At 62.8% G+C, this 187,174-nt stretch carries 184 protein-coding genes, 2 tRNA genes, 10 pseudogenes and 1 riboswitch (1 of these 197 running past the window's edge); of the genes and pseudogenes, 94 read left to right on the forward strand and 102 right to left on the reverse strand.

Features of this window, described 5'->3' with window-relative positions; translation table 11 throughout:
• The 5 genes from hpf to KPG66_RS11430 all read left to right on the forward strand — a co-directional run.
• On the forward strand, positions 1-47 hold the 3' portion of the coding sequence (hpf, locus tag KPG66_RS11410) for a ribosome hibernation-promoting factor, HPF/YfiA family (protein ID WP_041753863.1). Its footprint begins 304 nt before the window's first position; 47 of the gene's 351 nt are visible here — the last part of the coding sequence; its start codon lies off the left edge, out of view; it ends in the stop codon at positions 45-47.
• A 256-nt stretch (positions 48-303) separates the two neighbouring features.
• Positions 304-759, forward strand: coding sequence for a PTS IIA-like nitrogen regulatory protein PtsN (gene ptsN, locus KPG66_RS11415; protein WP_013436353.1), 456 nt, complete (start codon positions 304-306; stop codon positions 757-759).
• A gap of 97 nt (positions 760-856) precedes the next feature.
• Positions 857-1,825, forward strand: coding sequence for an HPr(Ser) kinase/phosphatase (hprK, locus tag KPG66_RS11420; RefSeq protein ID WP_041754506.1), 969 nt, complete (start codon positions 857-859; stop codon positions 1,823-1,825).
• Between the two features lie 54 nt (positions 1,826-1,879).
• Positions 1,880-2,794, forward strand: coding sequence for an RNase adapter RapZ (gene rapZ, locus KPG66_RS11425; protein WP_237071025.1), 915 nt, complete (start codon positions 1,880-1,882; stop codon positions 2,792-2,794).
• Between the two features lie 24 nt (positions 2,795-2,818).
• Positions 2,819-3,457: an LON peptidase substrate-binding domain-containing protein gene (locus KPG66_RS11430; RefSeq protein WP_013436356.1), complete on the forward strand. Its 639-nt coding sequence runs from the start codon at positions 2,819-2,821 to the stop codon at positions 3,455-3,457.
• 6 nt (positions 3,458-3,463) lie between these two features.
• On the opposite strand, the gene KPG66_RS11435 is transcribed toward KPG66_RS11430, so the two are convergent.
• Both KPG66_RS11435 and mutM read right to left on the reverse strand, forming a co-directional pair.
• Positions 3,464-4,540: an A/G-specific adenine glycosylase gene (locus tag KPG66_RS11435; RefSeq protein ID WP_013436357.1), complete on the reverse strand. Its 1,077-nt coding sequence runs from the start codon at positions 4,538-4,540 to the stop codon at positions 3,464-3,466.
• Positions 4,541-4,624: 84 nt separating this feature from the next.
• The gene (mutM, locus tag KPG66_RS11440) at positions 4,625-5,455 is read right to left on the reverse strand and encodes a bifunctional DNA-formamidopyrimidine glycosylase/DNA-(apurinic or apyrimidinic site) lyase (protein WP_041753864.1); all 831 of its coding nucleotides are present in this window, start codon (positions 5,453-5,455) and stop codon (positions 4,625-4,627) included.
• Positions 5,456-5,546: 91 nt separating this feature from the next.
• Here mutM and KPG66_RS11445 point away from each other — a divergent pair, with 91 nt between their 5' ends.
• The 7 genes from KPG66_RS11445 (at position 5,547) to pth (ending at position 11,709) form a co-directional block, all read left to right on the forward strand.
• A complete protein-coding gene (locus KPG66_RS11445) occupies positions 5,547-7,328 on the forward strand; it encodes a tetratricopeptide repeat protein (RefSeq protein WP_237070940.1) in 1,782 nt (593 codons plus the stop codon).
• Positions 7,328-8,026, forward strand: coding sequence for a lipoprotein insertase outer membrane protein LolB (lolB, locus tag KPG66_RS11450; RefSeq protein ID WP_237070941.1), 699 nt, complete (start codon positions 7,328-7,330; stop codon positions 8,024-8,026). The genes KPG66_RS11445 and lolB overlap by 1 nt, the downstream gene beginning before the upstream one ends.
• A 36-nt stretch (positions 8,027-8,062) precedes the next feature.
• Positions 8,063-8,965, forward strand: a complete 903-nt coding sequence (gene ispE, locus KPG66_RS11455) for a 4-(cytidine 5'-diphospho)-2-C-methyl-D-erythritol kinase (RefSeq protein WP_237070942.1) — start codon at positions 8,063-8,065, stop codon at positions 8,963-8,965.
• Between the two features lie 52 nt (positions 8,966-9,017).
• Positions 9,018-9,094 (forward strand) — tRNA-Gln (locus tag KPG66_RS11460).
• Between the two features lie 81 nt (positions 9,095-9,175).
• Positions 9,176-10,129 (forward strand): ribose-phosphate pyrophosphokinase, encoded by a 954-nt coding sequence (locus tag KPG66_RS11465; protein ID WP_041753865.1) that lies wholly within the window; start codon positions 9,176-9,178, stop codon positions 10,127-10,129.
• A 187-nt stretch (positions 10,130-10,316) separates the two neighbouring features.
• Positions 10,317-10,934: a 50S ribosomal protein L25/general stress protein Ctc gene (locus KPG66_RS11470; RefSeq protein ID WP_013436363.1), complete on the forward strand. Its 618-nt coding sequence runs from the start codon at positions 10,317-10,319 to the stop codon at positions 10,932-10,934.
• Positions 10,935-11,109: 175 nt separating this feature from the next.
• On the forward strand, positions 11,110-11,709 hold the full coding sequence (pth, locus tag KPG66_RS11475; RefSeq protein ID WP_237070943.1) for an aminoacyl-tRNA hydrolase: 600 nt from the start codon (positions 11,110-11,112) through the stop codon (positions 11,707-11,709).
• A 56-nt stretch (positions 11,710-11,765) separates the two neighbouring features.
• Here the strand turns inward: pth and KPG66_RS11480 are convergent, their stop codons facing one another.
• The 3 genes from KPG66_RS11480 to rsmD form a co-directional block, all read right to left on the reverse strand.
• Positions 11,766-12,038, reverse strand: coding sequence for a YfhL family 4Fe-4S dicluster ferredoxin (locus KPG66_RS11480; protein WP_013436365.1), 273 nt, complete (start codon positions 12,036-12,038; stop codon positions 11,766-11,768).
• 208 nt (positions 12,039-12,246) lie between these two features.
• On the reverse strand, positions 12,247-12,750 hold the full coding sequence (coaD, locus tag KPG66_RS11485; protein ID WP_041753866.1) for a pantetheine-phosphate adenylyltransferase: 504 nt from the start codon (positions 12,748-12,750) through the stop codon (positions 12,247-12,249).
• 150 nt (positions 12,751-12,900) lie between these two features.
• Positions 12,901-13,614, reverse strand: a complete 714-nt coding sequence (gene rsmD / locus KPG66_RS11490) for a 16S rRNA (guanine(966)-N(2))-methyltransferase RsmD (protein ID WP_237070944.1) — start codon at positions 13,612-13,614, stop codon at positions 12,901-12,903.
• A 482-nt stretch (positions 13,615-14,096) separates the two neighbouring features.
• On the opposite strand from rsmD, the gene ftsY reads away from it, so the two are divergent.
• A complete protein-coding gene (gene ftsY, locus KPG66_RS11495; RefSeq protein WP_255743508.1) occupies positions 14,097-15,464 on the forward strand; it encodes a signal recognition particle-docking protein FtsY in 1,368 nt (455 codons plus the stop codon).
• A gap of 29 nt (positions 15,465-15,493) precedes the next feature.
• On the opposite strand, the gene KPG66_RS11500 is transcribed toward ftsY, so the two are convergent.
• The 3 genes from KPG66_RS11500 to KPG66_RS11510 form a co-directional block, all read right to left on the reverse strand.
• Complete coding sequence (locus KPG66_RS11500) at positions 15,494-16,132, reverse strand: LysE/ArgO family amino acid transporter (protein WP_013436369.1); 639 nt, start codon at positions 16,130-16,132, stop codon at positions 15,494-15,496.
• Complete coding sequence (locus tag KPG66_RS11505) at positions 16,129-16,335, reverse strand: maleylpyruvate isomerase (RefSeq protein ID WP_013436370.1); 207 nt, start codon at positions 16,333-16,335, stop codon at positions 16,129-16,131. Before KPG66_RS11505 ends, KPG66_RS11500 begins: the two co-directional genes overlap by 4 nt.
• A gap of 92 nt (positions 16,336-16,427) precedes the next feature.
• Complete coding sequence (locus KPG66_RS11510) at positions 16,428-17,123, reverse strand: fumarylacetoacetate hydrolase family protein (protein ID WP_041753867.1); 696 nt, start codon at positions 17,121-17,123, stop codon at positions 16,428-16,430.
• 382 nt (positions 17,124-17,505) lie between these two features.
• On the opposite strand from KPG66_RS11510, the gene ybiB reads away from it, so the two are divergent.
• Positions 17,506-18,516 carry a DNA-binding protein YbiB gene (ybiB, locus tag KPG66_RS11515; RefSeq protein WP_237070945.1) on the forward strand — a complete coding sequence of 337 codons (1,011 nt, stop codon included), beginning with the start codon at positions 17,506-17,508 and terminating at the stop codon, positions 18,514-18,516.
• 205 nt (positions 18,517-18,721) lie between these two features.
• On the opposite strand, the gene KPG66_RS17585 is transcribed toward ybiB, so the two are convergent.
• On the reverse strand, positions 18,722-18,844 hold the full coding sequence (locus KPG66_RS17585) for a hypothetical protein (RefSeq protein WP_255743505.1): 123 nt from the start codon (positions 18,842-18,844) through the stop codon (positions 18,722-18,724).
• 524 nt (positions 18,845-19,368) lie between these two features.
• Between KPG66_RS17585 and KPG66_RS11520 the strand changes: the two genes are divergently transcribed.
• Positions 19,369-19,515 (forward strand): hypothetical protein, encoded by a 147-nt coding sequence (locus KPG66_RS11520; protein ID WP_237070946.1) that lies wholly within the window; start codon positions 19,369-19,371, stop codon positions 19,513-19,515.
• A 150-nt stretch (positions 19,516-19,665) separates the two neighbouring features.
• On the opposite strand, the gene KPG66_RS11525 is transcribed toward KPG66_RS11520, so the two are convergent.
• Both KPG66_RS11525 and KPG66_RS11530 read right to left on the reverse strand, forming a co-directional pair.
• Positions 19,666-19,956 (reverse strand): DUF4440 domain-containing protein, encoded by a 291-nt coding sequence (locus tag KPG66_RS11525; protein WP_237070947.1) that lies wholly within the window; start codon positions 19,954-19,956, stop codon positions 19,666-19,668.
• 49 nt (positions 19,957-20,005) lie between these two features.
• Positions 20,006-20,584 (reverse strand): acyloxyacyl hydrolase, encoded by a 579-nt coding sequence (locus tag KPG66_RS11530; protein WP_041753868.1) that lies wholly within the window; start codon positions 20,582-20,584, stop codon positions 20,006-20,008.
• A gap of 327 nt (positions 20,585-20,911) precedes the next feature.
• Here KPG66_RS11530 and rpoH point away from each other — a divergent pair, with 327 nt between their 5' ends.
• The 5 genes from rpoH to cydX all read left to right on the forward strand — a co-directional run bounded on the left by rpoH (position 20,912) and on the right by cydX (position 25,269).
• The gene (gene rpoH, locus KPG66_RS11535; protein ID WP_237070948.1) at positions 20,912-21,838 is read left to right on the forward strand and encodes an RNA polymerase sigma factor RpoH; all 927 of its coding nucleotides are present in this window, start codon (positions 20,912-20,914) and stop codon (positions 21,836-21,838) included.
• 204 nt (positions 21,839-22,042) lie between these two features.
• Positions 22,043-22,321: a cytochrome oxidase putative small subunit CydP gene (gene cydP, locus KPG66_RS11540; protein ID WP_422392613.1), complete on the forward strand. Its 279-nt coding sequence runs from the start codon at positions 22,043-22,045 to the stop codon at positions 22,319-22,321.
• Positions 22,311-23,927 carry a cytochrome ubiquinol oxidase subunit I gene (locus KPG66_RS11545; RefSeq protein WP_041753870.1) on the forward strand — a complete coding sequence of 539 codons (1,617 nt, stop codon included), beginning with the start codon at positions 22,311-22,313 and terminating at the stop codon, positions 23,925-23,927. The genes cydP and KPG66_RS11545 overlap by 11 nt, the downstream gene beginning before the upstream one ends.
• Positions 23,928-23,966: 39 nt before the next feature.
• Positions 23,967-25,106, forward strand: coding sequence for a cytochrome d ubiquinol oxidase subunit II (gene cydB / locus KPG66_RS11550; protein ID WP_237070949.1), 1,140 nt, complete (start codon positions 23,967-23,969; stop codon positions 25,104-25,106).
• Positions 25,107-25,146: 40 nt separating this feature from the next.
• Positions 25,147-25,269: a cytochrome bd-I oxidase subunit CydX gene (gene cydX, locus KPG66_RS11555; RefSeq protein ID WP_083813475.1), complete on the forward strand. Its 123-nt coding sequence runs from the start codon at positions 25,147-25,149 to the stop codon at positions 25,267-25,269.
• Positions 25,270-25,719: 450 nt separating this feature from the next.
• Here cydX and KPG66_RS11560 read toward each other — a convergent pair.
• The 7 genes and pseudogenes from KPG66_RS11560 to KPG66_RS11590 all read right to left on the reverse strand — a co-directional run.
• Positions 25,720-26,208, reverse strand: a pseudogene (locus tag KPG66_RS11560) (N-acetylglucosamine-6-phosphate deacetylase); the annotation flags it as partial.
• Between the two features lie 323 nt (positions 26,209-26,531).
• Positions 26,532-27,335, reverse strand: coding sequence for a MetQ/NlpA family ABC transporter substrate-binding protein (locus KPG66_RS11565; RefSeq protein ID WP_237070950.1), 804 nt, complete (start codon positions 27,333-27,335; stop codon positions 26,532-26,534).
• 128 nt (positions 27,336-27,463) lie between these two features.
• Positions 27,464-28,132: an SCO family protein gene (locus tag KPG66_RS11570; protein ID WP_083813522.1), complete on the reverse strand. Its 669-nt coding sequence runs from the start codon at positions 28,130-28,132 to the stop codon at positions 27,464-27,466.
• Positions 28,132-29,037: a heme o synthase gene (gene cyoE / locus KPG66_RS11575; protein ID WP_041753874.1), complete on the reverse strand. Its 906-nt coding sequence runs from the start codon at positions 29,035-29,037 to the stop codon at positions 28,132-28,134. The genes KPG66_RS11570 and cyoE overlap by 1 nt, the downstream gene beginning before the upstream one ends.
• A gap of 7 nt (positions 29,038-29,044) precedes the next feature.
• The gene (locus KPG66_RS11580) at positions 29,045-30,154 is read right to left on the reverse strand and encodes a COX15/CtaA family protein (protein ID WP_013436390.1); all 1,110 of its coding nucleotides are present in this window, start codon (positions 30,152-30,154) and stop codon (positions 29,045-29,047) included.
• A gap of 41 nt (positions 30,155-30,195) precedes the next feature.
• The gene (locus KPG66_RS11585; protein WP_041753875.1) at positions 30,196-30,813 is read right to left on the reverse strand and encodes an SCO family protein; all 618 of its coding nucleotides are present in this window, start codon (positions 30,811-30,813) and stop codon (positions 30,196-30,198) included.
• 206 nt (positions 30,814-31,019) lie between these two features.
• Positions 31,020-31,733: an SURF1 family protein gene (locus tag KPG66_RS11590; RefSeq protein WP_237071026.1), complete on the reverse strand. Its 714-nt coding sequence runs from the start codon at positions 31,731-31,733 to the stop codon at positions 31,020-31,022.
• Positions 31,734-31,805: 72 nt separating this feature from the next.
• On the opposite strand from KPG66_RS11590, the gene KPG66_RS11595 reads away from it, so the two are divergent.
• Positions 31,806-32,015: a twin transmembrane helix small protein gene (locus KPG66_RS11595; RefSeq protein WP_041753876.1), complete on the forward strand. Its 210-nt coding sequence runs from the start codon at positions 31,806-31,808 to the stop codon at positions 32,013-32,015.
• Positions 32,016-32,083: 68 nt separating this feature from the next.
• Here KPG66_RS11595 and KPG66_RS11600 read toward each other — a convergent pair whose 3' ends face one another.
• The 6 genes and pseudogenes from KPG66_RS11600 to KPG66_RS11625 all read right to left on the reverse strand — a co-directional run bounded on the left by KPG66_RS11600 (position 32,084) and on the right by KPG66_RS11625 (position 38,159).
• On the reverse strand, positions 32,084-32,941 hold the full coding sequence (locus KPG66_RS11600) for a cytochrome c oxidase subunit 3 (protein ID WP_013436394.1): 858 nt from the start codon (positions 32,939-32,941) through the stop codon (positions 32,084-32,086).
• An 87-nt stretch (positions 32,942-33,028) separates the two neighbouring features.
• Complete coding sequence (locus KPG66_RS11605; protein ID WP_237070951.1) at positions 33,029-33,250, reverse strand: DUF2970 domain-containing protein; 222 nt, start codon at positions 33,248-33,250, stop codon at positions 33,029-33,031.
• Between the two features lie 224 nt (positions 33,251-33,474).
• On the reverse strand, positions 33,475-35,085 hold the full coding sequence (gene ctaD, locus KPG66_RS11610; protein ID WP_013436397.1) for a cytochrome c oxidase subunit I: 1,611 nt from the start codon (positions 35,083-35,085) through the stop codon (positions 33,475-33,477).
• Between the two features lie 60 nt (positions 35,086-35,145).
• A pseudogene (gene coxB, locus KPG66_RS11615) lies at positions 35,146-36,354 on the reverse strand (cytochrome c oxidase subunit II); the annotation flags it as partial.
• Positions 36,348-36,869 (reverse strand): DUF2244 domain-containing protein, encoded by a 522-nt coding sequence (locus KPG66_RS11620; RefSeq protein WP_049786419.1) that lies wholly within the window; start codon positions 36,867-36,869, stop codon positions 36,348-36,350. The gene KPG66_RS11620 and the pseudogene coxB, both read right to left, overlap by 7 nt.
• Positions 36,870-37,100: 231 nt before the next feature.
• Positions 37,101-38,159, reverse strand: a complete 1,059-nt coding sequence (locus tag KPG66_RS11625) for a methyltransferase domain-containing protein (RefSeq protein ID WP_370645090.1) — start codon at positions 38,157-38,159, stop codon at positions 37,101-37,103.
• Between the two features lie 67 nt (positions 38,160-38,226).
• Here KPG66_RS11625 and KPG66_RS11630 point away from each other — a divergent pair, with 67 nt between their 5' ends.
• Both KPG66_RS11630 and trmL read left to right on the forward strand, forming a co-directional pair.
• Positions 38,227-39,105, forward strand: a complete 879-nt coding sequence (locus tag KPG66_RS11630) for a ComF family protein (RefSeq protein ID WP_336886356.1) — start codon at positions 38,227-38,229, stop codon at positions 39,103-39,105.
• 76 nt (positions 39,106-39,181) lie between these two features.
• On the forward strand, positions 39,182-39,652 hold the full coding sequence (trmL, locus tag KPG66_RS11635; protein ID WP_041753878.1) for a tRNA (uridine(34)/cytosine(34)/5-carboxymethylaminomethyluridine(34)-2'-O)-methyltransferase TrmL: 471 nt from the start codon (positions 39,182-39,184) through the stop codon (positions 39,650-39,652).
• Positions 39,653-39,784: 132 nt separating this feature from the next.
• On the opposite strand, the gene KPG66_RS11640 is transcribed toward trmL, so the two are convergent.
• From KPG66_RS11640 to KPG66_RS11655, 4 genes are all read right to left on the reverse strand, one after another.
• Positions 39,785-40,789, reverse strand: coding sequence for an NAD(P)H-dependent glycerol-3-phosphate dehydrogenase (locus KPG66_RS11640; RefSeq protein WP_041753879.1), 1,005 nt, complete (start codon positions 40,787-40,789; stop codon positions 39,785-39,787).
• A 91-nt stretch (positions 40,790-40,880) separates the two neighbouring features.
• Complete coding sequence (gene secB / locus KPG66_RS11645) at positions 40,881-41,366, reverse strand: protein-export chaperone SecB (protein WP_041754521.1); 486 nt, start codon at positions 41,364-41,366, stop codon at positions 40,881-40,883.
• Positions 41,367-41,515: 149 nt separating this feature from the next.
• Positions 41,516-41,776, reverse strand: coding sequence for a glutaredoxin 3 (gene grxC, locus KPG66_RS11650; protein WP_237071027.1), 261 nt, complete (start codon positions 41,774-41,776; stop codon positions 41,516-41,518).
• Between the two features lie 11 nt (positions 41,777-41,787).
• Positions 41,788-42,210: a rhodanese-like domain-containing protein gene (locus KPG66_RS11655; RefSeq protein WP_041753880.1), complete on the reverse strand. Its 423-nt coding sequence runs from the start codon at positions 42,208-42,210 to the stop codon at positions 41,788-41,790.
• A 123-nt stretch (positions 42,211-42,333) separates the two neighbouring features.
• Between KPG66_RS11655 and gpmA the strand changes: the two genes are divergently transcribed.
• From gpmA to KPG66_RS11670, 3 genes are all read left to right on the forward strand, one after another.
• Positions 42,334-43,080, forward strand: a complete 747-nt coding sequence (gene gpmA, locus KPG66_RS11660; RefSeq protein ID WP_237070952.1) for a 2,3-diphosphoglycerate-dependent phosphoglycerate mutase — start codon at positions 42,334-42,336, stop codon at positions 43,078-43,080.
• Between the two features lie 115 nt (positions 43,081-43,195).
• Positions 43,196-44,770 carry a S41 family peptidase gene (locus KPG66_RS11665; protein ID WP_237070953.1) on the forward strand — a complete coding sequence of 525 codons (1,575 nt, stop codon included), beginning with the start codon at positions 43,196-43,198 and terminating at the stop codon, positions 44,768-44,770.
• A 112-nt stretch (positions 44,771-44,882) separates the two neighbouring features.
• On the forward strand, positions 44,883-45,656 hold the full coding sequence (locus KPG66_RS11670) for a HesA/MoeB/ThiF family protein (protein WP_041753881.1): 774 nt from the start codon (positions 44,883-44,885) through the stop codon (positions 45,654-45,656).
• Between the two features lie 12 nt (positions 45,657-45,668).
• Here the strand turns inward: KPG66_RS11670 and ptsP are convergent, their stop codons facing one another.
• From ptsP to glnK, 7 genes are all read right to left on the reverse strand, one after another.
• Positions 45,669-47,414 (reverse strand): phosphoenolpyruvate--protein phosphotransferase, encoded by a 1,746-nt coding sequence (ptsP, locus tag KPG66_RS11675; protein ID WP_041753882.1) that lies wholly within the window; start codon positions 47,412-47,414, stop codon positions 45,669-45,671.
• Between the two features lie 246 nt (positions 47,415-47,660).
• Positions 47,661-47,930, reverse strand: a complete 270-nt coding sequence (locus KPG66_RS11680) for an HPr family phosphocarrier protein (RefSeq protein WP_013436413.1) — start codon at positions 47,928-47,930, stop codon at positions 47,661-47,663.
• Between the two features lie 75 nt (positions 47,931-48,005).
• Positions 48,006-48,524 carry a PTS sugar transporter subunit IIA gene (locus KPG66_RS11685; protein ID WP_041754526.1) on the reverse strand — a complete coding sequence of 173 codons (519 nt, stop codon included), beginning with the start codon at positions 48,522-48,524 and terminating at the stop codon, positions 48,006-48,008.
• Positions 48,525-48,595: 71 nt separating this feature from the next.
• The gene (gshB, locus tag KPG66_RS11690; RefSeq protein ID WP_013436415.1) at positions 48,596-49,546 is read right to left on the reverse strand and encodes a glutathione synthase; all 951 of its coding nucleotides are present in this window, start codon (positions 49,544-49,546) and stop codon (positions 48,596-48,598) included.
• 71 nt (positions 49,547-49,617) lie between these two features.
• Entirely contained in the window at positions 49,618-50,907 is a 1,290-nt protein-coding gene (gshA, locus tag KPG66_RS11695; RefSeq protein WP_013436416.1) for a glutamate--cysteine ligase, read from the reverse strand.
• A 319-nt stretch (positions 50,908-51,226) separates the two neighbouring features.
• On the reverse strand, positions 51,227-52,729 hold the full coding sequence (locus KPG66_RS11700) for an ammonium transporter (protein ID WP_237070954.1): 1,503 nt from the start codon (positions 52,727-52,729) through the stop codon (positions 51,227-51,229).
• 71 nt (positions 52,730-52,800) lie between these two features.
• Positions 52,801-53,139: a P-II family nitrogen regulator gene (glnK, locus tag KPG66_RS11705; protein ID WP_013436418.1), complete on the reverse strand. Its 339-nt coding sequence runs from the start codon at positions 53,137-53,139 to the stop codon at positions 52,801-52,803.
• Positions 53,140-53,526: 387 nt separating this feature from the next.
• On the opposite strand from glnK, the gene KPG66_RS11710 reads away from it, so the two are divergent.
• Both KPG66_RS11710 and KPG66_RS11715 read left to right on the forward strand, forming a co-directional pair.
• Entirely contained in the window at positions 53,527-53,784 is a 258-nt protein-coding gene (locus KPG66_RS11710; RefSeq protein ID WP_041754527.1) for an accessory factor UbiK family protein, read from the forward strand.
• A 54-nt stretch (positions 53,785-53,838) separates the two neighbouring features.
• Complete coding sequence (locus KPG66_RS11715) at positions 53,839-55,371, forward strand: YifB family Mg chelatase-like AAA ATPase (RefSeq protein WP_237070955.1); 1,533 nt, start codon at positions 53,839-53,841, stop codon at positions 55,369-55,371.
• Between the two features lie 432 nt (positions 55,372-55,803).
• Here the strand turns inward: KPG66_RS11715 and KPG66_RS11720 are convergent, their stop codons facing one another.
• Positions 55,804-56,319, reverse strand: a complete 516-nt coding sequence (locus tag KPG66_RS11720; RefSeq protein WP_237070956.1) for a hypothetical protein — start codon at positions 56,317-56,319, stop codon at positions 55,804-55,806.
• 229 nt (positions 56,320-56,548) lie between these two features.
• On the opposite strand from KPG66_RS11720, the gene KPG66_RS11725 reads away from it, so the two are divergent.
• The gene (locus tag KPG66_RS11725; protein ID WP_237071028.1) at positions 56,549-57,064 is read left to right on the forward strand and encodes a TlpA disulfide reductase family protein; all 516 of its coding nucleotides are present in this window, start codon (positions 56,549-56,551) and stop codon (positions 57,062-57,064) included.
• 229 nt (positions 57,065-57,293) lie between these two features.
• Here KPG66_RS11725 and lipA read toward each other — a convergent pair whose 3' ends face one another.
• The 3 genes from lipA to KPG66_RS11740 all read right to left on the reverse strand — a co-directional run bounded on the left by lipA (position 57,294) and on the right by KPG66_RS11740 (position 59,471).
• Entirely contained in the window at positions 57,294-58,310 is a 1,017-nt protein-coding gene (gene lipA, locus KPG66_RS11730; protein ID WP_041754532.1) for a lipoyl synthase, read from the reverse strand.
• A gap of 34 nt (positions 58,311-58,344) precedes the next feature.
• Positions 58,345-59,046, reverse strand: a complete 702-nt coding sequence (gene lipB, locus KPG66_RS11735; protein ID WP_237071029.1) for a lipoyl(octanoyl) transferase LipB — start codon at positions 59,044-59,046, stop codon at positions 58,345-58,347.
• Between the two features lie 98 nt (positions 59,047-59,144).
• Positions 59,145-59,471: a DUF2917 domain-containing protein gene (locus KPG66_RS11740; protein ID WP_237070957.1), complete on the reverse strand. Its 327-nt coding sequence runs from the start codon at positions 59,469-59,471 to the stop codon at positions 59,145-59,147.
• A 155-nt stretch (positions 59,472-59,626) separates the two neighbouring features.
• On the opposite strand from KPG66_RS11740, the pseudogene KPG66_RS11745 reads away from it, so the two are divergent.
• A pseudogene (locus KPG66_RS11745) lies at positions 59,627-60,567 on the forward strand (transcriptional regulator GcvA).
• Between the two features lie 145 nt (positions 60,568-60,712).
• On the opposite strand, the gene KPG66_RS11750 reads toward KPG66_RS11745, so the two are convergent.
• From KPG66_RS11750 to KPG66_RS11785, 8 genes are all read right to left on the reverse strand, one after another.
• Positions 60,713-60,982, reverse strand: a complete 270-nt coding sequence (locus tag KPG66_RS11750) for an HP0495 family protein (protein ID WP_041753887.1) — start codon at positions 60,980-60,982, stop codon at positions 60,713-60,715.
• Between the two features lie 105 nt (positions 60,983-61,087).
• The gene (locus KPG66_RS11755; RefSeq protein WP_237070958.1) at positions 61,088-62,299 is read right to left on the reverse strand and encodes a D-alanyl-D-alanine carboxypeptidase family protein; all 1,212 of its coding nucleotides are present in this window, start codon (positions 62,297-62,299) and stop codon (positions 61,088-61,090) included.
• A 177-nt stretch (positions 62,300-62,476) separates the two neighbouring features.
• Positions 62,477-63,121 (reverse strand): alpha/beta hydrolase, encoded by a 645-nt coding sequence (locus KPG66_RS11760; protein WP_237070959.1) that lies wholly within the window; start codon positions 63,119-63,121, stop codon positions 62,477-62,479.
• Positions 63,122-63,125: 4 nt separating this feature from the next.
• Entirely contained in the window at positions 63,126-63,461 is a 336-nt protein-coding gene (locus KPG66_RS11765) for a (2Fe-2S) ferredoxin domain-containing protein (protein WP_013436434.1), read from the reverse strand.
• A 33-nt stretch (positions 63,462-63,494) separates the two neighbouring features.
• Positions 63,495-64,190, reverse strand: a complete 696-nt coding sequence (locus KPG66_RS11770) for an ABC-type transport auxiliary lipoprotein family protein (protein ID WP_237070960.1) — start codon at positions 64,188-64,190, stop codon at positions 63,495-63,497.
• A 53-nt stretch (positions 64,191-64,243) separates the two neighbouring features.
• Positions 64,244-65,203 carry an MlaD family protein gene (locus KPG66_RS11775; RefSeq protein ID WP_237070961.1) on the reverse strand — a complete coding sequence of 320 codons (960 nt, stop codon included), beginning with the start codon at positions 65,201-65,203 and terminating at the stop codon, positions 64,244-64,246.
• Position 65,204: 1 nt separating this feature from the next.
• Positions 65,205-66,161, reverse strand: coding sequence for an ABC transporter ATP-binding protein (locus KPG66_RS11780; RefSeq protein ID WP_237070962.1), 957 nt, complete (start codon positions 66,159-66,161; stop codon positions 65,205-65,207).
• Between the two features lie 7 nt (positions 66,162-66,168).
• A complete protein-coding gene (locus KPG66_RS11785; RefSeq protein ID WP_041753889.1) occupies positions 66,169-67,332 on the reverse strand; it encodes an MlaE family ABC transporter permease in 1,164 nt (387 codons plus the stop codon).
• A 73-nt stretch (positions 67,333-67,405) separates the two neighbouring features.
• Here KPG66_RS11785 and KPG66_RS11790 point away from each other — a divergent pair, with 73 nt between their 5' ends.
• Together KPG66_RS11790 and KPG66_RS11795 are read left to right on the forward strand one after the other, a co-directional pair.
• The gene (locus tag KPG66_RS11790; protein ID WP_013436440.1) at positions 67,406-68,398 is read left to right on the forward strand and encodes a biotin--[acetyl-CoA-carboxylase] ligase; all 993 of its coding nucleotides are present in this window, start codon (positions 67,406-67,408) and stop codon (positions 68,396-68,398) included.
• A 6-nt stretch (positions 68,399-68,404) separates the two neighbouring features.
• Positions 68,405-69,265: a type III pantothenate kinase gene (locus tag KPG66_RS11795; RefSeq protein ID WP_237070963.1), complete on the forward strand. Its 861-nt coding sequence runs from the start codon at positions 68,405-68,407 to the stop codon at positions 69,263-69,265.
• 140 nt (positions 69,266-69,405) lie between these two features.
• On the opposite strand, the gene rfaE2 is transcribed toward KPG66_RS11795, so the two are convergent.
• From rfaE2 to KPG66_RS11830, 7 genes are all read right to left on the reverse strand, one after another.
• On the reverse strand, positions 69,406-69,885 hold the full coding sequence (rfaE2, locus tag KPG66_RS11800) for a D-glycero-beta-D-manno-heptose 1-phosphate adenylyltransferase (protein ID WP_237070964.1): 480 nt from the start codon (positions 69,883-69,885) through the stop codon (positions 69,406-69,408).
• A gap of 4 nt (positions 69,886-69,889) precedes the next feature.
• Positions 69,890-70,768 carry a ferritin gene (locus KPG66_RS11805; protein ID WP_013436443.1) on the reverse strand — a complete coding sequence of 293 codons (879 nt, stop codon included), beginning with the start codon at positions 70,766-70,768 and terminating at the stop codon, positions 69,890-69,892.
• 260 nt (positions 70,769-71,028) lie between these two features.
• Positions 71,029-72,048, reverse strand: a complete 1,020-nt coding sequence (locus tag KPG66_RS11810) for a MerR family transcriptional regulator (protein WP_013436445.1) — start codon at positions 72,046-72,048, stop codon at positions 71,029-71,031.
• Positions 72,049-72,495: 447 nt separating this feature from the next.
• The gene (locus KPG66_RS11815) at positions 72,496-72,645 is read right to left on the reverse strand and encodes a hypothetical protein (RefSeq protein WP_157864439.1); all 150 of its coding nucleotides are present in this window, start codon (positions 72,643-72,645) and stop codon (positions 72,496-72,498) included.
• A 71-nt stretch (positions 72,646-72,716) separates the two neighbouring features.
• A complete protein-coding gene (locus KPG66_RS18025) occupies positions 72,717-74,240 on the reverse strand; it encodes a PhaM family polyhydroxyalkanoate granule multifunctional regulatory protein (RefSeq protein ID WP_237070965.1) in 1,524 nt (507 codons plus the stop codon).
• Positions 74,241-74,285: 45 nt separating this feature from the next.
• Complete coding sequence (locus tag KPG66_RS11825) at positions 74,286-75,122, reverse strand: enoyl-CoA hydratase/isomerase family protein (RefSeq protein WP_237070966.1); 837 nt, start codon at positions 75,120-75,122, stop codon at positions 74,286-74,288.
• A 172-nt stretch (positions 75,123-75,294) separates the two neighbouring features.
• The gene (locus KPG66_RS11830; RefSeq protein WP_041753890.1) at positions 75,295-76,284 is read right to left on the reverse strand and encodes a fumarylacetoacetate hydrolase family protein; all 990 of its coding nucleotides are present in this window, start codon (positions 76,282-76,284) and stop codon (positions 75,295-75,297) included.
• A 55-nt stretch (positions 76,285-76,339) separates the two neighbouring features.
• Between KPG66_RS11830 and KPG66_RS11835 the strand changes: the two are divergent.
• The 5 genes and pseudogenes from KPG66_RS11835 to metH form a co-directional block, all read left to right on the forward strand.
• A pseudogene (locus KPG66_RS11835) lies at positions 76,340-76,539 on the forward strand (IclR family transcriptional regulator); the annotation flags it as partial.
• A gap of 59 nt (positions 76,540-76,598) precedes the next feature.
• Positions 76,599-78,161: a DUF3108 domain-containing protein gene (locus tag KPG66_RS11840; protein WP_049786423.1), complete on the forward strand. Its 1,563-nt coding sequence runs from the start codon at positions 76,599-76,601 to the stop codon at positions 78,159-78,161.
• Positions 78,162-78,382: 221 nt separating this feature from the next.
• Positions 78,383-78,640, forward strand: a complete 258-nt coding sequence (locus KPG66_RS11845; RefSeq protein WP_041753891.1) for a BTH_I0359 family protein — start codon at positions 78,383-78,385, stop codon at positions 78,638-78,640.
• A 164-nt stretch (positions 78,641-78,804) separates the two neighbouring features.
• Positions 78,805-79,854, forward strand: coding sequence for a homocysteine S-methyltransferase family protein (locus KPG66_RS11850; RefSeq protein WP_083813523.1), 1,050 nt, complete (start codon positions 78,805-78,807; stop codon positions 79,852-79,854).
• Positions 79,851-82,568 (forward strand): methionine synthase, encoded by a 2,718-nt coding sequence (gene metH / locus KPG66_RS11855; RefSeq protein WP_237070967.1) that lies wholly within the window; start codon positions 79,851-79,853, stop codon positions 82,566-82,568. The genes KPG66_RS11850 and metH overlap by 4 nt, the downstream gene beginning before the upstream one ends.
• Positions 82,569-82,666: 98 nt before the next feature.
• On the opposite strand, the gene KPG66_RS11860 is transcribed toward metH, so the two are convergent.
• Positions 82,667-82,993 (reverse strand): DUF1840 domain-containing protein, encoded by a 327-nt coding sequence (locus KPG66_RS11860; protein ID WP_041753892.1) that lies wholly within the window; start codon positions 82,991-82,993, stop codon positions 82,667-82,669.
• A 194-nt stretch (positions 82,994-83,187) separates the two neighbouring features.
• Between KPG66_RS11860 and argS the strand changes: the two genes are divergently transcribed.
• From argS to KPG66_RS11895, 7 genes are all read left to right on the forward strand, one after another.
• Positions 83,188-84,996 carry an arginine--tRNA ligase gene (gene argS / locus KPG66_RS11865; protein ID WP_237070968.1) on the forward strand — a complete coding sequence of 603 codons (1,809 nt, stop codon included), beginning with the start codon at positions 83,188-83,190 and terminating at the stop codon, positions 84,994-84,996.
• 127 nt (positions 84,997-85,123) lie between these two features.
• Positions 85,124-85,876 (forward strand): SPOR domain-containing protein, encoded by a 753-nt coding sequence (locus KPG66_RS11870; RefSeq protein ID WP_237070969.1) that lies wholly within the window; start codon positions 85,124-85,126, stop codon positions 85,874-85,876.
• Between the two features lie 122 nt (positions 85,877-85,998).
• The gene (locus KPG66_RS11875; RefSeq protein WP_237070970.1) at positions 85,999-86,646 is read left to right on the forward strand and encodes a thiol:disulfide interchange protein DsbA/DsbL; all 648 of its coding nucleotides are present in this window, start codon (positions 85,999-86,001) and stop codon (positions 86,644-86,646) included.
• Between the two features lie 35 nt (positions 86,647-86,681).
• Positions 86,682-87,470 carry an SDR family oxidoreductase gene (locus tag KPG66_RS11880; protein WP_041754546.1) on the forward strand — a complete coding sequence of 263 codons (789 nt, stop codon included), beginning with the start codon at positions 86,682-86,684 and terminating at the stop codon, positions 87,468-87,470.
• A gap of 190 nt (positions 87,471-87,660) precedes the next feature.
• Positions 87,661-89,220, forward strand: a complete 1,560-nt coding sequence (locus KPG66_RS11885) for an ABC transporter substrate-binding protein (RefSeq protein ID WP_442929437.1) — start codon at positions 87,661-87,663, stop codon at positions 89,218-89,220.
• Positions 89,221-89,306: 86 nt separating this feature from the next.
• Entirely contained in the window at positions 89,307-89,816 is a 510-nt protein-coding gene (locus KPG66_RS11890) for a glycosyltransferase (RefSeq protein WP_237070972.1), read from the forward strand.
• A 1-nt stretch (position 89,817) separates the two neighbouring features.
• Entirely contained in the window at positions 89,818-90,213 is a 396-nt protein-coding gene (locus KPG66_RS11895; protein WP_041754549.1) for a GtrA family protein, read from the forward strand.
• 162 nt (positions 90,214-90,375) lie between these two features.
• On the opposite strand, the gene KPG66_RS11900 is transcribed toward KPG66_RS11895, so the two are convergent.
• Positions 90,376-91,458, reverse strand: coding sequence for an MBL fold metallo-hydrolase (locus KPG66_RS11900; protein WP_237070973.1), 1,083 nt, complete (start codon positions 91,456-91,458; stop codon positions 90,376-90,378).
• An 80-nt stretch (positions 91,459-91,538) separates the two neighbouring features.
• Here KPG66_RS11900 and KPG66_RS11905 point away from each other — a divergent pair, with 80 nt between their 5' ends.
• From KPG66_RS11905 to bioB, 10 genes and pseudogenes are all read left to right on the forward strand, one after another.
• The gene (locus KPG66_RS11905) at positions 91,539-91,967 is read left to right on the forward strand and encodes a MerR family transcriptional regulator (protein ID WP_237071030.1); all 429 of its coding nucleotides are present in this window, start codon (positions 91,539-91,541) and stop codon (positions 91,965-91,967) included.
• 226 nt (positions 91,968-92,193) lie between these two features.
• A pseudogene (locus KPG66_RS11910) lies at positions 92,194-92,917 on the forward strand (isocitrate dehydrogenase kinase/phosphatase AceK regulatory subunit).
• A 53-nt stretch (positions 92,918-92,970) separates the two neighbouring features.
• Complete coding sequence (gene can / locus KPG66_RS11915) at positions 92,971-93,768, forward strand: carbonate dehydratase (protein WP_157864440.1); 798 nt, start codon at positions 92,971-92,973, stop codon at positions 93,766-93,768.
• A gap of 42 nt (positions 93,769-93,810) precedes the next feature.
• Positions 93,811-94,343, forward strand: a pseudogene (locus KPG66_RS11920) (hypothetical protein).
• 41 nt (positions 94,344-94,384) lie between these two features.
• Positions 94,385-94,810: a YchJ family metal-binding protein gene (locus KPG66_RS11925; RefSeq protein WP_049786492.1), complete on the forward strand. Its 426-nt coding sequence runs from the start codon at positions 94,385-94,387 to the stop codon at positions 94,808-94,810.
• A 249-nt stretch (positions 94,811-95,059) separates the two neighbouring features.
• Positions 95,060-96,538: a dienelactone hydrolase family protein gene (locus KPG66_RS11930; protein ID WP_237070974.1), complete on the forward strand. Its 1,479-nt coding sequence runs from the start codon at positions 95,060-95,062 to the stop codon at positions 96,536-96,538.
• Between the two features lie 43 nt (positions 96,539-96,581).
• Positions 96,582-97,970: an adenosylmethionine--8-amino-7-oxononanoate transaminase gene (gene bioA / locus KPG66_RS11935; RefSeq protein WP_013436471.1), complete on the forward strand. Its 1,389-nt coding sequence runs from the start codon at positions 96,582-96,584 to the stop codon at positions 97,968-97,970.
• Between the two features lie 82 nt (positions 97,971-98,052).
• Positions 98,053-98,247, forward strand: a pseudogene (gene bioD, locus KPG66_RS17750) (ATP-dependent dethiobiotin synthetase BioD); the annotation flags it as partial.
• Positions 98,219-98,428, forward strand: a complete 210-nt coding sequence (locus KPG66_RS17755) for a hypothetical protein (RefSeq protein ID WP_332415419.1) — start codon at positions 98,219-98,221, stop codon at positions 98,426-98,428. The pseudogene bioD and the gene KPG66_RS17755, both read left to right, overlap by 29 nt.
• A gap of 296 nt (positions 98,429-98,724) precedes the next feature.
• Positions 98,725-99,654, forward strand: a complete 930-nt coding sequence (gene bioB / locus KPG66_RS11945; protein WP_232509373.1) for a biotin synthase BioB — start codon at positions 98,725-98,727, stop codon at positions 99,652-99,654.
• Between the two features lie 90 nt (positions 99,655-99,744).
• Here bioB and KPG66_RS11950 read toward each other — a convergent pair whose 3' ends face one another.
• Complete coding sequence (locus tag KPG66_RS11950; protein WP_272907074.1) at positions 99,745-100,764, reverse strand: sulfate ABC transporter substrate-binding protein; 1,020 nt, start codon at positions 100,762-100,764, stop codon at positions 99,745-99,747.
• A 278-nt stretch (positions 100,765-101,042) separates the two neighbouring features.
• Between KPG66_RS11950 and hemN the strand changes: the two genes are divergently transcribed.
• Entirely contained in the window at positions 101,043-102,434 is a 1,392-nt protein-coding gene (gene hemN / locus KPG66_RS11955; protein ID WP_237070975.1) for an oxygen-independent coproporphyrinogen III oxidase, read from the forward strand.
• A gap of 123 nt (positions 102,435-102,557) precedes the next feature.
• Here the strand turns inward: hemN and KPG66_RS11960 are convergent, their stop codons facing one another.
• Positions 102,558-106,187: an indolepyruvate ferredoxin oxidoreductase family protein gene (locus KPG66_RS11960; protein WP_237070976.1), complete on the reverse strand. Its 3,630-nt coding sequence runs from the start codon at positions 106,185-106,187 to the stop codon at positions 102,558-102,560.
• A gap of 196 nt (positions 106,188-106,383) precedes the next feature.
• A complete protein-coding gene (locus KPG66_RS11965; RefSeq protein WP_013436477.1) occupies positions 106,384-106,527 on the reverse strand; it encodes a lipid A-myristate beta-hydroxylase in 144 nt (47 codons plus the stop codon).
• A 393-nt stretch (positions 106,528-106,920) separates the two neighbouring features.
• On the opposite strand from KPG66_RS11965, the gene KPG66_RS11970 reads away from it, so the two are divergent.
• Together KPG66_RS11970 and KPG66_RS11975 are read left to right on the forward strand one after the other, a co-directional pair.
• The gene (locus KPG66_RS11970) at positions 106,921-108,675 is read left to right on the forward strand and encodes a peptidoglycan D,D-transpeptidase FtsI family protein (protein WP_237070977.1); all 1,755 of its coding nucleotides are present in this window, start codon (positions 106,921-106,923) and stop codon (positions 108,673-108,675) included.
• Between the two features lie 16 nt (positions 108,676-108,691).
• A complete protein-coding gene (locus KPG66_RS11975) occupies positions 108,692-108,862 on the forward strand; it encodes a hypothetical protein (RefSeq protein WP_237070978.1) in 171 nt (56 codons plus the stop codon).
• Positions 108,863-108,913: 51 nt separating this feature from the next.
• Here KPG66_RS11975 and KPG66_RS11980 read toward each other — a convergent pair whose 3' ends face one another.
• Entirely contained in the window at positions 108,914-109,927 is a 1,014-nt protein-coding gene (locus KPG66_RS11980) for a bile acid:sodium symporter family protein (protein WP_237070979.1), read from the reverse strand.
• A gap of 265 nt (positions 109,928-110,192) precedes the next feature.
• Here KPG66_RS11980 and KPG66_RS11985 point away from each other — a divergent pair, with 265 nt between their 5' ends.
• Complete coding sequence (locus tag KPG66_RS11985) at positions 110,193-110,600, forward strand: hypothetical protein (protein WP_237070980.1); 408 nt, start codon at positions 110,193-110,195, stop codon at positions 110,598-110,600.
• Positions 110,601-110,693: 93 nt separating this feature from the next.
• Positions 110,694-111,728, forward strand: a complete 1,035-nt coding sequence (locus KPG66_RS11990; protein ID WP_237070981.1) for a LysR family transcriptional regulator — start codon at positions 110,694-110,696, stop codon at positions 111,726-111,728.
• On the opposite strand, the gene KPG66_RS11995 is transcribed toward KPG66_RS11990, so the two are convergent.
• Complete coding sequence (locus KPG66_RS11995; protein WP_237070982.1) at positions 111,685-112,644, reverse strand: NAD(P)H-dependent flavin oxidoreductase; 960 nt, start codon at positions 112,642-112,644, stop codon at positions 111,685-111,687. The genes KPG66_RS11990 and KPG66_RS11995 overlap by 44 nt on opposite strands.
• 197 nt (positions 112,645-112,841) lie before the next feature.
• Between KPG66_RS11995 and KPG66_RS12000 the strand changes: the two are divergent.
• A pseudogene (locus KPG66_RS12000) lies at positions 112,842-113,120 on the forward strand (alpha/beta fold hydrolase); the annotation flags it as partial.
• Between the two features lie 283 nt (positions 113,121-113,403).
• Here KPG66_RS12000 and KPG66_RS12005 read toward each other — a convergent pair.
• Positions 113,404-113,538, reverse strand: a pseudogene (locus KPG66_RS12005) (YbaK/EbsC family protein); the annotation flags it as partial.
• A gap of 314 nt (positions 113,539-113,852) precedes the next feature.
• Here KPG66_RS12005 and KPG66_RS12010 point away from each other — a divergent pair.
• Both KPG66_RS12010 and KPG66_RS12015 read left to right on the forward strand, forming a co-directional pair.
• Positions 113,853-114,029, forward strand: a pseudogene (locus tag KPG66_RS12010) (LysE family translocator); the annotation flags it as partial.
• A gap of 37 nt (positions 114,030-114,066) precedes the next feature.
• Positions 114,067-114,825, forward strand: coding sequence for a Mut7-C ubiquitin/RNAse domain-containing protein (locus KPG66_RS12015; protein WP_237070984.1), 759 nt, complete (start codon positions 114,067-114,069; stop codon positions 114,823-114,825).
• Here the strand turns inward: KPG66_RS12015 and KPG66_RS12020 are convergent.
• Positions 114,800-116,710, reverse strand: a complete 1,911-nt coding sequence (locus KPG66_RS12020; RefSeq protein WP_237070985.1) for an ATP-binding cassette domain-containing protein — start codon at positions 116,708-116,710, stop codon at positions 114,800-114,802. The two genes, KPG66_RS12015 and KPG66_RS12020, sit on opposite strands and share 26 nt — an antisense overlap.
• Positions 116,707-117,552 (reverse strand): extracellular solute-binding protein, encoded by an 846-nt coding sequence (locus tag KPG66_RS12025; RefSeq protein WP_237071032.1) that lies wholly within the window; start codon positions 117,550-117,552, stop codon positions 116,707-116,709. Before KPG66_RS12025 ends, KPG66_RS12020 begins: the two co-directional genes overlap by 4 nt.
• Positions 117,553-118,067: 515 nt before the next feature.
• Between KPG66_RS12025 and KPG66_RS12030 the strand changes: the two genes are divergently transcribed.
• Entirely contained in the window at positions 118,068-118,934 is an 867-nt protein-coding gene (locus tag KPG66_RS12030) for an SDR family oxidoreductase (protein WP_013436496.1), read from the forward strand.
• A gap of 34 nt (positions 118,935-118,968) precedes the next feature.
• Here the strand turns inward: KPG66_RS12030 and KPG66_RS12035 are convergent, their stop codons facing one another.
• Both KPG66_RS12035 and KPG66_RS12040 read right to left on the reverse strand, forming a co-directional pair.
• Entirely contained in the window at positions 118,969-119,373 is a 405-nt protein-coding gene (locus tag KPG66_RS12035) for a DUF72 domain-containing protein (RefSeq protein ID WP_237070986.1), read from the reverse strand.
• 230 nt (positions 119,374-119,603) lie between these two features.
• A complete protein-coding gene (locus KPG66_RS12040) occupies positions 119,604-120,113 on the reverse strand; it encodes a hemerythrin domain-containing protein (RefSeq protein WP_041753898.1) in 510 nt (169 codons plus the stop codon).
• Positions 120,114-120,479: 366 nt separating this feature from the next.
• Here KPG66_RS12040 and KPG66_RS12045 point away from each other — a divergent pair, with 366 nt between their 5' ends.
• The 4 genes from KPG66_RS12045 (at position 120,480) to KPG66_RS12055 (ending at position 122,580) form a co-directional block, all read left to right on the forward strand.
• Entirely contained in the window at positions 120,480-120,998 is a 519-nt protein-coding gene (locus KPG66_RS12045; protein WP_237070987.1) for a DUF6496 domain-containing protein, read from the forward strand.
• Between the two features lie 401 nt (positions 120,999-121,399).
• Complete coding sequence (locus KPG66_RS18035; protein WP_422393307.1) at positions 121,400-121,585, forward strand: plasmid mobilization protein; 186 nt, start codon at positions 121,400-121,402, stop codon at positions 121,583-121,585.
• A 216-nt stretch (positions 121,586-121,801) separates the two neighbouring features.
• Positions 121,802-122,092: a type II toxin-antitoxin system TacA family antitoxin gene (locus KPG66_RS12050; RefSeq protein WP_237070988.1), complete on the forward strand. Its 291-nt coding sequence runs from the start codon at positions 121,802-121,804 to the stop codon at positions 122,090-122,092.
• Positions 122,089-122,580: a GNAT family N-acetyltransferase gene (locus tag KPG66_RS12055; RefSeq protein WP_237070989.1), complete on the forward strand. Its 492-nt coding sequence runs from the start codon at positions 122,089-122,091 to the stop codon at positions 122,578-122,580. The genes KPG66_RS12050 and KPG66_RS12055 overlap by 4 nt, the downstream gene beginning before the upstream one ends.
• Positions 122,581-122,945: 365 nt before the next feature.
• Here KPG66_RS12055 and KPG66_RS12060 read toward each other — a convergent pair.
• The 5 genes from KPG66_RS12060 to KPG66_RS12080 form a co-directional block, all read right to left on the reverse strand.
• A tRNA-Ala gene (locus KPG66_RS12060) sits at positions 122,946-123,021 on the reverse strand.
• A 56-nt stretch (positions 123,022-123,077) separates the two neighbouring features.
• A complete protein-coding gene (locus tag KPG66_RS12065; protein WP_237070990.1) occupies positions 123,078-123,491 on the reverse strand; it encodes a c-type cytochrome in 414 nt (137 codons plus the stop codon).
• Positions 123,488-124,273: a BON domain-containing protein gene (locus KPG66_RS12070; protein ID WP_237070991.1), complete on the reverse strand. Its 786-nt coding sequence runs from the start codon at positions 124,271-124,273 to the stop codon at positions 123,488-123,490. The genes KPG66_RS12065 and KPG66_RS12070 overlap by 4 nt, the downstream gene beginning before the upstream one ends.
• A gap of 22 nt (positions 124,274-124,295) precedes the next feature.
• A complete protein-coding gene (locus KPG66_RS12075; protein WP_237070992.1) occupies positions 124,296-124,883 on the reverse strand; it encodes an SIS domain-containing protein in 588 nt (195 codons plus the stop codon).
• 32 nt (positions 124,884-124,915) lie between these two features.
• A complete protein-coding gene (locus KPG66_RS12080; RefSeq protein ID WP_442929435.1) occupies positions 124,916-125,506 on the reverse strand; it encodes a YraN family protein in 591 nt (196 codons plus the stop codon).
• Positions 125,507-125,586: 80 nt separating this feature from the next.
• On the opposite strand from KPG66_RS12080, the gene rsmI reads away from it, so the two are divergent.
• Positions 125,587-126,414 carry a 16S rRNA (cytidine(1402)-2'-O)-methyltransferase gene (gene rsmI, locus KPG66_RS12085; RefSeq protein WP_442929438.1) on the forward strand — a complete coding sequence of 276 codons (828 nt, stop codon included), beginning with the start codon at positions 125,587-125,589 and terminating at the stop codon, positions 126,412-126,414.
• Between the two features lie 61 nt (positions 126,415-126,475).
• Here rsmI and KPG66_RS12090 read toward each other — a convergent pair whose 3' ends face one another.
• Complete coding sequence (locus KPG66_RS12090; RefSeq protein WP_237070994.1) at positions 126,476-127,105, reverse strand: septal ring lytic transglycosylase RlpA family protein; 630 nt, start codon at positions 127,103-127,105, stop codon at positions 126,476-126,478.
• Positions 127,106-127,694: 589 nt separating this feature from the next.
• Between KPG66_RS12090 and KPG66_RS12095 the strand changes: the two genes are divergently transcribed.
• Both KPG66_RS12095 and KPG66_RS12100 read left to right on the forward strand, forming a co-directional pair.
• Positions 127,695-128,342, forward strand: a complete 648-nt coding sequence (locus KPG66_RS12095; RefSeq protein WP_041753906.1) for an MBL fold metallo-hydrolase — start codon at positions 127,695-127,697, stop codon at positions 128,340-128,342.
• A gap of 11 nt (positions 128,343-128,353) precedes the next feature.
• Positions 128,354-129,034 (forward strand): exonuclease, encoded by a 681-nt coding sequence (locus tag KPG66_RS12100; protein WP_157864443.1) that lies wholly within the window; start codon positions 128,354-128,356, stop codon positions 129,032-129,034.
• Between the two features lie 35 nt (positions 129,035-129,069).
• Here the strand turns inward: KPG66_RS12100 and KPG66_RS12105 are convergent, their stop codons facing one another.
• The gene (locus tag KPG66_RS12105; RefSeq protein WP_237070995.1) at positions 129,070-130,203 is read right to left on the reverse strand and encodes a glycosyltransferase family 4 protein; all 1,134 of its coding nucleotides are present in this window, start codon (positions 130,201-130,203) and stop codon (positions 129,070-129,072) included.
• Positions 130,204-130,444: 241 nt separating this feature from the next.
• Here KPG66_RS12105 and KPG66_RS12110 point away from each other — a divergent pair, with 241 nt between their 5' ends.
• Complete coding sequence (locus KPG66_RS12110; protein ID WP_013436512.1) at positions 130,445-130,903, forward strand: Lrp/AsnC family transcriptional regulator; 459 nt, start codon at positions 130,445-130,447, stop codon at positions 130,901-130,903.
• 45 nt (positions 130,904-130,948) lie between these two features.
• On the opposite strand, the gene KPG66_RS12115 is transcribed toward KPG66_RS12110, so the two are convergent.
• From KPG66_RS12115 to KPG66_RS12125, 3 genes are all read right to left on the reverse strand, one after another.
• Positions 130,949-132,115 carry a cation diffusion facilitator family transporter gene (locus KPG66_RS12115; protein ID WP_237070996.1) on the reverse strand — a complete coding sequence of 389 codons (1,167 nt, stop codon included), beginning with the start codon at positions 132,113-132,115 and terminating at the stop codon, positions 130,949-130,951.
• Positions 132,116-132,517: 402 nt separating this feature from the next.
• Complete coding sequence (locus KPG66_RS12120; RefSeq protein WP_041753907.1) at positions 132,518-132,817, reverse strand: H-NS histone family protein; 300 nt, start codon at positions 132,815-132,817, stop codon at positions 132,518-132,520.
• Positions 132,818-133,169: 352 nt separating this feature from the next.
• A complete protein-coding gene (locus tag KPG66_RS12125) occupies positions 133,170-133,829 on the reverse strand; it encodes a HugZ family pyridoxamine 5'-phosphate oxidase (protein WP_237070997.1) in 660 nt (219 codons plus the stop codon).
• Between the two features lie 407 nt (positions 133,830-134,236).
• Between KPG66_RS12125 and KPG66_RS12130 the strand changes: the two genes are divergently transcribed.
• Positions 134,237-135,439 (forward strand): MFS transporter, encoded by a 1,203-nt coding sequence (locus tag KPG66_RS12130; RefSeq protein WP_237070998.1) that lies wholly within the window; start codon positions 134,237-134,239, stop codon positions 135,437-135,439.
• A gap of 108 nt (positions 135,440-135,547) precedes the next feature.
• Here the strand turns inward: KPG66_RS12130 and KPG66_RS12135 are convergent, their stop codons facing one another.
• Positions 135,548-136,693, reverse strand: a complete 1,146-nt coding sequence (locus KPG66_RS12135; protein WP_041753909.1) for a branched-chain amino acid ABC transporter substrate-binding protein — start codon at positions 136,691-136,693, stop codon at positions 135,548-135,550.
• Between the two features lie 440 nt (positions 136,694-137,133).
• On the opposite strand from KPG66_RS12135, the gene KPG66_RS12140 reads away from it, so the two are divergent.
• Positions 137,134-137,832 carry a dienelactone hydrolase family protein gene (locus KPG66_RS12140; RefSeq protein ID WP_041754570.1) on the forward strand — a complete coding sequence of 233 codons (699 nt, stop codon included), beginning with the start codon at positions 137,134-137,136 and terminating at the stop codon, positions 137,830-137,832.
• A 37-nt stretch (positions 137,833-137,869) separates the two neighbouring features.
• On the opposite strand, the gene KPG66_RS12145 is transcribed toward KPG66_RS12140, so the two are convergent.
• Genes KPG66_RS12145 through KPG66_RS12160 form a run of 4 tightly spaced genes read right to left on the reverse strand, consistent with a single transcriptional unit; the run spans position 137,870 to position 141,467 of the window.
• Positions 137,870-139,114, reverse strand: coding sequence for a multifunctional CCA addition/repair protein (locus KPG66_RS12145; RefSeq protein ID WP_237070999.1), 1,245 nt, complete (start codon positions 139,112-139,114; stop codon positions 137,870-137,872).
• Between the two features lie 7 nt (positions 139,115-139,121).
• Positions 139,122-139,271: a hypothetical protein gene (locus tag KPG66_RS12150; protein ID WP_013436522.1), complete on the reverse strand. Its 150-nt coding sequence runs from the start codon at positions 139,269-139,271 to the stop codon at positions 139,122-139,124.
• Positions 139,268-139,435, reverse strand: coding sequence for an NAD-dependent epimerase/dehydratase family protein (locus KPG66_RS12155; RefSeq protein ID WP_237071000.1), 168 nt, complete (start codon positions 139,433-139,435; stop codon positions 139,268-139,270). The genes KPG66_RS12150 and KPG66_RS12155 overlap by 4 nt, the downstream gene beginning before the upstream one ends.
• Before the next feature lie 58 nt (positions 139,436-139,493).
• Entirely contained in the window at positions 139,494-141,467 is a 1,974-nt protein-coding gene (locus tag KPG66_RS12160; RefSeq protein WP_237071034.1) for a lytic transglycosylase domain-containing protein, read from the reverse strand.
• Positions 141,468-141,500: 33 nt separating this feature from the next.
• On the opposite strand from KPG66_RS12160, the gene KPG66_RS12165 reads away from it, so the two are divergent.
• Positions 141,501-142,124 carry a 5-formyltetrahydrofolate cyclo-ligase gene (locus KPG66_RS12165; protein ID WP_041753910.1) on the forward strand — a complete coding sequence of 208 codons (624 nt, stop codon included), beginning with the start codon at positions 141,501-141,503 and terminating at the stop codon, positions 142,122-142,124.
• Positions 142,125-142,140: 16 nt separating this feature from the next.
• Here KPG66_RS12165 and KPG66_RS12170 read toward each other — a convergent pair whose 3' ends face one another.
• Positions 142,141-142,653 carry a winged helix DNA-binding protein gene (locus tag KPG66_RS12170; RefSeq protein ID WP_013436526.1) on the reverse strand — a complete coding sequence of 171 codons (513 nt, stop codon included), beginning with the start codon at positions 142,651-142,653 and terminating at the stop codon, positions 142,141-142,143.
• Positions 142,654-142,842: 189 nt separating this feature from the next.
• Here KPG66_RS12170 and pxpB point away from each other — a divergent pair, with 189 nt between their 5' ends.
• The 5 genes from pxpB to KPG66_RS12195 all read left to right on the forward strand — a co-directional run bounded on the left by pxpB (position 142,843) and on the right by KPG66_RS12195 (position 147,156).
• Complete coding sequence (gene pxpB, locus KPG66_RS12175) at positions 142,843-143,496, forward strand: 5-oxoprolinase subunit PxpB (RefSeq protein WP_041754572.1); 654 nt, start codon at positions 142,843-142,845, stop codon at positions 143,494-143,496.
• 67 nt (positions 143,497-143,563) lie between these two features.
• Complete coding sequence (locus tag KPG66_RS12180) at positions 143,564-144,592, forward strand: biotin-dependent carboxyltransferase family protein (protein WP_013436528.1); 1,029 nt, start codon at positions 143,564-143,566, stop codon at positions 144,590-144,592.
• Positions 144,593-144,608: 16 nt separating this feature from the next.
• Positions 144,609-145,385 carry a 5-oxoprolinase subunit PxpA gene (gene pxpA / locus KPG66_RS12185; RefSeq protein ID WP_041753911.1) on the forward strand — a complete coding sequence of 259 codons (777 nt, stop codon included), beginning with the start codon at positions 144,609-144,611 and terminating at the stop codon, positions 145,383-145,385.
• A gap of 74 nt (positions 145,386-145,459) precedes the next feature.
• Complete coding sequence (locus KPG66_RS12190; RefSeq protein WP_237071001.1) at positions 145,460-146,200, forward strand: DUF969 domain-containing protein; 741 nt, start codon at positions 145,460-145,462, stop codon at positions 146,198-146,200.
• Positions 146,200-147,156, forward strand: coding sequence for a DUF979 domain-containing protein (locus tag KPG66_RS12195; RefSeq protein WP_237071002.1), 957 nt, complete (start codon positions 146,200-146,202; stop codon positions 147,154-147,156). Before KPG66_RS12190 ends, KPG66_RS12195 begins: the two co-directional genes overlap by 1 nt.
• Here KPG66_RS12195 and KPG66_RS12200 read toward each other — a convergent pair.
• Positions 147,077-149,893: a hypothetical protein gene (locus tag KPG66_RS12200; RefSeq protein ID WP_237071003.1), complete on the reverse strand. Its 2,817-nt coding sequence runs from the start codon at positions 149,891-149,893 to the stop codon at positions 147,077-147,079. The two genes, KPG66_RS12195 and KPG66_RS12200, sit on opposite strands and share 80 nt — an antisense overlap.
• Before the next feature lie 209 nt (positions 149,894-150,102).
• Here KPG66_RS12200 and pcp point away from each other — a divergent pair, with 209 nt between their 5' ends.
• The gene (gene pcp, locus KPG66_RS12205; RefSeq protein WP_041754574.1) at positions 150,103-150,762 is read left to right on the forward strand and encodes a pyroglutamyl-peptidase I; all 660 of its coding nucleotides are present in this window, start codon (positions 150,103-150,105) and stop codon (positions 150,760-150,762) included.
• Positions 150,763-150,907: 145 nt separating this feature from the next.
• On the opposite strand, the gene KPG66_RS12210 is transcribed toward pcp, so the two are convergent.
• From KPG66_RS12210 to KPG66_RS12260, 11 genes are all read right to left on the reverse strand, one after another.
• A complete protein-coding gene (locus KPG66_RS12210; protein ID WP_237071004.1) occupies positions 150,908-152,017 on the reverse strand; it encodes a TraB/GumN family protein in 1,110 nt (369 codons plus the stop codon).
• A complete protein-coding gene (locus KPG66_RS12215; protein WP_013436535.1) occupies positions 152,010-153,017 on the reverse strand; it encodes a peptide ABC transporter ATP-binding protein in 1,008 nt (335 codons plus the stop codon). The genes KPG66_RS12210 and KPG66_RS12215 overlap by 8 nt, the downstream gene beginning before the upstream one ends.
• A complete protein-coding gene (locus KPG66_RS12220; RefSeq protein ID WP_237071005.1) occupies positions 153,014-154,183 on the reverse strand; it encodes an ABC transporter ATP-binding protein in 1,170 nt (389 codons plus the stop codon). The genes KPG66_RS12215 and KPG66_RS12220 overlap by 4 nt, the downstream gene beginning before the upstream one ends.
• Positions 154,180-155,109, reverse strand: coding sequence for an ABC transporter permease subunit (locus KPG66_RS12225; protein ID WP_013436537.1), 930 nt, complete (start codon positions 155,107-155,109; stop codon positions 154,180-154,182). Before KPG66_RS12225 ends, KPG66_RS12220 begins: the two co-directional genes overlap by 4 nt.
• A 2-nt stretch (positions 155,110-155,111) precedes the next feature.
• Positions 155,112-156,122, reverse strand: a complete 1,011-nt coding sequence (locus KPG66_RS12230; RefSeq protein WP_013436538.1) for an ABC transporter permease subunit — start codon at positions 156,120-156,122, stop codon at positions 155,112-155,114.
• Positions 156,123-156,250: 128 nt separating this feature from the next.
• Positions 156,251-157,894 (reverse strand): ABC transporter substrate-binding protein, encoded by a 1,644-nt coding sequence (locus tag KPG66_RS12235; RefSeq protein ID WP_237071006.1) that lies wholly within the window; start codon positions 157,892-157,894, stop codon positions 156,251-156,253.
• Positions 157,895-158,036: 142 nt separating this feature from the next.
• Positions 158,037-158,867, reverse strand: a complete 831-nt coding sequence (metF, locus tag KPG66_RS12240) for a methylenetetrahydrofolate reductase [NAD(P)H] (protein WP_237071007.1) — start codon at positions 158,865-158,867, stop codon at positions 158,037-158,039.
• A gap of 41 nt (positions 158,868-158,908) precedes the next feature.
• Positions 158,909-159,274 (reverse strand): phage holin family protein, encoded by a 366-nt coding sequence (locus tag KPG66_RS12245; RefSeq protein WP_013436541.1) that lies wholly within the window; start codon positions 159,272-159,274, stop codon positions 158,909-158,911.
• Positions 159,275-159,350: 76 nt separating this feature from the next.
• Positions 159,351-160,772 carry an adenosylhomocysteinase gene (gene ahcY / locus KPG66_RS12250; RefSeq protein WP_041753915.1) on the reverse strand — a complete coding sequence of 474 codons (1,422 nt, stop codon included), beginning with the start codon at positions 160,770-160,772 and terminating at the stop codon, positions 159,351-159,353.
• 29 nt (positions 160,773-160,801) lie between these two features.
• Positions 160,802-160,916: riboswitch (S-adenosyl-L-homocysteine riboswitch) on the reverse strand.
• Positions 160,917-160,948: 32 nt separating this feature from the next.
• Positions 160,949-161,671: an LrgB family protein gene (locus tag KPG66_RS12255; RefSeq protein WP_013436543.1), complete on the reverse strand. Its 723-nt coding sequence runs from the start codon at positions 161,669-161,671 to the stop codon at positions 160,949-160,951.
• 11 nt (positions 161,672-161,682) lie between these two features.
• Positions 161,683-162,141 carry a CidA/LrgA family protein gene (locus KPG66_RS12260; protein WP_370645092.1) on the reverse strand — a complete coding sequence of 153 codons (459 nt, stop codon included), beginning with the start codon at positions 162,139-162,141 and terminating at the stop codon, positions 161,683-161,685.
• Between the two features lie 141 nt (positions 162,142-162,282).
• Between KPG66_RS12260 and KPG66_RS12265 the strand changes: the two genes are divergently transcribed.
• Positions 162,283-163,200, forward strand: coding sequence for a LysR family transcriptional regulator (locus tag KPG66_RS12265; protein ID WP_013436546.1), 918 nt, complete (start codon positions 162,283-162,285; stop codon positions 163,198-163,200).
• A 140-nt stretch (positions 163,201-163,340) separates the two neighbouring features.
• On the opposite strand, the gene KPG66_RS12270 is transcribed toward KPG66_RS12265, so the two are convergent.
• From KPG66_RS12270 to KPG66_RS12290, 5 genes are all read right to left on the reverse strand, one after another.
• Positions 163,341-164,066, reverse strand: coding sequence for a PepSY-associated TM helix domain-containing protein (locus KPG66_RS12270; protein WP_157864498.1), 726 nt, complete (start codon positions 164,064-164,066; stop codon positions 163,341-163,343).
• Between the two features lie 20 nt (positions 164,067-164,086).
• Positions 164,087-164,773, reverse strand: coding sequence for a Fe2+-dependent dioxygenase (locus KPG66_RS12275; RefSeq protein WP_041753917.1), 687 nt, complete (start codon positions 164,771-164,773; stop codon positions 164,087-164,089).
• 28 nt (positions 164,774-164,801) lie between these two features.
• The gene (locus tag KPG66_RS12280; protein ID WP_237071008.1) at positions 164,802-166,997 is read right to left on the reverse strand and encodes a TonB-dependent receptor; all 2,196 of its coding nucleotides are present in this window, start codon (positions 166,995-166,997) and stop codon (positions 164,802-164,804) included.
• A gap of 270 nt (positions 166,998-167,267) precedes the next feature.
• Positions 167,268-168,308 carry a serine/threonine protein kinase gene (locus KPG66_RS12285; RefSeq protein ID WP_041753918.1) on the reverse strand — a complete coding sequence of 347 codons (1,041 nt, stop codon included), beginning with the start codon at positions 168,306-168,308 and terminating at the stop codon, positions 167,268-167,270.
• 114 nt (positions 168,309-168,422) lie between these two features.
• Positions 168,423-168,635 carry a hypothetical protein gene (locus KPG66_RS12290; RefSeq protein ID WP_041754581.1) on the reverse strand — a complete coding sequence of 71 codons (213 nt, stop codon included), beginning with the start codon at positions 168,633-168,635 and terminating at the stop codon, positions 168,423-168,425.
• 376 nt (positions 168,636-169,011) lie between these two features.
• Here KPG66_RS12290 and KPG66_RS12295 point away from each other — a divergent pair, with 376 nt between their 5' ends.
• Both KPG66_RS12295 and KPG66_RS12300 read left to right on the forward strand, forming a co-directional pair.
• Positions 169,012-170,418, forward strand: a complete 1,407-nt coding sequence (locus KPG66_RS12295) for an amino acid permease (RefSeq protein WP_237071009.1) — start codon at positions 169,012-169,014, stop codon at positions 170,416-170,418.
• A 150-nt stretch (positions 170,419-170,568) separates the two neighbouring features.
• A complete protein-coding gene (locus KPG66_RS12300; RefSeq protein WP_237071010.1) occupies positions 170,569-171,336 on the forward strand; it encodes a BPSS1780 family membrane protein in 768 nt (255 codons plus the stop codon).
• Positions 171,337-171,464: 128 nt separating this feature from the next.
• Here KPG66_RS12300 and metK read toward each other — a convergent pair whose 3' ends face one another.
• Complete coding sequence (gene metK, locus KPG66_RS12305) at positions 171,465-172,652, reverse strand: methionine adenosyltransferase (protein ID WP_013436555.1); 1,188 nt, start codon at positions 172,650-172,652, stop codon at positions 171,465-171,467.
• A 251-nt stretch (positions 172,653-172,903) separates the two neighbouring features.
• Here metK and KPG66_RS12310 point away from each other — a divergent pair, with 251 nt between their 5' ends.
• The 9 genes from KPG66_RS12310 (at position 172,904) to hslU (ending at position 182,245) form a co-directional block, all read left to right on the forward strand.
• Positions 172,904-173,788, forward strand: coding sequence for a lipid A biosynthesis lauroyl acyltransferase (locus tag KPG66_RS12310; RefSeq protein ID WP_237071011.1), 885 nt, complete (start codon positions 172,904-172,906; stop codon positions 173,786-173,788).
• Between the two features lie 22 nt (positions 173,789-173,810).
• On the forward strand, positions 173,811-174,689 hold the full coding sequence (dapF, locus tag KPG66_RS12315) for a diaminopimelate epimerase (protein WP_237071012.1): 879 nt from the start codon (positions 173,811-173,813) through the stop codon (positions 174,687-174,689).
• A gap of 138 nt (positions 174,690-174,827) precedes the next feature.
• Positions 174,828-175,631, forward strand: coding sequence for a DUF484 family protein (locus KPG66_RS12320; protein WP_041753920.1), 804 nt, complete (start codon positions 174,828-174,830; stop codon positions 175,629-175,631).
• 29 nt (positions 175,632-175,660) lie between these two features.
• Positions 175,661-176,599, forward strand: a complete 939-nt coding sequence (gene xerC, locus KPG66_RS12325; RefSeq protein WP_013436560.1) for a tyrosine recombinase XerC — start codon at positions 175,661-175,663, stop codon at positions 176,597-176,599.
• A gap of 74 nt (positions 176,600-176,673) precedes the next feature.
• Entirely contained in the window at positions 176,674-177,885 is a 1,212-nt protein-coding gene (locus tag KPG66_RS12330; RefSeq protein WP_041753921.1) for a class I SAM-dependent rRNA methyltransferase, read from the forward strand.
• Between the two features lie 208 nt (positions 177,886-178,093).
• The gene (locus KPG66_RS12335) at positions 178,094-179,152 is read left to right on the forward strand and encodes a CobW family GTP-binding protein (RefSeq protein WP_013436562.1); all 1,059 of its coding nucleotides are present in this window, start codon (positions 178,094-178,096) and stop codon (positions 179,150-179,152) included.
• 425 nt (positions 179,153-179,577) lie between these two features.
• Positions 179,578-179,997, forward strand: a complete 420-nt coding sequence (gene dksA, locus KPG66_RS12340) for an RNA polymerase-binding protein DksA (RefSeq protein ID WP_041754583.1) — start codon at positions 179,578-179,580, stop codon at positions 179,995-179,997.
• A gap of 272 nt (positions 179,998-180,269) precedes the next feature.
• Positions 180,270-180,806 (forward strand): ATP-dependent protease subunit HslV, encoded by a 537-nt coding sequence (hslV, locus tag KPG66_RS12345; protein WP_013436566.1) that lies wholly within the window; start codon positions 180,270-180,272, stop codon positions 180,804-180,806.
• Between the two features lie 101 nt (positions 180,807-180,907).
• Entirely contained in the window at positions 180,908-182,245 is a 1,338-nt protein-coding gene (hslU, locus tag KPG66_RS12350; protein WP_041754584.1) for an ATP-dependent protease ATPase subunit HslU, read from the forward strand.
• 42 nt (positions 182,246-182,287) lie between these two features.
• On the opposite strand, the gene KPG66_RS12355 is transcribed toward hslU, so the two are convergent.
• Together KPG66_RS12355 and KPG66_RS12360 are read right to left on the reverse strand one after the other, a co-directional pair.
• Positions 182,288-182,830 (reverse strand): response regulator transcription factor, encoded by a 543-nt coding sequence (locus KPG66_RS12355; protein ID WP_013436568.1) that lies wholly within the window; start codon positions 182,828-182,830, stop codon positions 182,288-182,290.
• Entirely contained in the window at positions 182,827-184,095 is a 1,269-nt protein-coding gene (locus tag KPG66_RS12360) for an ATP-binding protein (protein ID WP_237071013.1), read from the reverse strand. The genes KPG66_RS12355 and KPG66_RS12360 overlap by 4 nt, the downstream gene beginning before the upstream one ends.
• 588 nt (positions 184,096-184,683) lie before the next feature.
• Here KPG66_RS12360 and mdtD point away from each other — a divergent pair.
• Together mdtD and KPG66_RS12370 are read left to right on the forward strand one after the other, a co-directional pair.
• Positions 184,684-186,114: a multidrug transporter subunit MdtD gene (mdtD, locus tag KPG66_RS12365; protein ID WP_237071014.1), complete on the forward strand. Its 1,431-nt coding sequence runs from the start codon at positions 184,684-184,686 to the stop codon at positions 186,112-186,114.
• Positions 186,115-186,443: 329 nt separating this feature from the next.
• Positions 186,444-187,174: F-box protein (locus KPG66_RS12370; RefSeq protein ID WP_237071015.1), on the forward strand; the 731-nt coding region annotated here is incomplete at its 3' end.

A 187,174-nucleotide genomic window follows, 5' to 3' on the forward strand; every position in this document is an offset into this window, starting at 1 on the left:
ACGAGGCGATCAAGTACGTGCCTGTTCCCGAGCAACCGGCATCCTGAGCGCGGCTCGGATCCGCGTTAGCCAAGCCGCCCGCCGCTGGGCGGCTTTTTCGTTACCCGCACGCGTTGTATCGCGTTGGCCGAACCTGCGTTTGCGCGTTGCACTATGCGCAACTCGCTTGATCTATAATATTTTGGTTACCATAGTTGACCCCTATAAAATCATCAGCCGGAAAGCGTTTGCCGTGAGTCGTCGCGCGGCCCCCGGTGCTGGCCGACAGCCCGTGCGCGATACAACTGCTTTTCGCCTGTCCATATGAATCGTCTAGCTAAAATCCTGCCAATTGAGAATGTCGTGCTGGGTCTGTCCGTTACCAGCAAGAAGCGGGTTTTTGAACAAGCCGGCCTGATCTTCGAAAATCAAAATGGCATTGCCCGCAGCGTCGTCACCGATAACCTGTTTGCGCGCGAACGGCTCGGCTCGACCGGTCTGGGCGAAGGCGTGGCGATCCCGCATGGGCGCATCAAGGGGCTGAAGCAGCCGCTGGCGGCATTCGTGCGGCTTGCCGAACCGATTCCGTTCGAGTCGCCGGACGGGCAGCCGGTCCAATTGCTGATCTTCCTGCTTGTGCCAGAACAGGCAACGCAGCAACATCTCGAAATCCTGTCCGAGATCGCACAATTATTGTCGGACCGGCACGCGCGCGAGAGCCTGTCCACTGAGCCGGACCGTGACGCGCTGCACCAACTGCTGACTCAGTGGCAACCCTGATCCCCGCGACGCGTGCGTTTCCAACACAATGGATTCAGGCGCATGCGCACCGCACCGCGATGAGCCGCGCCGCGCGACGCAACCCGAGAAGGCCACCATGGATACGTCCAGCATCAACGCGCAAAGCATCTTCGACGACAACGCCGCTTCGCTGAAGCTGAGTTGGCTGACGGGCCATGAAGGCTGGGACCGCGGTTTCTCGACAGAAACCGTCGCCAATGCGACCTCCAGCGCCGACCTGGTCGGCCACTTGAACCTGATCCATCCGAACCGGATCCAGGTGCTGGGCGAAGCCGAGGTCAACTACTACCAGCGGCAAAGCGATGAGGATCGCTCGCGCAACATGGCCGAGCTGATCGCCCTTGAACCGCCGTTCCTGGTCGTAGCCGGCGGCGTAGCGGCGCCGCCGGAGTTGGTGCTTCGCTGCACGCGCTCCTCGACACCGCTGTTCACCACGCCAATGTCCGCCGCCGCCGTGATCGACAGCCTGCGGCTGTACATGTCGCGTATCCTTGCGCCGCGCGCAACGCTGCATGGCGTGTTCCTTGACATCCTCGGCATGGGGGTGCTGTTGACTGGCGACTCGGGACTCGGCAAGAGCGAGCTGGGGCTGGAGTTAATCAGCCGCGGCCATGGGCTGGTCGCGGACGATGCGGTCGACTTCGTGCGGCTCGGCCCAGATTTCGTCGAAGGCCGCTGCCCGCCGCTGCTGCAGAACCTGCTGGAGGTGCGTGGCCTCGGGCTGCTCGACATTAAGACGATTTTCGGCGAAACCGCGGTGCGTCGAAAAATGAAACTCAAGCTGATCGTGCAACTGGTGCGCCGCCCCGACGGCGAATTCCAACGCCTGCCCCTAGAAAGTCAGACGGTTGACGTACTGGGCTTGCCGATCAGCAAAGTTACGATCCAGGTTGCGGCCGGCCGCAACCTCGCCGTGCTGGTCGAAGCTGCCGTGCGCAACACGATTCTGCAATTGCGCGGCATCGATACGTTACGCGATTTTATGGAGCGCCAGCGGCTCGCGATGCAGGATCCGGACGGACAATTTCCAGGCAAGCTGATCTGAAGCGGCCCGAAGCGCTGCGGCGCTGCTATGATGAAACGCATGAACCCTGACTTGATGCGAATCATCCTGATCACCGGCATGTCCGGGTCCGGCAAATCGGTGGCACTCGCGGCGCTCGAGGATGCCGGCTACTACTGCGTCGACAATCTGCCGCCACGGTTTCTGCCGGAACTCGTGGCATTCCTGTCCCGGGAGGGCCAGGCGCGGCTCGGCGTCGCGATCGACGCGCGCTCGGCGCGCTCGCTAGACGAAATGCCGGAAATCATCCGTGAACTCGGCCGCACCCACGACGTTCGCGTGCTGTTCTTGAATGCGAGCACGCAAGCACTGATCCAGCGGTTCTCCGAGACGCGCCGCAAGCACCCGCTATCCGCGTCAATGGCGAACGACACGCTCGATGGCACGCAGACTTCGCTGGCCGATGCGATCGAGCACGAACGAGAGCTGGTGGCCAATCTAGCGGAATTTGGGCACCAGATCGACACCAGCAGCCTGCGCGCGAACACGCTGCGCGCCTGGGTCAAGCAGTTCATCGAACACGACCACAGCGGTCTCGCGCTGATGTTCCAGTCGTTCGGCTTCAAGCGTGGCATTCCGCTGGACGCCGATCTGGTATTTGACGTGCGGACCCTGCCTAACCCCTATTACGACCGGGAACTGCGGCCGCTGACGGGACTCGATCCGCCGGTGATCGACTTTCTTGCCGCCACGCCGCTGGTCGGCGCGATGATCGACGATATCGCCGAGTACCTATCCAAGTGGTTGCCGCATTTCCGCAACGACAATCGCGCGTACTTGACCGTGGCGATCGGCTGCACCGGCGGGCAGCATCGCTCCGTCTACATTGCCGAGGCACTCGCCGCGCGCTTCGCAAGCGACGCAAACGTGCTGGTGCGGCATCGCGAGATCGCCGGCGTGCACGGTGGCAGCGCGCCGTTTGCCAGCACATCGGCCCGAGCGCCCGGCTAGCCGCGCCAACCGAGCACGAAACGTATGCCAACCGTCCCATCCGATACCCTTGCCGAGCTGCCTCTGTTCCCGTTGCGCACGGTGCTGTTTCCTGGTGGCCTGTTGCCGTTGAAGGTGTTCGAAGCCCGCTACCAGGACATGACCCGCGACTGCCTGCGCAATCAGGCGCCGTTTGGCGTATGCCTGCTCAAGAGCGGCAGCGAGGTGATCCAGCCGGATGATCCGCCGGTGCCCGAATCGATCGGCTGCCTGGCCGAAATCGTTGATTGCGACGTGGAGCGTTTTGGCCTAATGCATATCCGCACCCGAGGCACGCGCCGCTTCCGGTTGTTGTCGCATCGGACCGAACCCGACGGCTTGCTGCGCGGCCAGGTGCAGTTGCTGCCCGAGGATCGCCCGCTAAGCGGCGACGAGCGCATCGCGAAGTTCGGCGCGTGCGCAGAGGTGCTTGAGCGGATCGTCGCCACGCTGTCCGAGCGTGACCTGGGCAATTTGCCCTTCATCGAGCCGTACGCGTTCGACGATCCGAGCTGGGTCTCCAACCGGCTCGCCGAGGTCCTGCCGATCTCCGCGCGCGCGCGGCAAAAACTGATGGAAGTCCTCGATGCCGGCGCGCGGATCGACGTCGTGCATCACTACATGCTGCAGCACCAACTGCTGTAGCCCAGGCTACAACAACGTTCCGTCCAGCGCATTGAGCAGCTTGCGCACCGGCGCGGGTAGGCCATAGTCGCCGATGGCATCCAGCCGCACCCATGCAGTGTCCGCCTGCGCGTCGCGCACGGCAGCCCGCGGCTCACCCACCAGTTGCGCGAGCCGCGGCTCAATTTCGAGGCGAAAATGCGTGAACGTGTGTGCCAGCGGAGCAAGTGGCGCCAGTACAACCGGCGCACCGCCGAGTTGCGCCGCGCGCGCGGCGAGCCCGTCCACGTCCGGCGCCTCGGGCAAGCTCCAGAGCCCACCCCAAATACCCAACGGCGGGCGTTTCTCGAGCAGCACCTGATCGGCACTGCGCAGCACCAGCATCATCGTGCGGCGCGTCGGCACAGCCTTCCTGGGCCTGGCGGCCGGCAGTTCGCGTTGCCGGCCCGTCAGGTTGGCCACGCATGCGTGTGCGAACGGGCAGCGACCGCAATCAGGCCGGCTGCGTACGCACAGCGTCGCCCCCAAGTCCATCAGTCCTTGCGTATACGCCACAATGGGCTCGACCGGTGCGCCATCGCGCTGACGTACGTCACCTGATGCGTCATTGGATGCCTCACCGGACGCCTCGTCGGATACCTCATCCGCCGGCAACAACGACTCGGCCAGCGCCCACATCGCGGTCTCCACGCGCTTGTCGCCCGGAAAGCCGTCAATCCCGAAAATCCGCGCGAGCACGCGCTTGACATTGCCGTCTAGTATCGGCGAGCGCACGCCGAACGAGAATGCAGCAATGGCCGCCGCCGTCGAGCGGCCAATTCCCGGCAGCGCCGCAAGTTGCTCCACGGTCTGCGGGAACGCGCCGCCATACTGCTGGACGACGACCTGCGCGCACCGGTGCAGATTGCGCGCGCGAGTGTAGTACCCCAGTCCACTCCATAGCGCCATCACGTCGTCAGCCGCGGCAGCCGCCAATGCGTGAACGTGCGGAAAGCGTGCGAGGAACCTCGAATAATACGGAATCACCGTCGAGACCTGCGTCTGCTGCAGCATGATCTCGGACAGCCAGACTCGATACGGGTCCCGGCTGCGCTGCCACGGCAACTCGTGCCGCCCATGCGTGCGCTGCCATGCAATCAGGCGCGGCGCGAAATCAGCGGGTTCTATGTTGGCCTCCAAGGAATCGATTCAGCGCTGACAGCGCGTACAGTAATAGGTCGAGCGCTGCCCTTGCACGATGTGCCGGATCGGCACACCGCAGGCATGGCAAGGCCGGCCGGCCCGATCATAGACGAAATAGTCGAGTTGAAAATAACCGCTCTCGCCGTGGCTGCCGACGAAGTCGCGCAACGTACTGCCACCCTTGTCGATTGCCGCCGCCAGTGTCGCGCGAATGGCGTCGGCCAGCAGTTCATAGCGCGGCAGCGACACGCGTCCCGCCGGCGTACTCGGCCGAATGCCGGCGCGAAACAGGCTCTCGGACGCATAGATGTTGCCCACGCCGACGACGATGTCGCCAGCCATCAGCGCCTGCTTGATCGACACCGTGCGCCCGCGCGTGCGACGATGCAGCAACGCGCCCGAAAATGCGCTCGAAAAAGGCTCGACGCCAAGACTGGCCAGCAATGGATGCTCGAGCACGTCGCCCGACGCGCGCGGGTGCCACAACACCGCACCGAAGCGGCGCGGGTCGCGAAAGCGCATCACGAACTCATCGAAGACCCAGTCGATATGATCGTGCCGGGCGGCGGGCGGCAACGCGGGCAGGTTGCGCAGCACGCGTAGCGTGCCGGTCATCCCCAGGTGCACAATGAGCCATCCGTCGTCCAGCTCGAACAGCAGGTACTTGCCACGCCGTTCCACTTTGTGGATCACGCGTTGCTCAAGCTCGCGCGCCAGCGTGGCCGGCACCGGCCAACGCAGCGCGAAATTGCGCACCTCGACGCGCTGCACGCGTCGTCCAGCGACATACGGTTCGATTCCGCGTCGCGTCACTTCAACTTCCGGCAGTTCTGGCATGTCTAACAGGCAGGCGGGTGGACACACCGTGGTCCACGCCCGCTATTGTAGCCACCGCGTTACAATCCATCGAAACATTGACTGGATTTCCATGAACCTGCTTCTTGCCAAGCTGCTCCACCGGGGCCCGGCGGCGGCCGCCGCGTTGCTCGCCGTCTCGCTCGTGCTCGCACGGCCCGCCGCCGCGCAGGACAACGACTCGCCGGAGTTGACCGATATCATCAGCACGCCAACACCCGATGAGCAGAAGGCGCTGCCGCGCCTGCCGCTGACCAGCCAGGTAGTCTACCAAGTGCTGGCCGCCGAGATCGCCCTGCAGCGCAACCAGCCCGCGCCGGCCTACCAAACTTACCTGGCATTGGCCCGCGACACGATGGACCCGCGCTTTGCGCAGCGCGCCACGGAAATCGCGCTGCTTGCGCAAAGCCCAGTTGACGCACTGAACGCGGCACAGCTGTGGCAACAGTACGCGCCCCAATCGGACCGTGCCGCGCAAATCGATGCCTCGCTGCTGGTGCTGGCTGGCAAGCCCGAGGAAGCCAAGCCGCTGCTGGAGCAGCAATTGGCGAAGGTCGCGCCGGATAATCGTGCCAATGCGCTAATCGGGCTGCAAATGCTGCTGGCGCGCGGCCCGAACCGCACCTCGGGCCTGCATGTGCTGCAGAATTTGTTGCGTCACGACATGGACAAGCCCGAGGCTAACTACGCGATCGCCCGGCAGCAGGCGCTTACGCAGGACCGCGATGGCGCGCGCCAATCGCTGCAAACCGCGTTGAAGGAAAAGCCCGACTTCCTGCCCGCGATGCTGCTGCTCGCGCAACTCGGCCCGCAGGATCGCGCGCAGGCCACGCAGCGGCTGTCGCAATACGTACGAAAGAATCCACAGGCGCGCGAGGCGCGGATGTCGCTCGCCCAGTTGTATCTGGCCGGCGACCGGCTGGACGACGCGAAGGTCGAGTTCGCGCGATTGGCCAATGACGGCAGCCACGACCTGCTGCCATTAATGGCGCTCGCGCTGATCGAGATCCAGCAGCGGCACTGGCCGAGCGCGAAGCAATATCTGCAACGGTACGTCGCGGCCGCGCAAAGCCAGCCAAACGCCGATCCGGGCCAGGCATACATCTATCTAGCGCAGATCGCGCTTGAGCAAAAGGATGATCAGGCGGCGTCGCAATGGCTGGACAAGATCCTCCCCGGCAGCACGCAACACCTGGCGGGACAAATCACGCGCGCGCAGCTCATCGCCCGCGACGGTAAAGTCGACGACGCGCGCTACCTGCTCGCCGGGCTCAAGGCGGCGACGCCGCGCGAAGCGGCACTGATCGCGCGCACCGACAGCGCGATTCTGTTCGACGCCAAGCGCTATGCTGAGGCCGAGGCGCGGCTCGCGCAAACGACTCAGGCGTTCCCGGACGATCCGGACCTGCTCTACGACTATGCGATGGCCGCCGAGCGCAACGGTCACTACGACGTAATGGAAAAGCAATTGCGCGATCTGATCCGGCTGCAACCGGACAATCCGCAAGCTTATAACGCACTCGGCTATTCGCTCGCGGAGCGCAACGAGCGGCTGGACGAAGCCAACAAGCTGATCGAGAAAGCATCGTCGCTGGCACCAAATGATGCGTTCATCATGGACAGCGTCGGCTGGATCAAGTATCGGCTCGGCGACAAGTCTGATGCGGTGAAGGTGCTGCGTCGCGCGTACGACTTGCAGCCGAACGCGGAGATCGGCGCGCATCTGGGCGAGGTGCTGTGGGAAAACGGTGATCGCGACCAGGCCCGCGCGGCGTGGCGCGACGCACGGAAACTGGAACCGCACAACGACACGCTGGTCAAGACGCTGAAACGTTTCCAGATCGACGACCTGTGATGAACCGAATTCCGCTACTGGCCGGCGTGCGCGCCCAGCCTGTTCGTTGTGTTTCGTCTGTTCGCCGCGTGTTGCGCGGCGTCGCTAGCGGCCCGCGGCAGCCGCGCGCCCTGCGCCACTGGTGTGGCGCGCTCGGGCTCGCTGCGCTGCTGGCCGCCTGTGCGACGCCACAGCGGCCCACTGTGCCCGTTGCCGGCACAGCAGGCGGCGCGCAGGCCAGGCAAACCGTGCACACGTACCATGGACGCTTCGCGGTCAGCTACGAGGACCAGAATGGGCAGCCGCGCAACGCGTACGGCAATTTCGATTGGCAGGAAACCGGCCAGACCGTCAAGCTGCAATTGCTCAGCCCGCTCGGTCAGACGCTGGCCATCATCGCGTCGGCGCCAGGATTGGCCACCCTCGAGTTGCCCAACAAGGCGCCACAGACGGCACCAAGCGTATTTGAGCTGATGCAGGACACGCTGGGCTTCTCACTGCCGCTCGAAGGGCTGCGCTACTGGTTGCAGTCATCCGTGTCGCCAGACTCGCGCGCGTTGACGTCGACCGACAGCGCCGGCCGCCTGAGCCGCGTCGAGCAGGACGGCTGGACGATTGAATACTTGGCGTACGCCGACGCGCCGGCAAGCCGCGTCAAGCGCGTGAACCTGACGCGGCAGGCGCCACCGCTGTCGGTCAAGCTCGTACTGGACCAATAAGCCGCGCACGGGCATGCACGGCGCGATGAGCCCCCCATGACTGAAACCGAAGACATGCTGCGCGACTGCGCAGCCCCTGCGAAGCTGAACCTTTTCCTACATTTGACCGGCCGCCGCGAGGACGGATACCACGAACTGCAGACGGTGTTCCAGTTGCTGGACTGGAGCGACATGCTGCATTTCCGGCGCCGCGACGATGGCACGGTGCGCCACCTGCGGCCATTGGACGGAGTCCCCGAGCAGGCTGACTTAAGCGTTCGAGCGGCGAAGCTGCTGCAACAGCACAGCGGTTGCCGCTACGGTGTGGAGATCGACATCGACAAGCGCCTGCCAATGGGAGCCGGCATCGGCGGCGGCAGCTCGGATGCGGCAACCACGCTGCTCGCGTTGAACCGGCTGTGGCGGCTGCATCTGCCGCGTGCGACGCTGCAAGCCCTGGCACTAGAACTGGGCGCCGACGTGCCGTTCTTCGTGTTCGGGCGCAATGCATTTGCGCAAGGCGTGGGCGAGCAACTGCAACCGGTTCAGCTGCCGGCACGCACGTTCCTGGTGGTTAAACCCGCAGTGCATGTGCCGACCGCTGAAATTTTCCGATCCGATGCATTGACAAGAGACACCAAACGCATCACAATTACGGACTTTCTTGCACAGCAAAACATCGCTGAGGACAACAAGGCAAGCGAGACGGGTTGGCCGGATCATTTTGGCCGAAACGACATGCAGCCGGTTGTCGCAGGAAAATACGCAGAAGTGGCGCAAGTGTTGGATTGGTTTTCGACAATCGCGCGCGCACGTATGACGGGATCGGGTGCGAGTGTATTCGCAGCATTTCCCAGCAGGGCGGAAGCGGAGTTGGCGCAAGCAAAGCTCCCCGTCAGCTGGCAAAGTGCGATAGCATCAAGCCTGGACCGCCATCCGCTGTACACTTTCGCGTCATAAAAGGTTTCGCCGCGTCGGGTACGCGAGTCCCGACCAGGCAGACGGTTCGTGTAGGGGAGTCGCCAAGTTGGTTAAGGCACCGGATTTTGATTCCGGCATTCGAGGGTTCGAGTCCTTCCTCCCCTGCCAGTTACCCATAGCGCGGGCATGATCTTGCCCTAGCGCCACACGCTCCATCCCATGCCACGCCCTCCGAGTAGCAGGTGCACGATGAACAGTGACGGCCTGATGGTATTTACTGGCAACGCGAATCCCGCGCTTGCGCAGGAAGTCGTCAAAACCCTGGGTATTCCTCTTGGCAAGGCAATGGTCAGCCGCTTCTCGGACGGGGAAATCCAGGTCGAGATCCAGGAGAACGTCCGCGGCAAGGATGTGTTCGTCTTGCAGTCGACCTGTGCGCCGACGAACGACAACCTGATGGAGTTGATGATTATGGTCGACGCGCTCAAGCGCGCATCGGCCGGACGGATCACGGCGGCCATCCCCTACTTCGGCTATGCGCGGCAGGACCGCCGCCCGCGTTCGGCGCGCGTTGCGATCTCTGCGAAGGTCGTCGCCAACATGCTGGAAATCGCCGGTGTCGAGCGGATCATTACGATGGATCTGCACGCCGATCAGATCCAAGGTTTCTTCGACATTCCGGTTGACAACATCTACGCGACGCCGGTGCTGCTCGGCGACCTGCGCAAGCAAGCGTACGACAACCTGCTGGTCGTGTCGCCGGACGTCGGCGGCGTAGTACGCGCGCGCGCGCTGGCAAAGCAGCTGAATACCGATCTGGCGATCATCGACAAACGCCGCCCGAAGGCAAACGTCGCCGAGGTGATGAACATCATCGGCGAAGTCGAGGGTCGCACGTGCGTGATCATGGACGACATGGTCGACACCGCTGGCACGCTATGCAAGGCCGCACAAGTGCTGAAGGAGCGCGGCGCGAAGAAAGTGTTCGCGTATGCAACGCACCCGGTGCTGTCCGGTGGCGCGATTCAGCGCATCGCGGACTCGGCACTCGACGAGCTGGTCGTGACGGACACGATTCCGCTGGGCAAGGATGCACTGGAATGCTCGCGGGTTCGTGCACTGTCATGCGCCGGCCTGCTGGCTGAAACGTTCTCGCGGATTCGCCGCGGCGACTCGGTGATGTCGCTGTTCGCTGAACATTGAGCATGGCTGTATTCCGGCAAGGCCACCCTCGAGTGGCGCTGCTGGGCCCGCGGTGCGCAGTCACGAACGCGCGCCGCGTATTTCGGGGCCGACTGAATCCGTGCCGGATTCGACGGCCCCGTTTTGATGACCCGGGCAGTTTGCCCGGACCCACTGCCTGGTCGCGGGCAGTCATTGGAGAGACAATATGAAAGTAGTCGCTTTCGAACGTAGCCAGCAGGGAACGGGTGCGAGCCGCCGCCTGCGCAATGCCGGCAAGACGCCGGGAATCGTGTACGGCGCTGGCACCGAACCGAAGTTGATCGAGTTGGACCATAATGCGCTGTACCACGCGCTGAACAAGGAAGCGTTCCATTCGTCGATTCTCGATCTCGAGATCGCCGGTGCGACCGAACAAGTGCTGCTGCGCGACGTGCAGTACCACCCGTTCCGTCGGCTGGTGCTGCACGTGGACTTCCAGCGTGTCGACGCAAAGACGAAGATCACGGTGAAGGTTCCGCTGCACTATATGAACCAGGAAGGCTCGCCGGCGGTGAAGCTCGGTGGCGGCGTGATCACGCACGTGCTGAACGAAATTGAAGTATCGTGCCTGCCGGGCAACCTGCCCGAGTTCATCGAAGTCGATCTGGCCAACTTCGAGTTGAACCAGTCGTTGCACGCGAAGGATGTCAAGCTGCCGGCTGGTGTCGAACTGACGCCGCACGTCGAGCAGGAAAACCCGGTGATCGTGTCAGCGACGCTGCCTGCGGGCGCGGTGTCGGACGAAGCAGGTGAATCGTCGGAAGGCGGGACGCCGGCCGCATAACGCGGTACGGACACTGCATACGGGGACGCAGCACTGCGTGCCCGTCACATCATAGAATCGATCCTCTCGATCCGCTGGTACGATGCGACGAAGTCGGATCAGCGGGACGAAGTAACCCGCCGAGGCCATGCCCGGCGGGTTTTTTTTAACCGAATTCACGAGCGGCACGACCATCATGATCAAGTTGATCGTCGGACTCGGCAATCCAGGCGCCGAATATGCAGCCACGCGGCACAACGCAGGATTCTGGTTCATCGACCAGCTCGCACACGAAACAGGCGCCACACTACGCGACGAACGGCGCTTTCACGGCGCCTATGCGAAAACGCGCCTGCACGGCGCGGAAATTCACTTGCTGCAACCCCAAACGTTCATGAACCGGTCCGGGTTGTCCGTGGTGGCCGTGGCACAGTTCTTCAAGATCCTGCCCCAATCCATCCTTGTCGTTCATGATGAGTTGGATTTGCCGCCGGGCGTCGCGAAGCTCAAGCTAGGTGGCGGCAGTGGCGGACACAACGGCTTGAAGGATATTTCCGCTCATCTGTCGACGCAGCAATATTGGCGTCTACGTATCGGCATCGGCCATCCGCGGGACCTGATTCCAGAGGGCGCGCGCGCAGGCACCCAACCCGACGTGGTCAATTTCGTGCTGAAACCGCCGCGCAAGGAGGAGCAGCAACGCATTGATGCAGCCACCGACAAAAGTCTCGCGGTGATGCCGTTGATCGTCAGCGGGGAGATGGAACGCGCGATGATGCAACTGCACCGCGCTTAAGCACGATAGAGAAGCCGCAACGGCGGCACAGGACGATTAGATTGGCGCGGGGTGGCTCAGCGCTCACCGTCGGCGCGCTCATCGACCGTCATCAGCGCGCGATACTTGTCCATTAGCTGCTCGCGGGTCTCGACCCGCTCGGGGTTCACCGGGATACATTCGACGGGACACACCTGAACACACTGCGGCTCGTCGAAATGACCGATGCACTCGGTGCATTTATCCGGATCGATCAGATAGATTTCCGGCCCCATCGAAATCGCGCCGTTCGGGCACTCGGGCTCGCAAACGTCACAATTGATGCACTCGTCGGTAATCATCAAAGCCATACGGCCACCAACTTTCCGAGAAAAAACAATACATTATAACTTTTCTGGCCTGCTTCTCGGCTGCGCAGCGTTGCGTGTCAGCGTAACGTGAGAATGTCCGGTCCGTGCAAAGTAAGAACGTCCGCTCGGTGGCCTCCGAGCCAGGTGCGATAGACCGCGCCGCTTCGACAATACCGCTGCCGCCGCGTCAGTGAACGCAAGCGGTCCTTCAACCGCCGGCCGCGGCACGAGAGGCCCCGGCGACCTTGTCCTTGAGCCACCTCTCCACTGAAGGAAACACGAATTTGCTGACGTCACCGCCTAACTGCGCGATTTCCCGCACGATCGTGCCCGAAATGAATTGATATTGATCAGACGGCGTCATGAACATCGTTTCGACGTCCGGCAGCAGATAGCGGTTCATTCCCGCCATCTGGAACTCATATTCAAAGTCCGACACCGCACGCAGGCCGCGCACGATTACCCGCGCATTGTTGGCGCGGACAAAGTCCTTGAGCAACCCCGCGAAACTCATCACCTTCACGTTCGGATAGTGACCCAGCACCTCCTGCGCGATGTCCAAGCGCTCCTGCAACGAGAAAAACGGCTTCTTGTTGCGACTGTCGGCGACTCCGACCACCAGCGTGTCGAAAATGCTTGAAGCACGGCGCACAAGATCTTCATGACCGCGAGTGAGCGGATCGAACGTACCGGGATAGACCGCAACTACCATCAATATTCTCCTCTCGCTTAACAAGCCGGCAGCACGATGCGCGGTCGCGCTGGCACTCGCCGCCAATGCCCGGCGGCAAGCGGGACCGGTACAGCGGTGGCCGGCGTGACGTCGCGGTAAAACGCCGCCAGCTCGTTTTTGGAACGCGCATTATTCACCATTTTCGCGCCGCAGCAAATGATAATGCACCGCGCCGGCGCGCGCGTGGCGTACGATGCGCCATTCCTGCAGCGACGGCCAGCCGGGCGTGGCAGCGACGCCCTGCTGCGCTTGAGCGTCCCGCACCGCAGCCAATGGCGCACCGGATTCGACATAGACTGCACCGCCGGGCGCCACCAGCGGCAACACAAGCGTCAGCGCGCGTCCAAGCAGGTCGGCATCGAACGGCGGGTCGAGGAACACGATGTCGAACCCCGCCGGCGCGAGGCCGGCTGCCAGCCGCAACGCATCGGCCTGCACGATGTCGATCGCCTGCGCATCCAATTTTTGCCGGATCGCGCCTAGTTGCGCAGCTGCGCGCGCATCGCGCTCGACCATCACCACACGTTGCGCGCCGCGCGACGCAGCTTCGAAGCCAAGCGCCCCGGTGCCGGCGAATAGGTCCAGGCACACCAGGCCATCCAGTTGCTGGCCCAGCCAGTTGAACAAGGTTTCGCGCACACGGTCTGGCGTCGGTCTAAGCCCCGCCAGATCGAGGACCGGCAGCGGCGTACGTTTCCAGATACCGCCGATGAGGCGGACCTGGTGCGGCGCGTGACGCGTCGCGGCGACGCGACGCGATGCTGCGGCACCGGTGGCACGCGTTTGCGCACCTGCGGAGGCGGCAAACGACGTACGGGCGCGCGTGCGGGACGAATGGCTCATCGATTCATTCCATTAGGCTGTCATGACGCGGGAACGGCCGCCGTCGCCGCGCGCAGCCAGCCAGCCTCCCGCGCCGAGGTTGGGAGAAGGCCACCTTACCATAGCCGGCGCGCAAGCTTAGAAGCGCATGCGGCGCTCTGCTAGAATGTCCAGTCTGCCGCCGGCGCCCTATTGCCGCCGGTGCCCCATTGCCGGCCCCGACGTCGCCCGCCCGCGGCGCGCGTACCGCCACATTGCGAACCATGTTCAGCTTTTTCAAACGATTCAGGAAGGGCGATTCGTCCAGCCAGAAGCAAGACGCGCCCGTAGCGGATTCCGCCTCGCAAACTACCACATCGTCCGGCACGCCGGGCGCGTCTGAAGCGCGTGGAGCGCCGGTCGCGCCGACTGCACCCGCTACGACCGCTGCACCTGCTGCATCTACTGCACCTGCCGCGCCACCGGCACCGGCGTCGGCCCCTAACGCGGCGCCAAGCGGCACGCTGGCCGCAATCGGCGCGCCAGGGCCCGTGCCCTCCTCCGTCGGGCCAGCGCAGCCAGCAGGATCAGTCCAATCGGCAACCTCTACAGCATCCGAGGTGTCATCCTCACCCGAGGCTTCGCCAGCACCGGTACTTTCGCCGACATCTGCGGCGCCATCATCGCGTGCTGGTGCTGACGCGCCCGCGGCTTCACCAGTGCACGTTACTTCGCCAACAGCGGCCGCTGCACCAGCGTCAGCCCCCCCACCAGCCGTCACGGCCACTGCGGCACCCGTCGTTTCGCCCGACACCACCTCTTCTGCAGCCCCGGCGCTCTTTGCTGGAGTCTCGACCCGTTCCGCGTCCGGCATGGCATCGCAACCCGTGCCCGCCAAGCTAGCCGAAACCGCCACGCAACAACAGCAGCCCGTCGGCGACGCGGGCGAAGAGATTGTCGAGATTGTGCCGCCCCCTGCTCCCGAGCCGGCCGCCAAGCGCTCGTGGCTCAGCCGGTTGAAATCGGGGCTGACCAAAACCAGCTCGAGCCTGACCGGCATTTTCATCGGCGTGAAGGTAGACGAGGCGCTGTTCGAGGAACTCGAGACTGCATTGTTGATGGCTGATGCCGGTGTGGACGCCACCACTTACCTGCTCGATGCACTGCGCCAGAAGGTCCGCAGCGAGCGACTGACTGACGCACAGCAGGTCAAGGCGGCGCTGCGCACGCTGTTGATCGAGTTGCTGAGGCCGCTTGAGCAATCGATGGTGCTCGGCCGCGCCCAACCGCTGGTGATGATGATTGCCGGCGTCAACGGAGCCGGCAAGACTACAAGCATCGGCAAGCTCGCCAAGCACCTGCAGTCGTTTAACCAGTCGGTGATGCTGGCCGCCGGCGACACGTTCCGCGCCGCCGCGCGTGAACAGTTGGTGATCTGGGGCCAGCGCAACAACGTCGCTGTGATCCAGCAGGAAAGCGGTGACCCGGCCGCGGTGATCTTCGACGCGGTCGGCGCCGCGCGCGCGCGCGGCATCGACGTGCTGATGGCGGACACCGCCGGACGCTTACCAACCCAGTTGCATCTGATGGAGGAGCTGCGCAAGGTCAAGCGGGTAATCGGCAAGGCGATGGACGGGGCCCCGCACGAAATACTGCTGGTGCTTGATGCGAATACCGGTCAGAACGCGTTGGCCCAGGTCAAGGCGTTCGACGAGGCACTAGGGTTGACTGGAATCATCGTCACGAAGCTAGACGGTACCGCCAAGGGCGGCATCCTGGCCGCCATTGCGCGCCAACGCCCAGTGCCGGTGTATTTCATCGGCGTTGGCGAGAAGGTCGAAGACCTGCAACCGTTCGTCGCCGCCGAATTTGCCGACGCGCTGCTCGGGTAAGCACGCGGCGCAACGCGTGCCCGTCCCGGTTAGCCGCCTGACACCAGCATCAGCGCGATCCAACCCATCACGCAGGCGATCAGCACATCGAGCACGCGCCACGCGACGTCTTTCTCGAACACCGGCCGTAACAGCCGCGCGCCGTAGCCGAGCGCGCAGAACCATACGAGTGACGCGCTCATTGCACCGAGCGCGAACCACAGGTTGGCCGGCCATGGATGGCGGCCGCCGACCGCGCCGAGCAGCACGACGGTATCGAGATAGACATGCGGATTAAGCAGCGATAATGCGACGATCGTGCCGGCCATGCCACCCGCCGACTGCGCACCGTCTCGATCCGATGTATCGAGGTGTCCCGGCCCTTTCCACGCGCTGTACAGCGCGCGCAGGCCATACAGGAATACGAACAGCGCGCCGACGTATTTGACCACCACGAGCAACGCCGGCATCCGAGTCATCAACGCGCCCATGCCGGCGACGCCCGCCGCAATGAGCACGATATCGATCGATGCGCAGATCGCGACGACCATCCCAACGTGCACGCGTTTGAGACCCTGTCGCAGCACATACGCATTCTGCGCGCCGATCGCAACGATCAGACTCGCGCACAATCCGAAGCCCGACGCATAGGTCGATCCGAACACCGGCAATGATTCAGCCCAGCTCATTTGGCATCCGGCTGAGCGGCGGGCATAGCATGGCGGAATGCGTCTAATTGCATCGCGTTGTCGAAGAGGCGCTGGATCGCGGCAAAGGGCGCCAGGTCGATGTTGAAGCGCTGCGCGTTGAAAACTTGCAACACGATGCACAGGTCAGCGAGGGTCGGCGTGTCGCCGATCGCAAACTTGCCGATGCGCGAATCGTTCGCCAACTGCGCGTTAAACGCGCTGAAGCCCGTCTCAATCCAGTGGCGGCACCACGCGTCTTTTTGTGCCTCATGAGCTTGCTCCTACGGCGCGCGTGTCAGACTACACGCAATGTCAGTATGTCGAATCCGTCCAGGCCGCCTTCGAGCACATCGCCCTTCGCCACCGCCCCCACCCCTTCCGGCGTTCCGGTATAGACCAGGTCGCCCGCCGCCAGAGCAATGAACCGCGATAAGTAGGCGATCGTTTCCGGCACTGGCCAGAGCATCGTCGACACGTCCGCGTGCTGTCGCGGCGCGCCATTGACCGTCAGCCACAATTGGCCGGCAGCGACGTGCCCGACCTGCGATACCGGATGGATCGGCCCGATTGGCGCAGACAGGTCAAAGCCCTTGGCCATGTCCCAGGGACGGCCCAGCTTCTTAGCCTGCGCCTGCAAATCGCGGCGCGTCATGTCAAGCCCGAGCGCATAGCCGTACACATGCTCCAGTGCGTGCTCCACCGGGATGTCGCGCCCCCCACGCCCGATCGCCACGACCAGTTCCATCTCGTGATGGACCTCGCCCGACTCAGGCGGATACGGAAATTCGCCTACGGTCCCGGGCGCCACATACAGCACTGCGTCGGCGGGCTTGCTAAAGAAAAAGGGGGGCTCGCGTTGTGGGTCGTGGCCCATCTCGCGCGCGTGCGCTTCGTAGTTTCGGCCAACACAATAGATACGGCGCACCGGAAACACATCGGACGACTGCGCCACCGGCACCGCAGGGTTGGGCACCTCGAATAAATAAGCCATCACATGCCCTCCTGACGCGTGTGAGCACTACATCGGTATCCGCCCGCGGAACGACCGGCGAGGCGCACGCATTAGACGAAACACCCAAGTTTAAACCGGGACCGATCACTGCGGCAGTGACGCGGTCCTCCGAGTACTGCAACCATCGTACGGCTTGCGGCAAGGCAGCATGCAACTGTGTCGGGTTCCGCGAACGTTCAATCACCGAAACGCCCTTGGGGCTACGGGCCGGTGGCGATCTCCAGCCCGGCGCGGCATGCCTTGCGCGCTTGCAAGAAAGCCTCGGATGCGGTACTCAGTGTGGCTCCTGCATTCCCGAAGTGAAGCGGCTGATCGCATCGCACATGCGCTTACATAGCCGGTGCATCGGTCGCCCGATGCCATGACTGAATCGAACCCGTTATCCGACAGCACGCCCGGCGGCGCAAGTTTTCGTTGTGCGCCGCTGATCAAAGAGATCGGGCGAGGAGCGCGCGGCGCGCGCGCGCTTTCGCATGACGATGCCTATGCGCTCTATGCCGCGATGCTTGACGGGCGCGTCTCCGATGTCGAGCTGGGCGCAGTGGTGCTCGCTTACAGAGTCAAGGGCGAGACGCCGCAGGAGCTTGCGGCGATGCTTGCTGCAGCGCAAGCGTCGCTCAGACCACTCGCCACGCGCGGCGATCGCTACCGCCCTGTGTCAATACCGAGCTACAACGGCGCGCGCAAGCAGCCAAACCTCACACCGCTGCTCGCTTTGTTGCTTGCGCGTCGCGGCGTGCCGGTACTCGTGCATGGCGTGACAGTGGACCCGGGACGGGTGACCAGCGCCGAAATCTTTGCCGAATTGGACCTGCCGGCTGCGCGCTCGATCGACGAAATTGACCCGGCACTCGCTCACGCGCGGGTCGCATTTGCGCCGATCGACGTGCTCGCGCCCAAGATGTCACGCTTGCTCGGGCTACGCGCGACACTCGGCGTGCGCAATACGACCCATACGTTGGTCAAGCTGCTGCAACCGTTCGCCGAACCGGGACTGCGGCTGGTCAACTATACCCATCCGGCTTACCGTGACAGCCTGTCAGCGCTGTTCCGCGATTTCCCGCAGGCAGCAGCCGGTGGTGTGTTGCTGGCGCGTGGAACCGAGGGAGAAGCCGCGGCCGATACCCAGCGCCGGGTGCAGGTCGATTGGCTGCATGATCAGGTATGCGAGACACTGGTCGATGCTGAACGTGCATCGACGCAAGCACCCGTGGTCGAAATGCCCGACGCGTTGGATGCGGCAACGACCGCGCGATGGATAACGGACGTACTGGATGGCCACGCGAGGGCACCCGAGGCCATCGTGAAGCAAGTCGAACTCATCGAACGCGTTGCCCGATGGAAGGAATCGGGACAGGCACCGTGCGCGTGAGCGCATCGGCCATTGCGGCCGATCAGCAACGCTGTCCACCTGTGTTGCCTGCACACGCTATGTTCCATGCAACGGCTCAACGCGTAGTGACATGTTTGTGATTCGCTCGCTACGTTGTGCTGGCGTATCGCTGCGGCAGCGTCGGATAGCCGCAGCGACACACGTTTTACTGCTTTGCTGCAAATGATCCTATTGCGCCGCAAGACTAGACGCAGGGACGGCCGGCGCCACACGCATAGCTGCTTTGGCTCGTTGCCACAGCAATACCCGTCACGGCCGATACGGTCAACGCAACCGCCATCATTACCTTCATTACTTTGGATTTCATATCAATCTCCATATTGTTTCGGATAGCGTACTTTTTGTACGCGACATCAATATAGCTTCTGGCATCGTGGCCAAATTACCTCATGCGCGAGTCGCTCACGCGCATTCGCACAACGGCACAGTGTTTCGCATTGGGCCGCAAAATCCTTTCTTCGCGCTGACATTCGGACCGACCTACATCCGGCAGAAACCGCATCAACCCGCCTACCCGCCGCTGAGCAAGCCCTCGCGCAACCCTCGCCGGTCGTTTGACAGCGACCATGCTATCGCCTCATCGGCCGTTCGGCTTTGACCGGACCGCAAGGACGACAACAACGCAGCCCGCGCTCAACGATGAAACCTGAGATGCAGATTTTCCTACGTAAGCTTCGCCGCCCACCCGCTCGACAGCCCCGAATGGCTGCGCTGACCGTCGCGCGTTCCCGGCGCCCTTACCGCCCGGCTGGCATGCCTCGCACGGCAGCCCGCCAACCTTCGTTCGCTCCTTACCCTGACGATGCATCGACGAATCGAACGAGGCTCACCATGCAATCCGCGACCTCTACCCAGTCCACGCCGCAGACGAAAATCCGCCCGCCCCAGGCCGCCGGCTGCGCCGGCGATGCAACGCCGGACATGCGCCTGCGCTCGCGCCGATGGCCCACTCGGTCCATAGCCGACGCGCCGGTGTGAGCACCGATCTGGGTCGCACGCTACTGTTGAAAACCCAGCCCATGGCGGCAAGGAGGATGACGCCCGCCACTGCGGCGACGACCGGCACGCGGCAACCCGCTGCCGCAGTCCGCTTCCCGGCTTGCGGACACGAAGCCCGGTGGCACCGGCTCACTCCACCGCACAGCGCGTCGCATGCCAGACGACCAGACGCCAGTGCCCGTTGTCGTTTGCCTGGACCGCCGTGTAGGCAATCGGGTACACGAGTGCGCCGCTGTTGGCTTCCATCTCGATCAGCACGCGCCCGTTCACCATGCAAATATCGTGGGACAGCGGCACGATCTCCTGGCTCTGCACCTCGATCTGCCGATAGCGCCGCCGGCCGCCGACGATCGAATCGATCACTTGCTGTTGAAAGCGCTTGCGCTCCAGCCCCCGGATCGTCTCAATAACCTTGGCCACCCTCTGTGCCTCGCTTCGAATGCGAAACAGGCCGAGCGTGACGCCCGCTTCAGAAGTTGTACTGCAGATAAAGCTGGGTGAAATTGATACCAGGATTCGGCCGCTTGATACCGCCATTAGACACGTGTTGGAAACGAAATCCCGCCTGGTACTGCTGGCGCTCGCCGAACTGCGCGCCGACGCCGACCATGTCCGCGAACTGGAACGCCGAGGAGACGGTGAAGCGCTCGGCAATGCGCGGGTGCGTCAACAACCGCACGCCCACGCCAGCCTCGACAAATGGGCGAATCTGGCCGCTTTTCTTAATAAAGCGTACGACCGGCGTCACGCCAAACTCGCCGATATTGGAATGTACGGCGCCTTTGTCCGTGTGCCAATAGGACACATGGGCCTCGCCGACCAGTGCAAAGTGCCAGGATCCCGTATCCCACCACGTCAGGTCCGGATCCCATATTAGCGCCAGATCGCCCTTCTTGATGTGGCGGTCTCCGAGCCCGCCGCCGAGCTGAACGCCAAACCGGTCCGCGTGGGCTGCCGCACTGGCAGCCAGCGCCAGCGCCGCTAACGCGGCGCGCGCCACACGCCGCGCTGGCACTGTCGGACCGCGCTTCGTCGTGAACGGATTCATTGCTCTCCAAATGTTAAGCAAGTACTGACAACGTGGTTGGGCCGCCATTTTAGGCCGCCGCCCGGATCGCTGCTCAATACGCCTCTTTGCCGCCCTTTTCGGCTTTCTTTTCGGTTTTATGCCCGGCCCGCGCACCGGAGGAAACTTCTCTGCGCGCCGGCATGTCAATTAAAATAACTATTAGAATAGACTTATCAATAGTTTAAAGGAACCTGCGGCACCATCGGCCGTCAAACGAGTTAGCACTCGGTGAAGTTGAGTGCTAAGATGTAGCGGAATGCCGTTTGCGCGGCAGTGCATGGAGCTGCCCATAAAGGAGTGACACGAGTGAGCAACGCAATGACCCTACCGACCCCTGCAAGCCTGGCGCCGGCTGGCGCGGGTGCGCTGGCGCTCGCCTCGAAGTCGATGCTGCCGGGTACGTTGGGTAATCTCGACGCTTACATTCAGGCGGTCAACCGCATCTCGCTATTGTCGCAGGCCGACGAAACGCGTCTTGCGATCGAATACCGCGAGCAGAACAAATTGGATGCCGCACGTCAGTTGGTGCTGTCCCACCTGCGGCTGGTGGTGTCGATTGCGCGCAACTACCTGGGTTATGGTCTGCCTCACGCGGACCTGATTCAGGAGGGCAACATCGGCCTGATGAAGGCCGTCAAGCGCTTCGATCCGCGCCAGAACGTACGGCTGGTGTCGTATGCGATCCATTGGATCAAGGCCGAGATCCACGAATACATCCTGCGCAACTGGCGCATGGTGAAAGTCGCGACGACGAAGGCGCAGCGCAAGCTGTTTTTCAACCTGCGCAGCCACAAGCAGGGCATGCAGGCCTTCACACCGGACGAGATCGCAGGGCTTGCGAAGGAACTGAACGTTAAGCGCGAAGAAGTGACCGAGATGGAAACGCGGCTGGCCGGCGGCGATATCGCGCTCGAAGGGCAATTCGAGGACGGTGAGGAATCGTTCGCGCCGATCGCCTATCTGGCCGACTCGCGTACCGAGCCGACCACGGTGCTCGCTTCACGCCAGCGCGACCTGCTGCAGACTGAGGGCCTGGCCGAGGCGCTTGAATCGCTCGATGCGCGCAGCCGCCGCATCATCGAGGCGCGCTGGCTGCAGGTGCAGGACGACGGCTCGGGCGGCGCGACGCTGCACGAGTTGGCCGACGAGTTCGGCGTATCCGCCGAGCGCATCCGCCAAATCGAGGCGAGCGCGATGAAGAAGATGCGCAGTGCGCTGCAACAGTACGCGTGAGTGTTTCGTGCCTGCACGCATCGGACCCGGCTTCGGCCGGGTTTTTGTTTGCACCGCGACAAATCGCCACAATACGCGTGTGCGGGGCCGCGTCGCGGTGAAAATGCGGCGGTTTGACGCGTCGCAATAACTGCCCCTCATTACCCCCCACCTATAAAATGGGTTTCGTTGAAGTCGCGCCTACCGCGCAGCACACGAAACACTATGCTCAGCCATGACGTTCGCCACAGCACCGATACCGACCATGCCGGCCCTGCGCAGCGCCCCGGTATGCTGGTCGCGATCCTGCGCCGCCCTGGACTAGCTCGCGAGTTGACACTGGTCGTGATGGCCAAGGTCGCGATCCTGCTCGTCTTCAAGTACACATTATTTAGTCATCCCCAGGCACCGCACATGGAACTGCCGCCGGCCCAAGTCGCGCAAGCGCTGTTGTCGGTGCCCGCATCACATCCGCCCGCTTTAGGTGATCATCATGATAAGTAGCGAAGTCGTCGACCTTTCGCGGCTGCAGTTCGCCATTACTGCGCTGTACCACTTTCTTTTCGTCCCACTGACGCTGGGTCTGTCCTGGCTGTTGGTCATCATGGAAGCCGTCTACGTGATGACTCGCAAGCAGGTCTACAAGGACATGACCCAATTCTGGGCCAAGCTGTTTGGCATCAACTTTGCGATGGGCGTGGTGACCGGCATCACGCTGGAGTTCCAATTCGGCACGAACTGGTCGTACTACTCGCACTACGTCGGCGATATTTTCGGCGTGCCGCTCGCGGTGGAAGGCCTGATGGCGTTCTTCCTCGAATCGACGTTCGTTGGACTCATGTTCTTCGGCTGGGACCGGCTGTCGCGCGTTGGGCATCTGATCGTCACGTTCCTCGTCGCACTCGGCTCGAACCTGTCGGCGTTGTGGATCCTGATTGCCAACGGCTGGATGAACAATCCGGTCGGCGCTGAGTTCAATTACGAGACGATGCGCATGGAATTGACCAACTTGTTCGACGTGGTATTCAATCCGGTCGCACAGGTCAAGTTCGTCCATACCGTATCGGCAGGGTATGTGACGGCGGCGATGTTTGTGCTCGGCGTATCCTCGTGGTATCTGTTGAAGAAGCGCGACGTCGATTTCGCATTGCGCTCATTTGCCGTCGCGGCCGGCTTTGGGCTGGCCTCGACGCTGTGCGTGATCGTGCTCGGCGACGAGTCAGGTTACACGACCGGCGAAATCCAGCAAGCCAAGCTTGCCGCGATCGAAGCAGAATGGACCACCGAGCCGGCACCCGCTGCGTTCACCGTATTCGGCTTGCCGAACCAGGACGAGCAACGCACCGACTACGCACTGCGCGTACCTTACGCGTTGGGGCTGATCGCCACGCGCTCGATTGACGAGCCCGTAGTCGGGCTGCGCGATCTGATCTCTCAGAACGAGCAGCGCATCCGCAACGGTATCGTCGCGTATGGGGCGCTGCAAAAGATGAAGCAGGGCGACACGTCCGATGCAACGCGCGCGGTGTTTGACGCCCACAAGAACAACCTCGGCTACGGGCTGCTCGTCAAGCGCTATGCACCGGACGTGCTGAATGCGACTGACACGCAAATCGCCGAAGCGGCCAAGCACTCAATCCCCCCCGTGGCACCGGTATTCTGGTCGTTCCGGCTGATGGTCGGTCTGGGCATCCTGTTCCTCGTGACATTCGTGCTCGCCTTCTGGTTCTGCGCCACGCGCAGTCTGGCGCATGAGAGCCGGCGCTGGTTCCTGCGCTGGTGCGTCTGGGCGATCCCATTGCCGTGGCTCGCTGCCGAGTTTGGCTGGATCGTCGCCGAAGTGGGCCGCCAGCCGTGGACGATCGCCGGTGTGCTGCCAACGTTCTCGTCAGCCTCCAGCCTGGCGCCATCGGATCTGTATCTGAGCATCGGCGGGTTCATCTTGTTCTACACGGTGCTATTCATCGTCGAGATCACGCTGATGTTCAAATATGCAAGGCTCGGGCCGTCGTCGCTGCATACCGGCCGCTACCATCACGAGCTACCGCAGCAACATGCCGACGCAACAGCTTACGAAACCCAGCAGCTGTCTCACGCAGGGCCAGCCTGATGCCGTGGATCGAAGCCTTTGTTACTGGACAAAATTACTATGTTTGACTATCCAACTTTAAAGGTCATTTGGTGGGTGCTAATCGGCGTCTTGCTGCTCGGCTTCGCGCTCACTGATGGCTTCGACATGGGAGTCGGCGCACTGCTGCCGTTTATCGGCAAGACCGACACCGAACGTCGCGTCATCATCAACGCGATTGGCCCCACCTGGGAAGGCAACCAGGTATGGCTGATCACGGCCGGCGGCGCAATGTTCGCCGCGTGGCCGCTGGTCTACGCCGCGTCCTTTTCCGGCTTCTATTTCGCGATGCTGCTGGTGTTGTTCGCGCTGTTCATGCGACCGGTCGGCTTCGAGTACCGCGCCAAGCGCGACGATCCGCGGTGGCGGGCGAGCTGGGACTGGGCGTTGTTCGCCGGTAGCGCGATTCCGGCGCTGGTGTTCGGCGTCGCGTTTGGCAACCTGCTGCAAGGCGTGCCGTTCCGCTTCGACGACGAGCTGCGCGTGAGCTACCATGGCGGCTTCTTCGCGCTGCTGAACCCGTTCGCAGTGCTGTGCGGCGCGGTCAGCGTCGGCATGCTGGTCGCGCACGGCGCCGCGTTCCTGCGCATCAAGACCGAGGGAGCAATCGCGCGCCGTGCATCGCACGTGTTGCGCATCGCGTCGCTGATCACGGTCGTGCTGTTTATCATGGCCGGCATCTTCGTGGCCACCCGCATTACCGGCTTCGAAATCACCCACGCGGCGCCGCTGGACGCGCTGGCCAATCCGCTGCTCAAGCGCGTGGCCGCCGCGCCCGGCCTGTGGATGGCCAACTACATCGCCTACCCATGGATGATGCTCGCGCCGGCGCTGGGCATCGTGGCCGGCGTGCTCGCACTGGCGCTTGCTTCGTCGCGCTTCACTAGGCTGTGCTTCATCATGACGGGGTTGCTGGTGACCAGCGTGATCCTGACCGCAGGCTTCTCGATGTTCCCATTCATCATGCCATCGTCGCTGGACCCAGCCAGCAGCCTGACGCTGTGGGACTCGACGTCGAGCCATCGCACGCTGGGCATCATGCTAATCGTGGTGATCGTGTTCGTGCCGCTGATCATGCTGTACACCAGCTGGGTCTATCGCGTGATGCGCGGCAAGGTCACCGAACAAGGTGTGCAAAGCAACACGCACTCGATGTACTGAGCGGGCGCTACTTCAATCGACCGATCTGACGGAGCAGAACATGTGGTATTTCAGCTGGATATTAGGTATTGGCGTCGCACTCGCGTTCGGTGTTATCAACGCGATGTGGCTCGAGTCGCATCGCGACGCACAAAGACTTGCAAAGCCTAGCACGGAGAAGTAACGCGCTGAAATGGCTGGTGCCGTCCGACGGTTTTCACCGATCTCGCAAACCTTGACCTTGCCTAAATCGCCGCCGCATGCAGCGTCGGCGTGCGGGCTGTCGGTAGGCAGCAGCGGGAGAAAGACCGCGCGGCGCCCCATTCCGGGCAGTACATCGCGTAGCGCTCGGCCGCATTGCCGCATATGATGTGGAACGTGCGACGGCAACCCATGCGACGTCCAGGTTCGCGAGCCGTTGTCGGTCACGGCAAAAGGGTCGCGCACGACCACGCGCAGCCGGGTCATCGCGATCGGCTCCAGTATGCCGCGCGCGAACATCCGCCGCATGCGCGCCCACTAGCGTCACATAGCCACCAAATGCGTACAACTTGACTTGCGCGTCGGTGCGGGACGCGTCCCGGGGGCCAGTTGCGCGGCCACGAATTCGGGCGAGGCCAACGCCTCGTTAAGCCTAATCGACAACGGCTTCTTCTTCGACGTACGTGGCAGCGAGTGCCAGTTCGCGATCGATCACCACCAGATCGGCCCATGCGCTCCGCTCGATGCGACCCCGGTCAACCAACCCTAAGTAGTCCGCCGCATGACGCGACAGACGTGCCGACACGTCGGCGATCGGCAAACCAATCGAGACGAGATTGCGCAGCGCCTGGTCCATTGTCAAGGTGCTGGCCGCCAGCGTGCCGTCGGCCAGCCGCACGCCGCCTAGACATTTCGTGACACGCTGGCTGCCCAGATGATACTCGCCGTCCGGCATCCCAGCAGCCGACGTGCTATCGGTCACCACGTACAAGCGCGGGATCGCGCGCAACGCGGCTCGGATGGCACCGGGATGCATATGCAGCAAATCGGGGATGATCTCTGCATACGCAGCATGAGCCAGTGCAGCCCCGACCATGCCCGGATCGCGGTGATGCATCGGCGACATCGCATTGAACAAGTGTTCGTTGACCGCAGCCCGTGTGCTGCACGAATTATCCACGCGCGTCAGGAAATCTCCGGCATCCTGGACAGGCTTTCGCGTCGCGAGCCACGGCAACTTACGACAACACTGCGCACGATCGAATCATTGCTTGGCGCCCGCCCGGGCGCCGCGGCGCAGGTGACATGAAGCGACCCGCAACCCAGCGATCTAGGCTGGATCGTGTACCGGCACGGGACGCTGCAGACGCATAGGCACGATGGTGCAACGGGTCGCCGCGTTGATCGCGCAACGGGCCGCAGACTTCGCGCGCTCGCCGGACACCGCACCGCAAGCGTCGCGCCTTAGAACGCGGGCAGGATCGCGCCCTTGAATTGGGTCTCGAGGAACTTGCGAATGTCGTCGGACTCGTACGCGGCCACCAGCTTCTTTACCCACGGCTTGTCCTTGTCCTGCACGCGCACGGCGATCAGGTTCGCATACGGTCCCTTCAGGTCTTCGACCGCGATCGCATCTCTGATCGGCGAGAGGCCGGCGCTCACTGCGTAGTTGTTATTGATCGATGCAGCAGCCAAGTCATCGAGCGAGCGCGGCATCTGCGCGGCATCTAACTCGACCAGCTTGATCTTCTTTGGATTCTCGATCACATCCAGCGGCGTCGCGTTGACGCCGTCCACGCCCGCGCCGGCCTTCAGCTTGATGATCCCGTATTTCTGCAGCAGCAACAGCGCGCGGTTGCCGTTGGACGGATCATTCTGGATACCCACTTTGGCGCCTTCCGGCAGGTCCTTCAACGATTTGAACTTCTTCGAGTAGAAGCCCATCGGCGACACATAGGTCAGGCCCACGTTCACAATCTTGTAGCCGCGCTGCTTGACCTGGCTGTCCAGGAACGGCTGGTGCTGGAAGCCGTTCGCGTCCAGGTCGCCGGCATCGAGCGCGGCATTCAGCTGCACGTAGTCATTGAATTCGATGACCTTGATCTTCAAGTCGTGCTTCGCCGCCACCTTCGCGACCTGCGCCCAAATCTGCGCGTCCGGGCCGCTCATCGTGCCCACGCGCAGCACCGGATCGGCTCGCGCAACGTTCGACAATGCAGCTGCCATCGCGATGATGGACAGCGTTTTCAGTAGTGTTCTGCGTAGCATGGATACTTCCCCTCGATTTTGAGAACGCGATGGTCGCATGGCTACACCGATGAAGTGAACTACCGAATACGCATACGCTTATGCTTTTACGGAGAAATCACCGAAGCACCATCCGATGGGGAGCTAGCCTAGTCGAGCAACAGCTTGATATCGTGCACCCACGGCCCGGGCCCTTGGCCATCTCGCGCGTACAGGCGCAGCTTGCCGGCAGGATCGAACACGTAGCTCGCGGCAGTGTGGTCCACCGTGTAATCGGCACCGTCCTTGCCCGGCACTTTCGCGGAGTACACGCGAAACGACTTGGTCACCTTTAACAACTGCGTCTCGTTGGCAGGACGCAGGCCGATGAACGACGGATGGAACGCCGCGACATACTGTGCGAGCAGCGGCGCACTGTCGCGCTGCGGGTCGAGCGTGACGAACAGCACCTGCACGCGTTTTGCCTGGTCGCCCAATTGCTGCATCGCTTGCGCAAGTTCGGCCATCGTCGTCGGGCACACATCCGGGCAGTGCAGGTAGCCGAAGAACAGCACCACCACCTTACCTTTGAAATCGGCCAGCGTGCGGACGTGGCCGTTGGTATCAGCAAGCGCGAAGTCGGTGCCGAGCTGGCTCGCGCCGGTGATGTCGACGTTCTTGAACGCCGGCTTGTCGCCGCAGCCACCCAAGGCGAGCGCCGTGCCGGCCACGACCGCGGCCACCGCGCGCCGCAACCCACCATGGCTCGCGCGAGCCGCTTCGCGTGGACCGGATACCGCCCGGGCCACCGCCAGATGGAAAAAAGCGCGCGCCGACATCAGAAACCGATCCAACTGCGCACGTAGTGGTCAATCAGCAACGCGACGAACAACAGCGACAAATAGACAATCGAATAACGAAATGTCTTACGCGCGATCTCGTCCGAATAGTCGCGATACATTTTCCACACGTAGCTCAGGAACAATACGCCGAGCACGACCGCGCTGGCGAGGTACAGCACCCCGCTCATATCGGAGACGAACGGCATCAGCGTGACGGCGAACAGCACGAGCGTGTACAACAGGATATGCAGCGCGGTGAAGCGCACGCCATGGGTGACGGGCAGCATCGGCAACTTCGCGCTCTCGTAGTCCTGGCGACGATACAACGCTAGCGCCCAGAAATGCGGCGGCGTCCAGACGAAGATGATCAGCACGAGGATCCATGCGTCACCCGGCACCGCGCCCTGCACCGCCGCCCAACCCAACGCGGGCGGCATCGCGCCCGAGGCGCCACCAATCACGATGTTCTGCGGCGTGGCGGGCTTTAGCAGCATCGTATAGATAACCGCGTAGCCGATGAACGTCGCGAACGTCAGCCACATCGTCAACGCGTTCGTGAACGTATATAGCGTCCACATGCCCAACCCACCCAGCACCGCGGAAAAGGTCAGGATTTGTGCCGGCGTGATCTCGCCGCGTGCCGAGGGGCGCCATGCGGTACGCCGCATCCTCGCGTCGATACGTTGCTCGACCAGGCAATTGATTGCGAACGCCGCGCCAGCGAACAGCCAGATGCCAATCGTGCCGCCGACCAGCTTCTGCCACGGCACCATGCCGGGCGTGGACAAAAACATGCCGATCACCGCGCAGAACACGGCGAGTTGGGTGACACGCGGCTTGGTCAACGCAAAATACTGTGCGATGCGGCTGCCGGACAAGGGACGAAGCGTGGTACTGTCCATTCGTGAATCACGCGGTGACAGCGCTCGATGACGCCGACGAGGCGACAACGGTGCGGCTGGAGGCAATGCGCCAGTTTAACATGACAACGAGCAACAGCAGGATCGCCGCGCCGCCGTTGTGCGCGACGGCAACGGGCAGCGGCCATTGCAGCACAATGGTGGACAAGCCGGTCAAGAACTGCAGCACGACGACCGCCAGCACGCCGTCGGCAAGCCGTGTCAGTCCCTTCAAGCGCCGTATGCGCCACGCCCATCCGAGCAGATAGGCAAGCACGACCATCGCGAATGTGCGATGCGTCCAGTGAATCGCCACGAGTGCGTCCTGCGTAATCACCTCGCCATTGGCATTCAGGCCGAGGGCCCGCCACAAGTGAAATCCCTGTGCGAAGTCCATTGGCGGCACCCATTGTCCGTTACAGGTCGGAAAGTCGGTGCACGCGAGCACGGCGTAATTTGTGCTCACCCAGCCACCGAGCGCAATCTGCACGATCACCAGCACAAGCGCGATAAGCGCGGCCGCAAAACCGCGGCCGGTAGCCGGCTCCCGCTGTGGTGCCGGCGTCATGCGCGCAGCGAACAAGCCGAGCGCCGCCAGCAGCCCAAGGCCAAGCAGCAAGTGCATGGTCACGATTACCGGCTGCAGCTTCAACGTCACGGTCCACGCGCCGAATGCCCCCTGCACCAGCACCAACGCCAGCAATGCGGTCGGCCACCACGGCGAAGCCGGCAAAGGCTGGCCACGCCAGCGCCGAATCCATGCGATCCCGGTCATTAGCACGATCAACAGCCCGATGGCCATCGCAAAATAGCGGTGGATCATCTCAATCCAGGCCTTCATCACGCTAACCGGTCCGCTCGGCATCGCCGCATAGGCGGCAGCGATCGACGCATGCGCGGCAAACGGCGACGAACTTGCATAGCAGCCAGGCCAATCCGGACAGCCCAGGCCCGAGTCGGTCAAGCGCGTAAAGGCGCCGAACATCACCAGATCCAGCGTCAAGAACATCGTTAGCCAGGCAAGCTTGCGATAGCGGTCCGAGCGCACCCGCCACAGGATCCAGCCCAGAGGCAACAGCGCGAGCGCCGCGCCGATGAGCGCAAGTTCAACGACAAACATGGCAATTCTGTATGGACTTCATGGAAAGGTGGTCCGCCCGTTTAACCGATTCTCGACCATTTGAGCAGTTTGGTCAGGTCATGCTTGATTCGCGACGGATCCGGATCATGCGGAAAGCGCATCATCAAGTTCCCGTTCGGGTCGACCAAGTAAAGGTGTGAAGCGATCGAATCACTGGCCAAATCCGGATCGGGCGGCAACCACGCGGCGACCTGCGCCGGCGGCACGATGAGCTTGCGCGTGTCTGGATACGCGTTGGCGACACGCTCCGGTATCGCGCCGTCGTCGGTCCGCAGCCATACAGTCAGTACTCGCTCACGTTCAGCGCCCTGCGTCGCGCGCACCTGCCGCATGAAGTACAGCTTCTTCGCACAGGCGTCATCGCAAGCGCTCGGATCGACTGAAATCAACAGCCACTGACCTTTCAGCGAATCGAGCCGCATCGGATGACCGGTTTCGTCGCGCACGACGAGATTGTCCGGAATCGGCCGCTGCGGCTGGATCAATTGGCCGTAGCTAACCGAGCCGCCAGTGGGCTTGAACACGTAGTACATCAAGTACGACGCGATGACGGGCGCGGCACAAACCGCGGCCAGCAGCAGCAGCATCCACCGCGCGCGCTGTCTGACGCGGCGGGATGCGGGCACGCCAGTGGCCATCGGGCCGGCATGGCGCGTACCCGGTACGTCGAGATCGGGTTTCGATCGAGAAGAATCCGTCAACGCTACACTCCTTCACACTTCATTCACGACATCGGTTGGCACGCGACTATGCGTTGCATGTGCCACCACCACAGTCACGCACACACACATACATACATACATACGTACATACATACGCATGCACAATACGCGCTAACGTGGGATCAAGCCTGGGCGTCGTTGCCGCCCCGAGCGGCGCGCCGCGCCGCATAGAGCCCGAAGACAAGCGCCGCCAACGCCATACCCCACCACTGCACCATATAGCCGTAGTTGCGCTCGACGCCGGTATTCGGCGCCGGCCAGTCACGCACCAGCCCGTCCGCCGTGTCGTTGGTCTGTTGCAGCACGAATGGCTCCAGCGGCAAACCAGTCTCCGCTGCGTACGATGCCACATCCAGGTTTTGGCGGATCGACTGGTGCGGCGTCGCCCCACCTTGTCCAAGCTCAAACGCGCGCGACGCGTCTGCCCGAGCGACGCCTTCGATCGTCACAACGCCGGACGGCGTGCGATAGGGCGCGATCACACTACGCTGCTGCGCGTTGCGAGGCAGCCAACCCCGATTGACCAGCACGTAGCCGCCTGCCTCCAGCTTCAACGGCGTAACGACGTAGAAACCAGGCTGGTCGTTATGCAACCGATTGTCCAGATAGACCGTCGAGTCCGGTACGAACCGGCCGCGCGCCACGACGCGGTGGAACTCGACATCCGCCAGGGCTGTGCGAGCGTTTAGCGGTATCGGGCTCGCATGCTCGAACCGCTCGATACGCGCCTGCAGCGCCTCTTTCTGGTGCGCGCGGTCGCGCTGCCAGAAACCGAGTCGCACCGTGACCGCGACAACGATCAGCACAGCCAACGCGGGCCAAAAGCGAATTTTCAGCATGCGGGCTCAGCTCCGCCGGACACGGAACGTGGTGAGATAATAGTGGAACAGTCTTTTCCGGCCTTCTTCATGCATATCCTCGTTGCCATCGCGTTCGCGCTAATCATCGCCAGCATGGCGTCAGCCCTATACTTTATGATGCACGATCGCGGCAAGACCAAGCGGATGGTATGGTCGCTCGTCACCCGCGTCGGTCTATCCATCGCGTTATTTCTGTTCATCCTTTTCGCGCATTGGATGGGCTGGATACAGGCCACTGGCATTCCATACGGACGCTAAATTTTGTCATGTCCCGCACAAAGCAAAACGCCGCCCTCGCTGAGGGCGGCGTTTTGTCGCAGTAGCCACTACATCCAGTAGACCACCACATACAGTCCGAGCCAAACGACATCAACGAAGTGCCAGTACCACGCGGCGCCTTCAAACGCGAAATGATGATCGGGTTTGAAGTGTCCGCGGATCAGTCGTACCAACACAACGGCCAACATCAACGCGCCCATCGTCACGTGAAAACCGTGAAACCCGGTCAGCAGAAAAAACGTCGAGCCGTAGACGCCAGAGGTCAACTTCAGGTTCAACTCGTTGTACGCGTGAAAATACTCATAGCCTTGCATGAACAAGAAGATCACACCGAGCAGCACCGTCGCGGCCAGCCACACGATTGCCTTGTTCCGATGATCGTCGCGCAACGCATGATGCGCGACCGTCAACGTCGCGCCGGACGTCAGCAGCAACGCAGTATTGATCGTTGGAATGGGCCACGGCTGCATCGACTTAAAGTGCGCCACCAGGTTGGACGGACCATTGTTCGGCCACACCGCCGAAAAATCAGGCCATATCAACTTCGCATCCAGGTTACCGAGGTCTTGCAGCGCGAACTGCCGGGCATAAAACAACGCACCAAAGAATGCGCCAAAGAACATTACTTCGGAAAAGATGAACCAGCTCATGCTCCACCGATACGACGTGTCGACGCGCTTGCCATACATGCCAGTCTCGGACTCGCCGATCGAGTCGCCGAACCAGTGCCACAACACAAATAACAACCAAGCGAGACCGAGTGCAAACGTCAGTGACGCGAACGGCACACCGTTAATCCAGCCGGCGAGCGAGCCGAGCATGGCCAACAAGCCCATCGCCGCAGCTATCGGATGCTGCGACGGATTCGGTATGAAGTAATACGGGCTCTCGTTTTGTCCGCTCATGATTGATTCTCCACTTCAGTCCAGTTCTTTCTTGATGCAGGCCCTGTCTTGTCCGCAATCATCTACAACCGACACCGGCTGGCGCGATTAAATGCTCGGCTGTGTCACGAAGTGAACGACCACCAGCAAGATCCCGATGAACACCGCAGCGCAAACGAAGCCTGCAATAATCACATGCAGCGGGTTCAGGCTCGCGAAATCGCGTTCATGCTCCTTGCCCTTGCGTACACCAAAAAACGACCATAGCACCGCCCGCATCGATCGGATAACACTCGCGACGGCACTCAAATGCTTGGGCCGATCAAGCATGACCGTCCTCCCGTCTTTCATGGGATTAGATGCTTGAGCACGACACTCACAAAGAAGACGGCAACAATTGCGATCAAAATAGCCAGCAACCGAAAGTTGGCCGCACGTTGCTGGGCTGGTGTTCGTCTTTTTTGTAAATCCGTTCGCATCATTTGACGGCCCTGGCGCACGCCAGGGCCTCCTATCACAATAACAGCACGCTAGCCTCGATTACCGTCCGGTGCTCATTTGACCGTCGGCGGCATTTCGAACGTATGGAATGGCGCCGGACTCGGCACTGTCCACTCAAGCCCCGTTGCACCATCCCATGGTTTGTCGTCCGCTTTCACGTGTTCGCCATGACCACGGTACGTAGGCAACGCAACCGCCAACAGGAAGTACACCTGTGCAAGTCCAAAGCCAAACGCACCGATCGTCGCAATTTGGTTGAAATCGGTGAACTGAGCCGGATAGTCAGCGTAGCGGCGCGGCATACCGGCCAGCCCGAGGAAATGCATCGGGAAAAACGTGAGGTTGAAGAAGATCATCGACGCCCAGAAATGGATCTTTCCACGTGTCTCGTTATACATCCAGCCGGTCCACTTTGGCGACCAGTAATACCATCCGGCAAACAGCGCGAACAGTGAGCCGGCAACAAGTACGTAATGGAAGTGCGCGACCACGTAATACGTGCCATGAAGCGGAACATCGAGCGGCGCCATCGACAGGATCAATCCGGTAAAGCCGCCCATCGTGAACACGAAGATGAAGCCGATTGCGAACAGCATCGGCGTCTCAAACGAGAGCGCGCCACGCCACATCGTCGCGACCCAGTTGAACACTTTGACGCCAGTGGGCACCGCAATGAGCATCGTCGCGTACATGAAGAAGAGCTGCCCGGTGACCGGCATGCCGGTCACAAACATGTGGTGCGCCCATACCATGAACGACAGGATCGCAATCGACGCCGTTGCATACACCATCGAGCTATAGCCGAACAGTGGCTTGCGCGAGAAGGCCGGTACCACCTGCGAGATGATCCCGAATGCCGGCAGAATCATGATATAGACTTCCGGATGACCGAAGAACCAGAAGATATGCTGATATAGCACCGGGTCACCGCCGCCGGCCGGATTGAAAAATGCCGTGCCGAAATGCCGATCAAACAACAACATCGTGATCGCGCCGGCCAGTACCGGCATCACCGCGATCAACAAGAATGCGGTGATCAGCCAGGTCCAGCAGAACATCGGCATTTTCATCAGCGTCATGCCAGGCGCGCGCATGTTCAAGATCGTCACGATGATGTTGATCGCGCCCATGATCGACGACGCACCCATGATGTGCACCGCAAAGATGCCCAGGTCCATGCCCGGCCCCATTTGCACTGACAGCGGCGCATACAACGTCCAGCCCGCGGCGGTCGCGCCGCCCGGCGAGAAAAACGAGCCGACCAGCAGTACCGCGGCAACCGGCAGCAGCCAGAAGCTGAAGTTATTCATCCGCGCAAACGCCATGTCAGCCGCGCCGATTTGCAACGGCACCATCCAGTTCGCAAAGCCAACAAATGCCGGCATGATCGCGCCGAACACCATGATCAGCCCGTGCATCGTCGTGAGTTGGTTGAAGAACTCGGGCCGCATAATCTGCAGGCCGGGTTCAAACAACTCCGCACGGATCAGCAGCGCCATCACCCCGCCCGACAAAAACATCACGAACGAGAAAATCAGGTACAGCGTGCCGATGTCCTTGTGGTTGGTTGCGAACAACCAGCGCCGCCAGCCATGCGGATAATCGTGCGCATGGTCGTGTGCGTGATCGTGACCTGCCGCGACGTCGTGTCCGATCGTTGGCATAACACTTCTCCTAAAACAAATTCCGGGGCCGAATCAACGGTTGCATGCGGGACATCAGGCGCCGTTGCCCACTACCGCGACGGCAGGCACCTTGCCGTTGCGCGCGTCTGCGACCTGTCGGGGTTGTAATACCACACCGTTATGGTTGTCCCACGTATTGCTCACAAACGTGATGACTGACGCAATTTCAACATCGCTTAACGTCGGGCCCCATGCCGGCATTTGTCCCTTCCCGTTCAGCACGAGGTCCAAGTGTCCGGCAATCGGGCCTTTGACGACCGCGCTGCCGTCAAGCGCCGGGAACGGCCCCGTGCCCTTGCCGCTCGGTTGATGGCAAACCGCGCAGTTGGCCGCATACACTTTTGCGCCTTGCTCCTTCAGTTCATCCATCGTGTACATTTTGTTCGGCTCATTGGCCGACGCGCTCATTTTCTTTTGCTCATCAGCGACCCATTTCGCATAGTCGTCTGCGCTCTTGACTTCGACGACGACCGGCATATACGCGTGCTCTTTACCACACAGCTCGGTGCAGAAACCCCGGTACGTCCCGACCTTTTCGGCCTTGAACCACGTTTCGCGTGTAAAGCCGGGGATCGCGTCTTGCTTGACACCGAACGCAGGCACGTACCACGAGTGCACGACATCTGCGGCAGTCGTGATGATCCGGATTTTCTGGCCCACCGGCACAACGAGCGGATAATCGACTTCCTGCAGATAGGTATCGGAAATCGGCTCCTTGCCGTTGATCATCGAGCGTGGCGTCGTCAGCGTCGATAAAAAGCTGATGCCCTCACCCGGCCCCTTCACATAGTCATAGCCCCATTTCCATTGGTAGCCGGTGACCTTGACCGTCAAGTCCGCGTTAGAGGTGTCTTTCATCGCGACCACCGCCTTCGTCGCAGGCAGCGCCATCAACACGACGATCAAGAACGGCACGACGGTCCAAATGATTTCGACGGTGGTGCTTTCGTGAAAGTGAGCAGGTTTGAAGCCTTTCGATTTGCGATGCACGATGATCGAATAGCACATCACGCCAAACACGCCGACAAAGATCACCGCACAGATGATCAGCATCATCGTATGCAAGCCGTAAAGCTCCTCGGCGATCTTGGTGACGGGCGGCTGGAAATTCAGTTGATTGACCGCCGGGCCACCCGGCGCATCATTGATCGCCTGGGCCGTGCCTGCGACGAGCCACGTACTCGCGGCAAGCATGCCCGCGAAGGCTCGCTTGATTGTTTTCATAGCTTCCTTACCCAAAATTACCATTCAGACTCGCCTTCCGCCCTGCTGCCCCGGTGCCCGCACGACGTGCACTGCTTGAGCCACGCGCGCAATTCGCGTGCAAACTCGGCGCGATGCTCGAACGCAAGATGCCGCCCAACCGATACCGACACCCGACCCGATGCCACGGTCACGCATTGGCGCGGCTCGCGTCCCGGCTCGATCCGAACCCAGCACGGATTGAACTCGAACTGCGTGACGCTGCCGGCGCTCACCCGTCGGATCAAAAGATGGTCCGGGCACAGACGGATGTATTCGTAATCGACCGCATGGCGCGCGTAAATGATGAACGCGACACCTACCGCGAGGAGTTCGATGCCCGTAAAAGGCAGCACCAGCCACGCGCCGCTGAGCGCGACGGCCAGTCCAATCGAGCAGGATACCAGCACGAGCAACAAGTAGAAGCAAACGAACTGACGCGGAGACGCCGAACAGTTGCGCCGCTGCATCCAGTCCTTCAACACCGGACCGGAATCGGTTGGCCATGTCATTGCCTCCATCGCCGCTCCTCGTGCTACGTGCCCATCGCCCCCATAGTGCGGACCCCCAAGCGACAAACTGACGCATTATAGGCGGGTTCATGGTCATCCACAAGCAACGCCAAACCGGCTCGAACCTTTGCCCGACAAGCCTCTGCGCCATTTTGACGCAGTTTGCGACAGTCATTTTCAGCAGCGATTTCCGGGATAACGAAGTATCGGTCCCGCCGCCCACGCGCGCATGCCGATGCATCAGAAAGACATCCTGCGCGCACCGCGCGACATATGGCCGATCTCGTCGACGCGGACGATGCCATGGCCTTCAGGCGTCACGCGAGCCACGGCCTTCCACGCATGACCGTAGACCACCTCAAAGGTGAGCGGTATCGTGCCGTCGGGCTGCCGTTGCGCTTCCAGCGCGTCGAGCAGGCGACGATACATGCCGCGCGAAATCAGGCCGCGCGACACATCGGCGCGCGCGTCGCCGCGCCGCGCACTCTGCGGTGGCATTGCCCCCCAGCGGTGCACATCGGCCAGCAGCGATTGCGGGGACGCGTACGTGACTGTGAGCGTCTCCATATCCATCACTGGAATCTCGAAGCCGCTGGCAACCAGCATGTCGCCGCAGTCATGCATATCGACAAAGTCGAGCACATGCTGCGCCGCGCCACCATCTGCGACCGCCCACGCCCTACGCAGCTCGCGCAGCGTATCAGGACCGAGCGTGGAGAACATCAGCAGCCCGCCAGTTTTCAGTACCCGCTGCCACTCGGGAAACACCCGGTCCGGACGCGCATGCCACTGCAGCGCCAAATTTGACCATAGCAAGTCAAAACACTCCGGCGCAAACGGCAGCGCGCCGAAGTCGGCCTGCACCCGGTCGCGCGGTCGAGCGCGGCCCGGCGCAAGATGACGCAATGCGGCCGGCAGCAGACGGCGCCAGCCGCCCGCTGGGGCGGGCTGCCCGGACGCCGCGTGGGCACCACCGCACCCCAACGCGTGCGCGGCGCCGAGCATCGCGCGCGATAGGTCCGCGCCATAGACGCTGGCCGGCGTGAAGCGCGCGCGCAGCGCATCGATGTCCTCGCCCGTGCCGCACCCCGCGTCGAGCACCCGCACCGGCTGCAGCTTGATGTACTGCAATCGCTCATGCATGCGCTGCGCGATCTCGCGCGGCAAGAACGCCACGTCACGAAATTGCGCGGCACGACGATCAAAAATCTGCCTGAGCTGGCGCAACCCGGGAGCGCGCTGCGCATCCGTATCGGTGTCTTGGTCCGCCGGACGGTCGTGGTCGGTTGGCATGAGCATAGGCTTGCGGGAAGGGCCGCAGTATACTCGTTCGACCGCCCTAATCCAGTATCCGTTTCCGTTTCTGATGAAGCAGTCTACCCCATTGCCCACGCCGGCCCGCGACCGTACATTCGTCAACGATCACAGCAGTGACCGACGGCGCAGCCACGCGCGGCCCGCCACGGCGGCAGTACGCATCGCCCACTCAAGCCATGCCCCCGGCGGGGCGCGTACCGGCCGCGGGCAGCGCCGCTGGGTAGCCAAGCTGCGCAGCTTATGCCACAGCGCTTGGCGCCATGCATTGCCGACGCAGTGCGCACTCTGTGGCAATTTGTCGCATGATGTACTGTGCGACGCTTGCGATGAAATTTACTGGAATGAAGCACGGCTACGCTGCCCGCGCTGCGCGCTGCCACTGCCGCGCAACGTTGCAACGCATTGCTCGTTTTGCGTCCAGACACGACCGGCGTTCGACGCCACCGTGACGCTTGCCGACTATGCGCCGCCGCTCGACCAGTTGGTGGCCGACTTGAAATTTCGCTCCCGTATCGAGCTTGGACGCGATTTCGCGCGCCGGCTGGCACTCGCGTCGCAAGACCTGCCCGAGTTGCCCGACGCATTGATCGCCGTACCACTTTCAGCGTCGAGGCTCTCGTCGCGCGGCTACAACCAGGCTTGGGAGATCGCACGTGTGCTCGCCCGGCGCCTCAGCGTGCGCGCCGATCCGCGCGCTGTCGTGCGTGTGCGCGACACCGGACAACAAGCGCTGCTCGGCACAACCGCCCGGCACGCGAATCTGGCTGGCGCGTTCGCGCTGCGCAAGACGGTCCGCGGCCAACACGTGGGCATCGTGGACGACGTGATGACATCTGGGACAACGCTCGATACGCTTGCGCGAATGCTCAAGGATGCCGGCGCGCGACGCGTCACCAATTTCGTCGCACTGCGCACGCCGCGCGCGTAATCGGCCCCAAGCGGCCACGATCACGACCGGCGCTCGTGCGTCGATGCCCACGCCAGCCACCTCATTGACCCATTCCATGTTTAACGTCGTTCTAGTCGAACCCGAGATTCCGCCGAACACCGGCAACATCATTCGCCTATGCGCGAATACCGGCGCCACGCTGCACCTGGTCGAGCCGCTGGGCTTTCCACTGGACGACGCGAAGATGCGCCGCGCCGGTCTCGATTATCACGAATACGCGCAGATGCGCGTGCACCAGGACTGGAGCACACTGCTCGCCACGCAGCAGCCCGACCCAGCCCGGATGTTCGCCTTCACGACCCGTGGCTCGTCGATGTTTGGAGACCGCGCGTTCCAACCCGGCGATTGGTTTGTCTTCGGCGCCGAAACGCGGGGCCTGTGCGACACAGTGCTGCAGCACTTTGCCGTCGACCAGCGCGTACGTCTGCCGATGCGGGCAGGCAACCGCAGCCTGAACCTGTCCAATACGGTGGCCGTTGTGGTGTTCGAGGCGTGGCGGCAGCATGGCTTCGAGGGCGGCACCTAAACGGCACGATGGTCCGCACCGTTGTCCCGGCTGCTCGCCTAGAACCTCGTGGTCCATGAATGCAAGCACGCAGCACACGCTGATGGCCCTTAGCATGCTGTGCCGGCAGACGAGCATCGCGGCCGCCGCCGTTTAACGCGTCTCGGCCTTCACCTCCCGCCGCAACAGCGCGTCGACCGCGGCGCGAGGCGCTACGCCGTCGAACAGCACGCCACAGACGGCTTCGGTAATCGGCATCTCGATCCCATGCTGCCGCGCGATGGCCAATACCGCGCGCGCGCATCGCACCCCTTCGGCGACATGCCCCAACGCGGCTAGGATCTCGCCCAGCGCGCGTCCGGCTGCCAGTTGGAAACCCACAGTGCGGTTGCGCGACAGATCCCCAGTCGCGGTCAGGATCAGATCACCCAGCCCGGTCAGACCGGTAAAGGTATCGTACCGTCCACCGAGCGCGACGCCCAATCGCGTCATTTCCGCCAGCCCGCGCGTGATCAGCGCAGCCCGCGCATTCAGACCCAGTCCGAGCCCGTCGGCAATGCCGGTGGCAATTGCTAGCACATTCTTGACCGCACCGCCCACCTCGACGCCGACGACATCGTCTCCCGTATAGACGCGCATCGAGCCATGGTGGAATGCATCGACGGTGCGCCGCTGGCATTCGGCGCTCGCGCTGGCGATGGTCAGCGCGACGGGCAGGCCCTGGGCCACTTCCCGCGCGAAGCTCGGGCCGGACAGCGCGCCGCAACTCGGGGGCGCGCCTAGCACATCGGCAACGAGTTGATGCGGCAGATGCATCGTGTCTACATCGAAGCCCTTACACAACCAAACAAGGTGTGCCGGTACGTGGCCCGTATCGCGCATCGCGGTGCAGGCGGCGGCCAGCCCCGCGACCGGCGTGCCAAGCACGCACAGCGCATCGTGCGCAAGCGCATGCTGCAACGCGATCTCCAGGTCGGACTCGTAGCACAGTGCGGGGTCCAACGCGATGCCTGGCAGGTAGCGGCGATTCTCGCGCGCGGCAGCAAGGTCGGCCACGAGGGCCGGATCGCGGGCCCACAGCAGCGTATCATGGCGCTGCGCAAGGTGACTGGCCAGCGCGGTGCCCCACGCACCGGCGCCGAGTACGGCAACTTTCATTGCCAGCACCTCACATCAGCAACATCGTTGCAATCCGTCCAGATAGTCGGTTCCACGGCGATCGGCTGTGCGTCGCTCATCTGCACCGCGTTCAGTGCGTAGTCGCGGAGCCTTCGTTGGCCGCGCCGTTACCTGGCTGGTCATTGACCTGCGCCAGCCGCTGCTCGTACAGCGCCTGAAAGTTGATTTCGGCCAAGTGGATAGGTGGGAAGCCGGCACGGGTGATCGCATCGGCGATGTTTGAGCGCAGGTACGGAAAAATAATCGTCGGGCATGCGATGCCGATCAGCGGATCGATCTGCTCGTTCGGAATGTTGCGTATATCGAAGATGCCAGCTTGCTTGGCCTCGATCAGGAAAGCCACCTTGGTGGCGACCTTTGCCGTCACGGTGCCCGTCACGATCACCTCGAACACGCCGTCAGCAAGCCGCTCCGCCTTAACGTCGACTTCGACTTCAACACTGGGCATCTCCTGCTCCAGGAAGATTGCCGGCGAATTCGGCTGCTCGAGCGACAAATCCTTCAAATAAATGCGCTGGATGTTGAAGAACGGCTGGTTGTTCTGCTGGTCGGACATGAACTTTCCTTCGGTGAAAGGGGCAAGTGCACACGGCATCGAGCCGCCGCACGTCGCCCGAATGGCGCGGCCCAGCGAACGGGGCGCGCGCGTATAACGGCCTGCCGACGCCGCAAGGCGTCGGCAAAGGTCTCGTGCTCAGACAGACGTCAGACTGCCGCGAGCAGCGGCATCAGCCCGCCGGCACGGTCGAGCGCGGACAGGTCATCGTAGCCGCCGACGTGGGTCTGGCCGATGAAGACTTGCGGCACTGTACGCCGGCCAGTGCGCTCCATCATTTCCGCCCGACGCTCAGGATCACGATCGATCAGCACTTTCTCGATGTGCTCGACGCCGCGCGACCTCAACAGACGCTCGGCCATCTGGCAATACGGACAGACCTGCGTGCTGTACATTACCACCTTGCTCATTTCCACCTTGCTCATTTCGCCGCTCCTTGCTTGACGACCGGCATGCCGGACTGCCGCCACGCGTTGACGCCGCCTTGCAACGTGAACACTTGCGCGTAGCCGGCCTCCTTTAGCACATTCTGCGCCCTGGCTGAATGCCCGCCGTTTTGGCAGACTAGCAGCACTGGCGTGCTCTTGTTCTTGGCCACCTGTGCAACTTTACTCTTCAACTCATCAAACGGCAGATGACGCGCCTGCGGCAGGTGGCCCTGCGCGAATTCATCGGCACCACGCAGGTCGATGACGACCGCATTGCGGCGGTTGATCAGTTGCGTGGCGTCCGCGGCGGACAGGCCGCGGTCGCGCCGCGTGATGACCGGCCACAGCAGCAGTCCCCCGGAGATGAGGGCAATGGCGATCAATACAAGGTTGGCTGGCTCGGTGAAAAATTTCACGGATGGAATTCGCACAAAGAAAACAATCCGACATTATAAAATATCCGTCCGATGCACTGACGTGCGCCATTGGATCAGCGTGCGCCAGCGGCTTACCGCTTCCTGACTACCGTTGACATTGACATGTACAAGCTCGTCCTCATCCGCCACGGCGAATCGACGTGGAACAAGGAAAACCGCTTCACTGGCTGGGTCGACGTCGACCTCACTGACAAAGGCGCGGCCGAAGCGCGGCAAGCCGGCGTGCTGCTCAAGCAGGCCGGCTACACGTTCGACATCGCGTATACGTCCATGCTCAAGCGCGCCATCCGCACGCTGTGGCACGTGCAGGATGAAATGGATCTGATGTATATCCCCGTCGTGCACTCGTGGCGCCTGAACGAGCGGCACTACGGCGCGCTGTCCGGGCTGAACAAGGCTGAAACGGCAGCCCAGTACGGTGACGAGCAGGTGCTGATATGGCGGCGCAGCTACGATACGCCACCGCCGGCGCTCGAGCCGTCCGATCCGCGCACCTCGTACGATGACCCGCGCTACACCAAGGTGGCGCGCGAGTTGCTGCCGCTCACGGAGTGCCTGAAGGACACGGTCGCGCGCGTGCTGCCAATCTGGAACGAATCGATCGCGCCGGCCATCAAGTCGGGCCGCAACGTGTTAATCGCCGCGCATGGCAACTCGATCCGCGCGCTGGTCAAATACCTGGACGGCATCTCAGACATCGATATCCTCGGGCTGAACATCCCGAACGGCGTGCCGCTCGTCTACGAGTTGGACGAAGCGCTCAAACCCATCAAGCACTATTATCTAGGTGACGCAGAGGCGATCGCCAACGCGCAGGCCGCGGTCGCGAACCAGGGTAAGGCTGCCTAATTTTCCGAACCGTGCCGCCAGTGGCCTGTCCAAGGGCGGTTATACTTGCTCTCCGATTAGCGCGCCCGCCGGGCGCCGCCGCGCGCCATAACACGCCACTGCAACTGTTCACTTTATGCGCAAGACTCTGAAGAACGCAGGTCTGATTGCCGCCGGCCTCGCGACCGGCATGTTCGCCACGCTCCAATTCTCGGCGTCCGCCGCGACCAGCACGACCGCGCCACTGCCGCTAGATCAGTTGCGGCTGTTCGCCGAGGTATTCGGCCAGATTAAGCACGAGTACGTCGAGTCGGTCGACGACAAGAAGCTGTTGACCGCGGCGATCAAAGGCATGGTGTCGAGCCTGGATCCGCACTCATCGTACCTGGACAAGACTGACTATCAAGAGCTGCAGGAACAGACGAAGGGGCGCTTCGCGGGGCTAGGCATCGAAATCACGCAAGAGGACGGCCTGGTGAAGGTCATCTCGCCGATTGAGGATACGCCGGCATTTCGCGCCGGCATCCGCTCGGGCGACCTGATTACGCGGGTCAACGACAAGCCGGTACGCGGCATGACGTTGGACCGGGCGGTCAAGCAGATGCGCGGCGAGCCGGGTACCAAGGTCACGTTGACCATCTATCGCAAGAGCGACGAGCGCACGTTCCCGGTCACCGTCACCCGCGCGGTGATTAAAGTGCAGAGCGTGAAGGTAAAGATTGTGCAACCAGGCTATGCATGGGTGCGGATCACGAGCTTCCAAGAGCGCACCGTGCCGGACTTGGCGGCTAAGCTCGCCGATATCGCACGCCAGCAACCGCAACTCAAGGGCTTGATCCTAGACTTGCGCAACAACGGTGGTGGCCTACTGCAAAGCGCGGTCGGCGTGGCCGGCGCGTTCCTGCCGCCGGACTCGGTGGTCGTGTCGACCAATGGCCAGATCGCCGATGCCAAGCAGACCTATCGCGACACGTTCGACAACTATCGGTTGTCAACCTTCGACAGCGACCCGCTCAAGAACCTGCCCGCGATCTACAAGACGGTGCCGATGGTGGTGCTAGTCAATGCGTACTCGGCGTCAGCCTCCGAAATTGTCTCCGGCGCACTGCAGGACCAGCATCGCGCGCTGATCATGGGCAAGACCACGTTCGGCAAGGGGTCGGTGCAGACGGTGCGTCCGATGTCCGCCGACACCGCCCTGCGCTTGACGACCGCGTACTACTACACGCCGAGCGGCCGTTCGATCCAGAATAAGGGTATCCGTCCCGATATTCCGGTCGACCAGTTCGCGGACGGCGATCCGGACGATGCCCTGGTCACGCGCGAGGTCGATTACTCGAATCACCTGGCCAACACGCAGGACCCGAACGAGAAGGCCGAGCAGGAAAAGCGCGAGCAGAACCGGCTCGACCAATTGCGTCAGCTCGAGGAGCAGAATTCGAAGAAGACACAGGAACAGCGCGAGAAGGAACGCAGCCGTCCACCGATCGAATTTGGCAGCAGCGATGACTTCATGCTGCAGCAGGCGATGCACCAGCTCAAGGGCGAACCAGTGCAAGTCTCCAAGTCGCTGACCGAGCGCAAGATGGCCGAGAACAAGCCACCCCGCTCCGCGTCCGCGCCGATCGCGGTGAAGCCCGCGCTACCCGCAGTGCCGGGTACCGACAATGCCCCGGCATGGGCGCCCGCCGGCGCGTCCGCGCCACGTTAGGCACCGGGCGCGCGTTGTCGGCCGACATCGCACGCGCCGGCGGCGTGTCGGCGGTGAAGTATCGGCGGTGATGTCGCCGACACGCCGCGCGTGAACTTTGACGAATGCTGCAATGAACGACGACCAACTGCTGCGCTATTCGCGCCATATCCTGCTCGACGAAATCGGTATTGAGGCACAGCAGCGCTTTCTAGACGCGCACGTGTTGATTATCGGGGCTGGCGGCCTCGGTTCGCCGACCGCGATGTACCTCGGTGCAGCGGGCGTCGGCACGCTGACGCTGGTCGATGCCGACACCGTCGATCTGACCAACCTGCAACGACAAATTTTGCATTCGAGCGACACCATCGGACAGGCCAAGGTCGCGTCGGGACGTGCAACGCTCGCCCGCCTCAATCCCGACGTACGCGTGAACGCGATCCACGCGCGCGCGGACGATGCGCTGCTGCAGCAATGGGTGCGGCACGCCGACGTCGTGCTCGATTGCAGCGACAATTTCGCGACCCGTCATGCGGTGAACCGCGCATGCGTCCAGCATCGCGTACCGCTGGTATCCGGCGCGGCGTTGCGCTTTGACGGGCAGATCAGTACGTTCGATGCGCGCGATCCCGCCTCACCCTGCTATGCGTGCGTGTTCGCGCCAGACCAGCCGTTCGATGAAGTCGCATGCTCGACGATGGGCGTGTTCTCCCCGTTGGTGGGCATCATCGGCGCGATGCAAGCGGCCGAGGCGCTGCGCGTGATCGCCGGGATCGGGCGCACGCTGGTCGGGCGGCTGATGATGCTCGACGCGATGACGATGGACTGGCAGACGATGCGTATCGGCCGCCAAGCCGATTGCCTGGTTTGCGGCACACCGCATCGCGGCGCTGACGCCGTGTCGTAGCGCGCCGCCGCGTTACGCCTGCAGCAACCGGTCAAGCGCTGCCTGGATTTCTGCCGGCTCGTATGACGCCAGGACGTCCTCGACCGGCTTTTCCAGACTCTTCAACTGTGCGCGCAGCACCTCCTGCTTAACCAGCAACAACTGGCTCGGATGCATCGAGAACTCGGTCAGCCCCATCCCGAGCAGCAGCCGCGTGAGCGCCGGATCGCCGGCCATTTCCCCGCACACCGACACCGGCACGCCGGCCCGCCTGGCTTCGCGCAGTGTCATGCCGATCAGTTGCAGTACCGCGGGATGCAGCGGGTCATACAAATGCGCGACCGCGTTGTCCGCGCGATCAATCGCCAACGTGTATTGAATCAGGTCGTTGGTGCCGATCGACAGGAAGTCGAGGCGCTTCAGGAATAGCGGCAGCGCGATCACGGCCGCCGGGATCTCGATCATCGCGCCGACCCGCACATTCGGATCGTATGCCAGGCCCGCATCGTCGAGCTGGTGTTTGGCCTGCGCGATCAGGTCCAGCATCTGGTCGATCTCGCGCGCATGGGCCAGCATCGGCACGAGAATCTTCACGGGCCCGAACGCCGAGGCACGCAGGATGGCCCGCAACTGCGTAAGAAACATCTGCGGCTCAGACAAGCTCCAGCGGATCGCACGCAACCCGAGCGCCGGGTTAGACGCCGTCTCGAACTCGTCGCGCGAATCGAGCGGTTTGTCGGCGCCCACGTCGATCGTGCGGATCGTCACCGGCAAGCCGTTCATCGTCTGCACGACGCGTCGATATGCGTCGAATTGCTGCTCCTCTTCCGGCAACTCGCCACGCGCATTCATGAACAAGAATTCAGTGCGGAACAGCCCGACGCCGACTGCGCCGGCGTCCAGCGCGGTGCGTGCATCGTCCGGTAATTCGATATTGGCCAGCAGATCGATCTTTGTGCCGCACACAGTCTGCGTCGGCGAAAACTTCAGCCGCTGCAGCTTGCGTTGCTCAAGCAGCTTTTCGCTTTGTCGATACGCATACTCCTCCAGCACAATCGGCGCCGGGTCGACGATCACCACGCCACGGTCGCCGTCGACGATGATCATGTCGTCCTGCCGGATCAGCGAGCTAGCCTGCTGCACGCCTACCGCCGCCGGGATGCCCAGGCTGCGCGCGACGATCGCAGTATGCGACGTGCGCCCGCCCAGGTCCGTGACAAACCCGTGAAACGTCTGCGTCTTGAATTGCAGCATGTCAGCCGGCGCGATATCGTGCGCGACCACAATCATTTCATCGGTGCCACGCCGCGCGTCGTTGGCCGCCACGGCGGTGGCCGGTGATCCGGCCAACGCCTTGAGCACGCGCTCGACGACCTGCTCCAGGTCCGCCTTGCGTTCACGCAGGTACTCGTCATCGATATCATCAAAATGCTTGGCCAGGCGCTCCAGTTGCTCGGTGAGCGCCCATTCGGCGTTGTAGCGCCGCACGCGGATCAACTCAATTACCGCCTCGACCAGCATCTCGTCGTGCAAAATCAACGTGTGGACGTTGAGGAACGCGCCCATCTCGCTGGGCGCGTCCGCCGGCAGCTCGGCACGCAACGTATCAAGCTCGTCGTGCACAGCCTGCTGCGCCGCGATGAAGCGGGCCACCTCGGCCTCGACATGGTCGGGCTCGACTAGATAATGGGCAACGTCCAGCGCGGCAGGCGCAATCAAATACGCGCGGCCGATCGCGATGCCTCGAGATACAGGGATTCCATGCAGCGTGAACGACACGCGCCCCTCCTCTAGTTGTGCTTGGGCAATTGGGAAGCATCGGACGCGCGTGGGCAACCTGCGCTGGGCGCCATCACGCCTGCCCGGCAAATGTCTGACGCAGACTCAGACCGGCGCACCCATTATAGGTTCTGCCCTGTTTGGCCGCAGCCCGCGATGCAGCATCGGGCAATGCGTCGCGATGTCGCAGCGCGGGATCGCGACACGCATCGGCACTGCTTGGCCGCCAACGCCGATTGTTTGGCGTTACTGACCTTCGCCGAACTTGTCCGCGATCAGCGTGAGGATCGCATCCATCGCCGCCTGCTCGTCGGGACCCTCGGTCTCGATAGTGATCGTGCTGCCGATACCCGCCGCGAGCATCATGACCCCCATGATGCTCTTTGCGTTGATCCGTCGGCCGTTGCGCGCCATCCAGATCTCGCACCGAAAGCTGCCAGCCAGTTGCGTCAGCTTGGCCGACGCCCGTGCATGGAGCCCTAATTTATTGACAATCGTTGCTTCTCTTTGAATCATGTTTGGGTTGGGATTGAAACGATGGAGAGCCCGCGCGAGCAGGCGCAGGCCCGGTGCAGCACGCGCACCGGCCGCTCAGCCCGTCGGGCCACACGGCACGCTCGTCGCGGGATCCGCGGGCAGATCAGCACTGCACGGCGGCAATGCGGTCCCGTGAGCGGCCGACGCCATTTCGGCGCACGGCAGGCACGCCGCTGTGGCAGGCGTGCCCGGCACAACGCCGTGGATGCCCTTTGCACCGCCTTGCAGCGCCTTGTCCGCCAACGTGTCGATCGGCAGCGTCCGATAGCACACCGCGCGCACCAACATCGGCAGATTGACACCCGCCACCACCCGCACGTGCGGCAATGCCGCCAGTTGGGCCGCAATGTTGGCCGGTGTCGCCCCGAACATGTCAGTCAATACCAATGCACCGTTATGCTCGGTCACCTGCTGCAGCTGCGCGTGCGCGTCGGCTAGCGCGGCGACCGGATCGCAGTCCGGTGTCACGTCCAGCACGCCGATGCGCAGCGGCAGACTGCCGTAGAAATGCGCGACACAATCCCGCAACGCCGATGCCAGTGGCGCGTGGGCAATGATCAAGATGCCAGCCATGTCAGCCTGCGTCAAAATCGCCATGAACTTCAATAGTTTATCAGGCTGGCGCAGATCGTCCCGGCCTCGTGTCAGCCAACCGCGCGCTCCAGCGCGTCAACGAACATCGCCGCGACATTGAACCCCGTTTGCTCGGTGATCTCGCGAAAACATGTCGGGCTCGTCACGTTAACCTCCGTGAGCCAATCGCCGATCGTATCCAAGCCGACCAGCAGCAGGCCGCGCTCGGCCAGCACCGGGCCGAGCGCGGTGGCAATCTCGCGGTCACGCGGCGCCAGCGACTGCGCGCGGCCCACCCCACCAGCGGCCAGGTTGCCGCGGATCTCGGTGCCCTGCGGAATCCGCGCCAGCGAATAAGGCACCGGCTCCCCGCCGATCAGCAAAATGCGCTTGTCACCGTCCTTGATCTGCGGGATATACCGCTGCGCCATCACGGTGCGCGCGCCATTGTCGCTGAGCATCTCGATCGTCGAGCCCAGGTTCATGCCGTCCTCGCGTATCCGGAACACGCCCATGCCACCCATGCCATCCAACGGCTTGAAGATCACGTCGCGGTGCTCGCCGTGGAATGCCCGCAGCCGTGCCGCGTCGCGCGTAACCAGTGTGGGCGCGGTGAACCGCGCGAACTCGCCAATCGCCATCTTCTCGGAGTGGTCGCGGATCGCGCGCGGCTTGTTGAAGATACGCGCGCCGTGCCGCTCGGCGATCTCCAACAGCCAAGTCGATGTCACATACTCCATGTCGAACGGTGGATCCTTGCGCATCAGCACCGCACCGAACGTGCCCAGGCCGCGATTTTCCGCGAGTTCCGCGTCGTACCACTGACCCGGATTCGTGTGATCGCCAACGATCGAGAAACGCCGTACCGTAGCCTCGACGCCGCCGCCCGCATACGCGAGGTGCCGCGGCTCGCACGCATAAAGCACATGGCCGCGGCGCGCGGCCTCGGCCATCATCGCATACGTCGTGTCCTTATAGATTTTGAACTGCGGCAGCGGGTCGGCAATAAAGAGAAGGTCCATGGGTCGTTCCGGCGGAAAGCGGCTATCCAGCGTGCATTATCGCGCAGCGGGTGCTCGCCTGCGCCAACAGGTCACACCAGGATCGCCTCAGGGTCGGTCTTCTCCAATTCGACCGATGCAGCCAGCAGTGCCAGCCGCGCAACAACGCCGTACATGTAGAAGCGGTTCGGCGGCGCGGCGCCAGGCTTGGCATGCACGTCCGGCAGCGCCGTATGCTCGAAGGCCAGCGGCACGAAGTGCATGCCCGGCGCGTTCAGGTTCTGATTCGGCGCACGACTCGCATGGACGCGGTAGAAGCCGCCGACCACATAGCGGTCGATCATGTAGACGACCGGCTCGGCCACCGCCTCGTTCACGTGCTCGAACGTCTGCACGCCTTCCTGGACAATGACGTCGTGCACCTGCAGCCCTTCCTTGACGACCGCCATCCGATTGCGCTCGCGCTTGTTCAGCCCGGCAAGCTCCGATGCGTCGTGCACGGTCAGCACACCCATCCCATAAGTGCCGGCATCGGCCTTGATCACCACGTACGGCCGATCGTCAATCCCGTACTCGCGGTATTTCTTCGCCACCTTTTTCAGCACCGCGTCGACCGCGTCGGCCAGCGCCTCGTCATGCGAGCGCTCGGTGAAATCGATGTCTGACACGCGCGTGAAGTAGGGATTGAGCATCCACGGGTCGACGCCGATGAACTTGGCGAATTTCTTGGCCACCTCGTCGTAGCAGCCGAAGTGGTTCGATTTGCGCCGCACCGCCCATCCGGCATGCAGCGGCGGCAGCAGAAACTGCTCGTGCAGGTTCTCCAGCACGGGCGGGACACCGGCCGACAGATCGTTGTTCAACAAGATCGAGCAGGGATCGAAGTTCTTCAGCCCGAGACGGCGCGCCGAGCGCTCCAACGGCTCGACCACCAGGCCCTGGCCGTCAGGCAGCGGCAGCGTGACAGGCTCGGTGACGGTTTCGTCCAGCGTGCCCAGCCGCACGTTCAGCCCCGCTTGGCGCATGATCGTGGCGAGCCGTGCCAGGTTGTCCAAGTAGAATGCGTTGCGCGTATGGCGCTCCGGGATCAGCAGCAGGTTCTTCGCGTCCGGGCAGATCTTCTCGATGGCCGCCATGGCGGCTTGCACGGCGAGCGGCAGCACTTCGAGGGGCAGGTTATTGAAACCGCCCGGAAACAGGTTTGTGTCCACCGGCGCGAGCTTGAAGCCGGCATTGCGCAGGTCCACCGAGCAATAGAACGGTGGCGTGTGCTCCTGCCATTCGAGGCGGAACCAGCGCTCGATCGCGGGCGTGGCGTCTAGAATCCGCCGCTCCAGGTCGAGCAGCGGACCATTGAGCGCGGTGACAAGGTGCGGAACCATGGGGACTCGAGGCTTACAGGCTCAAAAAAGCAATTGTAGAGGGTTGCTTCGTTCAGGTGCAGATGTTTTGCCGCATCGCAAGGTTCACGCCAGTATCGCCGCGCCCCGCCCATGCCCGCTCTCACGACAGCGTGGAGACGGCTCAATGCGTCGAATACCGCTCGATGCAGCTTAGATACCGCTCGTACGGCCGAAGTCCAATAGAGCGAACCGGAGATAAAAAGACCCACCTCGCGGCGGGCCAAACGCTGTGCCTCTTCTCGTTGTTGCGCGACTGGCCTGCCCTCGTGTGCCCGCTGTCCGCCGGCACGCCGCAGGCTCATTCGACGTGCTCGCCGTGGAGCACCACATCCAGCCCCTCGCGTTCTTCCTCTTCGGTCACGCGCAGGCCGATAACCGCGTCGATGATCTTGAGCAGGATAAACGACACGAGGCCGCTGTAGATCAGCGTGGTGGCCACGCCCTTAAGCTGCAGGATCACGCTGCCGTCGGCGCCGCCGATATCCTTGACCGCGAACACGCCAGTGAGAATCGCGCCGATGATTCCGCCGATGCCGTGTACGCCGAATGCGTCGAGCGAATCGTCATAGCCAAGCTTATTCTTGAGCCACGTCGCCGACAGAAAACACAGCACGCCGGCCACGATGCCGATGCTCAACGCGCCCGATACGCCGACGAAGCCGGATGCAGGTGTCACCGCGACCAGACCTGCCACCGCGCCGGAGGCAATGCCAAGCACGGACGGCTTGCCTTTGCCGATCCATTCCGCGAACATCCACGCGAGCGCCGCGGCCGCCGTGGCGACCTGCGTGGTCACCATCGCGAAACCGGCGCGGCCGTCGGCGGCGAGCGCCGAGCCCGCGTTGAAGCCAAACCAACCCACCCACAACATCGCCGCACCGACCAGCGTCAGCACCAGATTGTGCGGCGCCATCGCCTCGCGGCCGTAGCCGACGCGCTTGCCCAACACCAGCGCGCAGACCAACCCAGCTATCCCCGCGTTGATATGCACGACCGTGCCGCCGGCAAAGTCAAGGATGCCTGCCGCAGACAGCCAGCCGGTCGGCTCCCACACCATATGCGCGATCGGCGAGTACACCATGATCGACCACAGGGCCATGAACACCAGCATCGCCGAAAATTTCATCCGGTCGGCGAACGCACCACAGATCAATGCCGGCGTGATGATCGCGAAAGTCATCTGGTAAGTCATGTAGACCGATTCGGGGATCGTCGTGGCCAGGTGGCTCACCGTCAGCGTGACACCCTTGTCACCCTTGATAAAGCTCATGCCCGACAGCAGCACGCGTGAGAACCCGCCGATGAACGCGTTACCGGGCGTGAAGGCCAAACTGTAGCCGAGCACCACCCAGATGATCGTCACCAAACAGGTGATTGCAAAGCTTTGCATCAGGGTCGCGAGTACGTTCTTCTTGCGCACCATGCCGCCGTAGAACAGCGCGAGCCCTGGGATCGTCATGAATAGCACGAGTGCCGTGGAGCTCAGCATCCATGCGGTATCGCCGGCGTTGATCTTCGATGCGTCAAGAACCACCGGTGCCGTCGGCGCGGCGGGCGCGCCGGCTGCCTGTTCGCCACTGGCGCCAATGGCTGGCGCCGCGCCCGACGCTTCGGCAGCGCACGCCACTGGGGCAAAGACCGGCGCCGCGCTGGCAGCATGGACCGTATTCGTCGCGCTGGACACGAGCACGGACGCCGCAACAGCACCCGACGCGCCATCGGCCAACGCCGGCGCCCAGAGCCCGATGCCGGCCGCCAACAGCGACACGCCCATCAGAAATTTCCTCAAAGTCTTACGCATAGTGGTCCCTCTTGTTCCTGGCCCTGAGTTCGCATTCGCTTGCAGGCGCTGCGCGGCCCCGGCATCTTGCGTCAAAGCGCGTCGGCGCCTGTCTCCCCGGTACGGATGCGGATCACCTGCTCGATCGGCATGACAAAAATCTTGCCGTCGCCAATCTTGCCGGTACGCGCTGCACGCTCGATCGCCTCGATCGCCTGTTCGACAACGTTGTCGGCCACGGCGACCTCGATCTTGACTTTAGGCAGAAAGTCAACGACATACTCGGCACCGCGATACAACTCGGTATGCCCCTTTTGTCGGCCAAAGCCCTTGACCTCGGTCACCGTGATGCCCGAGATGCCGATCGCCGACAGTGCCTCCCGGACTTCATCCAGCTTGAACGGCTTGATGATCGAGGTAATGAGCTTCATGGAATCCCCTCAGTGGTTGGCTTCTTGCGCTGGGGCGACGTAGAGCAATTAGCATGCCGTATGCTGCGCCCGCGGGCCGTAAGCGACCTGAGCGTGTCAACGTGGCGCGTCGCGGGCACTGCGCCAAGCGAGACTTGACCGGATGGCCAACGCCACACTCACCTTGGCAGCACGGCGTGGCGGACGTGCTAGAGTCTTTCCATCGGCTGCGTGATTGGCTGGCGCGCCCCCAAACCGCGTGGTGAACTGCACCCAAAACAGGTGCCTGGCCAGTTTCGCACCAAAACCGCGCATTCGTGCGACCATGCGCGCCGTGCATCGCGCCGCGATGGCGGCAGCTAAGTTAATGCACGGGCTTTGTGCAACATTTTAGATTGAGGAATGACGATGAAACAGCCAAACGACATGTTCAACGACTTGCAGGCCCGCTTCAGTGAAATGCTGAAAAACTCGCCGGCGAAGGATGTCGAGCGCAACGTCAAGGCGATGCTGTCGCAAGGCTTCTCCAAGCTGGATCTGGTCACGCGCGAGGAATTCGACACCCAGGCTCAGGTGCTGGCCCGCACCCGGCTCAGGCTCGAGGAACTGGAGCGGCGTGTGGCCGAGCTAGAGCAGAAGTTGGCCACGCGCGCAGACAGCGTGTAGGCGCGCAAGCTCCCAGACATCATGATCGGCGGCGACATGCCGCAAGGAAGCGCCATGTCGCTAGCCGTGGTCCGCAGCCGCGCGCCGTTGCACGCGCTCGCGCCCGAAGTCACTGTTGAAGTCCATTTGGCAAACGGCCTGCCGTCGTTTGCGATCGTCGGGTTGCCTGACCTGGAAGTGCGTGAGAGCCGTGAGCGGGTTCGGGCTGCCTTGGCGCATTGCGGTTTCGACGTGCCCGTGCGGCGAATCACCGTCAACCTGGCCCCGGCAGACTTGCCGAAGGAATCCGGACGCTTCGATTTGCCGATTGCACTGGGCATCCTGGCCGCGAGCGGGCAATTGCCGGGCGATGCACTGACCGGCCGCGAGTTCGCCGGCGAATTGTCGCTCAGCGGCGCGCTGCGGCCGGTCCGGGGCGCGTTCGCGATGGCGTGCGGCACCGCGAGACAGGCTGGCCCCGGCGCAGCGTGCCCGGAACTGTACGTGCCGTTGGACAATGCGGCGGAAGCCGCGCTAGCGCCAGGCGTGGCCGTATTTGGGGCCGCCGACTTGGCCGCGCTCGTCGCGCATCTGAAGGGCGAGCCCGAGGCGCGCATCGAGCGCGCGCAGCCGTGCGGCGTCGCCGTGCCCGCGCAACGCGCACCGGATATGGCCGATATAATCGGCCAACCTGCCGCGCGCCGGGCGCTGGAGATCGCCGCCGCCGGCTCGCATCACATGCTGATGGTGGGACCGCCTGGCGCCGGCAAATCGATGCTGGCGCAACGCCTGCCGGGCATACTGCCACCGATGTCGGACGACGACGCGCTGGCCTGTGCGATGCTGCTATCTGCCAGCGGCCGCGGCTTCACGGCGGCAGACTGGGGGCGCCGTCCATTTCGCGCGCCGCATCACAGCGCGAGCGCCGCCGCGTTGGTCGGCGGCTACAACCCGCCGCGCCCCGGCGAAATCACGCTGGCGCACCTGGGCGTACTGTTCCTCGATGAACTGCCCGAGTTTAGCCGCGCGGTGCTGGAGACCCTTCGCGAGCCGCTCGAAACTGGCAGGATCACGATTTCTCGAGCTGCGACACAAACCGACTTTCCCGCCACATGTCAACTGGTGGCCGCGATGAACCCGTGCCCTTGTGGCTTGCGTGGCGATCCACTAGGGCGGTGCCGGTGCACGCCCGGCCAGATCGCCCGCTATGTCGGCAGGCTGTCCGGGCCACTGCTCGACCGGATCGACATCGTTATCGACGTGCCTTCGCTGTCGGCCGCCGAACTCGCCCGCCGCACCGGCACGCGCGGCGAAGCGAGCTACGCGGTCGCGGCGCGTGTGCGGCACGCGCGCGAACGTCAATTAGCACGCCAGCATAAGGCCAATTGCGCGTTGAATGCCGAGGACCTCCATCGCTGGTGTCCGCTCGATCCACACAGCGAAGCGTTACTGCAGACCTGCGGCGAGCGCCTGGGGTGGTCGGGGCGTGCCTTCGACAAGGTGCGCCGCGTTGCACGCACCATCGCCGACCTTGATCTAAGCGATGACGTGCTCGCTGTCCACGTCGGCGAGGCGGTGCAATACCGGCGCGCGTCGATCATGGTCTGATCCTGCCTGCGACTCACAGCCGCACGCCGGTCACATGCGGGCCATAGCCCACCCCGAGCGCGCCGGCTTGCGGGAATTCAGCCCAAAAACGAAACGCCGGGCGAAAACAAGCCTTGACTTATACACATCTGTTTTGATATCGGCAGCGCTTGTGGGCCGAATCCGGCAGATCTCCGACGGTTTACCGCAAACCCATGAAAATAAAGGAAATGCATCCGCTGCCTGGAAACACGCCCACCCCGATGCGGCGACGTCGCAGCGTGCCCCCGGTCCGCGACCCGGATACTTTTCAACAAAGTTATCCACAGGGCATGTGGACAGTATGAAAACTCAATAAAAATCGCATGGTTAGTGCCCATAGCTCGTTTGAAACATCAACAGCGGTGCGCAGCACAACCGCGAAGATTCCCGGCTATTGAAAAAAGCAGGGCCTCAATCCACCTTCAACGACGCAAAGAACTGTTCCAGTTGCACCGGGTCAGGCTCGCGCGTGGACACGACCGCCGCCTGGTACACGCGCCGATCGCGCGCAACAAATTGCGCGTGGATCGTGCGCTGCTCCTGTGTTTGTCTATGGGCTACCGGACCGGCCACATCCATCGCGATGCGCGATTTATCCCTGGCGTCATGGCTGCCTGGAATCCGAACTACGTGCAATACGGGCTGCGCCCCGACGTTGCGCGCCAGACCGCTTTGCAGGTACGTCAGCACTTGCGCACGAAGCGTGGGATCATCGGCGGGAAGCACTACGACACCCACGGCGAACATCGCGTCGCCGACCGTCGCCGTTTGCATCTGCATCTTCAGCGCGTGCCCGGCAATCGTGAGCACGCGCTCGTTAAGCAACGGCTTAGCCGGCAACATCACCGTATAGTGGCCCTCGTCGTTACGCACCGTGCGCCAGTCGAATTGCGGCGAACAAGCGGTGGTCAGCAGCGCAATAGCCAAGATTACCCAGCAGAAACGTCGGTTTAACATTAAATTAGCCCTCATCGCGCAGCCACGGTCGGAGATCGGCGCGGCATCGCGCAAAAACGACGATTATCGCCGACGCGCCGATCAGGCCGTAGCGGGCACGCCCGTCTCACGGGTGCTGCGAATCAGCGATAGAATGTCAGCTATTGTTGTCATGCTGTCCGGCGACGCCACCGGCGTCGCGTCAGCCGAAAAAACGCCGATGCGCCAGCCCGCCACTTCCCGCCCATCCCGCTCATGGATCGCAGCCGCGCTCGTTGCCGTTGCGCTAGCCGTGGGTGCGTATTTCGCTTTTAACACACACAAGCAGGCACCCGTTGCGAGCTTCACGCTGCTGTCTGGTCAGAAGCTGAGCACCGCGGACCTGAAGGGCAAGGTCTATCTGGTCAATTTCTGGGCGACCAGTTGCGACACGTGCGTGAAGGAAATGCCGCAGATGGTCGACACGTACAACCGGTTCAAGGACAAGGGCCTCGAATTCGTTGCTGTCGCGATGCAATACGATCCGCCGATGTACGTGGCCAATTATGCGCAAACGCGGCAACTGCCGTTCAAGGTGGCGATGGACGATGGTTCCGCCGCCAAACAGTTTGGCAACGTCCAGTTGACACCGACCACGTTCGTGATCAGCCGCGACGGCCAGATTCTGAAACGTTATGTCGGTCCGCCGCAATTCGCAGAACTCAACCAGTTGCTGGAAAAAGCGCTGGCAGCCTGACGACAGCTCGACGTCGGCAGCCTAACGACAGGCCAACTCGGTAGTCTGACAATAGGCTAGTGCTGGCAGCCTGATGATAGGCCAGCGCTGACAACTCGGCGGACTGGCCAACGCTGGCGAGATCAGACGGCAAAGCCGGCGTGGGCAACCAGACGAGACCGACTGGCGCTGCCGAGACGACACACCCCGGCCGAGCCCGCTCCCCCGGTTCACGACGGCGCCCGCTCCCTTAGCCCGCGACGACGCCCGCACCTTGCGCTTGTACGTCTGCGTGATAGCTAGAGCGCACCATCGCGCCGACGGCCGCGTGCGTGAAACCCATCGCATAGGCTTCTCGCTCGTACATCTTGAAGGTGTCCGGATGCACGTAGGCACGCACCGGCAGATGGTGCTCCGAGGGTTGCAGATACTGGCCGATCGTCAGCATATCGACATCGTGCGCCCGCAAGTCACGCATCACCTGCAGGATCTCCTCCTCGGTTTCGCCGAGCCCGACCATCAGCCCGGACTTGGTTGCGACGTCCGGATGTAGCGCCTTGAAGTCCTTCAACAGTTTCAATGAATGTGCGTAGTCGGAGCCTGGACGCGCTTCTTTGTATAGTCGCGGCACGGTTTCGAGATTGTGGTTCATCACGTCCGGCGGCGCGGCGTTAAGAATGGCCAGCGCGCGGTCCAACCGGCCTCGGAAGTCCGGTGTCAGGATCTCGATCTGGGTTTGCGGCGACAGCTCCCGCACCTGCCGGATACACTCGACAAAGTGTCCAGCGCCGCCATCGCGCAAGTCGTCGCGGTCCACACTAGTGATCACGACGTAGCGCAGCTTGAGCGCGCCGATGGTACGCGCCAGGTTCACCGGCTCTTCGGCGTCCAGCGGATCCGGCCGCCCGTGCCCGACGTCGCAGAACGGGCAACGGCGCGTGCACTTGTCGCCCATGATCATGAACGTCGCCGTCCCCTTGCCGAAGCATTCGCCGATATTCGGGCAACTGGCTTCCTCGCAAACCGTGTGCAGGTTGTGCTCGCGCAGAATCTGCTTGATTTCGTAAAAGCGGGAATTGCCGGTCGCGGCCTTCACACGGATCCAATCCGGCTTCTTCAGCTTCTCGATCGGCACGACCTTGATCGGAATCCGCGAGGTCTTGGCCTGGGCCTTCTGCTTCGCGCTCGGATCGTAGGTGGTGGAAGAGCCGTGCGCCGCAGACGCGGCGATGATGGTGGCGGAGGGGTCGGGAACAGCAGTCGTCATGTCGAAATCCAGTGCAGTGGCAGCCGCATCCTGCTCAGCCGGCCACGGAGTTGCCCCTTTCGCGTGCTGCATCGGACGATGCAGCAACTGCGACCGGCGGCAGGTTGCCAGTTAGCCGCTCAGCGAGTGTTCGCGCCACGTCGTGCCAATGCGCCGACACGCCGAGCGAAGCCATGTCGATGGTTTCAAGACCGACATAGCCACATGGGTTGATGTCGCGAAACGGCTTCAGATCCATCCGTACGTTAAGACTCACACCATGGTACGAACAGCCATTGCGGATTTTCAGGCCAAGCGCTGCGATCTTCGCGCCGGCATGGCGATGCACGGCGGATCCGGCGGCGACATAGATGCCCGGCGCACCGGCCCGACGCTCACCGACTAGATTATACGCTGCCAGCGTGTCGATCACCGCCTGCTCGATGTGCGTCACCAGGTCGCGCACCCATAGCCGGCGGCGCCGCAAGTCGATCAACAGGTATGCGACGACCTGGCCCGGCCCGTGGTAGGTAATCTGTCCGCCGCGATCGACCTGGACCAGTGCGATACCGCTATGCGCGGCCAGCAGATGGGCCGGATCGCCGGCTTGGCCCAGCGTGTAAACCGGCGGGTGCTCGACTAGCCAGATTTCATCCGTAGTGAGTAGCGTGCGTGCGGCAGTGAACGCGCGCATCGCGTCGAAGCTCGCTTCGTAGGGCTCGAGGCCACGCCAGCGCACGGCGACGTCGTTGGACATCGCCGCGAACGCGACAGATTCAGCGCTGGATTCAAATAACGGCACGGGCATCATCCCGTCAGTTTACCGAAAAGCGGGCCCGCCCGTGCCTGCGACGATCAAACTGACAGCCATCCGGTATGCCAGCCGAGCCGGCTAGCGGACAGCCGTCGCGACCACCATGACGCAATACGTTGGGTATAGTGAAGGCGCAGGGCCACGGTCACCCGCGCCGTGCGCGTGCCTTCGGTGCCGAGCCACATCAACTCGCCGGGCCGCAGCGACAGCGATTCACCCGGGGCCACCCAATAGTCGTGCTCGTCCGCGCTGCGGGTGATCCAAACGCGCTCGCCTTCGATGGTGAGCGCCACGCCCCGGCTCACGCGCAACGGCACGGTCTGCCCGGGTTGAACTTCGAACGTGATGGTTGAATAAAGGGGTTTCATCGTACGCTCCTGCCCACGCCCGGAATGCGCCAGAATAATTAGAATCGTAGCGATGGCCGGCCACGGCGCAAAACGATGTTTTTTCGCCGTCTTGTGAGCATAATTAACAAGCGCCGCGGCACCGCGACGCACGCCACGCACCGGGGGAAAGCGCCATGGACCTGCGTCACTTGCCCAACCTAGGCACGTTGAAGGCTTTCGAAGCCGCGGCCCGGCTAGAGAGCTTTTCGCGCGCCGCCCAGGAGCTGTTCGTGACGCACGGCGCGATCAGTCACCAGATCCGCGCGCTGGAGGCCGAACTCGGCATGCCGCTGTTCAAGCGTGATGGCAAGCGGATCGCGTTGACCGGCTGCGGGCGCCGCTATGCGGCCCAGGTGCGCGCCGCACTGTTCGACATTGCCGCAGCCACCGATGCGGTTCGCGCCGGTGACCGGGAACGCCGGCTTGTGATCAGCGTGCTGCCGCCGTTTGCCGCCCGCTGGATGACGCCGCGGATCGGACGCTTCATCGAGCGGCACCCGGAAATCGACGTCGAGCTGTTGTCCACTAACGCGATCACGCACTTCAATCGAGACGATGTCGACGTTGCGCTGCGCTTTGGCGGCGGCAACTATCCGGGTTGTTCGTTGAGCCGCTGCTCGATGAGGTATTTTTCCCGGTATGCACGCCCAGCTTCAACGGCGGCCAACTGCCGAAAACGCCGGCCGACCTGGCCGGCCTGACGCTGCTGCGCAACGACGACGAGATGTGGGGTCCATGGTTCCAGGCGGCGGGTCTGAGTGGCTGGAGCGAGCCGCGGCGTGGGGTACTATACCAGGACTCGTCGATGCTGCTGCAAGCCGCGCTGGAGGGCCAGGGCATTGCGCTAGTGCGCCGCTCGCTGGCGATGCAAGAGGTGATCAACGGCCGGCTCGTGCGGCTATTCGACATAGACGGCCCCAGTCCGGGGACGTATTGGTTCGTCTGTCCACCCCCGCTGCTGGAAACGCGCCGGGTCACGGTATTGCTCGAATGGCTGCGTGAGGAGGCCGGGCGCTTTCGCGCTCTGTACGCGCAATGCCCAAGCGGCGTACCCATTTCCCCGGCCACAGCGTAAGCGCTACAGCCGTGCCACGAGCGTTACAGCCGTGCCATGCGACGCGCCACGGGTGCAGCCGCGCGACGGCTGCATGGGGCGCCGTGCTGCATTACGACGGCGTACCACGCGCGGCGATTGTCCACGCACGACGCTCGCCCAGTCGTCATAGCACGACCTTCACCATCGGGTGCCCGGTCAACGCACGATAGAGGTCGTCGATTTGCGCACGGCTGGTCGCACGCACCGTCACTGTGAGGCCGACGTAGTTACCACCGCTGGACGGACGGCTCTGGACCCGGCTGTCATCGAACTCAACATCGAATTGCCGGACCACCTCAACAATGGCCTGCTGAAACTGCGGATGCGCCTTGCCCATCACCTTGATCGGGAAGTCACACGGAAACTGCAACAGCGATTCGTTGGATGAGTTCATGACAGCCTTCCTTCGATTATGACAGCGTTTTTTCACTCCCCGGTTTTATGCGGCGCCCCCGCGCGGGGTGCGCCGACCTCGGCGGCCAATCGCCTGACCCTCAGCTTACTTCTTGTTGGCCAGCATCAGCAGCGACGAGTCCCACAAACGTCCGAAGATGCCGGCCTGCGGCACGGCCTGCAGCGCCACAGCCGGGAACTGTGTCAGTACCTTGCCGTCGGCGACGACCTTCACCGTGCCCACCACCTGCCCGTCGGCGATCGGGCCAACCAGCGGACCATGGCGCTCGAGCACCGGCTTGATCTTGTCGCCCACCCCCTTCGGAACCGTGATGTACTGGTCGCTCTTGACGCCGACCGGCACCGCGTTCTGCAAGCCCTTGTACACGCGCGGTGAATCGATGACCTGGTTGGCCTTGTACAGGCGCACCGTGTCATACGCCGTGTAGCCGTAGTTCAGCATCTTCAGACTGTCCTGCGTGCGATCGTGCTCCTTGGGCTCGCCCATCATCACGCTCACCAGCCGGCGCGACGCGTCCGGCCCCCCCGGCAGCGGCCGTTTCGCGCTGGCGATCAGGCAGTAGCCAGCCGCCTTCGTATGGCCAGTCTTGAGCCCGTCCACGGTCGGGTCAATCCACAGCAGCCGGTTGCGATTCAGCTGCTTGATCTTGTTGTACGTGAAATCCTTGACCGCGAAAATCGAATAATACTCAGGATAGTCACGAATCAAGTGCGCCGACAGCACGGCCAGGTCGGCCGCGCTCGTGTAGTGCTGGGGATTGGGCATGCCATTCACGTCGGCGTAATGCGTGTTCTTCATGCCCAGCTTCTGCGCCGCCTCGTTCATCATTTGCACGAAGTGCGCTTCGCTGCCGCCAACAAGCTCGGCCAGCGCGATCGCCGCGTCGTTGCCCGACTGTACGATCATCCCGTACACCAGATCGTGCACGGTCACCGGCTTATTCGCCTCGATGAACATGCGCGACTCGTCCGTGCCCACACGACGCACCGCCTCGCTCGGCATCACGGTCTGGTCCATCGAGATCTTCCTGGTCTTCAACGCATCGAACACCAGGTATGAGGTCATCAACTTGGTCAGTGAAGCGGGCTCGACCCGCTCGTCGGCGTTGGCCGACGCAAGCGTCTGCGCGCTGCTGGCATCGACGAGCACCCACGAGCGTGCATTGACGGCCGGAGGCGGCACTTGTGCGAGCGCGTCGGCGGGAACGATGAGAGCGGAAGCAGCGAGTGCGGCAGGCAGCACGCACGCGAGCGTTGCCGCGCGGGCGGCAACGCTTGGGACAAAGGTCAAACGCATAGCAATCGAATCGACGTTAAACGGGGGAGTTCGGGAAGCGGCCCGCTACGGCGGCCCGCGGCGCAAGCCGATTGGACTGACGAGCGAGCCAAGCGTTCGTGTCCACGCGGCGAACCAGCACGGCTCGGCACGGGTAATGCGCGAACCGCCTGTGCGGCGGCAGCGGCGCGGCACCCATTATACGCGCCAGCGCTCGGCGATCACCCGCTTTAGGATATGCAGCTTGCGATGGAAAAAATGCTCGGCCCCCGGGATCACCACGACCGGCAGTTCCTGCGGCCGCGCCCAGTCGTAGACCGACGCAAGCGGCACCGTATCGTCGAGTTCACCGTGAATCACGATGGTGTCGAGCGGCACGTCGGCGACCTGCCAACGGCTTGCCGCGGTGCCGACGAATACCATGCGCTCGATCGCGTCACCGCGTTCGAGCAGTCGCCGCGCCACGTGTGACAGCACGAATGTGCCGAACGAGAAACCCGCCAGCACCAGCGGCACCCCGGCCAGCCCCGGCAGCGTGCGCGCGTGATCGATTACCGCAATCAGGTCATCCTGCTCGCCGCGCCCATCATCATGCTCGCCTTCGGTGGCACCGACGCCGCGGAAGTTCGATCGCACCGCCACGTAGCCAAGTTGCACCAACGTGCGCGCCAGCGTCTGCGCGACCTTATTGTCCAACGAGCCGCCGAACAGCGGATGTGGGTGCGCGACCAATGCTAGCCCGCGTGGCTCGCCCCCCGCGCCGCCACGATCCGGACGATCGATCGCAATCTCGATCTTGCCAACCGGACCGTCGATCCGATACTTCTGCGTTTGCGCGTTCATCCGGTCACGCCCCGCCGCGCGGCGCATCAACCAGCAGGCGCTCGACGATCCGGCCACCAACCAAATGCGAATCGATGATCTCGTCGATATCTGCTTCATCGACATAGGTGTACCACGTCGCATCGGGGTACACGACCAGCACGGGACCGAGCTCGCAGCGGTCCAGGCACCCGGCCTTGTTGATGCGCACCTTGCCCTCGCCGGCAAGGCCCAGCGCCTTGATACGCCGTTTCGCGTATTCCTGCATCGCTTGCGCACCGCAGTTTGCGCAACTCGGGCGCTCGCCGGGATCGCGCTGGTTCAAGCAGAAGAAAACGTGGTGCTGATAAAAAGAAGTCATTGGAAAGCGGTCCCGCCATCGGCATTAAGGCGATTATAACGACGGGGCAACCGGCACGCCGTGCGCCCCATCGCTCAGCGCGAGCGCCGGCTGACTGGCCAGCCAGTCAGCCAGTTGCGACAGCGCAACGTCACTGGCCTGCGCGAGCGCGCGCACGCCGCCGCTCGCATCGGCGGACGACGCCGGCGCATCGGCGCGGAACGTCGCCTGCGTGAACTGTCCGCCCCGCCGCAGCAACGTCGCACGCAACGCGACGACGCCGCGGCTCGCGCCGGGCTTGTCGAAGATCTGCTCGAATTCTAGTAACTCGACCCTCAACACCGGTGCCGACACCGGGTCGCCGGGCGAGACCACCGCGCCGCGTGCGCCGAGCAGCGCGCGCAAACGTTGCGTCAGCAACTGTGCCGGCGTCGCAACCCAGCGGCTGGACGCGTAAGTGCGCGGCTGCTGCGCGTGCGCATAGGCGAGTCGGTAGACGATGCCGTCCGAATCCAGGCTCGCCGGTGCGCCCATGTCGACTAGCTTAAACGGACCGAACGCCGGCGCCGCGGCGTCGGCGCGAGGTGCCGCCCCGTTCGGGCTCATAGGACCGGAGTGCACCGCGATGGCCGACGCGCCGAGATCGTAGCGATGGGCCGCCGGCGACGCGCGGTGTCCGGCCGTGCCGCATCCGCCGAACGTGAACGCGCCCAGCAACACCACAAGCGGACCCATAATACGTGATGACATCGATAATCCTCGTCGAATAGACGTTTGCCGTGCAGGGCGGCAACGTGCGCGCGTCAGCGCGGGGAGCTGGATGACCACGAGAAGCCCGGCTCGCCGGGCCCCGGCTCGGGCGACGGTGCACCGAACAGCAGTGCACGCGGATTCGCGTTGATCGTGCCTGCCGCGCTGTGGACCGACCGCATGGCCTGCCTGACGTCGTCGGCCAGCGAATTCACGCGGGGCAACGTCTCGTAGCCAACTCGCGCGGTCAGCTCCTGCATCGACGTATTAAGCTGCGCCAATGCCACACCCGCCTGCTCGGCCGCCTGACCGACCCGGTTCAGATTGGCTGCAACTGGCCCATTGGGATTGGACAGGCTGGTCGCCAGCACGTTGACTGAGCCCATCGTCCGATTCAGCTCGTCGATCGTGTCCGGCAACTTGCGTGTCACTGGCTCCAGGTGCTGCGTAAGCGCAGCCACGCCGCTGGCCGCATCCTGGATGCTGCGCGCGGTGGCCAAGTATTGCCGGCGGTTCGGCTCGTCGGTCATCTGCTGCAGGTTGACCGCAATTTTCTCCATCTGATTGAGCAACGCCACGCCACGCCGCTGCAAATCATCGAACAAGCCAGGCCGCATCGGGATCTGTGCGACGTTCTCGTCGGACGAGATCAGGGGGTGCAGATCGTCGCCGGTATCATCCAGCTGGATAAAGCCCAGCCCGGTCACGCCTTGCAAGCCGAGCGACGCGAAGCTCGAGTGGGTCAGCGGCACGCGCTTGTCCACAAGGATCCGGATTACGATCCGGCCAGGGCGGTGCGTGTCGAAGTGAATGTTCTGCACGTTGCCGACCGCCAGTCCGCGATAGCGCACCGCCGCGTCGGCGCGCAGACCGGTTACATTCGTCGTGGCAACCAGGTCATACGGGACGCGCTCGGTGCGATCCATGCTGAACCACGCGATTGTCAGCGCGATCGCCACCAACAGCACGATCGTAAACAGCCCAGCCCAGAATGCATGTGACTTATTTTCCATCTCAGCTTCCCTCAACGCCGACGCCCGGTCGGCGATGCTCGCTGCGATGCCCGCGCCGGACTGCGTGCTCGACTTCAAGCAATGCGTCGTCGGGTATCGGCTCGAGCGCGGCCGCCGGCAGCTTGGCACGGCGCGACGCTGGCAGCGCCTGCAGTGCGCGGCGGCCGCGCATGCCCAAAAAATACTCGCGGATGAACGGGTGGTCGACGCCGGCGACCTGCTCGAGTGGCGCCGCGACGATCACCTTGCGATCGGCCAGCACCGCCACGCGCGTGGACAATGACACTATCGTGTCCAGGTCGTGCGTAACCATCACCACCGTCAGGCCGAGTGCACGATGCAGCGTCGCAATCAGCTTGACGAACTCCTCTGACGCCTGAGGATCCAAACCGGCAGTCGGCTCGTCCAGAAACAGCAGCTCCGGCTCCAAAGCCAACGCGCGCGCGATACCCACGCGCTTAACCATCCCACCGGACAGCGCGGCCGGCACCTTGGTCGCGTGCCGGCCCGACAGCCCGACCATTTCGAGCTTCAGCATGACGATATCCGACAATAGCGCCGGCGGGATCTTGCCCAGTTCGCGCAATGGCTGCGCGATGTTATCGAATACCGTCATCGCGGAAAACAGCGCGCCATGCTGGAATAACATGCCCGAACGGTTCCGCAGCAATTGGGCCGCGCGCGCGCTCATCGTCACAGTATCCTCGCCGAAGATGCGGATCGTGCCCGAGCTCGGCACCTCAAGGCCGAGAATCTGCCGGATCAACGTCGTCTTGCCGGAGCCGGAACCACCGACCAGCGACACGATCTCGCCGCGCCGCACGTCCAGGTCCAGATGCTCGTGGATCACCGTGCGACCATAGCGCTTGGTCAGATCGGCTACCTCGATGACAGGCTCGGCCACCGGCGGCGCACCGTGGGCGAGGGCCACCGAGGTCAGCGCGTGCGGTTGGGTCATCGGCGCCTCACAACAATCCGATCCGTTGGAACATGATCGCGAACACCGCGTCGGCCAGCATCACGACCGTGATGGAGGACACAACCGACGTGGTCGTTCCTTCGCCCAAGCTTTGCGAATTGGGCTTGATGCGCAAGCCGAAGTGGCAGCCGACCAGCGCGATTAGCATGCCGAACGCCACACCCTTGCCCAGGCCGAGGTACAGGTTCGCCACCGGCACCACGCTTGGCAACGACCGGATAAAGAAGCTCATATCAATATTGAGCACCAGTTGCGCGGCCAGCATCCCACCGGCCAGCGCGATGGCGTCGGTCCAGATCACGAGCAACGGCATCGCGACACCCAGCGCGATCACCCGCGGCAAAATCAACCGCAGCCCATGCGAGATCCCCATGACGCGCATCGCGTCCAATTCCTCGGTCACGCGCATCACGCCCAATTGCGCGGTGATCGCCGAGCCGGAGCGGCCGGCCACGAGAATCGCCGCAAGCACCGGGCCAAGCTCCCGAATGATCGACAGCCCGAGAATGTTGACGATGTATGCGTTCGCGCCGAACAACCTCAGTTGCTGCGCGGATAGATACGACAGTACGATGCCGATCAGGAAGGCGACCAGCGCGGTGATCGGCAGCGCCTGCGCGCCGGCCGCGTAGACGTTTGCGGAAATCTCGCTCCACGGGATCCGACGTGGGTCGCGCAGCAACCTGCCGCAGTCAATCACCAGACCACCGAGCAGTGTGATGCCGTCGCGCAAGTGCCCGGCGAAACCGAACACCGCAAGACCCAGCCGCGTGATGGGATCGATTGCCGCCGCCGGCTCGGCAGGCTCGCGCGTTGCATCAAGCAGCGCGATCCGCTCAAAGATCTCGCGCTGCGTATCGGTCAGGCTGAGGCCGCACGGCAAGTGCCGTCCCCAGATCTGCCACAGCGCCTGTGCGCCAACATGGTCTAGCCGCTGGATTGGCGACAGGTCCCACAGCGTGTCGGCCCGGGCCGCCGCGTCGCGCAGCGTGCGCAGCTTGGCCGCGATGCCGCCGCGCCGCTGGTCCAGTGCCAGCGAGAGCGCGGTCCATTGGCCGCCCAGGCGAATCGCCATACCCGACGGCACAGACCGGTCCTGGCTCGTTTTCACGGCATCGACAGTGAGCAACGGCGGCGTCTCGAAATCCAAAGCGGGCACGGCATAGGGTCAACGTAGCGTCATTGTATCGAAAGGCGCGGCACGGCATCGCTACAATAGCAAGATGTTCGATCATTCTTTCCCCCTTGATCCGCCCGACATCCCGGGCAAGGCCGCCGCCGGCGGCGATCCGCGGCCGGCGGCGGCCCGCCGCATCGAACGCGAGCGGCTCCTCGAGTTGCTCGATCCACGGCCTTCGCGCTGGGCGCTTGAGGTGGTCTACGAGACCGGCTCGACCAACGCGGATCTCGCCGCGCGGCTGAAGCAAGTACGCGGCGTGCCGTTCGAGCCGAGCGTGCGCGTCGCTTATTCACAAACGGCGGGACGAGGACGGCGCGGCCGGCCGTGGTTGGCTACCCCGGGCAATGCGCTGCTGTTCTCGCTCAGCTACTTGATGCCGCGCGCGCCGAACCAGCTCGCCGGGCTGAGCCTGGCGCTCGGCGCGACGATCGTGGACGGGCTGCGCACCCTGCCGCTGGATGACAACGGACGGCTCTCGCTCAAGTGGCCAAACGACATCCTGTTGGACGGCGCGAAGCTGGCCGGCGTGCTCGTGGAAACCGTATGGAGCACGCGCGACGCCACCGCGCTGGTAATCGGCGTGGGCCTGAACGTCAGTAGCACCGATGAGTTGGAGCAGCAAATCGCGTCGTTGCATGAAACGCTGCACGCCACGCTGCCGACTGTGCCTGGCGCACTATCCCACGCGTGGCCGCACGCTGCGCTCACCCCCGTGCTCGGCGCGGTGCTCAATGCACTGGCAGTCGGGCTGGAACGCTTCGGCCGGCATGGCTTCGAGCCGTTCCGAGACACCTGGGTCGCCCAGCATGCGTATGCGGGCCAGGAAGTGGTGGTCCTGGAGCAAGGTGACGAGATGGCACGCGGCATCGCGTACGGCGTTGACGAACAAGGACAACTGCTGATACGCACACCACAAGCAATCCGGGCGATCGCCACGGGCGACGTGTCGCTGCGGCTTGCCGCAAGCGTTGATGCGCCGGCGCGGCCGGCCGCCAACGGACGCGTGCATGAACAGCCGCACAACGACGACGCATAAGCCGCCATGATCGATCCTGACCTTACCGGCACGGCCGGCCGCCACCGCCTGGTGATCGACGCGGGCAACAGCCGCACTAAATGGGCGCTGGTGCACGCCGATGGCGGTCTGCGGCAACTCGGCGCGTTCTCGCATGAAAACCCGCTGGACGACGCGCAGGGCGACGTGGTCGCACGCACGGCGGAACTGCAGTGGGACGACTTGCCGACGCCAGCCGATATCTGGATCTCCAACGTTGCGGGCCAGCACGTCGCCGCGCGCCTGTCGGCGATGCTGGATGCGCGCTGGCCCGGTATCGCACGCACGACCATCGTATCGCGCCACTCGCAGTGCGGGGTGACAAACGGATATGGCGAGCCGGCACAACTCGGCACCGATCGCTGGGCCGGCATGATCGGTGCACATGCGGCCTACCCACGTGAGCATCTGCTGATCGTCACGCTCGGTACTGCGACGACGATCGAAGCGCTGCGCGCCGACGGCATCTTTGTCGGTGGCTTGATTGCACCGGGATGGTCGTTGATGATGCGCTCGCTCGGCGAGCATACCGCGCAGTTGCCAACACTGACGCCGGCCAGCGCACGCTCCGCGCTGGCCGGCAAGCCGGGGCTGACGTTCGGCACCGACACGCCCGCGTCGCTGTGCGCCGGATGTGCGCTCGCGCAAACTGGCCTGATTGAGCATGCTTATCTAACATGGCGTGCCGAGCTCGGCGGCGCGCCGGTACGCATGGTGCTTGGCGGCGGCGGCGCCGACGCGTTGGCGCCGGCGCTGACCGTGCCGCACACGCGGCACGATCATTTGATCCTGTCTGGGCTCGCGCTGATTGCGCAGGACGAGGTGGCAACGCTCAGGCACAGCGCCTGACGTCGCGACCTTCTATGCAAGCACAGAGAATCGCCGATGCTGCGCACGTTGATTGCAGGATGCCACAGCCCCCGTCACAGCTAATGATCGGCGGGCCAATCCGACATTCGAAGCTGGCCGTCTGCGCGCTCGGCCCGTGATCAGCGGGCGCGTACGCGCTGTAGCAGCTTCGTCGTCGAGCGGTCGTGCTCGAACGGAATCGCCAGTGCGCGGCCACCCCAACTGCGCACCAGTGCCGATTCTGGCAGCTTGTCCATGTCGTAGTCGCCCCCCTTGACCAGGATGTCCGGGTGCAACGCGCGAATCAACTCGATCGGCGTCGCCTCGTCGAACATCACGACGTAATCGACGCTTTCCAGCGCGGCAAGCAACGCCATGCGGTCCGCTTGCGCATTGATCGGGCGATCGTCGCCCTTGCCAAGTTGCCGCACCGACGCGTCGCTGTTGACGCCGACCACCAGGCACGCGCCCAACGCGCGGGCGTCGTCCAGATACGTCACATGCCCGCGATGCAGGATATCGAACACACCATTGGTGAACACGACCGGCGCGCCGAGCAAGGCGCGGCGCGCGAGCAAGGTCTGCCACTCGACAATCTTGCGCTCGAACGAAGCCGGCATCGGTCTACGCCGGCTGTTCTGCGCCGCCCACGTCGGTATCGCGCTGCAGTCGCGCCGTTAACTCCTTGCGGTAACGGTTCAACTCCTGCGCCGTCGTGAACGTGCGCTCGAACAGTAGCGACAGGTTGTGCAGGATCCGCTCAATCACCTTCTTTTCCCACGTGTCGTCGAATCGGATCTGTTCGTCCAGCCAGCGCTCGAGCCATTCCGGGTCGGGCAGTCGCGATTGCACAGTGTCCCGCGGGAACAACTGCCGGTTCACGTGCAGGTTCGTTGGGTGCAGCGGCTTCTCGGTGCGCCGGGCCGACGCCATCAGCACGCCGATCTTCGCAAATGCGGCGCGCGCGGAGTCGCCGGCCGTAGCCAGCGCCTTTTTCATATACCGAAGGTAGGCGCCGCCGTGCCGCGCCTCGTCGCGTGAAATCGTCTCGTAGATATGCTTGATCACCGGCTCCGTATGCCACTCGGCCGCACGGCGGTACCAGTGGTTCAACCGGATCTCGCCGCAGAAATGCAGCATCAGCGTTTCCAGCGGCGGCGCCGGGTCGAACGGGAAGCGCACCGCGTGCAACTCCTGCTCGGTCGGCACGAACTCCGGGCGAAAGCGCCGCAGATATTCCATCAATACCAGCGCATGCTTTTGTTCCTCAAAAAACCAAACGCTCATAAACGCGCAGAAGTCACTATCGCTATGGTTATCGCGCAGAAACATCTCCGTCGCCGGCAACGCGGACCATTCGGTAATCGCGTTCATCTTAATCGTGTTCGCCTGCTCGTCAGTCAGCAGCGACCCATCGAACTTGTCCCACGGGATGTCCTTTTCCATATCCCAGCGAACCGATTCGAGCGAGCGGTAGAGTTCCGGATAAAGCATGGTGTTCATGGTGCTACCTTATCAACCTGAAAAGCGTAGACTGCGTGCGCGCCCGTCATCGATATCGTGCGCCGCATGGTTCGACCGGCTGACGGGCAAACGTAAGATTTTACGTTGAGCGCGGCCCGCCCGGGTGTGAAAAAATGCCGCAGTGAGCGGCGCCTCCGAGAGGCTCCGCGTTGCCGCGATACGGCCGCGCAGCATCTGTTGTTATTCCATCGTGTTTGGCAGTTGCACGGCGCCAATGTGCGGCGTTCCAGCCAGGCCAATTATGATAGCACGCGATGTCGACGCCACTGTGCGACTGCACTATCGATGTGCGTCATTGACACCAAGTGTTGGATTCCCTGTTGCGCGAGGCGACGCGGGACGTTGCCGCCGCTGGTCCATAATTGCACCTGCGGCGGCAGCCGCGTCTGCAGCTCGTTGGCCGCACGCGCCGCAGACGCGGCGTCGGGTGCGGCCGCCATCGACAACACAACCATGTCGATATCGCTGGCGCGCGCCGCGTCGGCAATCTCATCGATCGATACGCCAGCACTCATCACCGCGCAGCGGCAGCGGGCGAGCACAAACAAGACTTCCATCATCGCCAGTTGCACATCATGCGCCGCGCCCGGGACCGCCGCCAGCAACGCGCAGGGTCGGCCCCGCGCGCCGTGCGCGCCATCCGTGAGCAGCCGCACCGCACGTCGAACAACGTCCTGTAGCACCTGTCCGAGCGCCGGCGCATGCGTGGCGCTCGGCGATCCGCCCATCGACGTCTGGCCCACCCGTGCGCCAAGCGGGATCGCGATTTCGTCGATAAAGCGCTCGATGCCCACGCGCACCAGGCGCCACATCAGTTCATTGCGCAGCACCGTCCAACGCTCAGTGTCGATTAGTTCGAGCAGCGGTGCTAAGTCCACGTGGGGTGACACCGGGGCACTCTGGCGCACCATCGCACGCAGAACCGGCTCGGGGTGCAACAGCACGTTGCCCGGGCGATGTCCGGCGTCCAGCAACTGCTTCACGAGCCGCAGCTTGCGGACCTGCTCAGCCGGATACAGGCGCTCGCCTCCCGCGTTGCGCAGCGGCCGCGGAAAACCGTATCGGCGCTCCCAGACGCGCAACGTATCCCTCGTCAAGCCGATTTCATGGGCGAGGGCACCAATGCCGACTGGCGATAGCGACGGCTCGGGCACGCCGGTAACTTTCTCGTGCATCCGGCCATCCGCGCCGTCGACCTGTGCCGGCCCAAAGTCTGCTGCGTCTGCCATTTGCCCATCGGCGGAAATGTGCTTGGCCATAGGTGTCGTGAAGCTTCGCCGGTGCGGCGCGCCCCTTACTGTTCAAATGTGGCCACCAATCCTAACCCTAATTCACGCTTTTGGGGACAGAAGAAAGCCGTTTGTAATCGATAAATTCGCCGCCATACGCGGACAAATCCCGGACAATAGGCCAAGATGGGTCCATTCGGTCGGTTGGTTGGTCGGTTGGTTGGTCGGTTGGTTGGTCGGTTGGTTGGTCGGTTGGTTGGTCGGTTGGTTGGTCGGTTGGTTGGTTGGTCGGTTGGTCGGTTGGTTGGTCGTCGGTTTTAGGTTTTAGGTTTTCGGTCGTCGATTTTCGGTCTTCGGCAGGCAGGCAGGCAGGCACCGGCCACGTTACGGGACAAGACAGTGGTGGTCTACAGGAACGACGGAAAAAATGCGGCAGTGCATCGTGCCGTTGCAGCACGTCGCGATAGCCGCGCATGATCAGAGCTCGCTGGGAGCGCGCGTCATCACCTCTACGCGTCGCCAGTCGTTACGCGTGGTCACCGCAATCGGCGGGTGCATGACCAGTTGGCTCACGTGCTCTACCGGCTCGATGTCTGTGCCGAGCGCGTCGAGAAACACGCTGACCATGACCCGCCGGCCGATCTACGCAAGGCTCGGGTAGCCGGTGGCGCGGGAGCATCCGGCCTTGATGACCGGTGCTATTCGACGATCCGGCCGCGGCGCTTGCGCACGCCAGCCGCCGGCATCGTCCCCTTGGTGCGCTTGCGGGCCGCCGACGGCCTGTTGTCTGCGTCGGCGCTACTGCCAATCGCGGCCTTATTGCCTGTCGTGGCGCTACCACGGGTGGCGGCATTGCGGGCCGTCGAAGCCTTGTGATCCGTCGCCGTTGACAGCTTGCTGCGTGTCGCAGCTTTGTCCTTCGCAGCGGGCCGGCCGTGCTTCGCCGGGTCGCTATGCCTCGCCAAGTCGCTATGCCTCGCCAAGTCGCTGTGCCTCGCCGACTTGCCAGCCGCCGTTGACGTGCCGCTCTCTGCCGACGTGCCGCTTGAAGCCACCCCGCTTTCTGCCATGGCCTCGCCCTTGGTCGCCGATCCGCCTGCTGCTGCACGCTTGGACGGCGCACGAGCCGCCGTCGAGGATCGGGCCTTTGCAGCAGATCGGCCCGCCCCCGCCGAAGCGCCCGGCGACGAACGCCCCAGCCCCTCGTCGCTCCGCTGTCGCATCGCTTCCTCAATATCGTCGGCGGGCACCGATGCACCGGGCATCGTATGCGGCGCAACCGCGAACCGGGCAATCTGCTCGAACTGCGTCTGCAGCCAGCTCCACCAGGCTGACGCGTCGAGCGGCTCGCCGGCCCTAGACGCGGCCGCGCGCTCGCCGGCATCGGCCGCCGCGGCAGCGTCGGCGGCTTCGCCCCGCGACGTATCCGGCGCACGGCGATCCGCTGGCGCGCCGTCCTGCGCATCGGGCCCCTGCTGCTTGGCAACCGATTCGCCTGCCTGCGCCGCCTGGGTTCCGTGCGCCGCCGACGCGTCCCATTGCGGCAAGGCCTCGCCAGCGGCAAACTGGGCTGCGTCGGCAGCTCCGGTGGCACCGGCCGCGCCTTCCCTTGCACCCTTTACCGCACCGCACGCGACATCGTAGAGCGCCTTTGCGAACGCAAATGGATCCAATCCCGCCGCTTGCTTCGGGGGTTCGTCCGCCGCAGACGCCGCGTGCGAGCCGCTGCGCCGAGCATCGTCCGCTCCTTCCCCTCCGTCTGCTTCATCCGCTTGGCCCGCTGCGGCCGGCGGCGGCCATGGTGCGCCGCGCGCATCGCCACTTATGCCGCACTCGCCCGACGGAGGGCTTGTGCCGGACGCGCCGCCCGGCGTGGGCGTCATCGACGCCTGCGCAAATGCGCCGAACGCGCGCAGCGTCGCAAGCGTCGAGCGTTGCATCTGCAGCGCCTGGATCGTGGACTGCAACATCGACAAGTTGAGCTTGAGCCACTGTTCGACCGCCCGAAGATCGGTGATGCGCTTATCGAGCTCCTCGACGCTCATCAGCGGCGCGCCGATATCTGGCCCGAGTCCGAGCGGTGGCGACGCCAGCCCGCCGTCACCGGCCAAACCGCCCGGCATGCGCATCAGCTTGAGCAGGCTGTCGAACATCTCATCGCCGGCATTCGGCGAAAACCGCGGGAATGACGAAAACGGGGTATTGCCGCCTGAATCGCTCATTGATCCTGTCTCTCTGTGCTACCCGGCATGATGGGCATCGCCCGGTCAGAACGGCGCACCGTCCGGAAACCGTGGCGCGCGACGCTCGCGCAGCGAACGAATGCCTTCGTGCACGTCCTGCCCGCCGAAGCCGAGGAATTCCAGCGCCAGCGATGTATCGAACGTCGGGCCGGCGCTGCGCAGCCAGTTGTTCAACGCGTACTTGGTCCAACGGATGGCGCTTTGCGAGCCGTTCGCCAATCGCTGCGCCAGCTCAAAAGCCTTCGGCACCAGGTCAACATCGTCGACCGCCAGCGATACCAGGCCGATACGCTCGGCTTCGTCGCCGGACACCGGTTCGCACAGCAGCAGGTGATACTTGGCCTTAGCCATCCCACACAGCAACGGCCAGACGATCGCCGCGTGATCGCCGGCGGCCACGCCCAGCCGCGTATGGCCGTCGATGATGCGCGCGCTTTTCGCGGCGATTGAAATATCAGCGAGCAAGCCAGCCACTAGGCCGGCCCCCACCGCCGGACCGTGCATCGCCGAGACCACCGGCTTGCTGCAATTGACCAGGTTATAGACGAGGTCACGCGCTTCACGCCATACCCGCGCGCGCAACTGGAAGTCGTTGGCTATCTGCTCGACCAGCGTCATATCGCCACCGCCGGAGAATCCCTTGCCCTCGCCACGGATGATTGCCACCCGTGTGTGCGGATCGGTGTCGATGTCGCGCCAGATGTCCGCCAGCTCGCGATGCATCCGTTCATCGGCGGTAGCCAACGCGCTCTTGTTGGCCCCTTCGCCACTCATGATCACTTCGAGCATCCCGTGCTCGTGTCGGCGCAGCTTCAACGCTTTGTAGCGGGCGTAGTGCAGGTCGTTCGCAAAACCGTTCATCGCCCTATCCAGAAGCGGGCGGCACGCCCGATAGTTTGAACACTAGCAGACGCCCGCCGCAATGGGAGAGGAAGTTGAGATAATCGTACCGTTTTTCTTGCTTAGGGTTGTCGCCGGCGCTTGGGCGGCGCGCCTCATCGCACGCACCGCCGGGCGCGCTCCGCGAACGGGGTTAGCCGTTGGCCACGGGCGCCACGGCCTGGTCGATCGCGCCGAAGATCGATTTCCCCTCCTCGTCGAACATCTCGATCCTGACGCGGTCGCCATACTTCATGAACGCCGTACGTGGCGCGCCGTACTCGATCGTCTCGAGACAGCGCTTCTCGGCAATGCAGCAATAGCCGCGCTGGGCATCCTTATTCGAGATCGTGCCCGAGCCGATGATCGAGCCGGCTCGCACGTTGCGTGTCTTCGCAATATGGGCGATCAATTGCCCAAAGTTAAATACCATGTCAGACCCGGCATCGGGTTGCCCGACCTTGCGCCCGTTCCAATGGACAATCATCGGCCGATGCACGCGCGCGTCGCACCACGCCTGGCCCAGTTCGTCCGGCGTAATGGCCACTGGCGCGAATGCGCTCGCAGGCTTGCTCTGGAAGAAGCCCAAGCCCTTGGCAAGTTCGGCGGGGACCAGGTTGCGCAGCGACACGTCATTGACCAGCGTCAGCAGCCGGATGCCGCGCTGCGCGACCTGCGACGTCGCCCCCATCGGCACGTCCCCAGTGATCACGGCCACCTCGGCCTCGAAATCGATCCCATAGTCCTCGCTCGGACATACGATGTCGTCGGTCGGGCCGATAAAATCGTCGCTGCCGCCCTGGTACATCAACGGATCGGTCCACAATTCCGGCGGCATTGGCGCCCCGCGCGCGCGCCACACGAGTTCGACGTGGTTCACATAGGCGGAGCCATCCGCCCATTGGAACGCTCGGGGCAACGGCGCCATGCACTGGGCCGGCTCAAACGCAAACGCATGCCGCGCGCGGCCCTGGTTCAATGCATCGTACAGCTGCGCCAGTTGCGGCGCATGAAACGTCCAGTCGTCCAGCACACGCTGTAACGTTGGCGCGATCGCATCGGCGCTCGTGGCCATCCGTAAGTCGCGCGATACGACAAGAAGTTGGCCGTCGCGTGAACCGTCCTTGAGCGTGGCAAGTTTCATAGGGCTTGTAATGACGTATAGGGAAATGTATTTTGCGATGGTTAATTCTAACGGCGAGATTCGCGAACACAGTGCCGCACGGGCGTAGGGCATGCTGCTGCCGACGATCCATGCGCGCTGCATGCCAGTGTTCGATGCGACTGGAGCGCTGGCGCTCGCGCTGATCGCGCTCGGACAGAAGGCACTTTCGATATCCGCTGGGGCGGCCAAATCGACATGGCACTGCGCGACTGCGCGCAACAGCTGTCCTATGAACCTATGAACTGGGGTACGACCGCGCACGCAACGCGTAGTGCCCGCCTGCTTGGAAGTCCATGGCGGATTTGTCTTCGCGCGCCGCACCGCGGCGGCCCCGCACGATCGTTGCCGGCCACCCGTGCCGTCGGCATGCGCGCGGGCCAGCCACGCGCTGGGTCATCGCCCTGGCACTGGTATTGCTTGTCCACGCGCTAGTTGGTGTGTGGCTGGAGCGCGTGCCTGGCTTGAACCCCGCGCCGACGCCGAGCGAGATCCCCGTCCAGGTTGCCGTGCTAACACCGCGGCCGATCGACTCGGCCACGCACGAGCGCGCCGCGACGGCGGCCGGTGATGCGCCACGCGCGGCCTCGCCCCACTCGCCGTCCAGCGCGGCGGCCACGCCGCCCAGCGATGCCTTGCAAGCGGTGGTGCCACAGCCGAACGCGTCCCGCGCCGCGCGCACCGGCAACGCTGGCCCGCCGCCCGCACGCACGCTGCGTGCGATCGACGACACCCGCCCGCGTGCGCCAGCACATCCTATACCGGCTGACACGGCCGCACAGGCCTTTGCCGGCACACGCGGCCCGCTCGCCGGCAAATACGGCGCCGGTCGGCAACCGCAGCCGGCCACGCGCGACGCGGTGGCGGGCGGCACGTCGCCGCTGGCCACCGCGTCGGACGCATCCAATGCTTCACCTACACCTACTTCGCCTGCCTTGGCTACTTCAGCTGCTTCTGGTACCCCGAACGCTTCGCGCACGTTGGCCGCCTCAGCCCCGTCGCCGGCCTCCGCGCCGGTCGCTTCCGGCGGCGAAAAATTCACGCTGCCCCCGAGCGCGGACATCCGGTACGACACTTTCTACAACGGCGTGCAAAATCAAGCTGGCACACTGCGTTGGACCACCGACGGCTCGCATTACCAGATGGTCGTCTCGATGACGCTGCCGTTTGTGGGCACGTACAGTTTCACCAGCGAGGGCCGCGTCGACGCATTCGGGCTTGCGCCGCAACGCTACGTGGAACAGCGTGGGCGTCGCGGCACCGATACGACGCGCTTTGAGCGCGACACGCAGCCGAGGCGCATCGCGTTCTCGCGCTCATCCCAAACCGTGCCACTGTCCGACGGCGCGCAGGACCGCTTCAGCATGGTGATGCAGTTGGCCAGCCTCGTACGCGGCGACCCGTCGGCCTATACGCCGGGCGTCACACGCCAGTTTTTTGTCGCCGACAGCGACAGTGGCGAAACCTGGCCGATCGAGATGATCGGCACCGAATCGGTGCAGACTTGGCAAGGATTCGTCGATGCCTTGCATTTCATGCGCCTGCCGCGCCGCGACGGCGATCGGCGGCGCATCGACGTATGGCTGTGCCCCATGCTCGATTACCTGCCGGTCAGGCTGGTACAAACCGAGCCAAACGGCACGCAAGTCGAATTGCTGTGGCACGGCAAGCTGCCGGCAAACAGCGGGACGGGCCAGTTCACCCCATCCGGAGCGGCCGGCATGCCCGAAGAAGGAACCGCCACTCCGGCCGAGCCCGCTCAGAAGCCTCCGAAGCCCGCGCCCGCCGATGCACCCGCATCCGTGCCGGGCATAGGTCATGCTGAATCCTTGCCATGGCAGGCGCCGGCGAAACCGTAGTGCGGATGCTTCGCTTCGCCGTTCAGCGCGTCGGCCTGGCGCTGGAATCCTTTTCCGCACCGGCGGTCGAATCGGTAGATTCGGAACGGCAGTCAGCTCGACAACGTAACATAATGTAATCCTAGGGAATATCCGTTCCGGATCGGCCCCTTGAATTTCTGACCAACCTCTCCATCTACGGTGCAAACCGTGGCAGAGCAACAGAATTGAGGAGTGTCGCCATGCAAATGATCTACAACAGCCCGAACTACTGCGTTGTCGAATTCGCCCCCCAAGCCGAGCACGGCACCATGCTATCCGGCGGATTCGAGATCGTCGACAAAAATGCGCAGCGCGAGATATTCATCGACGGCTCAATGGCAGCGCGCTTTCGCGAGCACGTGCAGCGCCTGATCCAAGAACAACCGTCGCTGGAGGAAGTCGACGAATTCCTCGGGCAATTCGACAGCCTGATGAACCAGCCCGTCGTGCTACACTGATCGTCGATTGCTGGCGAACTCCATCCAGAACAGAAAGACCCCCGCCGGATGTCCGGCGGGGGTTTTCTTTTAGAATGTCAGATTACGGCGCACTGCGGCACGCGCCGCCGCCGACCGTCACGACGTGCCGCGACGCGGTCAGCCGCGATTCGTGCATACATCCCATGCAAAAAGCACACAGCCTTCGCTACACTCGGGGCAGCGCCCTGCCCGCGCTGCTCGCGCGCCGTATCCTGATACTGGACGGCGCAATGGGCACGATGATTCAGCGCTACAAGCTGTCCGAAGCCCATTACCGGGGCGAGCGGTTCGCCGCGCTGGACCATGATGTCAAGGGCAACAACGAGTTGCTATCGATCACACAGCCGCAGATCATCGGCCAGATTCACGAGCAGTACTTGGCTGCCGGCGCGGATATCGTCGAAACGAACACGTTCGGTGCGACTCGGATCGCCCAGGCCGATTACCGAATGGAGACGCTCGCCATCGAAATGAATATCGCTTCGGCACGGTTGGCGCGCGCCGCATGCGACCGGTATTCGACGCCGGACAAGCCGCGTTTCGTCGCCGGGGCGATTGGGCCCACGCCGAAAACCGCAAGTATCTCGCCAGACGTCAACGACCCGGGCGCGCGCAACGTCACCTTCGACGAATTGCGCGACAGCTACTACGAGCAAGCGCAAGCGCTGCTCGATGGCGGCGCGGACCTGTTTCTGGTGGAGACGATCTTCGACACGCTCAATGCGAAAGCCGCGTTGTTCGCGCTCGATCAATTGTTCGAGGATACCGGCGAGGTGCTGCCGATCATGATTTCCGGCACGGTGACCGACGCGTCCGGACGAATCCTGTCCGGACAGACCGTCGAGGCATTCTGGAACGCGCTGCGCCATGCGCGGCCGCTGACCTTTGGGCTGAACTGCGCGCTCGGGGCGGCGCTAATGCGGCCGTATATCGCCGAGTTGGCGAAGCTGTGCGACACTTACGTGTCGTGCTATCCGAACGCCGGGTTGCCGAACCCGATGAGCGAGACCGGCTTTGACGAAACACCAGAGGTCACCTCCGGACTGCTCAAGGAATTCGCCGACTCGGGCCTCGTCAATCTGGCTGGCGGCTGCTGCGGCACAACACCCGAACACATTGCAGCGATCGCCGCGCGCCTGGCGGACGTCAAGCCGCGCGCATGGGCGCATTATCAAGAAAAAAGCGAGTCATGACCGACCATACGATGCGCCTTTGCGGGCTCGAAGCGTTCAACGTCACGGACGCGACACTGTTCATCAACGTCGGCGAACGCACCAATGTGACCGGCTCCAAAGCCTTCGCGCGCATGATCCTGAACAGCCAGTTCGACGACGCGCTCGCCGTCGCGCGCCAGCAGGTCGAAAACGGCGCGCAGGTGATCGACGTGAACATGGACGAGGCGATGCTCGATTCACGCGCCGCGATGGTCCGCTTCCTGAACCTGATCGCGTCGGAGCCGGACATCGCACGGGTGCCGATCATGATCGATTCGTCCAAATGGGACGTGATCGAAGCGGGACTGAAATGCGTACAAGGCAAGGCGATCGTGAACTCGATCTCGCTGAAGGAAGGCGAGCAAGCGTTTCGCCACCATGCGAAGCTGATCCGCCGCTACGGCGCAGCCGCCGTGGTGATGGCATTCGATGAAAACGGCCAGGCCGACACCTTCGAGCGCAAGTGCCAAATTTGCCAGCGCAGCTACGACATCCTCGTGAACGAAGTGGGCTTCCCGCCCGAGGACATCGTCTTCGATCCGAACATCTTTGCGATCGCCACCGGCATCGACGAGCACAACAACTACGCGGTCGACTTCATTAACGCGACACGCTGGATCAAGCAAAACCTGCCGCATGCCAAGGTGAGCGGCGGTGTATCGAACGTGTCGTTCTCGTTTCGCGGCAACGACTCAGTGCGCGAGGCGATCCATACGGTATTCCTGTATCACGCGATCCAGGCCGGCATGGATATGGGCATTGTCAACGCCGGCCAGCTCGGCGTGTACCAGGAGTTGGACCCCGTGCTGCGCGAGCGCGTCGAAGACGTCGTGCTCAATCGTCGGCCCGACGCGACGGACCGGCTGCTGGAGATCGCGGACAAGTACAAGAGCGGTGCGACCAAGAAAGAGGACAACCTCCAATGGCGAGAGCAGCCGGTCGAGCAGCGGCTGGCCCACGCGCTCGTGCACGGCATCACGACCTTCATCGTCGAGGACACCGAGCAGGCGCGCGTGAAAATCGCGCAAGCCGGCGGGCGGCCGATCAATGTGATCGAAGGGCCGTTGATGGACGGCATGAACATCGTCGGCGACCTGTTCGGACAAGGCAAGATGTTCCTGCCGCAGGTGGTGAAGTCAGCGCGCGTGATGAAGCAGGCGGTCGCGCACCTGATTCCGTTCATTGAGGAGGAAAAGCGCCAATTGGCCGCCGCCGGCTCGGACGTGAAGCCCAAGGGCAAGATCGTGATCGCCACGGTCAAGGGCGACGTGCACGACATCGGCAAGAACATCGTGTCCGTGGTGCTCCAGTGCAATAACTTCGAGGTGGTCAACATGGGCGTGATGGTGCCGTGCACGGACATCCTCGCGACCGCCAAAGCCGAGGGCGCCGACATCGTCGGGCTGTCCGGGCTGATTACCCCAAGCCTAGAGGAAATGGCCTACGTCGCCGCCGAGATGCAGCGCGACGAGTATTTCCGTGGCAAGAACACCCCGCTGCTGATCGGCGGCGCGACCACCTCGCGCGTGCACACCGCGGTGAAGATCGCGCCGCACTACGATGGTCCGGTCGTCTACGTGCCCGACGCATCGCGCTCGGTCTCGGTCGCCTCCAGCCTGCTGTCCGACGAGGGTGCGGCGCGTTACATCGACGAGTTGCGCGCCGACTACGACCGGATCCGCGAGCAGCACGCGAACAAGAAGGCCCAGCCGCTGGTCACACTGGCGCAAGCACGCGCGAATAAGACCCGCATCGACTGGGATGGCTATGTGCCCCCCAAGCCTAAGTTCATCGGCCGGCGCACGTTTAAGAACCAGGATTTGGCCGAGCTTGCGCGCTACATCGACTGGGGCCCGTTCTTCCAAACCTGGGACCTGGCCGGACGCTTCCCGGCGATCTTGGACGACGAGGTGGTCGGCGAATCGGCCCGGCGCGTGTTCGACGATGGCAAGGCGATGCTCGCGCGGCTGATCCAGGGACGCTGGCTGAGCGCGAACGGCGTGATCGCGCTGCTGCCCGCCAACACGGTGAACGACGATGACATCGAGATCTATACCGACGAGAGCCGCACGCAGGTTGCGCTGACGTGGCGCAACCTGCGCCAGCAAAGCGTGCGGCCCGTCGTGGACGGCGTGACGCGGCCCAATCGCTGCCTGGCCGATTTCATTGCGCCGCGCGCCAGCGGCATCGCCGACTACATCGGCTTGTTCGCGGTCACGGCGGGATTAGGCGTGGACACGCGCGAGAAGCAGTTCGAGCAGCACCACGACGACTACAGCGCGATCATGCTGAAGGCGCTTGCGGACCGGCTTGCCGAAGCGTTCGCCGAACAACTGCATCAGCGCGTGCGACGCGACTTGTGGGGCTACGCGACCGATGAGGCGCTGAACAACGATCAGTTGATTGCCGAACAGTACGCCGGCATTCGGCCCGCGCCCGGCTATCCGGCGTGTCCGGACCATCTGGTCAAGCGTGACCTGTTTGCGACGCTGCAAGCGGACGAGATCGGCATGAGCCTGACCGAATCGCTGGCGATGTGGCCAGCGGCCAGCGTGTCGGGCTTCTATCTGTCCCATCCGGACAGCCGGTATTTCACCGTCGGCAAGATCGGCGACGATCAGCTCGAGGACTACGCGCGCCGCATGGACCTGTCACTGGAGCACGCGCGACGCGCGCTGGCGCCGCAGCTGTAAGCCCGTCCTTGGCACGCAGCCAGTCGTTCACCGGCCGTGCCCGGCGGCGGCGCGGGCGCGCGATGGTGCGCTCGCATTGCCTCGCACGATTGACGCGCTCAAACGCCCCAGATCACGTCTGAGTTCGCCTTGTGCGCCTGCCGCAGCATGTCAAGGAACGGATAGGCGCGCTGCGCCAGGCCGATCGGCACTTCGTGCGCCTCGTGGTCCCCGTCATCGTCATCGACATGGCCGTCGTGTTCGGCAAGGCGTTGCTTGTCCTGCGCAATGGCCGCCTCAAGCTTGGCGATCGCCGGCTGCAACTCGTCATGCGCGATGACGCCACGCTGCCCGAGGCGCTTGCCGATGATCGCCAGCAGGAATTGCGCGAGGTTTTCGAGCATCGTCACCTCCACGGTGGCCCGAGACTTGAACGTGATCAGCATGGCGGCTCCTTGTTCGCTTCGTCGGCCCGGTCGCGCCAGCGTCGCTGGCGCCGCATGCGCACCACACCGGCCTGAACTGTATTCGACAGTTTAGCACCTGCTAAAATCCATCATTCCCGCTTTGTGCGTGTTCGCGGGGCAGGCGGCCAATGGGTCGCCGTGCCCGCGCCTGTTTCGATAACTGCCGTCATTCCATGCTGCCCGCACAGAAACACCTCATCGAATCGATCCTAGCAGATGCCGTCGCCGGAGTCGTCCAGGCGTCGCCGGCGGCCAGCGATGCAGCATTCATGCAACCGACCATCGCGCTGGACCGGCCCAAGATCGCCGCACATGGCGATGTCGCGTCGAACCTGGCGATGCAGCTGGCCAAGCCGCTACGCGCCAATCCGCGCGTGTTGGCGCAGCAACTGGCCGAGGCTACCCTCACTCACCCGCGCGCGGCCGGACTGATCGCCAGCGCGGAAGTCGCCGGCCCAGGTTTTTTGAACCTGCGACTGACCGACGCCGCGAAACAGCAGACCGTGCACGCGATACTGGCACAGCGCGAGCGCTTCGGCTTCGCGCCGCCGGGGCGCGGCGGCCATGGCAAACAAGTGCTGATCGAATTCGTGTCGGCCAATCCAACCGGGCCGCTGCACGTGGGCCACGGCCGGCAGGCGGCGCTGGGCGACGCCCTCGGCGCGCTGATGCAGACCCAGGGCTGGGCCGTGCACCGCGAGTTCTACTACAACGACGCCGGCGTGCAGATCAACACGCTTGCGTTATCGGTGCAGGCGCGAGCACGCGGCTTCAAGCCGGGCGATGCGCAGTGGCCGGAAGCGGCCTACAACGGCGACTACATCGCGGACATCGCGCGCGACTACCTAGCCGGCGAAACAGTGTCAGCCAGCGATGGCGCGCCCGTGACGGGAGCCGGTGACGTCGACAATCTCGATGCAATCCGGCGCTTCGCTGTTACTTACCTGCGCCGCGAGCAGGATATCGACTTGAAGGCATTCGGCGTCAAGTTCGACCAGTACTACCTAGAGTCGTCACTGTACGACGAAGGCCGCGTCGAGCGCGCGGTCCAGGCGCTGGTGGCCGCCGGCAAGACGTACGAGGACGATGGCGCGCTGTGGCTGCGCACCACCGACTACGGCGACGACAAGGACCGGGTGATGCGCAAGCAGGACGGCACCTATACCTACTTCGTGCCAGACATCGCCTATCACGTCACCAAGTGGGAGCGCGGCTTCACGAAAGTGATCAACGTGCAGGGCTCGGATCACCATGGCACGATCGCGCGCGTGCGCGCCGGCCTGCAAGCGTTGGACATCGGCATTCCGAGCGGCTATCCGGACTACGTGTTGCATAAGATGGTCACCGTGATGCGCGACGGCCGCGAGATCAAGATCTCCAAGCGGGCAGGCAGCTACGTGACGGTGCGAGACCTGATCGTATGGTCCGGCGGCGGCAATCCGGACGAGTCCGCCGCCTCGCTGAGCCCTCAGCAACTGGACAGCGACATGCTGCGCAAGGGCCGCGACGCGGTGCGCTTCTTCCTGATCTCGCGCAAGGCCGACACCGAATTCACATTCGACATCGACCTCGCACTGAAGCAAAACGATGAAAATCCGGTCTACTATGTGCAATATGCGCATGCGCGGATCTGCTCGGTACTGTCGGAGTTACGCGCACGTTATACAGACGGTCTCGAGGACTGGTCGCAGGTCGACTTGACGCCGCTTGCCACCGAGCGATCCAAGGCGCTGCTGCAAAAATTGGCCGAATATCCGCAAATGCTGGAGCACGCAGCAAACGAACTGGCCCCTCATGCGGTCGCATTCTATTTGCGCGACCTGGCGGGCGAGTTCCATTCGTTCTACAACGACCGCGCCGAGCGGGTGCTCGTGGACGATGCGCGCGAGCGCCTGGCCCGCGCGGCGCTGCTGGCCGCGACACGCCAGGTGCTGGCCAACGGGCTCGCGACGATCGGGGTGTCGGCACCCGAGAAGATGTAGGGAACGGAAGGCGGCGCGGGGACCGTATAATCGGTGCTCCCAGTCACGGATGACGCGGGCGCGACGGCGGCATGGCGGCCGCGATTTCATCCGGGCGGTTTCATAGAGAAATAGGTAAGCAAACACGATGGCAAAAGCACGACGATCTTCCTCGCCGAATTCGAAGCAACGTGGAGGGACGTTCCTCGGTATCGTATTGGGATTGATCGTCGGGCTGGCGATCGCAATCGTGGTGGCGCTGTACATTAGGGGAGCGCCAACGCCATTCGTGTCCAAGGGCAACGCACCCGCGACAACGTCCGACACGGCAGGCAACGGCACGACGTTTGATCCGAACCGAGCGCTGGCCGGCAAGTCGCCCGGTCAGCCGGTGCCACCGTCGGCCACCCAGCCGCCGCCGAACACGGCGCCAGGCCAAAGCTCGCAGCAATCGCAATCGACGGGCGTGCTGGAAGAGCCGCAGATCATCGAGGTCCCATCCACGGCCAGCGCCGCGCCCGCGACGCCCTGGAGCCCGTCCACGACGCCGGCGCCCCGTCCCGCGCCGTCCGGCGGCAGCGCCAGCGTGCCTACCCCTGCATTGGCCAAGCCAGGCGCCGACACGCTGGCCGCCCCGCAAAGGCCGGGCGCGAGCGAGGCCAACACCGGCTATTTCCTGCAGGTCGGCGCGTATCGCACGCAACAGGATGCGGAGCAGCAGCGCGCGCGGCTAGCGCTGCAGGGATTTGAGTCCAAGGTCACACAGCGCGACGCCGGCGGGGTCGTGTACTACCGCGTGCGCATCGGCCCGTTCTCGCGCTTCGAGGACATGAATAGCGTCCGACAGCGGCTATCCGATGCCGGCGTCGACACTGCCGTGATCCGCTTCACGAAGCAATAGCCTCGTGTCCCGCGCCACGCGCGCACCGCGCGTGGCGCACGCCCTTGAACCGGCGGCATCCGTACCCGTCTGAACAGGTTTCGTGCCGCTTTTTCCTTGCCACGCTTTTGCCACGGTCCACTATGAAGAAAACCCTCAGCGCTGCCCTGCTCGCCGTCGCTGTCGCCCTCGGCACAGCCCCATTCGCCCAAGCGTCACCGTCCGCGCCGGTCGCCGGCAAGGACTATACGGTGCTCACGCCAGCCCAGCCGGTGAAGGCCCCGGCCGGCAAGGTCGAAGTGACCGAATTCATGTGGTACGGCTGCCCGCATTGCAGCGAGTTCGATCCGTATCTTGAAAAATGGAAGGCCAAGCAAGGGGCACACATCGTGTTCCGGCGCGTGCCAGTCGCGTTTCGCGACCAGTTCGTTCCACATTCGAAGATGCTGCTCGCGCTGGACGTGCTCGGCCTGAGCGAGAAACTCGCACCGGTGATCTTTGACGAGATCCACGTCAAGCGGAACTATCTGCTGACGCCGGATGCGCAAGCGAACTTCCTTGCCAAGCAAGGCGTGGACAAGAAAAAGTACCTCGATGCGTACAACTCGTTTACCGTCGCAAGCGAACTGAAGCGCGTGTCGCAGATGGCACAGGACTACAAGATCGACGGCGTGCCGACCGTCATCGTGCAAGGCAAATACGAGACCGGCCCGGCGGCGACCAACAGCCTGGAAGGTACCGTCCAAGTGCTCGACTACCTGGTCGGGCAAGTGGCCGCGAAGAAGATGTAGCGGATATGCGGGATCCCGCGCCATGCCATGACGCGATGAGCGAAGCCGCGCCATTGAAGGTCTTCATCACCGGTGCGTCGAGCGGCATCGGTCTCGCGTTTGCACGCTACTACGCGCGAGCGGGGGCAAGCCTGGGGCTGGTCGCACGCCGTGGCGAGGTCTTGACCGACTTTGCCGAGTCGTGCCGCAGCCGCTTCCCGCAGGCGAGCGTGTCGATCCATGTGGCAGACGTGCGCGATGCTGCCGCGCTGGCGCTCGCGGCACAGCAGTTCATCGACCACTACGGCCTGCCGGATATTGTGATCGCGAACGCCGGCATCAGCGCCGGCGCAGTCACCGGCCACGGCGACCTGCCGGCGTTCCGCGCGATCATGGACACCAACTACTTCGGCATGGTCGCGACCTTCGAACCCTTCGCCGCCGCGATGGTCTGCGCCCGGCACGGTACGCTGGTGGGCATTGCCAGCGTGGCGGGCGTGCGCGGCCTGCCAGGCGCAGGCGCCTACAGCGCGTCCAAGGCAGCCGCGCTGAAATACCTGGAGGCGCTGCGGGTCGAGATGCGCCCCGCCGGCGTGGCAGTCGTCACGATCGCACCCGGCTACATCCGCACGCCGATGACCGACGGTAATCCCTACTCGATGCCGTTTTTGATGGATCCCGACCGGTTCGCCGCTAACGCGGCGGCGGCCATCGCCGCCAAGAAGCGCTTCGCCATCTTCCCGCGACCGATGCGCGTGGCTGCCGCGCTGCTACACGTGCTGCCGCGCTGGCTTTACGATTTTGCGTTCGAGCGGGCGCCGCGCAAGCCCCGCGCCACGCGATAAAGCGACGCGACAGACAGCACGGTGGCGAAAAACGTATCAGAATAGCCGGATTCAGCCCCGCCACCGGGCAGTTGAGGCCCCCCTCAGAAACCATGAAGAACAAGCTTTGGGAGATCGTATGCGTGTGAAACACCCCGTTAGCGTGCCCCGTGGACCACGCGGCGCAGCCGCGTGGCTCAGCGCGGCAACCATGCTGCTAAGCGCGCCCGCCTGGCTGCAGGCTAAGCCGTTGACCGTGTGCACTGAGGCCAGTCCGGACGGCTTCGACGTCGTGCAGTACAACTCGCTGACCACCTCCAACGCATCTGGCGACGTTGTCTTCAATCAATTGGTGCGCTACGACGAGGCGGCCGGCAAGCTCGCGCCGTCGCTCGCCGAACGATGGGAGGTCAGCCCGGACGGGCTCGCCGTCACGTTCCACCTGCGCCCCAACGTATCGTTTCAGACTACGGAAGAATTCAAGCCGTCCCGCGCACTGAACGCCGACGACGTGTTGTTCACATTCAACCGGATGCTCGATCCAAGTCATCCGTGGCACAAGATCGCAGGCAGCGGCGGCTTTCCGCATGCGCAGTCGATGAGCCTGCCGAAGCTGATTAAATCGGTCACTAAAGTGGACGACTTGACGGTGAAGTTCGAACTGTCCGAGCCCAACGCGGCGTTTGTGTCGATCTTGACGATGCCGTTCGCGTCAATCTACTCGGCAGAGTACGCGAGCCAGTTGGAAAAGGCGGGCAGACAAGCCGACATCAATGCGAAGCCGGTTGGCACCGGTCCGTTCGTGCTGAAAAGTTACACAAAGGATGCGGTGATCCGCTACGACGTCAATCCAACCTATTGGGGCCGTAAACCGAAGATCGACCGGCTGATTTATGCAATCACGCCCGATGCAGCAGTACGTGCGCAAAAGATCAAGTCAGGCGAATGCCAGATTGCGCTGTCGCCCAAGCCGCAGGATGTACTGGCAGCCAAGAGCGACAAGTCGCTGAAGGTCGTGCAAACACCGGCGTTCATGACCGCGTTTGTCGCATTGAACACGCAGCATAAGCCGCTGGACAATGACAAGGTCCGGCAAGCATTAAACATCGCGTTCGACCGACAGACGTACATTAAGACGGTATTTGGCAACACTGCAGTGGCAGCTGTCAATCCGTACCCGCCGAATACATGGAGCTATAACAAGGCGGTCAAACCGTACCCGTACAACATCGAACAGGCAAAAAAGCTGCTGGCCGACGCCGGTTATCCGAACGGCTTCGAGACGTCGATTTGGGTACGGCCAAGCGGCAGCGTGTTGAATCCTAATCCGAAGGCCGGCGCGGAACTGTTGCAAGCGGACCTCGCCCGGATCGGCGTGAAGGCACAGGTCAAGGTCATCGAATGGGGACAACTGATCAAGGATGCTAAGCAAGGACAGCATGACCTGCTTTTCATGGGCTGGTCCGGCGACAACGGTGATCCAGACAACTTCCTGACGCCGCAGTTCTCATGCGCTTCGGTGAAATCAGGCATCAACTTCGCGCGCTACTGCGACCCACAGCTCGATAAGTTGCTCGCTGACGGTAGGACCACGGCTGACCAAACTACCCGAGCAAAAGCGTACACGGCCGCGCAAAAGATCATTCATGACAAAGCCCTGTGGATTCCGCTTGTTTATCCGAACGCGGCTGCAATCACGCGCAGTAATATCCGGGGTTACCACGTCAGCCCATTCGGCCGGCAAGAATACTCAGGTGTGACGGTCGACTAGGCAAAAGTTGGCAGCCTCGGATAAAACACGCTGGCACGGCCAACTTTGTAAGTCTTATAATTGCCTTTCGAAAAAGTTGGCAGAATATGCATCATTTTCCCCGCGCGCAGTCGGCAGACATACAAAAAGCCATCTCGCCAGCTGACGCATCGTTCGCGAACCGGCGCGGCGCGGTGCTGGTGCCCTGTTATAACGAAGCAGCCACAATCGACACAGTCGTGCGAGACTTTAGACGCGCGTTGCCGCATGCTGAGATCTACGTATTCGACAACGATTCGAACGACGATACTCTGCCGCACGCACAAGCAGCCGGCGCACAGGTACGCACGGTGCCTTACTGGGGCAAGGGGAATGTGATCCGGCGCATGCCCGTCGCTGAGATTCCGACCGCATATGGCGTGCGACCGCAAGGATTGCATACCGGATTTGTACCTCGGTTGCCAACCGCTGTGCTGTGCACGGCATTGATGCTGCTTGGCGCGATCCTGCTAGCCTGCGGCATCATACTGGACACCGTGACGCGCGGGCGCATCGAGGCAAAGCGGTTTGCATACTTGTCGGTGGATGCACCACGGCCTGCGGCAAAACAAGGCTAACGTGCGTTCGCAATTCTTTCGTTTCGCGATCGCCGGTATAGCGGGGTTCATTGTCGACGCCGGCCTGCTATGGCTCATGCTGTGGATCGGGCTTGGCTACTTCGCTGGACGCGCGGTGTCGTTTCTCGTGGCCGTCTGGGTCACCTGGCAATTGAACCGGCAATTCACGTTCTCGGGCAAGCAATACGAATCCGTGTGGCGCGAATGGTGGCGGTACCTCACCGCGATGCTCGCCGGCGGGTGCGTAAACTACGCCGCGTACAGCGCGGTGGTTCTTAATCTGCCGCCGCGCGTCTTTGTACCTTACATTGGGGTAGCGGCTGGCTCGCTCGCTGGCCTTGCGGTAAATTTTGCTTCCGCCCGCTGGTGGGTTTTTTATCGCAAGAGTGAACAATGAAGAGAGGCAACAGCGGAGCAGGTTTTTGTTGCAAAGCACTGCTAGCACGACCGGGAACAATCGATTTGAACGCAATGCCTATGATCCGCATGGTCGCCCCGCTAGCATCGTCGTGTATCCAACTGATCTGATGAGCACACAGCCCGGCTTGTCGACGGCACACTAATCAGCGTATGACGAAAAGCGAATCACGCCGTCGTGCTCGACGCGCTCAAGCTCGCCGGAATGCCACAACAAATGCAAATGGGCCAGCGCCTCACCCATCGCGAACGTCATCTGATGCAGGTCCAGCGGCCGCTTGAACATCAGCGGCACGATGTCGGCTGCACTGTGCGGCTGCCGCGCGCACGCTTCGCGCACTTCGTCCAGCCGCGCTGCGTGATGCTCGCGCAACTGCGCAATGCGCGTGTGCAAGCCACGAAATGGCTTGCCGTGCGACGGCAACACGAGCGTATCATCGGGTAATGCGTGGTAGCGGCCGAGCGAACCCAAGTACTGCGCCAGCGGGTTGCCGCCCGGCTCGATCTCAAACACCGATACATTCGTCGAAATCCGCGGCAACACCATATCCCCGGAAATCAACAGGCGATCCGCGTCGCAATATAGCGCGCAATGCTCGGTCGAATGACCAAACCCGGTGATGACGCGCCAGCGCCGCGAGCCGATCGTCACCGTATCCCCCTCCTGCATCCGCACGTACGACGCGGGCACCTGCGGGACCAGCGCGTGGTAATACCCCTTGCGTACACGGATCTTTTCGACCGACGGCGGATCGTTCAGGCCATGGCTCGCGAAAAACCGCGCCGCCGCCTCGCCGCCGGCGTTTGAATCCCCATCCTTGGTCGACGACAATAGACGGCCCATTAGGTATTCGCCCAGCGTCATCCACAGCGGGGCACGCCAGCGGCCGCACTCGCCACCACCGCACAGCCAGTGCGCCAAGCCCAAATGGTCCGGGTGAAAGTGGGTGACCAGCACGCGCAGCACCGGCAAGCCGCCCAGCACATCGTCGAAAATCCGCTCCCAATGGGCCTTGATCGTGTCGCTTGCAATCCCGGAATCGATGATCGTCCAGCCGGGCTGCACGCCGGATTGGTCGCGCAGCAGCCACAGGTTGATGTGGTCGAGTTTAAAAGGCAGCGGCATACGGACCCACAGCACGCCGGGCGCGACTTCGTGCACAGTGCCGTCGGCCGGTAGGGTATCGGCGAAAACGTAGTCCAGCTGATGTTCGAGCGTGTTCATGGGAGTCGGGCTTGCAGTCGTTGCGTTTCGGCAAGGTTGACGATAACGTAAACGTGCATTGTATCCATGTTGCCGCCGACATGCCGACGCACTACACCATTACTGAATTAGCCCGTGAATTCGACGTGACGCCGCGGGCGATCCGTTTCTACGAGGACCAGGGCCTGCTGTCGCCGAGCCGCGAGGGCGCGAGCGGCCTGCGCCGCGTATTCTCGGCGCGGGACCGCACGCGGTTGAAGCTGACGTTGCGCGGCAAGCGGCTCGGCTTCACGCTGTCCGAGATCCGCGCCCTGCTCGAGCTGTACGAAGCGCCGATCGACACGGTCGCGCAACTTCAGGCCTTTCTCACCACGCTGACCGAGCACCGGCAAGTGCTGGAGCGTCAATTTGAAGATCTGAACGCGACACTCGAAGATCTGGCCCAGTACGAGGCGCAAGCGCGAGCGCTGCTTGAGTCGTCGCAGCGACATGATATGGCAACCGAACCGCAGCAAAAGACGCTAAATTGATGAAATATTTGCCGAAACTGCTGTCGTCGCAGATCGGTTTTGACCTCGCGCAGACGGTCCTGAAGGGCTTCAACCGTGTCATTACCGGTTCTTTCGCGAAGCCCCGATCAACGCGAAACGCCAGTTCGAGCGCAGCAATTGGCACGGGTTACAGAAGCGCGCGTGAGCGCAGCGCATCGTCACGAATGTCCAGTTCGATGTGCCGCTCGAGGATCTGCCACGCGACGTGGACTGCGTGATGCGCTCGATCCGCGGCACGTTTGGCGAGTTCGACGCGACGTTCAACTTCCCGATCCACGTGCTGTCGTCGCTGTTCTTCCGCAATCAGGCAGCCTACATCGTCGGCGAGAGGGCCGACACGCTCAAGTATTCGGAAGTCGCGTTGCCGCTGTCGCGGCTGGACGATGCGCTAATCAAGGAACTGGAGACGTACGCGCCGTCGATGAACGAGTACGAGAGTGACACCGTGGTGATCCGCCATCTGGACATCGGGCGCCGGATGACACCGCTGAACCTGTATCTGCAGAACAGCACGGACGAGCAAATCGATCACGGCATCAAGGAATATGGCGATACGATCAAGGAATTGATCAAGGCTGACATTTTCCCTGGCGACATGCTATATAAGAACTTCAGCGTGACACGTCACGGTCGCGTCGTCTTTTACAATTACGACGAGATCGAGTACCTGACGGACTGCAATGTGCGCCGCGTGCCGCCACCGCGTCATGATGAGGACGGGACGTCGGCGAGCCCTGGTACGCGATCGGCCCGCACGATATCTTCCCGCAGACCTGCAGCACGTTCCTGCTCGGTGCTCGCGCGTGCGCGCCGCGTTTCCCTATGAACGCAATGAGCGATTTGGCGTACGTTACCCCAAATGCTTTGCGGCGGCCCACACGCGCCGCGAAGCCATTGGTCAACACACGCCGCGCGCCGCCGTTGCATGAGACCTGATCAACGAGCAATGCACGAAGCACGATCAACAAACGAAACGATGACCATGGAACAAAAACCGTCCTCCCCCGCATCCGAACCGCTTGCCCATCTGTTCGAGAACAACCGACTGTGGGTCGAGCGCAAGCTCGGTGAAGACCCCCAGTATTTCGCGAGACTGGCCGAGCAACAGAATCCGGAGTACCTGTGGATCGGCTGCTCCGACTCGCGCGTGCCCGCCAACCAAATCATCGGCTTGCCGCCCGGTGAAGTGTTCGTGCATCGGAACATCGCCAACGTGGTCGTGCACTCGGACCTGAACTGTCTGTCGGTGATCCAGTTCGCCGTCGAGTTGCTCAAGGTCAAGCACATCATGGTGGTTGGCCACTATGGCTGCTCTGGCGTGCGCGCCGCGTTGTTCGGCACGCGCGTCGGATTGGCCGACAACTGGCTGCACCACATTCAGGACGTGCACGGCAAGCATGCGGCGCTGCTTGCCGAATGGCCGCTGGGTCAGGCGCGGCACCACCGGCTCGTCGAACTCAACACGATCGAGCAGGTGGTCAACGTGTGCCGCACGACGATCGTGAGCGATGCGTGGAAACGAGGCCAGCCGCTCACCGTGCATGGCTGGGTGTACGGCGTGCACGACGGCAAGATGCGCAACCTCGGCATGACGATCTGCGAGCCGGGCGCGCTGGACGCAACCTATGCGCGGTGCGTGGATGCACTGAAACGCAACCGTCCAGCCGATGCGGCGGCGCCGTCTCATCCAAACGATGTGCTCGCCGACGATGCGGCGCGCCTGGCGGCAGCCGTCGGCCACGTCCACCAAGGCGAACCAGCTGCCGGCGTCACGCGCTGAATCGAACCAGGAAACACTCGATTTGAGCCAAAAGACACCCTGATGACCGACGCCATCGAACGCGATCCGATCGTGATTGCCAGCGTCGCCCGTACGCCGATGGCCGGCTTCCAGGGCGATGTCGTGTCGCTGACCTGCCCGCAGCTTGGCGCTGCGGCGATCAACGCCGTGCTGCAACGCGGGCGCACCTGGAGCTCGCACAGGTGGACGAGGTGGTGATGGGGTGCATGCTACCCGCCGGACTTGGCCAGGCGCCGGCGCGCCAGGCGGCTTTAGGCGCAGGGCAGCCGCTGCCCACCGGCTGCACAACGGTCAACAAGATGCGCGGTTCCGGCATGCGCGCCGCGATGTTCGCGGTCGTCACCATGGCCGCGATAAAGGGACACCGCTTACCCTACGAAAAGGTCAACGTGCATGGCGGCGCCTGCGTGCTGGGCCATCCGATTGGTGCTTCGGGTGCGCGCATCATCGTGACGCTGATCGGCGCGTTGCGCCAGCGTGGCCTAAAGCACGGTGTCGCAAGCCTGTGCATCGGCGGCGGCGAAGCCACCGCGATGGGGATCGAGCTATTTTGAACAGCGCACCGCACACGCCCCGCGCGCAGCACACGGCACGTCTGCACTTGCCGCCCGAGGCGCCCTGCCCCTGCGGCGCAGTGCAGCAAGGCCGCCCGGCACGTTATGGCCGCTGCTGCGCGCGCTTCATCGAAGGCGGCGAAGCGGCGCCCTCGGCGCTCGAGTTGATGCGCTCGCGCTATACCGCTTATACGCTGCACGCGTTCGACTACTTGCGCCAGACGTGGGATCCGTCCACATGTCCGCCGGATCTCGGCTGCGACGCCGGTACGCCGACCCACTGGCTCGGCTTGACGGTCAAGCAACACGTTATCGATGACGATGCGCACAGCCGGGTCGAGTTTATCGCACGCTACCGGAGCGCCGGCGCAGGCGGCGGGCGCGCACAGCGGCTGCACGAGCTGAGTCGATTTTGCCGCGGTGACGACGGACGGTGGCGCTACGTCGACGGCGACATGCTCGATTGATCACCACCGGCGTTTTTTGATTGCTTAAGCTTGAAGCTTTGCCGATGCAACCGATCCTGCCCTCATATCGCGTCACTGGTCCCGTGCCACCTACCGCGATTGTGTGACGCCGGCGCGCGGCGATACTGGCCTCGGGCGTGCGCCTGCACCGGCGTGCGGCGTCCGTGCGGAGCACCTGCGATGTTCAGAGGTTGACCTATCGTAGGCGAATCAGCATCCGATCCGTCGCGGGAACTTGAGAGGCGCGCAATGACGCGTATGCAGCAGAACCGGACCAGCAGCGAAAGGTGGTCAGTGAACTGGGGACTCTTTAAGCATTCGGCAACGCGCGCACGGCGCGTGGTGACGTCTGTTGTCAAGCTGGCATGGTGGCCGGCATTCTTGTTGGCACGGTGTTCGGCACGGTATGGCGCCATCCGATACGGGGTAATGTCGTTCGCGTCGGTGCTGATATTGTCGAGCACGTGCGTGCACGTCGCGCTCGCGCAGACCAGCGACGGCATCGCGCCCGGCGTGCAGCAGGCCAGCCTGCCTCCCAGCCGCGCGATCGAGCCGATCGATACGCTCGCCAACGTGGCCACGCTGCAGCGTGCGGCTGCCGCCCCGGGCATCCGCGACGGCATGACAGGGCCGCCGTGCACGCAGTCGTGCGCGGCCATGGCCGATACCGGCTTGCCAGCGCTGCCCGCCGACCTAAACGAGCAGGTCGTGTCGATCCCGATCCCAGGCAGCGACAGGCAGGCACTCGAAACCACGATTTTCAAGCCCGACGGCAACGGACCATTTCCGATGGTCGTGTTCAATCATGGCAAGGAACGCGGTGACCCGCGTGCTCATCCGCGCAGCCGGCCGCTGCCATTCGCCCGCGAGTTCGTGCGGCGCGGCTACGTGGTCGTGGCGCCGAACCGGCAGGGTTTCGCGCAATCGGGCGGCACCTATGTCGAGCACGGTTGCGATGTCGCCGACAACGGCTTGGCCCAGGCGCAAGATGTAGCGGTCACGATCGCCTACATGTCGACGCAGCCGTATATCGACACGCGGCATATCGTCGTGGCCGGTGCTTCGCACGGTGGGCTGACGACGATCGCGTATGGACAGCAACCACAACGCGGCGTACGCGGCCTGCTGAACTTTGCCGGCGGGCTGCGCCAGGACGCATGCAGCGGCTGGCAGCACAATCTGACGCACGCGTTCGCCACGTATGGCGGCAAAGTGCGGCTTCCGTCGCTGTGGTTCTACGGCGAAAACGACGCATTCTGGTCACCACAGCTGGTGGCGCAGATGTACAGCGCTTACGTGGCCGGTGACGCGCAGGCAAAGCTTGTGAATTTCGGCTTCTACAAGGACAATGCACACCGGATCGTCGGAGATCGCGACGGGGTTGCGCTCTGGTGGCCGCAAACCCAGCACTTCCTTACGCAGATCGGCATGCCCACCGCCGTGCGCTATCGCGTCGAGGACGCGCCTGCTGCGCAGCCGACCGGCTATGCCTCGATCGACGCGATCGATGCAGTTCCATACCTAAACGGCAGTGGCCGCGAGGGCTATGCGACCTTTCTAAAACAATACCCGAGCCGCGCGTTTGCGGTGTCCGACAGCGGTGCGTGGTCATGGGCCGAAGGGGGCGACGATCCCGTCTCGGTCGCGCTGGACAATTGCCAGAAACACAGCCGCGATCCATGCCAGCTGTACGCGGTTGACAACGTCGTCGTCTGGTCGGGCCATTGACTGGCCATTGACTGGCGCCGGGTAATTCGTATCACTGTAAGCTTTGAAGAACAATTCGTCTGATCTGATTTCCCGCAGCCTGCGCGCGGTCTGGCATCCCTGCACGCAGATGAAGCACCATGAGCAATTGCCATTGATCGCCGTGGCGCGCGGCGCCGGGGCATGGCTCTACGATCGCGACGGCAAGCGCTACCTCGATGCCATCAGTTCGTGGTGGGTCAACCTGTTCGGTCACGCCAACCCGCATATCAACGGCGCATTGAAGACGCAACTGGACACGCTCGAGCATGCGATGCTCGCCGGCTGCACGCATGAGCCGGCGGTCGAGTTGGCCGAGCGCCTGTCGAGCCTGACCGGCCACGTGCTCGGCCATGCGTTCTTCGCGTCCGATGGGGCATCGGCCGTGGAGATTGCGCTGAAAATGAGCTTCCACTTCTGGCGCAACAGCGGCCGCAGTCGCAAACGCGAGTTCGTCTGCGTCGCCAACAGCTATCACGGCGAGACAATCGGCGCACTGAGTATGACCGACGTGGCGCTGTTTAAGGACGCGTACGATCCCTTGATCCGCACCGCGCACGTGGTCGCGTCGCCGGACGCGCGCCAAGCCCGTGCCGGCGAGCAGGCGGTGGACGTGGCAGCGCGCGCGTTGGCCGATGTCAAACGGCTGTTCGTCGAGCGCGGCGAACAGATCGCGGCGTTGATCGTCGAGCCGCTGGTGCAGTGCGCCACCGGCTTCGCGATGCACGATCCGTCGTACCTGGCCGGACTGCGCGCGCTGTGCGACGAATATCACGTACATTGGATTGCCGACGAGATTGCGGTGGGCTGCGCACGCACCGGGACCTTCTTCGCCTGCGAGCAGGCGCGCGTATGGCCGGATTTCCTGTGCCTGTCCAAGGGCATCAGTGGCGGCTACCTGCCGTTGTCCATTGTGCTCACGCGCGATCCGATATACGCGGCGTTCTACGACGACGACACCACGCGCGGCTTCCTGCACTCGCACTCGTACACCGGCAACCCGCTCGCCTGCCGTGCGGGTCTGGCCACGCTCGAATTGTTCGACGCACACGACGTACTGGCGCGCAACCGTGTGAGGTCAGACGCGTTGGGCGCGTTGCTCGAGCCACTGCGTGAGCATCCGTACGTACAACACTTGCGCCGGTGCGGCACGCTGTTCGCGTTCGACGTATCGTTGCCGGCCGGGCCCGCCCGCCGCTTCTCGCGGCGTTTCTTCGAATGCGCGCTCGCCAACGAGTTGCTGCTGCGCCCGATCGGCACCACCGTCTACCTGATGCCGCCTTATATACTGAACGATGACGAACAGATGCTGCTCGCCACGCGGCTACGCGCGACACTGGAGACGGTGCTCGCCGAGCTGGGCGGGCACGAGTACGATCCCCGCCCGGCCGCTACCGGCGGCGTGATACTGTGAGCCCGGCCGTCGTGCCCACGCGCGGCTCGTCCGACGTTGACCAAGACCCGTGCCACGGCACGGGATTTTAGGAGCCATTGCGATGAAAGCGCTTTCGCTATTCGTCACCGGCACTGACACGGAAATCGGCAAGACGTTCGTGTCGTGTGCATTATTGCGCGGCTTTTGCGCGCGGGACCTGCGCGCGGTGGCCCTCAAGCCGATCGCCGCTGGCGCGCAACTGCGCAGCGGGATCTGGCATAACGAAGATGCAGACCTGCTGCGCGATGCATCCAATTCCGGACATGGCATTCGCCGCCGAAAACGTCGAGGCGGTCCGACAGCGCCTGAATCGGCAGTACAGCGCGCCGCTGCTCGGTACAATCCCGCGCCTAGACGGCAAGCGCGCCGACGAAGCGGCAGCGTACATCGATATCGACGCATTGCTTGAGCGGCTTCGGCACTTACGCGCGCGCTAGTCCAGGCCTTGGCGGAGAACTATACCCCGTTGGTAAATCTGCTTACGGAATCCGACAACCGGCGCTGCCTGATACGTACCCCGTGGGAAACTGGCCCATGTGCATCAATCCGCGCACATTCGAGCGGATTCGACAAAAACGGGGATAGACCGATGACTGTGATCCCAAGCGCGGCCCACACCGGCCTGCCAGCGTCCATTGCCCGAGGCGGTTCGGATACACGCGCGCTGGCCGACATCAGTACAGCGGAGGTCGAACACAGCATTACCACCGATATCACGCGTGACCAGCACCCCATGCGCTGGAGCACCTACGACATCGCTGCCTTGTATGAATTGCCGCTGGGCGACCTGCTGTTGCGCGCGCAGCAAACACATCGCGACCACTTCGACCCGAACGCCATCGAGCTGTCAACGCTGCTGTCGATCAGAAGCACCGGGTGCGAGGAAGACTGCGTCCGCTGTCCCTCATCCGCTCACCATGGCACGGAACTAAAGGCGGCACCGCTCGTGTCGCTGCACGAGGTGCTCAGCGCGGCCCGCGCTGCCAAGGAAAGCGGCGCGAGCCGATTCTACATAAGCGCCGCATGGCGCAATCTAAAGCCGCGGCACCTGGACAAGATCTTGGAGATGATCCGCGGCGTCAAGGCGCTCGGGCTCGAGACCTGCGCCACGCTGGGCATGCTCGACGACGAGCAGGCCAAGGCACTGCGCGATGCGGGCCTGGACTACTACAACCACAATCTCGACACCTCGCCCGAGTTCTACGGGCAGATTATCTCGACCCGCACCTATCAGGACCGTCTGGACACGCTCGAGCGGGTGCGCAATGCGGGCATCGCGGTGTGTTGCGGCGGCATCATCGGGCTGGGTGAGTCGCGCCGCGATAGGGCCGGCTTGATCGCACAACTGGCAAACATGGCGCCCTACCCAGAGTCGGTGCCGATCAACGGTTTGATGCGCGTGGAGGGCACATCGCAGGTCGATGCCACGGCACTCGACCCGTTTGAATTCGTCCGCACGATTGCCATCGCGCGCATGACGATGCCCACGGCCGTCATCCGCCTGTCGGCCGGACGCGAGCACATGAACGACGCGCTGCAAGCGCTATGCTTTTTCGCCGGCGCCAACGCCGTACTCTACGCAGACCCCTTTATGGAGCCAGGCCACCCGCTGCGGGTCAAGGACCGCGCGCTGTTCGCCCGGCTGGGGCTGCACATCGCGTAACGCTTGCACTGGCTACAGCCGCATGAGGCGGCCGCAGCCTGCTTGAACGACGCGCGGCAATTCATGCTGCGCGCCGTGTTGCTCCGGCCACTATCGACGCTTTTTCGGGACTATTTCGTCAAGCGTTCCGCCGTCAATAAAATGCGTTTGCTCCGCTTTAGCCCAGCCACCAAATACCTGTTCGACAGTAAACGTCTCAATTTCCGGAAACTTCGCTGAATGCATAGCCAATATCGTCGCGTCGCGTGGTCGCAAATTGTGATTTGCAATGATTTGCTGCGCCTCAGGCGACCATAGGTAGTCGAGGTACGCCTGGGCTTGCTTACGCGTGTTGCGCTCATCGACGACTTTGTCCACTAGGGCAACCGGCGGCTCCACAAGCAAGCTTATCGACGGATATACCGCTTCATAGTTCTCTCCCCCCTCACCACCTATGATAGAAGCCACTTCATTCTCGAATGTCACGAGCACGTCGCCGATACCATGCTGCGTGAACGTCATCGTTGCGCCTCGACCTCCGGTATCAAACGTCGGCGTATCGGCCACAATCGCTTTCACAAATTTCTTCGCCTGAGCGTCATCACCTCCCCGTTGTAGTTTGTAGCCCCACGCAGCCAAATAGGTATAGCGGCCGTTACCCGATGTCTTGGGATTAACAATAATGACCTGAATACCCGGCCGTGCGAGGTCGTCCCAATCCCTAATTTTTTTTGGATTACCCTTGCGCACAACGAACACCACCGTGGTCGAATAAGGGCTGCTCAAATTCGGCAGCCGCGTACGCCAGTTTTCAGGCAAAAGCTTCCCACGCTGAGCGAGCAGATCGATATCCGTTGGGTGGTTCATCATGACGATATCGGCCTGCCGCCCGTATAGCACGGATAGCGCCTGGGAAGTCGACGCACCGTACGACTGCCGGATCGATATGGATTTGCCGGTGCTCTTCGCATAGCTGGCGACGAAGCTTGCGTTGATATCTTCATAGAGTTCGCGCGTAACGTCATATGACACATTCAACAGCGACTCATCGGCGCGCGCGCGCCCCATCACTGCCAGCGCTGACACCAAGCACACCGCCAACACGAGCCATTTCGCAGGGTGAATCTCCATCCCCTTCCCCGGTCTAAAATCGCATTGTAACCAGTCCCCAAGCGTAGGGCAGCCGCAGACACCATAGCGCTTGCTGCGCCCCCAGTGTAGCAACGCTTGTTCCAGTAGGGCAGGCCGTCGACACAGAATAAAGGCTTGCCATGCCGAGATTAGCCTAATTTGATTTCCGTCAATGGGCCGAACCGCTGGCACTGGCATACTCGTATAGGGATTGGAGTTTGCTGCCTCTGCCCGGCTCCGGAGCCAGCCACAGCGCACCGCACAAGGACATCACCTGCATGACGACCACCTGCGACCTGTTCGATGCCGAGTTGATTGGCCGCTACGCGCTCGACGGCCCCCGCTACACGTCCTATCCGAGCGCAGCGTTATTCAATTCATCGCTGGGCGTCGATGCATACCAGGGCGCCATCCAACGGTCCAATGCGCACGGCGGGGACTTATCGCTGTACGTGCATATTCCATTTTGCGACACCGTTTGCTTTTATTGCGGCTGCAACAAGGTCATCACAAAAAACCGCAGCCGCGCCGACAGCTACGTCGAAGCGCTGGGCCGGGAGCTTGCGCTGCAATCGACGCTGTTCGGCCAAGGCCGGCGGATACGCCAATTGCATTGGGGGGGCGGCACCCCAACGTTCCTGTGCCAGCTTCAAATCATGCAGTTGATGAACTCGATCGGCGAGCATTTCACGCTCACACCGGATTGGGATGACGTCGAGTATTCCATCGAAATCGACCCTCGCGCGATCGACGATTCGACGATCGCGGCACTGCGCGAACTGGGCTTCAATCGTCTGAGCCTAGGCGTACAGGACGTCGATCCGCTCGTGCAGCAGGCAGTCAACCGGGTCCAGCCACGCGAGATGACAGCCGACGCGATCCGCCAGGCACGCGAGAGTGGCTACAAGTCGATCAGCGTCGATCTGATCTATGGGTTGCCACACCAGACGGTAGCGAGCTATGCACGCACGCTCGACACCATCATCGACCTCGCGCCGGACCGGCTGTCGGTGTTCGCCTATTCCCACCTGCCACATCTGTTCAAGATGCAGCGCCAGATCGATTCGAACGCGCTGCCATCGCCCGCGCAGCGGCTGGCAATCCTGCAATTGGTGATCGAACGGCTCAGCGACGCTGGCTACGTCTATATCGGGATGGATCATTTTGCCCGGCCGGACGACGAACTGGCGATCGCGCAACGCAACGGCACGTTGCACCGCAATTTTCAAGGCTACAGCACCCACGCTGACTGCGACGTATTGGGTATCGGCGCATCATCGATTGGCCGCATCAACGATGTCTACGCGCAAAACGAAAAGGATGTTGAGCGCTACGAGGCCCGGGTGCGACGCGGCGAGCTACCGCTTTCTCGCGGCTGGCGGCTGAGCACCGATGACCAGCTGCGACGGAACGTGATAGGGCAATTGATGTGTGCATTCTCCGTGCGCTTCGCGCAGGTCGAGGCGATGTACGGCATACGCTTTTCGTCGTATTTCGAGCAAGAACTAGAACGCTTGCGTGCACTGCAAGCCGACGGGCTGGTGTTGGTGGACGACGAGGGCATCGTCGTGCCGATGCGCGGCCGGCTGCTAATTCGCAACATCTGCATGACGTTCGACCGCTACGTGGAGACCTCCAGCATCGCGGTGCAGTACTCAAAGACGGTTTGAATGCCGCCGGGCGCCGGCGTGGACGCGATACTGGATGCTGGCGGCCCCGGGCCCACCCGCGACCGACACCGACCAACAGGTCGGCGCGCCACTAGGCCAGCAGCCACGCCCGTGGCTGGCAGATCAGCGCGCCACCACCGGTATGCCGCGCAACGCGCCGGTCGCGGGTGCTTGCTCGAGCGCGGCCCGCACCGCAACGCCGGTCGCCGGCTCAATGCCAAGCCGCCGCGCGAGCGCGCGCTCGCGGGCCTTGGCTGCCACCACGCTGGCGAGCTTGACCGGTCCATAGCCGCGCACTTGCTGCATGACTTCGACCAGCTGTACCGCGTCGGACAACGTATCGGGCGAAAGCACGCCAAGCAGCGCATCAATGCTACACGCATAGTCCAACGCGAGTTGCCGCTCCATGCGCCTTTCCAGCGTCCTGCCGAACGGATCCAGCGGCGTGCCACGCAACCCCTTGAGCCGAGCCAGTACACCGAGCACAGGCCACATCCATTGACCAAGGCGCACCTTCTTCGGCCGCCGCCCGGGGGCCGCGTGCGCGAGTACCGGAGGCGCCATGTTGAACTCGATACGGAAATCGCGCCCCGCCACACCGTCGAATTGCGCCTGTAGCGCCTGCCGGAATGTGCCGTCGCTATAGAGGCGCGCGACCTCGTATTCGTCTTTGACGGCCAGCAGCTTGAAGAAGGTCGTCGCCACCGCGCGCGTCAACGGTTCGCTGTGGCGCCCGGCTGCCGCGCCGCCGGGCATCAGGCGCCGCTCCGCATCGCGCACCTTGTCGAGCAGCGCGTCAAAGCGCGCGACGTACCGCATCCCGCCATAGGCGAGCAGCCGAGCCCGGCGATCGGCGATCACCGCGTCCACGTCGGTGGCCATATCGGGTGTCACCGAGAACGGTAGCGCCGGAGCCTCGGCACGCGGCGCATCAAGCCCATCGAGCGCCGCCGCATCCTCGGCGGCCACCCGACCGAGCGAGAATGCCAACTTGTTCGCGCTGACCGCGACGTTGTTCAACTCGATCGCGCGCAGCAGCGCATTGAGTGACACCGGCACGAGGCCACGCTGCCACGCATAACCAAGCATCAGGATGTTGGAGCCGATCGTGTCGCCAAGAAACCGTTGCGCGAGCGCCTGCGCATCGCAGGTCTCGAGTCGCTCGTCACCTGCTGCGTGGCGCATCTTATCGAGCAACGCTGGCGCGTGAAGGTCCGCATCGGGATTGCCGACAAATGAAGCGGTTGGGATAGGATGGGTGTTGACGAGGATGCGGGTACGGCCGTGCCGGACCGTTTGCAGTGCGTCGGCGCCCGCGCCGACAACCATGTCGCAAGCCAGCAGCAAGTCGGCCTGCTGCGTATCGATACGCGCTTGGTTCAACAACGCATCGGTCGCGGCAAGCCGCACGAACGACAACACCGCGCCACCTTTTTGCGCAAACCCCATGAAATTGAGCATTGATGCACTCTTGCGCTCCAGGTGCGCAGCCATCGAGATCAGCGCCCCCACGGTCACCACGCCCGTGCCGCCCACGCCGGTCACCAGGATGTCATACGGTGCATCGCCCAATGGCGTCGCCGGCAGCGGCAGCCGCGCCATCACCGCGGATAGTGCATCGACGTCAAAGGCGACGCCGGCCGACTGCTTCAGCTTCGCGCCACGCACGGTCACAAAGCTCGGGCAGAAGCCGTTGACACACGAGTAGTCCTTGTTGCACGATGATTGCTCAATGCGGCGCTTGCGTCCCAACGATGTCTCCAGCGGCTCGACGGACAGGCAGTTGGACTGCACGCCGCAATCACCGCACCCCTCGCACACCGCCTCGTTGATGAACAGGCGCTGATCCGGATCAGGAAACTTGCCCTTCTTACGACGCCGCCGCTTCTCGGCAGCACAGGTCTGGTCGTAGATCAACACGGTGACACCGGGCGTGTCGCGCAGGCGACGCTGCACCTCATCGAGCTGCGCGCGGGGATGAAACGTGGTGCCGCGCGGAAATAGCCCCTCGTGTCCCTGGTATTTCTGCGGCTCATCGCTGACCACGACGATCGCCGCAATGCCCTCGGCCTCGAGCTGCCGCGCGATCTGCGGCACGGAGATACTGCCGTCCACGGGTTGCCCGCCGGTCATCGCGACCGCATCATTGTACAGAATCTTGTACGTGATATTCGTGCGCGCCGCCACCGCCTGGCGAATCGCCAGCAAGCCGGAATGGAAATACGTGCCATCGCCTAGATTCTGAAATACGTGCGGCGTCTTCGTGAACATCGAGTGCGAGGCCCAATCCACCCCCTCACCGCCCATCTGGATCAGCCCAATCGTATCCCGCTGCATCCACGAGGCCATGAAGTGGCAGCCGATGCCCGCCTGCGCGATCGACCCCTCCGGCACACGAGTCGACGTATTATGTGGACAGCCGGAACAAAAATACGGCAGCCGGCGCACCGCATCGGCCTCGTTTGGCAGGGTCTGCGGCGCGACCAGTTCGGCTACCCGCTCGCGGCGGTCCAGCGCCGGCTTGTGGCGTGCCAGCCAATCGGCCAATACTGGCAGCACACGCGACGGACGCAACTCGCCGAGCGCCGACAGCAATGGCCGCCCCTGCGCATCGTGCTTGCCGATCACCACGGGCCGCGCATCGGCGCGACGGTTGAACAAGTAATCCTTGATCTGCTGCTCGACGACCGGTCCCTTTTCCTCGATCACGAGTACTTCGGATAGCCCGTTGACGAGGGCGTCGATGCGGGTCATCTCGAGCGGGAACGACAAGCCGACTTTGTAAATGCGAACACCCGCGGCGTCCAGATCCTGCACCGTAAGCTCGAGCCGCCGCAAGGCTTCCATCAGATCCAGGTGTGCTTTGCCGCACGTGACGATGCCCACGTTCGCATGCGTACTGCGCGCCACCCACTTGTCGATGCTGTTGACACGCGCAAAATGTCTGACCGCGTCAAGCTTGGCCGCCATGCGTGCCTCGATGGCCAGGCTCGGCAGATCCGGCCAGCGGTTGTGTAGCCCGTGCGGCGGGCCGACATAATCGGCCGGCGTGGACCATTCGGTTCGCAACGCGTCCAGGTTGACGGTCGAGCCCGATTCGACCGTCTCGGAAATCGCCTTGAAGCCGACCCAGTTTCCCGAAAACCGCGACAGTGCCCAGCCGTACAAGCCGAACTCGAGCATGTCAGCGACATTCGCCGGATTGACGATCGGCATCTGCCACGCGATCATCGTCAACTCACTCTGGTGCGGCATGGACGAGGACACGCAGCCGTGATCGTCGCCGGCCACCACCAGCACACCGCCGCGCGGCGATGAGCCATACGCATTGCCGTGCTTGAGCGCATCGCCGGCGCGATCCACGCCCGGGCCCTTGCCATACCACATCGCGAACACGCCGTCGACGGTGCGCTGCGGGTCGGCCTCCACGCGCTGCGTGCCCAGTACCGCGGTGCCGCCGAGTTCTTCGTTGACGGCCGGCAGGAAGCGGATGCCACCCGCATCGAGATAGGGCTTCGCCTTCCACAATTGCTGGTCCACCATGCCCAACGGCGAGCCGCGATAGCCGCTGATGAAACCTGCCGTATTGAGCCCCCGCGCCTTGTCCAGCGCGCTTTGCATCAACGCAAGCCGCACTAGCGCCTGCGTCCCGGTGAGAAAGACGCGGCCGCTGGTGGCACGCAGATTGTCCGACAACTGGTAGGTAGACAGTAGCGGAGCCTGCTCTGCGGACGGAAGACGATCGACGCCCATATTTGTCTCCTATGTCATTTTGGGTACTAGGAAGGCCTCGCGGCGGATACCGGGCAGCACGCCACCCGAGGGAAACGCGAGACACCTGGCAATACACCATTTTTCCGCAGGGACGCAGAAAGATTTTTGCGAAGATCGGTGCCCGCACAGCGCTTGTGCGGTGGATTTGCCACGAAACACCCAGGTACGAGCGAATTCACCTGCTCTGCGCAAAAAAATTGAGCAGCAGCACGATGCGCCCCTCATCGCTGTCATTCCATACCTCGTACAGGAACGTATCGCCCCTCAGCAGAAACTTGCTGTCGTGCAGCCAGTACGCGCACGGATTCGCGTTGAACACGGCCGCTGGCGTGCCGCTTCAAAACCGCGGCATCGAGCGCACCAGGTCACCATGCACCATGGCCCCCAAGCGGTCCATGGTGCACTGCAATAAGCGTGCTCGGCGCAAGTCACGGGAACGATGCGGACAATCCGTGCGGCGACGCGCGCCCGATGCCGGGCAGCGTCAAACAGGGCCCTAGGTTGTGGCCGATGAGTACATCATAGGCCGTCGCCGCACTCATGGAGGGCAGCCGTCAGCCGTATGCGGGTTCGCGGGCAAATTTTTACGCATCCGATCGTCGTTTAGAGATATCGGACGATACGCAACTTCTAGACGATGCACGCTTGCCAGCGAAAGGAGATTGAAAGCAAAATACACGTCAACCGCCGCTTTGGAACGCCGTACCCCGCCATGTCGCTTTGGAATAAAAGGTTGTCGCGTGATCCTTATGCACCGCTCAAAAGCCCCCTGCTCGCGGTCCGCATGCCACGCTGGCGCTCCAGGCTGGTCTTGGCGTTGATGATCGTTGGCTTCAGTGCGTTGGCCTTACGCGCGCTGTGGGTACAGGTCATCGACCGGGATTTCTATACTGCCCAAGGCCAGAAGCGCTATCAGCTCACGTTGCCGCTGGATGCGACACGCGGGCGCATCGTCGACCGGCATGGTGCATTGCTCGCCGTCAGCGTAGCGACCTACGAGATCTGGGCCACCCCCGGGCTGGTCAAGCCGCAGACGGTGGCACCACTAGCCAAGCTGCTGGACATGCCGGTGGCCGAACTCGAGCGCCGGCTCGCGCCACATCGTGGCTTCGTGCTGCTCAAGCGCCAAATCGACGAGGAAACCGCAACCCGCATCGAGGCGCTCGGCGGCGCGGGCATCACGCGCGTGGCCAGCGAGAAGCGCGTCTATCCGGAAGGCGAATCGGTCGCGCAGATCGTGGGCTTCACCGACCTGGAGAACAACGGGTTGGAAGGCGTCGAGCTCGCGTTGAACGACGCGCTCAAGGGCAATGCTGGCCAACGTGAGGTGGTCCGCGACCGGCTTGGGCGGTTCCTGTACGATGCGCGCCCCATCACGCCGGCCCGGCATGGCGACACGATCCGGCTGACGATCGACCGCCGTATCCAGCAGCTGGCGTATACGCAGCTCGAAGCCGCGATCAAGCAACACCAAGCCAAGGCGGGCAGCGTCGTGGTGCTCGATGCGCGCGGCGGCGAGATCCTGGCGATGGCAAACTGGCCGACCTTCGATCCAAACGATCGGGCGGCCCGGGTGTCGGGTCAGGTCCGCAACCGCGCCTTGACCGACACGTTCGAGCCGGGCTCGACGATCAAGCCGATGATCGTTGCGCTGGCCCTAGACGCGGGCAAGGTGCGCCCCGATACGCTGATCGATACGTCCCCCGGTACCTATCGGATCGGGCGCAACGTCATCCACGACACGTCGAACCACGGCATGATCACCGTCGCGCAGGCAGTTCAGAAGTCCAGTAACGTCGCCATGGCGAAATTGGCGCTGTCGCTGCCGGCCGAGGCGATCTGGTCCAAATACCAGGAATACGGCTTCGGCCATCCGCCTGCCATCACGTTTCCCGGCGCCGCTCCGGGCAAACTGCGTCCGTACAAGCACTGGGTCCCGATCGACCAAGCCACGCATGCGTACGGGTATGGACTGTCGATGTCGCTGATGCAAGTTGCCCAGGCCTACACCGCGTTTGCCGGCGACGGCGTGATGAAGCCGGCTAAACTGGTGATCAGGGACGAACCGGACACGGCCGCCGCCGGCCATCGCGCCGTGACGACACCGGACACGGCGGCATCGATCCGCGCAATGCTGGAGATGGCGGTCGGCCCCGGCGGCACCGCGCGCGCCGCGATGATCGATAGCTACCGCGCCGGCGGCAAGACGGGCACCGTGCGCAAGCTCGCCGGCACCAGCTATGCGAAGGACAAGTACCGCGCACTGTTCGTCGGCATGGCGCCGATGAGCGATCCGCGTGTCATCGTCGCGGTGATGATCGACGAACCGGCAGGCCGTTCGTTCTATGGCGGCTCGGTCGCCGGACCGGTGTTTGCCGCGGTGACCGGCGAGTCGCTGCAAATGCTCGGCGTGCCGCCGGACGCCACACCGCTGCTGTCGGGCACATCAAACGACGCCAGCGCTTAGCCGCGCCGCAACGGGTATGCGCACTTTTCGTGACGGTGCGCATGGCTTCACCGGTGGCCAATCCGAGGTCGCAGCCGTTTTCCACGATCACGAAGCGATCGGCCAGATAACGCGGGATGCCGCTTGTCAGGATCCGCGCCATCTGCTCGAGCGTCGCGCCCTTGCCGATCGGTTTGGTAACTGGTAAGTGCCGGACCAAGCGGACAAGGGGCGACGCGAGGTGACAGCGCCCCTTTGACTAACGCTCTTCGCGCGGTTTCAACGACGCACAAACGGTTGATTCGTGCCGGCGGGCGCGCGCCCCCCAACGTTGCGCTAGCACCGCGCAGGTCATCAGTTGGATCTGATGGAATAACATCAACGGCAACACGATCGCGCCTAGCGCATGACCGGCGAAAATGACCTTGGCCATTGGAATACCGGCCGCGAGGCTTTTTTTCGAGCCGCAGAAAATAATGGTAATCCGGTCCCCCTCATCAAAGCCGAGCCGTCGGGCGGCAAAGCCGGTGATCAGCAATGCGAGCGCGAGCAACAGCATGCACGAGAACAACAGTGCGAGCAACGCCGATAGCGGAATCTGGTGCCACAACCCCTGATTGACCGCCTCGCTGAACGCGGTATAGACAACGAGCAGGATCGAGCCCTGATCGACCAGCTTCAGCACCACGGCATGACGGGCAATCCAGCGGCCGATCCATGGCCGCAGCAATTGGCCTGCGACGAACGGCACCAGCAATTGCAGCACGATATTGAACACGGTGTGCCACGACTCACCGCCCGCGGTTTGCTTGGACAAAATCATCCCGACAATCAACGGTGTGACGAAGATACCGAGCAGGCTGGAAGCCGACGCGCTGCACACCGCGGCCGGCACGTTGCCCTTGGCGATCGACGTGAAGGCGATCGAGGACTGAACGGTCGAAGGCAGCGTACACAGGAACACCATGCCGACATACAGTTCCGGCGTCAACAGCGGTGCGATCAGCGGTCTAAGTGCAAGCCCAAGCAACGGAAATATGGCGAACGTGCACAGCATCACGACCAGATGCAGCCGCCAATGGGTCGCGCCAGCAACGACCGCCTCGCGTGACAGCTTCGCGCCGTGCAGGAAGAACAGCAACCCGACGGCACCATTCGTGAGCCAGTTGAACGCCAGCGCTGCGCCGCCGCGACACGGCAAGAAAGTCGCGATCGCCACCGTCGTGACCAGTGCGAGAGTAAAGTTGTCGGGTAGCAGTTTGGATCGGGCCATGGTCATCTCGGCGCCATGCGGCGTCATCGCTACGGGCAACGCCTGTGACCCTTTCGGGCCACGAGCACGCCCACGTGGAGAAAACACCTATTGTCAGCGCACGATCATCTAATAGACAAATTCATTTTTAACTTATTTCCATGCATTTCTTTCATCAATACCGGCGCTCCTTCTGGCCGTTACATGCGGTTACAACACGGCAGCTCACCTAACATTTTTCGGCTCGACACGCGCATGCCCCGTGAATAGATTAGCTCGATAACCGTTGCAATCATCGACTTTCATGCTGCTGCGTGGCGGCCGTACGTTTTCGTTGCTGAGCGTGTCCGCCGTCGCCATCGGGACGGTGATCGCGCTCGGGCTAGTGCAAGATGGCAACATCGAGTTCGGCAAGTCAGCACAACCGTTCATCGCACCCGGCGCCGCCCAGCGCGAAATGACTGTGCAGATCGGTGCGCCGACACCGCAGTTGCACCCACTGAGCCCAATCGTGCCGGTTTCAGTCGAGATGCGTGTGACTTCCCGGCCCAATATAGAGCGCAGCGCGGTGCGCGCTGGCTCGCTTCGGGCGGACATCACCCGGTACAATGCAGAGCATCGTCATGTGCCGCCGGCACGGCGCGCGCCGCCGTATGTTCCGCCCCCTCACGACGCCTGGCCCTACGTGCACTGACGCCATTGCCGCGTCGGTAAAATATAAAATAGCGTACATTATTTCCTGACACGAACGAATAAAGCGCCGGCCACGGCGTAAGTGCACGAAATCATGGATACGCTGGTCAGCATGAAGGTGTTTCGCCACGTCGTCGAAGCCAGCAGCTTTGCAGCAGCGGCTGAGCGCATGCACCTGTCACCCGCGATGGCCAGCAAGCACGTGATGCACCTTGAGGCGCACTTGGGCGCACGGTTGCTGAACCGCACCACGCGCCGTATCAGCCTCACCGAAGCCGGGCGCGACTATTACGAGCGATGCGTGCAGGCGCTCACCGAGCTGGAGGAGGCCGAGCAAGCCGTCAGTGAAGCGAGCGTGGTGCCCAAGGGCACGCTGCGGATTAACGCGCTATCGACGTTCGGCAATCGGTACCTGATGCCAGCCATTGCCGAGTACACGCACCAGCACCCCGGCGTGCAGGTGAACATCACGATGAGCGAGCGCGTCGTCGACCTGGTTGAGGAAGGCTACGATCTAGCCATCCGCGGCTCGCACTCGGCCAAGCTGCGGACCTCATCGTTGATCGCACGCCAGATCGCCCGCGCGTATTTCGTCATCTGCGCGTCGCCTGACTACCTGCGCCGGCACGGCGTGCCACAGGTGCCGGAGGATCTGCGCGCGCACAACTGCCTGCGTCTAGCCGCCCATGGCGCACACACGCGCGAGTGGCCGCTGGGCAATGCCGAAAACGGCGGCAGCGTGACCACCCGCGGCAATATCGTGGCCAACGACATCGAGGCACTGCGCGCCGCAGCCATAGCCGGCGCCGGCATCGCCTATCTCGGCACCGATTGCGTGTACGATGACCTGGAAAACGGCACGCTGGTGCCGCTGCTGCTCGAGCACGTGGGGCCGCGCGAGTTGCCGATCTTCGCGGTCTATCCCAGCCGGCGCCACTTGTCGGCAAAGGTCCGCTCGTTCGTTGACTTCATCGCCGAGCGCTTCGCTAGCGACGCGTACTGGCCGACCCGCGAACACGTGACGAGGCTGGCCACACGCGATGCCGCCGCCTACCAGCAGGCCGGCGGGGACACGACGAGCCGCGCTACAACGCCAGCCGCGCGCGGGCGGCTTGGTACTCGTTCTTGAGCCGCGCGACAAGTTCGGCCACGCTTGGAATATCGTTCATCAGGCCAACCCCTTGGCCAGCGCCCCAGATGTCCTTCCATGCTTTAGCCTTGCTGCTGCCATCGCCAAAGTTCATCTGACTCTTATCCGACACCGGCAAGTTGTCTGGATCTAGACCGGCCGCCGCGATGCTCTGCCGCATGTAGTTACCATGCACGCCGGTGAACAAGTTCGTGTAGATGATATCTGCCGCGCTGGCCTGTACGATGGCCTGCTTGTACGCATCCGCTGCATGCGCTTCGCGCGTGGCAATGAAGCGTGTGCCGATGTACGCCAGATCCGCGCCCATTGCCTGGGCGGCGAGAATGGACGCGCCATTGGCGATCGATCCGGACAGGACCAGCGGCCCATCGAACAGCTTGCGTACTTCACCGACCAGCGCGAACGGCGACAGCGTGCCCGCGTGCCCGCCGGCGCCGGCCGCAACCAGGATCAAGCCGTCGACGCCCGCCTCCAGCGCTTTTTGCGCATGACGCAGACTGACCACGTCGTGCAGCACGATGCCGCCGTATGAATGGACCGCGTCAATCATCTCCTTGATCGGCGCGCGCAGACTGGTAATGAAGATCGGCACCCGATGATCGACGCACACGCGCACGTCGCGCTCCAGACGAGCGTTGGACTGATGCACGATTTGATTGACCGCAATCGGGCCGATCACCGCGTCCGGATGCTCGGCACGGTGCTGGACCAGCGCCTGCTGGATTTGCGTGAGCCATGCGTCGAGCAATTCCGGCGGCCGCGCATTGAGCGCGGGAAAGGATCCGACGATGCCCGCCTTGCACTGCGCGAGCACCAGTTCCGGGTAGCTCACGATGAACATCGGCGACGATACAACCGGCAGCGACAAACGCTGCAGTAACAGGGGCAAGGCCATGCTGGATGTCTCCTGAAGCCGGGTTTATCGAACGGCCGTTTTATTATACGTGGCGATTAACAAAAATTTGCTCTAAAGCAATGGCCGTGCGTTCTTGTTTAACTGATCGCCCCCGAGGGGACCATGACGCGTGCGACTGAATCGATCGCTGGATTTCGCCATGTAAGTGTGCACGTTGCCGATACGGCGATGGGGCGCTGCGACATCGAAATTTTGCCGCACTGGGTGGTGACGGGCCGCCGCTGCTGTTGCTGCATGGTCATCCCCAGACGCACCTGATCTGGCATTGCGTCGCGCCGCAACTGGCAAAGCGGTTCACCGTGATTGCCGCCGATCTGCACGGATACGGTGCATCGTCGAAGCCGGCTGCCGACGATCCGCAACACGTGCTTTATGCCAAGCGAACAATGGCGGCCGACCTCGTGCAGGTGATGCACGAACTCGGCCATAAACGCTTCTTCATCTGCGCCCATGACGGCAATAGAGCGACTGGTTTCCCTCTGAATAAACCATTGCATTACATACCATTCAATTTACGAATGGGTATCCAAAAAAACGAAATTCGCGTACCCGTGGCACTCCAATAACGCGGTTATCCGAAATTCATGCCGACATGATCTGTAGGGAAAATACCAATTTTATGAGGTGGATACATCGGATAACATCCTTGCGACGCTGATCACGTCGTACAATATTCCGCCGTTCGCCGCCCGTGAACGGCTTTTTTCTTTTTTGGCATACCACTGCACGGCGTACCTGTCATGGCGCGTCGCGCAGTGCAACGTCAATCACCGGCGCACCAGTCAGCTTAACGAGCTGCAGCGGCGACAAATTGAATACCGCGCGCGGATGGCCGGCCGCTGCCCACAGGGTATCTAGCGCCAGCAGGTCAGGATACCACGCATTGCTCGGCACGTCTGTGGGTTGAAATCCGTATCGATCCGTTATTCTAAGACAGTGCCACGGCATGTCGGATGTTACAGTCAAGCCACGGCACGCCATGATCGCCGCCCGTTGCAGCCACGACGCGTCGCCCACGACTGGCCGATGCCCATGTTTGTCGGAGAACACCATGCTCAATCTCGCGATTTTTGCCAAGGCAGCCGGTATCGGCTTGGCCATCGCTGCACCGGTTAGCCCGATGGGTCTGCTGTGCATTCGTGATGTCCGCCGCGCTGACGCCGCCTGGCGGCTTGGCCACCGATGTTGCACTGGCCACCGTGGCCGGCGTGTTCAACGGCTCGATGCTATGGTGGTGCGTGCTCGTGGCCGTCGCCAGCGTCGCACGCCATGGGCTGGGCACGCGGCTGCGCCGGCTGATCGACTGGATTGTGGGGCTGGCGCTGGGCCTATTCGGCGCGACCGAGATCCGGCGCGCGCTGTAGCGCGTCGCGTCGCGAGCCACCGCCCGGAGCGACCGCGATGACCATGGCGACCTTCCGTTTCCACGCTGAACTGAACATATTCCTGCCGGCGAGGCTGCGTCAGCGGACATTCGCCGCATCGTACGCGCGCCATGCGTCGGTCAAGCATACGATCGAGGCACTGGGCGTGCCGCATACCGAAGTGGGACGGATTGTCATCAATGGCGAGGCGACCGGCTTTGAGCGACCGCTCGCCGACGGGGACAGCGTGGTCGTGTATCCGCCCAGCGAGCGCGCCTCGGTGCCACTGCGCAGCGCGCTGCCCGAGCCGTTGTGGTTCCTCGCCGACGCCCACCTAGGCCGACTCGCGCGCCTGCTGCGCATGGCGGGCTTTGACACGCTGTACGACAACCGCATCGACGATCGCGACGTCGAGCGCATCGCCGCGCAGGAACAACGCATTGTACTCACGCGCGACCGCGAACTGCTCAAGCGGCGCGGCATCGAGCATGGGTGCTATGTGCGCGCGCTTGACCCACTCGAACAGCTGCGTGAAGTCGCCGCGCGGCTGTCGCTGCACGCACGGGTGCGGCCCTGGCGCCTATGCCTGCACTGCAATGCGCCATTGCGCCGAATCGATAAGGCTGACGTGCTCGCGCGGATTCCGCCCAGCGTGCGCGAGCGATGCGACCGGTTTGCGACCTGCGACGTATGCGGCAGGATCTACTGGGAAGGCTCGCATTGGCAGCGGATGAGCGAGCTGATGGACGAGGTGCTGGGCGTACGAGCCGCTACGGCGTCACGGGCCACACCGTAGTCGTGCCTGCCGCGATATCGACACGGCAACAGCGACCTTCGCGATCGTGCAACCCGAACGCTGTGTGCACGTCGGCGTCCGATGGCGCACGGCAATGGAGCAGCGCGGTGCCCAGTCGCACCGCCACGCGTGTCTCGCCGTGCGATTCATACACCCGCTCCACCACTGCGGTGTGCCGGCCCTGCTCGGTCATCGAGACGCCGCGCGCATCGACACGCCACATCAGCCGCGTACCGACCGGCAGGCCGCCGTCGCGCACGTCGAGCAGCACGCCGCCGATATCCACCTTGCCACCGGCCACCAACGTGCCCTCGCCAACGTTGTCGATACCTAGCAACTGCGCCACCTTCACGCTGGCCGGCCGCTCGAATAGCGCGCGCGTCGGCCCTTGCTGCAACACGCGTCCGCGGTCCAGCACGAGAATCTCGTCGGCCAGCAACGCCGCATCATCCGGATCATGCGTAACAAGCACCGTGATCGCATCGATCTCCCGCTGCAACATGCGCAACGTCTCGCGCAACGTACGCCGGCGCGGGGTGTCCAGCGCGGAGAACGGCTCGTCCAGCAAGATCACGCGTGCGTTGCGCGCCAATGCACGCGCCAGCGCCACGCGCTGCCGCTGGCCAAGCGAAAGCTGTACTGGCAGGCGCTGCGCCAGTGGCGCAATCCCCAAATGCAGGCTCCAGTAGCGCGCGGCATCCGGGTCGGCGTCGGCGGCGAACGTGAGCTGTCGCGCAACGCTCATATGGGGAAAAAGACCATAGTCCTGCGGCACGTAGGCCATGTGCCGCGACTGTGGCGCGCTGGCCGTCAGCACTTCACCATCAACGATGACTGATTGCGTTGCGCCTTGCTGCAAACCGGCGATCATGCGCAGCGTGAGGGACTTGCCGGACCCGGACGCGCCGATGATCGCCAACCGCCGGCTGCGCGCGCGCCATTGAACATCCAGCCCAAAATCGCCGAGCGTGCACGTGAAGTGAAACGCAAGCGTGCTGCCTGAGCAATGACGTGGCGCTGGCACGACTGCTGGCACGACTTCACGGGCGAGCGGGCGCAATGGGTCAAGCTCGTCACCCGGGGTGACAATGGCAACCGGGCGCGATGGCCGCAGACGGACGGTGGCCGCCAGCGACAATGCCAGCGCAATGCCCAACGTCGGCGCGAGCAGCGGCAGCATCGCGGGCAGCCCCACCGAGCCAAACACCACATACGTATACACCGGCAGCGAGTACGGATGGTAGGCGACCATCACCGTGGCGCCGAACTCACCGAATGCGCGCAGCCACGCGAGCACCATGCCGGCGCGGATGGACGGCCAGGCGATCGGTAACCAGACGCGCAGCAAGCGCGTGCGAGCATCATGCCCCAGCGTGGCCGCGACGTCGTCCAGGACCGGATCGACGGAATCGAATGCCGAACGGGCAGCCACGATCAGGAACGGCGCGGCCACGAAAGTTTGCGCGAGCACAACGCCCACGAACGAATCAGTCAACCCGCCGCCAGCCAACGTGCCAAGCGGGCTGTACGGACCGAGCAGGAACAGCAGGAGCACGCCACTGGACAGCGGTGGTAACGCCAGGGGCAATTGCACGACAAAGCCGAGCACGCTCGCCCATCTGGAGCGTGAACGCGATAATAGATAACCGAGCGGGATCCCGGTGAGCGCGATCAGCAGCGTAGCCAGCGTCGCGCTGCCCACCGACACGGCGGTTGCCTCGGCGAGTGCCCCGGGCTCGATCGCGCGCCAGTTGGCGTGCGTGAGCTGCGGCAGCACGGCGATGAACGGCGCGCACAGATAAAGCGCCAGCAAGGCTCCAAGCCACCCCAGGGGCGTGGCACGCCCCCGCACCGCAGCGCCGCCACTGCCGCGTTGCAGTGTCATCGCTCCGCGTCGAGTATGGCTTGCACGCGTGCGGGGACCTGTGTGCGCTCGCCGCCGACACTCGGCACGATCACGTCGATGCCGGCGTCACGCAGCAATGCGCGCGCCTTCTGTCCGAGCAGAAACGTCACGAAGCGCATTGCGCCTTCCTTGTTTGGCGCGTCGTTCAAGATCGTGATCGTATAGCTGGCCTTAACCGCGAGCTCGGCCGGCAATTTCACCGTCGGGACGTGCAACTGCGCTGTCTCGGTCGAATAAAAAAAGCCCACGTCGAGCTGCCCTGACTGCAGGCGGCCCATCAGCGTTTCTTCCGGCAACACCTGTTTCGGATTGTCCGGTGTCCCGAGCATGCGCTGCACCAGGTCAGGCTGCCGATACAGCGACGCGGCACGGGTCACCGCCTCGAGCGTAAAGGCCCCCTTCGGATCGAGTTTCGGATCCGTGCGCCCAATCCGGATGCCCGGCTGCAGCAACGCCTTGTCCCAGCGTTCAGTCTTCAGCGATGCCGCAAAGCGGCTGTTTGCGTTGTAACCGAGCAGCAGCGGCGACTCACCAAAATTCACATACCAGCTAACCAAGTTGCCGTTCGCAGCACCGTCCAGGCTCGCATTGACCTTCGGCGTGGCGCTGATGAACACGTCACCACGCCGCAGCTTACCCTTCAACTCGTTGGCCAACTTGTTTGAGCCGGCGCCATAGCCGGAGAACGCCAGCCCCGATGCCCTCTCGAACGCCGGCCCGATGGAGCGCTCCATCACATGCACCAGTGACCCAGCGTACAACACCCGGACCGTGCCGGCGTCGCCGGCCCGCGCGACACCGGGCGCCGCCGCCGCGGCCATCACCGCCAGCACGAGCGCCGCATGCACGCGCCATGACAGCGATAGGCACAGCGCACGCACGTTTGCTGCGAAACGTTCATGCAACATTGCGCTCCCCATCTTCGTTGTATTGGGCAATATATTACGCTATCGGCCGCGTTGCCTTTTGCGCGCCGCCGTCCCATGCCGCGGCAGCATTGTCATTTCACACGCACTCCCGTCAGCCAGAATGCACGAGGGTTCGCACCCAAACTTTTAAGGTATACGAATGAGTTGTGCGCTTGCACTAATCGACGCGGCAAACTGCCGCCTGTTGCTAACAATCCGGCCTGCAGCTACCGCGCTGACGGCAAACGGATCGTGCCGCGCACCTCGTCGACGCGGCACGCCGCCCTCATTACGTAGTAGGCCGCCGCGTTACGTCGTACGGCCCCACCGTGCGCTGGGCGGAGCGTGCGCGCGGCGGGCCTGTTGGTTGCTTCACCAACATGCGCGCGCGCCGGTGTCGCGCGACAATCAACCCATAGGAGCGTGTCATGACTGAAAACCAACGTCCAGAACCACCATTGCCACACCAACAGCAAGCCACAGTGCCCGGCCACACTGGTGACATGCAACCGCAACCCGACCATGGCGAGCGTTCATACCAAGGTTCGGGCCGTCTTGCCGGCAAAGCGGCGATCATTACCGGGGGCGACAGCGGAATCGGACGCGCAGTAGCCATCGCCTTTGCTAGAGAAGGCGCTGACGTGTTAATCGCCTATCTTGACGAGGACGACGATGCGCGCGAAACAGCGCGCTGGGTCGAGCAGGCGGGACGACGCGCCGTGCTCGTGCGCGGCGATGTGGCGCAGCGCGAGCACTGCGCGCGCATTGTCCAGCAAGCCGTTGACGCATTCGGCAAAATCGATGTCGTGGTCAATAACGCCGCGTTCCAAATGACGCACGAGTCGCTGGACGAGATTTCAGACGATGAGTGGGACAACACGTTCGATACGAATATTGGCGCGATGTTCAGGATCACCCGGTCCGCGCTGCATCATATGAAGGCGGGTGGCTCCATCATCAACACCACATCAATCAATGCCGATCGTCCGAACCCGACGTTGCTGGCGTATGCCGCCACCAAGGGGGCGATCCAAAATTTCACGGCGGGATTAGCACAATTGCTTGCGCAAAAAGGCATTCGGGCGAACTGTGTGGCGCCGGGGCCAATCTGGACCCCTTTGATCCCCGCGACGATGCCCGCGGAAAAGGTCAAGCAATTCGGCACGCAGGTGCCGATGAAACGGCCCGGACAGCCGGCCGAAGTGGCCCCCGCGTATGTGATGCTCGCGTCCGACGAATCGAGCTATGTTTCAGGCGCGACGATCGCGGTAACGGGCGGCGCACCGATGCTATAAGCATACGTCAGGTAGGCGACTTGCGCCTAGCACGCTATGCGGCGCGGCTCAGTGCTGCAGCGCTGGGCCGCTTGTACGCGCCGGCGTACTTGCTTCCGGTGCTGTGCAGGTGCAGATAAATGAGATTGGCCGCGATATCCTCGATGCAGGGCCAATGTCCAGTGCAATCCGGCACGACCACAGCGGCATAGCGGCGCAGCAGGTGAATGAACGGCAGATCGACAAAGCTCCCATGGCGCACTTCGATCGTATGCCTAAGCTTAGGGTGATGCCCGATTGCCCAATAGGCTACGTGATCCGATTGATCACGCCCGCTGACAAACTCCCTTGCCGCCAGCATGTCCCAGGGCCGCATCGCGAGGAATGCCTCGAAGCCGCGCTGCATCGAATTTGAACAAGGAAACGGCCACAGGATCGGCTCCAGTTTGTCGTCAAACACATTCTTGGCACGGGATCCCTTTCGGCACCTGTGGGCGAACCTAAGCCAGCTCGGGCTAACTTGGGCTAATCTGCGCTGAATTGTGCTGCGCTGAGTCAATCTAGGCCGAACTGTGACAGGCCTGCGCGCGCCACCTGCTCCGACGCCAGTCCAACGGCGGCACGCCCCCCGACGATGTCAGCCTGCCCTACCAGGCAGGCTGACACAGCGCACCACGAGTCGTGCGCGCATTAAGTGCGGTCGCCGACATCCTTTGACACTTTTGCCTGCAACTGCGCCTTGCGCTGCGCGATACGAGCGCCGAGTTCATCCAGGTCAACGCCCGCCTTGCGCAGCGCAGGAAATAGCACCGATTCTTCCTCGCTGACATGATGCTGAACGTTTTCCGCCAATACGTTGAAAGCCGCATCAAAACCATCGGCGCCTGCCCGAGAGGCCCGGAGTTTCTCCATCAACGTCTTGACAAGAAAATGCTCGACATAGGCCTCGTCTACTTCCTTTTGCGGCTGACCTGACAGCGCGCGCTGCGCGGCCGGATACAGGATCTCTTCCTCAATGATCGTATGCATGGCCAACTCGTCGCATGCGCGCGTGACCAGCGTTGCCTTGGCGTCAAGGTCGTCATCGGGCGTTTTTTTGAACGTATCGAATAGCCGCTGAACTGCGCGATGGTCTGCCTCCAGCAGCGCAATTGCGTCCTGTTCGGCTGCATGCGCCGTGTCGACGCCATGAGGTGGCATCGTCGAGGACCGCGTGGATTTTGGGTGTGTCGCAGTAGTAGTCATGTTCGCTCCTGTGGAAAGGTCTACTGCGTTTAGCAATCGACGCGCCCGGCCTTTGTGTTGCCGGGCCGCCGCACGGCACGGCGTGAGCATCGTGCCGTGCGGCATGATGGCATGCAGCCGCCATAGCGAGGCACAGCGCTGCTGCACTGCCGGACTGTGGCGCCGCAGTTAGCGATGGGCTGATAGCGATGAACTGAGGGTAAACGACGCCACGTTCCCGCCTCCTACTCGAAGGCAGCCCCGCACGCGAGCGGCGGGTCAGGCGCTGGCACGGACATTGCGACCGCTTGGTATACAGCGTCTCTTTCAAGGAGGGTTGTCATGCCAGAGAGAAAGACTATGGCCCGAGCGCAGGCCGACAAGCGCGCGGGGAAATCAGCAAGCACGCAAGCCGGCGAATTCGTCAAGGAAGAGGTCAAGCATGTTCGAGCCGGCAAGCATGGCGTGCGCTCGGCCAAGCAAGCCGTGGCAATCGGGCTGTCAAAAGCGCGGCGGGCCGGCATCGACTTGAAGCCGCCTAAGAAGGGCGCCACCAGCGAGGCAACCCGCAAAAAAGCGGCCAAGGACAGCGAGGCGGGCCAGCACAAGACGAAGGGTTCCGCGAGCAAGGAGACCCAGGCCAAGCGCTCGCGCACAACGACCTCTGTATTGCGACGCGAGCGCTCGGACGGCGCCGCACGCAAGTCGATGTCAAAGCAGGCCGAGTCTGCCGCGGCGAAACGGCCGGCCGCCAGCCGCTCCGCTGCGGCCAAGCGTGCAGCCAAGACGAAGGGCGCGGCTGGCCGCTCCGCCGCCGCCAAAAAGGCTGCTCACACGCGCGCCGCACGCGCACATCACTGAGAGGTGGGTGCAGGGCGGCCAGAGGGCGCGCCCTGTCGCCCTGCGTGGCCGCCTCGTACCCACGCGGCTGCTCCGATGATTGACTACGATATCTGCCTGAGCGGTGATGGGCAGACCACCTGCGCTGCCGCGGCGTTATCCCGAAGTATTTCTTTATAGCCGTCGTGTCCAGTCCTATTGTTTCGCACGTCAGGCTGAACCCTCTAGTTTTCGCGCAACGCGCAATTCCGGCTCGTGCTTCTCTGCCCATTGCCATACACAGCAAAAGGCGGCACACAAGCTCGACCTCAGCCCGGTAAATTCGCCGAGTCTTGCCTGAAGCAAGTTCATAAGGGAAACCAAATAAAAAGCGCTTGCCCACATTCCGCTTTTCCAACTATCTCCTTGTGAAGAGGGGTGGGATGAGTACAAGAAGCGGGATAAGAGAACGGAAGAAAACGAAGGTGATCATGGTGCGTGCGGCTTCCGACGAATCCGACGTGCTACGAGAGCGAGCACAGAATACCGCTACAACGATCCCTGAATATCTGCGAGTTTGCGGCATGGGACGACACACACGCAGCCTAATCGACTCTCACGCCATATAAATAAGCTACGCCGCGACTCGGCGGCTCGCAAAGTACTTATTCGATCAAAGGGGAGGTGTGCTGACAAAGAAATATGCAGCGAATATGCAGCCGTCTTGGCCGAACTAAAGCAGACGATCATGCGAGTCGCTCGACGCGATACCTAGCGCACGCAGTGTAATGACAATGTCATTGCGACTGTGCTAGAATGGGTTGCATCGTCGCAGGAGTCTCGTCATGACCGCCGCAAACGCACAACCCACGAAGCGCGACACGCTCAATATCCGGATCAAGCCTGAAGAGCGGAATCTGATCGACCGCGCCGCAAAGGTCCGCGGGAAGAATCGAACGGATTTCGTGCTCGAGGCTGCTCGAACGGCAGCGGAAGAGGCCTTGCTTGACCAAGCCATCATCACGGCTTCACCGAAGGCTTACGCGGCCTTTGTAGCACGTTTGGATCTGCCGCCGCAACCCAACGAGGCACTGCGCAAAACGCTACAGGCGCCAGCGCCGTGGGACAAGGCATGACGATTGAAGCCCCCGAACCGCTTGCATCCCATCATGAGCTGGATGCATTCACGTCGGGCGTCGAAAGTCTGGACCAGTGGCTAAAGCGTCGTGCGCTGAAAAATCAGACCACGGGTGCTTCGCGCACCTTCGTCGCTTGTGCCGAGCGTCGGGTGCGGGCGTACTACGCGTTGGCATCGAGCGCCGTCACGGTAGATGCGGCCCCTGGCCGCTTTCGACGCAATATGCCAGATCCGATACCGGTTGTGGTTCTGGGGCGGTTGGCCGTAGACCAGTCGTGGCATGGTAGAGGGCTCGGGCGCGCTTTGGTCAGGGATGCTTGCCTGCGCGTGATCCAGGCGGCCGACACGATCGGTATTCGGGGCATGTTGGTGCATGCACTCTCTGACGAAGCTCGGGCCTTTTATGAGCGGATCGGTTTCGAAGGATCGCAGCTTGATCCGATGATGCTTATGGTAACGCTTGCCGACTTAAAAGCTAGCGTGTGAAGAGGAGCCGACTTGATGGAAATCATGGTACGAGTAAAGCGCCGGGCAACCATGACGAATGGTTTCGTGAACAAGCCAAACAAGGATTGAAGAAAGCTGACGCCCCGAACGTGCGCTGGATATCCCACAACGAAGTTGTCGAGCCCACGCTTCTGTTCGCGCGTTGAATGTCTTGATCTGTACTGGGTAGCCCTTACGTCGAACGCGGACCTGCCACTGAAGATCACCTCGACGGATGATAGATGCTGTTCACTGCTCCTCAAGTGCTGCACCCAGGCTTTGACAACCCAAGTGGCGCAAAATTGGCGCAACCAGAATCTACCAAAGAAAAAGGGCCTAGCCATCGGCTAAACCCTTGATTCTGTTGGTGGAGCGGAGGAGGATCGAACTCCCGACCTTCGCATTGCGAACGCGACGCTCTCCCAGCTGAGCTACCGCCCCACGTGAAGCGATAAGTATAGCAGAAATGCGGGCCCCGAAAGCAAGACGTTTACCCCCTACTTCCGCGGCGCCCCCGCCAGCACCCAATCCACCAACACCTTCGCCTCAGCCTCACTCAACCGAGGTTGCGACGGCATCGGAATCGGTCCCCATACCCCTGCTCCACCCTGCACGACCTTCTTAACCAGCCGCGCGGGCGCCGTCGCATCTGCCTTATACCGTTGAGCAATCTGAGCAAAGCTGGGCCCGACGAGTTTGCGCTCAATGGCATGGCAACCAAAGCACGCATTCTGCTTCGCCAGGGTCTGCGCACGCTCGGCATCATACGCCTGCACGCCGGTGGCCGTCCCCGCCAGCACAACGGCCGTACCCCAACGCAACAGCCCCCCTCGAGCAACCCGAATCCACCCTGCAACCCAGCCCCGTGCCAACGCATCTGGCAGCCCTCGCGCGTCCATTCGGCTCATCAATTTGGTGCCTTCGGGTTACCCGGCTTGATCGCCGAGTTGGACACGGGTGCGGGCGGCTGTTGATCAAGCGGTTGCTCAGTTACCCCTGCCGGCGGCACTTCGCCCACCGTTGCCCCCGTCGGCTGCTCCGCCGCGGGCGCGGATGCCGCGCTGGTGTCGGATGCCGGCGCCGCCACCAATGACTTCACATCCTCAGGCTTCACGTACTGAAACAGCTTGACGACCTGCTTCACGCCAGTCACGCGACTGACGACGTCCGCCCCTCGATTGCCTTCGTCAACCGTCACCAGGCCCATCAAGTAAACAATGCCGCGCTCCGTGGTCCATTTGTAATAGTTCGACGAAATCTCCTTGCTGCCGACCAATGCGGCTTGCACCTTGCTACTGATATACGTATCGCTGGTGCGCGAAGAAAACGAGCTTGCGGGCTGCACTGCCAACTCATTGGCGATACTGCTCACGTTGATGATGTCACGCACGATCGACTCGGCCTTTTGCTTCGCGGCCTCATCCAGCACTTCACCGGTCAATAGCACGCGACGGTTATAGACCGTTAGGTTGACGTGGGCGGTGTCCGGCAATGCATCGCCGATCCGTTTCAATGCCTTGATTTGGATCTCCCGGTCCTCCGTCTGGGCCCCAAGCGTGCGCCGGTCAACGGCTATCAGCGTGCCGCCGGCCGCGCCGCCCAGCAACAGTAAGCCGCAGCCCTGGAGCGATGACGCAAGGCCCACGGCCAGCACGGCATGCATAAGCGTTTTACGGACGCGAGTGGCAGTCATCGACAAACTCTCCCTGATTTAGTCAGTCTTCTTCCCCGAGCAACATTGCATCGATCCCATCGCACAAGCAGTGGATCGTCAGCAGCTGTAACTCATGAACCCGCACTTGACGCTGCGCGGGCACGCAAATATGGATGTCGGTATCGAGCAGCGCTTGGGACAGCGGCCCGCCGCCGGCCCCGGTCAACGCGACGACGATCATCTCCCGCTCATGCGCAGCATCGACGGCTGCAACCAACGCCGGCACATCATCGTGCCCGGCGATCGCCAGCAGTATGTCGTCGCCGTGCCCCAGCGACCGCACCTGACGTGCGAAAACCTCGTCGTACGCCTGCGTGCCGCCGCACGCTCTCATCAAATCATCATTGGCCAGGGCAAGCGCCGGCAGCCCCGGACGGTCGCGCTCGAAACGAGCGACGAGCGCTGCTGCGAAACGCTGCGCGTCCAACATGCACGCGCCATCCCCGCACGCCAGGATTTTGCCGCCGTTCGCCAGTGTCGCGAACATGGCATCGATCGCCGCGGCAATCGGCACTCCCAGCGCGTCCAATGCAGTCAATTGCAACTCCGCGCTCTCGCGGAACTGCCGCTGAATTCTCTTGATCGACATCAATTGCTCACGCTCGTTTCTCGCCCGCGAGTTTACCGCAGTCGCGGATCTTCGCTGAAGGCATCGACAACCCACGTCAGTTGGCCACCATCGAACGCGACGATGTCAAACCGGCAAGGCGGCACCGCCCGCAGGCGCCCACCTGCCAGGCGCGTAGCCAGGAAAGCCCGGGCGGCGGCCATCAGGCGGTATTGCTTGCGCACATCGACACTGGCGAGTGCTCCACCATAATCGGAGCGATTGCGAGCACGGACCTCGACAAATACGATCATCCCATCGGTGGTCCGCATAACAAGGTCAATCTCCCCGCGCCGATAACGTACGTTGCGCGCTACCAGCGCCAACCCGTGGCGGCTCAAATGGCGCAGCGCATGCGACTCGAAAACACGGCCGATCCGCTTCGACACCGGCCGGTGCGAAAAGTTGTCCAGCGGTCCCCCGGCCCGCTTCGGTTGCGCCGGTTGCGCCGGTTGTGTCGGTTGCGCCGGCTGTGTCGGCTGTGTCGGCTGTGTCGGCTGTGTCGGCTGTGTCGGCTGTGTCGGCTGTGTCGGCTGTGTCACCGGCCGGGCGGTACCAGTCGCTATGCCACGTCGTGGCACAATGGCGGGCGCTTCGTTGCTCATCGCTTCTCCTGAGGTATTCCTTGATCGATCCCCTCGTGCTTGCCGAGAACCAACACTATCCGGCACCAGCGCTTTATGTGATGGCGACGCCGATTGGCAATATCGCCGACATCACGCTCCGCGCGTTGCATGTGCTTGCGCTGGTGGACCGCATTGCGGCGGAAGACACGCGCAACACGGCACAACTGCTCGCGCGTTACCAAATTACGCGCCCCTTGCTGGCGGTTCACGAACACAACGAACGCGAAGCCGCACAGCGCGTCGTTGATTTCCTGCGCGCGGGCGAGCGTATTGCATACGTGTCGGACGCAGGCACGCCTGGCATCTCGGATCCGGGCGCACGGCTGGTCGACGCAGTACGTGACGCAGGATTGGACGTGGTGCCAATACCGGGCGCCAGCGCGGTAACCGCTGCGCTGAGTGTGACCGGCGATTGGGCGAGCACGTTTACCTTCGCCGGCTTCTTGCCGACCAAGCCGAAGCAGCGGGCCACCCGGCTCCAGGCACTGGCGTCGCGTGAAGAAGCGCTTGTTTTCTATGAGGCGCCGCACCGCGCGCTCGAGACCGCACGCGCGTTGGCCGAAACGCTTGGCCCATCGCGTCGAATGTTGATCGCGCGAGAAATCACCAAGCTACACGAGAGCCTGTATCAGTGCAGGCTGGCCGAAGGGCCAGCATGGCTTGCCGCGGATCCGAACCGGCTGCGAGGCGAGTTCGTCCTTGTGGTCGAAGGTGCTGGCGCACCCACGCAAAGTGACGCGCACCAGCACGACGCAATACTGACGACATTGCTGGACGAAGTGCCGGTCAGCACCGCGGTCAAACTGGCAGTCGCGCTAACGGGCGCATCACGTGGCGTGCTCTATGCGCGTGCGCTGGAATTGAAAAAGGACGGATTGGGAAGATAAAAAAGCCGCGGTTAAACCGCGGCCCGGAACAGAGCATACTTGCACAAACTCGCAGTTTCGATCATCTGGCCGACGCGAGTTGCTCGGCCATCGCCACGCGAGCCTCGTCGCGAGACAAGCCTTGCAGCCGGACTCTTGCGGTCCCGGAATGCTGCAGCCCAAGCGCACTCGCCGCCGCCTGCGACAGATCAATGATCCGTCCGCTGTGATACGGCCCACGATCGTTAATCCGCACCACCACCGATCGCTTGTTCGCGACATTGGTCACGCGCACGAATGACGACAGCGGCAAGCGCCGATGCGCAGCGGTCAACGCATTCTTGTCAAAACGCTCGCCATTCGCAGTATGACGGCCATGGAAACGAGGGCCATACCAAGATGCGCGTCCCTCCTGCTTGAAGCCCGACACGTCAGGCGCATCCGCGACCAGCGGCTCGGCATCGGCAAGCAACGAGACATTCCGTGTGGCCGTGTCGGCCGACGCATCGCCCGGCTTCCCGCGCGCGAGTGCATCCAGGACTGACTTTGCACGGCTCGACACCGACTGGACGACCGTCGTACCGCTTGCCCCCGCGCGTGCCATCGTCGGGCTCATCGTCGTTGGCTCTTTGCGACCGCCATCCGTCGCGCAACCGGCCAGCAGAAGGAGGGCACAAACGGTCCCATAACGTCGAGGCCATCGAGCTTTCATAGGTGCGTCTTCACTATCATGAGCCGCCACCAAGGGCCACGGCTCTGAGCGAACGAACGGATGCGCCACGGCACCGCGCAGACAAGCTGCGCACGGTGGGCGACGATCGCGAAACGGCAAGCGCCGTGGTCCGCCAGGTTTAAGGCACGTCTGGCCGCCTCTGTAAGGGGCGTCATCCAGACCCGAATCACCGCTGACGACGGCTACAACGATTGACATGGCGCTTGCTAAATAAGCGTCATGCCGATCAGCGGTGAAGGCTCCGTACCGGTGCCGGGCTACGCCGGGAAACAGGCGCCCCGCGCCCAACCGGATGGAACGTGTCGCATCGACTTACGATGCTAGATGCCGCCGCGTTTCGTACGCGGCGTTATGACGGCGCCCCTTTCTACTCCGCCGTGCGGTGCGGGGGCGTCCGACTTGATTGCACGATTAAGGTGCATGCCGGCCATTATATCCGATGGTGCAGATCGTCATTTTTACGCAATCCGCCGCTGCGGTCATGTAAACGCACGGATGCGCGGATCGGGACATGGCGACTACAATGTTGCCTTCACTCAGCCAGCCGCTCAAGGCGCTTTCAAATCCAATGCAAGTCAAGCTGATTCCCGTCACTGCCTTCATGCAGAACTGCTCGCTGCTCGTGTGCGAGCAGACCCAACGCGCCGCCATTGTCGATCCGGGAGGAGATCTGGAGTTGATCCAAGCGCAGGTACAAAAGCGCGGCGCGAGCGTGGAAAAGGTGTTGTTGACGCACGGACACGTCGACCACTGCGCAGGTGCCCGTGCATTGGCCAACCACTACGGCGTGCCGATCGAGGGACCGCATCCGGACGAGCAATTCTGGCTGGCATTGCTGCCGCAGCAGAGCACGCGTTTCGGCCTGCCGGCAGCGCAAGCATTTGAGCCGGACCGCTGGCTACACGATGGCGATACCGTGCGGTTTGGCAATGAGATACTGGAGGTCCTTCACTGCCCAGGACACACGCCGGGACACGTGGTTTTTTTCAGCCGCGAACATCGACTTGCGCTGGTCGGCGACGTACTATTCGCGGGATCGATCGGACGGACGGATTTCCCGCGCGGCAATCATGCGGACCTCATCTCGTCGATCCGTAAGAAGCTGTGGCCGCTCGGTGACGACGTACGCTTCGTCCCCGGACACGGTCCGATGTCGACCTTCGGCGAGGAGCGGCGCACGAATCCATACGTAGCGGACCACGTTACTGCCAGTTGACCCAACATTCAATGGACGAAATTTACGTTAGCACCGATATCGAGGCGGACGGCCCGATTCCCGGCCCGCATTCGATGTTGAGCTTCGCATCCGCGGCCTATACCGGGGACAAACAGCTGATTGCAACGTTTTCCGCCAACTTGGACACGCTGCCCGGCGCGTCCCCGCATCCGGTTCAGCACGCGTGGTGGAAAACGCAACCCGACGCTTGGGCAGCATGCCGTACGGATACGCGCGCGCCCGAAGAAGCACTGCCCGCCTATGTCGACTGGGTTGAGGCTTTACCCGGCAAACCTGTCTTCGTGGCTTATCCGGCCGGCTTCGACTTCACGTTTATGTTCTGGTACATGATGCGCTTTGCTGGCCGCTGCCCGTTCTCCTGGTCGGCGCTGGACATCAAGACGCTAGCGTTTGCGATGACCGGGCTGCCTTACCGGAAGACGATCAAGCCGAAGCTACCGAAGCACTGGTTCGACGCCCATCCGCACACACATGTCGCGCTCGACGATGCGATCGAACAGGGAGCGTTGTTTTGCAACATGCTTTCGGAGTTGCGCGTGCGCCAGGCGGCACATGTGCAATGGCTGGCGAGGGCAACGAACGACGGACCCGCAGAAACGACGCCTCTCGACCCGACAGCAGGCCCCGCGAAGTCCGAAACGGAACCCGGACAACAGGGCGGCGGCCGTTGAACCGTGGGCCGTTGCGTCACTAAACCGCCCAGCCGTCACGCTGCTGGCATGTCGGTGATCCTCAATCCAACCCGTCGCATCGCCGCTAGATAGCGCTCAATAACGATCCGTTCGTCGTAGCGCTGCTCGACCATTCGTCGCCCGCGTGCGCCCATGGTCGCGCGCGCGTCGGGCCCCATTTCAATGATGTGCTGGAGCTTGCGCGCCAGGTCGGCGGCATCCTTGGGCGCGCACAACAGTCCGTTTTCGCCGTCGACCACCACTTCCCGGCACCCGATCGCTCTCGTCGCCACTAGCGGCTTGGCCATCGCCGCGCCCTCCAGCAGTGTACGAGGCACGCCTTCGCGATAGGACGGCAGCACGACGCAGTCAGCGCGCGCGATGATATCGCGCACGTCTTGCGTCGTGCCGAGGTACTCGATCACGCCTTCGGCGACCCACGTGCGCATCTGCTCGGCACTGATCGCACTTGGATTGGCAACGTCGGTCGCGCCGAGCAATTGGAACACCGCCTGCGGATACACCGCACGGACAAGGCGGGCGGCCTCGACGTATTCGCCAACTCCCTTATCCCACAGCATGCGGGCAATCAGCAGAAAGCGCACGTGGCCGTCGGACACGCCCGCTGCACGCGGCGCGAAATGGGCGAGGTCGATGCCCTCGCCGGGCAACACCTGCGTCTTGGCCGGATCAACCAGTCGCTGCGCGACGAAGTCCTGCCAGTCGTCGCCGTTGAGGAACCACACCTCGTGCGGGAAACGAAAAGCGAAGCGGTACAGTGCCTTGGCCACGCGCGCGACGAGATTGGTATTGACGAACGCGTAGCCCAGTCCGGTAGTCACAGCGATACACGGCACACCAGCCAACTTGGCCGCGATCGAGCCATAGATGTTCGGCTTGATGGTGTAGTGGAACACCAGGTCAGGTTTCAGCGCACGGTAGCGCGTCACGAGCGTGCGCACCAACGCGAGATCGCGCATCGGGTTGGTGCCTTTCGCAGACAGCTCCAGCGGGATGACCCGCACGTTTAACTCGAGTGCGCGCGGCAACGTATCGTCAACGGGCGCCATCACGACGACATCAACCCCCATTCTGACCAGCGTGCGCAGCAGTCCTGGACGAAAGATGACAATGGACCACAGCGTATTAGCCACCAGCACGACGCGCATGATGAAAGAGTTTTTGGTTGAAGGCGCGCGCAGTCTAATGGAGCAGCCCGGCTCGCACAATTGCCAATCGCAAAAACGCCAGCCCGCGCGCCGACGCAGCGGATATGAACGTTATGAGTGAAAGTACCGCGCAAGCCTGCCGGACAGAGACCAAGTCACTCATCATAACCGATACGAATTGCGTTTTATTCGCGATTTATCTACCATCCAAGGAATAGAAACGCGCTAAAGGGAGGCACTCTTGGCACTCGATGCGTTTTCTCAAAAGATATTGCGCCTGCTGCAGCTCGATGCGCGCCGCTCGGTACAAGAGATTTCCGATCAAGTCGGTTTATCCAGTACGCCGTGCTGGCGAAGGATCAAGGAAATGGAGCAGTCGGGGGTGATCCAGCGCTACACTGCGTTGCTCGACCGGGAAAAGCTTGGATTACATGTGTGCGCGCTCGCCCATATCCATTTGACGCGCCATACCGAGGGCGGCGTGGAGCAATTCGAGCGGGAAATCGCGACCTGCCCGGAAATCACCGAATGCTATAGCACCACGGGCGAGGCCGATTACATCTTAAAAATCGTTGCAGCCGATATCAAGGCTTACGATGCGTTCTTGCACGAGCGCATTTTGACGATTCCAGCCGTCGCGCAAGTCCACACCAGCGTCGTACTGCGGGAAATCAAGTTCGACACGCAATTGCCGCTTTGATACAGTGTGCGCTGCGTAGTGACGGTGTACGCTGCATAGTGCGCGTCAGGCCGTCGCATGCACCGCTGCCGAACCGACCATCTGCCGCAGCCGGATTTGGCACACACCAAGACGCCGGGCGACGGCATCGAGATCGAGCGCCTGAGTTAAGTCACGATCGCCGCCGGCTTGCGCGCCGCTGCCCGGTGCGAGCAGCAAGTCGAGTTCGACGCCGTGCCGCAGATAATGGATGTCGAACGACACGATCTGCACGCCGCGAGGGGAGAGTTCATGCTCCAGATTCTTGCGCAGCCGATCGCGCGGCGGCAACGCTTCCCACACGGTGCGCTCGTCGTCGTTCTCCGGATCGACGTGGATCAACGCATCAAGCACGTGCGGCTCCTTCAGTACACGCAGACGGGCTGTCTCCGCGATATAGTGCCCCTCAGAAACGGTGATCCGAGGTTCCACGAGAATATGGGCATCGACTAATGCCGCATCACCCATCTTGCGCGTTCTCAGTTCATGCACCCCTTGTACGCCAGGCGTCGATAGCAGCATTTCGCGGATCCGACGTGTCGTCTGCTCGTCCAAAGCCCGGTCCGATAAGTCCTGGAGCGCATCCCAGCCAAAAATCCAGCCCATCCGGACAATCATGAAGCCGACGACGGCGACCGCGATCGGGTCCAGCCACCGCCAGCCCGCCAGACTGCCGACGATACCGACCGCAACCACGAGCGAGGACGCGGCATCGGATCGGGCATGCCATGCATTGGCCACCAGCATCGCCGAACGCACCCGCTGCGCCTCGCGCAACATGTAGCGGAACAGTAATTCCTTGGAAAACAACACCGCCACGGCGACGACGAGCGCAGACACATGCACGGGCGGGATTCCATCGAGATCGGTGATGCGCTGCGCGCCGCGCCACATCATGCCCACGCCCACGACGATCAGCAGGCTGCCCAGAAAAAGCGAAGCAACGGTTTCGTAGCGGCTATGACCGTAGTTGTGATCGGCGTCCGGGTGGGCCCCGCTGTGCCGATTGGCAATCAGCACGACGAAGTCGGACACGAGGTCGGCCAGCGAATGCACCCCATCGGCAATCAACGCTTGCGAATGGGCCAGCATGCCGACCACGATCTGCGTCACCATCAGTACCGTATTGAGTACGACGCTCACAACTGTGGATTTCTGCGCGACGACTTGGCGCTCGGGCAACAGGGCGGTCATGAAAAACAGATAAGGGCAATGAAGACCATCGACTGGATGGCTATTTTATCAGCCCAACCCAGCTTGCGCCGCTTTTACGGTTTTTTTCACAATAAAATCATCGCTTTACGATGATGTGACGCATTCTCATTCCACGTTTGCAGCACGCTACAGAGTTATCGCGTGCAATCCGCAGTAACCATTAGGGTACACAGCCGGCATGGTGTTAGGTCCGGCATAGTTTGAAGCCCAGTATAGTTTGCGGCCCCGCATGATTTGGGGCCAGTATGGTTTGCACCCGGCTTGGTTTGGAGTGCAGCAATAAAAAAAGGCCAGTGGCCCCTGTCGGGCACACGGCCTTCTCTTTTTGGGCAATCCGTGGTTCGGCATGCCCCGCTACAACCGCTTGTGGGACTTCCTGACTTATTGCTGAATCAAATACTGATCCCGATTCTTTCCAGCAATCCACTTCGGCGGTTTGCCACGACCCGACCACGTGCTGCCACTGGCAGGATCGCGATATTTCGGCGCGACACCTGCACGAGGCCGTCCCGCCTTCGCCAGCTTGCCCCGGCCAAAACCGAGATCAGCCAGAGTAATACCATAATCGGCCATCTTTTGTTTGATGTCGTTAACAACTTCAGCAAACTCTTTGGCCTTTGCCTCTTCGATTTGCTTTTCCAGCTTTTCACGCTGTGCAAGAAGCTCTTTGTACGATGACATAGGGGTCCTTGGATAGTAGACACGACTCGGTTCTACGCCCGTTAAGTCGCTCCAATAGAGATCACCTCGGATAGTACTAGGTGAATTTAACACAAAATGCGACTGGGACAAATAGCTGATATACAGATTCAGCGCCCAAGTTCAATTTTATTCGACAAACCGCTAAGGCGCGAGCCCTTGCGTATTGATTAGTCCAGTTTTTCCCGACTACTGGGAAGCGAGGCACTATTCTAACTGTCGACGAACGGTCAGATTAATTAATACGCTGGAATTTAACCCATTCAGCAGAAGAATACGCATGCGTTCGTGTTGCGAATCATTTCTCGTAGCGAACGCGCCACCGTCCGGGAAGTCAGCCGAGACGACGCAACTCGGCGGCGAGCGCCGCGTGCAACGTCTCCAGATCGTTTTGCGGCTCGTTCAGCGCCACGCGTGCGCGGCGGCCGTGCTGCACCCAATCCGCGCCGAAGCGATCGACTCCAAGCAGGCGGAAACCGCGTGCCGCCGCGTCGCCCGGCGTCAACGCGTCAATCAACGCCTGCTCTTCGTGCTCCGCAAGCGCAGGAAAGCCATCCCATTGCGCGGCGTCCAGCCATCCCATTGCGCCAAATCCGCCGATGTAGCGGATGCGCTGCGGCCTGAGCAGGTAAAACACAAAGTCGCCCAGCGCTAGATATCGCTCAGCCTCCGGGTGATAGCGCAAATACCGACGCGCTAGCGTCCCCCCTGCCTCATCGGTCGGCTCAAACCGTCCGACTATCGTAACCCGTTCGGTATTCGACACGTCGAGCGCGGGATCGTAGACGAGAAAACCCGCGCGCGAATCCGCGACAAGATTGCGCGTATGCTCGGCCAGACGACTGACTAGGACAACCGGACAATGGTGTGCATCCGGCGCGTAGGGCAAGACCGTCGGAAAGGGAAAACCTGCTGGTTGGCGGGCATGCGTCGCCAACATTCCCACCGATTGGGCGTGCAGCAGCTGAATCGGAGCGGTTATAGGGATGTTCAAGAATCACCTCGATTAGTCACGCTGCCGTCGCTCACGGGCGACGGGTCCTATTCTTTTCCCGCGCGGTTACCTGTGACGGGCGTTCTACTGCGCCGCGGCCCCGGCATTGTGCTGCACGACATGGGACACGACACGACACGACACGACACGACACGACACGACACAGCACAGCACAGCACAGCACAGCACAGCACAGCACAGCACAGCACAGCACAGCACAGCACAGCACAGCACAGCACAGCACGCAATGATCTTAACGGCTCACTGGCGACGCGGGTATCAAGCGTTCGCTAAAATAAGTGATCTTGCCGCATGTTGGACGCGGCCCCGTTCACTTCAGCTTGGCGCAGCTCCATTTGGCGGGCTCACCACGGGGTTTATTTGTGCCCAATCAATACTCTTCGAATATGCCTGACTCGGCCGCCACGTCACCCTCCTCCTTCACCGCGCGGCAACTGCCGCGCTCGGCGCTATGGCGCGCGCGCATTGCGACGATGGCGGTCTTCTTCGTGAGCGGCATGCTGTACGCGTCGTGGGGCGTGAACATACCGACGGTACGCGACAAATTTGCACTAGACGCCGCACAATTGTCTGTTGCGCTATTTGCAGTGGCCGGCGGTTCGATTGCGGCGATGCTGCGCGTCGGGTCATGGCTTGCCAAGGTAGGTACGCGCCGCGCGTATCTGATTGCCGGCCCCGCGATGGGGATCAGTGCGTCGCTCGTGCTCACCATGCCTTCCTATATTGCACTGCTGGCTATGCTCGCGCTGTTCGGGGTCACGATGGCCACCGTCGATGTCGCGATGAATGCCGAAGCCAGCGCGATCGAAAACGCCGCCGCCAAGCCGATCATGTCGTCGTTGCACGGCATGTGGAGCGTCGGCGGCATGGGCGGGGCTGCTGCCGGTGCGGCGTTGCTTGGCCTAGGTATCGCCCCTGAGCTGCACATGGCTGTGGTGTCATTGATAGCCACCGCAGTCCTACTCGCGACGCGCGGCCTCGTGTTGCCACATGTCGCCGAGAAACGGCATCCGCCACAGCCGGGCAAGCCACGCAGCAGCTCGCGCGATTTGGTGCTGCTCGGCAGTGTCGCGCTGATCGCGCTGATCGCCGAAGGTGCCATGTACGACTGGACGAGTGTTTATATGCACGACATCGTGCTGACTAGCCCCGCTTTTGCAGGTATTGCGTACGCGTCGTTTTCAACCGGCATGGCCATCGCACGATTCGCGGGCGACTGGATTCGCGCCCGTCTCGGCGCACCCCAACTCGTCTGCATGAGCGCATTGCTCGCCTGTGCCGGCATAGTGATCGCGTTGCTGCTGCCTTTCCCCTATATCGTGCTGACCGGCTTCACGTTGATGGGACTCGGAATGGCGAACATGATGCCGGTACTGTTTGCCGCGGCGGCCAACGTCAAAGGCGTGCGCGCCGCGCAGGGCTTGGCACGCGTTGCGGGAACGGCCTATGTGGGGCTGCTGGTTGGCCCTGTGCTGATCGGTGGCGTGGCCCAAGCCACGACGCTACCGATTGGACTATCGGTTGTCGCGCTGTGCGCAGCGCTGGTCGCCGTCGTCGGGCCGCGGATCCTAAAACGCGTCGGACTGTGAGCCGGTCCTACCCCTATCGCTTGGAATTTCCGACGCGCTCTGATTCGCGTTAAAAATTAAATAAACCTCATTGCCCAGCGTCCGATGCTCGGCAACCCATCGGCCAGGTTACATCTTCACCACATCCAGCACCGACTTCTTGCCGGCTTTGTAGTGATACAGCGAGATCACGCCGTGTTTGAGGTCGCCCTTCGCATCGAACGTGGTCTCGCCGATCACGCCCTTGTAATCGGTATTCGGCATCGCGGCCAAAATCTTCGCCGGATCGATCGAGTTGGCGCGCTTCATCGCGTCGGCAATGATATACACCGCATCGTAGGTGAACGGCGCATAGAGCTGAATCGACTGGCCAAAGCGCTTTTCATACTTGGCCTGGAACGCCTTACCACCGTCCATCCGCTCGAGCGCCATGCCTGCTTCCGAGCACACAACGTTGCCGGTGGCGTCGCCCGCCAGGTCCGGCAGCTTGTCGGTACACACGCCGTCGCCCGCGAGAATCTTGGCGCGCAAGCCGAGTTGCTTGGCCTGCTTGGCGAACGGACCACCGGTGGCGTCCATGCCGCCGTACATGATCGCATCCGGGTTCTCGCCTTTGATCTTGGTCAGGATCGCGCGGAAGTCCACGGCCTTGTCATTGGTCGCCTCATGCGACATCACCTTCAGGCCGAGCGACTTGGCTGCCTTCTCGAATGCGTTGGCCAAGCCCTGCCCGTACGCCGTCGAGTCATCGACGATCGCCACGGACTTGATCTTTAGGTTCTTGGCCGCGTAATTGGCCAACGCCGGGCCTTGCTGCGCATCGGTCGCCACCACACGATACGTCGTCTTGAAACCCTGTTGGGTGTACGCGGGATGGGTCGCCGCGGGGGAAATCTGCACGATGCCCGCATCGCGGTAGATCTTAGAGGCCGGGATCGACGTACCCGAGTTGAGGTGACCAACCACGCCCACGACCTTGTCGTCGACCAGCTTTTGCGCGACCTGCGTGGCGGTGCGAGGGTCGGCTGCATCATCCTGTGCATCTAACTCGAGCTTGACCTTCTGGCCATGAATGATGAGCCCCTTGACGTTGATTTCCTCGACAGCCAGCCGGGCACCGTTTTCGTTGTCCTTGCCTAGGTGAGCGATACCACCGGTCAACGGCGCGACGTGACCGATCTTGACGATCGTATCCGCCGACGCACTGGTGGCAAAGGCGGCGCACAGCATGGCCGCAGCCCTAACCGGCAGCAACTTGTGAAGCGTGATGGTCATGTCAATCTCCCGTTTCGGTCCCAGAATGTCGGCGCGCCTGCCCCGCGCCAGGTCAGATGTCGAAACACTGACGCGAGCAGCCGCGCCTGATGCATCGTCATGCACTTGACAAGCCTGAACAACACGCGTTCTGAACAAGCAACGTCACCCACTGCGCACCAGTGTAGGCTATCCAATTAATTTAGGGGAATACGTTGAGATCGTGAAAGCCCCACTAACGGCAGACTATTGCTGAATATCAACAAATACACGTCACGGGAAAATCCGTTATTTTTACAACACGTCAACCAGTCATTTGTGCATACCTCGCCGCCGATCGCGTATTCAATTCCAGTCACAGCCGCAACGCGACGCACCGGCGATGCGCGCGCAAAAAATGAAATGGTGGCACACTGATCAACCCTTTCCATTCGGTTCTTTTTAGCGACTTGGAGATCAATGTGACTACGCATTCGACATGGCATGACATTGCCACCGACGACGGAACGTTCCAGGCGTATCTCGCGCTCCCGCATACTGGCAAGGGTCCCGGGATCGTACTGATCCAGGAGATCTTCGGCGTCAATCAGCACATCCGCGAAGTGGCCGACCAGTATGCGGCGGACGGCTACGTGGTATTGGCGCCAGACATTTTCTGGCGCAGCGAGCCGCGAGTCGAACTCGGGTACGAAGACACGGACCGCAGCCGGGGCATCGCGCTGATGCAGCAGGTCGACTTCGGCAAGACGCTGAAGGATCTTGCGGCGACCGCACAAGCGCTGCATGCGCTACCAGAACAAGATGGCAAGATCGCCGCGATCGGCTACTGCTTCGGCGGGCTGCTCGCCTACAACATGGCCGCGCACGGCTCGGTAGACGCCGCGGTCGCCTATTATGGCGGCGGCATCCAAAACCAGTTGGACCGTGCGGCACAGGTGCATATGCCGATACTGTTTCACTATGCCGAGCAGGACACGAATATCCCGCTATCCGCGGTGGGCCAAGTCAAGGAGCGCTTCACGGGCCGAGACAATGCCCAGTTCCATCTGTACTCGGGCGCACACCACGGCTTCAACTGCCCGCATCGCGCGACTTACCAGCAACGCGCAGCCGCGTTGGCTCATGGGCGCACACTGACTTTCCTGGCCGAACACCTGTAGCCGACCGGGCCATAGGATGGGGTGGTAAGCACGCACGCTACCGGGCGCTCTCGCGTATCGCACACTCGACGGCCTGCACGCGCGCCGCATGCACGGCCTCCTTGATGCGTGCCGGCTCGCCGACCATGCGTTGCGCGATGGCGCCGGCGGCGACGCCGCGAGCGGCCATCAGCGCGACGCGCAGTCGTTCGGCCTGCGGATAAGGATGGGACGCAAAATTCAGGCGCCCGCGCAAGTCCGCCTCGCAGGCCTGTAGCGCCTGCGCAAACCGAGCAGGCTTACGTAGTGCGTCGCTGCGCTCGAGCATGCGTACCAGCGCAGCCGCCCCCATCTCCATCACGCGATGGACGTTGCCGTGTTCGCGCGCCACCAACACCGCCAAGTCGCGACAATCGTTGGGAACCCTGAGACGTTCGCACAGCGCAAGGATGCGCTCAACACTACGCGCCTCATGTCCAATGTGGCGCGGCAGCACATGGGGTGGCGTGTCGGCCTTGCCCAGATCGTGCGTGAGCGCGGCAAAGCGTACCGGCAGCGCATAGTGCCGCGCCGCCGCGTAGTCGATCACCATCATCACATGCACGCCGGTATCGACCTCCGGATGATAGTCGGCACGCTGTGGCACGCCGAATAGCCTCGCCACTTCGGGCAGCACGCGCGCCAACGCGCCGCATTGGCGCAGCACCTCGAACATCCGCGACGGCTCGGGTTCCATCAAGCCGCGCGCGAGTTCCTGCCATACACGCTCGGACACCAGCGCATCGACTTCGCCCGCTTCGACCATCTGCCGCATCAACGCCAGCGTCTGCGGCGCAACGGTGAAATCGGTGAAGCGCGCGGCAAAGCGCGCCACGCGCAGAATGCGCACCGGGTCCTCGGCGAACGCGTCACTGACATGGCGAAACACACGCGCCTGGAGATCCGCCTGGCCGTTGAACGGATCGATCACGGGCCCGTGCAGCGTGCCATCGGGCAACACCGCCCGTGCCATCGCATTAATGGTCAGATCGCGCCGGGCCAGGTCCTGCTCCAGCGTCACGTCCGGCGCATAGAAAAACTGGAAACCGTGATAGCCGGCTGCCGTCTTGCGCTCCGTACGCGCCAACGCATATTCCTCCTGCGTGCGCGGGTGCAGGAATACCGGAAAGTCCTTGCCGACGGGGCGAAAGCCCTGCGCCATCATCTGCTCGGGCGTCGCCCCCACCACCACGTAGTCACGATCCTGCACCGGCTTGCCCAGCAACTCGTCGCGGATGGCGCCGCCCACTGCGTATACATTCATCAGCCGTTCACCTTTTCCCGGTCATGCGCTTCATGCTGTAGCGCGCCTCGCGCGTCGCACCGGCCAGATACAGCAGCGCCACGCTCTGCACGCTTGCAGGCTCGGGTATGCCCAGTTCCGGCGCGATGCCCGCATGCGCGACGCTATCGATACTCATCGTACCCAGGTTGTCACGTCAACCGGCAGCCGTGTCAGATGCGCGGCATGTTGACGCCGGCGCGTCGCGACGATGACCCGCTTGCCCGCATGAACCAGCGCGTTCACGATATAGCGGCCGATGAACCCGGACGCGCCAAGCACTACAACGCTCATGTGTCGCATGATTCGCCTCCCGAAGTGAGCACGACGCGCAATGCCCGCGCTCGCGCACCATAATTCGTCACGGCGCGGGCAGGATCACACCCAGGCGCGCCTTCAGCGACTGCGGCTGGTCCTCGAACAGCACGCCATAGTAGGTCGTGTTCGACAGCACGTTCTTCACATAATCCCGCGTCTCTGAAAACGGGATGGTTTCTGCGAAGATCGCGCCCTCCACTGGCCGGTTAAGACTCTTTTGCCACTGGCGCGGCCGGCCGGGGCCGGCGTTGTAGCCAGCCGTCGCGAGCACGGCCGAGCCGTCGAACTGATTGTAGATCATCGACAAATAGTTCGTGCCGAGCAGGATGTTCGTGTTGATGTCGTTCATCTGCGCACGCGACAGCCTGCCCAGGCCGATTTTTTTGGCGACCATCTGCGCGGTAGCCGGCATCAGCTGCATCAAGCCGCTCGCGCCGACGCCAGAGCGTGCGTTGATGATGAAGCGCGATTCCTGTCGCATCAACCCATATGCCCATTCGATGTCCAGCCCATTTTGCTGCGCATCGCGCTCGACCGTCTGGCGGAACGGCGACAAGTAGCGCAGCGTGAAGTCGTGCTGCAATTGCGTGCGCTCCGCGGTGTTCACCGCGCGGTCGTACAGTTGGATGCGACGCGCATACTCGGCGGCGGCGAGCAATTGCCGATCGCTCATCGGCCGCAGCGGCCAATTCCATTCGCGATTGCCTTCCAGACGCAGATTCAGCGCATAAAAGCGCTGCGCAAGCGCGAAGCCGGGCATCTTGCTCATCTCATCCACTTGCGCATCGGTGACCTCGGTGCGCGGTGGAACCGTCGTCTTGCGGCCGAGTTCCTCCGCGGCCAATTGGCTGTAGAAGTGGAACTGCGATGCGATCGATTCGTATTCCTGCGCTGCAGCCTCCTTGTCGCCGGCCTGCGCCAGCGCACGGGCATGCCAGTAGACCCACGCGGGCTGCGCGCGCAACGTCGGCGGCATCTGCTCAATGCTCCAGCGCACCATGGCCCAGTCGCCGACCATCAAGGCACTGCGCACCCGCCATTCGTAAGACGGCGGGCTTAACAGCGCGCCGGTCGTCAGGCGGTACCAGTGCGCGGCCGCCGGCAGCCGCTTGATGGCGCCCTGGTATGCGATCGTTCCCCAGCCAAGCGCACGCTCCTGGGGCGTGAGCGCTTCGCTGACCGACGCGAAGGTCGTCGCGGCCAGCGCTGGGTCATTGCGCGCCATCGCCGTGATCGCGACCAACGCCAATTGGTGTGCCGGTGTATTAGGCGCAATCCCGCGCGCCAAATACAGCGGCGCAGAGGACGTCGCCTGCTCGTACAGTACCGAATCGGGCCGGTCGCTGCCGAGCGCGTCGACAAGCTTGGACGCCAGGCTCGAGTAGCCTTGCTCGAGCGCCAGCCGGATCTGCGCCCATACGTCATCGGCGCTGAACTGGCCGCGCTGCGCCAAATCGGTGATCAGGTCGATGCAGCCATCGCCATACCATTTGGGCTCAACGAGCAGCGCACGCGCCGCGTCGGCGACATCCTGGCGCCGCGCCGCCTTGGAGGCGAGCGCGTAGCATTTGACCTGCGTATCGTCATCGAGCACGAACCGCGCATATTGCGCATCGAAATTGCGCCAATCATGGCGCGCGCCGAGCACTGTAAGGTAATCGTTGCGCATCCGGTCCGCAATCGCCTGACCCTCGTAGCGTGACAGGAAATCGAGCACCGGTGCGTCATTCGCATCGACACGCGCGTGGCCCTGGTCATCGAACAGCGTGGGCTTGATCTGGAAGTACGCCAGATATGACGCAACGGGATAATCGGGAATCAATGCCGCCAGCCGCGCGGCGCCGGCCGCGTCGTTCCTGCGTGCCGCCTCACGAAGCTGCACGAATATCTGGTCCGGATCGGACAGCACGGCGCCGGGCAGCGGCCGTACCGCACCAGCGCTGCCGCACACGACAAAAAGCGCCGCTGTCAACGCGCCTGCGACCGCGCGATATACTCGGTGAACACGCACGGGTATCTTCTTTTTCACGTTCAAACAAGGACTCCGCCAGTGGTCAAAAGCATAGCACGCGAGCCGGGGCTGCCGAGTGCAGAAAACGCAACGCGATCGTCGCTGAAGACGGCATTGCGCGCCAGGCTGCTAGCCGAACGTGAGCGCTTCGCCGACACGCCGCAGCGCACGCAGGCCGATGTCAAATTGGCGGCGCGCCTGGCTGATGTGTTGCGGCAGTATTCGCCCCGTTGCGTGGGCCTATTCTGGCCGGTTGCCGCAGAGTTCGACGCGCGACGCGTGGTCGCGCACTGGTTGAGCGGCGACGCCGCGCGGCGCGCGGCATTACCGGTTATCGTCGCGCCGCACGCGCCGATGGCCTACCACACGTGGACACCCGGCTCGCCGATGAAGGAAGGGCGTTATCGGATTGCCGTGCCGGCGCACGAAGACAGCATCGTGCCAGACTTGCTGCTCGCACCATGTGTCGGCTTCGACGCATCACGGTACCGGCTCGGCTACGGCGGCGGCTATTTCGACCGGACGCTGGCTGCCTGGCCAGCACACGCGGGCTCGCCGGTTACGGTGGGGGTTGCATATGAATGCTCGCGGGCGGACTCGCTGCCGCACGAAGCGCACGACTTGCCGCTGGACATCGTCGTCACAGACGCGACCTGCTATTGATCGCCGCCCGGCGCGCTCAGAGCGACGTCGCAGCGCGCGCGGCTGTGTCGTAGAGGCCTGACGCGGTGCGCAGCAACTGCGCGGCGTCGCCGATCTGCCCGTTGTCCAAGCCGGCCTCGGCCAGCGTCGCCATCAAGCAACCCTCGCGCACCTCGCGATACTTCAGACAAAGCTTGCGGCCGGCCTCGGTCGCCGAAAAAAACACCTCCTTGCCGGATTTCTCGCTGGCCACGTAACCCCGCGCGACCAGCTTTTTCAGCGCGTACGTCGCCACGTGCGTATCCTCGATGTTCAGCACGAAGCAGATATCCGCCAGTTTCTTCTTGCGCTCGCGATGTGTCACATGATGCAGCAACGACACCTCGATTGCCGTCATGTCCTTGGCGCCCGCCGCGGACATGCAGCGCACCATCCAACGATCGAACGCGTGGCCCGCCAAGATTAATCCATACTCGAACTCAGACAGCTCTGCACTGGTTTCAGACATGAGGTGTTCTGACGAGACAATCTTCGTTGGCGTGCGGATCATGCCAGATGACCGTAGTTCGTTGCAGGGCCTTCAGTATAACGGCGGACAAGCGCTCAGCGATGTCTCGTGAAAACACTTATTGATAAATTCTCTATATTTTATTGACAATACGATATAAAAGTATGCCTGAGGCACGCGCGGATCCGCGTTCCCTTCACCAGAATGCATGGCTATGGAGGCGAATCAATGATGACTGCACCAAGAATTTTTCCGCTGGGCGATCAGGCACTCGTGTGCGAACTGCCGCCGCCAGCCACGCTCGCGTACCAGAAACGCGTGTGGCATGTGGCCCGGATGGCACGCGACTGGCCGCATGTGCTGGATGTGGTGCCTGGCATGAACAACGTCACCCTGGTGTTTGACCCGATACATGCCGATCCAGACGGGTTGGCGATACAGCTGCGCGGCGCTTGGGCGCGGGCCCCGGCCGAGGAGACAGCATGCCGCGTCGTCGAGATCCCGGTGCGCTACGGCGGCGAGGCCGGACCGGACCTGGAAAGCGTGGCGCGGCACACCGGCTACTCGCCCCGCGAAGTGGTCGAGCGGCACGCCGCCGGTGAATACGTTGTGTTTTTTCTCGGTTTTCAGCCCGGGTTCGCCTACATGGGTGGACTCGACGCAAGCCTGGCCACGCCGCGGCGGCACGAGCCGCGATTCGCGGTGCCGGCCGGATCAGTGGGCATTGGCGGCGAGCAGACCGGCATCTACCCGGCCACGTCGCCGGGCGGCTGGCAATTGATTGGGCGCTCGGACATGGTGCTATTCGATCCAGCCAGGACCCCGAGCACGGCACTGCTGCCAGGCGATAAAGTCCGCTTCATCATCGCGGAGGTGCTGGCATGAAAGACGCATGGGCATGGGTTTGCGCTGCGGCGCTACAGGCGCACCATGACTGGGCAGGGAGGCACGCATGATCGAGGTCATCCGCGCGGGGACGCTGACGACCGTCCAAGACCTGGGCCGCACCGGCCATCGCCAGTATGGCGTGTGCACCGCCGGCGCGCTCGACACCGTGGCGCTGCAGGTGGCCAACCGGCTAGTGGGCAACGTCCCGGGGGCGGCAGGGCTTGAATTGACCCTAGGGCCGGTGGTGCTGCGGTTCCCGCGTGCCGCACGCATCGCGCTGACCGGCGCCGACTTTCACGCCATGCTGGATGACCAGCCTGTCTACGCATGGCGCAGTCTGCCGGTGCAAGCAGGACAAACCTTGACGCTGCGCGCGCCGTCGATCGGCATGCGCGGCTACTTGGCGATTGCCGGCGGCATCGATGTGATGCCGATGCTCGGCTCGCGCTCGACGGATCTGGGCTCGCATTTCGGTGGTCTCGCGGGGCGGGCATTAAAGGACGGCGATCGCTTGCCGGTCGCGCCCCTGCCCGCGAGCGCGCGCAACCCCGCATTTAGCCCGGAAGCACCGGCGTTTGGCGTCAAGCCACCATCGTGGTGCGCACTGGAGCATCTTGCAGAAGGTACCGGTCAACGGCTCGGCGCCATCGCGACGCGCGTGCGGGTCATACCCGGCCCCGAATATGCCAGCTTTTCGACACAGGCCCACGCCGCGTTCTGGAACGAAGACTGGTCGATCACGCCGAACAGCAATCGGATGGGCTTCCGGCTGGCCGGCCCAATGCTGGAACGGCAAAGCCCGATCGATCTGCTGTCGCACGGCGTGCTGCCGGGCACCATCCAGGTGCCACCGAATGGGCAGCCGATCGTGCTGATGAGCGACGCCCAGACCACCGGCGGCTACCCGCGGTTCGGCAGCGTGATTGCCGCGGACCTGTGGCTGCTCGCGCAGGCCCGGTTGAACCAACGGGTTCATTTCATCCAATGTTCTTTGGAGCAGGCACGCAACGCACTGGTAGAACTCAACAAATATCTGCGCCATATCGAGCTGGCCATTGCACTACAGCAGGAGCGCTGTAAGGCTGCGGCATGAATTGAAGGCAGGGGACATGGAAGTCGATCTGAACGCCGATCTCGGCGAGGGCTGTGGCAACGATGAAGCGCTGCTCGAACTAGTCAGTTCGGCGAACATCGCCTGCGGCTGGCATGCGGGCGGCCCCAGCATCATGCGGCAGAGTGTTCGCTGGGCCATCGAGAAAGGCGTGGCGATCGGCGCGCACCCCAGCTTCAACGATCCGGAGCATTTCGGACGTGCCGAGATAGACCTACCGCCCTCCGATGTCTATTCCGGCATGTTGTACCAACTCGGCGCCCTTGCCGCGATCGTGCATGCCGAAGGTGGCAAAGTAGCTCACGTCAAGCCTCATGGCGCCCTGTACAACATGGCCGCGCGCGATATCACGCTGGCCAATGCGATCGTTGCCGCGGTGCGCAACTTTGACCCGTCGTTGGCCGTGTTTGGTCTGGCGAACAGCCGCCTGATCGAAGCAGCCCGGCGCGCTGGGCTGCTCGCGATCGAAGAAGTGTTCGCTGATCGTGGCTACCTGTCTGATGGCTCGCTGGTGCCACGCAAGCTGCCCGGCGCGCTGCTCGAAGACGAGGACACGGTGTTGGAGCGCACGCTAGCGATGATCCGGGACAAGCGCGTGAGGTCCGTGGACGGGCAGTGGGTGATGCTGAACACCCAGACGATCTGCTTGCACGGCGACGGGCCGCACGCGCTCGAATTTGCCCGCCGCATCCGCGCGCGGCTGGCAAATGAAGGCATCCGGGTTCACGCAGCCCGCCACGTCGCGATGGTGGCGGGCTGCGCACCCGATGCTTGACAACACAGCCCGGTCCATGAAGCCGGGTTTTTTATGCTTGTTCACCACCGCTGGACTTGCCAATTGGAGATCTTATGCAAACCACCCTCAATCTTTGGCCACTGCTCGGAGTGGCCGTCATCATTGCCGGCTTCGTGCTGCGCTTCAATCCGATGCTCGTGGTCACAGCCGCCGCAATCGTGACAGCCACCGCCGCTCACTATCCGCCGGCCAAGATCCTCGCGGAAATCGGTATCGGCTTTGTTAAGACGCGTAACCTTCCGCTGATTATCCTGCTGCCACTCGCCGTCATCGGCTTGCTGGAGCGTCACGGGTTGCGCGAGCGCGCTCACCAGTGGATCGCCGGCATCAAGTCCGCCACCGCGGGACGCCTGCTGATCGTCTATCTGTTCGTGCGGGAAGTGACCGCTGCGGTGGGACTGACCGGCCTAGGGGGTCATCCGCAGATGGTTCGTCCGTTGATCGCGCCGATGGCCGAAGGCGCCGCGCAAACGCGCTATGGCACGCTTGCCGATGCGGTGCGATACAAGCTGCGGGCGTTCTCCGCGGCCACCGACAACGTCGGATTGTTCTTCGGTGAGGACGTGTTCGTGGCATTCGGCGCGATCGTGTTGATGACCACGTTCCTGCATGAGGCAGGCATCGACGTCATGCCGTTGCACGTCGCGCTGTGGGGTATCCCGACCGCGATCTGCGCCTTTCTGATCCATGGCACGCGGCTGTACCTGCTCGACCGGTCGCTAGATCGAGAACTGCTGACCCAGCCGAGCGACACCGGCGCCCACCCCAATCAACCAAGCGGAGAACAAGCGTAATGCTGTCGATCAACTACCTTTACTGGCTGGTGGGCATCCTGCTGGCAATCGTCTCGGGCATGATCGTCACCGACACCACGCATCCCAAGCGCTGGCTGGCCGGTACATTCTGGGCCTTGGCGGCAATCATCTTCTTAATCGGCGAGCGCCTGCCGGCTGAACTGGTCGGCGCCTTCGTCATCGCGATGGCGCTAATCGCCGGATTCGGCGGCGTAGCCGGCGGCAAGGCGAAAATGCTATCGGCGGAGTTGCGCACGGCGAGCGCGAAACGACTCGGCAACAAGCTGTTCCTTCCGGCGCTGACAATCCCGGCCATCACCGTCGTGTTCACGCTGGCCGCGCCGCACCTGAATGTCGGCGGCACGCCGTTGCTGGACCCGAAGAACGTCACGCTCGTGGCATTCGGCATCGGCTGCCTCGTCGCCGTAGCGTTCGCGTGCCTGCTCACACGCGACACGCTTGCGCAGTCAACCCGGGAAACACGGCGCCTGGTCGATGCACTGTCGTGGGCAGTACTGCTGCCGCAGATGTTGGGCATGCTGGGGCTGGTGTTTTCGGACGCTGGCGTGGGCAAGGCGGTTGCCCACTTGACCACGGCCTACATCAACATGGACCTGCGAATGATCGCGGTCGCGGTGTACTGCATCGGCATGGCGCTCTTTACGGTCATCATGGGCAACGGCTTTGCCGCGTTCCCGGTCATGACCGGCGGCGTCGGCGTGCCAGTGCTGGTCGGTGTGTTCCATGCCGATCCGGCGGTGATGGCCGCCATCGGCATGTTCTCCGGCTATTGCGGCACGCTGCTTACGCCGATGGCTGCGAACTTCAACATCGTGCCAGCGGCGCTGCTGGAATTGCCCGACAAGAACGCGGTAATCAAGGCGCAAGTGCCGACCGCGCTGGCCATCCTCGTGGCCAATATCGTGCTGATGAACGTGCTGGCGTTTCGCGCGTAGCACCGGGCTTGGTGGCGCCGGCCTGCGTCGCGAGGCTGGCGCGCGTGTCAGCACTGGCGCTGACAGCGGCGGTCGTGTCGCTGTCAGCTTCGCTCAGTGCCGCGCGTTGCATAGCGGCGCGCTTTACTGAATACAACGCGCCCTGGCTGGCCATGCGTTGTTCCCATACGTGCCCAATGCGTGTGGATTGAAGCTCCGTCTCGACCAACTTGCCGCGCAGGTCCTTATAGCGCACCGGCGCTTCCTTCATGAAGTACGTCGCGAGCCGGTCGTGGCTGACGTCCAGGTCTGGCAGCGGCCTCCCAGCGTCCGGCAACGTGCCCTGTTGCGTGCTGATGAACTGTTCGATTGCACAAGCCAGCAATTGCCGGCTGCCCGGTGTTGGCGCGTGCCGGCTCGCCAGCGCGCTCAGTGCATCGCGCACGAGCACAGCCTGGCGGTATAGACATTCGTCATTTTCGATGTCGCGGCTCAACCCCAGCACAAGCCGTTGTATATCGGATGCGGCTACGTCTGGCGTTGACGCAGCGGCAGGGGCTTGTTCGCCCGCCACATCGCGACAATGCGCTGGCATCGCGCGGCTATTTGCATTGAGCCCGCGCTCGATATGGCGATACGCGCGGTGCTTGGTTTCAAGTTTGCGCTCCAAATAAATCAGTTGCGTCTCAATCATTTGCTTAAGCACACGCGCCTGTTCGGCATGATTCGCTGGATCGGCAAGCCACGCTTGCAGGCTCGTCCGTGTCAAATGGCGCCGCGACGCATTCCATGCATTGCGCGCCGCACCGGAGGCATTGCGCCACGCGCTACGCGCGGCCTGCGAGGCGCGTATTTGCGCATCCGGGCGGACCGTACGAACAAACGCCGATGCAGCTTTGGCCCGGCCCACTACCGCCTCCCCGGTACGCCGCGCAAGCTGTGTCAGTTGCTGCTTACCGTTAGGTTTGGGACCCCGTCGGCGAATCACCTCGTCGTCGTCGGCTGTATAGGTATATTGATCGTCAAACCGCTTCGCACATTGTGCGGCCACATCGGCAAGGAAGTTTTGGCGCTGGTCTTCGCGTGCCGCCGCTTGGTAATAGAAGAGCTTACGCAGATCAAAACCCGCTCCCGGTTGATCATCCGCGCATAACAGATCGACACTCGCCAAAAAATGCCGATCGAGCTCGGGGTCATCATCGTGATAATAGCGCTGGTAACGCTGAAGCTTGCCGTGACCCTTCAGATACTGCATTGAGAAAAAGATCATCGCGGCACTGGCTAGACCTGTCCCGGCCATCAGCACGACCGGCGCGGCTGGCGTCGCGAGCGCGGTGCCGCCCGCCGCGACAATGCCAGCCAGCGCAAGCTTGGAGACCGTGCAAGCAGTATAGAGGCCGCTGCCAGCGACAAACCCTTTATTCCAGTCGGTATAGCGCGTGAAGAACGCATCATGCTGCTGGGTCTTTTCGCGAAGAAAGCGTGCATAGCGCTCGCTGAGGGTGTGCTCGTCATATGGCGGATCCATTGACGCCCCGCTCCGGCGGTCCACTTCAGCTCGTTTCAGCCAGGAAGCTATTCTTGAATCCGTGCTTTGCTTTTCTGCACGGAACGCGTCGCGCTTTTTACGTGACTTGTGCAGCATGTAACCGCCAAGCGCCAGCGAACCGGCCGCAGCCATCGGACCCAGTGCGGCCGAGCCGACCATGCCAGCAGCGCCGGCGGCGGTTGTTGCAGCAACGCTACCCTGCTGTCCGATGTAGACGCCCTTTAACGTGGTATCGACGATGCATTTGGTCGCAATGGCGCTACCGGAGACGAATGAACTGGCACCAATCACCTTGTCCGCATCGTTCTGCTTGCGCAGAAAGCGCAACGCGGCACGCCGCTCCTGCTTGATGGTCGTGAGCTTGGGCAACGGCTGATTGCTTGCAGGCGTCGCAGGAGCGCCCATACCATCATTGCACTGTTGTGCCGTGCCATCCGCGTTGTGACGTCGCACATCAAGCAAAGCAGAGAGCGCCTGCAGCGCGACTATTTCTTCGTCCACTTGATCGAGCGCCTGGGCCAACGCCTTGTCAGTCTTGCGCGCACGGCGCCATTCAGCCAGACCCTCCTTGATCGCCAGCCCCGCCAGCGCCAGCAGCGGCCCAGTCATGCCGGCGGTTACCGCCATATCCGCGATACCATGCGGAATGCCCGCATCCTTGAGCCATCCCACCGGGTCATGCGCGAGCAATTCCGATGCTTGCCTGAACGCGGCTTCAACGCCAGCGCCGTCCCCCTTTGACACTTGAATCAACGTAACGACCATCACGTACAGGCAATGCACGAACTCGTCCGCATCGATCGCCAGCGCGCCACAGCGGTCTGCGCTCTCGCCGAGCCGCTGCTCCACCAGTCGCTTTACTTGAGCATAAAGTTCGCTAGGGCACTCTAGCTCCAACATCGTGGCCGGGGCCGCACCGCGACGCCATGCTTTCAATTCGTCGATGGTTGCAGCATGCTTGTTGATGAGGGAGCAGGACGCTGTACCCCATCGATGACTTTTCAGCGACGCCTTTGAGCAAGCAGGCGCGCCATCACTGATGGCGTTTAATTCCTTTAGCAATCCAGAACAGTCGGCGACGGACGCGATCTCCACCTCGATCTTCGGCGGACCGGAATGGACATCGGCCTTGTCTTGGTGAACGTACTTTTTCGCCCGCGAGGCGCCTGGCAGGGGTAAGCCGATTGAAAATGTAGGAAAGCTTAGCATGGGTTGCGATCAAACAATGAACGCAACCCATATTAACGATAACAATTATCATTTACGCTTTTAATCCGAAGTGAAACGCTTCCGCGCGCACGACGCCGTTATGCGAATTGAATGGCTTTTACCCATGCCGCCGGGCATCATATCGTTTTGGCTGTGCGCCGCCTTCCTACGTCACCATCGAGAATCACTTCATCCAGGAAAACCGTACGATGCACACCGTACTGCTAACCGGTTTTGAGCCATTTGAGAATGAACTCATCAATCCATCGTGGGAGGCCGTGAGCGCACTCGACGGCGCACGGATTGCGACCCCGATTGGCGACACCATCGTACACGCGCGGATGATGCCAGTGCGCTTTCACACGCTCGACCAGGCGCTGCTAGACGCGCTCAATGCAACGCGTCCGTCGCTGGCAATCTGTGTTGGCCAAGCCGGCGGGCGTCCGGACTTGTCCGTCGAGCGCGTCGCCATTAACGTGGACGATGCACGCATTCCGGACAACGACGGTTACCAGCCAATCGACGCTCCGATCGTCGCCGACGGGCCGGCGGCTTACTTCTCCACGCTGCCGATCAAGGCGCTCGTCCATGCGCTGCGCGAGGCCGGCATCCCTGCGTCGGTGTCGCAAACGGCTGGCACCTTCACGTGCAACCACCTCTTCTACATCCTGTCGCACTACATCGCGACACGCGCACCGCAATTGCGCGGTGGCTTCGTACATATACCCTATACACCGCGACAGGCCGCGCGCCACCCAGGCCAGCCCAGCCTGTCGACCGCGTCCGTCATTGAAGGGTTGAAGGTCATCGTGCAGACTGCCTTGTCAGTCCACATGGATTTGCCGGAAACGGGTGGCGCGTTGCACTAAGCTGCCTACGCTGGCCTGCCACCTCGGCACAACCCGGCCGCATTCGTATTAGCCTGCCGCCCTGGCACAGCTCGACTACATCCGCACGATCCTGCCGCTTCGCGGCCAGCGCCATGATGGCGACGCGAGCAGCCCGGCATACGTGTCAGCGCGGCACGACGTCAAAGCCGCGATCTCGCAATAGCGCGAGCACGCCCTTCGGCCCGCCAAGATGCAGTGCGCCGATCGCGACGAAAATCGGCCTGTCGGGCTCGGCAAGCAGCAGCATACGCGCAACGAAGCGCTCGCTGCGCTGGTACACGATCCGATCGTCAATGCGCCGCGACAACGTCGGCGAGCGCGCCAGTTTCGCCGATTGCCGTGCCTGCCAGTTTGCCATCGCATCGGCATCACCAGCACGCCATAGCGCATGCAGGATGCGCACGTCGGACACGTTGTCGGTCGGCGTCTGCCGCAAGTCCTGCGCGAGCATTTCGCGTTGCTCGGCGAGCGTCAGTCCGGTAAAGGCGGCGATTTGCTCATCGCGCGTCTCGAGACCGACGATACGTCCCACGTACAGGTTTTCGAGCTGTGGCTCGGAGCCGTATTCGGCTTGCAACCCGGCCGACAACGAGTCGTAGGTCTCAATCAGCATCGCCGCCAACCATGGGCGTGTCTTGCGGATTGCCGCAAGCCCGGCTGGATTGCCTCGCATGCGACGCACGATCTTCGCCCACATATCGGCCGGTAGCAACCGTGGCAGACACGCATACGAGCACATGCCATAGCGCGTCACATCGTCCTGCGACACCACCAGATCGTCGGGCGAAAGCTCGAACGCCACGCGCGACGCCGTGCGCAACGCGTCAATGATCGGTTGCCGGAACGGCTGCTCGGCGGGATAGTCAGCCGGGTCGCCAACGTGCAGCGTGCCGAACAGGTACAGTGTCAGGGCGCCTTTGGTCGCGACATAGAACGGCATGTGCGCAGGCCGCGGCACCCTCGCCTGGGCGGTGCTGGGCTCGCTAGGTGCCGATCCGTCGTCGGCTTGCGGCACCGGCTGACCGTGCTGGCGCGGCGGCGTGGCTGCGTCGGTCTGGCCGGCAGGTATCGACACGGTTGGCGGCCCCAGCGGGGCCTGCATCATGGACGCGCCGGAAAACGCGTGCGCGGATGATGCGATACCGGCCAATAATCCGAAGGCGAGCTGCCACGCGAGCCGCTTGGCCAGACCGGTATTGCGTCGCGCGCGGTGGCCACGCCGCCACTCAAGCATCCATTTCCTCCGCACGATGGCAGGCCACTTGGCGGCCATCGACGTCGCGCAACCTCGGCTCCTCGGCCACGCACCGCTCGATCCGATACGGACAGCGCTGATGGAACGTGCAGCCGCGAGGGGGGTTCAACGGCGACGGCAGCTCCCCCTCCAGCTTGATCTTGATGCGACGTTCGGATTCGGAAATAGCCGGTGTGGCTGACATCAACGCGCGCGTGTACGGATGCCGCGGCCGCGCGAAGATTGTTGCTTTGTTCCCCCGTTCCGCGATGCCGCCGAAGTACATCACCATCACGTCGTCGGCGACGTGCTCGACCACCGCGAGGTTGTGCGATATGAACACGTAGCTGGTGCCGAACTTATCCTGCAGATCCATGAACAAATTCAAGATCTGCGCCTGGATCGACACGTCCAGCGCCGACACCGGCTCGTCGGCCACGACGATGCGCGGCGTCAGGATCATCGCGCGCGCAATCGCCACGCGCTGCCGCTGCCCGCCGGAGAACATGTGCGGATACCGCTTCGCGTGCTCGGGCCGCAGGCCGACCGTGCGCATCATCTCGGCGATGCGCGATGCTCGCTCACCGGCGCTCATCTCGGTATTAATCGCAAGCGGCTCGCCCAGCGTCTGCTCGACCGTCTTGCGCGGGTTCAACGACGCAAACGGGTTCTGGAACACCATCTGGATGCGTTTGCGCAACGCGGCTAGCTGTTCACGCGTGGCGGTCGCCACATCGGCACCATCGATCAACAGGCGGCCGGACGTCGGGCTCTCGACCATCGTCAATTGCCGCGCAAGCGTTGACTTACCACATCCCGACTCGCCGACGACCGCCAGCGTGCGGCCACGGGCGAGCGCAAACGACACGCCGTTGAGCGCCTTCACGGTGGCCGTGCCGAACATGCCGCGGCGCACCTCGTAGTGCTTAGTTAGTCGGTCCGCAACCAGCACGGCATCCTCGGCCATCGCCGTGTCGCGGGCATGCGCCACCGCGCTCATCGGTCACCTCCGTTCTCATGCACGCCGCGCCCGTGCGGATCATGCCGATCGGCCACGTCGCAGGCGGACGGCACGGCCGACGCCACGACGCCCTCGTCGGCGTCGTCTCCCGGCGTCGCACCGGCCAGCGCGATGCGCCCCGCATCGAATATCGGCGCCGCGACCTTTTCCACATTCAGCACACGGATGCATCGGGCGCGCATCGCGTCATCCTGCGCATCGAGTTGCACGAGCGCGGGCCGCCCCTTCCCACAATCGTCGACCACATACTTGCAGCGCGGCGCGAACAGGCAGCCACTGGGGCGATCGCCGCGGCCAGGTACCATGCCGGAGAGCGCCGCGAGCCGCCGCGCGCCGCGGTTGTGCTCCGGGATGGCCGCCAGCAGCGCCTCCGTGTACGGATGGTGCGGCGCCGAAAAAATATCCGGCACGCGATTCATTTCGATGATCTCACCCGCATACATCACTGCGACCCGCTGCGCGACCTCGGATACTACGGCCAGGTCGTGAGAGATCAGCACGAGCGCCATACCCCGCTCCTTCTGCAGCCGCACCAGCAGATCCATGATCTGCGCCTGGATCGTCACATCCAGCGCAGTGGTCGGCTCGTCGGCGATCAGCAGCTTCGGGTTGCACGCCACAGCCATGGCAATCATCACGCGCTGGTTCATCCCGCCCGACATCTGGTGGGGAAACGCGTTGATGCGGTTCCTTGCGTCCGGGATGCCAACCTGCTCGAGCAAGTCCAGCGCGCGGCGCTCCAGGGCCGCGCCGCGCAACCCTTCGTGCAAGCGCAGCACTTCCTTGATCTGGTAGCCGACCGTATAGCTTGGATTTAAACTCGTGAGCGCATCCTGAAACACCATCGCGATGTCCTTGCCGATGATGCGCCGGCGCTTAGCCGGCGACGCGCGCAACAGATCAACGCCGTCAAAACGCAGCTCGTCGGCGCGGACACGCCCCGGCGGGTCGATCAGCCCCATCAAGGCCATCGACGTGACACTCTTGCCCGAACCGGATTCGCCGACAATGCCAAGCACCTCGCCGGCGGCCACCGACAGATTCACGCGATCGACCGCGGCCAGTCCGTCGAAGTCGACATGCAGATTGCGGATCGTCAGCAACGGCGTGCCTGCATCGCACGATGCATTCGAATTCGAACTCATGACAGTCTCTTCAATTTTGGATCGAGTGCATCGCGCAACCCGTCGCCGAGCAGATTGATGACCAGCACGGTGACCAGAATCGACAAGCCCGGCATCGTGACGATCCACCACGCGTTGTCGATGTAGTCGCGCGCGGAGGCCAGCATCGCGCCCCATTCAGCTGACGGCGGCTGCACGCCCAGGCCGAGAAAGCCGAGCGCGGCGGCATCGAGGATCGCGGTCGAGAAGCCCAGCGTAGCCTGCACAATCAACGGCGCGGTACAGTTGGGCAACACTTGCGAGAACATCAGGCGCAGCGTGCCAGCGCCCGCCACGCGCGAGGCGGTCACATACTCCCTTTGCAGCTCACCGAGCGCGCACGCGCGCGTGAGCCGCACATAGGCGGGCAGCGAGACGATCGCAATGGCCAGCATCGTGTTGGTCAGTCCGGGACCGATCACAGCCACGACCGCCACCGCAAGCAACAACGACGGCAGCGCGAGCAGCACATCCATCAGCCGCATGATCGGCGCGTCGCCCCAACGCGGGAAGAATGCGGCGGCCAGACCCAGTACGATGCCCGGTACCAGCGCCAAGACGACCGACACCAGGCCGATGAAGAATGACAGCCGCGCGCCGTACATCAGCCGTGACAGGATGTCGCGCCCAGCTTCGTCAGTGCCCAGCACGAACTGCCAGTTGCCGCCAGCGAGCCACGCCGGCGGCAACTTGACGCACTCCCGGTACTGCTCGATCGGGCTATGCGGCGCCAGCAGCGGCGCGAACAGCGCGACCACGACCAATATCGCGACCACCACGAGCGCGCCGACGGCGCCACGGTTGCGCGAGAACTGGGCCCAGAATTCGCGCGCCGCCAGCACGCGCCCGGACGGCGGCGGCGTCACCGCCTGCTGCGAGGACAGGGGTTGGGTTGGCAAGTCTGCCATCGTTACCTCGTGTGGCGAATGCGCGGATTAAGCACGCCGTACAGCACATCGACGAGCAGGTTGACCAGGATGACCAGCGTCGCGATCAGCAGGATGCCGCCTTGCACGATCGGGTAGTCGCGGCGCGAGATTGCGTCGATTAGCCACTTGCCGATTCCAGGCCAAGAAAACAGGGTCTCGGTCAACACGGCGCCTGCAAGCAACGTACCGACCTGCAGCCCGATCACCGTGACAACGGGAATCAATGCGTTGCGCAGCGCATGCACGAGGACGACCCGCGCCGGCGACAAGCCCTTGGCGCGCGCAGTACGGATATAGTCCTCGCGCAGCACCTCGAGCATTGACGAGCGCGTCATCCGCGCGACCACCGCCAGCGGAATCGTGCCCAACACCACCGCTGGCAGGATCAGGTGCGACACGGCGGACTGGAACGCGCCCTCATCGGTGGACAGCAGCGAATCAATCAGCATGAAGCCGGTCGTATACGGAATGTCATATTCCACCGCGATGCGCCCGGACACCGGCGTCCAGCCGAGCGTGACCGAGAACAGCATGATCAGCAGCAACCCCCACCAGAAGATCGGCATCGAATAGCCGGTCAGCGCGGTCCCCATCACCGTGTGATCGAGCCACGAGCCGCGCCTGAGCGCCGCGGCAACGCCCGCCGGCAGGCCGAGCAGCAGCGCAAACGCCATCGCGCAGACCGACAGCTCCAGCGTCGCTGGAAAGCGCGCGAGAAACTCGTCCATCACGCTAGTATTGGTGATCAACGATGTGCCAAGGTCGCCCTGCAGTGCGCGGCCCACATAGTGCAGATACTGCCACGGCAGCGGCTCATCGAGCCCCAGGCGATGCAGCGCCTCGGCATGCATCTGCGGATCGACGCCGCGCTCACCCATCATTACTTCGATGGGATCGCCGGGTATCAAATGAATCAGCGCGAACGCGAGAATGGTGATGCCGATGAACGTCGGTATGACCATCCCCAGGCGGCGCAAGACAAAACGGATCATGAAAACTCCCGTTTGTGGGTGCCAGTGCGTGAGCGGCGGCGCGGGCTCGCGCCCGGGCCGCCGCGGTCCGTGCTCAACGCTTAAGCAGCGTGTGGCCGCCAGCGTAACGCAGGACGATGTCGAAACGCTTACTTCAAGCTCACGCCGTCAAAGCGGGTGTAACCCAGCGGGTCGATCTTGAAGTCGACGACGCTTTTCGCAATCGGCTGGTACGTCGTCGAATGCGCGAGCGGCGAGAACGGCAGCTCTTTGGCGAAGATCTTCTGCGCCTCGATGTACAGCTTCGTGCGCTGCGCCTGATCGGTGGTTTCGCGGCCCTTGACGACCCGATCGTCGAAGGGCTTGTAGCACCATCTGTCAAAGTTGTTGCCATTGACCGCGTCACAGCCGAGCAGCGTGCCGAGCCAGTTGTCGGGATCGCCATTATCGCCGGTCCAGCCAATCAGCATCGCGTCGTGCTCGCCCGCATGAGCGCGCTTGATGTACTCGCCCCATTCATACGTGACGATCTTCGCCTTCACGCCAACCTTGGCCCAGTCGGCCTGGATCATCTCGGCCATCAGCTTGCCATTCGGGTTGTACGAGCGTTGCACCGGCATAGCCCACAACGTCACCTCAGTGCCTTCCTTGACGCCCGCCTTGCGCAACAACGCCTTGGCTTGCTGCGGATCATACGGCAACGCCTTGATCGATGCGTCGTACGACCATTGCGTCGGCGGCATCGGGTTGGTCGCGAGCTGGCCCGCGCCCTGGTACACCGATTCGATGATGGCCTTCTTGTTGATCGCCATGTCCAGCGCACGGCGCACTTGCGCGTTGTCAAACGGCTTGTGCTCGACGTTGTACGCCAGATAGCCGAGATTGAATCCCGGCTTGGACGGCAATTGCACATTCGGGTCACGATTGAGCGACTCGATGTCGGCCGGCCGCGGATAGACTGTAATCTGGCATTCGCCGCGCTTGAGCTTCTGGATCCGCACCCCCGGATCGACGGTGATTGAAAAGATCAGCTTGCCGACCTTAACCGCGCCCGGCTTCCAGTAATCGGGATTGCCGTCGAAACGGATCGTCGCATCCTTGGTGTAGCGTTTGAAAATAAACGGTCCGGTGCCGATCGGCTTCTGGTTCAAGTCCGGCGCGCGATTGGCCTTGAGCAGCACGTCCGCGTATTCGGCCGACTGGATCGATGCGAACTCCATCGCCAGATTTTGCAGGAACGGCGCGTTGACCTCCTTCAGCGTGAAGCGCACGGTATACGGATCGATCTTTTCAACCTTTGCGATCAGCTTGTCCAGCCCCAAGTCAGTGAAGTACGGGAACTGGACCCTGTACGCCTTGTTGAACGGCAGAGTCGGGTCGAGCATCCGATGGAACGTGAACAGCACGTCGTCGGCATTGAAATCACGCGTCGGCTTGAAGATGTCATTTGAGTGAAACTTCACACCATGACGCAAATGGAAGGTGTAGTGCAGACCATCCGGCGACACATCCCACTTTTCAGCCAGGCCAGGCTCGATTTTTGTGCCACCACGCTCGAACTCGACCAGACGATTGAAGACGGTAAACGTGTTGGCGGTGAAGTCGGTGCCGGTGGTGTACTGCGCTGGATCGAAGCCCGCGGGGCTGCCCTCGGAGCAATAAATCAACGTCTTGTTGGGCAGCGACGCGGCTTGCGCGAGTCCGGCTCCGCCCAGCGCCAGCGTGGTCACCACGGCGAGCACGGCATGGTAGGTCGCGCGATAGGTTTCGGATAACGGACGGTTATGTGGCATGCTTGCTCCGAATTGTCGTCCCGGGATCTCCGGTGTAGGCGCGAGTGTACTGGATTTCGCCAAACCGGCAAGACGGAAAAAAAACATACGTTCGACAAATTCACAACGGCCGACGTGCGCCACGCCGTCATTGCGATGGCGCTCAGACGCGCAGACGCTCGCAAATCGCCTTGCTGGCCGCCGCGCCGTTCAGCGTGTAGAAATGCAATCCCGGCGCGCCGTTCACGACCAGCCGCTCGCACATCGCGGTCACGACATCCAGCCCAAATGCCCGAATGGCATCACGGTCGTCACCAAAGTTCTCCAGTCGCCACGCAATCCACTTCGGGACCTCTGCGCCGCACATTTCGGAAAAGCGCATCAGTTGCGCATAGTTCGTGATCGGCATGATGCCGGGCACGATCGGCACGTCGACACCGAGCTTGCGCACGTCGTCGACGAAGCGGAAATAGGCGTCCGCATTATAGAAGTACTGTGTAATCGCCGAGTTTGCGCCCGCCTTCACCTTGCGTGCGAAATTCTCCAGATCCGCGCGCGGCGACCTCGCCTGCGGGTGGTATTCGGGATACGCGGCCACTTCGATATGAAACCAGTCGCCGTGCTCGGCGCGCACGAACGCAACCAGGTCGCACGCATAGCGCAGTTCGCCGACCTCCCCCATGCCGGAGGGCAGGTCACCGCGCAGCGCGACGATGTGCCGGATGCCGTGCGCGCGGTACAGTGCCAGAATGCCGCGCAAGCTCTCCTTCGACGCGCCGATGCACGACAGGTGCGGCGCGGCCTCGAAGCCCTCACCCACCATTTCGAGCACGGTATCGAGCGTGCCCTGCTGCGTCGAGCCGCCGGCGCCAAACGTCACCGACATGAACTTAGGCTTGAGTGGCGCCAGCTGCGCACGCGTTGCGCGCAATTTGTCGATCCCTTCCGCCGTCTTCGGCGGAAAGAACTCAAACGAGATTTCGGGCAGGGACATAGGGTGTATTGGAAAGAGAGGCGTGCCGCCGCCGGCGTGCGTCAGTACCAGCGCTCGACGGTAAAGCGCTGACCAAGGATCAGCGCGCTCAGCAGATACGACACGATGCTGTACAGGATCGAGCCAAAGAATGCCGACCAAAAGCCGGAGACCTCGAACCCCTTGAGCAGCGTTGCACCCAACCAGAAGCACAACGCATTAATCACCAGGATGAACACCCCCAGCGTAAGCACCGTCAGCGGCAGCGTGAATAAGATCAGAAGCGGCCGGATAATCGCGTTGATTAACCCGAGCACGAGCGCGACGATCAACGCGGTACCGAAGCTCTTGATTTGAATCGACGGCACAATATACGTGATGATCAACAGCGCAAGCGCATTAATCAACCAGGTCAGCAATACAGTCATCGCGGGCTCCCTGTGATGCGGCCGATGTGCGCTGGGGCACGTTGTCGATCGTGCCCCAGCGCGCGTGCAGCCGCGGTTAGTAACGGTAATGGTCCGGCTTGAACGGACCGTGCTTGTCCACGCCAATATACCGTGCCTGCGCGTCGCTAAGCTCGGTCAGTGTCGCGCCGATGCGCGCCAGATGCAGTCGCGCGACCTTTTCATCCAAGTGCTTAGGCAGCACGTAGACCTTGTTTTGATACTGGTCGCCGCGCGTGAACAACTCGATCTGCGCGAGCGTCTGATTCGTGAACGAATTGGACATCACGAACGATGGGTGGCCGGTCGCGCACCCCAGGTTCACGAGCCGCCCCTCGGCCAGCAAAATCACCCGCTTACCATCCGGGAAGATGATGTGGTCCACTTGCGGCTTGATATTTTCCCACTGGTACTGGCGCGTGGACGCTACCTCGATTTCGGAATCGAAGTGGCCGATATTGCACACGATCGCGTTGTGGCGCATCGCCTTCATGTGGTCGTGGTTGATCACATGATAGTTGCCGGTAGCCGTCACGAAGATGTCGGCCTTGTCCGCCGCGTACTCCATCGTGACGACGCGATAGCCTTCCATCGCCGCCTGCAACGCGCAGATTGGATCGATCTCAGTCACCCACACGGTCGCGCCGAGCCCGCGCAGCGATTGTGCGCAACCCTTGCCGACGTCACCGTAGCCAGCCACCACGGCAATCTTGCCGGCGATCATCACGTCCGTGGCACGCTTGATGCCGTCCACCAGCGACTCGCGGCAACCGTACAGGTTGTCAAACTTGGACTTGGTCACCGAATCGTTCACGTTGATGGCCGGGAACGGCAGCCGGCCCTCGCGCTCCATCTGGTACAACCGATGCACGCCGGTCGTAGTTTCCTCGGTCACCCCGCGAATGTGCGCGAGGCGCGTCGAGTACCAGCGCGGGTCCACGTCAAGACGACGAGCAATCGCGTTGTACAACGCGACCTCTTCCTCGTTGAGCGGCTTGGAGATCACCGAGCGGTCCTGCTCGGCCTTCGCGCCAAGGATCAGCAGCAGTGTGGCGTCGCCGCCGTCATCGAGGATCATGTTGGCGAACTGGCCATTCGGCCATTCGAAGATCCGGTGCGTGAACGCCCAGTATTCGTCGAGCGATTCGCCCTTGTACGCAAACACCGGCGTGCCGGTTTCGGCGATCGCCGCCGCTGCGTGATCCTGCGTCGAGAAGACGTTGCACGAGGCCCAACGCACGTCGGCGCCCAGCGCTTTCAACGTCTCAATCAGCACGCCGGTCTGAATCGTCATGTGCAGCGAGCCGGCGATGCGAGCGCCCTTCAGCGGCTGCTCGGCCCGGTACTCGTCGCGCATCTGCACCAAGCCCGGCATTTCGGTCTCGGCAATGTTCAGTTCCTTGCGGCCCCACGCGGCGAGCGACGGGTCGGCGACGACATAATCCTGGGATGGGCTTTTTTCGTAAACTGCGGCGTTCATCACGCCTCCTTTTCTGTCAAAAGAAATAAAAGACGTGAGCGCCGTTGTGACGACGACCGCAAGCGTTGAACGCGCAAAACGGCACCGCCGATCGAAGCGTTTCGAGCCTGGCGGCCGTCAGCCGTCGCAACGCTCCTCGAAACGAACCGTGATTGTAGCAAAACAACGGATATCGCTCAATTGAGCCAGACGGCCAGCAGCGGGGCCAACAACACCATCACCACACCACAGATCATCATCGTCAGGCTGGCAACGACGCCCTCCTGACTGCCCAGCTCGCGCGCTTTGGCGGTTCCAGCCCCGTGCGCCGCGGCGCCGAGCAGTGCGCCGCGCGCCAACCGGCTTCTGAGCGGCAGGATCGCCAGCACCAGTTCGCCGACCAGCATGCCGACCACGCCTGTCGCGATCACGAACAACGCAGTCAGATCGCGCGGCGCATGCAGCCGGTCGGACACCGCCAACGCGAACGGCGTGGACACCGAACGCGTGAGCAGGCTGTGCTGCAGGTCGGCGGACAAATGCAACCACCGCGCCAACGCGAGCGAACCGGCGGCGCCGGACAGCACACCCACGGCAACACCGACCGACAACGACAGCCAATGGCGCCGGATCAACTGTCGATACTCATAGATCGGCACCGCGAACGCAACCGTGGCCGGGCCTAGCAGCCACATCAGCCAGCGAGTATCGCGGAAATAAACAGGGTACGGGATGCGCGCGAGCAACACGATCGCACCGAGCGCAACCGGCACGACAAGTAACGGCGTCAGCCAAGGCCAGCGAAAACGGGCATAAAGCGCCTTCGAACCGATGTACAGCACGATGGTCAGCGCGAAGCACGCCGCCGCGATCCACGACGCGGCACGCTCCGATGCAATCAGCGCGGGCAACGATGGCATGATGTTCCCGACTACACGGCATGCGCGCGTGCGCGCCGCAGCGCGAGACGCCGCTCGAACTTCGCAGTCTGCTCGACCGCGACCGCAACCGCCACCATCGCCAGCAGCGTGCCGCCCACGACCACCAGCGCGAGACGCCAACCTTGCGCCTTGAGCACGTCACCGTACTGGACGGCGGCAACCGCGGCCGGAATGAAGAACAACAGCATCTCGGACAGCAGCCAGTCCGCGCCGGCCTTGACCCAGCGTGGCGCTATGCGGCCGGAGAACAGCAGGACGAGCAGCAGGCCAAGCCCCAGCACGCCGCCGTTCATCGGCAAGCGCATCCCCTGTGCTAGCGCATCGGCGGCGATCCAGAGCAGCGCCAGCAGCGTGCTTTGTGCCGCTACGATCGCACCTCTTTCGAGCGCACGCGCCACCCGGCCCGCCGACGACATAACAGGATTGGCGTACGAGGAATTGGCGTTCATCATGCACTCCGTGGATGCGATGGGCCGCCCGTCGCGCGACGGCAGCGGCCCCTATTCATGCAAAAAGAGTATAAGTTGCACCGCATCATAAATATAATGAATTACCATAATAATTTCGATTCCAAAATGGAATAACAACCCATGGAACTGCGCGCGCTGAAGTACTTCGTTGAGGTCGTCCGACAACAGAGCTTCACGGCGGCGGCCGAGCGGATGTTCGTCACGCAGCCCACGATCAGCAAAATGGTCAAGGCGCTCGAGGACGAGATCGGTTCACCGCTGCTGCTACGCGACGGCCGTCAAATGGTGCTCACCGACGCCGGCCGAATCGTGTACCAGCGCGGCCAGGATGTGCTGAGTGCGCACGCGCAATTACAAGCCGAACTGGACGATTTGGGCACGCTGGGCCGTGGCCAACTCACGCTGGGCATCCCGCCAATGGGCGGCGCGTTGTTTACCCGCGTGATCGCCGTGTTCCGGCAGCGCTACCCGGGCATCGACCTAAAGTTGTTCGAACAGGGCTCGCGCGCGATCGAGACCGCGCTGCTGGCCGGGGAACTGGAATTGGGTGCATTGCTGCAGCCGGTGAACACCGATGTGTTCGACGTGCTGCCGGTCAGCCGCCACCCGCTATGGTTGATCGCCCCACAATCGTCGCGCTGGCGCGACGCCGCGCGGGTCGAACTAACCGAGCTGTCCCATGAGCCCTTCGTGCTCTACGGTGAAAGCCTGGCGCTGAACAATATCGTGCTGGAGGCATGCCGCAGGGCCGGGTTTTCGCCCACTATCGCCGGGCGTAGCGGGCACTGGGACTTCATCACCGCACTGGTGGCCGCTGGCGTGGGCGTTGCGCTGCTGCCCCGCCCATACTGTGAGCGGCTGGATCCGGTGCGCTTCGCGCGGGTGCCCGTCGAACCGGAGATCCCTTGGGACATGGCGCTGAGTTGGCGTCGCAAGGGCTACCTATCGCATGCGGCGCGCGCGTGGCTCGGTGTTGCGCGAGAGCTGCTGCCCAACCAGGACGGCGCCGATTTCACCGGGCCACCGGCCGACATCTGACGGTTTGCCGCATAAGCCAGCACCAAAATGGCCAACCTGACACGGCTCGATTGCGTGATCGCAGCACAACGCTGATGCGCGCTTCGCACCTGAAGGCGACATGTCAACGTCTCGCGCGCCAACGTCACCTGCCGCCGCGGTCACACAATGCCGCACACAACCATCGCGACCAGTGACACGGCGAAGATCGCGGCGCCGATCGTCTTGCGCCGGTTTAGCTCAGTCCACAGCAATACGCCGGTCAACGACAGCAGCACCAGGCTGCCGGCGATCGTATCGACGAACAAGATCCAACCGATACCCATGCCACCACCACGGTGCAAGTTGTTCAACATGGCGAGCAACGTTCCCTCGGTGCGTTTGAGCGACACCGTCGAATTGCCTGCCCAGTATTCGATCATGATCGACGTCCTCGGGCCGGTCAGCATCGCACTCCAGTGCTCCGGCTGCATCACGCTGCGATCGCCCCACGCGACCTTGTGTGCCGGCTCGCGCTGCGTGCGTCCGATACGGCCATCAAAGCGCAGTTCACGGCCGACCCACTCGGCGAGTGCTTGCGGCGAATCCGGAGCGGGAGCGGGCAGCAGCAGCCGCATTTGCGACACTTGCGGCTCACCCGGCGAGATTTTCATCGGCCCGCCGCGGTGATTCAGTAGGAAGCCGGTCACGCCGAACATCAATCCTAGCACCGCGCCCCACAGGCCGATCCAGCCATGCACGTTACGCAGCCATTTGAGGAACGTCGAGCGGCGCGAGCGAGACTTGGCTGACGCCGCGCGCGACGCGGATGCGCCGATCGCCGTCGCCGGCAAGACCGCGCGCGCACGCACCGCCGGCTGCGTAGCGGCGTCGGCAGACTCGACCACGTCGTTCAGCGGGCGATGCGTCACGTCTCACCCCACATGCGCAGAAGATTGTGATAGCACCCGATTAGCTGCCGCCGCGCGAGGTCATCGGCATGATCGTGGTTCAGGCGCTGGATCGCCGTATCGAGGTCAAACAACAGCGCGCGCCTGGCATCATCGCGCACCAGGCTCTCGATCCAAAAAAAGCTGGCAAGCCGCACGCCGCGAGTGACCGGCGCGACCCGGTGGACGCTGGTCGCCGGATAAACAACCATGTCGCCGGCGGCCAGCTTGACCTCGTGCGCGCCATAGGTGTCCTCGATTACCAGCTCACCGCCATCATATTCGTCGGGCCCGGCCAGGAACAGCGTCGCCGATACGTCGGTGCGCAGCTTCGCGCCATGCCCGGGCACAATCCGGATCGAACCGTCGACGTGGTCACCGAACGCCATCCCGGCGCCATAGCGATTGAACAGCGGCGGATACACGCGGTTGGGCAAAACCGCGCTGATGAACAGCGGGTGTCGCTCCAGCTCAGCCAGGATGATGTCACCCAACTCGCGCGCGATCGGCGCGCGCTCGTCGATTTGTTGGTTGTGCTTGACCGGTGCGCCCTGGTAGCCAGCGGTGGCGCGGCCATCGACCCACGCATGGCCGGCCACGTCCAGTGCGGCGCGCATCGCCTGCAACTGCTGCGGTGACAATACGTTCGGTATGGACACGATCATCTCGCGGCGCCTGCTGTCGGTTGCATGGTCAAATCCGGTAATTGAAGGTCGCCAGCAACGTGCGGCCCAACCCCGGCACCGCACGCCCGCCATCGGATGGAATCAGCGCATCATAGTAGCGCTTGTCCGTCACGTTCAGCAGGTTCAACTGTACGTCGTACTGCTTGGCGTGATACGCGAGCATGGCGTCCCAACGCGTATAGCCGCCAACAGACACCCGGTTGTTGTTCGCCGCATAGCGCGCGCTCACATAATTCAGGCCACCGCCCGCCTGCCAGTGCGGCATGAATTCATATGTCGTCCACAGCGTAAACATGTTGCGGGGCGTATTCGCCGGCGTGTTGCCCTGCGTGCCGTCCTTCGCGGCCGTGATGCGGCTGTTCAAGTACGTATAGCCGCCGTATAGCTGCCACTTGTCCGTGATCCGGCCCGACGCACCCAATTGGTAACCCCGTACCCGCACGTCACCGTCGAGCGAATACGCGCCGGTCGCATCCTGCGTGCGCGCGTTGGACTTGTCGATGTTGAATAGCGATTGTGAGATCGACAACGTGCCGCCCAGCAAATCCCATTTGCTACCCACTTCATATGAGCGGTTCGTTTCGGGCTTCAGATGCTGCGTGCCGTTAGTCAACGTCAGCGCCTCCAGCGACGGATTGAACGACGTGCCATATGATATGTAGTACGATTGGATATCGTCCGGCTGGTAGATCACGCCGCCACGCACGCTCGTGTAGCGGTTCGTCTGCGCGGCATAGGACGGCGCATTCATCGAGTTCGCGATATGGGCCTGATAGCGGTCCCAGCGCACGCCGCCGACCACCTTCCACTGCCGCGTCAGCGACACCGTGTCATTCACATACACGCCGATTGAGTTCGCGCTAGACTTAGCCAGGTTGCCGGTGCCGTGCACCACATCGGCTGGCCGCGGCACGTAAGCGGCACCGATCATCGGCACCACGCCGATCACGTTGCTCGGCATGCCGGCGCCGGTTGCGGTATAGGACTGGTTGTTGTATGTCTCATGCCCAAGCTCGAGACCGGCGATCAAGTCATGCTTCAGTGCCCCGGTCGCGACCTTCCATTCGACGTCCGTCGCGTTATAGAGCGAGTGATCGTTAATCACTCGATCCTTGCCCATCAGCTTCACGTACAAGTTCGATAGCGGCAGCGACGTGTCGCTGCCGCTGGACAGCGCACGCGAGCCGGCGAGCGGCCCAGTCAGCACACTGGCAGCATTGGTTGCGCGCGCATCGGTCGCGTAGTGGCTAAACTGCGTCTGGTTGCGCAGCTTCAGTTCATCACTGAACCGGTGCTCGATGCGCGCCGACAGCGTCTGCACGTCCTGCACCGTGCGATCGCTGGTGTAGCCGTAAAAGCGCTCGCGGCCCACCGGCGCGGGATGTCCATTGACCGCCGGCACGCCATAGTCCGGCATGTCGCGGTTGTGCTGGATCAGCGCCGACAGGGCGATCTCGGTTGGCGCTCCGATACCTAGGCGCACCTGCGGCGCAATACCGAAATCCTTGTTGCGCATCACGTCGCGCGTGGTGCCCACGCTCTGGCCAAATGCGTTGACCCGCACCGCCGCGGTATCGGAAATCGGCTGATTCACGTCGACCGTGGTCCGGTAGTTGTCGCCCGTGCCGACGGTACCGCTTACCTCGGCCGAACGCGTCAAATTCGCTTTCTTGCTAACCTGGTTGATCACCCCGCCAGTGGAGCCACGTCCGAACAACATCGACGACGGCCCGTACAGCACGTCAATCGATTCGAGGTTGAAGGTGTCGCGATAGTACTGCCCGCGGTCTCGAAAGCCATCCAGATAGATATCGGTACGGGCCGTGAAGCCGCGCAGATTGATGTTATTGCCGATCTGCCCGCCCTCGGCCCCGCCGATCGTGATGCCCGGGACATTGCGCAGCGCGTCGGCAAACGATGCAACGCCCTGCGATTGCATCAAGGCCTTGTTGACCACCACCACCTCCTGCGGGATGTCCCGCAGCGTGGTGGGGCGCTTTGCGCCGACGAAGGCGCGCGTTGCCTGAAAATCGGCCCGATCCGCATCGCCGGTGACCCGTACGGCGGGCAGCGCGGCACTGGCCGCGGCGCCGTGCCGCGTGTCCTGTGAACTGGAGTCGGCCTGCGCGGACTGGGCAAGCACCGGCATCGGCACGGTAAAAGCGGCCACCAGCGCCGTGGCAAGCGGCGTCATCTTCGTCATTGTCGGTATGTCCTGCGAAAAGGCGACGCTCGCGCCATCGCGCTCGCATGGCGTCGCCCGCACGGCAAAGCGCCCTGCGGCATGTCTTGATTGTCGGCTGGCTCACGCCCCCATTACCGCATTACCGTTGTCGCGGCACGGGCGAGCGCGGTTGGCTGGCGGCTCGAGTTCGCGTATCCAGCATACCCGGAAATGCGAATCGTTATCATTACATGTGTCGCGTCTTTTTTCAACTTGAAAATGGCGGACAATCGATATCGGCCGCCCACCTCACACAGGCCACAGCGGCGGCTCCTGCAGCGCACCGACCTGCTCGCGCAACTCTAGGATACGATCCTCCCAGTACCGGTGCGTGTTAAACCACGGAAATGCGGCAGGAAACGCCGGATCGTCCCACCGACGCGCAAGCCATGCCGCATAGTGGATCAAGCGCAACGTGCGGAATGCTTCGATCAAGTGAAGCTCGCGTGAATCGAACTCGCAAAAGTCCTCGTAGCCCGCCAACACGTGACCCAGCGCACGGCTCGCCTGCGCGCGCTCGCCCGGCAGCAGCAGCCATAGGTCCTGGATCGCCGGTGCCATCCGGCTGTCGTCGAAGTCAACGAAATGCGGGCCGGCATCGGTCCACAGCACGTTGCCCTGATGGCAGTCGCCGTGCACACGCAACGCTCGCACATCGCCGGCGCGTTCGAACGAGGCTTGCACCGCGTCCAGCGCCAGTTGGCTGATCGTCTCATAGGCCTGCCGCAGCTCGACCGGCACGAAGCCGCTGGAGAGCAGATACGCACGCGGCTCATGGCCGAACGTGTCGATGTCCAGCGCCCCGCGGGCGACGTAGTCGCGCTGCCGGCCGATTGCGTGGATGCGGCCGATGAAGCGCCCCAGCCACTGCAACGTGGCGCTGTCGTCCAGCTCCGGTGCCCGGCCGCCACGCCGCTCGAACAAGGCGAAGCGGAAACCGTCGATCTCATGCAGCGCATGGCCATTGAGCGTGATCGCCGGCACGGCCGGGATCTCGTGCTCGGCCAGCTGCGCAACGAACGCGTGCTCCTCCAGGATCGCCTCATCGCTCCAACGCCCGGGCCGGTAGAACTTCGCCACCAGCGGCGCAGCGTCTTCGATGCCGACCTGATAAACGCGGTTTTCGTAACTGTTCAGTGCAAGCAACCGTCCGTCGGTACGGCGGCCGCCGCGCGCCAGCACGGCATCGAGCGCGTCGAGCACGCGCTCAGGCGTCAGGCCCGCGTAGGGAGCCGGGGCGCCGGCATCGGCGCGCGGCGGATTATTGAAGCTGCGATCATTGGGTTCCATCCCGCCATTGTGCCTGAGCGGCGCGCGGCCCGAGCATCGCTGCACGCGGACGAGACGCAGTTCTGCCCGTGGCAGTGTTCGCCGCAGACCCTCACCTACCGCATCAGGGCTACATCAGTGCAGTGGCGCGTCCGCCGGGCGCACCACCTCGCCGGTCTCGATTAAATCTGCCAAGAAGAACGGCTCGGTGTTGAGCTGCTTGGATTGCCCCGGCTCACCCTCGAACCACGTCACCATCGCCATGTCGCCCAAAATGCGCAATACGATGCCGCGCGCGTCGCACGGCACCGCAATGTGGCTAGAACGCACGATCGAACCCACTTTCATGATTTCCCCCATTTTGATGTTCGCCCGTCCGACAGGCATTGTGTCGGCGATGCGCATCCTGCAAAAGCCCGAAATGAAGGCATAGCACAGTCCAATTGCGACTGAACCGTCACATCTATGCGACAACATTCGTCGCGGCGCCCGGCCATCGCCCCCGGTCCCACTAGTGCCTGGTGCCTGGTGCCTGGTGCCTGGTGCCTGGTGCTGAATTTGACGTGCCGGTGCGCCGCCCGTCAACGCGGCCGGCTGCCTCGTCGCGCCACGCAACGTGCGACCAATCAGCGCAGTCCCGGCCGGGCCGGTTGCACTAGTCAGCTAGAATAGCCGGTTTTACCAAAGTCGGTTGCGCCGCTCCCCGGCTGCCGAGTACTGCCTTATGTCATTATTTCGAAAGAAAGATATTGGTCATATGCTGGCCCGCCGCAATGCCGACGACAGCTTGCGCAGGGCACTGGGCCCACTGGATCTCACGCTTCTGGGCATCGGAGCGATCATCGGTACGGGCATCTTCGTGCTGACAGGAACCGGCGCGGTGATCGCCGGCCCCGCTCTGACGCTGTCTTTCGTCATTGCGGCGATCGCGTGCTGCTTCGCGGCGCTCGCCTACGCCGAATTCTCATCGACGATTCCGGTCGCCGGCTCGATCTACACTTATTCGTATGCGACGCTCGGCGAGCTTGCCGCTTGGATCATCGGCTGGGATCTGATGCTTGAATACGGGCTCGCGACGTCGGCAGTGTCGGTTGGGTGGTCCGGCTACCTGCAATCGTTACTGTCCGGCTTCGGCATCACGCTGCCACAAGTACTGACTGCGGCGCCCGGCACCGTGCCCGGCCACACGACGTGGTTCAACCTGCCAGCGTTCCTCGTGATGATGGCCATCACATTCCTGTTATCGATCGGCGTGCGCGAATCCACTCGGATCAACAATGTAATGGTCGCGATTAAGGTAGCCGTCGTGCTGCTGGTGATTGCAGTCGGCGCGTTCCATGTCCGGCCCGCGAACTGGCACCCGTTCATGCCGATGGGCTGGTCCGGCGTATTTGGGGCCGCTGCGGTGATGTTTTTCGCCTTCATCGGGTTCGACTCGGTGTCATCCGCGGCAGAAGAGGTCAAGAACCCGAAACGCGACTTGCCGATCGGCATCATTGCGTCGCTCGCCGTCTGCGCGGCACTCTATGTGACGGTCGCCGCCGTGGTCACCGGCATCGTGCCGTACGGTGAGTTCGCGAACGTGTCGCATCCGGTATCCTACGTGCTGCAGAGGATCGGCGCGGACTGGGTCGCCGGCTTCGTCGATCTGGGCGCGGTGCTCGGCATGCTGACGGTGATCCTAGTAATGATGTACGGCCAGACACGCATCATCTTTGCGATGTCCCGGGACGGCTTGCTGCCCGCCGCGCTCTCGCGCATCCATCCGCGCTTCCAGACGCCGCTGATCACCACCTGGCTGGTCGGCATCTTTTTCGCGTTGATCGGCGCGTTGGTGCCACTGGACGTATTGGCGGAGTTAATCAATATTGGCACGCTCGCCGCGTTTTCGATGGTCTCTGTCGCCGTGCTGATTCTACGCCGCACGCACCCGACGCTGCCGCGCGCATTCCGGTGCCCAGGCGTGCCGCTCGTGCCAATGCTCGCGGTCGCATCCTGCGTGTTCCTGATGGCCCATTTGCAGGCGATGACGTGGGTCGCATTCGTGGCATGGCTGGCGCTGGGACTGGCCGTGTACTTCGGTTATTCACGGCGGTATGCGAAGCTCGCTTTGAACCCCGAGCACGGATAGCGCTCGCGGCGGACCGGATTGTGCCTGCATACGCGCTGTTTCGTGCGCGCCAGCCGGGTGCCCAGTTATGATGTCGGCCGCATCCGGCGATACGGCGGCGCGTAGGCCACCTGCGACGGATGCCTTACAGAATTTCGCGAAGAGGGCCCCATGAACGACGACACGCTGAACCATTCGCTCGCCCCAGGCGGCTCGGCGCCATCCGTCGAAACGTTGAATCTAGACGGACGCACGGTCACCGCGGCAGAAGGCTTGCGTTGGATCACAGACGCATGGACGCTGTTCAAGCGCCGCCCGCTGCAGTGGATCGGCCTGGCCCTGTTGTACATGGTGATCGAGTGCGCGCTGTCATTCGCGCCGGTGTTCAACCTGCTGTCGATGTGGGTCACGCCGATACTGCTGGGCGGGTTGATGTTCACGTGCGAGCAGTTCCGCGCCAACGGAAACGTGCGCATCGGCAGCCTGTTTGCCGGGTTCACGTGCAAGCTGGGTCCGCTGGTGTGGGTCGGCACGCTCACGTTCGCGATCGTGATGATGGGTATCGGGGTACTTGCGTCAATCATCGGCTTCGACACCTTTGCCCAACTGGTCTCGCACCAGCCAGGCAACCCGCCCGAATTGGGGGCATCGAGCCTCGTCGGGCTGCTTATCTATCTCGCGATCGCCGCGGTGGCTGTAGCTGCTGCATGGTTCGCGCCCGCGCTGGTGATACTGCATGACGTGGCGCCCATTCGCGCGATGCAGGCAAGCTTCAAGGGCGTCATGCGAAACTGGCTAGCTGGCATTGTCTATGCGCTGTTGCTGCTCGTGATGCTGGTGGTCGGTGCGCTCCCGTTCCTGCTCGGCTGGCTGGTCGTCATACCTTTGTTATTCCTGTCAGTCTACGTCGGCTATCGGGACGTGTTTATCACGCGCTGAGCGCTGCCTGCGCCCCGCATCAAGCGGGGATGAGCAAGCTCCCAGCCATAAAAAAACCCCCGGCTAGACCGGGGGTTTTTTATGGTGTGCTGGTGGCTCCGACACGTCAGCGAAGCCATGCCCGTGTGTCAGGCGACGGCAGCGATCGGCTCGACGCCGGCCGCCTCAGCCAGCACCATTGCCTTGTCGGTGGCTTCCCACGAGAATTCCGGCTCCTCGCGACCAAAGTGGCCATATGCGGCGGTCTTTTCGTAGATCGGCCGCAGGAGGTCCAACATCTGAATGATGCCCTTCGGGCGCAGGTCGAAGTGCTGCTGGACAAGCTCAGTAATCACCGAATCCGGCACCCGGCCAGTCCCGAAGGTATTGACCATCACCGACGTCGGACGCGCGACGCCAATCGCATAGGAGACCTGGACCAGACAGCGCGACGCAAGGCCCGCGGCAACGATGTTTTTCGCGACGTAGCGGCCGGCATACGCGGCGGAACGGTCCACCTTGGACGGATCCTTGCCCGAGAACGCACCGCCGCCGTGCGGTGCGGCCCCGCCGTACGTATCGACGATGATTTTGCGGCCGGTGAGTCCACAATCGCCTTGAGGACCGCCGATCACGAACCGCCCGGTCGGATTGACGAGGAACTTCAAGTTGTCCTTGATCAGCTCGTTCGGCAGCACCGGCTTGATGACGTCCTCAATCACCGCCTCGCGCAACGTGGACAGATCGATATCCGGCGCATGCTGCGTGGAAAGCACGACCGTGTCGATCGAATCCGGACGCCCGTCAACATAGCGCACCGTCACTTGCGACTTCGCGTCCGGACGCAGCCACGGAAGACGACCGTCGCGCCGCAGATCGGCTTGCCGCTCGACGAGCCGGTGCGACAAATAAATCGGCAACGGCATCAATTCGGGCGTTTCGTCACACGCATAGCCGAACATCAGACCCTGGTCACCCGCGCCCTGATCCAGATTGTCGTCGTGCGCATTGTCCACGCCCTGCGCAATATCCGGCGACTGCTTGTCGTAAGCGACCAGCACCGCACAGCCCCGGTAGTCGATGCCAAAATCGGTGTTGTCATAGCCGATGCGCCGGATCGTGTCGCGCGCGATCTGGATATAGTCGACGTTGGCATGCGTCGTGATTTCGCCGGCCAGCACCACCAGACCGGTGTTGCATAGCGTCTCGGCCGCCACGCGCGAATACCGGTCCTGCGTCAGGATGGCATCGAGAATCGCGTCGGAGATTTGGTCAGCCACCTTATCCGGATGGCCTTCAGATACCGATTCAGACGTAAAGAGATAGTTGTTCGCCACTTCGTTAGCTCCAGTGAGTGAAGTCGGTCGCGTTTCACGTTGCCGGCTTCGGATCGAAGCGGCGACGCTTTAGCGGATTACATGGTTCGGGCGCCGCTTCGCTGGATGCCGCGCCCAATATCGCCCCGCAAGTTGTCCCATTAACTCGGCGATGCCCGTATTATATCGATTTTTCTCATATTTCATAGAGTAGAGGCCGAATTGCCGTTTGCTTCACCCTGCCAGCCGCTGAGGACATCGCGAGATCCACGATGCTAGGCCGCGCCGGAACCCATCTCGCCATCCTGCTGCTAAAGCTGTTTGCGCTATTACCCTATGGTTGGATCGCCCGCTTCGGCGATGCGATGGGCTGGTTGCTGTACCGGATTCCGAACAGTCGCCGTCGCGTGGTCCACACCAACCTGAGGCTCTGCTTTCCGCAGTGGAGCGAGACGCGGCGCGAGCAGGTCGCCGAGCAGCACTTCCGCCATGCCATTCGCAGCTACGTCGAGCGCAGCGTGCAGTGGTTCGGCTCGGCACGCAAGTTGGAGAAACTCATTCAGCTCGACAGCGCGTTCGATCTGCGCGATCCGAACCTGCCGCCGACGCTGTTCCTCGGCGCACATTTTGTCGGCATTGAAGCCGGCTCGATTTTCCTGAATTACCAGTTACGCCGGCAATGCGGCGCGCTGTACCAGCCGATATCAAACCCATTGCTGGACAAGGTCGCGGTCGCCGCGCGCGCGCGCTTCGGCGCAGACATGGCCAGTCGCGCCGACAGTGCGCGTATCGTGTTGCGCTGGCTGCGCGAGCGCAAGCCGGTGATGCTCGGCGCAGACATGGACTACGGCATGCGCAACTCAGCGTTCGTGCCATTCTTCGGCGTGCCGGCGTGCACGCTGACCGCGGTGGGCCGGCTCGCGAAGGCCGGACGTGCCCAGTTGGCGCCGTTCATCTGCGAGGTGCTGCCCAATTACAAAGGTTATCGACTCAAGATCTTTGCGCCGTGGCAGGATTATCCGAGCGGCGACGACATAGCGGACGCACGCCGCATGAATGCATGGCTGGAGCAGGAAATTGCGCACATCCCGGAGCAATACTACTGGGTGCACAAGCGCTTCAAAACGCGCCCACCGGGCGAAGCAGGCTTTTACTGACGCTCGACTACAATACGGTGCCATGAAGCTCAAATTCACCAAGATGCATGGCGCCGGCAATGACTTTGTGGTCCTTGACGGCGTGCGCAATATAATCTCGCCCACGCCCGCGCTGGTGCGCTACCTCGCCGACCGCCACTTCGGCGTCGGCGCGGACCAGTTGCTGCTGGTCGAGCGACCCACGCTCGATGGCGTCGATTTCAAGTACCGGATCTTCAACTGCGACGGCAAAGAAGTCGAGCACTGCGGCAATGGCGCGCGCTGCTTCGTGAAATTCGTGCGCGACACCGGCCTGAGCCAGGCGCGCACGATTCGCGTGCAGGTGCAGCACGGCGTCATCACATTGAGCGTGCAGGACAACGGCGAAGTGCTCGTTGACATGGGTGCGCCGGTGCTGGCAGCGCCACACGTGCCGTTCGACGCGTCGGGACTGACACCAGCGCGCGATGGTGACGACCAGCTGTGGCCGCTGGACGTGCATGGCTCGACGCAATGGGTCTCGGTGGTCTCGATGGGCAATCCCCATGCGGTGCAGATCGTCGATGACGCCGATGCCGCACCGGTGAACAGGGACGGGCCGGTTATCGAGTCGCACGCGCGCTTCCCCAATCGCGTGAACGCGGGATTCATGCAAATCGTCTCGCGCCGCGAAATCAAGCTGCGTGTCTATGAGCGCGGCGCGGGCGAAACGCTGGCATGCGGCTCCGGCGCTTGCGCGGCGGTCGTGACCGGCATCCGCCGGGGGGTACTGGACTCGCCGGTGCGCGTGCGCACGCGCGGCGGCACGCTGACCATCTCGTGGGACGGCCAGCGCAACAGCGATGCCTCGGTCATGATGGCCGGCCCGGCAACCACTGTGTTCGAAGGCAAAATCGACGTGCCCGACGAGTTGCCCACATGAGCGCGATCGCCGCCCTAGGCCATCCGGTCGATTGACCCCGATGCGGCGCAGCCTTTACTGTGTGATATTCGCGGTGCCGTCCTCTTGGCCGGCGTGCCCGACGCGCGCCGCCCTCTTAAGCTGAAGCCGAAAACAATCATGAATGATCGCGAAGTCGCCGATTACCTACTGGCCAACCCGCAGTTCTTCGACCGCCACGCCGAGCTACTTGCTACAGTCCGGCTGTCCAATCCGCACGGCAAAGCGGCGGTATCACTGCAGGAGCGACAAATAGGGTTACTGCGTGACAAGTACAAGCAACTCGAGCGCAGGCTGGCGGAACTGCTGCGCCATGGTCACGAGAACGACAGCCTGAGCGCGAAGTGCCAGCGCTGGACACTACGCGTGATCGCCGAACACGATCCGCATGCGCTACCCGCCACGATCACCTCGGGCCTGCGCGAGATCTTCGACGTACCGCAGGCGGCGCTGCGCGTCTGGGATGTCGCGACTGCCTATGCGCAAGCGCAGTTTGCCCGCAGCGTTGGCGAGGAAATCCGCATTTTTGCCAGCAGTCTCGTCACGCCTTACTGCGGCGCGAACGCCGGATTCGAAGCCGCGCAGTGGCTCAGCGACGCCCCCGCCCCGCAAGGGGGAGCAGAGGCGGGCCTGTCGCTCGCCGTCACGACGCCGGACAGGGCGAGCGGTGCCGCGCACGCGCCGTGTGCCGATGCGCAGCCGGGCAGCGCGGCGGGGAACGACACCGGAGCATCACAGCAGACCGCGTCGATCGCGCTGATCCCGCTGCGCGACGCGCAGCAGGCCGATGCGGAAAACGTATTCGGCTTGCTGGTGCTTGGCTCTCCAGACCCGCGCCGCTTCCACGACGGCATGGCCACCGACTTCCTATCGCAGATCGGCGCGCTCGCCAGCGCCGCGCTGAGCCGGTTGCGCGCGCACTAGCGCGACATGTTGTCACCGCAACCTGTCCGATGTCGCCCTCCCCCGATCCGATCGCGCGCTACCTAGACAGCCTCGCCCACGAGCGCCGACTCTCGGCGCACACGCTGCGCGGCTACGCGCACGAGTTGGACATGCTGCGTCAGTTGGCCGGCACCCGCGAGCTGACGCAACTGACGCCCGTCGACGTGCGAGGTGCAGTGTCACGGGCTCATTCGGGCGGACTCTCACCTCGCTCGATCGCGCATCGTCTGTCGGTGTGGCGCAGTTTCTATCGCTGGCTCGCGCTGCATCAACCTCTGACCATGAATCCGGTCGCGGGCGTGCGCGCGCCGAAGCGGGCGAAAACGCTGCCCAAGGCGCTGTCGGTTGACGACGCTGTCACGCTGATGGAAGCGTCTTGCATCGAGACACCTGACGCGTTGCGCGACCGGGCGATGCTCGAGCTGTTTTACTCGTGCGGGCTGCGCTTGGCCGAGTTGATCGGCTTGGACATCGCCTTTGTCAACACCGCGCAATATCGCTCGGTGGGCTGGATCGACCTGGGCACGGCGGACGTCACCGTGCTCGGCAAAGGGGGTAAGCGGCGCACGGTGCCGATCGGCAGCAAGGCGCTCGACGCGCTGCATCGCTGGCTTGCCGTGCGTGATCAACTGCTCAAGCACGATCCGCATCCGCTGTTCTTGTCAGCGCGCGGCATGCGCATGTCCGCCGGCGTCGTGCGCGAGCGGGTCAGGCGGGCCGCGCTCGCAGCGGGCGTTCCATCCCACGTGCATCCGCACGTGCTGCGGCATTCGTTCGCAACGCACCTGCTGCAATCGAGCGGCGACTTGCGCGCGGTCCAGGAATTGCTCGGCCACGCGAGCGTCGCTGCCACGCAGGTCTATACCTCGCTGGACTTCCAGCATCTTGCGCGCATCTACGACCAGGCCCATCCGCGCGCGAAAAAGCGCGATCCAGGACGGCAATAGCCGTCCGGCACGCCGGCATCAGCGAATCGCCGTGCTGCGCGGACGCGACCGCCCCCCCTATACTGACCATTGCAATGAACACTGTCACGCTGAAACCAGGCAAGGAAAAACTGCTGCTACGCCGCCACCCGTGGATCTATGCGAACGCGATCGAGCGCGTTGACGGTCGGCCCGCATCCGGCGCGACGGTCGTGGTGCGTGCGGCCGACGGGCGGTTTCTCGCGCGTGCCGCCTACAGCCCGCACTCGGCGATTCGCCTGCGGATGTGGAGCTTTGACGAAACCGAGCCGATCGACCACGCGTTCTTCAAGCGGCGCATCCAGAACGCGCTCGCGTATCGTCGCGCATTCGTGTCCGGTACCGGCGCGGTACGGCTCGTATTCGGCGAGGCCGACGGCCTGCCCGGACTGATCGTCGATCATTACAGCGGATGGACCGGCGACGGCAGCACCCCGCACGAGCAACTCGTCTGTCAGTTCATGGCGGCCGGCGTCGACGCATGGAAGCCGGCGATCGTGCAAGCCCTGCTCGGCGTGACCGGCTGCGCCAATGTCTACGAACGCTCGGATGTGTCGATCCGCGAGAAAGAGGGGCTTGAGCAAACCACGGGCGTGCTCGCCGGCCAAGCACCGCCGCAGGCCCTGATGGTCGAGGAAAATGGCGTACGGTATCGGGTCGACGTGCAGCACGGCCACAAGACCGGCTTCTACATCGACCAGCGGGACAATCGGTGGCTTGTGCAACAACACGCGGCTGGGCGCGACGTACTGAATTGCTTCTGCTATACCGGCGGCTTTTCGCTGGCCGCGCTGCGGGGCGGCGCCTCGCGGGTCGTGTCGATTGATTCATCTGGCGAAGCGCTGCAGGTCGCGCGCGCGAACTTGGCCGTCAACGACTTCGATCCGGCGCGGGCCCAGTGGCACGACGCCGACGCATTCAAGACGCTGCGGCAGTTGTACGATGCGGGCGAGCGCTTCGACCTGATCGTGCTCGATCCGCCGAAATTCGCCCCGTCGCGCGAGCATGTCGCCCGGGCAGCACGCGCGTACAAGGATATCAACCTCAGCGGTTTCAAGCTGCTGCGCCCGGGCGGGCTGCTCGCGACCTACTCGTGCTCGGGCGCGATCGACATGGACCTGTTTCAAAAGATTGTCGCGGGCGCCGCGGCCGACGCCGGCGTCGATGCGCGGATCCTGCGCCGCCTGTCGGCCGGCGTCGATCATCCGATGCTGACCAGCTTCCCGGAAGGTGAATATTTGAAGGGACTGTGGTTGCAAAAAACCTAGTGCGCCCCACGTCGGGCGGGTCAATGCCGCGTCCAGGCAGGTCAATGTCGCGGCCAGATACCGCGTCCGTTGGCGCGCCGCATCGTCGGCGTCCGGATAACGGTCACAACCCTGCCGCTGCATTTGTGCTTCAATAGAGCATTTCGTGCTGCGCTCGCGCGGACCGTCTCGCAACTTCCACGAAATTTCACGTAAGTAAAGGCAGGCGATGAACATGATTCCCGTCACCATCCTGACCGGCTTTCTCGGCAGCGGTAAGACCACGCTGCTCAAGCGTATCCTGAACGAGCCGCATGGCATGAAAATCGCCGTGATCGAAAACGAATTCGGCGAAGAGAACATCGACAACGACATCCTCGTGCAGGAGTCGGCGGAACAAATCGTGCAAATGAGCAACGGCTGCATCTGCTGCACGATCCGCGGCGACCTGTCCCGCGCGTTGTCGGACCTATCCGAGCAAAAGCGCGAAGGTAAGCTCAAGTTCGACCGGGTCGTGATTGAGACCACGGGCTTGGCCAATCCGGGGCCGGTCGCGCAGACGTTCTTCATCGATGAGTCGATCGCCGACGAATTCCTGCTCGACGCGGTGATCACGCTGGTGGACGCGAAGCACGCCAACCAGCAGCTTGACGAGCACGAGGTCGTGCAACGGCAAGTGGGCTTTGCCGACCGCTTGTTCATCACGAAGGCCGATCTGGTGGACGAGGCCACGCTCGCCGATCTGCGCCATCGACTGCTGCAGATGAATCCGAAGGCGCCGATTCAGGTGGTCAATTTCGGCAACGCCGATATCAAAGAGATTTTTGACCTGCGTGGATTCAACCTAAACGCGAAGCTTGAAATTGATCCGGGCTTTCTCGCCGAGGACGGGCACGACCACGCGCACCACCACGAGCACGGGCATGATCACGCACATTGTGACCATGATCATGACCATTGCACGCACGGTCACCACCATGCGCATCACGACGACAAGATCAAATCGTTCGTGTACCGCAGCGAACGAGCGTTCGATCCCCAAAAATTGGAGGATTTTCTCGGCGGGATCCTGCAAATCTACGGTGAGCGCTTACTCCGCTATAAAGGCGTGCTGTTCATGAAGGGAATCGACCGCAAGGTGGTATTCCAAGGCGTGCACCAGATGATGGGCAGCGACTTGGCCGCGCGCTGGCTACCAGCTGAGAAGAAGATCAGCAAGATGGTGTTTATTGGCGTGGACCTGCCCCGGGACCTGATTACCGACGGCCTGGACGCGTGCCTGGCGTGACGACGTCGTGCGCCAGGTTGCTGGGTCGCGTCGGCGCACGAGATAGCGCGCCGACGTTTCTCCCCCAGTATGGCGGCGGTATCTCGCATAAGAAATAAGAGGCAGCCTGGTCGAGTTTTCATTTCCTTTGGCGTATATTGAGGCATTCGCAATGACGCCGGAAGTGCTCTGTCGGTCCGCGAAATACTGTTTCGGACAGGGTTTTCCGCCGCTATTGGCACCGATTGTGGTTCAGTTACAATACGTGCCCACTGGAGAATGATAACGACGCGGCGCTTGAAGGAGTTCGGCCCCGCAACGGCCGCCGCACATGCCACGATGAATCCGGCGTGGCCGCCGCAAGGCACTCGGCCGCCGCAATTGCGGGCAATGGTAAGTGCGGGCAATGCTCGATGCATCGCCTCACAATGAAGACAGCAAGCCAGATGACGATGACACGACTTTTGACCGAAGCCGAAATCCTGAAGATGAGCGACAAGGATTACATGAACGAGGATCAGCTCGCTTTCTTCAAGCACAGGCTCGAACAGTTGCAGGCGGAAATCCTGCGCAATGCCGGGCAGACGACGGAAAATCTCCGAGAAACCGTGATCGTGCCCGATCCGGCCGATCGCGCGACGATCGAAGAAGAGCACGCGCTTGAACTTCGCACGCGCGACCGCGAACGCAAGTTGTTGAAGAAGGTGCAACAATCGCTCGCGCGGATCGAAACCGGTGAATATGGCTGGTGCGAGGAAACGGGCGAGCCGATCGGCATTCCGCGCCTGCTCGCGCGACCGACCGCGACGCTATCGCTCGAGGCGCAGGAGCGCCGCGAACTGCGCCAGAAGCTGTTCGGCGACTAAAGTGTAGTGCGCCGCTGCATGGCGCGATACGGTCCGGCCGGCTCCCGTCGGAAGGCACGCGATAGGCGTGCCTTTTTTATTGATGGGCGCGTTTATTGCACGAGCCTTGCGCGGCGCATTGCGGCCTGACGCGCGCGCCTTGCGTCATATCCGCACCGTCCCGCATGCGCACGCCTTGATATTGCGCCAGCCGCCCTAAAATAGGCCGGGACGCGCGACTTCAGTCCTGTTCCGCGCCGCTGGCACGCGACCCCGCTTTAAAGGAATTCCACATGGAGCAATATCACGGCACAACCATCGTCTCGGTACGGCGAGGCAACAGCGTTGCCCTAGGCGGCGACGGTCAAGTGACGCTGGGCAACATCGTCATGAAGGGCGGCGCCAAGAAAGTGCGGCGCATCTACGGTGGCAAGGTGCTGGTGGGTTTCGCCGGCGGCACCGCGGACGCATTCTCGCTGCTGGACCGCTTCGAAGGCAAGCTGGAAAAGCACCAGGGCAACCTGACCCGCGCCGCCGTCGAACTGGCCAAGGATTGGCGCACCGACCGCATGCTGCGCCGCCTGGAAGCGATGCTGATCGCCGCGGACGCGGAAACAACGCTGGTGATTACCGGCAACGGCGACGTGCTGGATCCGGAGGGCGGCCTTTGCGCCATCGGCTCAGGCGGCGCATACGCACAGGCCGCGGCCCGCGCACTCGCGGATAACACTGAGCTGAGCGCGCGCGACATCGTCGAAAAGGCGCTCGCGATTGCCGGCGACATGTGTATCTACACGAATCACAGCCGCGTCATCGAAACCATCGAATAAATGAAGCCCGGGTGCCGGGCGACCCCATGCGCGGCCATTGTGCCCGCGCATCGGGGCTTGCGGGCCGATCCAGGCCCGGTGCCACCTGAAGGATGCCGAACATGACTACCATGACTCCCGCTGAAATCGTCTCCGAACTGGACAAGCACATCATCGGCCAGGGCCGCGCCAAACGCGCCGTCGCGGTCGCGCTGCGCAACCGCTGGCGCCGTCAGCAGGTGCTAGACCCATTACGTCAGGAAATCACCCCGAAGAACATTCTGATGATCGGACCGACTGGCGTGGGCAAGACCGAAATCGCGCGGCGCCTGGCCAAGCTCGCCGACGCGCCGTTTATCAAAATCGAGGCCACGAAGTTCACGGAAGTCGGCTACGTCGGACGCGATGTCGACAGCATCGTCCGTGATCTGATCGATATCTCAGTCAAGCAAACGCGCGAATCCGAAATGCGCAAGGTCCGCACGAAGGCGCAGGATCTAGCGGAGGACCGCATCCTGGACATCCTGCTGCCGCAGGCGCGTCCCGTCGGCTTCAGCCCAACCAGCGAGGAGAGCGAACGCGAGAGCGCGACACGCCAGACATTGCGCAAGCGGCTGCGCGAAGGTCAACTCGACGACAAGGAAATCGAGCTCGACATCGAGGCGCCACAGGTCGGCATGGACATCATGGGCCCGCCCGGCATGGAGGAAATGACGGAGCAGATCCGTTCGATGTTCGCCAATCTTGGCGGTGGCAAGAAGCAGCACCGCAAGGTCAAGATCAAGGAGGCCCTGAAGCTGTTGACCGATGAGGAAGCCGGCAAGATGGTCAACGAAGAGGACATCAAGACCCGCGCGGTACAGAACGCCGAACAAAATGGCATCGTCTTCCTCGACGAGATCGACAAGATTGCGTCGCGCCAGGAAGCCGGCGGCGGCGAAGTGTCACGCCAGGGCGTGCAGCGCGACCTGCTGCCGCTCGTGGAAGGCACGACGATCAACACCAAGTACGGCATGGTGAAGACCGACCACATCCTGTTCATTGCCAGCGGTGCGTTTCACCTGGCCAAGCCGAGCGATCTGATTCCCGAACTGCAAGGGCGGTTCCCCATTCGTGTCGAGCTTGATTCGCTGTCGGTTGGTGATTTCGAATCGATCCTGGTACGCACCGACGCGAGCCTGGTCAAGCAATATCAGGCACTGCTCGCGACCGAAGATGTGCACCTGGAGTTCGCTGACGACGGCATCAAGCGCCTGGCGGAAATCGCCTTTTCGGTTAACGAAAAAACTGAGAACATCGGCGCGCGGCGGCTGTACACGGTGATCGAAAAGCTGCTCGAAGAAATTTCGTTCTCGGCCGGCAACCATTCGGGCCAATCGGTCAAGATCGACGCCGCGTACGTGGACAGTGCACTGAATGACGTATCGCAAAACGAAGACCTGTCACGCTACGTGCTGTAACGCCACGTGCTGTCACGCAACTCGCCGCCGTGCCTGCACCGCTCATTGCTTCACTGGTCGTTTCGCCAGCTTGCGTTGCAGCGTGCGGCGGTGCATATTCAGCGCACGCGCGGTTGCCGAAATATTGCCGCCGTTGTCGGACAGCACGCGCTGGATGTGCTCCCATTCGAGCCGTGCCACCGACAGCGGTATCGGATTCTCAAGCGCCTCCTCTGCCTGCGACTCGCTTGCGTCCACGCGCAACGCCGCCAGGATCGTCTCCACGTTGGCCGGCTTGGCCAGATAATTGTCCGCGCCATCTTTGACGGCCTGCACCGCCGTCGCAATGCTCGCATAGCCGGTCAGCACGAGGATCCGCGCTTCGGGCTGTAGCTTGCGCAGTGGCGCGATCAAATGCAGCCCCGAATCATTGCCCAAGTTCAGGTCGACCGTGATCTGGCCGAACGGCAGCGCATCGGCGAGCTTCAGCGCGCTGTCGCGGTCGTGCGCCTGGTGAACGGTATAGCCGCGCCGGGTCAGGCCGCGCGCGAGGATGCCAGCAAATACCTCGTCATCGTCGATCACCAGAAAGTTCATTTCGCTCATTGTGCTTCTCCACTTGAATGCGCTTGGATCGCGGGCAGGCGCAGCATCGCGCGGGTGCCCGTGGTGGCCGGCTGCGGCAACGCGCTCAGCTCGATCGAGCCACCTAGCCGCGCCGCCGTCGTAAACGCGAGATATAAACCCACACCGTGGCCCCCTTGCGTGCTTTCGACCGGTGCCTGCCCGAGTTTGGCGCGCCGTTCAGGCGCAATGCCGGGACCGCGGTCGCGAATGTCAAAGACCAGCATGTCGTCGTCGCACGCCGCCTCCAGCGTCACCGATTCGCGGCTGGCCCGAGCCGCATTGTCCAGCAAGATGGTCAGGATTTGCCCGACCGCCACGGTATCGGCGACCAACACGTCGGCGGGCGCCGTGCCGATCCGCGAGAAATTCACATGCGGGTGACGCAGCCGCCACTGCTCGATGAATGCGTCGAGCCAACTGCCCACCGGTTGCTGACCAGTGGGCAGCGCCGCCCGCGTACGCAGCCGGGCGAGCGCCGAGCGGCACAACGCCAGTTGTTGCTCGAGCAGGTCGAAATCGGCCTGGTAGGGCACAAGCGCCTGGTCGGTGTGGGACTGCTCGCGCAACTCCTCGACCACCATCGCGATGGTCGACAGTGGCGTGCCGATCTCGTGCGCGACGCTGGCGGCTTGCGCGCCCAACGCCACCACCCGCTCGTCGCGCAACAGCCGCTCCTGCGCTTCGCCCAACGCCGCATCCCCCTTGCGCAGCGCGGACGACATGCGCGAGACAAACCACGCGATCAGTCCGACACTGACCATAAAGTTCACCCACATGCCGGCCCGGTAGTAATCGAACAGGTTGGCTGGGTTATCCATGTTCAACGGCACTGAGTCGAAGCCGAGCAGCCAATAGCAGGCGACCGCGAACGCCGCGAGCCAGGCGGCCAGACGCCACGGCAACACCGCCGCCGCAATCGCCAGCGAGGGCAGGTACAGCGACACGAACGGGTTGGTGGTGCCACCCGATAGGAACAGCAGCGCGGACAGCGCACCGAGGTCAACCCACAGTTGCCCCATCAACTCGATGTGCGTTTCCGGCTTGGCCTGAGCCACGCGGATCCACGTCAAGATGTTGAAGACCACTTCCAACGCGATGACGATGAGCATCGCGGTGAGCGGCAAATGCACGCCATAGGCGATCTGCACGACGGCGATCGTTACCAGTTGGCCAATGATGGCCAGGCAACGGAGCCAGAACATATGGCCGAGATTGACCCGGCCGGGATTTGCATACAGTGTCATGCGACAAGTTTACCGGTTCGACGCGGCACGACCCCGCAGTCAACTCAAGCTTAATCACGCTCGCGACACTATGACGCAAGCGCCAGCATGCCGCAGTTGGGCACCGCGGCAGCGATGCGTACGCGCCGTTTCCATGCCGCTCCAGTTGATAGCGGCACTCGCCGACGCACAGCAGTCGCGGCCCGCGCCCCGCACGCTCAAGACGGCACAGAAGGATACGCCACTTATCGGCCACTTGAAGACGAGCCGGCCCCTCAACCCGGATGCGCTAGCTCGGCTGTACAAAAGGGGCTCTTTAAGCGCGCCGCGCAGCAGCTCGGGTGTATCCAGGAGCGGCGGCCGCTCTGCGGCGGGCGAGCAGTCACTGGCTGCGCCACACACGCGCGAACCACGCGCTGGACGAGGCGGCGTTTGCTGCGCAAACTGCGGCAGCTTAAATCCGTTATCTCGACGGCAGTGGATCGCTGGGTCAACAAGCGCCGGCGGCCCTTCGACACGCCAAGGTGTGTGTCACAGTTTCGAATCGAATATAATCGCTTTTTGCACGGTGCTAATCGGCGGCTTCTTCTGACTTAATAAAATAAATACATGAAAAATCAAAAAGCCTTATCTGGATTACTATGGATCGTGGGACTTGGCTTTTTTATGCAAACCCTTGACGCCACGATCCTGAATACCGCTTTGCCAGCGATGGCCAGCCACCTCAATAAAAATCCATTGCACATGCAGTCGATCGTGCTCGCTTACTCGTTGACCGTGGTTATGTTGATTCCCGCCTCTGGCTGGTTAGCCGATCGCTTTGGGACACGATCCGTATTTTTGACGGCCATTGCTTTATTTACTATCGGCTCAATGGGTTGCGCGGCATCGCGATCGTTGGACGAGTTGGTGATCGCGCGCATAGTGCAAGGACTGGGCGGCGGCGTATTGCTGCCGGCGGGGCGGTTAGCCATTATGCGAACGTTCCCCTCCAGCCAGTATGTCCAAGCATTGGGCTTCGTGGCGATACCTGGACTGGTTGGAGCGATCTTGGGACCGACGCTCGGGGGCTGGATCGTATCGATTGCCTCCTGGCGCTGGATTTTTGTAATGAATGTACCGATCGGCATAGTGATTCTGATAGCAAGTCGGATTGTTATGAGCAATATAAAGCTGTCGGTGCACCGCTTCGATTTGAAGGGTTATTTATTGTTCGCTGTATGCGTATTGGCATTTTCGTTGTCGCTCAATGGGCTAGCCGATGACAACCTGCCCAACACCATCGTGGTAACGTTATTAGGTGTCAGCTTAGCAGCATTCGCCGCCTATGGATGGCATGCGATGCGCACCAACCATCCGATTTTTTCGCTGAGTTTATTAGATATACGTACATATCGTGTGGGTCTAGTGGGCAGCTTGGTCGCGCGTCTCGGTGGCGATGCGCTGCCTTACCTCATCCCGTTGCTATTGCAGCTCGGCCTCGGTTATCCACCGCATGAAGCAGGAATGATGATGCTACCTGTGGCAGTGGCAGCCATGGGCGCAAAACGATTCATCGCCCCTCTCATTACTTGCTACGGCTATCGCCGCGTTCTAGTGGGCAACAGCCTGTTGGTGGGCGCATTAATCGCCAGCTTTGCTCTGGTTTCAACAGAGCAACCAGCTGAATTAAGGATGATCCAGCTGCTTGCCTTCGGTGCTTTTTATTCAATACAGACGACTGCAATGAACGCACTGACGTTAAAAGACCTGGTCGGACATGGCGCGAGCAGCGGCAATGCGCTGTTTTCGACTGTCCAAATGCTGGCCATGAGCTTGAGTGTGACTGTCGCAAGTGTTTTATTAATTTTTTTCCAGTCACTGTTTCCGATTGATACGGGCACGGATTCGCTGCCTATCTTTCGTGCCACCTTTATTTGCATCGGATTGGTTACCGCAGGCTCGGGGTGGATATTTTGGCAACTTGCCTCTAAAGCAAGCGGCAGAGATCACGAATGTAGTGCAACAGGCGAAAGTATTAAAGAAACCTCAACAGTGTGACACTGGACACATGTTCAATTGACATTAGCCTTTGGTCACCTGGCAATGGATGGGCCAGTGCTCCGGCTGTCGAAACCATATCAATACGATGTGCGATGGCGATGACGCTGCGCGGGTGCGCCGATGACACCGGCAGTGACTTCCACGCCTATTAGAAACACAACTTAACAATTTCGCTGATGGACTTTGATTCGAACCCCGCCGCCCACGGCGCTCAAATGGCACTCTACGCCATGCAGAACCAGCAAGCCGGTCGCTCTGCGGCAGCTGCCCCGCCTAATCTGACAAGTTTGGCAGCGTCTAGCAGCATGCACGCGCGGCAACGCTTGATGACATGCTCGCACAATGACTCAACGGGGCGCCCGACGACGTACGATGATCTGCCGCCCGAGATCCTTCAGCAAGTGGCCGACCACATGCCGTTCGACGACATCGGCAACCTATCCACTGTGAACAGCCAGACTTATCACGCGCTGCAAGAAAGGCGATTGAGCTGGCTTTGCCGCAAACGCATTTCCCATGCCGGTGCGCTGGATCGCACGTCAGTACAACAGTTGTTGACCGAAATTGAGCGGATTGGCGCCGACTCCCTGCGCGCTGAATTGCTTCAGGCGCTGTGGCAACGGGCAAGAAGGCAGTACAAAGTGAAGCCCGAGTTATTCATAGCAATCTTCCAAGCCGCGGGCCGTGTGCCAAAGCAAGGCTTGCAGGTACAAAAATACATGATCGGGACCCTACAAGGGATGCCGATCCAGTACCAACGCAATCTGTATAGGTTCGTGTATGCAGACGCCGAGCGGCGCGCTCCTGAGCAAGGCAGCACCTGGGGCGCCATCGCATCGATGCTACCCATCTACGGCCATACATCGCCGTCAAACTTGTGGCTTGATGCACCGCAGATTGAAAGCGAATATCGGGCTCTTCTAAGCCGGCTTCCTGCATTGGACGCGTCTGGGCAGGCCGAATTGATAACGGCACTAGCCGACGTGCTAGGCGCCTTCTCATTATCTTTTCCCTCCCCCCAATATCATGCTTATCGTTATGATCTTGCGAGCGCGAC

Origin of the sequence: Mycetohabitans sp. B2 (assembly GCF_021733735.1) — a bacterium.
Lineage (GTDB): Bacteria > Pseudomonadota > Gammaproteobacteria > Burkholderiales > Burkholderiaceae > Mycetohabitans > Mycetohabitans rhizoxinica.

Coding starts and splice junctions, on each gene's coding strand:
- ptsN (WP_013436353.1), top strand. CDS start 304: ATGAATCGTCTAGCTAAAATCCTGCCAATTGAGAATGTCGTGCTGGGT.
- hprK (WP_041754506.1), top strand. CDS start 857: ATGGATACGTCCAGCATCAACGCGCAAAGCATCTTCGACGACAACGCC.
- rapZ (WP_237071025.1), top strand. CDS start 1,880: ATGCGAATCATCCTGATCACCGGCATGTCCGGGTCCGGCAAATCGGTG.
- KPG66_RS11430 (WP_013436356.1), top strand. CDS start 2,819: ATGCCAACCGTCCCATCCGATACCCTTGCCGAGCTGCCTCTGTTCCCG.
- mutM (WP_041753864.1), bottom strand. CDS start 5,455: ATGCCAGAACTGCCGGAAGTTGAAGTGACGCGACGCGGAATCGAACCG.
- KPG66_RS11445 (WP_237070940.1), top strand. CDS start 5,547: ATGAACCTGCTTCTTGCCAAGCTGCTCCACCGGGGCCCGGCGGCGGCC.
- lolB (WP_237070941.1), top strand. CDS start 7,328: ATGAACCGAATTCCGCTACTGGCCGGCGTGCGCGCCCAGCCTGTTCGT.
- ispE (WP_237070942.1), top strand. CDS start 8,063: ATGACTGAAACCGAAGACATGCTGCGCGACTGCGCAGCCCCTGCGAAG.
- KPG66_RS11465 (WP_041753865.1), top strand. CDS start 9,176: ATGAACAGTGACGGCCTGATGGTATTTACTGGCAACGCGAATCCCGCG.
- KPG66_RS11470 (WP_013436363.1), top strand. CDS start 10,317: ATGAAAGTAGTCGCTTTCGAACGTAGCCAGCAGGGAACGGGTGCGAGC.
- pth (WP_237070943.1), top strand. CDS start 11,110: ATGATCAAGTTGATCGTCGGACTCGGCAATCCAGGCGCCGAATATGCA.
- KPG66_RS11480 (WP_013436365.1), bottom strand. CDS start 12,038: ATGGCTTTGATGATTACCGACGAGTGCATCAATTGTGACGTTTGCGAG.
- coaD (WP_041753866.1), bottom strand. CDS start 12,750: ATGGTAGTTGCGGTCTATCCCGGTACGTTCGATCCGCTCACTCGCGGT.
- rsmD (WP_237070944.1), bottom strand. CDS start 13,614: ATGAGCCATTCGTCCCGCACGCGCGCCCGTACGTCGTTTGCCGCCTCC.
- KPG66_RS11500 (WP_013436369.1), bottom strand. CDS start 16,132: ATGAGCTGGGCTGAATCATTGCCGGTGTTCGGATCGACCTATGCGTCG.
- KPG66_RS11510 (WP_041753867.1), bottom strand. CDS start 17,123: ATGGCTTATTTATTCGAGGTGCCCAACCCTGCGGTGCCGGTGGCGCAG.
- ybiB (WP_237070945.1), top strand. CDS start 17,506: ATGACTGAATCGAACCCGTTATCCGACAGCACGCCCGGCGGCGCAAGT.
- KPG66_RS17585 (WP_255743505.1), bottom strand. CDS start 18,844: ATGAAATCCAAAGTAATGAAGGTAATGATGGCGGTTGCGTTGACCGTA.
- KPG66_RS11520 (WP_237070946.1), top strand. CDS start 19,369: ATGCAATCCGCGACCTCTACCCAGTCCACGCCGCAGACGAAAATCCGC.
- KPG66_RS11530 (WP_041753868.1), bottom strand. CDS start 20,584: ATGAATCCGTTCACGACGAAGCGCGGTCCGACAGTGCCAGCGCGGCGT.
- cydP (WP_422392613.1), top strand. CDS start 22,043: ATGCTCAGCCATGACGTTCGCCACAGCACCGATACCGACCATGCCGGC.
- KPG66_RS11545 (WP_041753870.1), top strand. CDS start 22,311: ATGATAAGTAGCGAAGTCGTCGACCTTTCGCGGCTGCAGTTCGCCATT.
- cydB (WP_237070949.1), top strand. CDS start 23,967: ATGTTTGACTATCCAACTTTAAAGGTCATTTGGTGGGTGCTAATCGGC.
- cydX (WP_083813475.1), top strand. CDS start 25,147: ATGTGGTATTTCAGCTGGATATTAGGTATTGGCGTCGCACTCGCGTTC.
- KPG66_RS11565 (WP_237070950.1), bottom strand. CDS start 27,335: ATGCTACGCAGAACACTACTGAAAACGCTGTCCATCATCGCGATGGCA.
- KPG66_RS11570 (WP_083813522.1), bottom strand. CDS start 28,132: ATGTCGGCGCGCGCTTTTTTCCATCTGGCGGTGGCCCGGGCGGTATCC.
- cyoE (WP_041753874.1), bottom strand. CDS start 29,037: ATGGACAGTACCACGCTTCGTCCCTTGTCCGGCAGCCGCATCGCACAG.
- KPG66_RS11580 (WP_013436390.1), bottom strand. CDS start 30,154: ATGTTTGTCGTTGAACTTGCGCTCATCGGCGCGGCGCTCGCGCTGTTG.
- KPG66_RS11585 (WP_041753875.1), bottom strand. CDS start 30,813: ATGGCCACTGGCGTGCCCGCATCCCGCCGCGTCAGACAGCGCGCGCGG.
- KPG66_RS11595 (WP_041753876.1), top strand. CDS start 31,806: ATGCATATCCTCGTTGCCATCGCGTTCGCGCTAATCATCGCCAGCATG.
- KPG66_RS11600 (WP_013436394.1), bottom strand. CDS start 32,941: ATGAGCGGACAAAACGAGAGCCCGTATTACTTCATACCGAATCCGTCG.
- KPG66_RS11605 (WP_237070951.1), bottom strand. CDS start 33,250: ATGCTTGATCGGCCCAAGCATTTGAGTGCCGTCGCGAGTGTTATCCGA.
- ctaD (WP_013436397.1), bottom strand. CDS start 35,085: ATGCCAACGATCGGACACGACGTCGCGGCAGGTCACGATCACGCACAC.
- KPG66_RS11620 (WP_049786419.1), bottom strand. CDS start 36,869: ATGGAGGCAATGACATGGCCAACCGATTCCGGTCCGGTGTTGAAGGAC.
- KPG66_RS11625 (WP_370645090.1), bottom strand. CDS start 38,159: ATGCTCATGCCAACCGACCACGACCGTCCGGCGGACCAAGACACCGAT.
- KPG66_RS11630 (WP_336886356.1), top strand. CDS start 38,227: ATGAAGCAGTCTACCCCATTGCCCACGCCGGCCCGCGACCGTACATTC.
- trmL (WP_041753878.1), top strand. CDS start 39,182: ATGTTTAACGTCGTTCTAGTCGAACCCGAGATTCCGCCGAACACCGGC.
- KPG66_RS11640 (WP_041753879.1), bottom strand. CDS start 40,789: ATGAAAGTTGCCGTACTCGGCGCCGGTGCGTGGGGCACCGCGCTGGCC.
- secB (WP_041754521.1), bottom strand. CDS start 41,366: ATGTCCGACCAGCAGAACAACCAGCCGTTCTTCAACATCCAGCGCATT.
- grxC (WP_237071027.1), bottom strand. CDS start 41,776: ATGAGCAAGGTGGTAATGTACAGCACGCAGGTCTGTCCGTATTGCCAG.
- gpmA (WP_237070952.1), top strand. CDS start 42,334: ATGTACAAGCTCGTCCTCATCCGCCACGGCGAATCGACGTGGAACAAG.
- KPG66_RS11665 (WP_237070953.1), top strand. CDS start 43,196: ATGCGCAAGACTCTGAAGAACGCAGGTCTGATTGCCGCCGGCCTCGCG.
- KPG66_RS11670 (WP_041753881.1), top strand. CDS start 44,883: ATGAACGACGACCAACTGCTGCGCTATTCGCGCCATATCCTGCTCGAC.
- KPG66_RS11680 (WP_013436413.1), bottom strand. CDS start 47,930: ATGATTCAAAGAGAAGCAACGATTGTCAATAAATTAGGGCTCCATGCA.
- KPG66_RS11685 (WP_041754526.1), bottom strand. CDS start 48,524: ATGGCTGGCATCTTGATCATTGCCCACGCGCCACTGGCATCGGCGTTG.
- gshB (WP_013436415.1), bottom strand. CDS start 49,546: ATGGACCTTCTCTTTATTGCCGACCCGCTGCCGCAGTTCAAAATCTAT.
- gshA (WP_013436416.1), bottom strand. CDS start 50,907: ATGGTTCCGCACCTTGTCACCGCGCTCAATGGTCCGCTGCTCGACCTG.
- KPG66_RS11700 (WP_237070954.1), bottom strand. CDS start 52,729: ATGCGTAAGACTTTGAGGAAATTTCTGATGGGCGTGTCGCTGTTGGCG.
- glnK (WP_013436418.1), bottom strand. CDS start 53,139: ATGAAGCTCATTACCTCGATCATCAAGCCGTTCAAGCTGGATGAAGTC.
- KPG66_RS11710 (WP_041754527.1), top strand. CDS start 53,527: ATGAAACAGCCAAACGACATGTTCAACGACTTGCAGGCCCGCTTCAGT.
- KPG66_RS11715 (WP_237070955.1), top strand. CDS start 53,839: ATGTCGCTAGCCGTGGTCCGCAGCCGCGCGCCGTTGCACGCGCTCGCG.
- KPG66_RS11725 (WP_237071028.1), top strand. CDS start 56,549: ATGCGCCAGCCCGCCACTTCCCGCCCATCCCGCTCATGGATCGCAGCC.
- lipA (WP_041754532.1), bottom strand. CDS start 58,310: ATGACGACTGCTGTTCCCGACCCCTCCGCCACCATCATCGCCGCGTCT.
- lipB (WP_237071029.1), bottom strand. CDS start 59,046: ATGTCCAACGACGTCGCCGTGCGCTGGCGTGGCCTCGAGCCCTACGAA.
- KPG66_RS11740 (WP_237070957.1), bottom strand. CDS start 59,471: ATGAAACCCCTTTATTCAACCATCACGTTCGAAGTTCAACCCGGGCAG.
- KPG66_RS11750 (WP_041753887.1), bottom strand. CDS start 60,982: ATGAACTCATCCAACGAATCGCTGTTGCAGTTTCCGTGTGACTTCCCG.
- KPG66_RS11755 (WP_237070958.1), bottom strand. CDS start 62,299: ATGCGTTTGACCTTTGTCCCAAGCGTTGCCGCCCGCGCGGCAACGCTC.
- KPG66_RS11760 (WP_237070959.1), bottom strand. CDS start 63,121: ATGAACGCGCAAACGCAGAAGTATCGGATCGACGGTCCGGTTGGCAAG.
- KPG66_RS11765 (WP_013436434.1), bottom strand. CDS start 63,461: ATGACTTCTTTTTATCAGCACCACGTTTTCTTCTGCTTGAACCAGCGC.
- KPG66_RS11770 (WP_237070960.1), bottom strand. CDS start 64,190: ATGTCATCACGTATTATGGGTCCGCTTGTGGTGTTGCTGGGCGCGTTC.
- KPG66_RS11775 (WP_237070961.1), bottom strand. CDS start 65,203: ATGGAAAATAAGTCACATGCATTCTGGGCTGGGCTGTTTACGATCGTG.
- KPG66_RS11780 (WP_237070962.1), bottom strand. CDS start 66,161: ATGACCCAACCGCACGCGCTGACCTCGGTGGCCCTCGCCCACGGTGCG.
- KPG66_RS11790 (WP_013436440.1), top strand. CDS start 67,406: ATGTTCGATCATTCTTTCCCCCTTGATCCGCCCGACATCCCGGGCAAG.
- KPG66_RS11795 (WP_237070963.1), top strand. CDS start 68,405: ATGATCGATCCTGACCTTACCGGCACGGCCGGCCGCCACCGCCTGGTG.
- rfaE2 (WP_237070964.1), bottom strand. CDS start 69,885: ATGCCGGCTTCGTTCGAGCGCAAGATTGTCGAGTGGCAGACCTTGCTC.
- KPG66_RS11805 (WP_013436443.1), bottom strand. CDS start 70,768: ATGAACACCATGCTTTATCCGGAACTCTACCGCTCGCTCGAATCGGTT.
- KPG66_RS11810 (WP_013436445.1), bottom strand. CDS start 72,048: ATGGCCAAGCACATTTCCGCCGATGGGCAAATGGCAGACGCAGCAGAC.
- KPG66_RS11815 (WP_157864439.1), bottom strand. CDS start 72,645: ATGGTCAGCGTGTTTCTCGACGCGCTCGGCACAGACATCGAGCCGGTA.
- KPG66_RS18025 (WP_237070965.1), bottom strand. CDS start 74,240: ATGAGCGATTCAGGCGGCAATACCCCGTTTTCGTCATTCCCGCGGTTT.
- KPG66_RS11825 (WP_237070966.1), bottom strand. CDS start 75,122: ATGAACGGTTTTGCGAACGACCTGCACTACGCCCGCTACAAAGCGTTG.
- KPG66_RS11830 (WP_041753890.1), bottom strand. CDS start 76,284: ATGAAACTTGCCACGCTCAAGGACGGTTCACGCGACGGCCAACTTCTT.
- KPG66_RS11840 (WP_049786423.1), top strand. CDS start 76,599: ATGGCGGATTTGTCTTCGCGCGCCGCACCGCGGCGGCCCCGCACGATC.
- KPG66_RS11845 (WP_041753891.1), top strand. CDS start 78,383: ATGCAAATGATCTACAACAGCCCGAACTACTGCGTTGTCGAATTCGCC.
- KPG66_RS11850 (WP_083813523.1), top strand. CDS start 78,805: ATGCAAAAAGCACACAGCCTTCGCTACACTCGGGGCAGCGCCCTGCCC.
- metH (WP_237070967.1), top strand. CDS start 79,851: ATGACCGACCATACGATGCGCCTTTGCGGGCTCGAAGCGTTCAACGTC.
- KPG66_RS11860 (WP_041753892.1), bottom strand. CDS start 82,993: ATGCTGATCACGTTCAAGTCTCGGGCCACCGTGGAGGTGACGATGCTC.
- argS (WP_237070968.1), top strand. CDS start 83,188: ATGCTGCCCGCACAGAAACACCTCATCGAATCGATCCTAGCAGATGCC.
- KPG66_RS11870 (WP_237070969.1), top strand. CDS start 85,124: ATGGCAAAAGCACGACGATCTTCCTCGCCGAATTCGAAGCAACGTGGA.
- KPG66_RS11875 (WP_237070970.1), top strand. CDS start 85,999: ATGAAGAAAACCCTCAGCGCTGCCCTGCTCGCCGTCGCTGTCGCCCTC.
- KPG66_RS11880 (WP_041754546.1), top strand. CDS start 86,682: ATGAGCGAAGCCGCGCCATTGAAGGTCTTCATCACCGGTGCGTCGAGC.
- KPG66_RS11885 (WP_442929437.1), top strand. CDS start 87,661: ATGCTGCTAAGCGCGCCCGCCTGGCTGCAGGCTAAGCCGTTGACCGTG.
- KPG66_RS11890 (WP_237070972.1), top strand. CDS start 89,307: ATGCATCATTTTCCCCGCGCGCAGTCGGCAGACATACAAAAAGCCATC.
- KPG66_RS11900 (WP_237070973.1), bottom strand. CDS start 91,458: ATGAACACGCTCGAACATCAGCTGGACTACGTTTTCGCCGATACCCTA.
- KPG66_RS11905 (WP_237071030.1), top strand. CDS start 91,539: ATGCCGACGCACTACACCATTACTGAATTAGCCCGTGAATTCGACGTG.
- can (WP_157864440.1), top strand. CDS start 92,971: ATGGAACAAAAACCGTCCTCCCCCGCATCCGAACCGCTTGCCCATCTG.
- KPG66_RS11930 (WP_237070974.1), top strand. CDS start 95,060: ATGACGCGTATGCAGCAGAACCGGACCAGCAGCGAAAGGTGGTCAGTG.
- KPG66_RS17755 (WP_332415419.1), top strand. CDS start 98,219: ATGCAGACCTGCTGCGCGATGCATCCAATTCCGGACATGGCATTCGCC.
- bioB (WP_232509373.1), top strand. CDS start 98,725: ATGCGCTGGAGCACCTACGACATCGCTGCCTTGTATGAATTGCCGCTG.
- KPG66_RS11950 (WP_272907074.1), bottom strand. CDS start 100,764: ATGGAGATTCACCCTGCGAAATGGCTCGTGTTGGCGGTGTGCTTGGTG.
- hemN (WP_237070975.1), top strand. CDS start 101,043: ATGACGACCACCTGCGACCTGTTCGATGCCGAGTTGATTGGCCGCTAC.
- KPG66_RS11960 (WP_237070976.1), bottom strand. CDS start 106,187: ATGGGCGTCGATCGTCTTCCGTCCGCAGAGCAGGCTCCGCTACTGTCT.
- KPG66_RS11970 (WP_237070977.1), top strand. CDS start 106,921: ATGTCGCTTTGGAATAAAAGGTTGTCGCGTGATCCTTATGCACCGCTC.
- KPG66_RS11975 (WP_237070978.1), top strand. CDS start 108,692: ATGCGCACTTTTCGTGACGGTGCGCATGGCTTCACCGGTGGCCAATCC.
- KPG66_RS11980 (WP_237070979.1), bottom strand. CDS start 109,927: ATGGCCCGATCCAAACTGCTACCCGACAACTTTACTCTCGCACTGGTC.
- KPG66_RS11990 (WP_237070981.1), top strand. CDS start 110,694: ATGGATACGCTGGTCAGCATGAAGGTGTTTCGCCACGTCGTCGAAGCC.
- KPG66_RS11995 (WP_237070982.1), bottom strand. CDS start 112,644: ATGGCCTTGCCCCTGTTACTGCAGCGTTTGTCGCTGCCGGTTGTATCG.
- KPG66_RS12015 (WP_237070984.1), top strand. CDS start 114,067: ATGACCATGGCGACCTTCCGTTTCCACGCTGAACTGAACATATTCCTG.
- KPG66_RS12020 (WP_237070985.1), bottom strand. CDS start 116,710: ATGACACTGCAACGCGGCAGTGGCGGCGCTGCGGTGCGGGGGCGTGCC.
- KPG66_RS12025 (WP_237071032.1), bottom strand. CDS start 117,552: ATGGCCGCGGCGGCGGCGCCCGGTGTCGCGCGGGCCGGCGACGCCGGC.
- KPG66_RS12030 (WP_013436496.1), top strand. CDS start 118,068: ATGACTGAAAACCAACGTCCAGAACCACCATTGCCACACCAACAGCAA.
- KPG66_RS12040 (WP_041753898.1), bottom strand. CDS start 120,113: ATGCCACCTCATGGCGTCGACACGGCGCATGCAGCCGAACAGGACGCA.
- KPG66_RS12045 (WP_237070987.1), top strand. CDS start 120,480: ATGCCAGAGAGAAAGACTATGGCCCGAGCGCAGGCCGACAAGCGCGCG.
- KPG66_RS18035 (WP_422393307.1), top strand. CDS start 121,400: ATGAGTACAAGAAGCGGGATAAGAGAACGGAAGAAAACGAAGGTGATC.
- KPG66_RS12050 (WP_237070988.1), top strand. CDS start 121,802: ATGACCGCCGCAAACGCACAACCCACGAAGCGCGACACGCTCAATATC.
- KPG66_RS12055 (WP_237070989.1), top strand. CDS start 122,089: ATGACGATTGAAGCCCCCGAACCGCTTGCATCCCATCATGAGCTGGAT.
- KPG66_RS12070 (WP_237070991.1), bottom strand. CDS start 124,273: ATGACTGCCACTCGCGTCCGTAAAACGCTTATGCATGCCGTGCTGGCC.
- KPG66_RS12075 (WP_237070992.1), bottom strand. CDS start 124,883: ATGTCGATCAAGAGAATTCAGCGGCAGTTCCGCGAGAGCGCGGAGTTG.
- KPG66_RS12080 (WP_442929435.1), bottom strand. CDS start 125,506: ATGAGCAACGAAGCGCCCGCCATTGTGCCACGACGTGGCATAGCGACT.
- rsmI (WP_442929438.1), top strand. CDS start 125,587: ATGGCGACGCCGATTGGCAATATCGCCGACATCACGCTCCGCGCGTTG.
- KPG66_RS12090 (WP_237070994.1), bottom strand. CDS start 127,105: ATGAAAGCTCGATGGCCTCGACGTTATGGGACCGTTTGTGCCCTCCTT.
- KPG66_RS12095 (WP_041753906.1), top strand. CDS start 127,695: ATGCAAGTCAAGCTGATTCCCGTCACTGCCTTCATGCAGAACTGCTCG.
- KPG66_RS12100 (WP_157864443.1), top strand. CDS start 128,354: ATGGACGAAATTTACGTTAGCACCGATATCGAGGCGGACGGCCCGATT.
- KPG66_RS12105 (WP_237070995.1), bottom strand. CDS start 130,203: ATGCGCGTCGTGCTGGTGGCTAATACGCTGTGGTCCATTGTCATCTTT.
- KPG66_RS12115 (WP_237070996.1), bottom strand. CDS start 132,115: ATGACCGCCCTGTTGCCCGAGCGCCAAGTCGTCGCGCAGAAATCCACA.
- KPG66_RS12120 (WP_041753907.1), bottom strand. CDS start 132,817: ATGTCATCGTACAAAGAGCTTCTTGCACAGCGTGAAAAGCTGGAAAAG.
- KPG66_RS12130 (WP_237070998.1), top strand. CDS start 134,237: ATGCCTGACTCGGCCGCCACGTCACCCTCCTCCTTCACCGCGCGGCAA.
- KPG66_RS12135 (WP_041753909.1), bottom strand. CDS start 136,693: ATGACCATCACGCTTCACAAGTTGCTGCCGGTTAGGGCTGCGGCCATG.
- KPG66_RS12145 (WP_237070999.1), bottom strand. CDS start 139,114: ATGAATGTATACGCAGTGGGCGGCGCCATCCGCGACGAGTTGCTGGGC.
- KPG66_RS12150 (WP_013436522.1), bottom strand. CDS start 139,271: ATGAGTATCGATAGCGTCGCGCATGCGGGCATCGCGCCGGAACTGGGC.
- KPG66_RS12155 (WP_237071000.1), bottom strand. CDS start 139,435: ATGCGACACATGAGCGTTGTAGTGCTTGGCGCGTCCGGGTTCATCGGC.
- KPG66_RS12170 (WP_013436526.1), bottom strand. CDS start 142,653: ATGATCCGCACGCCAACGAAGATTGTCTCGTCAGAACACCTCATGTCT.
- pxpB (WP_041754572.1), top strand. CDS start 142,843: ATGACTGCACCAAGAATTTTTCCGCTGGGCGATCAGGCACTCGTGTGC.
- KPG66_RS12180 (WP_013436528.1), top strand. CDS start 143,564: ATGATCGAGGTCATCCGCGCGGGGACGCTGACGACCGTCCAAGACCTG.
- pxpA (WP_041753911.1), top strand. CDS start 144,609: ATGGAAGTCGATCTGAACGCCGATCTCGGCGAGGGCTGTGGCAACGAT.
- KPG66_RS12190 (WP_237071001.1), top strand. CDS start 145,460: ATGCAAACCACCCTCAATCTTTGGCCACTGCTCGGAGTGGCCGTCATC.
- KPG66_RS12195 (WP_237071002.1), top strand. CDS start 146,200: ATGCTGTCGATCAACTACCTTTACTGGCTGGTGGGCATCCTGCTGGCA.
- KPG66_RS12200 (WP_237071003.1), bottom strand. CDS start 149,893: ATGCTAAGCTTTCCTACATTTTCAATCGGCTTACCCCTGCCAGGCGCC.
- pcp (WP_041754574.1), top strand. CDS start 150,103: ATGCACACCGTACTGCTAACCGGTTTTGAGCCATTTGAGAATGAACTC.
- KPG66_RS12210 (WP_237071004.1), bottom strand. CDS start 152,017: ATGCTTGAGTGGCGGCGTGGCCACCGCGCGCGACGCAATACCGGTCTG.
- KPG66_RS12215 (WP_013436535.1), bottom strand. CDS start 153,017: ATGAGCGCGGTGGCGCATGCCCGCGACACGGCGATGGCCGAGGATGCC.
- KPG66_RS12220 (WP_237071005.1), bottom strand. CDS start 154,183: ATGAGTTCGAATTCGAATGCATCGTGCGATGCAGGCACGCCGTTGCTG.
- KPG66_RS12225 (WP_013436537.1), bottom strand. CDS start 155,109: ATGGCAGACTTGCCAACCCAACCCCTGTCCTCGCAGCAGGCGGTGACG.
- KPG66_RS12230 (WP_013436538.1), bottom strand. CDS start 156,122: ATGATCCGTTTTGTCTTGCGCCGCCTGGGGATGGTCATACCGACGTTC.
- KPG66_RS12235 (WP_237071006.1), bottom strand. CDS start 157,894: ATGCCACATAACCGTCCGTTATCCGAAACCTATCGCGCGACCTACCAT.
- metF (WP_237071007.1), bottom strand. CDS start 158,867: ATGTCCCTGCCCGAAATCTCGTTTGAGTTCTTTCCGCCGAAGACGGCG.
- KPG66_RS12245 (WP_013436541.1), bottom strand. CDS start 159,274: ATGACTGTATTGCTGACCTGGTTGATTAATGCGCTTGCGCTGTTGATC.
- ahcY (WP_041753915.1), bottom strand. CDS start 160,772: ATGAACGCCGCAGTTTACGAAAAAAGCCCATCCCAGGATTATGTCGTC.
- KPG66_RS12255 (WP_013436543.1), bottom strand. CDS start 161,671: ATGCCATCGTTGCCCGCGCTGATTGCATCGGAGCGTGCCGCGTCGTGG.
- KPG66_RS12260 (WP_370645092.1), bottom strand. CDS start 162,141: ATGAACGCCAATTCCTCGTACGCCAATCCTGTTATGTCGTCGGCGGGC.
- KPG66_RS12265 (WP_013436546.1), top strand. CDS start 162,283: ATGGAACTGCGCGCGCTGAAGTACTTCGTTGAGGTCGTCCGACAACAG.
- KPG66_RS12275 (WP_041753917.1), bottom strand. CDS start 164,773: ATGATCGTGTCCATACCGAACGTATTGTCACCGCAGCAGTTGCAGGCG.
- KPG66_RS12280 (WP_237071008.1), bottom strand. CDS start 166,997: ATGACGAAGATGACGCCGCTTGCCACGGCGCTGGTGGCCGCTTTTACC.
- KPG66_RS12285 (WP_041753918.1), bottom strand. CDS start 168,308: ATGGAACCCAATGATCGCAGCTTCAATAATCCGCCGCGCGCCGATGCC.
- KPG66_RS12290 (WP_041754581.1), bottom strand. CDS start 168,635: ATGAAAGTGGGTTCGATCGTGCGTTCTAGCCACATTGCGGTGCCGTGC.
- KPG66_RS12295 (WP_237071009.1), top strand. CDS start 169,012: ATGTCATTATTTCGAAAGAAAGATATTGGTCATATGCTGGCCCGCCGC.
- KPG66_RS12300 (WP_237071010.1), top strand. CDS start 170,569: ATGAACGACGACACGCTGAACCATTCGCTCGCCCCAGGCGGCTCGGCG.
- KPG66_RS12310 (WP_237071011.1), top strand. CDS start 172,904: ATGCTAGGCCGCGCCGGAACCCATCTCGCCATCCTGCTGCTAAAGCTG.
- dapF (WP_237071012.1), top strand. CDS start 173,811: ATGAAGCTCAAATTCACCAAGATGCATGGCGCCGGCAATGACTTTGTG.
- KPG66_RS12320 (WP_041753920.1), top strand. CDS start 174,828: ATGAATGATCGCGAAGTCGCCGATTACCTACTGGCCAACCCGCAGTTC.
- xerC (WP_013436560.1), top strand. CDS start 175,661: ATGTCGCCCTCCCCCGATCCGATCGCGCGCTACCTAGACAGCCTCGCC.
- KPG66_RS12330 (WP_041753921.1), top strand. CDS start 176,674: ATGAACACTGTCACGCTGAAACCAGGCAAGGAAAAACTGCTGCTACGC.
- KPG66_RS12335 (WP_013436562.1), top strand. CDS start 178,094: ATGAACATGATTCCCGTCACCATCCTGACCGGCTTTCTCGGCAGCGGT.
- dksA (WP_041754583.1), top strand. CDS start 179,578: ATGACGATGACACGACTTTTGACCGAAGCCGAAATCCTGAAGATGAGC.
- hslV (WP_013436566.1), top strand. CDS start 180,270: ATGGAGCAATATCACGGCACAACCATCGTCTCGGTACGGCGAGGCAAC.
- hslU (WP_041754584.1), top strand. CDS start 180,908: ATGACTACCATGACTCCCGCTGAAATCGTCTCCGAACTGGACAAGCAC.
- KPG66_RS12355 (WP_013436568.1), bottom strand. CDS start 182,830: ATGAGCGAAATGAACTTTCTGGTGATCGACGATGACGAGGTATTTGCT.
- KPG66_RS12360 (WP_237071013.1), bottom strand. CDS start 184,095: ATGACACTGTATGCAAATCCCGGCCGGGTCAATCTCGGCCATATGTTC.
- mdtD (WP_237071014.1), top strand. CDS start 184,684: ATGAAAAATCAAAAAGCCTTATCTGGATTACTATGGATCGTGGGACTT.